We start from the raw sequence: 230686 nt of genomic DNA on the forward strand, positions 1-230686 counted from the left end.
GCTACAACCGTGCAAAGTGCTATCAAACCGCTCGCGGTAGATCTGGCAGCTTCAAGAAGATGGTGGCAGGAGCCAATCGAATCAGGGGGCGACTGGCGGACCAGGGATGTTTTCCATGTTAACGGTGTAGATGACGCACTTGGAGTAAAAGATGTAAAGTATGGAGAGAGTATATATGCCTATTTCACTTATCAGCCCGGGGTTGACAACAGATATGATATTTTTGGGCCGATTTTTCTTGGCGAAGAATCGTACATTTTTGATTACGCCTTTGCGCCTGCCAGACCTACCTTTACCGCTGACGGCCGGATAATATTCAAAGAATATGCGAAGTTTGGAGCGGTTCCCGCAACTGGTCCAATCGCCAAAACGGCTGAGCTGTTATACGAGCCAAATGGATTCTATCTCATTCAAACTTCGGAAACAACTTATGATATGGTAAGTGCAAAGGATGCGAAAGCCTGGATCAGCTGGCAGTAAGATATTCAGTTTAGAGGACCAACAAAAAAGCACTTCGTTGAGAAGTGCTTTTTTGTTGGTAGGTGTGGCTATTCGGGATTAATATCCTTCGTTTTGCACCAGCTTTTTATTTACATCGATCTCGCGCTGCGGAAGCGGCAGGATCAGCCTGGGTGAATCGTAAGGTAGCGCGCCTACATTGCCTTTGTTACGTTTGATATCGTGCAGCATGTGGCCTTCAAATGCAAGTTCCAGGTGTCTTTCCTTCAAAATGGCAGGTAGAGTCAATGTTGTCAAATCCTTTATACCTGCACGTTTGCGAATCCGGTTGACATCAGCAAGCGGAGTTGCGCCCACAGCTGTTCCAAGACGGAAATTCGCTTCCGCGCGTGTCAGGTACATTTCTGCTGAACGGAATTGCAATACATTGCCAAACTGATCAATGTGCTTCTGCGTGTAAGTATTAATGGAGCTTACAAAAAACTGACCGCGTACATCGCCTGCTTCGTACAGGTTGCGGTGCCGGGGAAGTACCCTGATATCACCACGTCCGGAGCTGCCCGGAATATCGTCGATCGTAGCGCCGAAGTAGGTGTTCAGGTCATTGATCCCGTCCTGCTGCGTTACAACCATCGAGAAAATGTACTCTCTCGGATTAGCTCCTCCATTTCTCATGAAAGTGTAAAACAATGAATTAAAGTCAGTTGCAAGAGGATACTCACCTGATTCAATGATTTCATTCGCTTCGTCACGCGCCTTTGCAAAATTGGATTGCATTAAATACACACGGGAAAGCTGGGCTGCCGCGACATATTTATTGGCGTAAATGGTGTTACCCTCAGGGAGAAGCGACTTTGCCGCATTCAGATCTTCCAGAACCTGCTGGTAAACTTCCGCAACTGAATTCCGCGCAATCTGATCTGCTTCTGTTACCACGCGTGTTGGTTTGAGTACAATCGGTACACCTGGATTTTGGGCTGCATCTCCATCGCCCCAGGCTCTTGCAAACAGCCTTACGAGATCGAAATAAACAGAGCCACGGATAAACCTGGCTTCTCCTTCAATGCGTGCACGTTTGTCTTCATCCACGATATTCAATGCAGAAAGCACATTGTTACACCGGTTGATCGTCACATAGGAATCTCTCCATGTAGCCAGTGAGGTTACATTCTGTGTGGTAATTTGCTTGTTGTACATTTCAAGCAAATTTTGGAAAGTTCCACCAAAACCCAGCTCATCACTGTTACCAAGCAGTTCGGAAGAATATTGGAAAGCACCTCCGTAAACATCAGGATCCTGCAATGCATCATAGGCGCCGATCAGCGTCACCTCTACGTCGCGGGAAGTACTTAGCGCAGCTTCCTCGTCAATACTTTGAGTTGGGGCAACGTCGAGTCTGTTGTCACAGGCTGTCAGTAGAAAAGATCCCGCGGCAAATACCAGGGAGTATATATATGTTCTTTTTTTCATAATTCAGATGAATTGATAAGCTGAATGCGATTAAAAACCGACGTTGATACCAAACATGATCGTGCGTGGCTGTGGTGCTGTATAAAAGTCATTTCCCAAAGCAAATTTTGTATCTGCCTCGGCCAGATCGTCCGTGTTAACTTCGGGGTCCCAGCCTTTGTAGTTGGTAAATGTCGCCAGGTTAAGTCCTGATACGTAAACACGCACACGCTCCATTTTGATTTTGCTTGTAATGCTCGAAGGCAGGTTGTATCCCAGTGTCACCGAGCGCAAACGCAGATAAGATCCGTCAAGAATGTAGCGCGTAGACGCCTGGTTTCCATTTCCACGATAAAAACGCGCCTCAGGAACATTCGTGTTCGGGTTTTCAGGAGTCCATGCATTCATCTGGTCGGCAGTCTGGTTATCCTCATAAATCCCGTTTGCAGAAGAATACTGGCCTACTCCGTAGAAATTGATCTTGTTACCTGCAACTCCGTTAAAGAAGACATTCAGGTCCAGCCCTTTGAAAGAGAATGTATTGGTAATACCACCCACAATTTTAGGGTTTGGACTTCCTGCTGCAATCCTTTGAGCGCTGTTATACAGGTTGTTGGTAACTGTGCCGCGGGGGTCGTTTTCTGTATTTTTGTAAAAAAGGGCATCGCCGTTTGCAGGATCAACACCAGCATATTCCACTGTGTAAAAAACGCCAACCGGCTGACCTTCCATGACGCGGTTCATATTGCGGATACCGCCTTCAATAATCTGTCCCTGAATGTCAGTAACCTTGTTTTGGTTGGTCGCAAAATTGAGCGAAGTATTCCATTTAAACTTGCCGATCAGGTTTTGTGTGTTCAGTACAAATTCAAAACCTTTATTTTGCAGCTTGCCTACGTTGGCCACCTTGGTAGAGAAACCGGTTGTTGCAGGAACGTTCACCGCAAGCAATAAGCCTGTGGTTTTCTTTTCGTAATAGTCAATCTCTCCATTGATCCGGTTGTTGAAAATACCGAAGTCGATACCCAAATCAGCTTGCCTGGTTGTTTCCCATCTCAGGTCAGGGTTTGCCAGTTGTGAAGGACGCTGTCCGGCTGCTCCTGCATAACCTGCATCACCCGAAAACAAACCCAACTGCGGAAAGTCGCCGATTTCAGAGTTACCTGTTGAACCATAGCTCCCTCTCAGTTTCAGGAAGCTGAGCGTAGCATTATCTTTCAGGAAGTTCTCTTCTGTAAGCACCCAACCCGCAGAGACTGACGGGAAAAATCCATAACGTGAATTCACACCGAAACGGGAAGAACCATCTATCCTCGCGCTGGCAGATAGCAGGTACTTGTCAGAGAACTTATAGTTTACCCGGAGGAAGTACGAAAGGAAACGGTAGTTGGTTTCGGATGAGCTACCGCCTGATTTCGTAGCCGCACTCGCGATCTTTTTGTATGAATTGGAAGGGAACTGGGTTCCTTCGACAAAGTTCTCCCTGCTTTGTGATTGCTGGTAAGACATACCTAATGTACCGTCGAAAGTATGGTTGTTCACCACCTTCTCGTATGAGAAGAAGTTGTTGGTATTATAGTTGGTGATAAACGTTGCAAAATTCTCACCCAACCCGGCAACCGCTGTACTAACGTTTCTGATATTCTGCGTTTGGTAGTAACTCTCTTCGTTCTGGTTCAAAATGTCAATTCCCAGCTCACTTCTGAATCTCAGGCCAGGTACCAGGTTAATCTGCGCGTATGCATTGGTCAGGTTCCTGGAAGTGGTCGCAACGAAGCTCGCATATTTGATGGAGATCATCGGATTGAAGTACAGCGGCACACCAACTTCTCCAGGAGGCGTACCCGTAGGTAAGCCCGTTTCAGGGTCATTAAATGGTGTCAATGGTGTTAATGCCGCCATTTGCAATGGATTAGAAAACGCATTGTCACCCGGCAGGCGTTTGTTTACCGTTCTTGCCAGACCCATTGAAAGTCCTACCTGTAACCATTTATAAGCCTGGTGGTCAAGGTTGATGCGACCTGAAAGGCGATCCAGCTTGTTTCCTATGATGGTTCCTTTTTGATCAAGGTATTGGCCGGAAATGAAGAATTTGGTTTTTTCATTACCTCCATTCATTTGAAAATCGAGCTGCTGCTGGGGCGCTTTCTGGAAAGCCTGATCCTGCCACAGGTATTCTTTCTGATCAGGAGTACCGTACGTTCCAAGGCTATAATTATCTAAAAATCCACCTTCACCCAGCATGTATTGCGTGTACGAGTCAGGATCATTCGGGTCCACACCGTCAATGCGGTCGCGGTTTTTAGCCGCCATTGTATAGAATTTCACATACTGTTCCGCATTCAGGAAGTCAACCCGGCGGGTGGCTTCCGAAGAACCGATCTGGTAATTAACACTTACATTGGTTTTTCCAGCCTTCCCTCTTTTGGTCGTGATAAGTACCACGCCGTTTGCTGCACGTGAACCGTAAATAGCTCCCGCAGAAGCATCTTTGAGGATTTCGATGGATTCAATATCGTTGGAGTTGAAGTCTGCGAGCGGGTTGGTTGCCCCACCGGTGCTATTGCTTACATCGGAGGTAGTTACCGGCATTCCATCGATCACATAGAGTGGCTGGCTACTTGCGCTGATAGAAGAATTTCCACGCACCCGAACATTGATCGCCTGTCCAAGCTTCCCTGTTCCGCTGTTTACATATACACCTGCTGCTCTTCCCTGCAATGCAGCGTCGACACTTGCAACAGGCATATTCTGGATTTCGGTACCCTTCACCTGGGCGATATTTCCCGTCACATCACGCTTGATCTGTGAACCAAAACCGGTAACAACCACCTCGCTCAAATTGCGGGTATCGCTCACCAGCTTTACATCGATCACACTTTGGTTACCAACAGCGATCTCCTGTGAGGTCATTCCCACAAAGCTGAAAATCAAGATGGATGAAGAATTTGGAACACTGATGGAATAATCTCCCTGTGCATCTGTCTGCGTCCCGTTGGTGCTCCCTTTCACCTGTACGGACGCCCCCGGTAGTCCCGAGCCGTCGTCGCTTGTTACTTTTCCTGTGACTCTAACATCTTGGCCGTTTGCTGACACCCATGCAATCACACAGAAAAAAAATGCAAATAGCAGAATTTTTTTCATAACGATAGGTTTGGTTATTTATATAATTGATAAAACAAATATATCGTTAATGAAAGTTGTACCAAATTTTGTTAGGAAAAATATGGGATTTTAAGCAAAATTTGCATATTAGGATTTTGGTAAAAAATAGGACAACAGCTAGTCTAAACCCGTTTTCCGGGTCCAATTTGCTAGAAATGAAAAATAGGAGTAAAAAAAGAATGAAGCTTACCAGTACCTGCCCCTGCGCATCGCAAAAACGGCCCCGCGCCAGAAAATGCGGAGGTGATTGAAGCTCGCCTGGATCGTTCCGAAATGTTTTTGCAAGACCAGAAAGCGGTCGACAAGCGAGCGGCGGTGATTTTGAACGGAGGTGCCGCCCATCAGGTACCGGCATAGAACGAACGGCAGAAATTGCACTCGGCCAGCGCGTTTGAGACACGTAATTTCCCAATCAATATCTGCACTCAGATTGGAGATATCATAAACAGGAGCGACTTGCTTCCTGGCAATAAATGCCTGGTGACAAATTTTCATCCCTAATGCAAAGTCCGTCCATTGAATGTTCTCCGGCAAGGAATGCGGTGTAAACTGGCTCCGCAAACCGTGTTCACGGTTGCTTTCATCCACCATCATTGCGTCGCTATAATATACATCGGCTCCCGTGGCAGTTGCCGAAAGCAAATCGGCGAGTACCTTGCTATCGAAAATCTCGTCACCGGCATTAAGGAACCAGAGGTACTGTCCTGCCGCCAACTGCATTCCTTTGTTCATCGCATCATAAATCCCCCGGTCTTTTTCTGAAACAATCCGGGAAATAATGGACGAATACTGGTGGCAAATCGACAGCGTAGTATCCTTTGAAAGCCCATCGATAATCAGGTATTCGATCGGTGAGGGATCAGCAACTTGTGAAAGTGCCGCTTGTACGCTACGCAATGTGCGCTCCACGTACTTTTCTGCATTGTAGGTTACTGTTATGATCGTTATAATCGGCTGGCTATCCATTCAATAATGAATTGTAAATAGCCTGGTAGCGCGAAGCGATCAGGCTTTCTGAATAATGATTAACAACTTTTTCGCGGGCGGCCGCTGACAAGGCAGGCGATCCGTTTTGTTCCAGCACCCAGCTGATCCCGGCTGCAAGTGAATCGGCAGACCTTTGTTCAGCAACAAATCCATTTAGCTGATGATCGATCATTTCCGGAATTCCCCCGGTATCAAATCCAACCGCAGGAGTGCCGCAGGCCATTGCCTCCATGATTGTATTCGGCAGATTATCTTCCAATGATGGTACTACGATCAGGTCAGCGGCATTATAAGCATTCACCATCGTTTCTGTATCGCTGATCTTGCCTATATAATGTACGGGAACGGGGAAATCCGAGAAGCCGGACACATCTGCTTTTCCAAAGAGCATCACCTCAATTCCTGCCGAAACGGACTTCATGCGCTCCAAAGCTTGTTTGAAATAAACGAAGCCTTTTCTTTTATCCTGAATGTTTGCTCCGGTAAACAGGATCAGCTTTTTATCAGCAGGCAACCCGAATGCGTGGCGCGCTGCAAGCTTGTCTACCGGCCTGAACAAGGTAGTGTCAATGCAGTTTGGAATGCAAAATGAGTTGAGATTCCTGGTAAGCGCCGCTTTTTTGGCGAGTGTATCCAGCCACAAGCTGGGAGAGATCAGGGCTGTTTTGGCCTGCGAATAAAGTGCCTTTTTTGCTTCAAATTGTGTAAAGGAAATGTCGTAAATGTCGGGCTTTGCCAGATAAGGACAGTATTGGCAATGTGACAGAAACCGCTCGCAGCCGCGGTTGTAATGGCAGCCACCGGTCATTGTCCACATATCGTGCATTGTCCATACAATGGGTTTATTTAATGCAAAAAGCTTTTCGAGAGATTGGAGTGAAAGAAACCCGAAGTTGATCCAATGCAAATGCAGGATATCTGCCTTTCTGACTAATGGATGTGCGCTAATATCTGCTCCAATCCCAGCAGGGGAGAACGCAAACCTCACTGACTGATCTGCTTCCTGCGGGTAAAAAAGGAGCCGCTCGGCGGTAAACCGGGCCCACATTTTTCGCAGGTCCCATTTTGAATTGCCTAATCCATAAACATTTTGCTCCTCTTTTGAAGGAAATGCAGCAAGCAGACTGGATTCGATACCCGACTTTAATAATGCCTGATGCAACCGGGCAGCTGCCACTCCTGCGCCTCCTTCCAAATGAAACGTACTTAAATGAAGTACCATGTAAATGAACTTTGCCGACGGTTTCCGAAGGGATGTTAATGTTTGATAGCGGTAAAATTAAACAGTTCCTCGCTTAAAAATTTTATTCGTTGATCTATCTTTATCCTGAACTAAGTAAACTGACGATAATGTCTAATGAAAAGCGCAGCCACGAGGCGCATTCGGAATGGTACGATGTCCAATACGCGACAAGGGAGGCGAAAGACAGGGCCATTGAGCTGTGGGAGTATGATAATCAGCATAAAACCATCAACCACTGGATCCACCAGCGGATGCTTACATTGACTGATCCTTTTGTAACAGAGTCCAAAACATGGCTTACAGTAGGGGATGGTTATGGTTTTGATGCCAATCACTTTTACAAAAAGGGACTGGATGTGACTGCTACCGACATTTCAGAAGCTTTTCTTCCATTATCCAGATCGCGGGGGTTTATTGAAAAATATGCTGTCGAGAATGTTGAAAAACTCACTTTTCCCGACGGTAGCTTCGATTATATCTTTTGTAAAGAAGCCTATCATCACTTTCCCCGCCCGTATCTGGGTGTTTATGAAATGCTCCGCGTTGCCAGAGAGGCGGTTATACTGGTCGAGCCCCACGACCCGATTTCTAAAATGCCCCTGTTATTGGCGCTACGAAATATTTTCGATCGTTTTGATACAAATGCTTTACAAAAATATTGGAAGAACAGGTATTCGTTTGAAGAAGTCGGCAATTACGTTTTCAAGCTCTCGGAGCGTGAGATGGACAAGCTGGCAAATGGTATGGGTCTCCCGATGGTTGCATTTAAAGGCATTAACAATAACTATTACCACCCTTCATACAGCCAGGAAAAGGCAGATGATTCGTCTCCTGCTTTCAGGAAGATAAAGCGCAAGCTGGCATTTCACGATTTTCTTACGAAGGCTACATTAATGCCCTCACAGGTACTTTGTGCAGTCATTTTTAAGAAAGTTCCCTCTGCACAGGTTTTAAGCGCCATGCAAAGAGAAGGCTTTCAGGTCCACGTTTTTCCACCAAATCCTTACGCCAGGTAATCACTCGCCTGACTTAAAACCAATGGTCGCGCGTGGTGGCTGCGGCGGATCAAGCAGGTATCGCAATGCCTGGTGTATATCCTCAAACTTTGTCTCCATTTCGAGTTCAATGGCTTCAATCCGCTGCCTGAGTTCGGCAGAGTCCAGGTAATTCTGCCGCATTCTAACGAATGCACGCATAATCGTAATGTTTACTTCCAGCGCTTTCGTGCTTTTCAACACGCTGGAAAGCATAGCGACACCTTGCTCGGTGAATGCAAATGGCAGGTACCTGTTACCGCCTGGACTTGAGGTCACATTTTGTGACCTCAAAACCTGGTACTCCTTTTGCGTCAGCTCGAACATAAAATCGGGCGGGAACCTGTCCATATTCCTTCGGACGGCCTGTTTCAGTGCTTTGGTTTCGATCTTGTACATTTCTGCCAGATCGTAGTCGAGCATTACTTTACAGCCGCGAATAACAAATACTTTGTTTTGAATGATTTGTAAATCCATAAACGTATTTAAGATGTTCTATACAACCAATACGTCGGTTTTTAGCTTTGGTAACGGGGTAAATTGAAATTTTTTGGTAGGTTGAAATATGCATAGTTTTATGCCCGACATTAAACATGCACACAGAATGCTTCCTGAATTTGAAGGTAAAATCGCGGTAATAGGATTGGGTTATGTAGGTCTGCCGCTGGCAATCGCGTTTAGTCAAAAATACGATGTACTGGGTTACGATATCAACAGCCAGCGGGTAGCTGAGCTGCGTCGTGGTGACGATGTAACAAAGGAGATTTCTACGGAAGATTTAGCAAATGCGTCCAAGCTGCGCCTTTCAGAAAGTGAGCATGATTTAATGGAATGCAATGTTTTCATTGTAACAGTTCCCACTCCGGTTGATAACAACAAAAAGCCGGACTTGATACAGCTGCTCGCAGCAAGCAGTACCATTGCAAAGTACCTTAAAAATGGCGATATCGTCATTTATGAATCTACGGTGTATCCGGGTTGTACGGAAGAAGACTGTGTTCCCGTGCTGGCTGCGCATAGCGGACTCAGGTACAATGTTGATTTCTTCTGTGGTTATTCCCCCGAGCGGATCAATCCGGGAGATAAAGTGCATACGTTTACCAAAATCAAAAAGGTAACTTCGGGCTCAACTCCTACCACAGCGCGTTTAGTTGATCAGCTTTATAATTCTGTGATTGAAGCAGGAACGTATCTGGCACCAAGTATCAAAGTTGCGGAAGCCTCCAAGGCGATTGAAAATGCGCAGCGCGATGTAAATATTTCCTTCGTAAATGAGCTTGCACTGATATTTGACAGAATGAATATTGATACAACGGAGGTGCTTGAGGCTGCTGCGACCAAATGGAACTTTCTTAAATATAAACCCGGGCTGGTTGGCGGGCATTGTATCGGAGTTGATCCTTATTACCTGGCTTACAAAGCGGAGTCGCTCGGCTATTATCCGCAGGTAATTTTATCGGGAAGGCGTGTTAATGATACAATGGGCGTGTTTGTCGCCAATAAACTGGTAAAGCTCCTGATCAAAAAAGGCCATAAAGTGGAGGGGAGCAGGGTACTGCTGCTGGGTATCACATTTAAAGAAAATTGTGCGGATATGCGTAACACACGCGTTGTTGACGTGTATCGGGAGCTGTCTGACTTTGGCTTACAAATCGATATTTACGATCCCTGGGCTTCGGCAGAGCAGGCACTGTCAGAGTTTGGTATCCAGCTTGCGGCTGAGCCTGAGGGGAGGTATGAGGCAGTTGTACTTGTGGTGGCCCACGACATTTACAATCAGCTTGATTTCAACAGCTTTACGAATGCCGAATCCGTCATATTTGATCTGAAATCGGTATTGCCGAGAGAAATGGTTGATTCCCGGCTTTAATCCAACTTATTCGCGCCAGCCGAAAATGTTTAGCTGCAGGTCCATGATCTCGTTGCCGCGGTACTTGTGGTTTGTAAATGGTTTAAGGCGGTGCTGATTAGTATCGATGTAGTACCTGAACCCGTTTTTCTCGAAAACAGTAATTACTGCCGCCAGGTCTTGCGGATTGTTGACGTAAGAATGGAACTCTACGAATAAGTTTTGAACATGCTGCAAGTGATCCTCGCAATCGTTTAAAACTTCTTTCTCTGCGCCTTCAATATCTATTTTAAGAAAATCAATGTGCTTTTCAGCAAGTAAATAGTCGCGCAAACGGATAGACGCAATCTTCTTTTTTGCGGATGTGGAGTAAATAGAGGACGAATCAGCGGACTCGCTGCCAAACCAGATACCTTCTTCATCGGTCCACACAGCTTTATCCACGATTTCTACATCACCTATGGAGTTCGCCGACAGGTTATTCCGGAGCAGCAATGCAATTTCCGGCTCGGCTTCAAAAGCAGTGATCCTCGCATTTGGATAAAGTTTCTTGAAATACAAAACACTCATACCGACATTAGCACCGCAGTCGAATATCACGGGCGCAGAGTTTAGTGTTTCGAAGTAGTAGAATTCGTCAGCGAAAATTTCCTTGTGCTGCCAAAGAAATGACATAGTATCCGGCACTGTCAGCTGGTATTTTCCGAAACTGACCTGCGTGCGCTTGTGTCTCGGACTGTTTCCATATTTAAACAGCAATCCGACAAACTCCCGTCCGGCAGGTGTATGGAGTGAATTGTAAGGTTCTTTTAGCAGATAGCGCAGCCAGTACATATAAGTGGGATCAAATGCGGTATTTGATCCAGTTTTTGATTTTGACAGAAAACGGTAGATTGTAATACTTCCGGAACTGGTTGATTAGCAATTCGTCAGGTTCCAATTGTGGGTCCATACTTACGTTCCCTGTTTTCAGTTCCTGTCCGTACCCGGTGGATTTGAATGTAAAATTAGTGCCGCTGCCGTCTGTTCCAATGTTTTTTATTTTTGAATGGACCGGATAGAGCCCGTAAGCCTGATTTCTGGCCTGCGCCAATGTCCATCGGATCGCCCAGGAATCGATGATACCTTTCTGCTGCTTGATGAGCATCGGCCAGAGATCGTCCCCGCCTTTAATCAGCGCTTTTTTTAATGCGGCTGTTTTTTCAGGATCAGAAAAATCCTGCATTCCCCAATCTGCTTTCTCCCATTTATGTGCCCACGTACCCCAGCCCCAGGAGCTCGCGCGCGCCACCAGGAACAGATCATTCCGGTAAGTTTCGGGAATTGAAATTGGGGGCGTGTAGCCCGTAACAGAGAAAATATCGTGACGCGCTTCAAAGACATTCAGCGCCTTATTCATGAAGTCCAGGAAGTCGGGTGTGGTGAGCATATCGTCTTCCAGCACGATTACCTTGCGATATTGTTCAATCACTTCGGTAACTCCCTTGATGACCGAAGCAGCAAGTCCCTGGTTGTGCTCCGACCTGATAATGGTAATTTTCCTGAACCCGTTTAGCTGGTCGAGATAGGCTCTGATTTGCCTGATTGCATTCTGGTCTTCTTGATTTTTCGGACCGTCAGAGTAAATAAAAAGCTCACTTCCGGTCGCCAGCGTATTTGCCTGTAACGATCTCACTGTCTGTTCCAGGTGCCAGGGGCGGTTGTAGCAGAATAAAACGATGGGGGCAAGCTGGTCAGGCAGATCCATTAGTTTTTGAATGCGTCGATAATCAATGAGGTATAACCAAGCTTTCCGCCTTTGTTGCGGTCGTCATGGTCGGCGGAGCGTCGTACCATTCCGTCTTCCACCTTCCAGGGATTTTTATGAAACTGACCGTGCTCATCGAAATATTCCAGTGGCTTAACTGTGAAGCCGATCTCTTGCAGGAAGCCGGACATCAGCTGGTAATTATAAAGGATCTTATGATCATCGGCACCTTCGCCGGTCCCGCCAGGTCGCACGTAGTTGATATAATCGGGATCGGGATGATAACCGTCGGGCACGGCTACACGAAGAAATCCGCCTGGTTTCAGGAACTGATAGCAATGCAGGAATGCCAGTTTTCCCTCTTCAGGTGTCAGGTGTTCCCAAACGTGTTCAGCCAGGATCCTGTCAATGGAGTTTTCGTCAAAATACTTTTGCCAGTCGCTTTTCTTCAACAGATTCAATGTCTCGATATCAGAATGTATCCAGCCTTTGTAAACGGAATACATAGAACCGACCACCATATTAATGGGTTTGCTGCGGTCGTAAGTAGTTAATTGAAACTTGCTGAAAGGCTCTTTCAACAGGCCGGCTACTATTTTTTGTTTAAATGACATTGAGAAGCTGAAATTTTAAATGTGCCCGAAAGCTCAGGCGGCTGATAGCCAAAGATAGCAAAGTTAAAAACACAAATGCCAGAAAGGAAAAGCACATGCCAGGTGCGCGGGCGTCTGCAACAAGGTTATTTTCTCTTCAAAACCCCTGTTTTTACAAAACTCCAACCTGTTCCGATGCCGGTCGAAATATCCTCGGAAACCTTCCAGGCCAGAATTCCTCCCCCGAAAATAACCGTCACGATAACGGATCTCAGCAGTACGTCGATGATCACCGCACAGAGGTTTTTCTGGTCAGTCGGATGGGGGATAAAGTAAACTGCCAGGTAAGCAAGCGCCGCCAGTACAGCCACTTTTGCAGTGCCGGCTGTAAAGGGTTGGATACCCATTTTATGCTTGATAAAAAAGAGCTTGATAAAGTTGTATGTAATCGTGGAAAACAGCGCGGCCGCAGCAGCTCCGTTGTAGCCAAACATCGGGATCAATATCTGGTTACTGAAAAGCAGTAAAATCGTGAAGAAAAGCATGAAGACGATATCATACCGGTAAAATTTCGAATTGGTAAGTATCTCCGAGTTCAGGCCCGTCGCCATATCCGCAATGCGGGATACGCCCACCATCAGTACCACCCACTTTCCCTGCGCATAAATGTCAGATTTGGGGATCAGTCCGAAGATAGAATCGATGTTGCACCAAATCCCGAGGAAAAGGAAGGTGCCGATAATGAAAAGATTCAGCGAGGATTTTTTGTAAATACTGTCGATGTGGCCGATATCATTTTTGGCGTAAGCTTCTGAAATAATAGGCGCACTGATCATCACGATACTGTTCCGGGGAATGGAGATCACGAGCGCGATTCGGGAGGCAATATCAAATATGGCAGTGTTCCCAAGTCCACCTTCGAAGGCGGGCAAAAGCACTTTTTCGATGTGCGGGAGCAATGCGGCACTGGCTCCTCCAAGTAATACCCAGAGCCCATAGCGATACATCTCGCGGAATGCAGGATGCTTGATAAACCCGAAATCCAGCGAAGTGTAAAGTCTGTTCTGAAAATACAGATAGACGAGCATCGCAGTGATTGCGAGTGCGTAGCTCAGGACAGTGAGCCACACCATTGTATCAAAAGTGATGATTTTGAAACCAAATAAGATAACCAGCAAACTATTCGCCAGCCTCAGGCCCACTTCGCGGATCAGAGAAGGTACAGCAATGCGCAGGTTAATGCGTGAGTAGGATTCCAGCGCCAGTAAATAAACCATCCCGACCGTTAGGGGAATAAAAACGTAATAGTACTTAACCAGCAGAGGAGAATGGTCGAGGTAAAACTTTAAATAGAGAGGTTTGAAGAGCAAGTATAGCGATACAAATGCTGCCAAACCCACCAGCGGAGTGACAATAATGAATGTAAAAAGCTGCCGCCGGGCCACTTCATCCTGAAACCGGCTGTGAAAACGCACCGCCACAGAAGGCACACCAAGCAGCGCGAAAGACATATAAATCACGGGGAAGGTGAGCAGGGTAGAGGCATAAAGGCCAAGCTGCTCCTGCGTCATAAACTGGTTGTAGAGGATCAGTATATTGAAAGTCCCTATGATTACTCCGACATAAGAAACAATAGAACTTTTAAATCCCTGACGAACAATAATCCCCATTTGATGAACTTGATTGGCAGGACGAAATAAGATAAAATGCAGCAGATAGCCTATGAAAATACTGATTGTCGCAGGTGCGCGGCCCAATTTTATCAAAATAGCACCTCTGTACCGCGCTTTCAATGCATACCCTGAATTTACGACGCAACTGGTACATACCGGGCAGCACAGCGATTTTTCAATGTCGGGTATATTCTTTCGCCAGCTGGGTTTACCGAAGCCTGATTATTTCCTGAATGTAGGGGCAGGGACCCAAACCGAGCAGACAGCGAAGATCATGCTGGCTTTCGAGAAAACTGTGAAGAAGCAAAGGCCAGACCTGGTTGTTGTGGTAGGTGATGTAAATTCGTCGCTTGCCTGCGCACTTGTCGCTGCCAAACTGCATGTGCCCGTGGCGCATGTCGAAGCAGGGTTGCGCTGCGGGAATCGTCAAATGCCGGAAGAGCTGAACCGCATGATGATCGATGCGATTTCAGAGGATCTGTTTGCAACGGAAGCAGCTGCTGTTGAGAATTTGCGCAAAGAAAATATTCCCTCAGAGCGCATTCATTTTGTGGGAAATGTGATGATCGATTCTTTGGTGCATTGCATGCATGAAATAGTTCGTGTCAAGCTGCTGGAATTGCAGGGTATCACAAAGCCTTATCTATTGCTCACCATGCACAGGCCGCAAAATGTTGACACTAAGCCGGAGCTCGAAAAGTTGCTGGACCTGATCCGGGTATTGTGCAGCAGGTATCACGTAATCTTCCCGGCGCACCCTCGAACATTTAATAATATCAACCAGCTCAATCTGTTATCGGCATTCACTGAAATCAAAAATTGTAGTTTACTTCTTCCGACGGGATATTTTGAGTTTACAAACCTGATCAAGAATGCGAGACTGGTTATCACAGATTCGGGTGGGGTACAGGAGGAAACTACATTTTTGCGCATTCCCTGCATTACGCTCCGCAACGAAACCGAGCGACCGGTCACGGTAATGGAAGGCACAAATCACCTTGTCGCTGATTATACTGCGAAGAAAGTCGTAGCTGTGATGGATCGGATGCTGTCGGAGCCGATGAAAGAGATTCCATATCCTTTTGGTTGGGACGGAAAAGCAGCAGAGCGCATTGGGGCAGTTTTAAGAGAAAAGTACATTAATTCGTAGGTTTGTGGCAAACAATGCCTAGCAGATCGATCAATGTTAAAACAAATAAAAAATAGCGCGTGGGGTTTATTGAATAAGGTAGGTCTCGGCGGAGTTGTTCAGCTTCACCTTGACGGGGCCTTAAAGCAATACGGCTGGTTCAAAAGCTTTCATTCAAAACAGTCCGTCGACGCGAACGGAAAGCCGCTTCCCTGGTACACTTATCCATTTATACTTTTTCTAAAACCCAGGCTGAAACCAGAGTTTCGTGTTTTTGAATACGGATCCGGTAACTCTACAATCTGGTATGCAGGTTTGGTAAAGCACATCACAGCTGTGGAACATGAAAATGCATGGATCAGACAAATTGGTCCCCGGCTCCCTGTAAACACAACCTTGCTGGAAAAACCGCTGGGCGATACTTACATTCAGGCAGTAAAATCTACGGGTGAATTATATAATATCATTGTTGTTGACGGTCGCAACAGGGTTAAATGCGCCATTTTCGCCTCCGACTTTCTTGCTCCGGACGGTGTGATCATTCTGGATAATTCAGAAAGGGAATGGTACCAGCGCGCAAAAGAACATCTCGCACAGAAAGGGTTTCGCCGGCTTGATTTCATAGGTATGACGCCTATCGTAGGTATCGAAACTTGCACGAGCGTGTTTTACCGGGACGGAAATTGTCTGGGTATCTGATTAAATCTCGCAGCGATAAGTGATTTTCACGCATTCCCTCGCTCCAAGATTGCGCTTAAACCGGCTTAAAGATTCTTTTTCATTGCCAAGATGATCAAGGGAAGTCCCGAGGTCGAGGATTTGGCAATCTTCCTGCTGGCAGTGTTCGTATAAGCACTGCGTGAGAAGAATAATGGGACTGAATGCAGCATATGCATTGTCGTAGTCGGACAGGAAAAGATAGAGTACGTGTGGTGCTACACGTACGGCGATGATGACAGCTACGATCACACTTTTGTGGGAGGCAGTGAATGTCAGGAAGTGGTTGGGGAAAGTTTGCGTCAGTTTAGCAAGCTCCTCCTGCGAAACCGGGAGCGGGTATCCTTTTTGCGTATGACACTTACAGATAAACGAGTATATCTGTTCAAAAGGAGTGTTCATGTTTAGTGTGGCTGTGAAACCTGCGTTTAGAGTTTTTCGTAATCTACGCGCCGCAGTACTGCTGATTACGGTTGTGAATTGTGTTTCGGTTACAAGAATATATTGGTTTATAAGGGTACGAAATGGATTGAAACCAGTATTTATATAATTCCAATGCGTTTTCTCGTGAATTTTGCGATAATAACAGGAGGGAGGGGTTTTGATAATTAGAGTTTTACACGAACTTCGTGCAAGCCAGTCCCTGATCGAATGCAGCATGAAAATCAGCTCGCTGTTTGTGCAGTTTTCCTGAAAGGTAAGTCCTCCAAACGGAGCTTTCAGCAGTGAAACCCAGCAGCCGGCAACGTCTACATTACAGTGAAATTCGGCTATGATCTGATGAGAATAATTTCTAGCCAGTAAAAAGGTCTGAACAGGGGCGTTTGTCAATTGAATGTGAGAACCCTTGAAGAACAGAAAATCAGAAAGTGAGGTCTCGTGACTGCAAAGGGGGTATTCGTCAAACACCATCATAGTTATTCGACCATTGTCACAAGAAAAAATAGGTGCCTTTTGTAAATCCCGAATGAACAAGCGTGTGTAAGCGTTATTTGGAAATAAATGGTATACTAATTTGATATTTTTTATGTTTAATACAATGCAGATTACTATTTTTGTTAATTATTCAAACAGTCCGGTTCGAGTGTACGGTAATTGCATAGGTTGGTAATCAGGTCTTTGAATTTAGTTGTTAGGTGTACATAAGCGACGCTTAGCTTTAATTTAATCAGATTTCATACATATAATTGGCCCGAGCCCATCCATGAAACACATACTTATCGCCGAAGATCATGCAGTAGTGAGAATCGGTACGAAGCACCTCCTCAAATCATTGATTCCGGACTCTACTATTTCGGACGTTGACGATTTTGATAAGATACTTCAGGAAATCGAAGTAAAAGCATACGACCTTCTGATCCTGGATATCAATATCCCAGGCGGCAATACAACTAAAATGGTTGAAACCATTCGTCAGAAATCCCCGGGAACGAGGATCCTGATGTTTTCCAGCTACGATGAACAGCTATACGGCCTGATGTACCTTCAAGCAGGTGCAGACGGTTATCTGTCCAAAGATGCGCCGGAAGAAGAGTTTAAAACAGCTGTAATGAGCGTTTTGAACAATAAAAAATACATGAGCGAGGATATGCAGCAGATGAATATCAACCGCCTCATTAATCCGAAAGAGTATCTTCCGGACCCGATCGTAAGTTTGTCACCCCGCGAGACGGATGTGATGAACCTCTTGAAAGAAGGCTTGGGAACAGCTAAAATTGCTGAAAAGCTCAACCTGCAACTTTCAACGGTAAGTACCTATAAAGCAAGGATTTTTGAAAAGCTGGGTGTTAAAAACATCGTTGAGCTGATCACGAAAATCAAGTAAGAACTCAAAAAATTCAATGCGGCTCCTGGATCTGATTCAGGAGCTTTTTTATTTATGTGCGATATTGCGCATTCAGAATAAATGAAAAATATGCGAAAGCTGGAAGTTGAGGAAATGAACCGCCTGACGGTCGAGGAGTTCAGGGAGGCTGAGAAATTTCCTTTTGTGATTGTACTTGATAACATCAGAAGTTTAAACAACGTAGGCTCCTTTTTCAGGACTGCGGATGCATTCCGTGCCCAAAAGATATTCCTCTGTGGCTACACACAGGAGCCGCCGCACCGTGAAATCACCAGAAGCGCGCTGGGGGCCGAGCTCTCTGTAGAATGGGAGAAATGCGCCAGTGCAGTTGAGACTGTAAGACAACTGAAAGCAAGCGGGTATCAGGTGTGGTGTGCCGAGCAGGCAGAAGGCAGTACCTATCTGCAAAATTTCGAACCATTAAATGGAAAACCCTGCGCCTTTGTATTTGGTAATGAGGTAGAAGGCGTAAACCAGGAGGTGATTGCGGAAAGCGACGGCTGCATTGAAATCCCGCAGTTTGGTACCAAACACTCTTTCAATGTATCGGTCTCTGCGGGGATCGTAATTTGGGAATTTGTAAGAAAAAATTTAACATAAATATAACACCAAATATTTGGTCATTGTCGCCGAATAAATGCTAATTGCAGGTTCAGCATTGTTCTTTGTCTACACAGAAAATTAGATTTATGAAATCGGCTACAAAAAAGTTGTCAACTGAACTTGCGGAAACGCTTACAGGTAAAATCGAAGCAGTTTCGGCAGGATCGAAGAAAATAAAGAAGTCCATCGAAAAGGCAGCCGCTAAACTAGCGAAGAAGGTTGCGAAATTTGAAAAGGAAACTCAGAAGAAAAAGGCAAAAGAAGCGAAGAATGCAGAGAAGAAAATAAAGCAGAAAACAGATAAAAAAGAAGGCAAAAAGGAGAAAACGGAGAAAATTGCGGCACTCGTAGCGGCAGCTTCTTCGAAAGCACCGGTTGCTGCACCTGTAAAAGCTGTTAAGCCTGTTTCAACCAAAGTGGCACCTGCCAAATCAGCGGCAAGGACCGCTGCTCAGAAACCGGCTTCAACACAGCCAGCTCCTGTACAAACGGAAACTACTTCTGCTGATCAAGTCTAGAAATTGCATGAGCCGGCCTGAAAGCCGGCTCTTTTTTATTTAAGCTCTCCGGTTGTAAACCCGATCGTAGCCAGCATTCTGCCGGTTACCCCATTTTCGTTCCGGTACGAAAAATAATCATCGTTGTTCAAAACCGTTGAATAAGGCGATATTTCGATGTTTTCAGCGGGCAGACCTACTTCCAGTAGCTGGGCCTGATTGCTTTTTTTGAGATCAACAAAGAATTTACTTTTCTCATCGTCCCACCTTTTGCAGGTATCGTCAAAATGCTGCGCGACATCTTCGCCCACTTCAAATGAGCACTCGTCGATACAAGTACCGATGTAAGCAAGGCAATTTTCAGGTTTGCTACCGTATAACTCCTGCATTTTCAAAACCGTTTTAGCAACAATTTTCCCTACTGTTCCCCGCCAGCCCGCGTGAATCGCCGCAGCCGCATTGCCTCTGGGATCGAGTATCAGGATCGGCGTACAATCAGCTACCGTTACCGCAAGCTGGATCCCTTTTATTTGCGTGATCAATGCGTCGTAACCTTCAAATCTACCGGGTTCTGTCACGTTTAAAATCTCTGTCCCATGTACCTGGTGCGATTTTGCTACTGTAACAAAAGGAATATGCAAAGCCTCAAAAAAGAGCTTGTTGTTTTCAAGTACATTTTCATAACTATCCTGCGTTCCGCCCAGGTTAAGTGAATGGAATGGCGCGGGGCTCACACCTCCGTGCCTGGTACTTTCAGCCGCTACCACATTCGTGAACTGACTGAAAATTGCAGGTGTGCGGAATAAAGGCTTGGTTTCAGATTGTGTGGATTCGATCATACTGCTTGTGTTTGTTCAAAAATAGAGCATTCCGGTGAGCAGGTTCGCTGTTCTGAATTTATTTTGAGTATAAAAGGTTGCTTGAACAGCCGACGGGACGTGAGTATGCGTTACCGCCGCTAAATCGGCAGGTTCGGCGATTGATAAATAAATGCGCTAAATTTGCCCCCGGTGAATGCCCAAATTGATGATGAAGTGACTATGATAAAAGTAAGCGTCTGCGTTGTTACCTATAACCACGAGAAGTTTGTAGCCCAAATGCTGGATTCTATTCTGATGCAGCAAACTACATTTCCCTTCGAAATTGTGGTGGGTGATGATAATTCGAAGGATAACACAGCGGCTATTTTGAAGGAATACCAACAACGTTACCCCGATCAAATCAGGCTGTTGCTGCACCCGAAGAATATGGGCCTCAATGGTAAATACAATGCACTGTCCACCTTCGCTGCCGCAAAAGGGGAGTATATCGCCCAGTTTGACGGCGACGATTATCTGATTTCGCCGTTCAAGCTTCAAAAGCAGGTGGACATGCTGGATGCAAATCCGCATTACTCCGCTTGTTACCATAATGCCCGCGTCATTTTCGACGACAATGCAGCGCCGCCTTACCTGGTGAATACCCTGAAAAAACCTGAGATAACAGTAGACGATCTGATCGGGGAGGATGAACTTTGTTTCATAGCGACTTCCAGCCTGATGTTCAGGAGAGAGGATTTTGCGAAAAACCCTGATCCGGAATGGACTAACCTGTCAACCAGCGGAGATATCCCGCGTAATATCATGTTCGCAACACGCGGACCGATCGGCTATATCGATGAAGTAATGTCGGTTTACAGGAAAAACAGGGGAGGGGCCAGTTTTGCCGACAACCATTACGGTGCCGATTTCCTTTTCAACCGCATTCAGCTGTACGAGAACATCAACAAGGAGCTGAACTACAAGTATGATGATCGTATCAAGAAAAACCTGAGCGTATATTATTACAAGCTGCTGTTTTCAAAAGAATACGGCAATACATACTGGCCGCGGTTGAAATATGCGCTGAAATATCTTTCCCTGGCCGAGCCGGCCCCTGAAAAGAAAAAGGAGGTGATACGTGACTTCGTCGTACCGGGATTTGCCATGAAAGTTTACAGTTTCATAGCACTCAGCCTTTATAATCTGAAAAGCAAGGCAAAAGCTTAATGCAAATAGATGGTACAAAACAAGAGGGTCGGCATGCCGACCCTCTTTGTTTTTAAAATAACATCTCCTGCGGCGGAGTTGCACCTTTCATCCGAATGTAAGGTGTGGTTTGTCCGCGATGGTGGGTTTGGTGTTCAAATGCTTTCTCGAAAGCCTCTCCCAATGTGATATCCCTGCCAAAAACCTTCACGCTTTTGTTCCAGTCAGCTTCGGCTACACCTTGTAAAGATGTAATTACAAAATCGTAGCTCGCCATTACAGCTTTGGTGACAGACGCTTTTGATTGGTCAGCCATTTTCTCTGCAGATCCTTCAAGTGGTCCTTTTTTGCCGGTTGCTGATGCTATAAATCCAATGTTGGCGTCGGCCAGGTGGTCCATTTGTCCGGCGAAGGAGCGGATCTCAGGCGTAGGTTTGAATGCATAACCGTCTTCCGGCATGGCGTCCAGATATGCTTTCGTGTAGGCTTTGGCTCTTTCCCAATCCTTAACCTGCTTTGTGATGGTACTTTGCGCGAATACTGAGCAGGTTGTCAGCAGCATTAAACAGATGATAGTGATTTGTTTCATTCGATTTTGTTTTGGTGGTTAAAAAAACGCCCGAAAGGTAGCTTTAAGTGGTACGATTGTCAACAAGAGCGGAGACTAATTAACTTTCGGCAGGTTTCGGTGTCCCAATGCCGTTCCTCAGGTGCATTTTCACCGATTAATCATTTTATTGCGGGATAAAGGCTGGTATCCACCGGAACGGATTTTTGAGATACTGCAATTTGCCAATTGTATTTACAGATTATGCCTGAAACTCCCCAAGAGCGTGCACAAAAATACCTGGACCTTGGTCACAGCGAGGCCGAAAACCACGCAAAGGTCCAGCTTGAACTTTATGAAAAGCGGGTCAAAGACACAGCTTCGGCAACCAATGTGATCTCCGAGTTTTTCAAAACAAACCTGATCGATTTCGCCTGGCATTACCTTAAAAGCCGGTTTGGACCGCGCCACCCGTACCAGGCATATCCCAAGAATGGCGACACCGGCATATATCCCCTGCAATCCTCCATTCCGTCCCGCGAGGGGATCAGCATTGCATTGATGTCCGACTGGGCGAGTGATACTGCTGAGTCTGACAAAGTAGCCAACCTAGTTTCGCGGTACGCGCCTGATTATACCATTCACATGGGGGATATCTACTTCGTAGGAACGCCCAAAGAAATTGAAGAGAACTTTACGGCACCGCACGCTTCCTGGTACTATGGTGCGTCCGGGAGTCTCGCATTGTCGGGAAATCACGAGATGTACTCCAATGGAAACGCCTACTTTCAACACCTGCTGCCGGCCATGTATGCGTTGGACGGAGAAGTGAAGAAAACACAGCAGGCAGGTTTCTTTTGTCTTGAAAATGCGCATTGGCGGATTATAGGGATTGATACCGGCTATACTTCGGTAGGGCGGCCGCTGCTGGAAATCATTTCGCCGCCTGATTGTCACCTGCGAAAAGAACAGCTCGCGTGGCTGCGTGACGTAGTCAGGCTGGGTGATGTAAATGACAAGCGCGGATTGGTTTTTCTGAGTCACCATCCTTATTTATCTGCATTCCGGGAGGAGTATGTAAAGCCTGGTGAACAGATCAGGGAGTTACTTGGTGAAGCGGAAAGGCCGGTGATCTGGCTGTGGGGCCACGATCACAGATTGGTTATTTATGAAAAAGTAAAAAATGGGAACGGACCTGTCGCCTACGGCCGGTGCATTGGGCACGGTGGCTTGCCGGTAGAGATCAAAATGCCCGATCCGAAGGATATCGGTAAAATCAGTCTGTACGATCGCCGCGTAAGAACTGTGATCAAAAGGCATTCACTCGGCTACAATGGTTTTGCGAGAATGCAGTTGAAAGGCGAAAACCTGAATATAGAGTATCGTGATCTGGAAGATACCTGTGTGTACGAAGAGTGCTGGACAGTGGATAAAGAGAATGGCCAGCTCTCGTGGGAAGTGATTCAGGCACTTCCGGAGCTGGCCATTCGGTAATGTTGCTGTTATCAGCCGGCAGTATGTCAGTGGTGCCCGGCGTCGTGGCTGTTGTCACGGTAGAATGCGGCAAAAGTGACCACAAGCCCGATTGTTCCGACGATGAAAACGAACAAATCTGCAAATACTGCGAGGATAACAAACAGGATTACAAATGCAGCAACGTATGCAAAGCTGGATAATCCGGTGGTTTCGGTATGTGGTGTTTCAGACATTTTATAAAGCTATTATTGAGATCGATTCCTTCGCGAAAATAATAATTACTGCCCAAGTTTCTGGTTTTTGGGACTGTTTTTTTGATAACAGTTGTTATTCCATAGTTTTGCTTGAGTAAAATTTGCGGCTAATCCGATTCAAAAACTGATCCTGCTGCTGCTAAAATGACGTGCAATGCCCTACATGATCGGTTGTGATATCGGCACAACAAACGCCAAGTCCGTTGCTTTTGATTCAGTTACGGGTAATATCCTGGCTGTTCACAGTGAAGGTTATGAAATGAACCATCCCAAGCCGGACTGGAGTGAAGAAGATCCTGAGGAGATTTTTCAGGCTGTTTGCAATACATTGAAAAAAGTTACGCAGGAGGTTGGCAAAAGCAATGAGCTTCTTGGAATCTCGTTCAGTGCTGCCATGCACGGTGTTCTGGCATTGGATGCAAATGGAAAACACCTGACCGCGCTGGTTATCTGGGCCGACAACCGGAGTTCCGATATTGCCGTCAAATTGCGCGCTTCGCAAATCGGAAAGAAGATTTATAACAACAACGGTACCCCCATTCACGCGATGGCGCCGGTGTGTAAGTTGTTGTGGTTCAAAAAGAATGAGCCGGAAATATACCGCAAGGCAAAACGATTTGTAAGTATCAAGGAATACGTGATCTATCGCCTCACCGGCGCGTTTCTGATCGATTATTCCATTGCATCGGCCACGGGTATGTTCAATATCCGCGAATTGCAGTGGGATGCTTATACCTTGAAAAAGTTGGGATTGAAGACGGAGAAGCTTTCAAAAGCAGTCTCGCCTTACCACATTGAAGAAATCCCAGGCAAAAATTCTGCGGGATTGCCGGCGGGCACCAAGCTCATCATGGGCGCGAGCGACGGCTGTCTGGCAAACCTCGGCAGCGGGGCGATCAGTCCCGGCTCAATGGCAGTTACGATCGGTACCAGCGCGGCGGTTCGGATTTGCTCCGATAAACCTTATTCAGATCCGTTAATGCAGACTTTCTGCTATTTGCTGGATGAGAAAACCTACATCGTAGGTGGGCCTTCCAACAATGGCGCGGTCATTTTTGAGTGGCTGGTTAATACATTTTTCCCAAATGAAGAGTTTGATGCAGTGATCAAAGAAGCTTCCGAAGTATCGGCCGGGGCTGACGGGCTGCTATTTTATCCTTACTTACTGGGAGAGCGGGCGCCGCTGTGGAGCTCTACGGTGAGAGGCGGGTTTTCGGGCCTTGATATATCGCATACACGCGCCCATTTTGCGCGTGCTGTTATGGAAGGGATTATGCTAAATCTTTATGGCATTGCTAAAATCCTGCCTGATATGCAGACTATTAAAACCATTTACGCCAATGGTGGATTTGCCAGGAGTGCGGTTTGGGTTCAAATGCTTTCTGATGTTTTCGGGATCAAAGTAAAGCTGAATGAAACTGTGGAAACCGGAGCAGTAGGCGCGGCGATGATCGGGCTGAAAGCGCTGGGCATTTACGAGCAATTCTCAGATATGCAATCTTTTACAACTGTCGGTCAGGAATTTGATCCCGGTAAAACGGCGCACGATGTTTATGAAGATCTGAACACGCAATTCAACAAAGGCGCGCAGCTCATGCTGTCTCACGCGGTTTGATCGCTACAATTGAAGAGCCTTCTTTTTTACAAATCCCCCTTGCTCTCCGGCCTGCGCCGGAATTTTTGCTGGACTGTTATGCATCATTCCGGCGAGTGCAAGTGACGTAATTCCTGTAGCAAGCCAGAATAGGTCTGTAAAAGCTACATACAGATTGCCTTCGCCCAGCATTTTCCAAAACCAGTCTTTAGTTGTAATGCCATTTACAAATGGTATAAGAACCGAGAATGCGCCTCCCGCCAGTAAATTGAACCAGGTAAGCCGGGCTTCTGTCCTGAAAAGCAGGCTGACTACCGCCAGTACCAGCCACGATACGAAAAAGGTTGTATTAACCAGGAATACATGATTTTTCAATGCAGGCATCAGCAACTCACTGTTAAATAAGATTGCAACCGCCGGAAAAAGGGAGAAGCAAATAGCCAGGTAGACCATGGTAACCCGGTGATGAAAGCGCTTTTGTTCTGTGGTATAATTCTTCTTGTTACGTGCTTCCTTCCACAACAATATGCCGCTGATAATTACAAAACAGGTAAAAAGTGCCAGCAGGAAGTAGATGCTTTTCAATAAAAATCCACCGAATGTGGCGAAATGCAGTTTGGCAATGCCAAACAGTACCGACTGTGTATAGTTTTTCTTTCCGGGCAAAAGATCAAGTTCTGTTTGTCCCGTTTTTAACCTTACGGAAATGTAACCGTCGCTTGTGAAGGACCGGTCATTGGACATGGCGAGGGTAAGGAGCGCGTCTTCCCTGTCGTAGTTTTTAAGTTGTAAAAATCTGAAATGCAGGTCAGGATGCTTTTGCTGAATATCTTCCAGGATTGCTGAAATACCTGGTGTGAATGTACGGGTCGGAGCATTCGCATTGATAGCGATACCTTCGCTTGGTCTGATCATTTCAAATACCTTCTTCTGGTCGCCGCCATAAAACACCATCACCACTGGTAGTAAAATCAGGATGGAAAGCATGTAAAAGGCCCCGGTCACTGCGTACATCAGCTGAAAGGGTAACCCGATCATCCCGAATACCGTATGTGCATTGGTCCAGATCTGTTTCCAGGTTCCTTTGACCGAAAACCCGTAAAACTTGGAGAAGATATTACGCCAGTGCACCAGTACCCCGGTGATCGTGGCGAACAGGAAAAACAGCGCAACGAAGCCAGAGATATATCGGCCGATGTAAAAAGGCACCTGATCAAAAAAGTGCAAGCGGTAAAGCGTTTCACCTGTTGTTGATGTTCCTTCTTCGCTGAATGTTTTAGTCTGCGGCGAGTATGCGGTGCTGTAATGCTCTTCCGGTTTACCTTTTGGTACAGTTAAATGTCCGTAGATCATCATGTGCGGTTCTTTCTCCGACGGAATGCGCACGGTGATATCTTCGGTGAAGTCAAACCGCGGATTGTTTTTTTTCAATGCAGAAAGTACCTGATTGTAATCGATAGGTTCAGTTAGCTTCTGCCTCGCGACCGGATTTTCCCATTGATAAAATTCACTCTTGAAAAGGGAAAATGCCCCTGCAAAGAATATCACATACAACCCAAAGCTCAGTACAATGCCCGACACGGTGTGCGTGTGGAAAAATATGTTGTACAGCCGGTTTGAAAGACCTTGTAGCTTCATAACTATCGGAGAAAATAGGTGAATGCGGACAAAACAGAAATCGCAAGCAGGTAGTATCCCCACACTTTTAGGCCGCTCCTGGCAGCAAAAGCCAGTACCATAAACGCAACCCAGAGAATGAAAAGGGAGAAGGTTGCGGTCATCATCACTTCGGATTTGAATGGAAGCAATGCGGCAGCAAACAAATGGATGGCGAGAGAAAGAAAATAGCCGCCGAGCAGTCCGGCCGTGATTTTCAATGCGCGCTGTCCGCGGGTGGTCAGGTATTCCTTTTTAGCTGGCATAAGTGAAAATGTCGGCGACTAGCAGGATGTGGACGAGTACCGTTAATATGATAAAATAACGCTTTCCTAAAACCGCTGTAAACGGGATCAATGTCATCGCAAGTCCGCAGGCCACTAGTGAAAGCAATAATCCGCTCGCCCATTCTTCGTGGTAAACAAAGCGCACAGTTCCGGCCAGGAGCAGCACATTACCTGCTATCCTGGCGCTCTTTACCGGAATTTTGATGAGGTAGGAGGGACAATACTTCGATCTGGAATAATGGAAGTACACGCCCAGCAGGATCAGGTAAAATGCAACCATAACAGTGTTTCAAATCAGGTGAGGATTCTTTATAAAAACAGTTCAGGCTATAAGCCCGAACCGTTTTTGCAACTTCATGAAATTCACTTAAAACTTATAGGACACGCTCAGACGATAGTTTCTCGGTGGCTCAGCCTGCCAGTAATACGAGGTAATCGGGTCTCCTTCGGAGGTTGAAAAATTGTAAGTACCACCCGTGTACAGGTATTTGTCAAGGATGTTGAATACATTCAGTGTAAGGCGGATCTTATCTTTTTCCCAGAATAGGCCACCATCCAGTTTGAAGTAATCAGGAAGGTTGTAAGTAGCGTCTGTATTGCTCCACGTGGAGGTAGCACGGTCGACCAGGTAGGTGAAGCCGCCGGAAATTCCTGCACCTTTCAGCGCTCCATTCTGAACTTTATAACCCAACCATCCATTGGCAGTATGTTTTGCAAAGCCTGGAACCGGATCTCCCACTTTGGCCACTTCCACGCCGTTTGTCACTTTGGTCACCTCGGAATTGGTATAAGCGTAATTGGCAGTCAGGTTCAAGCCCGGCAGGATCGTTCCGCGAAGGTCAAATTCGATTCCCTGCGCTCTTTTCTGACCAAGTTCCACGCTGAAACCTGAGTTGGCGGGCTTGGTAGGGTCGCCCGTCAGCTCATTGCTTTTAAGAATGCGGTAGAATGCAAGCGTCGTGTTCCAGCGCCCATTGGCCCAGTCTCTCTTCAAACCGAACTCGGTATTATTGCCGGTAATCGGCTGTACCTTCCCGCCACCGCTCAAACGGCCCGACTGCGGCAAAAATGCCTGGTCGTAAAGTGCATATACCGACGTGTTTTTACTGATTGAAATACTTAACCCGAGGCGGGGTGTGAAATGCTTGGCTTTATCCGGCGCAGCGCCCCATTGTGCCTGGCTCAGATTGGTGTAGCGCCCGGCAATCGTCAGCCTGATCTTATTGTCTATAAACCCGAGCTCATCCTGCAGGTACAAGCCCGTATACTTTTGGTCCATTAAACCACCGGCCGCAACAGCCCGCGCTTCCAGGTTCAATGAGCGGTCAAAAACAGGATAACCATTGTTGGGAACTCCGTAGAAAGGATTTTTCTGATCGAAAAGCCCGTTCAGTTTATCAAGTGCGAGCGACTGTGACCAATCTGCAAAATATTCCTTCGTACCTACATCAATACCTCCCAGCAGGCGGTGTACCACGCCTCCTGTATTCACTTTACCATTTATAAAAACCTGTCCGAGCGTCATTTCGCTCTTGGCGTCCCACAATCCTACACCACGCTGAATGGTCGCGTCCTCATTGACCAGCTTCGGCCACTGGCTGCTGCCGGCCATTTTGTAATTCAGGTAAGCCAGCTGACCGGTGATTTTCCAGTCTGCATTGAACTCGTGCTGCAGATTGACAAAAATGCTGTGGTCTGTGATTTTGGTCGGATTGAGTCCGGTGGGCGTTGAGGTATATTCCCTTGGCAGGGTTGCATATCCTTCGGGAGAGAATACGTAGAAAGAGCCTACGTCCGTCATTTTGGCGTATTGCAATGCGTACTCTGCGGTCAGCTTCGTTTTCTCGTCAATCTGGTAAGTAATAACAGGTGCGATGCTGTAACGGTTATTGTATTCGTTTGGCCGGAAAGAACCTTTGTTCTGACCAGCGAGATTGAGGCGGTAAAGGAATTTCCCATCCTTGCTCAGCTTCCCGTCAAGATCAAGCGTCGCGCGGTACAGATCGTAGCTGCCGATTGTAAATGAAGCTTCTCCTTTCGTTTCGCCGGTAGGCTTCTTGGTTACTACGTTATACAAACCACTCGGGTCGCCGTTTGCCAGCATGAACCCCGCTGGTCCTTTTACAAATTCAATGTGGTCTACAAAACTCATATCCTCGGTCAATGGCCCCCAAAACGAGTTCACTACATTGAATCCGTTGCGAAAAGCCTGTATCTGCGAGCCACGCATAACGATATTGGTATACATATCACCCCAGTGTTCGAGGCGCGCCGCACCACTTACGTTGCGGATCAAACCATCACTCATACTGATAATCTGCTGGTCTTCCAGCACTTTGGAAGTGACTACCTGAACGTTCTGCGGCGTTTCGAGAATGGGTGTGAGCAGTTTAAGGCTGGACGATAAATTATCGTTTTTGTAGGTATTACCCCCCTTTACAATCACCTCCTGCAACTCGTTTGCACTTTCGGCCAGGGTAAATGATACTTCCGTGGTTTCTCCGGCGACAACATCAACCGGTTTTTCCTGAGTAGCCGATCCCACAAAACTGATCAGCAGAATATGCGAGCCTGGTTTAACGCGCTCAATTGTGAATTTTCCTTGAACGTCCGAAACCGCGCCTTTTGAAGATCCTTTGATGCCGACCGAAACAGACTCGGCAGGCTGACCGTCGGAGCTCAGTATCTGCCCTGAGACTCTGCCATTTTGCGCAAACGCTACGGCCGTCGACAATAGAAATAAGATAAGAATGTATACCTTTTTCATCTAAGTGTAATTGGACTTTTGAGTTAATGAGTCGCAAAGATGAAACGCGGAATTTTTCAACACAAGTTTTTATTTAGATTTATTTAAAATAATAAAGTGCGGCTGCGGAAGGTGATATCCTGTTTTTTTTCCAAATAAAAAAGCCGCACAGTCAGGTCGACTGTGCGGCTTTGTCCCATTCGAAGGAAGAGCTACTTTTTCTCTTCTACCTCTTCTACCATTTTCTCGGTAACCATCTTTTTGTCAGAAGAATTGCCCCAGGAGTTCATGATGTAGTTCATCACGTCGGCAATCTCGTCGTTGCCGAGCCCGGGGTTGGGCATCATATTGTCGTATTCCACTCCATTCACCTTGATTTTCCCCATTAACCCAAACTTGACGGCTTTGATCCCGTTTTCAGGTGTTTTCATGAAGTAATCCGACTTGGCCAGGGGAGGGAAAGTGCCTGTAACACCCTCACCGGTTCCCATGTGGCAGGTAATGCAATTCTCGGAATAAACCATTTTACCACGCTCAATGCTTTTGGCAAGCTCGTCATCCTGCTGCGGGAAAACGGCTGAGCAAAAGATCACTGCCGAAAGTAATGTCAGGATAATTTTCATGTATTAACTAGCTTTTCGGACTGATACGCACCACTTTACCGGAGTTTTCAAGAACGACATAGATATTGCCATCCCAACCCTGGCGCACGTCGCGTACCCGGCCAATTTTGTCAAAAATCACTTCACGTTTGGTCACCTTGTTGCCTTTGATGGTCAGGTGGTGCAATTGCATGAATTTCAATGAGCCCACGATCAGGTCACCTTTCCAATCCTTGAACTTATCGCTGGTCACGAAAGTCATTCCGCAAGGTGCGATAGACGGTCTCCAGAAGATAACCGGCTGCTCCATTCCTGCTTTTGCAGTATCTTTTGAGATAATGCTGTTGTCGTAATCGATACCGTAAGTAATGAGCGGCCAGCCGTAATTTTTGCCTTTTTCAACGATATTCAGCTCGTCACCACCTTGTGGTCCATGCTCGTGCTCCCAGATTACGCCGGTAGTAGGGTGGATCACCATTCCTTGCGGGTTACGATGTCCGTAGGTCCAGATCTCAGGTCTTGCGCCTGCTGTTTTTACAAACGGGTTATCAGTAGGAATTTTACCATCTTCAAACAGACGAACTACTTTTCCCTGGTCCTTACCCAGATTCTGAGAGTTTTCCTTCTGGCCTCTTTCGCCCAAAGAAAGGAATACGTAGCCTTTTTTATCAAAAACAATGCGACCACCGAAGTGTACATTACCCTTTACATTCGGAATCGCCTTGAACAGCTGCTGAATGTCTGTCAGTTCTTTCCCTTTCAGTTTCGCGCGCATTAATGCGGTATTTGCTCCGCCATCGTCACCTTCTTCTCCATCTTTTTTAGGAGAAGAATAGCTGATGTAAATCCAGCCGTTTGTTTTATAGTCCGGGTGCAAAGCAATGTCAAGCAAGCCGCCCTGGCCTTTGTACCAAACTTCCGGGATACCTGATATAGGTGTGGCATCCAGCTGTCCTTTCGAAACGAGCCGCAATTTACCGCCGCGCTCTGTTACCAGAAGGTCACCGTTTGGCAGTAAAGCAGAAGCCCACGGCATAGTAAGCCCGGTTGCAACAGTGTCCACTTTCAGGTCAGACTCAGCAATACTTTTCTTCGGGCTGTCAGTTGCATTGTTGTAGCTCATCAGGCCCACAGAGGCCGTCATTAACAAACCTCCCAGTGCGACAGGGAGGTACTTTTTTAGAATAGAAGTTTTTCCGTTCATAGGTTATGGTGAATAAAAAGCTTGGTTTTTGGGGTTAACTGTTGGATAATAAATGTAGTGAAAAAGAAGCGCGCTGTGAATGCAGCGCGCTTGCTCTTATTTAACTAGTTCCAGCTCATTTAAGTGTGCTGTAATGGTATTGATTTCGTCAGTACTCAGTACAATGTCAGCCGCAGCGGCATTTTGAAGTGCCTGCTTTGCATCGCGTGCGCCAGCCAGTGCGATGGTAATGCCAGGCTGCTGAATGGTCCATTTCAGAACAAGCTGACCAAGCGACACGTTCTTATCATCGGCGATCGGTTTGATCTTCGCCAGGAATGAATCTACGCGTTTCAGGTTTTCGTCTTTAAAAAAGTGCAGGGAAGCGCGGTGGTCATTTTCAGCAAATTGGTGGCCGGGCTTCATTTTGCCGGTCAATAAGCCACGTTCCATCGGGCTGTAAGCCAGAATCGCTTTTTCATGTTCAATGCAATAGGGTACAAGCTCCTTCTCGATCTCTCTTTTGACCATACTGTAAGGAACCTGATCAGAAACGAGGTTAATGTACTTCGATGCTTCGCGCATGAGCTCCACATCATAGTTACACACACCTGCATAACGCACTTTTCCCTGCTGGATCAGCTGGCTTACCGCCTCCATTGTTTGTTCAATGGGTGTGGTTTTGTCGTGCCAGTGAATTTGGTAAAGATCAATGTAGTCTGTGCCGAGGCGGGTCAGGCTGTCTTCACATTCTTTAATAATACTGTCTTTTGCAGCATACTTATAAATGTCAATATCTTTTCCCTCATTGTTTTTGCTGTGCATGGCAAAATCGCCTTGCGCAACATCCCAGCGCATACCGTATTTGGTAAGTATCTGGACTTTGTCACGGGGAATGTCCTCAATTGCCTCTCCAACAATCTCTTCGCTGAGACCTTGTCCGTAAACGGGCGCTGTATCAATAGAGGTAACACCTACGTCAAACGATTCGCGGATAGCCTTCACGGCATCGTTCCGTTCAGAACCGCCCCACATCCATCCACCTGCTGCCCAGGCGCCAAATGTGATCACAGACAATTCAAGATCCGGTTTTTCAGGATGATCAGAGTTTCCAACTTTGCGGTATTGCATGGTTTTTGGGGCTATCGGCTTTCGGCAGTCAGCCGTCGGCTTTTCAGCGTTTAGTTAGGATGAAAATATTTTGGCTGTCGGCTGTCGGAAATCGGCTTTCAGCTTTTTTTAATTTAGAAAATCATAGCTTTCAGCATTAGTTTGAACTTCTTTAAGCGTATCCAATTTTGATAACAGCTAACAGCTAACAGCTAACAGCTAACAGCTAACAGCTAACAGCTAACAGCTAACCGCCGAAAGCCGACGGCTGATAGCCGAAGTCATTTCGTCAACGAAAACGGTGCTGCTTCCGGCTTGGTTCCCCATGTTTTGGATGGTTTGCTGCCCATGTTAAACTGCACTGTGCCTCCTTTTTGAATGTCAGCGTGTTCCAGATAGGTGTTCCCATAGCTTTTTCCATTGAGGTTAGCTGCCTGGATATAGATATTGGACCCGCTGTTTTCAGGTGCCTGTATCGTAAACTTCTTTCCATTCTCCATTGTCAGCGTAGCTTTTTTGAAAAGCGGCGAGCCGATTACGTATTGTGTTGTGCCAGGTGTTACCGGATAGAAACCAAGTGAAGAAAAAACGTACCAGGCAGAAGTTTGCCCATTATCCTCGTCTCCGCAGTATCCGTCGGGCGAAGGCTGGTACAACCTGCGCATTACCTGCCTCGACCAGTACTGAGCCTTATCCGGCGCGCCGGCATAGTTGTACAGGTAAATCATGTGCTGGATCGGCTGGTTGCCGTGCGCATAGTTACCCATATTCATGATCTGCATCTCACGGATCTCGTGGATCGGGAATCCGTAGTAGCTGTCGTCGAAAATAGGAGGTAATGTGAAAACGGTATCGAGTTTCTGCACAAAAGCCTCACGTCCGCCCATTAGTCCGATCAGCCCCTTCACATCCTGGAACACAGACCAGGTATAGTGAATGCTGTTTCCTTCGGTAAATGCATCGCCCCACTTGAACGGATTGAAAGGTTTCTGAAACTGACCGTCCTTGTTTTTACCGCGCATCCATTTGGTTTCGGGATCAAACAGGTTACGGTAGTTCTGGCTTCTTTTCAGGTACAGATCTACCTCTTTCTGAGGTTTTTTCAATTCTTTTGCCAGCTGCGAAATACAGAAGTCAGCGTACGCATACTCCAATGTACGTGCCGCATTTTCATTCACTTTTACATCGTAGGGCACATAGCCCAGCTCGTTGTAATATTCATGTCCAAACCGGCCCACTGAACTTACCGGTCCTGCATTTTCAGTGTTTTTCAGGATCGCTTCATACAGCTTATTGATATCGTACCCACGGATCCCTTTCACGTAAGAATCGGCAATGAGCGAAGCCGAGTTGGATCCTATCATACAATCGCGGTGACCAGGGCTGGCCCATTCAGGCAGGAAGCCGCTTTCGTCGTATGCATTGGCCAAACCTTCCATGATCTGTCCGTTCAGGGTTGGGTACATCAGCGTAAAGAATGGGAAAACCGCCCGGAATGTATCCCAGAAACCATTGTCTGTAAACATATAACCCGGCCTTACCTCGCCATTGTAAGGACTGTAATGCACTACTTTGTTGGCTTTATCCAGCTCGTAAAACTTCCTCGGGAACAAGAGCACCCGATAGAGGCAGGAGTAAAAAGTCCGGATCTCGTCTATATTGTCACCCTCCACCTGAATCCTGGAAAGTTCATCATTCCAGATTTTCTCGCCTTTGGCTTTTGTAACGTCGAAGCTGTCATTTGCGAGCTCGCGTTGCAGGTTGAGCTCAGCCTGTTCGGGACTAATGAAAGACGAAGCTACTTTGAGGACTACTTTTTCACCTCTTTTGGTTTTAAATCCGATTACTGCGCCTACGTGATTTGCTTTCAGCTCCAAAGTATCCTTCGCCAGTTGCTTGCCGCGGAAGGCAGAAGAAAATGTAAATGCTTTGTCAAAAACCAGAACAAAATAGTTTTTGAAATTGGCAGGAACACCGCCGCTGTTTTTGGTGGTATAACCAATGATTTTACGTTCGCCAGGGATGATTTTTACATAAGATCCTCTGTCAAATGCATCAAGCAACACATATGAACTATCCGATTCCGGGAATGTAAAACGGAACTGCGCAGCTCTTTCGGTCGGAGCAATTTCAGTGGTGACGTCGTAATCGGCCAGGTACACTTTATAGTAATGCGGCTTGGCTGTCTCGGCTTTGTGAGAAAACCAGCTTGCGCGGCTCTCCTCGTCGATCTTCAATTTTCCGGTGATCGGCAGGATCGAAAATTGGCCGTAATCATTGATCCAGGGACTTGGCTGGTGCGTTTGCTTGAATCCCCTGATTTTCTCGGCATCGTACATATAGCTCCATCCGTCACCCATTTTGCCGGTCTGCGGCATCCAGAAGTTCATCCCCCAGGGAAGTGCAATAGCAGGGTAAGTGTTACCGGCCGACAAGCTGAATTTAGATTGGGTACCCATCAGCGGGTTTACATAGTCAACAGGCTTTGGCTTTTCAGCCGATTGTCCGAAGAGCACGGAGGCATTTAACAGAAAAAGTAAAAGGTAATAGCAGTTTTTTTTCATTGAGCTGATATAAAAGAATTCTTTGATGCGAAACCGTGACAAATGTAATGGAAGGGCGTCTAAGAAGAACAGAATCAATCAAGAATTGCAAATGACCGCAGTATGACATTTTGTACCGGCATAGTTCTTTTTGCATCCAGGCAAATGCATCAGGTTTGGCGCTAGTCGACTTTTGCCATTTTTATGCTGCTTTATTCCTTTAAACCAGCTTTTATACTGACATTATTATAACAATCGATACACATTAAAATGACTGAACACTTAAATCGCCTGACTCCCAGCCAAATCGTTTTTGAGCTTGACCAGTACATAATCGGACAAAATGACGCAAAGCGGAACGTTGCGATCGCATTGCGGAACAGGTGGAGAAGAATGAACAGCCCTGCAGATATTCAAAAGGAAATTATTCCGAATAACATATTAATGATCGGGGCCACCGGGGTAGGAAAGACAGAGATAGCACGCCGGCTCGCGAAAATAGCAGATGCGCCCTTTGTGAAGGTAGAAGCTTCCAAGTTTACCGAAGTAGGTTACGTGGGCCGCGACGTGGAAAGTATGGTGCGCGACCTGGTGGAGCAGGCTGTTGGAATGGTACGGATGCAGAAGAAAGAGGAAGTGAAGATCAAAGCCGAACAGGCTGTTGAAGACATTATTCTTGATGCGCTTATTCCGCCGGTGCACGGCTCCGGCATACCCCGCGTACGCCCTGAAGGCGGCGCAGACGATATGCCGGAAGACGATGGCGAACTGAACCAGCGTACACGTGAACGTTTCAGAGAAAAGATCAGGAACGGTGAGCTGGACAGCCGGAAAATCGAAATTGAGGTACAGCAAAATCAAATGCCGAATGTAGGTATGATCGGAGGTACTGTCGATGACGTGTCGATGATGAATATCCAGGAAATGATCGGTAATATGATGCCGCGCAGGGGTAAAAAGCGGAAGGTAACCGTAGAGGAAGCCCGTAAGCTGCTGCTCGATGAAGAAGCGTCCAAGCTGATTGATATGGACGAGGTGAAGCTGGAAGCGATCAAAAAAGCCGAGAATCTGGGTATTATCTTTATAGATGAAATTGACAAAGTCGCTTCAAGCAGATCAAATGGCGGCGGTGGGCCGGATGTAAGCCGCGAAGGTGTACAACGCGATTTGCTCCCCATCGTGGAAGGCAGTGCGGTGAATACAAAACATGGTGTTATCAATACAGACCATATTCTGTTTGTAGCAGCCGGTGCATTTCACGTTTCGAAACCTTCGGATCTGATCCCCGAGCTGCAAGGCCGGTTTCCGATACGCGTAGAGCTGAACAGTTTGACAGAATCAGATTTCTACCAGATCCTGAAAACGCCCAAGAATGCATTGACAAAGCAGTATGAGGCGATGATGGAATCGGAAGGAGTAGAGCTGATTTTTGAAGATGGCGCGCTGCGTGAAATGGCGAAGATTGCTTTTGAGGTGAACAGCGAAGTTGAAAACATCGGAGCAAGACGCCTGCAAACAGTAATGAGCCTGCTTTTGAATGATTTTATGTTCGATATCCCTGACGTGATCGGCGCAGACTCTCAAATCACTGTTACCGCAGAAATGGTGAAAGAAAAGCTATCGCATTTAGTAAAAAACCGCGATCTGAGTCAGTATATTCTTTGAGAAGGAGAATGGAGGAAGGGGCGACTTTGTCAGTCTGAGTGGAGTCGAAGACATCTTGCACCGTGCCTTCGACTCCGCTCAGACTGACAAGCGCTTTCCTTCCTCCATCCTCCCTTTTCTCCTTCCTCCTTCTTTCTTACTCTCCAAAAAAAAGCCACTTCAATGCGATTGGGAATTCTTTGCTCCAATGTTTTTCGCTGTGATCTGCTTTGAGATTGGTGCTGGTTTTTATCTGTACCCGATCGTAGCCAAATCGCTGATTTTCCAGAGCTTCTGTTAACTTATTGAAGTTCGGGATCATGTTGGAGCCTTCTTTTCCACCTGCGTATAGGTAAATGCGTGTGGCAAAAGGCTCGAAAAAGTGGATTACGTCAAAATAGATGCGCTGGGAAATCCATAAGGATGGTGAAAATGCCATAATTCTCCCAAAAAACTGCGGAAACATCAATGCAGCATAAATACTCAGCAAGCCACCTACCGAACTCCCGCCGATGCCTGTATTAAGCCGGTCGGGCTTGGTACGGTACTTCTCGTCGATGTGCGGTTTCAATGTTTCAGTGATAAACCTGATAAATAGCTCGCCTTGTCCCTTCCCGAGTTTCGGATTGGTATAAGGTGAAAATTCCATGATACGGTCTACATTGCCGTGGTCGATCGCCACTATAATCACGCCGGCTTTATCTTCCCCGGCCAGTTTGGTCAAGCTCTTATCGATACTCCAGTTGCCATATTCTGATCCTTCGCCAAACAGGTTTTGCCCATCTGTCATATACAAAACAGGAAATGATAGATCAGGGCGGTCGTAATAATCGTGAGGGAGCAGGATCTGTACCCGGCGCGTTTTGCCGAGCTGAGGAATTTCAAATGCTTCGGAAACAAGCTCAACAATGGGAGATATATCGGTTTTTTTCAAAACGTCAGTTTGCCAGCGCAGTACTGTATCCTGTATTAAGGTATCTTTTTCCGTAATCACCCGGTTTCCGTAGGGATTGCCAAAGCGATCAAGTTCAACCTGGTCCCAACCTCCGCGGGTGTATTTGTATTCAACCGGGAAAATCAACTCCGCGTCTTCGGGAAACTGAAAGGTATATTTACCCGGCGACACCAGCATCATTCTGTATTCTTCGAGGTCCGGCAGCCATTTGCAAAAGTTACCGGTAATGTAAACGGGACGCTTGTCAACAGGTGTGGTACTTAATTCGATAGTCAGGGTATCAACTAATACTTGCATTTTTATAGAGTCACATGGGTTACGTGACAGCAAAAATACTTATTAATCAGGTCTCTTTGAATAATTAACGAATTCAAATTTAAATGCGTGCTTATCGTCGTGCTCGTGCACAGTACGTTCCGTTTCGATCCAGGCGGAAGGATCGTTAACATGAAAATGGGTGTCGCCTTCGATCTCCGTATGCACTTCGGTTACATACAAGCGGTCGGCAATGGATTGCGCCTGCTTGTACAATTCACCTCCGCCGATGATGAATGCTTCCTCGTTTTCGATTTGCCGCGCAGCTTCGAGTGCTTCATCCAGGGAGTGGACTACCATAATGCCGTCGGAAGCGAAATCTGCATTGCGGGTCACAACTATGGACGTGCGCCCGGGGAGCGGTTTACCGATCGATTCGAATGTTTTTCGTCCCATGATCATCGGGTGACCCAGGGTCAACTGTTTGAACCTTTTCAAATCATCGGGCAACCGCCACAACAACTGATTATCTTTTCCAATAACGCCGTTATCGGCTACTGCAACTACGATCCCTATTTTCATCTACCAATGTTTTATCGCTCTGCGATTTTTTGTTTGTACCATCTTTTATCGCTGCGCGATTTGTTTTCTTTGACACCTTTTAGGTGTTTTATTGCTAGGCGATTTTTTGTTTGTGCCTTCTTTTATTGCTGCGCGATTTTGTTTTCTTTGATACCCTTTAGGTATTTTATTGCTACGCAGTTTTTGTTTGTACAACACTTTTTAGGTGTTTTTTGCGCTACGCAATCTTTGTTTGTGCCTTCTTCTATTGCTAGGCGACCTTTCTTCTTAGCTTTCATCTTGCTTCCTGCCAGATGATCGACGCAAATAAATCGCGTAGCGATGAAACCTCGGTAACAAGCAGGCTCTCGATCCCGCCACCAGTCGCGTAGCGACGCCACATCGGTAAAAGGTGTGCTGAGTCCCCTCAGTCGCGTAGCGACGCAACATCGGTAAAGATGTGCTGAGTCCCGGCAAGTCGCGTAGCGACGTAATATCGGTGGCACCTGTCGCTACGATGGTGCTTTGAAGATATATGCTTCGTTGTAGTCTACTTCAAACTTTTCCAGGATCGATTTGTATTCGTCGAGGAAGCCTACTTTGCGATGATGTTCTTTTTGTCTTTGAATATACCGGATTACATTGCTTACTGCCGATTTACTATATGAAAATACACCGTATCCTCCCTGCCACTCAAACCTTGAATCACAATATCCCCGGCTATTGATCCATTGTGAAGAATCAGCTTTGACATCCTGCATTAATGCTGCGATACTCTGTGTCATCTGAAGTCCGATCAGCATGTGCACGTGGTCGGAAGTTCCGTTAATCGCAAGCATCTTGTGCTTGTTCTTCTGGACTATGCCGGTGATGTACCTGTACAAATCATCTTCCCAATCGGGATCAATCAGTGCTGCGCGGTGCTTTGGCGTGAAAACGAAATGCAGGTGAACCTGGGAGTAAGTGTTGGCCATGATGATAGTGTTGTAGTGTGTAAATATTTCAACTAAGCTGCTCAGAGCCGGTAGCCTCTGAGGAAATCGCCGATTTGCATTTTCTTTTTTCCTTCCAGCTGTAAAACCTCAATCCCGATCCAGCCGTCACCTGTTTTGATATGAAGAAAAGATTTCTGGTCAGTCCTGAATTCGCCTGCTTCTCCCGGCTCGTCTGAATGGATCAGGGTCGTTTTGAAAATCTTGCAGGAGAGTCCGTTCAGGGTAGTCCAGGCGGCGGGGTAGGGTGATAAGCCTCTTACAAAATTGTGTATGGCAACGGAAGGATTGTTCCAGTCGATCTCGCAGGTTTCACGGAATATCTTTGGTGCCAGTCTGATATTTTCAGGTTCTTCCTGAGGCACCTGTGGGTAGTCGCCTGCTTCGATAGCTTTTACCGTTTTCACGACCAGCGCAGCTCCTTTTTCCATTAATCGATCATGCAAAGTTCCTGCATCATCTTCAGGAGAAATGGGCTCTTTGTCCTGGAAAATGATTTTACCCGTATCAATATCTTTTTCGATAAAGAAAGTCGTGACGCCTGTTTCAGTTTCCCCGTTGATCACCGCCCAGTTGATCGGTGCGGCGCCGCGGTAATGCGGTAGCAGCGAGCTGTGCAAATTGAACGTTCCTTTTGGCGGCATATTCCAGACCACCTCGGGCAGCATCCTGAATGCGACCACCACCTGCAAGTCGGCATTGAATGCACGCAATTGTTCGAGAAATTCCGGGTTGCGAAGCTTTTCGGGCTGCAAAACAGGGATTCCCTGCTGCTCAGCGTAGATTTTGACCGGCGAAGCTGTCTGCTTCTGGCCACGGCCCGAGGGTTTGTCGGGCACAGTAACCACAGCTACAACATTAGAATTGCTTTCGACCAGACTTTGTAAACTTGGAACCGCGAAATCGGGCGTTCCCATGAAGATTATCCTTAGTGATGTTGACATAGAGACCTGCTGCTTTTGCAGAATTATGGTGTTACCATTCACAAATATTGTTATTTTTGTCGTTCTTAAAAGCAAAATATGGTGTACTCCAAATCACATAGTAACCGAAAAGACGAGGTCTTCTAGCCTTTTTCTACGAGTGTAGTTACTCTTGTAGAGCGGTCTTAGAGCCGTTCTTTTTTTTTATCTGACAATTCAAAAATTTAATAAGACTTAAAACCAAAATAAGGTCATGGCTAAAATTTCATACTATACGGAAGAAGGATTAACAAAGCTGAGGAATGAGCTGAATGATATGAAAACCAAAGGCCGCACGGCCATTGCTGCACAAATCGCAGAGGCTCGTGACAAAGGAGATTTGAGTGAGAATGCTGAGTATGACGCAGCAAAGGATGCGCAGGGAATGCACGAAATGAAAATCGCCAAGCTGGAAGAAATCCTGTCTAATGCCCGGGTAATTGACGAATCTGCAATCGATAACTCCCAGGTTTCCGTTCTCTCCAAAGTGAAGATTAAAAACCGTAAGAATGGAATGGAGGTAACATACACGCTGGTATCAGAAGAAGAAGCCGATCTGAAAGCAGGCAAGATCTCGGTAGGTTCCCCGATCGGAAAAGGATTGCTGGGCAAAAAGGTAGGCGAAACAACAGAGATCAAAGTTCCAGCCGGTTTAATGGAATTCGAAGTACTGGATATTAGCCGGTTTTTGGAGTAAGTATAATTGGTTAAGGAAGGATCGCCATGGTTGATTAGCGTGGCGGTCCTTCTTTTTTGCTATTAGCTGTTAGCTATTAGCTATTAGTCCTTCTCTATAAAGTCATCTGCTTTCTTGTATAGAATTAGCTAATAGCTAACAGCCAATAGCTAACAACCCACAGCCCACAGCCGAGTCTCTCCACGCCATGACCCCCAAAGGCATTATCCTCACTGTTTCCTTCCTCTGGGTTGAGGCTATGGCCTTTTTTCCTTTTATTTTTTTAAAACATAAATCCCCCAGCCGGTTCCTAATCAATCATGAGCGCATTCATTTGAAGCAACAAATCGAGCTTGGGCTGATCGTTTTCTACCTCTGGTACTTCACCGAATATTTTATACGGCTGGTTCAGTACAAAAAACATTATTTAGCCTATCTTCATATTTCCTTTGAACGGGAAGCTTTTCAGCATCAATCCGATCTGGCATATCTTGAAAAAAGGCGTTTCTGGGCTTTCTTGAAGTATTTGCGGGATTAATAACGTACTCTGAAAGCCAATCCGCTTCAAGGGAAAACGTACATTTTAGTCGCAATTTTAAAATCAAAATATGGCAGACAAGAGCGTAGATTTTCTTTATAAGTATCTAAACAATGCATCGCCAACCGGCTTCGAATCAATCGGTCAGCAAATCTGGCTTGACTACATCAGGCCCTATATTGAAGAGGAAATAATTGACACTTATGGTACCGCTGTCGGTGTAATCGGCCTTGGGCAGGATTACAAAGTAGTGATTGAGGCGCATTCCGATGAAATTTCCTGGTTTGTAAATTATATTTCCGATGACGGCTACATTCACGTTCGCAGAAACGGCGGTTCGGATGCAGCTATCGCGCCTTCCATGCGGGTTAACCTGCATACTGCAAAAGGTGTTGTAAAAGGGGTATTTGGCTGGCCTGCCATTCACGTGCGCGATGTTGCCAAAGACCAGGTGCCCAAAGTACACGAGCTTTTCATCGACGTAGGTGCTGCCAAGAAAGATGAAGTTTTTGAAATGGGCATTCATGTCGGTACCGTGGTAACCTTTGCCGACGGGCTCGATGAACTGAATGAGAAATACTATGTAGGCCGCGCGCTCGATAACAGAATGGGCGGCTACATGATCGCCGAAGTGGCGCGCATGCTGCACGAGAACAATGTGAAGCTTCCGTTTACATTGTATGTTGTAAATGCAGTACAGGAAGAAATCGGTCTGCGAGGTGCAGAAATGATCGCCCGCAGGTTGAAGCCCGATCTGGCAATTTGTACGGACGTAACCCACGACACCCAGTCGCCGATGTACAACAAAAAGGAGCAGGGCGACCTGAAAGCCGGAAACGGACCGGTAATCTGCTACGGACCGGCGGTACAGAACAATGTGCGCGAGCTGCTCATCAACGTTGCCAATGAGAAAAGCATTCCGTTCCAGCGCCAGGCAGTGAGCCGGTCTACCGGGACAGACACCGATTCATTTGCATACTCAACAGAAGGAATTGCGTCTGCATTGATTTCACTGCCTCTGAAATACATGCATACTACCGTGGAAATGGTGCATAAAGAAGACGTGAAAAATGTAATTCAGCTGATGTACGACGTGCTTTTGTCCCTCAAAGGCAACGAGGATTTCAGGTATATTAAATAAATTAATTGTCACACTGAGCGCAGTCGAAGGGCATTGTGCACGTGGCTTCGGCTGCGCTCAGCCTGACAAGCCACGAAGTAGCGTTGGCTGCGCTCATGTGACAAAAGTTAGTTAGGTGGCTGCTGCCACACAAGGACCCAAACAACCCATTTAAACATCAACAACTATGCAAATCATTAACAAATGGACAATCGTGTTCGCGGCAGGGGAGCCGCCATCAATCCCCACAACAAATTCTTCAAACAAAGCACGGAATATACTTCCGAAGACTGGCAGCAATGGGAAGAGCCAGAGGTAAATCCCAAAACCCAGTTCATTGAGGAGCAATCCAAAACTTTATTAAGCGTATCAGACAGTCCCGATCTGGGGGCTTTCCATTCTATTAACCCCTACCGGGGTTGTGAGCACGGTTGTATTTATTGTTACGCCCGCAACTCGCACGAGTACTGGGGCTACTCCGCAGGACTTGATTTTGAAACCAAGATCATTGTCAAGAAGAATGCACCCCAGCTGCTGGAAAAGCTTTTTAACTCCAAAAAGTGGGAACCTAAAAGTATTCACATTTCCGGGAATACAGACTGTTATCAGCCCGGCGAGAAAAAGTACAGACTTACCCGGCAGTTGCTGGAAATATGTCTGCGCTACCGCAATCCGGTAAGTGTACTGACCAAGAATGCATTGATCCTGCGGGACCTGGATGTTCTGGAAAAGCTGGCGAAGCTGAACCTGGTCCACGGCGCCATTTCCATTACTTCGCTGAATGAGGACCTGAGACACAAGCTGGAACCCCGGACAGTAACCGGAAAGCGCCGCTTGCAGGTGGTGAAAGCCCTTACCGAAGCAGGAGTACCTATGGGGGTGATGACTGCGCCGATCATTCCCGGACTAAATGACCATGAAATTCCAACGATCATCGAAGCTTCTGCTGACAGCGGTGCATTATGGGCCAATTATACCGTTGTGAGGCTGAACGGAGCGATAGCGACTTTATTTGACGAGTGGGTTCACCATCATTTCCCTGATCGCGCGGTCAAGGTTCTAAACCAGATCAAAGAATGCCACGGCGGACAGGTGAATGATTCCAGGTTCGGGCTGAGAATGGTAGGAGAGGGTAGTTTTGCCGAACATATCCGACAATTGCACAGCCTTGCTTGCCGCAAGTATTTCAAAGGCCGGGAACTCCCGCAGGTGGATACCAGCCAGTTTATGCGTGCCGGACAAATGCGCCTATTCTAAATTTATTGCCACGAATGCACGAAGCAGGCACGAATTTTCGTGATCCATTCGTGCATTCGTGGCAATAAAAGACTTAGTTTTAAAGCAATCAATCCTGATCCCATGAAAACCCTTGTAACCGCATTTAGTCTGACACTGACCCTCTGCTTACTGGGCAACTGCGTCAATTCCTCCGCTTCCAAAAGCCCGGTACTTTCAGCAAATGATTCCATTAACACCGGCGGAGTTGAACAGGCAGCCAAGGCACCGGTGACTGCTGCCGACCAGATTTCACAATATATCGGTTATCTCAAAGGTAAAAAGGTAGGGATTGTGGTAAACCAAACTTCCATTATAGGAAGCAAACCGATGGTGGACAGCCTGGTTGCGCTTGGCGTCAACATCGTAACCATTTTCGGACCTGAGCACGGCTTTCGTGGCTCAGCCAGCGCTGGGGATAAGGTAAGTGACAGTGTAGACCCGAAGACGGGGATACCCGCGATTTCATTATACGGAAAATTAAAGCGGCCGACTAACGAACAAATGGCGAAGCTCGACCTGATCGTTTTCGATATCCAGGATGTAGGCGCTCGCTTTTATACTTATATCAATACGCTTGGTCACGTTATGGAGGCTTGCGCCGAGAACAACAAGGAAATGCTGATCCTCGACCGCCCGAATCCAAATGGTTTCCTGATCGACGGACCTATCCTGGAAGATCATCTGCATTCAGGAATAGGTATGTACCGAATCCCGATCTCAAATGGGCTGACAGTGGGCGAGTTTGCGCAAATGATCAATGGAGAAGGCTGGCTGCCGAATAAAATGCAGTGTAAGCTTAAAATCATCAAAGTAGCCAACTATACGCACGATACGCCTTATACTGTGCCGGTGTTTCCATCACCCAACCTCAATACGCAGCAATCGGTGATGCTCTATCCGCATATCTGTATGTTTGAAGGTACCATTGTTAGTCAGGGGCGTGGAACTTACATGCCATTTACAGTGCTGGGCGCGCCTGCTTTGAAGGGGAAATACGAGTTTTCGTTTAAGCCGCAAAGCATTAAAGGAATGAGCGAAACGCCGCTGCACCAGGATGTGGAATGTTACGGATTGGACCTGCGGAAATATGATATGTCTTCAATTAGAAAGTCAGGCAAGCTTAACCTGGGCTGGTTAATGGATATGTACAAGGCTTATCCCGATAAAGCACGTTTTTTTGACAGGTCACAAAGCAAGCAAATGAACGATTTTGATAAGCTTGCAGGTACCGAAAACCTGAGAAAGCAGATCATCGCGGGGGCTTCCGAGGAGGAAATCCGGAAAAGCTGGGAGTCCGGACTTTCACAATTCAAGGAAGCCAGAAAGAAGTACCTGCTTTATCCCTGAGCGTGCCTGTACTTGCGGTAGAATTTGACCGACTGCATGATCGCCAGCAGCACGAATATCAGTGAAAATATGTGAACCGAAAGCCAGGGGCTAAACCTGGATGTGCGGGTGAGCACTTTTTGCAAAATCATTACAAAAATAAAAACGCCCGTAAAAGTGCCGGCAGAAGTGCCCGACACGTAGGCGTATTTTCGAGAGCCGGAAACTTCAATGTAACCGGCATTGATCAGGTATAAATTCCAGCCCATCCAGAAAGGCACCTGCACCAGGTTAATGCAGTTCAATGCAAGACCAAGAACAAACGGCGAAAAGCCCGTCATAAAAGCAGGAATACTGTTCTCACTTTTGGTTTCCGTTCCATTGTAGAAGGAAACCGCAAGTGCAAGCATAAAAACGATCGAGAGTATCTCGGTTGCTTTAGTAAAACGCTTATGGTTGTGTAGCCAGTTGGCAGCTTTTAACGTGAGCAGGATCAGCAAAAATTCGATAATCACCACACCGAGCAGGAACGAGGTAAGGCTTGCAATGCCTTGCGACTGGTACATTTTCAATGCAATGACATTGATGTAACCCAGCGGCATTGAGCCTACCATGCTTACTATAAAACCCACCAGAATGTTCTTCAAATGCACCATAGGTTAAAATCTTTCCAGCTTTTGAACATGGAGCTTATTTTGCCTTAACATCCGGATACCTTCCGCAAAGGTCAGGAACCGGTGCCCTTTGCTGTGATTAATGCGGCTGATCCGGAACAACATCGAGAAGTGCCGCACGATCTCCTTCCAGGCTGTGAAAATGGACTGGCCAGGGTCGTAAATGTGCGTTGGTTCGCTGCCAGCGCCATTAAGCTCGATGATCGACAGGTTTTTACCTGCCCGCAATTCTTCCAGCGTGTTGTACTTCATATCAATGCGACCGTAGTAAAAATCAGGTACCTGCAGGCAAATCCTGTTGATTACTTCTGTAAGCTGTTTATCAGCCCAGGAAGTCGCATTGACAAACCTCGACCCGCGCGCGTGATTTCCGTAAGGTACCAGCATCACCCGCTCTCCGGCAGCCGGCACTTCCAGCAAACGCTCCCTGTACATTTTCCGGAGTGCATTCAGTTGCAGGTGGAAGCGCGGATTTCGTTCGATGAGGTCCAATATTGATGAATTTCCGTCGCCCGTAATGGTCAGGAATTCCTTCGCTACAATGCCGGTAATTCTTCCGGTAGCCTGGTTTGGAAAACGGACGTAAAACACGCCCATTTCGTTAGGTAAGTCGATATACTCCTGAACCAGGAATTCGAAGTCGACTTTTTCGATGTAGGCTTTAAGATCTTGTTCATTCTCGATCTTTTGGACAGCCATACCACGCATGCCGATATCGGGTTTGGCGATCAGCGGGAAAGTAAGTCCGGCCAATTTGCATTGCTGCTGAACAATGGAGAAATGCGCACCGGGTTTACACAAAATCGTTTTCGGATAAAACTGATGCGGTATCAGATCGTAGATTTCCTTTTTTGACTCCATTAAAAATCCTCCATTCCGGATCAAAGGATTAGAAGCATTGAAGAAGAAAAACGACCGCGCCCGCAGCGAGTAGTAAAACCACACGAAGTACATCGGGATATACACAATCCCGAAAGGCCAGTATTCCCAATGTGTGACTTTGTGAAACAGGAGTGCAGCTCTTTTCAAGACGGTTGCATTAAACGGTGGTGAAAGAGTTGGCGCATGTTTGTTCCTGTAAAAGATCCCGGTGGAACATTTCAGTGTTGTTACGCAGCGTCACAGCTTGTGTAATGCTGAATGTCTTCATGATATCTCCCCTGTTGATGACCAAACCGTTTTCACGATTGTGCCTGGCTGTATTGGAGTGGAAAAAACGCAAATCCTCCGGGTCGGGTCGCGGGTTTTGTCCCAGAAAATCCCTGAACCATAACTCCCTTTCCTGCCGGACTTCGGGTGCATACAGCGTGCTCGAAGACCAGATATAATGCGCATTTACAGAAAGCTCCTGTGTTTCCTTTTTCAAACCATCCCAGCGCAGCTGATACAGGTTGTCCGTCAGGCTCAGGATAATTGTAAATGGCTCAATTTCATCCAGATCATAATTGGCCCAGGTAGTAACCGGCGATTCCGCAGCAACAATATCGAGCAGTACCAGGCCGCGGCTTTTGCGGTAAAATGGCTGGGGAACGTGCCGGTCCGCAGCGCCATTCAGAAGTACGCCAACAGTTGCATTTCCATCTATCGCAAACCAACTGCCGCCTCCGAGCGGATCTTTCGGGAAAGTAATCTCCTTATTACCGATCAAATAAGCTTGTGGATAAATCGCCGCCGGCCGGTTTTTATGTTCGTCGCGGTTTGAAGTCAAAATGGTACATTCACCATGCCTCACGTAGGTTACTGTGCACATTGTCTGTATTTAATGGTGGAGGGAGCTACTCCAAAACTTTCGTCCACCTCCACATTGTCCATATCCATGATCGCAACGCGGATCAGGGCCTGGTGATGGATGCAATGTTCAAGATTGTAAAGCAGCTCTCTATAATAATTGGTGTCAATGGAAATTTCCCTGCCCGCCGTATGGTGCAGGAGGGCAAGTCTTTTATCAGCTTTGTCAACACTTTCGCGGATCCTGTGAATACACCCGCGTGCGTATTCGGGCAGTGTTTCGATCAGGGTATTCCTGGGGCGACTCTCATAATTGATCCTGCCGCATTCATACTGGTTGATCAGGCATTGAAAAAGCTCGATAATGTGCCGGGTATGCTGGCCAATGCTCGCACCGCTAAGTTCCCGGCAGGGGAAATTGTACTGTTCATTTGTCAACTGACTCAAAAAGGTATCTACTTCGCCAAGGGTGTGCCTTACGGATTGAACGAGCATATCAAAAAGTCTTTTTTTTCGGCGGTAAAAAATTGTTCCAGCTACCTGCCCGAATTTGACGAGGTGCCGCAGTTTCCTGGCGGCGAGCTTTCCGGTACCAAAAAAAATATAGCTTGTTTGACAAGGCAAACTGGAAAACGAAACATCCCGGGGATAGCTTCCCAGGGATGTTTAATTATTCTCAACGATATTTAATTAAAGGCGCAAATAGATTTAGTTTAGGTTATAAGCTCTTGGTTAATGTGTGCATAATACAAAAAAAATGTCATTTAATGCCATTTCGTATAGATACGATAATTGGGTCAAATCAGATCTGTCGCGTGCATTTATTTTTGAATTTCTTCGACAGTATTATTTGTGTAAAAAATAAAACTATAAATGCTTGTTGGTGCTCTATGAAAATAGTTCGATACCATCGATCTCCCAAAATTTTGGGACAATCCCGAAGTTTTTAGGGGTGTAGTCCCGGAATTGTTGGGTGAAGCCCGCTAAGACTTTAATGCTGGTCAGGAGAACGTTTTAACCCTGCTGAGCAGATCGTTCCGGTTGTCGTTTGTAATCGGAATCTCGATCTCGTTGATCATCACATGCACATAGTCAATCGCGGTAATTGCATTCAGATTGATGATGAATGATTTATGAACCCGGAAGAACACGTTTGCAGGGAGCTGCTGAAGCATGTTTTTGAGTGTTTCCCGGATCGTGTATTTTTTGTTCTTTGTGTGCAGTTCAAGGTAGTTATCGTCGCTGCGGATGTAGAGTATATCTGCAAGCTGGATCTTTGTGAACATCTGTTTTTCCTTGATAAACAGCGCATCCTTGATCACAGTGGTATCCTCTTTTTCTTTGTTTTTACTTTCGCCGGCCAATGCAGCAAGGCGGTAATTTTCCAGCGCCAGCTTCACGGCTGTATATACGGTGATTTTCTGAAACGGTTTTTGCAAAAATGCGTGCGGTGCGGACTGCAGGGCTGCATTTACTACGGCAATGTCGTCGTGGCTGGACAGGAAAAGAAATGGTATGCCGAGATTTTCCCGGATGTGATCAGCAAGATCGATACCGGTCTGGTACCCATTCAGGTTAATGTCAAGAATCGCAAGGTGAAAGATTCTGGAATTGAGCATTTCTACCGCAGTAGCATAGTCGGAAGCAATGTCATTGGCCTCATAGCCAAATCCATTCAGGAGAAATTGGAGGTGTCTGGCAATAATAAAATCGTCCTCAACAATTAGAATGTTCATTTTGTCAAATTGTACTCAACGCACTTGGCGAATCGTGACCGATAAATCTTTAATAGACAGGGCTTACTCGCTGGACTTGAAATAGTATGCATTCAAGTACGAAATAACTTGTGATTCGGATTCCCCAATGCGTACTAGTCTTACAATTCTCAGCTTTGCAAGATATTAAAATAAATATAAAATCGATTCTCGCACAATGACTTATAAATTTTGTAGAGATATTTCGAATAAATGGAATTCAGTGCGTTTTATGGCGACCAGTAAGTATGAAAAGCAAGGTTACCAAAGCGAGTCCGCCGAAGAACCAGAGACTTAATGCAGGATTGTAATAGATGATTGCCACAAGGCAAACGCCCGAAAGCAAGAGCGCGACCGCGGGAAAATAGGGGTATGCAGGTACTTCGAAAGGTCTTTCGAGCGCAGGTTCTTTTCTCCGCAATGAAAACAATGCAGCCATACTGATCATATACATAACCACTGCACCTAATGCTGCCAAAATGATTACCTGATCCGTCGTCCCCAGCAGCAAAGCGGCGCACCCGGCCACTCCCCCGGCGATCAGCGCCCAGTGCGGCGTTTGGAAGCGCGCATTTACCTGGCCCAGAAAAGAAGGGAGATACCCGCTTCTGGCCAGTGCGAAAATTTGCCGAGAATAGCCGATTACCGTTCCGTGAAATGAGGCGATCAGCCCGAAAAGACCAAGGCTGGCGAATAGCTGCGTGAGCCCGCTGTCACGACCCAGGACAATGCCCAGGGCGGCAGGCAACGGATAATCGATCTCACTCAGCGACTGCCAGGGAGCGATGCCGCCGGTTACGATCATCACTGCCAGCGCAAGGACCACAAGCGTAAGGATGCCATAAATGTAGCCTCGCGAAATGGTGCGCCTGGGATCTTCCACTTCTTCGGCTACCATTGCCACGCCTTCAATCGCCAGGTAAAACCAGATCGCGAATGGAAGTGCGGCAAAGACGCCGGGCCAGCCAAACGGCATCGGGTCTGTGACGTAAGTCTCGTAAGAAAAGTGCGGGGCAATAATGCCGATGTAGATCAACAGCTCGGCAACAGCGAGCAGGGTTACTACCAGAGAAAAGGTAGCCGATTCTTTTATCCCCAGTAAATTGATCATAATGAAGATCAGGTAACACGCAAATGCAACGTGCAGCACTTCCAGCTGCGGGTACAGGAAGTGGGAGTAGCTGCCCAATGCAAAAGCGATGGCGGTAGGTGTTACCAGAAACTCGACCAGCGTGGCATAGCCAGCTATCAGCCCGCCCCACCAGCCAAATGCGCGGTGTGCGTACGAAAACGGCCCGCCAGCCTGGGGAATGGAGGTTGTCAGCTCGGTGAAGCTGAAAATGAAGGTAACGTACATCACTGTTACCACCAATGTCGCGATCAGAAAACCGATCGTTCCTGAAACTCCCCAACCATAATTCCAGCCAAAATATTCACCTGAGATAACCAGTCCGACCGCGATCGCCCAAAGGTGGATTGGCTTTAAAACTTTTTTAAGAGCAGCACTTTGTACGGAGGTCATAGGGTTCAGGTTAGTTGTTCAGGAGCTATCTCGGGGCATTGCGCAGGTAGTCGCCCATTTTCCTGACCTTGTCGGTGTTCAGGTAGTCGACATGCATGGACATGAGCGTGCGCCAGGAATTGATATTGTCTGGTGTGGCCCAGATCCTTACTTTTTTGCCCATATCGTGAACCTGGCTGATCATTTTCATCAGGTTTTTCTTTTCTTTTTCCGGAAGCGGGCCTTCGCCATTCCAGCGCGAATATTTCTGGAATGCCTGACTGATCAGTCCGATTCTCCGCAGCTGCGCAGGCGTATAGGTAATTTCGGGCCGACCGTCGAAATAGATAAATGCGGGATAGTTTTCGAATGTGGCGGGATCAGGCACATTTCCGCTGATCACAATTTTGACAGAACCTTCGGGCGCAAAAATGGCTTTATGCGGTTCCAGCTGCCTGATCAATGCGGCCAGGGTTTCTTCGCCCGGCGTTTTCAGGTCGATGAGCAGTTGCATGGGCATATCCCCGGGATAGATCTTACCCCCGTTTTTGCCAGCCTGTTCCAGAATGGGTTGAAGGTAAAGCGCTGCGAATGTTCTTTTGGGATTGATCTCCTTTATCTCATGCGCTACGTAAAGGCTGTCCCGCACAAGATACAGATCCGCCTCGATAGAGCCGAACTGCTGTTCATAAGCATCGAAGAAGGGTTTACGGCGCGTGTAATCATTGTGTGAATGCGCCTGGGCGGTGGTGTAAGCTTTGTTTTTTTGTGCGAATGTAAAAGGGGCAACGAATGCAAAAAGCAGGAACGTAAAGGTCAGTTTCATGTGGCTGGTGCGGAATGGGTAAGCTAATATCAGATCGAGAACACAATCTTCTTCGGTTTGATTTATAAAGCAAGAATTTTCTTCTGAAATAAGGGGCTATTTCAAACAAATTTGCAATGAAGTGCGCAGATGAGCTGAGAATATCTTTATTTTAGCCCAACTTATCGCATTCCGATATAGGTAAATCAGCTCCTGCATGAAACAAAATTCTTCTCTATTCCGGAAAAAAACGGTTGAACAAATTCTTAAAGACGCACATACCAATGAAGGTGGATTAGCAAAAATCCTGGGAGTGAGGGACCTGGTATCGCTTGGAATTGCAGCAATCGTGGGAGCAGGGATTTTCAGTACCATTGGTCTGGCCAGCTTTAATGGCGGCCCCGCCGTTTCACTTCTTTTTGTTTTCACTGCAATTGCATGTGTATTCACTGCATTGTCTTACGCACAGTTTGCAAGCACGGTTCCTGTATCCGGTAGTGCCTACACGTACGCATACGTCGCTTTTGGCGAGCTCTTCGCCTGGATTATCGGCTGGGCGCTTATCCTCGAATACGCGGTGTCCAATATGGTCGTCGCCATTTCGTGGTCGGAGTACTTTGTGAGTATGCTCAAAGGTTTCGGGATTACGCTGCCGGGCTGGCTCACGATCAATCAGGAAAGTGCGTTTGAAGCATATACCAAGCTGCAAACTGCCGGAGCAGCGGAGTTGTCGAGCTACGAACAATTTGCTGCTTCTGCCTACGAGACTGCCCCACGCATCGGCGACTTTGCGATCATGCTTAACCTGCCCGCCGGACTGGTTACATTGCTGATCACCGCGCTGGTTTACATTGGTATCCGCGAGTCGCGCACAGCGAGCAATATTATGGTGGTGTTGAAGATAGGAGTAGTGCTTCTGGTGATCCTGGCAGGTGCGTTTTATGTGAAACCTGAGAACTGGACTCCTTTTGCACCCAATGGAGCGAAGGGTGTTTTAAGCGGAGTAGCCGCCGTTTTTTTTGCATTTATAGGTTTTGACTCCATTTCCACCACCGCGGAAGAATGTAAAAATCCGCAACGCGATATGCCGCGGGCGATGATCTACTGTCTGGTGATTTGTACCATTCTATATGTACTGATTACACTGGTGCTGACGGGGATGGTCAATTACAAAGAACTGAAAGTAAGTGATCCGCTTGCATTTGTTTTTCAGCAAAACGGGCTCGACTTCATGGCGGGGGTTATATCAGTGAGTTCTGTTATCGCAATTACAAGCGCATTGCTGGTGTACCAGCTGGGCCAGCCGAGGATCTGGATGACCATGAGCCGCGACGGTTTGCTGTGGAAACGGTTTTCCAAAATCCACCCGAAATACCAGACACCCTCATTTGCCACGATTGTTACCGGCTTTGTAGTGGGTATCCCTGCATTGTTTTTCAAGATGGATTTCTTCGTCGACCTGACCAGCGTGGGTACATTCTTCGCATTCATTCTCGTTTGCGGCGGCGTTCTTTACCTGGATCATAAAGGCATTTCGGCGCAATCTAAATTCAGGGTACCTTACCTGAATGGAAAGTACCTTGTCGGGTTGTTGTTTGTGATTGCAGTAATTGGTCTGGCGTTATACGGACAGGAAGTAGTTGCAGAATGGGACACACTTTCCGGCGCTGAAATCATCGAGCACAAGCTGCTGACGATTATTTTCTGGATTACCTGGGCGGTTTTATCAGTGATGAGCTTCAAACATAATTTTTCAATACTGCCGGTAGCAGGTATCCTGACAAACCTGTACCTGATGACCGAACTAGGCTCTTCCAACTGGCTGATCTTCGTGATCTGGCTGGCGATCGGGCTGGTGATCTATTTCAGCTACGGATACCGCCGGAGTAAACTAGCCGCTCAGTAACTTTATAGTTTTTCTACTTTCAGCTTGATCCGGTGAACTTCTTTCTGACGCATGCTGTCGAGCGAAGGTCCGGGCTCCAGTGCTGAAAGTATGAATCTGTATTGCTGGCCGGCGAAGTTTTTGTCAAGTGTATCCGTCAATACAAAAGGCGTGTTAGTGCTGTCTTTCCGGAAAAATCTGCAATCTCCGAGACACATCTTGACGTGCTCACTGATCCCACCTTCTGTCGTCACGCCCGATAACAGCAGGTCTACCTGCGCATTGCCCGCCCAAACACAATTTGCGCCTTCGGGACAGCGGCTGTCTTCGTAAGCAAAGAAAGTCAGGGTAGCCTTCGGTACATTGTTAATCGTAATCGTTTCCTTGTACGAGATGTACTCGTCTTTATTGATGGAATTATCCTGGCAGGAAAGGATAGTGACTAAACCGGCGATCAGGAAGAGAAGCTTTTTCATTATAAACCACATTTAGTTTTCTGAAAGACCTGCAAAACCTGTAAATGGTTGGAAGTAAATGGCGCGGCGTCCGGTTAAATAATGAGTGTGAAAGTAGTCCCTTTTCCCACCTCGGAAGTCACATTGAGCTGACCGTTATGCTGCTGTAAAATTTGGCGCGAAAGACTTAATCCAATACCTGATCCAGTCTTTTTGGTTGTGTAAAAAGGAATGAAAATGTTCTCGATCGCCTCTGGTTCGATACCGTCCCCATTATCAGCTACCTCGATCATCACGGTATTGTCGGTCTGGTAGGCGGTGAGTGTGATGAGCCGGTCGGTTTGGGCCGAAAAAGCCTCCGAAGCATTTTTGACGAGGTTAATTAAAACCTGCTGGATCTGATCTGCATCGGCTTTGACCATCAGGTTCTCCGGCTTCACAGAAAGTTTCCATAAAACACCCGACTTGGTGAGGTCTGTCTGGAGCAGCTGCAACACTTCCTGCAAAAGCTCTGCAACACTGTGGCTGGCGAAAACAGGTTTGGGCAGCGTTGTAAAATCGCGGTAAGCATTTACAAACTGCATCATACCCTTGCTGCGTTTTTCGAGCGTAGATAATGCCTCTTTCAAGTCATTAACTGCCTCCTGGTCGCTGGTCGATTTTTCAATATCTTCATTCACAATCAATCGCATGGTACCTACCAGCGATACGATCGGCGTCATGGAATTCATGATCTCGTGGCGTAAAACGCGCGTCAAGTTTTGCCAGGATTCAACTTCCTGCTGCTGTAATTCAGTTTGAATATTTTGTAAAACCACAATCCTGACCCACATACCGCGCAGCTGGATCGCCGCACCCTGCAATGCAAGAGGTTGGTCTGACGGAGTACGGTACAATTCCCGCACGCCGCTGTTCAGGTTGGAAAGCAGCTCGTAAAGGCGCGGATGCTTGTCTTTCAGCTCCACAAGCTGGTGTAGCCGGTAAATACCGAGCATGCGCAAAGCTGCATTGTTGATCAGGTTCACCTGCCCCGTACTGTCAAAAGTGATCAACCCCGTACCGATATGCTGCACAATGGTATTCAGGTATTGAAGGTTCGCTTCCTTTTCTGCCCTTGCCTGACGAAATGCGTGCAATACCTCATTGAACTGCTGGTTGAGCTCCTTGAAAGTACGCCCCATCTTATTGTCCGACCTGAAATTGATCGTAAAGTCAGAGTACCGTACCGATTCCAGGAAATAGGTGAGCTTCCTGTTTACATTGGTTACATACTGATACAATAGTGAAGCCTGCACAAATATGAAAATGGTTCCGAGCACATACACGAGCATTTCATTGGTATGCCTGGCAGCAAGCCACGCTAGAGCAATCACGCTCAGGATAATGATCGCTATCCTGATCATGATCATAATACTAAAGTGCCGAAGTCCGATCATTTTGTAGGGCCGGGGTAGGAGGGTTAATTTTCAAGAATGTTCTGCGGAACACCCGACATTTCGCTCAATATATATTTTTCCAGCGAGCTGATTTTATAATGCGCCATATCAAATTTCGGATCTTTGAAAACTTCCGCAGCAGGAACCGAAATGGTCACCATTCCCGCAGCATGCGCCGACCGCAGCCCGGCGTGAGAATCTTCAAATGCAATGCATTCTTCCGGCAGTACGCCCAGTTTTTTGGCGGTGGTCAGGTACACAGCCGGGTGTGGTTTGGTGAATTCTTCGAGCTCTCCTGAATGCCAGGTATCAAAGTATTCCGTGATATTCAATCTTTCCAGTACGCCTTCGATCAGGTCCATGTGTGAAGCGGAAGCTACTGCCAGCTTCAAACCTTCGGCTTTAAGCGTTTTGAGCAGTTCAATCGCGCCAGGCATTGCCTTTGCATTGTTGAGGATCAGCGTATGTGCCTTTTCCAGGATCTCTTTTTCAAGCTCTTCGAATGAAGGGGTGTTCCAGGGTTGGATTTTGTGACAAAAATCAAGGAAAAGCTTGATCGACAAACCTGTGGTCTGGAGTTTAAGTGCGTCAGTAATTTCAAAATTTACTTTTTTCATTACTTCATGGGCCGCCTGGTGCCACATTGGCTCTGAGTCGATCAGGAGGCCGTCCATGTCAAAAATTGCTGCTTTGATCATATTTGGGTTATTGTAAATGCGAAATCGGGTTGGTGATTGGTTGAGAATTGTTTTTTAATAACTCCTTAAAACTACTACTTTCGTAAATAAGAATGGCTTTGGGGGTGTCCAAAATAAGGACTGAGATTTATACCCTTTGAACCTGAAACAGTTGGTACTGTCGTAGGAAAAAGCGTGCGCGATCATGTGATCTGCAATACCTTACAAAAAGCCCGCCAATGCGCGGCCGCTCCCTCCATTTGCCCATTCGTTTTTTAACAAACACCGTGCTATGGACTTTCATCTTGAACAAAATCTCACTCAGCTGAGGAATACTGCGCCGCTCGTGCACAACATTACCAATTTCGTGGTGATGAACTATACAGCCAATGCATTGCTGGCAGCAGGTGCATCGCCGGTAATGGCGCATGCAGTTGAGGAAGTGGAAGAAATGGTGTCGATCGCCGGCGCGCTCGTTGTGAATATCGGTACCTTATCGGCACCGTGGGTGGCAGGTATGAAACTGGCGATCCGAAAGGCTTCCGAACTGAACAAACCCATTGTGCTGGACCCCGTGGGTGCAGGCGCTACCGGCTACCGGAATCAAACTCTTACAGAATTACTGGAACTCGCATCTCCTGCCATTATCCGCGGAAACGGGTCTGAAATACTCGCATTGGCAGGCGCTAACATCCGAACGAAAGGCGTCGACAGTACCGCCAGTTCTATGGACAGCTTCGAAGCAGCGCGCGCATTGAGCCGTCAGTTTGGCTGCGTCGTCAGTGTGAGCGGCGCCACCGATATCATCGTTAAAGGAGAACAAACTGCCTACATTTCCAACGGCGTCGCGTTGATGACGAAAGTAACCGGAATGGGCTGCTCCGCCTCTGCGATCGCAGGCGCCTATGCGGCGATTGCTGCCGATCCTTTTGAAGCAGCTGTTTCTGCTGCAGCAACAATGGGCGTTTGCGGCGAACTTGCTTACCGCCATGCAAAGTTGCCCGGCTCTTTCCAGATTGCTTTTCTGGATTGCTTGTCAGATATTACGCCGGCACACCTGGCTGAGCTGGCCAGGATCAAATTTTCTGAATCATAATAAAAACAATGAATGCACCTGAAGAAAACGTACAGCTTTACCTGGTCACAGACGAGGCCGCCTGTATGGGACGCGATTTGTACTGGGTAGTGGAAGAAGCGGTACAAGGTGGAGTTACAATGGTGCAGCTGCGGGAGAAAACGCTCTCTACGCGTGCCTTTATCGAACGTGCCAAAAGGTTGAAGGAAGTTTTGCAACCCTATAATGTACCGCTGATCATCAATGATCGGGTAGATGTTGCCCTTGCAGCCGATGCAGACGGTGTGCACGTGGGACAAAGTGATATGCCCTACGAAATCCTGAATCAAATGCTGCCCGCCAGCAAGATCATCGGGCTTTCGGTTGAAAGTGAAGCCGATTTGATCGAGGCAGCGCAATGGGATCTATCATACCTCGGATTAAGCCCGCTTTATGCAACTCCCACCAAAACGGATACAAAAAGTCCCTGGGGAATAGAGGGGCTGCGCCGGGCCGTCACGCAGAGCAAACATTCACTGATCGCGATCGGCGGTATTAATTTCATGAATGCAGAGGAGGTGATCCGGAATGGTGCGGGCGGCATTGCCGTAGTATCCGCGATCTGTAGCGCGACTTCCCCTTACGAGGCCGCATTCCGGCTCAAATCGATCATTCTGAATACCACAGCAGGCGCACCTGAACAAACCTGACGATACCTACCAAATCCACAACCACCAAATGACCCGATACCCCACAGTCCTCACGATTGCCGGCTCCGATAGCGGAGGTGGCGCCGGAATCCAGGCCGACCTGAAAACAATTGCTGCATTAGGCGCCTACGGCGTATCCGCGATCACCGCACTCACTGCCCAGAATACGCAGGGTGTAAGATCGATCCACGCAGTACCGCCTGCTTTTCTGAAAGAACAGATCGAAGCGGTGTTTGACGATATTGCTGTTGATGCGGTGAAGATCGGGATGGTCAATACCATTGAAGTGGCGCAGGTAATTGCAGAAATGCTGGAACGTTACAAACCCGGGTTTGTGGTTTTTGATCCGGTAATGGTCTCCACAAGCGGTTCCAGGCTGATCCGCGAAGAAACGGTGGCTGTGCTCTGGGAAGAACTATTCCCGCTTGTCCATTTAATCACCCCTAACCTCGACGAAGCACGTATTCTGATTTCGGAAAAGATCGATTCTGTTGAAGCGATGAAAATGGCGGCCGAAGAAATGGTGAGCAGAGGCTGTAATGCGGTGCTCCTCAAAGGCGGGCATCTTGTGGCGCCCGTTTTGTCAGACATTTTTGCCCGGAAAGATCAGGATACCCTAATTCTCGAAAGCAGCTATATCGACAGCCGGAATGTGCACGGGACAGGCTGTACTTTGTCTTCGGCGATTGCCGCATTTGTTGCCAATGGGAACTCTGTTCCGGAATCTATCATTTTTGCCAAAGAATACATTTCCAGCGCGATCGAAGCTGGTAAAGATGTAACCACAGGCCATGGACCCGGTCCGCTTAACCATTCTTTTTCTCCCATTCCCATGCAGTTGATATGATCAAGTTTACCGACCTGCTCTGGGAGCGTGCATTGCCCATTTACGAGCAAATACAGGCACACCCGTTTAACCAGGAGCTGAAAGCGGGGACTTTACCGCTGGATAAGTTCAAATATTACATTTACCAGGATTCACTCTACCTCGCCGATTTTGCCAGGGCGCTCGCCGCCACAGGCGTGAAAGCAGGCAATAGCCACGAGCTGCTGGACTTTCTGGAATTTGCACAAAACGCGATCCTCGTCGAACGTGCGCTTCATGTCAGCTATTTCAATGAATACGCGATCGATTACCAGAGCGGAAAAGGGCCGGGCTGTTTTGCCTATACCAACTACCTCCTGGCGACCAGCGCATTTGAACCTTACGAAGTATCAGTAGCTGCATTACTGCCTTGTTTCTGGATATATAAAAAGGTCGGTGACTACATTTACGCCAATCAAACCACACCAAATCCTTACCAGAACTGGATCAATGCATACGCCGGCGAAGACTTCGCGCACTCGGTCCAGAAAGCACTCAACATCTGCAACCAACTGGCCGAAAACGCCTCAGAACAAACCCGCAAGCAAATGATGGAGGCATATCTCACAGCAACGCGGATGGAGTTGGAGTTTTGGGCGAGTGCTTATGGGGTTGGCATTTAGGTGTATTTGGGGGAGGAAGGATGAAGGAGGAAAGGGAGGAAGGCTTCCCTTTCCTCCCTTTCCTCCTTCATCCCTTTCCTCCACTAAATCATTTCTCTCCCAAAAAAATAGGGTAACGCTTAGCCTGGTTGTCAATGCTGAAACAACCAGCTATGAAAAAGTATATCTTCACGATGATTGCCGCTGCTTTTGGGGCGGGGGCTTTTGCGCAGCAGCTTGCGCAGACTGTCAAAGGACGCGTTCTTGACACTGAATCACAGCAGCCTGTTATAGGTGCCAATGTGATTATCACCTCACTTAATCCCGTACAAGGTGCAGCCACCGATGCAGAGGGGAACTTCCGGATTGAGCATGTGCCGGTGGGAAGGCACGCATTCAGAATTACTTCTGTGGGGTATGATGATGCTTTTTTGCAGGAAATAGGAGTAGGGTCCGGGAAGGAAGTGGAGCTGAATATCAGGCTCACAGAATCTTTCCGCGCATTGGACGAGGTCGTTGTAAAGGCACAAAAGGAGACCGGCGCCCCATTGAATGATATGGTGAGCGTGAGCGGAAGGTCGTTTACAGTTGATCAGACTAAAAGATTTGCTGCTTCCGTCAACGATCCGGCAAGAATGGCGCTGTCTTTTGCGGGCGTATCCACCACAGACGACGGCGGCAATCTGATTATCATCCGCGGTAACAGTCCCAAAGGTTTGTTGTGGAGAATGGAAGGGGTTGAAATTCCGAACCCCAATCACTTCGCTTCCGAAGGTACCTCGGGCGGCGGCGTAAGTGCATTGAGCGCGAATGTGCTGGGTAACTCCGACTTCCTGACTGGTGCATTCCCCGCTGAATATGGCAATGCAACGTCCGGCGTTTTTGACCTCAAACTCAGGAAAGGCAACAACGAAAAGCGCGAGTATGCATTACAGGCAGGTGTACTAGGTCTTGATTTTGCTGCCGAAGGTCCGATCGGGGCAAAAGGCGGTGCATCTTATCTTGCCAACTACCGGTATTCAACGCTGTCTATCCTGAGCAAGTTGGGTGTCACGATGGGCGATGCCGTCAATGATTTTCAGGATGGGGCATTCAAGGTATACCTGCCTTACGATGAAAAAGCCGTGGTTTCGGTCTGGGGAATGGGGGGTATCAGTACTTCCACGGTTAATAATGACGATATCAAAGAAAAGTTTACCTCCAACCGCGGGATGCTGGGGGTGAATTACCTGCGGTATCTCAACAGCCGGTCTTACATGGAAACGATTGTTTCCTACGCGGCTACCAGGCAGACCGGCGATTTTCTGGATAAGGAAAGTCAGGACGTTTATCAGCAGAACTTTATCAATCAGACCCTGCGCGTGTCTTCCTTATTCAATGCAAAGCTGAATTCTCGGAATACGCTCAGAATCGGTGCGATCATCAACCATCTGGACTTCAACCTTTTTGACCAAAATAATGAAGACGGACCTTTTGTAAAGAACCTGGACCAGAAAGGAAATACGCAATTGTTCCAGGCTTATGCACAGCTGAAATCAAGGTTATCACCCAATGTGACTTTGAATGCAGGCTTGCATGGTATGTTACTGGGACTGAACAACCAGTACGCTATCGAGCCGAGACTTGGGATGAAATGGGCAGTTGCGCCCCGGTCGACAATTAGTTTAGGCGCGGGGCTGCATAGCCGGACAGAGTCCATTTCCACTTATTTTGTGCAGGTAAAAGCGATCGACGGACAAAGTAACCTGGTGAATAAAAACCTGAAACTGATGAAATCGGCGCATTTCGTTGCGGGTTACGAATTCAGGCCATCGGTAAGCTGGCGCGTGCTCGCGGAGACTTACTACCAGCACCACTACCACATTCCGATCGGGCCGCCTAACACCAACTCCCCATTTCTTTTACATAACTCCATGCTCAATGAGATAGACGGGTTCGTAAACGATTCGCTGGTAAGTGCCGGAAAGGGCAGGAGCTACGGGCTGGAAGTGACGATCGAGAAATCTTTGACAGCCGGCATTTACCTGATGAGCACTACTTCCCTTTATCAATCCAAATACACCGGACGTGACGGCATTGAGCGCAGTAGCCGTTTTAACGGACAGTTTGTTCAAAACCTGCTCGCAGGAAAAGAGTGGAAAGTGGGTAAAAACAAAACCAACATTTTTGCAGCAAACATCAAGCTGCTGGCCGCCGGTGGAAATATGACCACGCCGGTTGATCTTGAAAAGTCAAGAAAAGAAGGCCGCACCGAGCGTGATTGGTCGCGGAGTTACTCCGAGCAGCTGCCCCATTATTTCAGGACCGACCTGCGCGTGAGCTATACTAAAAATAAAAAGCGCACAGCTTCCACCATTTCGCTTGATTTACAGAATGTAAGCAACCGGTTAAATGCATTTGACAGGTATTATGATAAAAAGGAAGACCGTGTGAAGCTGATCACGCAGGTAGGTTTGATCCCGGTGCTCAACTACCGCCTCGAATTCTAGTAAAAGAGTCAGCAGCTTCCCATGCAATGGAACGGTTGTTTTAGTTTTTTGTAAAAAATGATTTTGATAGACAAACTAAAACAATCATGGAAAAGGATTTTGAAAATAAGGATGCAATAAAAAAGCTTAAATCACTGGCCGAGGATATCCGGTTTTGTATGTACACCACTTATAAAAACGATAGGATTGACTCCCGTCCGATGACCACGCAGCAGATTGACGAGCAGGGAAACGTATGGTTCTTTACAAACCGCAATTCTGAACTCGGAGATACATCCAACCATGGAGAAGGCGTTACGCTGATTTATGCGGACCCTAAAAACAACACTTACCTGAGCATTTCAGGGAATGCAGAGCTGGTCAACGACGAGCAGAAAAAGGATGAACTCTGGAATGTCATGTCCAAAGCATGGTTCCCGGAAGGAAAAGAGGATCCGGACCTGGTATTGCTTCGGGTGATCACGGAGGAAGCTGCCTATTGGGATGCAACATCTTCGAAAATGGTCGTATTCTTCTCGATGCTGAAAGCGGCACTTACAGGAACAACGCCCGAAGGTGGCGACCACGGAAAGCTGAACCTGGCTTAATACCGTATATCTTTCAAAAAGAAGTGCTGACTGGCGTTAAGCTGGCCAGCATTTCTTGTTATCTATAAGTAACCTCAAACACCCATGAAAAACAACAAAATCCTCGTCTATATCCTTGTTTTTGCACTCTTGATCGCTGCCGGCTGGGCTGGCTGGCATTTTTACAAAAAGGAAAATGAAAATCCGGTTTCCGGTTTGAAGCCGCGGGTTGAGATGGGAATCGGGCACATTTCCAATATTACGGACAGTACGATTGACCTTTCATTGCAATTGCTGGTACACAATCCATTGCCCGTCGAGCTGGACATGAAGGGTTTCGAGTATTTTGTTGAAATGAATGGGGTCAAGATTATTGAAAACGAATACTCCAAGCCGTTACTGATCAAATCCCGCGACAGTACGATGGTAATGCTGCCTTCCCAGCTGAAAATCAAAGCACTCAAACAGGAAGGTAACTCGGAAGCAAAGCGTGGCGAAGACAGCGCCGACTATCATTTTGAAGGTACTTTTGCATTGAACAAGCCATTTTTGGGTAAAGATTCGGTTACACTTTCAAAGGATAAGAGACTGCCTCTTTATCGCCTGCCCAAAGTGGAAATTGTCGATTTTGACATTACTAAATTCCGCCTCGGGAACTCAGATGTGACGCTGCAATTGAAGTTTTCAAACCAAAATCCCTTTCCCGTTCAGTTTGAAGATCCTTCCTATGTAGTTAGTCTGGGCAGTCAGGAGCGACTGGCTGAGGGTAGCGTAAAAGGAGCGACCAAGATCAAGGGAAAAAGCAGCGAGATCTATCAGATCCCGCTTTCGGTAGATATGGGTAAGTTTTTGAAAGCAGTAGGGCAGGTGATTACGAAAGGCAAGTCAATCCCTTTTACACTTTATTTTAAAAGTAAGCTGGTGTCCGATAACGAAATTTTCAAGAAAAGTGACGTGAATGTCGTCGTTGACGGAACCTTGAAGGATATTGAAACCGTAAAGAAAAACCTGTCCAAATAGCAAGCGCTATTTGGACGCGGTAAACCAGACGGTCATTTCATTCGCGCCGCGGTTGGCCCAGGCGTAATACGGGATCAGCGTTACATTGTCCTGCGACTTCAACACATTCAGTCCGCCCAGCATATCCTTCCGGAACTCGGGAGTAAATGCCTGGTCGGGCTTGATTTGCAGAGAAAGTGCTTTGCCATTGTTATCGTGGCCTTCTGCACAGTAAAGTACCGGTCCGCGCTCAATAGCCACTTTGCCCTGATTTGATTTGATATTTTCGTTGGATACCACTTGTCGCACAGGCATATCCATCGTCACCTCTATCACATCGCCTTTTTTCCAGGTTCTGTCGAGCTTTACATAACCGTTTACAGCAGCTACTTCGCTCTTTTTGCCATTAATCAAAATGCTGACAGGCTGCTTTGCAGGTGAAGTGTAGGTATATAAGTTACCCGGAATCGCCCGTCCGGTTGCCCAGCCCGGAATACGTACCGATATCGGAAATGCGGCTGCTTTTTCGGGAGATACCGTAATTTTTACTTTTCCTTCCCAGGGATAATTCGTTTCCTGCACCAGCTTTACGGCAGCTCCATTTACGGAGAGCGTCGCGTCGTTCCCCGCAAAGAGATTTACAAAAACCTCATTGTTCTTCACAGCATATATGTAACCCGGCATAGACGGGAGGAATCGGGATACATTGCTCGGGCAGCAGGCAGTGCCAAACCATTCGCTCCGGATCGCCGCGGTACCTTTGCCAAAATCGTTTTTTCCATTGGATGACATCGGATTGACGTAGAAGAACTCATTGCCTTTGACCGATATCCCACCCAGAAATCCATTGTAGAGCACACGTTCGAATACGTCCATGTACTTGCTGTCACCCGAGTTAAGGTACATTTTGTGGTTCCATAGCATATTGGCAATTGCCGCGCAGGTTTCCTGGTAAGCATTGTCGTTGGGAAGCACATAAGCTTTGTCAAATGCTTCGCCATCCTCGCGCGCCCCCACGCCGCCGGTGATATACTGCTTTTTAAAAGTAGCATCTTCCCAGATCGTATCGAGCGCTTTGCTATACGCAGGCTCATTCTCGACCATCAACATATCCGCCACGGCTGCATACAGGTACTGCGCGCGCACCGCGTGGCCCACAGCTTCGCGCTGCCTTACAAATGGTACCTGGTCCTGAAAATAGGAGGGGCCGAGCTTGTGTTCGTCCAGAAACAATGTGCGCTTATCTGAGCGGCCGCGCATTGCGATGAAAAATTTGGAGAGTTCGAGGTATTCTTTTTTGCCGGTCGCGTGGTACAGGCGGATCAGTGCAGTTTCCGTTTCCTCGTGGCCAGGGACTACAACCAGCTGTCCGGGTTTTGGGCCAATGGTTTTGACAAGGTGATCAGCATTTTTAGTAGCAACATTCAGCAGGTTTTTCTTGCCGGTAGCCTGGTAGTGTGCAACAGCCGCTTCATAAAGGTGCCCCACATTGTAGAGTTCGTGGCTGCCATTTTCAAAAGAATAACGGTATGGTCCCGCGATCCAGTCGTAAGAGCCCGTCGTGTCTTTGTTGATTGTACGTATAGTGTACAAATAACCATCAGGCTCCTGAGCAGCTGCGAACAACGTGATCAGACTGTCGAGATAATGGTCTAGTTTGGGATCGTATTTGTTTTGTAAAACGTAGGAAGCTCCCTCCACCACTTTAAAAACGTCGGAGTCGTCGAACCTGGCGCCCCTGAATTTTCCCTTCTTCAAGCCGCCTGCAACTGCAAAATTGTCAAACCGGCCTGATTCTTCGCATTGGTGTAATGCATGCGGGATTGTGGTATTCCGCGCTGTTTCCAGCCTTTCATGCCAGAAGCCGGTCGTTGTTTTTACATTTTTAAGAGGGACCGGTTTGAGCTGGGTAGTTTGGGCAAAAATGGATATGGATAAAAAAGATAATAGGACCGTCGAGAAGTATTTCGTCATTTTTGGTGGTTTTGAAGGTAGTTTTCTTCGTGGATTCATTTACCAATTCTGTAAATAAACATACCAGCAATGGCACGAAACTGCTCTGTTGCTTCCTTCAAACCCGTCTGACCAACTTACAATCCGTACTTCTCCATTCTCCGGTACAATGCGGCGCGGCTGAGGCCAAGCTCGCGGGCAGCATCGGTAATATTTCCATTGAAACGCTTCATTGCTTTCACGATCATCGTCTTCTCCATGTCTTCGAGATCGAAGCCGGTAGCGGTTGTGGGTTGTCCGGCTGAGCTTTTCAGGAAGAGATCGTCGGGCTGTAATGTTTTTTCCTGCGACAAAATCACCGCCCGCTCAACTGCATGCTGCAACTCGCGGATGTTACCGGGCCAGTTGTACTGCTGCATTTTCTTGATCAATGCACTGCTGATATCGTTAACTGGCCGGTTGTACTTTTTAGCGTATAATTTAAGGTAATAGTCAGCCAATGCGCTGATATCTTCCGGACGTTCGCGCAATGGAGGAAGGTCGAGCTCAATGGTATTGATCCTGTAAAGCAAATCCTGGCGGAATGTTTTTTCAGTAACCATTTTCTCGATATTCATATTGGTAGCGCATATCAGGCGCACATCAAGCGTAATGGGCTTGTTGGAGCCCACGCGCGTCACCCGCCTTTCCTGGATTACAGTCAGCAGCTTCGCTTGCAGGGGTAAGGTAAGGTTACCTATTTCATCCAGGAATATAGTCCCTCCTTTTGCCTCTTCAAATCTTCCTGCCCTGTCCTCCTTCGCATCAGTAAACGCGCCTTTCACGTGACCGAAGAGCTCGCTTTCAAAAAGAGTTTCACTTAATGCACCGAGGTCAACTGCTACAAAAGGTTTGTCTGCCCGCTTGGAATGCTGGTGAATATGCTTGGCAAGCTGGGTTTTACCAGTTCCGTTTTCACCGAGAATTAACACGTTTGCATCCGTTCCGGCCACTCGTTCCGAGGTGCTCAGCAGCTGGCGCATGATTTCGCTGGTCGCTACAATGTTATCTGACGATGATTTTGCCTTCTTGGGATCTTCCTTGGATTTTTCTTCCTGAACAACAGCGGGCTTGTCTTTCCCGCCTTCGAGTGCCACGGCGATCGTCGCGAGCAGCTTATCGTTTTCCCAGGGTTTGAGGACGAAATCAATTGCGCCGGACTTGATCGCGCGTATTGCCATTTCAATGTCGCCGTAAGCAGTGATCATGATCACCTTCGCTGCCGGGTTGATATCAAGTATCCTGTCGAGCCAGTGAAAACCTTCGCGGCCACTGTTCACGTCACGCGTGAAGTTCATATCCAGCAGGATGAGGTTATAGTCACCGTTGGTAACCAGGAACGGCAGTTTCTGCGGATTTTTTTCGATGTCTACTGCTTTTGCGTGGCGTTTTAGCAAAAGTTTGGCGGCACTGAGTACGTCCACATCATCGTCAATGATCAGGATTTTGGCTTCGGAGAGTTGCATGGCTGTGCTAATTGCCGTTGACTTAAGTCGACGGTTATGGATTAGTTTGCAGTTGCTTTTGGCAACTGATTTTTATTGTGCGGTAAGTTAGTTGATACAATTTAGAATTCTATTTCCCGGCTTGCCAAAAACTCAGTATTTTGAGCTTTAACACTAAAAAACAGGCTTGTCCGCAGCCGAACAAAAATGTCCGATAACGAACATTGGAAGTACTTCATTGATATGTAACTGACTTGAAATTGAGCGTGTTATCCTTATTTCCCTTCTTTGGCACAGCGATTGGATAATCTAGGGAAAACTATCACGGCGAATTTTCAATAACACATATAATGGAAGTCAGGACACCTAACTCAACAAGCACGAGCAACAACGGTTTTTCCGGAGGATCATCAATGGACAAAATTAAACCAAAGAAATTCTGGACTACCCAGCGCATCGGTATCATTGCCGGGAGCACATTGCTGGTCGCTTTTCTGGTTTACCAGTTTTTCTTCGCAGACAAGCGGAGCAAGCTGAATGTAGAACAGGACAAGCTTACTGTATCAACCGTAAAAACCGGGCGTTTCGACGAGTTTATCGTGGTAACCGGTGTGGTTCAACCACTCAAAACCATTCAGCTGGATGCAATTGTGGGCGGATATGTTACCGAGAAGCTGATCGAAGGCGGTAACATGGTCAAGCAGGGAGATATCTTGTTGAGATTGGAAAATCAAAACCTGAAACTGAGCTTCCTGCAATCTGAAACGGAGGCAAGCCGACTGGTTAACGATCTTCAAAATACGCGTCAGAGCTTGAAAATTGCGCGGTTTAATCTTCAAAAGACATTAAGTGACCTGGATTTCCAATTGGACCAGGCCAAAGATGCGCATGACCGGAATGTCAAATTATATAAGGATAAGGTAATCCCGGAGGCTGATTTTCTCAAAACAAAAAGAGAGTATGAGAAGCTGGTGCGTCAGCGCGAGATTGAGATAGAATCGCAGAAATACCAGGAGGAAAATGCGCGGATGACGATTAATCAGCTGGAAGGTACCCTTGCAAATACACAGAAAAACGTGAGCCTGTGGCGCCAGACATTGGATAACCTGGTTGTGAAAGCGCCGGTGTCGGGTTTGCTTTCTTCCATGAACGTTGAAGTGGGTTCCAACATCAACCAGGGCCAGAATATTGGTCAGATTGATGATTTGAATGGATTTAAAATGCGCGTCAGTGTGGATGAGCATTACATTTCCCGGATTTTCGCCGGGTTGCAGGGCTCGATGGAGTTCAATGGGAAAGATTATGGTTTGAAGATCATTAAAATCTATCCTGAGGTACTCAGCGGCCGGTTTGAGGTGGATATGCAATTTGATAAAGGAGCGCCAGAGCTGATCAAGAGAGGCCAGTCGGCACCGATACGCCTGCAACTGGGCCAGCCTTCGCAAGCGACATTGCTGCCGGTAGGAGGGTTCTTCTCTGAAACAGGAGGTAACTGGGTATATGTAGTAGGCGAAGACGGCAAAAGAGCAGCCAAACGCAGCATCACCCTGGGCCGCAAAAACCCTGAGTATTTCGAAGTGCTGGAAGGATTAAAACCAGGCGAAAAAGTAATCACAAGTTCCTACGAGAACTTCGGGGATAATGAGGTGTTGGAATTTTAAAGGATACTTCGGCCGTCGGCTTTCGGCGGTCGGCCTTTTTGGGACTCTATTAGTAAATAATCAAATTAACAACAACCCTGGCCGACAGCCGACTGCTGAAAGCCTATAGCCAAGAAACCAATGATCAAAATCACCAACCTGCACAAGGTCTTCTCTACAGAGGAAGTTGAAACTACTGCGCTTAATGGCATTGACATGGATGTGAAAGATGGCGAATTTGTCGCTATCATGGGTCCGTCCGGATGTGGAAAATCCACTTTGCTGAACATCCTGGGTTTGCTTGACAACCCGAGCGAAGGCTCTTACGAGTTCTACGGCACGGAAGTAGCAAAAATGTCAGAACGTCAGCGTGCGCAGATCCGCAAGGGGAATATCGGTTTCGTATTCCAGAGCTTCAACCTGATCGACGAACTGACAGTTTATGAAAACGTGGAGCTTCCATTGCTGTACCTCAAAACACCTCCTGCCGAGCGCAAGGAAAAAGTAGAGGCCGCACTGACCCGCATGAACATGATGCACCGCCGTAACCACTTCCCGCAACAGCTTTCGGGAGGTCAGCAGCAGCGTACTGCCATCGCCCGCGCCGTGGTAGCAACACCCAAGACCATACTTGCCGATGAGCCGACAGGTAACCTCGACTCCAAGAACGGGGAAGAAGTAATGAACCTGCTCAGCCAGCTGAATGCATCGGGAACCACGATTTTAATGGTAACCCACTCGCCTTACGACGCAGGTTTCGCCCACCGGATCGTGAATTTGTTTGACGGCAAAATCGTGACGGAGAAGGTGCATGTATAGGCTGTCAGCTTTCGGCTATCAGCCTTGTTTTACTGATTTTAAGTAGAATTGCTGATAACCACTTTTTCAACTGCCGACTGCCGACTGCCGACTGCCGACTGCCGACTGCCGACTGCCGACTGCCGACTGCCGACCGCCGACCGCCGAGCGCCAATAAATATTTAGCCAAATTTACCTCATGAAAAAAATCCTGACCATTTTGCTGGCTTGTTCCGGCACATTTGCTCTGGCCCAGAAAAAGTGCCATTTGAGCAGAAGTATTGACGATGACGGCAAGACAATGTCGATCCGGGTAACCGGTACAATTGATGGTCGGGAAATCAACTTTTCACGCTCTTTTGACGTGGCCGAATTGAGCCGCGATGAGCGGATGGAGTTGCGCGAGGAAGTATTGGAATCTATTGGGAGCGGAAAGGTGGATGTTCCTGAACCCCCAAAGCCTCCGATGGCACCTGCTCCTGTAGTCGCCCTGACGCCGGAAGAGCCTGTTATTTATTCATCCGCTAGTCCGGAACCTGAATTCTCGCGCTCACGCGATCCACACAGAAAGGCTTTTGACGGACTTGAATCGACGGGATACCGGAAGCATGTAAAGTACAATCCGCAAACCGGCGAGCTGTTTTTGCAATATCATTTCAAGAAAAACGAGGAAGAGTTCGTCTTTGAGAAAACCGTGAATGCGGAGGATAAATCAGAGTCGGAACGCCAGCGTATTATCGACAACTTCGAACGCGAAATCGAATTACCTGGCAAGGGAGTGGACATGTAAACCGCCAAGATTATGCTTCAAAATTACCTTAAAATAGCCTGGCGGAATCTCCAAAAGCATAAGTTTTATTCATTCCTGAACATTTTCGGGCTCTCGCTCGGTCTGGCCAGTTGCCTGCTGATCACATTGTACGTGATTGATGAGCTGAGCTACGATAAGTCATTTGATGCTGCCGACCGGATTTACAGGGTAAATTCGGATATCCGCTTTGGTGGTGCAGATATGACGCTGGCCGTCGCACCGGATCCGCTTGCATTTACATTGCTCAAAGATTATCCGCAGCTGGAATCAGTGGCGAGGCTGCGGGACGACGGAAGCTTTCTTGTACGCCGGAAAAACGCAACGGAAAGTTTGAAAGAGGATGTTGTATGTTATGCTGATTCCACCTTTTTTGACGTATTCTCAATCCCTCTCGTCGCAGGAGATCGTAAACGTGTGCTCAGGGAGCCTTTAACAATGGTGATCTCCGAGCGCGTTGCGAAGAAGTACTTCGGCTCGCAGAATCCTATCGGGCAAATTTTGGTGCTTGATAACAATCTTACCTATACCGTAACCGGGGTGATGAAAAACATTCCGGAACATTCGCATTTGTCAGCGCTGAATGTACTGATGGCTATGAGTGCTTATCCGGAGAGCAGGGAAGATAAATGGGGTAGTCACAACTTTGTGACTTATCTCAAATTGCGGGAAGGGGTGGAAGCGGCGCAGTTCGAAAAGAATTTCGATACCATTCTTGAAAAATATACGAGCAGCTGGTTAAAGCAGGTCATGGGCGCTACGCTGGGCGAAATGCGGAAGTCAGGAAGTAGTATCAAATACAGCCTCATGCCGCTAACGGACATTCACCTGCGCTCGGATCGCAAAGCCGAAATCAGTGCGAATGGTAATATTCAGTATGTGTACATTTTTGGAGTAGTTGCAATTTTCCTTCTTGCTATCGCGTGCGTCAACTTTATGAACCTGGCAACGGCACGTTCGTCAAACCGGGCTAAGGAAGTAGGCGTGAGAAAAGCGCTCGGCTCGAAGCGTTCATTTTTGATGAGCCAGTTCTTGACAGAGGCTATTTTACTCAGCCTTTTATCCCTGGTACTGGCACTGGTTCTTGCATACGCCGCATTGCCATTTTTCAATAATCTGGCCAATAAGCATATCAGTTTTCCATTCGAGAGCTTACTATTCTGGATTTTGGCTGTTTCAACGGCAGTAGCAGTAGGAGTATTGGCGGGAAGTTACCCGGCTTTTTTCCTGTCCGCATTTACACCTTTGAAAGTGCTGCGGGGCGCAATTGACCAGAACGGCAAGGGAGGCTATCTCCGCAATGCGCTGGTAGTATTCCAATTTGTAGTATCGGTGATGCTGATTATCGGTACGGGCGTTATTTACAACCAGCTGAACTACATCCAGACCAAAAAACTCGGTTACGATAAGGAGCAGGTCCTTATTATCAAAAATACATATGCACTTGACAAAAAAGCCCGTGCATTCAAGGAAGAAGTGGCTCAGCTGCCGAATATTCAAAGCGCCACACTCACCAGCTTTTTACCAACTCCCTCGGCCCGTACCGACAACACCTTCTTTCCAGAGGGCGAGATGCAGCAGGAAAAAGGGATCAGCATGCAGCGCTGGACAGTTGATCACGATTATATCAAAACACTTGACCTGAAAATGAAATCAGGCCGTGCTTTTCAGCGGGATTTCCCAAGCGATTCTTCCGGTATCATTATCAATGAAGCAGCTGCCAAGATTCTCGGCTATGCAGATCCGGTAGGGAAGCGGATATACGATTTGGTACTGGACTCGGCAGGGACGCGGCGGACGTATACTGTATTGGGTGTAGTAAAAGATTTCCATTACGAATCGCTGCGGAAAAACATCGGCGCGCTAAGTATGATCCTGGCGCCAAGTAACGGGCTTGTAGTTGTAAGACTCAAAGCAGCCAACTATACACAGACTGTCGACCGGATTGAAGCACTATGGAAGCAAATGGCTCCCGGACAACCCTTCAACTATGGTTTCATGGATGAGGATTTTGATCAGGAATACCGCAGCGAGCAGCGTGTGGGCCAGATTTTTATCACCTTTGCGGTAATCTCCATTATCATAGGTTGCCTGGGTTTATTTGGTTTGTCTGCCTATACTGCCGAAAGAAGGACGAAAGAAATTGGCGTTCGCAAGGTACTAGGCGCAAGCGTGCCGAATATCATTGCTCTTTTATCCAAAGACTTCCTGAAACTGGTACTCCTATCCATCCTGATCGGAAGTCCGGTTGCCTGGTACGCAATGAACAGCTGGCTGAAAGATTTCGCTTACCATATCGACATATCCTGGTGGATGTTCGCCGCCGCAGGCGCATTAGCCATCATAATCGCATTATTGACAGTAAGTTTCCAATCTATAAAAGCCGCATTGATGAACCCGGTGAGGTCGTTGAAATCGGAATAGAAGAGGAGGAAAGGGAAGAAAGGGAAGAAGGGGAAGAAGGGGAGGAAGGGGGCATTGTCAGTCTGAGCGGAGTCGAAGACAGTGCACCATGTCTTCGACTCCGCTCAGACTGACAATACAAGTAAAAATTTTTCATCCTCCCTTTCCTCCATCCTCCCTTTCCTCCACCCAACCACTAACAATCCCCAAATCCCATGCTAAAAAACTACCTGAAAATCGCCTGGCGGAACTTGTGGAAGAACAAGACTTTCAGCCTGATCAATATTCTCGGACTGGCGCTGGGAATGGGTTGCAGCCTTTTGATTATGTTATGGGTTCAGGATGAAGTGAAAATGGACCGCTTCCATGCGAATGACGAGCGCCTATTTTCAGTCATGGAAAACCAGTTTTACTCCGGTACTATCAGCACCTTCGCAGCCACGCCCGGCGTGCTTGCAGAAGCGATCGTAAAGGATATTCCCGAAATTGAAATGGCGAGCCAGGTACTCTGGGAAGAAGAGCCCGTGATGATGGTGAAAGATGTTTTTGATAATGAAAAAGGAAGATATGTGCAGGGTGATTTCCTGAATATGTTCTCTTTTGAACTAGCGCAGGGCGACAAGTCGACTGCATTGAAACGACCAGATGGTGTTGTAATTTCCAAAAAGCTGGCCGACAAATATTTCAAAGGGCAGGACCCGATGGGCAAGACCATTCGGGTAGATAACAAGGATGATGTAATTGTAACGGGTGTCTTAAAGGGAATTCCCGCCTATGCTTCGATGAAGTTCGACTTCCTGATGAGCTACGATCGCTGGCTGAAACAAAATAAATGGGCAAAAGAATGGGGCAATAACGGTCCCCGCTGCGTGGTGTTGCTCGCCAAGAATGCAGATCCCGAGCGGGTAAGTGCCAAGATCAAAGGATATATCAAAACCAAAAACAAGGATAGTAACGTAGAGCTGTTCCTGGTTAATTATGGCAAATCATATCTGTATTCTAATTGGGAATCGGGCAAGCAAAATGGCGGCAGGATCGAGTATGTGCGGATGTTCACGATCGTGGCGATTTTCATTCTTGTAATTGCCTGTATCAATTTCATGAACCTTGCTACCGCGCGCTCGGTAAAACGGGCCAAAGAAGTAGGTCTCCGGAAAGTAGTTGGCGCTTACCGCACGAGCCTGGTGGGGCAGTTTATGGGTGAATCTATCCTGATCACTTTTCTCTCGCTGCTATTCGCATTGCTGATCGTACTGCTGCTGATCCCGTCCTTTAACAACCTGACCGAAAAGAAACTTACACTTGATTTCCTGAATCCGTTCCTGTGGGTGCTCCTTTTTGCGCTGACGATCATTACAGGCATTGTTGCAGGTAGTTACCCTGCCATTTTTATGTCTTCTCTCAATCCGGTTACCATTCTCAAAGGCGCATTGAAGTTTAAGCCGAGCGCTACTTATTTCCGTCAGGGACTGGTAGTGTTTCAGTTTGGCCTTTCCATTCTCCTGATCCTCGCGATGATCGTGATCTACCGGCAAATTGAATATATACAAACGAAAAACCTTGGTTTTGCAAGGGAAAACCTGTTGTATATACCTGATATAGAGAAAGGAATGGAGAAGAATTTCACTTCATTCAAGCAGGCGCTGGAAAACGAGCCCGGGATCAAATCAGTTACAAATGCACAGTCGAGCCTGCTGGATATCGGAAGTTCGACCATGGGTGTATCGTGGCCGGGCAAAGACACGACGCAGCAGCTGCTCTTCAGTGTAGATCCTGCGGGTTATGATTTTGTAAAAACAATGGGCATTCAGTTGCTCGGTGGCCGCGATTTCAGCCGTGACTATGGTACCGATTCACTCAATTACCTGATCAACGAGGCGGCAGCGGCGAAAATGGGTTATAAGGATCCGGTTGGAAAAGAACTGACGATGTGGGGGAAAAAGGGGGTAATCATTGGTCTGATGAAAAACTTCCATATGGGCTCACTCCACGTTCCCATTGAACCGCTGATTGTGAATTTGCAGCCTGCCAAAGCTGTCTGGGGAGTCGCATTGATCCGCACGGAAGCGGGACAAACCGACCTGGCAATCCGCAACATTGAAAAACTATTTAAAAGATATAACCCAGGGTTGCCATTTAAATACCAGTTTGCCGACGAGGAGTTCGGTAATCAGTACAAAGCTGAAAACGTAGTCAGCAAGCTCTCCAACTACTTTGCATTCCTGGCCATTTTCATTTCCTGTCTGGGTTTATTCGGATTGGCTGCATTTACTGCCGAGCAGCGCACGAAGGAGATCGGAGTGCGTAAGGTGCTGGGAGCGAGTGTCAGTAATCTGGTCGGAATGCTGTCCGCCGATTTTATCAAACTTGTAGGGATAGCCGCATTGATCGCGTTCCCGATCGCTTGGTATTTCATGCAATCCTGGCTGGAAAAGTACGCCTACCGCATTGATTTAGAATGGTGGTACTTCCTGGTCGCAGGGATCGCAGCATTAATCATAGCACTGTTAACAGTCAGTTTTCAAGCCATCAAAGCCGCGTTAATGAACCCGGTGAAGTCGTTGAAGAGTGAATAATGATGGGGGGCTGTCGGCAGTCGGCAGTCGGCTTTGCTGTCGGCAATTGTTAGAGATTTTATAAAATAGATTTAGATAACTAGTTATAAAAAGGCTGAGATATCAGAGCCGAAAGCCGACGGCCGATAGCCGAGAGCCACTAAACTTCCCACTATGCTCAAAAATCAACTCAAAATCGCGTTCCGGAATCTGTATAGTTCCAGGCTGTTTACTTCACTTAATATCATCGGACTTACCGGTGGAATGGTGGCGGGTGTTTTTATTTTGTTGTGGGTCCAGAATGAGCTGAGCTTTGACAGCTACCATAAAAAGTCGGACAGGATCAGCCGCATTATCACACACCTGACGCTGAGCAAGGAAGAAACCTGGCATTGGGCTACCACGCCGCTGCCGCTGGCCGAGCAGATCAAAACACTTCCCGAAATTGAAATGGTGACCCGCGAAAACTATGTCGGGAACCTGCCGATCAGGGTAGGGGAGCGGAAGATCAGCGGACAAAATGCAGCTTACGTCGATACCAACTGGTTTGAGGTTTTTGATTACGAATTCATAGCAGGCTCACCGGCTACATTCAAATCGGCTGTAAGGAATATTGCCATGACCGAGGCAAAAGCCGAAGAGCTTTTCGGACAGACGGACGTAGTAGGCAAAACAGTCCGCATTGACTCGCTTGATTATGCAGTTGCGGCGGTTTACAAGAATAATCCCGCCAATTCGAGTTTGCAGCTCGATTATATGCTCCCGATGTCTGCCTATCTGGCTGATGACGCGGTACTCAAAAACAGCAATAACTGGAACAACTTCAACTTTCAGACATTCATTGTCCTGAAAAACAAGCCAGACCTCAAAAAGCTCAGCAAGAAGCTGACGGGTATTATTTCTCTTGCAAAAAGAGACGATAGCGGAAAGCCTTCCACGAACACTGCACTGGAAGCAGAAATGCTGACTGATGTTCATTTTAACAATGAAATCCAGCACGCAAATACTACCAATGGCGACCGCAGGACGATTTACATTTTCTTTGGGCTGGGTGTTGTAATTATCCTGGTGGCGTGCATTAACTATGTGAACCTTACCACCGCACGCGCCAGTGTGAGGTCCAAGGAAGTTGGCGTGAAGAAGTTGCTGGGAGCAAGGCACGCGCACCTTTTTGGCCAGTTTATGACGGAGTCGGTGGTTACCTGCGTGACAGCCTTGCTCTTGTCTGTGCTGTTTATTTATCTGCTGCTCCCCGTTTTTAATTCAGTTACGTCGAAAACATTCACGCTTTCTTTTACCAATCCGGCAATCTGGATGATTTTGCTGGGTACCACCTTGCTGGCCATTGTTCTGACAGGCGTTTATCCTTCCATTTTGCTTTCATCATTCAAGCCTTTCGACACGCTCCGTGGTACCAATGTACTTGGGTCAAGCAGTACAGCTTTCCGCAAAGGATTGGTGGTAGTACAGTTTACAGTCGCCATTGTTTTTCTGATCGCGATGCTGATTGTGAGGCAGCAAATGGATTTTATCCGGAACAAAGAGCTCGGCTACGACCGTGCGCATACGTTTTCATTCAGTCTGCCGTGGGGCATGAAATCCAAAGTTGATGCGGAAACTGTCAAGGCAAAGCTGCTAGGCGAGTCCAGCATTGCTGACGTGACAATCGCCAGCCAGAGCATTGTGCAGATCAATAGCAGCACGTCGGGTTCTTATGACTGGGACGGCCGCCCGAAAGATTTTTCTCCTACTGTAGCACAGATTGTGGTGGAGGAGAATTTCCAAAAGATGTTCGGCCTGAAAATGGCGGAAGGCCGCTGGTTTGAGGCGAACCGCGTAACGGATCAGGGGAATGTCATATTAAATGAGACCGCTGTTAAGAAATTCAATTTCAAAGAACCTGTTATCGGCAAGCGATTCGACTTCCAAGGTAACAAAGGAGTGATCATTGGAATAGTAAAGGATTTTCACTTCAAAAGTCTACGCGACAAGATTGAGCCGCTGGTGCTTTTCAAAAGCAAAGGCTGGCAATCTGCCCTTTACGTGAAAGCTCATCCCGGCAAAGATGCCGAGGCAATCAGGGCGGCAAACCGGATCTGGGACGAATTTGTACCGGATTATGCAATGAAATACACTTTTTTGGATGAATCTTACGATATGCTTTACAAGAATGAGCAGCGTACTGCAACGCTTTTCAACACATTTACAATCACTGCACTGCTAATTTCCTGCCTGGGATTATTCGGTCTGGCCACATTTACAGCAGAGCGGCGCATTAAAGAGATAGGTATCAGAAAAGTGCTTGGTGCGTCGGTTGCCTCATTGGTTTCTTTGTTATCGGCAGACTTTGTCGTGCTGGTATTACTGTCCGTCGCGGTCGCCTCGCCAATCGGGTACTACGCCATGGACAAATGGTTGCAGGGATTTCAATACCGCATTGAGATCAGCTGGATTGTATTTGCCGTGGCGGGAGCTGCATCAATCATCATTGCATTGCTGACGATCAGCTACCAGAGTGTGAGGGCCGCATTGATGAATCCGGTAAAAAGTTTACGCAGTGAATAGGGAATAAGAAAAAACAGGAGGGCTCTCCATTCTTTTTTTTGTTTGAAAACGTTAAATCAATGCTTAGAAATTATTTCAAGATCGCGTTCCGCACGCTTTGGAAAAACCGGCTTTTTACTGGGATAAACTTGCTGGGACTATCCCTTGGGCTCGCCAGTGTAGGTGTGCTGATCCTGTTTGTTCAGCGCGGGATCACTTTCGATACTTTTCACGAAAACACCGATCAGATCTACCTGGTACAAACCGAAACCCGCGACGGCAGGTACAATCAAACTGTACATCCGATTCTGGGTCAGCTGGTGAAAACATATCCTGAAATAGAGGACGGGACGCATTTTCAGGGTTGGTACGATTTGTGGATCGGCTACAAGGGAAAAGATGCGCAGGGCGATACCAAGTTTGTGGATCCGGGCTTTCTCAGCATTTTTACTTTCAAACTTAAATACGGAAATCCTCAAACGGCTTTGAAAGACCGGCAGTCTATCGTGATCAGTCAGCAAATTTCTGAGTCGCTTTTTGGTAATAAAAATCCTGTCGGCGAGACAGTTTCAGTAAACGATACGCTTAATTTCAAGGTAACAGGTGTTTTGGAAAAAATACCTGAAAATTCGTCGCTGCAATTTGATGTACTCGCGCCCATCGCTTTCCTGGAAGCTGACAAGAGCTTTGCAAGCAATGCAGATTGGTACAATACCTTCTCAAACGTATACCTGAAATTGCGGAAGGATGCCGATGTCGCCAAATTTCAGAAGCAAATGCCCGCTTTTGCAAAAGCACATTTCGGCACTGCAGATGCTGACCGGGGCGTGCATATCGCTCCATTGAAGGAATATATTCACACAGAAAATCCGGGCTTCAAATGGATGATCTATGGCGCAATCCTGATAGCAGGCTTCATTTTGCTCATTATCAGCATTAATCTGCTGAACCTGAATACTTCCATCGCTTTTACACGCGCCAAAGAAGTGGCTGTGCGGAAGGTAACCGGGTCGACATTGAAACAGATCCTGTTCCAGTTCTGGACTGAGTCGGGAATCGTGCTGATTGCCTCGCTGCTACTTTCCATTGTATTTGCAGTAACCTACCTGGTGCCCGAATTCAATGAATTCAGACAAGGTAGAATGCAGCTGGTACTCAGCTGGGAACGCGATTATGTGACGCTTGTTGTACTTGCGGCCGTTATCAGCCTTATCGCTGTAATTGCGGGCACCTATCCCGCGCTTTATCTGAACAAGCTGGACCTGAGGGATACCATCAAAGGAAAACTGTCCAACAAGGCTGGCGGCCGGGGCTGGACCCGCAGTACGCTGATCGTCGTGCAGTTTGTGATTGCATTTGCACTGGCCATCGGCGCGATTACTGTAAGAAAGCAGGTAAGCTTTATGCGGCAGGCCAAGCCCGGGTATGAGCACAGCAATGTGGTAGTAGTCTCCACGGACCTGCAATTCAAAAATGAAAAAGCGGCCAGAAGTCAGTTTAAGTCAATTCTCGACGGTCTTAATCAGGATTCGCGGGTGCAAAGCTTTGTGACTTCAAGTGTAGTACCGACCAAATACTGGGGTAACTACAACATGTACCTGCCAGAAAAGGAGACCAGCAAGGAAGTGCGGTTCAGGCATTTGGGTTCTGGCGCACGCTATGCCGAGACGTACGGGATACAAATCGTCGAAGGCCGGGAGTTTTCGGATGAGATTGACAAGGATGGTAAAAATAATCCGGTTATTATCAATGAGTCGGCGATGAAGGCGCTGGGCTGGAAGACGGCGGTGGGCAAGCGCCTGCGCCAGAAAAATAACACAGAGGTTTATACGGTAGTGGGCGTGATGAAAGACTTCCATTACCAGGAGCTGAAAGACAAGATTGAGCCGCTGCTGCATTGGTACGGAGGCCCGGCTGGCATAAATAATTACCTGAGCATCAGGCTTCATGACATTGGTCAGGCAAAGAAGGTACTGTCGGCGGTGGAGGCCAAAATGAAACAGATTCCCGCGCGCAAGCCGTTTTCTGCATTTTACGCCTCTGATGCGTTGAGCAGTCAGTACAATCACATGGACGGGATCTGGAAGATGGTCAATTTTGTCAGTTTGTTGTCGATTATCATTGCATTTGCAGGCGTTTTTGGTCTGATCACACTGGCGGCCAATCAGCGTACCAAAGAGGTGGGTATCCGCAAAGTACTGGGTTCCGGCGTTTGGGAAATTGTTTATTTGCTTTCAAAAGACTTCCTGCTCCTGGTGGTAATCGCCGTGATCATCGGTTCGCCGCTGGCTTACCTGTTTGAGAAAAACTATCTTCAAACATTCGAATACCACATTAGCATTGACTGGTACATTTACGGATTGGTAGGGCTATTCGCGTTGCTGTTAACCATGCTCACGGTCGGCTTTCAAAGTGTCAATGCAGCATTGACAAATCCGGTGAAGAGTTTGAGGAGTGAATAGAGGGGGAATTGGAGTTTAGATTATGTATGATTAAATTGAAGTAGTTAATAGAAAAAGCGGAAATGATGGAAGCTAAAACAATTGACTCGGAGATTTTACTTTACCTTCCTTTATTGGAAGATGAAGAGAAAAAATCTTTATTGAGCGTAATTAAGTCCTTTCTGAATCTTAAAAAGGAGCATAGCCGGGATTTTGAAAACTCCCTGGAAGAATATAACATGGAACTTGATGACGCACTTAAACGCATTGACAGTGGTTCCTTTATAACGCATGAAGACGTGGAAAAGCATTCCGCTAAATGATCGAGCGGTTCTACAGGGCATTTGAGATTAACAAAATACGCATTTCATACTATATAGACGAAGCAGCAAAAGCAGTAAAGATCATCCGCGTAAGAAGTACACATCAAAAGCCGTTTTCTTATTAGAAGTCAAAGTCTCGAATTTATGATCGACTTTGAGAAGTGAGTTGGCGGAGTTTATATCTGACATTAAGTACTTTTTTTAATTAAAATAAATGAGGCTGGGATGTATTTAGAGAGGATTACATTTGACCCCAAAATCATGGGCGGGAAGCCTTGTATCAGGGGAATGAGGGTAACTGTTGGTACAATTGTTAATCTGGTTGCATCAGGAAGCAGCTTTGCAGAGATACTGCATTTTTACCCATATCTTGAAGAAGAAGATATCAAAGAAGCATTAAGTTACGCCGCCTGGCGTTCTGAGGAAATGGAACTCCCTTTTCAGGTTGCATGAAGGTTCTCATCGATATGAACTTGTCGCCAACCTGGGTTGCATTCTTTGCTTCCAATGACATCGAGTCAGTGCATTGGTCATCTATTGGGAAAGCGACTGACCAGGATGTAACTATTTTTGAGTATGCGAGAGAGCACGACTACATGGTTTTTACGAATGATCTCGATTTTGGATCTATCCTCGCAGCGACAAATGCAAACTTTCCCAGTGTCTTTCAAATCAGAAGTCAAAGCTTATTGCCGGACGTAATCGGTTCCACTGTACTGACGTGTATGGAGCAATATAAATCGTACCTCGTGGAGGGAAGTCTTGTCACGCTCCTTGATCAGAAATCGAAAGTCAGAATTCTGCCTTTAAGGCCTTGACAGCCAAAGTCCAATACCGAACAAAAGTGTCCGAAAGCGGACACTTTTTTAGTTTAAAACTGGACTTATCGCATTGTGAATCAATATGTTGTAGTGTGTTTAATTGCTTTGGTATAATAATTCACTAACGGATAACAGAAGTTTGCAAATCTTCCAATATCCGTTAGCCATGATTAGAAATTATCTGAAAATCGCGTGGAGAAATGTGCTTAAAAGTAAGCTGTTCTCTTCCATTAATGTATTTGGGCTGTCCGTCGGCATGACTTGCTGCATGCTCCTGTTGCTGTATATACTCAGTGAAGTTGCTTTTGACAAACACCACAGGAATGCGGGTGATTTGTATCTTCTCAGGAGCGAGAATGTGCAGGCAAATGGTGAGAAAATGGATAATCCGCGCGCGCCTTCGCTTTACGCACAGGCTGTAAAATCCGAATTTCCGGAAGTAGTAGAGGTAACCCGCCTTTGGCAGAACTTTCTGGAAGACAAAACACTCCTTAAAATTGAGGAAGCCGGCAAAACAGTCCGGTCTTTTTACGAAACAAAAGGTACGCACGTAGATCCGGCATTCTTCGATATGTTCTCTTATGAATTTACCGAAGGCGATCCGCACACCGCGTTAAAAGACCCGCATTCCATTGTGCTTTCCGAGGAAGTAGCTGCAAAGCTGTTCGGCAATGGACCGTTTTTAAACAAGAACATCAGAGTAGGAGGTCGCACGGGGAATAATGAGGTTTTCAGGGTTACCGGGGTCTATAAAGACGAAAGCCGCAGGTCACACATCGACGCGCGCTACTTTTTGTCGCTGCAGGCAGGTTGGGTAGGAGATTACCTGCGGGAGTCGAAGCAGGATTTTACGAATAACAACATGTTTTACACTTACCTGCAACTGAAACCAGGGACAAGCGCAGAGAAGTTTGGACAAAAGCTGCCTTCCTTCATAGACAAATACGCAAGAGCGGATTTGAAGCTCGCCGGCTTTGAGAAAAAGCTGCATTTGCTTGCTGTGCCCGATATTCACCTTTTCAATGTTATTGATAAAATTGTAACTCCCACTACCAGCACTACGTATCTTTACATTCTGGGCTGCATTGCACTATTTACGCTCCTGATCGCCTGCATCAACTTCATGAACCTTGCTACTGCACGCTCAGCCAAACGCGCTGCCGAGGTAGGGATGCGGAAAGTAATGGGCGCGGGAAAAGCTGGGTTGGTAGGTCAGTTCCTGGGCGAATCGATGGTGCTCACTTTTCTGGCGCTGATCATCGCTGTGCTGGCTGTGGCGCTTTGTCTTCCGTTCTTCAACCAGCTGGCCGATAAAACCTTGTACATCAGTGACCTGCTCAGGCCTGAGATTATCCTCGCATTCATCGCCCTGGCATTGATCACCGGACTACTCGCAGGCAGTTATCCTGCTTTTTTCCTTTCGCTCTTCAATCCACTGGATGTTATCAAAGGCAAATTCGTGAATTCTGTATCTGCTACCGCTTTGCGTCGCGGACTGGTGGTATTTCAGTTTGTAATTTCCATTGGTCTGGTAGTTGGCACGATCGTCATTCAGCGGCAGATCAAGTTCATGCGGGAACAGCCTCTTGGCTTTAATAAAGACCAGCAGATTGTAATCGCATTCAGAAGTGAGGATTCCCGCAAAGTGTATACAGCGTTGAGAAACGAGCTGCTGCAAAACAGCCAGATCAGCGCGGCAGCGGGTACCTCTTATTATCCTGGTATCCTCAATCCAAGCGATATGAAGGTGTATCTGCCTGGTCAAAGCGCGGCGACTGACAATACCGTTAAAACAAACTGGGTTGCACCGGAATTTATTGAAACAATGGGCTTCATTCCGCTTGCAGGAAGGATGTTCTCAAAGGAATTCCCGAGTGATACTAACATGAAAATGGTCGTAAACGAGGCTACGCTGCGGAAGTTCGGAGTTCCGTTGGAAAAGGCGGTTGGTCAGAAACTGTTTTTCGACGACCGGTTTGGCGGGAATGTACCTGTTCCGATCGAGATCATCGGTGTAGTGAAAGACTTCCATTTCGCGGATATGCACCAGGTGATCGAACCTTACGCGTTTTTTCTGCAAAGCAATACTTACTTCAATTATCTCATTGCACACGTCAATACGAATGAGGTGACCACCGTGCTGCCGTTTGTGGAATCCAAATGGAAAGAGCTGGTGCCGGACGAACCTTTCAGTTTCAGTTTTGTCAATGAAGATTTCCAGCGCAATTATGCCGCCGACGCGCGCACAGGGCGCATTGTAAATTCTTTCACGATCATTTCCATTCTGATATCCTGCCTCGGATTGTTCGGGCTGGCGGCATTCGCGGCGCAGCAACGGATCAAGGAGATTGGCGTCAGAAAGGTACTCGGCGCCTCGGTAACAAGCATTGTAGCGTTGCTTTCGGGTGATTTTATCAAACTGATCCTTGTCTCGATCGTAATCGCCACGCCATTGACCTGGTACCTGATGGACAAATGGCTCGAAGACTTCGCTTACCGGATCGATATCAAATGGTGGATGTTCCTGGTTGCAGGTATCATGTCTATTGTGATCGCATTGCTGACAGTAAGTACCCAGGCGATCAAAGCAGCAATTACAAATCCAGTGAAATCTCTTAAAAGTGAATAGGGGAGAGGATGGAGGAAAGGGAGGAAGGACGAAGGAAGCGTTTTTCTTTTTCCTCCATCCTCTTCAAAACCAATAACGCTATGTTCGAAAACTACGTCAAAATCGCAATGCGGAACCTTTGGAAGAGCAAAGGTTATGCGCTTATTAATGTTACCGGGCTTTCTGTTGCTTTTTGTATCAGTGCTTTTTTGTTCCTCACAGCCTACTTCGCGCTGTCGTTCGACGATTTCCACAAGGATAAGGAGCGCATTTATCAAACTTATTTTTTCTCGAATGAGGCGGAGAAAGCGCGTAAGTCCGGCTCAATGCCGCTGCCGCTTACACCAGCGCTGAAAGCGGAGTTCCCCGAAGTGGAAGCCGCCGCGCGCATTCTGAATGGAAGCGATGTGGTGCAGTATAACGGGAGGTACTTCGATAAGCAGATCAAGTTTACAGATGCAGATTTCTTCAAGATCTTCACCTTCCCGCTGATGCAAGGCAGCCCGGCAAGCGCATTGAGCAACCTGAGTAATATCGTTATCACCGAGGATATGGCGAAGGATGTTTTCGGGAAGGAAGATCCCATCGGAAAGCAGTTGGAGGTAGGGCTCGACGGAAGCAAGAAGCAGTATATCGTTTCAGGTGTTTTTAAAGATTTTCCGGAAAATTCGACGATCAAGTTTGATGCATTTGTCAGGATTGAGAATGCAGGTGGTTACCAGCAACAAAAAGATCAATGGGACGCGCATTCACATCCTGTTTTCGTGAAACTCAAACCCAATGTTGATCAGGTTGCTTTTGAAAAAAGGCTGCGTTCGTTAACCCCCAAATATTTCAGCGACAACATTACAAGTTTGAAAAAACAAGGAGCCAAGCCGGACGAAAGAGGCGATCTCTTTGCATTGCGGCTCACCAAATTGGAGGATGTACATTTCGATTCTTCACTGGCGGGCAGCTCGCCCATTGCATTGATTTATGCATTGATGGCAATTGGGGTTTTCATTCTGCTGATTGCCTCTTTTAACTTCATCAATCTGAACGTAGCGAGGTCTTTCATCCGTGCGCGGGAAGTAGGCGTAAGAAAGTCGCTGGGCGCATTAAAACAACAGCTTTTCCTGCAAATCTGGGCGGAAGCGGGTATCATTTGCTTTTTCGGATTTCTGGTTGGTATCGCACTTACCGTACTGCTCCTGCCTTCTTTCAATGCAACTTTCCAGTCCAAACTAAGTCTCGGCTACATTTTCGAGCCTGATAAGCTGGCGCTGATCATCGGGCTGTTTGTATTTGTTGCATTGCTTGCAGGAGGCTATCCCGCCTGGCAAATGTCGCGGTTCAATGCAGTAGAGGTTTTGAAAGGCAAAGTATCTTTGAAAAAACCAGGTATACTACGCAATTCACTCATTGTTGCCCAATTTACCCTGTCAAGCCTGCTGATCTGCTGTACCATCATCGCCGTGCAACAGGTTAATCACTTACGCACAGAGCCGCTCGGGTTCAAAAAAGAAGAAGTGATCAGTATTCCGGTGGGTAGCAAGGTGGACGGGCAGGTAGCATTGCGCCGCCTGCGAAATTTGCTGAAAGATGATCCCAATGTACTGAGCATGACCGGCAGCGGAGTTAACCTCGGTATCGGGCTCGACAGAAGCACTTCCCGCAGCGTAATCGGTTTTACTTTCAAGGAAAGGGAAGTCTCGACCGACTGGCTGCAGATCGATTACGATTATCTCAAAACATTGAATATAAAGCTGCTCGCAGGTCGCGAGTTCGATCCGGCTTACCCGACAGATTCGCTGGACCGCGTTATTATCACCGAAAGTATGGCCAAGATGATCGGAGAGAAAGATCCGATCGGTAAGTTTTTCCAGACAGATACAGCCGGTGTAAAGTATCAGATCATCGGACTTGTTTCTGATTTCAACCTTTATTCTTCCAAAAACGAGAAGAAGCCGATTACCATGCATATTTCACCTTCGGGCGGCATCAGCTACATATTTGTGAAGGTCGCGCCGAATAGCTTAAGAACCGCAATGGATAAATTGAAAGCGTCGTGGAAGGAAATCTCTCCTGAATCGGATTTCAATGCTTCGTTTGTGGATGAAAATACAAATGCCTGGTACAAAGAAGAAGAACGTATGTCGCAAGTGTTCAGCCTGGCTTCGGTGGTGGCGATTATCCTGTCCTGCCTTGGCCTGTTTGCTGTGGCGCTGATTGTAATTGAGCAACGTACAAAGGAGATCGGGGTACGGAAGGTGCTCGGGGCGAGCATTGCCAGTCTTGTTCTGGTACTGTCCAAAGACTTTGTCAAGCTCGTGCTGGTAGCAATTCTGATCGCAACTCCGCTGGCGTGGTTTGCAATGCAGGCGTGGCTGGACAATTACCCTTACCGGATCAGCATCAATCCATTGATCTTCATTTTTGTAGGTCTGGCAGCAGTGATCGTCGCAGTAGCAACGGTGAGTTTCCAAAGTATCAAAGCAGCATTAATGAACCCTGTTAAATCATTGAAATCGGAATGATGGAGGAAGGAGGAAAGGGAGGAAGGAGGAAGGACAAAGCCTCCCTCGTCCCTCCTCCCTTTAATTCCCTTTCTTCCCCTTCCTCCCTTTCCTTCATCCCAAAACAGCCATGATAAAAAACTATGTAATTACTTCACTGCGCAACCTGCGCCGCAACTGGAATTTTACGGTTATCAACATTGTCGGGCTCACACTCGGGCTTGCTTGTTGTGTGCTGATCTTTTTTACGGTCCGGTTTGAGTTGAGCTATGACAAGCACCACAAGAATGCAGATCGCGTGTTTCGTATCCTGAACCACAGCATTGCCGACGGAGACAAGGGATTTAATACAGGTATGCCAATGCCGGCAATCGGTGCGCTCGGAAACGATTTTCCAGAGCTAAAAAAGCAGATTACCTGTACTTATGCATTGCGCAGTGCATTGATCACGATTGGAACGGGCGCAGAAAAGAAGAAATTTTCAGATCCCGGAAATACGGTTGCATTCATCGGTCCTGAGTATTTCAACCTGTTGGATTATAAGTGGCTGAAAGGTTCTCCCAAAACCTCACTGCAAAATCCCGGCTCGGTTGTTCTTGCCAACTCGGAAGCTAAAAAGTTCTTCGGCAATGCAGACCCGATGGGGAAAACAATCCTGGTTGAAAACCACCGAAGCTTTACTGTAACAGGTATTATTGCAGATCCGCCTGTGACAACCAACTTCCCGTTCAAAACCATGCTTTCCTTTGCTTCTCTGAAAGACTATGGGGCATTTACGAACTGGGATGACTGGATTTCGAGCTATGGCGGCGGACAGATCTATCTGCTTTTGCCGGACCATATCAGCAAAGAGCAGTTTGAAAAACAACTTGATGCTTTCAGCAAGAAGTACCGTGACCCGGAAGCAGCTAAAAAGTCCAGATTTGTGCTTCAACCACTGAATGAGATCCATTTTGCAACCAAAATCGGCAACTACTCCAACCGCACGATCAGCAAAGGAATGATCTGGGCAATGTCGCTCGTGGGCATATTTATCCTGATTACTGCCTGTGTCAACTTCGTCAATCTGGCAACTGCGCAGGCATTGCGGCGGTCTCGTGAGGTAGGTGTGCGTAAAGTGCTGGGCAGTACGAGAGGCCAGCTTTTGCGTCAATATTTCTCTGAAACAGGGCTGATCACCACATTGTCTGTTTTACTGGCACTGCTTTCTGCCCAGCTGGTTTTACCCTATATCTCGGATATCCTGGACATCAATGCAGAAGGTGCGCTGTTCTTTGCCGATCCCAGCATTCTGCTGTTCTGCCTGGTTCTGACTGTAATTGTTACATTACTGGCGGGATTTTATCCGGCGCTGGTGGTATCCGGCTACCAGCCGATCCTTGCATTGAAGGGGAAAGTATCCAAAGGCGGGAAAGGACAATCTAATCTCCGCCGGGGATTGATCGTGCTGCAATTTGCCATATCGCAGGTTATCCTGATTGGCACTCTGATCGCGAACAGTCAGATGAACTACTTCCGTAATCTGGACCTTGGTTTTAGCAAAGACGAAATCCTCACGATCGGCATTCCTGATGTGGACGCGGGGAAAGTCAATGCAATGCGATCAAAGCTGGCTGAAATGCCGGGTGTAAAATCATATAGTTTCAGCGCATTTACACCTATGTCGCGAAGCAACTGGCAAACCGGTTTTACCTACGAAAACGATCCTGAGCCGCTTGACTTTGGGGTCGTGATGCGGCCGGCGGATACGGCATACTTCAACACTTACAACCTCAAAATGGTAGCTGGCAGAATGTACCAGCCTTCGGATACGATCAGAGAGTATGTGGTGAATGAAGCTTTCGCAGAAAAACTGGGTTTCAAAAATCCTCAGGATATACTTGGAAAACGGTTGACGATAGGTGGAAGCGAGTTCAAGCTGCCTATCGTGGGTGTTGTTAAAAACTTCAATACGTTTAGTCTGCACCGTGAAATCATTCCCTGCGTAGTTACTGCAATGGGCGGGTACAGAACATTAAGTGTGAAGCTGGACAAAAGCGCAGGCCCGCAGCAGATTGACAAGATCAAGGCGGAATGGACAGCATTGTATCCCGATTATCTGTTCTCGTACTCGTTTTTTGACGAAACACTCAATAGTTTTTACGACAAAGAAAACAAGCTGTTCCAGCTATTCAGGATACTCTCGGGGATTGCGATTTTCATTGGCTGTATGGGACTTTACGGCGTAGTGGCTTTCATGGCTGAATCCCGTACCAAAGAAATGGGGATCAGGAAGGCAGTAGGTGCCTCGGCCTTGAACATATTCGGACTTTTTTCCATGGATTTCATCAAGCTCGTGATTGTGGCATTGGTCATCGCTTCTCCGATCGCCTGGTATTTCATGAATGACTGGTTGCAGGATTTTACCTACAAAATCAGTATCAGCTGGTGGATTTACGCGGTCGCCGGGCTTAGCGCCGTAGTACTTGCATTGATTACGATCAGCTTCCAGAGTGTCAAGGCTGCATTGACTAACCCGGTTACCGCATTAAGAAGTGAATAATTTTCTGGATTGGCCTGCTGCATGCAACTTTCAAAGCAAAGTAAGTATCTGTTGTGCAGCAGGGCCCATCCATTTATCCAACTAAACCCTAACAATCAATCCAAGTCGGCATGATCAGGAATTATCTAAAAATCGCGATGAGAAACCTGCTGAAAAGCAAGGTTTACTCTTTAATTAATATTGTCGGACTGGCGGTTGGAATAGCAGTAGCCATGCTGATCGGCTTATGGGTTTGGGATGAGCTTTCTTACAATAAATACCACAAGAATTACGACCGGATCGTGCAGGCCTGGATCAGCCAGACATTCAATGGACAAACGGGCACAGGTACTGCGGTATCGATCCCGGCTGTTACAGAAATGGCGACCAAGTACGGATCTGATTTTAAATATACCTCACTCGCTTCCTGGAACTTCGGGCACTTATTGGCCAACGGGGATAAGAAGATCAATAAAACGGGCATGTGGGCGCAGCCTTCGCTGCCTCAGATGCTGTCGCTTGAAATGGTGCGCGGCGACTACACTGCATTGAAAGATCCGGGCTCCATCATTATCGCCGAGTCTGTGGCGAAGGCGCTTTTCGGGAATGAAGATCCGCTTAACAAGACCCTGAAAGTGGATATTAAGAGGAATGTAAAAATTACGGGTGTGTTTAAGGATGTTCCGTTCAACTCCAACTTCAACGAGCTCTTCCTGGTGATGCCGTGGAGCGATTATCTGCAAGCCGAACACTGGGTAAAAGAAGCCGAAACGCAATGGGGTAACCACTCCTGGCAGTTTTTCGCACAGGTAGCCGATCATGCCGACATTGAAAAGGTATCACGCAAAATCCGCGACGTAGAGCTGCCGCACGCATTTTCGAAGACCGACAAGCCACAATACATGCTCCACCCGATGAGCCGCTGGCATTTATATTCGGATTTCAAAAACGGAAAAAATATAGGCGGCGCAATCCAGTTCGTCTGGCTTTTCAGCATTATCGGCATTTTCGTGTTGCTGCTGGCTTGTATCAACTTCATGAACCTCAGTACCGCACGTTCTGAAAAGCGTGCAAAAGAAGTGGGGATACGGAAGTCGATCGGATCGTTGCGGAGTCAGTTGATTTTCCAGTTCCTGAGCGAATCGTTTTTGGTGGTGTGCTTTGCGCTAGTCCTGGCAATAGTGATTGTATTGATCTCACTACCTGCATTTAATTCACTGAGCGGCAAGCAGGTGAGCTTCCCATTTTTGCAGCCGCAATTCTGGCTGCTACTCATTGTATTCTCGTTGGTTACGGGCTTTGTATCGGGCAGCTACCCCGCATTCTACCTGTCTTCCTTCAATCCGCTCGCTGTGCTCAAAGGTACGTTCAAGGTAGGCAAATGGTCGGCGGTGCCGCGGAAGGTTATGGTGGTTATGCAGTTTACAGTGTCCATTACCCTGATTATCGGTACAATTATCGTCTTCCAGCAGATACAGCATGCAAAAAACCGGCCCGTAGGCTATGACAGGCAGGGGCTATTGCAGATAAACATGACGCCGAACCTTTATGGAAAGTACACCACACTGCGCGACGATCTGCTTAAAACAGGCGTGGTTTATGAAATGAGCCAATCGTCCAGTCCTACGACAGGTATCTACTCAAACCAGATCGGTTTTGAATGGGAGGGAATGGAACCTGGTTCTGTGCCACTATTCGGTACGATTGCCTGCACGCATGATTTTGGTAAAACAATCGGCTGGAAAATTGTGAAAGGCCGCGATTTCTCACGTAAATATTCCACGGATTCAACCGGATTTATCCTGAATGAATCAGCTGTGAAGCTTACTGGCATTAAGGATATTATAGGTAAAACTATCCGGTATAATGGAAAACCCCGGCAGGTGGTGGGTGTTGTGAAGGATATGGTAATGCAGTCGCCTTATGAACCTGCTGTGCCTACTATTTTCCTGATGGATTATGGCTGGGGTAGCCTGATCAATGTCAAACTGGCTCCGGGCAAGCCGGTAGACGAAGCTTTGAAGAAAGTAGGTGACGTTTTCCGGAAGCACGATCGGGATTCTCCTTTTGAGTTCAAATTTGCAGACGAAGAGTACGAGGCTAAATTCCGCTCGGAAGAGAGGATTGGTAAGCTGGCGCGGGTGTTTGCGGTGCTGGCTATCTTTATCTCTTGTCTTGGACTGTTTGGATTGGCGGCTTATACGGCCGAGCAGCGGACGAAGGAAATCGGGATCCGCAAGACGCTGGGGGCGAGTGTGGGACAGATGTGGAGTTTGCTTTCGAAAGAATTTGTATACCTCGTGCTGATTTCCTGCGTCATTGCTTCGCCCATCGCATTATACTTCCTGGCTGACTGGCTCGACAAGTACGAGTATCACATTGAGTTGAGCTGGGTTGTTTTTGCAGTATCTGCATTGCTTGCAGTCGTAATTACACTGATCACAGTGAGCTTCCAGGCAATTAAAGCTGCGCTGATGAACCCAGTGAAATCTTTAAGGAGTGAATGAGGTGGGGATATCCGGGATTTTTTACCAGACCAGCTGTACTAACTTATTATATAAACTGAATTTGGGATCAGCAGAAATCAGCGCGTAGCCTTCTGTTAGTGCGGTCGCGAGAATCATTCTGTCAAATGGATCTTTATGGTTATCAAAGACCGGCAGTTGTCCGTATGTGACTGTATGATTTTCTGTGATCCCTATTGTTTCAATTTGACTGAGCGTCGATTTTGAAATGGTTTCCCGTAGCGAGTCTGGTAATTCGAGCTTTCCGATTGAGATCTTCACTGAGATTTCGAACCAGCTGGTAACACTTACGTAGATGTCGTTCTCGAAAGTTTCAATCATCTTTTTGGTCCTCTTCGAGAGTCTTGGACTGTCTTCTAAAAACCAAAGTAATGTGTGTGTGTCTAGTAAAATTTTCATTTAGCTATATGCATTAAACGCATCAATTGGGTCATCAAAATCGTCGGACATCTTTATTTTTCCACTGAGAACGCCTGCTTGTCGCTTTTTTGCGGGTGCAAGTGTTTTCTCAGGGATGAATGTCACGAGTACAGCTGTTCTCTTCTCAACAGGAGGTCTTTCATTGAGGGTGATTTGCCCATTCTCGAAAATTCCTTTAATCACATTTCTCATCGCGCAAGGTATGTTTGGCTATAAACAAATATACAAAATCGCGGCAATCACGCTTTTACTTCAATGCGGCGGATGTGCGAGCGGTCAGTTTGAAGTAACCATTCGTCGATTAGAATTAGCAGGTGGTAGGCAAAGGTCTTTGCGAGCGAGTGAAATAGGATGCACTCATATCGATTTTAGAGGATGTATGTGCCCAAATGGTTTAATTTAACCCAATCGGGTACAGCATCCTCAGCAGTTAATTCCGTGATTGCGTAGTAAGTAACATCGACCAGTCTTACATCCTGAAATAGTATCCTGTTCTCTTGAAACAAAGGCATTGTACTGTGATACATTGTTTCAATCGTTGCAGGAACTACCTCGTGACCTCCGTTGAGGTGGCGGATTTTTGCGCGGTCAAGACAAAGGTTGATATCGTCCGTATAGAAAAGGATAAGGCTGAGGTGACAATCTGGAGTCAATGCCAGAATTGAGCGCAGGTAAGTGTAGTGTGACGGAAAGCCAAGATTTAATTCCAGGGCGAAGTCTGCTGAATTGAAGACAAAATCTCGGATTAACGCATTGGTTGCAATCGAGGCAATGTCTTTATAGTTGTCAAACCCTTTCTGCTTATACTGGTAGGCTGCAAGATCCTGATCAATGATGGGCACGCCTTTCGGAATTAATTCTTTTGCATTCGTGCTTTTTCCGATTCCGGGAGGACCTGCGATCAGGAATATATTCACCGGACAATCAGGATTTTTCCGTCTTTGTGTTCAGCAACAACACGGCCATCATCACGCTTGTATACCAGTGGCTGACCGATTGAAAACAGATATTCCTTCGCATTACCGGTAATTTGCCGACGCCAGCTTTCTCTTTCATGCGACGACATAGCGCGTGGCTCTTTCGCCATCTTCCCAGTTTGAAATTTTACGTCCTCTGCCATGATGTAGTGTTTTTACAAATATACAAAATCGCGGTAATCAGACTTTTACTTCAATGCGGCGGATGTGCGAGCGGTCAGTTTAAAGTAACCATTCGTCGATTAGAATTAGCAGGTGGTAGGCAAAGGCGGGGCTTTGGCAGATTGGGTGTTTGTGTCGGTTAAACTTAGTTGCCAAAATGGCTTCTAACCTACATAAACGAACAATTTAAACATTTGGAAACCATGAAAAAGACCATTTTAGCCATCGCGACAATCATAACGTTGACAGTAGGAAACAGCTTTGCGCAACGCTACAAAGCCCACGAAATTCCTGCGATCAAAAACGGTAGTTCGAGAGTGGATAACTCCTATGAAGAGTTTCAGATCAACCGACTTGACAACATCGTAAAACTGACCCGCAAGCAGGAAAACCAGATCAAGAAGATCGAGAATAAATACGACCGCATTGCCGCAGGCAACAAACGCAGCCGCTCTTACCAGGGATTGAGAAGATTGGAAGAAGAGAAACAGAGAGAAATCGTTTCCTTGCTCACCCCGGTGCAGCGCCAGCGACTTTTCGCCTACCAGCACGCAGGCAAGCGCAGCAATTGGAGAGGATAGTTAGCAAAGGTTAGATAGCCATGAAAAATTGAAAAGGCCAGGTCGCAAGATCTGGCCTTTGTTGTTTCTGTTTAACAGCTTCATAAGTTACAATGCCTTGCCGTTCAGCTTGTAAAATTAACCACTTATCCTGAAACAATGAAATTTTCATATAGTACCTTGCATCACAAAGTACCTTAGTATACATTTGCTTCCATATTATTGATCTCGAATGCCTTGGTCTGTGCATTGAGTCAATAAACAACTTCCGGTACATCCCAATCATTTTTAAAAGAGCTAAAATCTCTTGCTGGAATTCCATTGCCATTTTGAATCTATTAGCCATTTAAAAAACTCATGATGAAAGCGTTACTTCTTCTTCTCCTATCCCTGCTGGTCTCCGGCCTGACCTGCGTTACGTCCTCCGCACAATCAGCCGACGGGGCCAGGATACTCGGCATTGTGGCTGACTCGGCAAGTAAAAAGCCGATGGATTTCATTACAGTGAACCTGATGATCAATGAAACAACGCCGGTAAAGGCGGATTTTACCAAAGCAGACGGATCATTCCTGTTCGTAAACCTGAAACCTGCCAAATACACCGTGGTGCTTGTGGGAGTGGGATACAAAACCAGGATTATGGCAGCAGACCTGAGCGACCCGGCCAGGAAGGAGCACAATGTAGGTACAGTTTACCTGGCTGCCTCCACGGTGGGGTTAAAAGAGGTAACGGTAACCAGCGTGAAGCCGATCGTAAAGCAGGAGGTCGACCGCATTACTTACGATTTGCAGGCCGATCCTGAAAGTAAAGTGTACAGCGTGCTTGATATGATGCGCAAAGTGCCTTACCTGTCGGTAGATGGGGATGAAAACATTCAGCTGAAAGGAAATGCGGATTTTAAAATCCTGATCAATGGAAAACCGTCGAGCATGATGGAGCGGAGCTACAAAGAGGTACTCCGGAGTATGCCTGCCTCTTCTATCGAGCGCATTGAAGTGATCACGACGCCGCCAGCCAAATACGATGCAGAAGGTTTGGCGGGGATTATCAACATTATCACGCACAAAAAAGTAGATAACGGTTACAGCGGCTCGCTCAATGTGAGTGAGAAGTTTCCGGTTGGCGGTCCGGGCTTTGGAGGCTCTTTTGCGGCAAAGTTTGGAAAGGTCGGTATGACAGTACTGGTGGGAGGAAGCCAGTATAATACGCCATCAACGCGCAATATGGTCAGCAGGAGCACATTTGGTGAAGTGAAGTCGGATTTGAATCAGGATGGTTTTTCCAGATCGGGAAACAACAGCGGGTACCTGGGCTACGAAATTAGCTATGAAATTGACACCCTTAACCTGCTCAGCGCTCAGTTTAATGTGAATGGGAGCAAGTCAACGGGCTCAGGTTTTCAGACCTCGGCTTTAAGCCAACAGGGCGAAACGCTGGAAGGATACCGCATTGAGAACGACAACCGCGGAGATGGAACAGGAATGGACGCTGCGCTCAATTTCCAGCGGACTTCCAGGGCTGACAAAAACAGGCTGCTTACATTTTCGTACCGCTATTATGGCTTCAATAACACTCAAAAGAATAACCTGACTGTCTCGGAAGAAATCAACTTCAATCTGCCCGATTACCGGCAGGTCAACGATCAGAGCTTTTCGGAACAGACCATTCAGGTAGATTATGTTTATCCCGTCAAAAAGCTCAGCATTGAAGCGGGGTTGAAAGGCATTATGCGAACCAACCGGAGCGATTTTCAGTATGATACGTTTGATCCTGAAAGCGGGCGGTATGTGGTGAACAATGAAATGAGCAACAAATTCAATAACACCCAGAATGTATTTGGCGCATACAATACCTACCAGTACAATCTGCAGAAATGGAGCCTGAAAGCAGGTGTGAGAGTTGAACAGACCGTAGTGGATGCAGATTTCATTTCTACGGACTCGAAAGTGAAACAAAACTATTTCAATGTGATCCCGTCCGTTTCGATCAACAGGAAACTGAAAAACAACAATGCGCTCAACTTCGGGTACTCACAGCGCATTCAGCGGCCGGGTATCTGGCAACTGAACCCGTTTATTGATCGCTCTAATCCCAATTTCGAGCGTACGGGAAATCCTAACCTCCGTCCTGCTTTTGTAAATGATGTGCAGCTGACTTACAGTATATCAAAGAAAGGGTCGATCAACTTTGGCGGGGGACTCATTGCATTCCGCGACCTGATATTCGGCGTTGCCGTGTACGATCCTGAAACTGATATCACGCGCACATCTTATGCCAATACCGGAACCGCTCGCCTGATTATGGGTATGGTAAATGTCAATTACCCGATTACTAAAAAGTGGAATTTCAGTTTGAATGCAAGAGCCGCACACGGTAAGGTTCGCGGGGTTGTCAACAATATACCTGTTACAAATCAGGGGATTATGTCGCAGGTTTCCGTGTCAACAGGTTACCGGCTGGAAAAGGACTGGCGGGTGAATGCCAACCTGAACATCAATGGACGTAACATCAATTTGCAGGGGATTAACAATGCGATGACAAGCTATTCTTTCAGTGTCAATAAAGATGTTGTGAAAGACAAGCTCTCCCTCTCGGCGGCCGTAAACAATCCCTTTACCAAATTTCGTCAATGGCGGAGAGAAACATCGGGACCGGATTTCGACCAGGTTGATTCCCGCAGGGACTACTTCCGGACATTTAATATGAGTCTCAACTACAAGTTCGGGAAGCTAAAAGAGGCGATCAAGAAAAATAAAAGAGGTATCCGCAATGACGATGTACAGAGCGGTAGTTAAACGTGGTAGTCAAACCCGGCACTTCGCATGAGGCTGCCGGGTTTTATATTAAAAATTGAGGTGCCGGGATCACGTGAACCACTTTTCCGTCACGCTCTATTTTGTCAGACTGGTGAAAGGTGACCAATGTTCCGGCTGTCAGGTTAAAAAACGCCATTGCTTCAAACAGGCCATTCAGCTCCCTGTCGAGGTTATCTGGTGTAAGTTCATAGCAAACCTGGATTACCTGCTGCACTGTGCCTTTGTTGACAACTACAAAATCGCATTCCCCTTTTTCAGCGAAATAGTGAATTTCCTTGTAACTCCTTCTCAAATGCAGGAATATCATATTTTCAAACTTTCGTCCAAAATCGTCGGAAAACGAGCCGGAGTTTGCACTGATCAGTCCGGTGTCGGCTGCATATATTTTCCTGGGGTTGACCAGCTGCTTTCGTGCCGAGTAACTGAATTTTGGTATAAAATGAAACAGGTAAGTGTATTCCAGGTGAGACAGATAGTCCATTATCGTATTGGTAGAGCCAACTTCAAAAACGCTTTTCAGCCGATTGCCTGTCACCATTTTACCCACATTTGATATGAGGTATAAGGCAAGTCTTTGTAGCGTTTTTACATCCCTGACCCCATACCTGACAGCGATATCCCTGATCAGTATATCTTCGAAAAGGTGATGCAATACTTCTTCCAACCCGGATTTGACATACTCAGGAAAGCCGCCTTCCTGCAGGTAAGCCATGACAGTTTCTTTCGAAGGTTTTTGTTTCCTAAAAGTCAGAAACTCGCTGTAAGAGAATGGAAAGAGTTCCTTCGTGATGTGCCTGCCCGTTAGTTTGGTGCCCAGCTCGCGGCTGAGCAATGACGCATTAGAACCGGTAATTACCACTTTGCAGCCTTCGTCCAGCTTTTGCCTGACATAACTTTCCCAGCGGTCTATGATTTGTATTTCATCAAAAAACAAAACTTTGGTGTTCGAGTCTTTAACGATTGCATCAACCCTTGCAAAATCATTAGGTTCGAAATCGTATAGCCTCGTATCTTCAAAATTGAGGTATAGTGCTTCCGGGTGTTTTTCTTTTAGCAGCTGGTACAACAACGTACTTTTCCCTGACCGCCTTATACCTGACACGATCAATGCGTGTGACGATACATCGGGTAATGTGGTAAGAGTATGCCGGCGTAACCCTGCATCAAGCTCGTCAAGGTTCGCTTTCTGCGCGTTCATCACATTCAGCAGTACCGATTGAAGTATCATTCCTTTACTTTTTGCAGATATATAGATTAATACAGTGCTAATATACAAATTTAATCATTGCTAATGCACAAGTTTATGTACTACTAATGTGCAAGTAATTTCAGCGTCAACCCGCGGAATAAAGTAACCCGATAGAATGCACGTTCGACCTCATAAGTAACTGTCCGTTTTCGAACGCAGCAGGTATGATAATGCTTTGAAAAACAGTTCGTTAGCAAGGTGGCATAAATTTGTTAACCACCCTCAAATTAATCCCAAGCCAAAATACTAACAGCCAACAGCTAACAGCTAATACCTAACAGCCAACAGCCAACCACCAAAACCTAACCAACATGCTCCGCAACTACCTCAAAATCGCTTTTCGCAGTCTGTGGAAATACAAGACGAACTCTTTTATCAGTATTGCTGGTCTTGCAATCGGGATAAGCTGTTTCCTTTTGCTGGCGACCTACGTGCTGCATGAGCTGCGTTACGATCGTTTTCAACCCAATTCGGACAGGATTGCGCGAGTCGCATTGTTTTACCAGCCTGGCGAGGGTACGGCGGAGTACATTGCCATGACACCTACGGCCATTGCGCCGCTGTTTGCGCGGGAGTTTGAAGAAGTCGAAAAAGCGGTACGGATATATCCTTACAGTGGCAATGGAGCGGTTTCTGTACAATATCAAAATACTTCATTCAACGAGCGTAAAGTAGTATTTGCCGATTCTTCTTTCTTCGGCGTATTACCATTTCCATTCATTGAAGGCAATGCAGCCACTGCATTATCTGCTCCCAACTCGGTCGTGATTGACGAGACCACAGCCAGGAAGGTTTTCGGAAGTGAAAGTCCGCTTGGAAAGTCTATCAAAATGGATGAGCGGCTCACCTTGCAGGTGACGGGCGTGATCAAGGATGTACCTTCTTATTCGCACATTAAATTCAACTGGGTCGGCAGTTACAGTACGCTTTCCCGCTCTAAAAACGAGGTATTTGATTCAGCCAACGATTTTTCCTATGTTCTGATTCGTCCTAATGCCGATCTGAAAGCGTTACAATCGAAAGTGGATAATTATGTAAATAAAAACATCAATAACCCGCAGAATGCAAACTTTAAACTGAGCCTGGTACTGGAACCTTTCGCTGATATCCACCTTTATTCCAAAGCAACAAACGGTCCGGAACCTGCCGGCAATTACAAATACATTTACATACTCTCTGGCATTTCGGTCCTGATCCTGCTGATTGCCTGCATTAACTTTATCAATCTGGTTACCGCGCGCTCGGCGGTGCGGGCGCGCGAAGTTGGCGTGCGTAAAGTGATCGGTGCTTTAAGAATGCAGTTGTTCCGCCAGCATCTTTTTGAGAGCGGCATGATCACCTTTGCAGCCACCATTATCGCATTACTGGCTACAATCCTGCTACTGCCAGGACTGAGCAATCTGACCGGCAAAGTACTCGATCTCGCAGTGTGGCCGGGTTACAGCTTTGAGCTCGTCGTGCTTTGTTTGGTATTGCTGGTTACCCTGCTCTCGGGCGCGTATCCTGCTGCAGTACTCTCAGGTTTTGAGCCCGTGAAGGTTTTGAAAGGAATGCCTCTTTCCCACACCGGAAATGGCGGGCTGCGGAATTTCCTGGTGGTTTTTCAATTCACGATATCGATGCTCTTTATCATCGCCACCATTATTGCCAATCAACAGCTTAACTACATTCAAACCAAAAACCTGGGTATCAATCCCTCCCAGATTATCGTGCTGGATATGAGTTCGGGGTTATCGGCCGGCAAGCTGGCAGCTATGAAGAGCGAGCTGCTCAACAATGCCACTGTCCAGTCGGTAACGGCTTCATACGATTCGCCCCTCAATGTGCAGGGAGGATACTCGATCACAGCAGCGGACAAACCGGCAGGTTTTAACATGAACATTACTGCAATACCTGTTGAAAAGGATTTTGTGCCTACAATGGGAATGAAGCTCGTTGCCGGTGAAAATTTCAGTGATGCCGACGTCGCACAGGCCAGTCTGGATAGTGCCGAGCTGCGGTCTTATGCATTCGTATTAAATGAATCGGCGGTAAAAGCGCTCGGATGGACACCGGAGAATGCAATCGGTAAGCTGGTTAATCTGAATGGCCGCCACGGAAAAGTTAAAGGAGTAGCGCAGGATTTCCATTTCCGGTCGCTCCACGAAAAGATCGGACCGATCGCAATCATGCCTGAATACAGCTATTTCGGTAAAATGCTGGTCAAGGTTTCAGCCAGCAAAGCTTCCGACGCCATTGCCACACTGGAAAAAAGCTGGAAAGCCAATTTCCCTCTCCGGCAGTTTGAATACCATTTTTTAGACCAGGAGTTTGACGAAATGTACGCAGCCGAAAACAAGGTATCCACGATCCTGCAAGTGTTTTCTTTGGTAACAATCCTCATTTCGTGTCTGGGCCTGTTCGCATTGATCGCCTTTATCTCGCAGCAACGTACCAAGGAAATCGGCGTGAGGAAAGTGCTGGGAGCATCTGTGGCAAGTATTGTCCTGCTGCTTTCCCGTGATTTCATCAAGCTGATCGTGATCGCCATCGTACTCGCCTCGCCGATAGCCTGGTACTTCATGAGCGAGTGGCTGAAAGATTTTGCATACCGCATTCAGATCAGCCCCGGCGTATTCGCGCTGGCAGCACTTATCGCCATGATCATCACGCTATTGACCATCAGCTTCCAAAGCATCAAAGCCGCATTAATGAACCCGGTGAAAGCACTGGGGAGCTAGTGGTGAAGGGGAGAATGGAGGAAGGGAGAATGGAGGAAGGGGATTTTGCCATCCTTTTTCATCCTCCCTTTCCTCCTTCCTCCCTTCCCTTCCAATATTAAAACGAACAAGAAAATGATCAAGAACCATCTCAAAATCGCGCTTCGCAACTTGTTCAAGCATAAGGCTTTCAGCTTTATCAATGTTGCCGGCATTACTATTGGACTTAGCTGTTTTTTGCTGCTTTCGCTGTATGTGAAGGATGAGCTGAGCTATGACCGGTTTCATGTGAATGCAGACCGGATCTACCGGCTTTCAAGAACGTTTTTGTCAAAAGACGGGACTGAATCGCTGCGTCTGGGTCACGCAGCGCCGCCTTTTGCCCCGCTGCTCAAACAGGATTTCCCAGAGGTAGAGGAGGTAGTCAGGCTGTTGGATGTGAGTTCCAATGTTCGCTATGGAGAGAAGAGTTTTAATGAAGACGATGTATTTGCAGCCGAGGCCAATCTGTTTAAAGTATTTACATTCCAGCTGCAACAGGGTAACCCGGCAAATGCATTGGTAAACCCGTTCTCCATCCTGTTTTCCAGGCCAATGGCGGAAAAATACTTCGGGAAGGAAGATCCGATGGGCAAGATCGTGCGACTGGATAATCAGCTTGACTATACGATCACAGGTGTTTTTGAGCCGCTGCCTTCCCAATCCCATTTTCATCCCAATTTCCTGATCTCGTTTTCAACGCTCAATGACGACCGCGTTTATGGCGCAGAGGGACTCAGGACCAACTGGGGCAACAATTCATTTTCTACCTTCCTGCTTTTACCCGCCGGCTACAATCCTCAGAAGCTCGTAAAAGCATTCCCGGCTTTTCAGAACAAACACATAGATCCGCGCGCGTCGACCTACTCCCGGCTGGACCTGATGAAACTGACAGATATCCACCTGCATTCGCACATGGATTCGGAAATTGAAGCAAACGGTGATATTCAATACGTGTACCTGTTTTCTGCGATTGCGCTTTTCATCCTGCTGATCGCCTGCATTAACTACATGAATCTGGCTACTGCCAAGTCGGCTACCAGGGCGAAGGAAGTGGGAATGCGTAAGGTGATCGGCGCAGTAAGGCACCAGCTGATCAGGCAGTTTTTAAGTGAATCGATGCTGCTGGTGACCATATCGCTCATTTTTGCATTGGTTACCGTCACGCTTTGCCTGCCTTTGCTGAACCAGTTTACGCAAAAGCAGTTAACATTCACAGCGCTTCTCGACCCTGTTTTTGTGTCGGTGCTCATCGCCATTACCTTGTTTACCGGACTGATCGCTGGCAGCTATCCCGCGTTTTTCATGACTTCTTTCCAGCCGCTCAGCGTGTTCAGGGGAAAAGTGTCTTCCGCATTAAAAAACGGAAAATTGCGTCAAATCCTCGTTGTAACGCAGTTTTCCATTGCTGTTGTGTTGATTGTGAGCACTACTGTAGTTTACAATCAGATGCGCTACGTGCAGAATTACAATCTGGGTTATTCCAAAGACCAGGTGGTGCTCCTGCAGGCAGGTAGCGATTCCAGTACCAACTATGAGAGTATCAAACAAAGGTTAAAATCGGGCAGTAACATCATTGAAGTGGGACGCTCGTCGCGGATACCCTCAGGCAGGCTGCTCGATTCCTGGGAAGCGTACGTGATGAAGGGCGATTCGATGGCACCGTCGGATATTAACATCAAATCACTCAGTGTGGATGAAGACTTTATCCCTGCCTACCAGATCAGAATGGCAGCCGGAAGGAATTTCTCGCGCGAGTTTCCGACAGATCGCACCAATGCATTTGTGCTCAACGAGACTGCCGTGAAGCTACTGGGCTGGAAAAACCCGCAGGAGGCAATTGGTGCCAGATTTGGATATGGTGAAATCCGTGGACAGATTATCGGCGTTACCAAAGATTACCACTTCGAGTCCCTGCATCAGAAAGTTGCGCCCATTGTAATGTTTTGCCAGCCGGACAGGCTGGGCTGGATGTCCGTCCACATTTCTGGCGGCAATGTGAAGCAAGCGCTCGCGCATATCGAGACAGTATGGAAGCAACAATATCCTGAACTGCCCTTTTCTTACGAGTTCCTTGATCAACGTTTTGGAAACCTGTATGCCCGCGAGCAGACACAGCAAATGCTCTTTGGCATTTTCGCAGGTATCGCAATCCTGATCTCCTGTATGGGCTTGCTGGGACTGTCGATGTTCATGGCTGAGCTGCGGACCAAGGAAATCGGTGTGCGGAAAGTACTCGGCGCGTCGGTATCAAGTCTGGTGATTATGCTTTCCAACGATTTCCTGAAACTCGTAACCATCGCTATCCTGATTGCCTCGCCCGTTGCCTGGTGGGCAATGAACAACTGGCTGCAGGAATTTGCATACCATACAAGCATTCACATAGGCGTATTCCTTTTTGCAGCCCTGATATCGGTTGGGATCGCATTGCTGACCATCAGTTTCCAAAGTGTGAAAGCAGCATTGATGAACCCTGTGAAATCTTTGAAGTCGGAGTAATGGAGGAAAGGGAGAAAGGAGGAAGGGGAGGAAGGGGAGGAAGGGGAGGATGGAGGAAGAAGGGAAGAATGTAAGAAATGGAGAATGGTAAGAAATGGAGGATGGAGAATAGACGAATTTAAGTTAATATAAATCCCTTTCCTCCTTCCTCCCTTTCTTCCCTTTCCTCCTTAAAAATAAGAACTATGCTGAAAAACTATCTGAAAATCGCTTTCCGGACGCTGGTACATAGCAAGACCTACTCGGTGATCAATATTGCCGGGTTGGCTTTGGGAATGGCCGTTTCTGTTTTGATCCTCATTTTCGTCATGCACGAGCTGAGTTTTGATAAGTTCCATGCAAACCATGAACGCATATTCAGGCTTGTTGCCAAGATCAGGATAGACGGCAATGATCTTCAAATGACCGGATTTAAGCGGGAGGTTGGTCCGGCATTGAAAAGGACGGAGCCGCACGTAAAGGATTTTGTGCGGATTAAAGAAGCTTATGACAAAGTGGTAATGAAATCGCCGGCTACCGGCCAGCTTTTCTACGAGGAAAATTTCCTTTTTGCAGATCCTTCTTTCTTCTCCGTATTCTCATTCAGGTTCAAGGAAGGAAGCAGTCGCGCGCTCGACAAGCCGTTTACGCTGGTGATTTCCGAGCGGGCGGCGCATAAGTACTTCGGCACAGCCGATCCCATTGGAAAGACGATTTTGTACGATGGAAAACATCCGATGCAAATCACAGGAATCATTGAAAATGCGCCTTCCAACTCCACATTTGACCTTGATTTTATTACTGCTGCCAGTACTTTCCCACAGATAAGCGAACAGAACAAAGCGCTTTATGAAAATGAAGGTGTCTTTACCACTTACCTGCTGCTTGACTCGGAAAAGTCGGCGCGCAATGTGGAAAACCGGATTGGAAAGCTTAGCAGTACTACCGATTTTTTTGATAAAGACTCAAAGTATGTGCTCGATCAGTTCAGCACAATCCATTTGGGAAACAACTTTGAAGGGATAGGAGCGGGCAGGATGATACCGGTTTTTGCAGGAATTGCATTGCTGATCCTGTTTCTCGCACTGTTTAATTATATGAGTCTTACCACAGCCCGTTCCACTTTACGCGCGAAAGAAGTGGGTGTGCGGAAGGTAGTAGGCGCAGGTAAAAAGGGCCTTGTTACACAGTTTTACATGGAGTCGGTCCTGGTTTGCACGATCGCATTCCTGCTGTCTTTTGTGCTCGTCAACCTGCTGATGCAGCCGTTTTATAACCTGCTTGGCCTGCATATAGACGCTGCATTCCTGCTGTCGCCGCCCTTTATAACTTTCCTGATTGTGCTGCTGGTAATCACCGCAATCTTCGCGGGCAGCTATCCAGCACTGGTACTGTCGGGATTTGCTCCATTGGAGGTACTAAAAGGCCGCCTCTCTGGCGGACAAAGTGGTGCGGCGGTCAGAAAGACGTTTATGGTTTTCCAGTTTACCGTTTCAATTGCATTGATCGTGTGCAGCCTGGTTGTGAAATACCAGCTTACATTCCTGCAAAACAAAGAGCTCGGCTTCTACAAAGATCAGGTGCTTGCCATTCCTATTACCCAGTCACTTGCCGGTAACTACTTTCCATTGCGGAATGAGATCCGCGGGCGCGCCGGGGTAAATGGCGTTTCGGCTACTAACTCGGGGCTTTTTAAAGGTTACAATATATGGTTCCTGAAAAATTTCACAACACAAAAGGACGTGGGACTGATCACGATGGTGGCCGACAAGAATTTTGTAAAAACACTGGGCTTAAAACTGAAAGTGGCCCCGCAGCCGGGCACGTATAACAACCGGAACTATGTGCTGCTCAATGAAGCCGCGATCAAAGAGCTGGGGATAAAAGGGGACCCCGTAGGGCAGAAGCTGGGTGACAAGGATGAAATTGCCGGAATCGTCAAAAACTTTCACTATAACTCACCGCGGGAAGGTATACGCGGGCTGGGACTTTATGTGATGAGCGATACGACCAATATCCTCAAATACTCCAATTCCAATGGAATACTTTATGCCCGCCTTGATCCCAAAGCCGATATCAAGGCAAATGTGGAAGCGATCGGTCGGATCTTCAAAAAGTACGAACTGGACAAACCATTTGAGTACTACTTCCTGGACGATGCATTCAACGAAACATTCCAGACGGAGGTACGCATGTCAAAAATGTTCTCGCTGTTTACCGGCGTAGCCATTTTCATCGCCTGCATGGGACTTTTCGGGCTGGTTACATTCACTGCCGAAACGCGCACAAGGGAGATCGGGATCCGGAAAGTTCTGGGCGCGTCGGTGGCGGGGATTGTTACTTTATTATCAAAAGATTTTATCAGACTGGTATTGTTGTCGATTGTCTTTTCCCTGCCGATCGCCTGGTATTTCATGGAAAAATGGCTGGAAGATTTCTCCTATCGCATTCAAATCCCGGTCTGGATCTATCTCACCGCCAGCCTCGCCGCCATCATCATCGCCCTAATCACGATCAGTTTCCAAAGTATCAAAGCAGCCTTGATGAACCCGGTGGATTCATTGAAGCGGGAGTAAAAGAGAATGGATTAACGGAATATCGAACAACTTAACACACTACATTATGATGCTGAACTATTTGAAGATTGCGTTTCGCAATCTCATCAACAACAAGACTTATTCCCTGATTAATGCCGCCGGACTTGCAATAGGACTGGCAGTTTCGTTCCTCATCTTGCTTTTTGTAATGCATGAGCTTAGTTATGACAGATTTAATAGCAAGGATCATCGATAAGAAAACTGTTTATGGTATTTCAGTTTGCAGTTTCAACTGCACTTATCATTTGCAGCATGATAGTTAAAGATCAGGTTTCTTATATGCAGAATAGAGAATTGGGTTTGTACAAGGATCAAGTCTTATCTATCCCTGTAACGAATGACAGCATACAGCATCTTTTTGCATTGAAGGATGAACTGGTCCAACAAGCCGGGGTGCAGAGTGCATCCATTACTGATCTCGGGCTTTTTCGGAGTTATAACATTTGGTCTATCAAGGATTCACGTACAAACAAGAAAGTGAATTTGTATTACATAGTAACTGATCCTGGATTTATTAAAACGCTGGGTATTAAATGGAAAATGCTCCTGCATCAGGGACATTTACCAGCAGAAAACATGTGTTGCTGAATGAGGCAGCTGTAAAGGCATTTGATATAGAGAAAAAACCGATAGGGAAGTCTGTTAACGATTTGGATGAAGTCGCTGGCGTTCTGAATGACTTTCAATTTACATCTCCTCGTGACGGCATTAAGCCGATGGCTTTGATGATTGAAACCGATCCAGGCAGTTTTGATAAAGCAGCTGGCTCTAACGGCGGCATACTTTACGCCCGGCTTGATACCAAAGCAGATGTGAAAAGTAGTATTCAGGCAATTGAACAAAAATTCGCGAAGTATTATCCCGGAAGACCATTCGAGTACTATTTTCTTGACGACGCGTTCAATCAAACCATTAAGACGGAAATAAGAATGGCGAAGATGTTCGCTGTATTTACAGGACTTGCGATTTTCATCGCCTGTATTGGTCTTTTCGGTTTGGTAACTTTTACGGCCGAAGTACGAACAAAAGAAATCGGAATACGAAAGGTGCTTGGTGCTTCGGTAGCAAGGATTGTTGCGTTGATAGCTCAGGATTTTGCAAGATTGGTAATGATCTCAATTGCAATCTCCATCCCTGTGGCCTGGTACTTCATGAATAAATGGTTACAGGATTTTCAGTACCGGATCGAAATAAGCTGGTGGATGCTCGCAGGTGCCGCAGCCCTTGCTATTGTTATCGCATTCATTACTATAAGCTTCCAAAGCATCAAAGCAGCCTTGATGAACCCGGTGGATTCATTGAAGCGGGACTGACGTCAAAAAACAGATATAACATGTTAATCAATCATCTCAAAATTGCATTGCGCACTTTGTTGCGGTACCGGAATTATACGATCCTGAATGTAATGGGCCTGTCCGTAGGCGTAGCTGCCTGCCTGCTGCTGTATGTTGTTTTTAATTACGAATCAGGCTTTGATAAATTCCATTCGAAACACGACCGCATTTACCGGATTGTGAGAGAAACGCAGTATCCCAGCGGTCAGACAGACTATTCTCCCGGTAACCCGCTGCCTTTTTCAGCTGCATTGAAAGTGGATTTGCCGCAGCTCACAAAGATCGTCCCGGTAAATGGTACCATGGACGCGCAGGTTACGGTTTTAGGGAAAGATGCCAATAACCAATCGCAGCATCAAAAATTCAGGGAAGACGAGGAAGGCCTCATGACGGAGCCGGAGTTCTTTGATATCTTTGATTTTGCCTGGCTTGCGGGCTCAAAAGAAGTATTAAAGGGTCCCAATGTGGTCGTACTCTCCAAAAGAAGAGCCGAGAAGTACTTCGGGAGCTGGCAGGAAGCGGTTGGCAAGTATTTGAAGATCAACAATAAGGTGGTAATGCAGGTTGGCGGCATACTAGCTGATCCACCGGTACACACCGATCTGCCCGTAGATATGGTGGTGTCCTACGAGAGCAAGCGGCAGCAGCCATTGATGTTCGGTCACGGAGATTTCAGTAACTGGGGCGCCACCAGCAGCGACGATCAGATCTTTGTTCTTTTGCCTGAAAACATGACGGTAGCCTCGGTTGAAAACCTGCTTGCCAAATTCATAGTCAAACACTACGATAAAGAGAATCACCAGTCGAGGATAAAGCTGCATTTAAGTCCCCTCGCCGACCAGCATCACGATAGTCGCTATCTTAATTTCTCAAATCACCAAACCAGCAGGGGAGTGCTCTTGACGCTCGTTGTCATCGGGTTTCTCATCATTTTTATGGCCTGCGTGAACTTTGTAAATCTCGCAACAGTGCAATCGGCGAGACGGGCAATGGAAGTGGGTGTGCGGAAAGTGCTGGGCAGCAGCCGGCAGGAACTCATGAGCCAGTTCCTGAGTGAAACCTTTTTGGTCGTGAGCTTTTCAGTGGGGCTGGGCGCGCTGTTGGCCACGTTTTGTATGCCGCTTCTTGGCAAAATATCCCAGGTACCGGCCGATCTTCCCGTAGTAAGCAATCCGCGGATCTGGTTGTTTGTCGTCATTCTTTCTCTTGCGATAAGCATGATCGCGGGATTCTATCCAGCTATTGTTATGTCAGGCTTCAAGCCCATTGAGGCTATCAAAAGCCGGGCAGCAACGCGGTCTATCGGAGGTATTTCGCTTCAAAAAGCATTGATCGTGATCCAGTTTGGTGTGTCTCAAATCCTCGTGGTGGGTACAATCGTGACGATCACACAAGTGCATTTCGTGCAAAACCTGGATATGGGTTTTACCAAAGAAGGGGTTTACTCGGTTACACTCGATGATGCTTATGGCAGCCGGTTTCAGACTTTTAAAAATGAGTTGCTGCAAAATCCGGAGATCAATGTGGTCAGCTTTGCTTCGGATGTGCCTTCGTCTGACAACAAATGGTCTGGTAACTTCGCATTTGACAACAGGGGTAAAGACGAGGATTTTCAGATATTCAACAAGTTTGCCGATGAGGATTATTTCAAAACATACGGACTGGAATTTGTTGCCGGAAAGCATTACGAGCGGGGAGATTCGGTTGGCTCGTGTGTGGTGAATGAGACTTTGCTGAAAAAGCTGAATATCAAAGATCCTGCTTCGGTAGTCGGTAAAAACATCAGACTGGGCGGAGGAAGCTGGCAGCCAATCGTGGGTGTTGTGAAAGATTTTAAGACCAGCTCGGCGCGCGAAGCAATGACGCCGGTACTGATCCTGCCTATGAAGCAGTTTTACTGGCAGAGCGGCATTAAAATCCGCACGCAAAACCTCTCCAAGTCAGTTGCGTATATTGAGCGTGTTTACGGCAAAGTGTTCCCCGAAGTAGCTTTTCAGGGTGAGTTTTTCGACGAGTCGATCATCGATTTTTATAAACAGGAAAGACAAATGAGCCTGCTCTATCAGATTTTTGCAGGATTGTCGATCTTCATCGCCTGTCTCGGGCTGTTCGGTCTTGCTACATTCATGGCGCAGCAGCGGATGAAAGAGATTGGTGTCCGTAAAGTACTCGGCGCGTCTGTTTCCAGCATTGTAACGCTGCTATCCAGAGATTTCCTCACCCTTGTTGCGATTGCCATTTTGATCAGCTCGCCCGTAGCCTGGTACTTCATGAATAAATGGTTACAGGATTTTCAGTACCGGATCGAAATAAGCTGGTGGATGTTCGCCACCGCCGCAGCCCTCGCCATTGTCATCGCATTCATCACTGTAAGTTTCCAAAGTATCAAAGCAGCCTTGATGAACCCGGTGAAGAGTTTGAAAAGTGAGTAGGGAGAAGGAGGAAAGGGAGGACGGGGGAAAAGGAGGAAGGGGCTGGTATTTCGCCGTTAATCCGAACAAAAAACGTCCGAATGCGAACAGTGGTTTTCTGTGTTTAAATTGTAAATACCTTATTTTGAGCTTCTTAGGTAGGTGTTCTGGTGTTGGCGCATAATTTGTATCACCGCCAATAGCTAATAGCTAACAGCCAAACCCCATTCTCCATATTTACTTTCCTCCATACGTTTAACCCAATAAGGAATGTTAAAAAACTATCTGAAAATCGCTTTTCGAAACCTTTGGAAGCATAAGGTTTTTTCTTTTATCAATGTAATGGGACTGACCGTAGGGATGTCGGCTTGCTTCCTGATTTTCCTGTATGTCAGCTTTGAGCTGAATTATGATGCTTTTCATAGCAAGGGAGATCGTATTTACAGGCTCGTTACCGACATTAAAACGCCCTCCGAAACCATTAACACCAGTTCTACCTCGTGGGCTTTTGCTCCGGCTATTGCTGCTGATCTTCCTGAGGTGGAGGCTTTTACGCGAGTTAGCGGCGGTAGTTTCCTTGTCAGGAAAGGCGATATCAAATTTCAGGAGGAGAATACGGTTTTTGCGGATTCCAGCTTTTTCCGTGTTTTTGATTTTAAACTGTTAAAAGGAAATCCAAAAACGGCATTGAAGAACCAGCTCAGCCTGGTACTGAGTGAAAAGGCTGTGGAAAAGTATTTCGGCAATGCGGACCCGATCGGACAAACGCTCCTGCTCTCAGGTGACGGGCTGCCTGCGGTGGTAACGGGCGTTTTGCAGGATATTCCTGAAAATTCGCAGATCAAGGCGGATATGATTATTTCCATGTCCACGCAAACGCAGCGGTTTAGCAAAGACCTGGACGAACAATGGGGCAATTTCGGCGCTACTACTTACCTGCTGCTCAAACCCGGAACTACCGGGGCTGCACTGGAAAAGAAGCTGCCTGCTTTTTTGAAAAAACGGGCTGGTAAGCTGATGGACCAGATGCAGATGCATTACACCCTTTTTCTGGAACCGCTCAGAGATGTATACCTGCATTCGACACGCGGCGGGCAGGAGACGGGGAGTATGAACAATGTGTACATATTTGCGGCAGTTGCGATCTTTATCCTGCTGATCGCGTGCATTAACTTTATCAATCTCACTACCGCGCGTTCCGTTGAGCGGGCAAAAGAAGTGGGAATCCGCAAAGTGGTAGGAGCGCCTAAATCCCTGGTGGCGCGGCAGTTTATCAGTGAATCGGTGCTGCTTTGTCTCATTGCATTCATTTTATCCATGCTCCTGTCGGCTGCCTTGATGCCGTTGTTCAATACGCTCGCCGGAAAGATCATCAGCACGGGTATTTTCAGTAATCCTTCTTACGTATTGATCATGTTTGTGGCGGCATTGTGCATTGGTGTGCTGGCGGGGATCTATCCGGCTCTGGTACTTTCGTCATTTGAGCCGGTGGTTGTATTAAAAGGCAGGTTTACCACGAGTGTGAAAGGGATATTGCTGAGAAAAGGGTTGGTAACAGTTCAGTTTGCGATTTCAATTGCGCTGATCATTTCAACGATCGTGGTTTATACACAAATGAACTACATGCGCAACCGCGACCTGGGTTTTGCCAAAGACCAGATGCTGATCGTGAACTCTCAGGGAGATCCTAAAAAGGAAGCATTCAGGCAGTCGCTGACTAATCTGGCCGGCGTGAAATCGACTACCATTTCTTCCAGCGTACCTGGTAGCGGCAATCCCGGCGCCTATTCAGAGATCGAGAACAAGAGCGGGGATCTGCAGATCGCCAACCTCGATCTGTACTTTGTCGATTTTGACTATATCCAGCATTTTGGCTTGAAAATGGCTGCGGGCCGGCCGTTCTCAAAGGAATTTGGAACAGATACCACACAGGCAATGGTCATGAATGAAGCGGCGGCTAAGCTTTTTGGGTACAGCAAGCCGGAGGAAGCGATTGGGCGCAGGTTCAAGCAGTGGGGCAGGGAAGGCAAGATTGTAGGTGTTGTCAAAGATTTCCACTTCCGTTCATTGCAGGAAACGATCAAGCCGCTTACCATGCGCATTGAACCCAATGGAACCGAGCTGATTTCCGTAAAAATGGAAGGCAAAGATGTGAAAACCACATTGGCGGCAGTAGAGCAGAAATGGAAGCAAATGATTCCGGAGCGACCATTCAGCTACTATTTCATGGATGAATTTTTCGACCGGCAGTACCGGGCGGAAGAGCGTTTTGAAAAGCTGTTCTTCAACTTCGCCATACTGGCCATTTTCATTTCGTGCCTGGGACTGCTCGGCTTGGCTTCTTACAGTACCATGCAGCGCACGAAAGAGATCGGTGTGAGAAAAGTAATGGGCGCGTCGATCGGCAGCATAGTCGGACTGCTTTCCAGGGATTTTCTGAAACTGGTATTCATCGCATTCATTATTGCCTCGCCGGTGGCCTACTTTGCGATGTACAAATGGCTCGAAAACTTCGCGTACAAAACAGATATATACTGGTGGATATTCGTACTCGCCGGCATTCTTTCCACCGCCATCGCCTTCCTGACCGTCAGCTTCCAAAGTATCCGGGCAGCAGTCATGAATCCTGTGCGGAGTTTGAGAAGTGAGTAAAAGGGAGGAAGGAGGAAAACCCAAAAAACTATGTTCAACAATTATCTTAAAATTGCGTTTCGTAACCTCTGGAAAAATAAGGGTTACTCAGCTATTAACATTGTCGGGTTATCGGTGGGGATGGCGGTGGCTGTGCTGATCGGGCTCTGGGTTTTTGATGAGCTTTCTTTTAATAAGTACCATAAAAATTACGACCGCCTCGGCCAGGTCTGGCAGTTTGTCAAATTTGATGTCGAGAAGTCGGCGTACAATGTAGCGCCGGTTCCTTTGGCAGAGGAGCTGCGAAGTAAGTATCCCGACTTTGAAAAGGTAAGCCTTTCTGGATTCAAATCAGCGATTTTATCGGCCGGAGAAAAGAAGTTTGAGCAGACCGGCCAGTATGTCGAGCCTGATTTCATCGGGATGATGGGCGTGAAAATTGTTGCAGGTACCGGCAGCAATTTTGCAGATATCAATTCAATTCTGCTCTCAGAATCGCTGGCCAGATCATTTTTCGGAGCTGAAAATCCGCTTAACAGAATGATCAGGATCAACAACAAGGAAGAAGTAAAAGTAGCGGGGATTTATGAAGATATGCCGTCGAGCAGCAGTTTTAAGGAAGCGTCTTTTCTTGCTCCCTGGAAGTTGCTGGTTTCAATGGATAGCTATGCCAGAAGCGCTTCCACACAATGGGACGAAAATTCATTTCAGGTATATGTACAGCTGAAAGAAGGAGCTGATTTCGGTAAGGTATCTTCCAAGATCAAAGAAACGAGAATGAAAAGGGATGATCCGCCTGCTTACCATCCCGAGTTTTTCATTCATCCGATGAGCAGCTGGCACTTGTACTCGGATTTTCAAAACGGGATCAACACAGGCGGGATGATCACGTTTGTCTGGCTGTTTGGTACAATAGGTGTATTTGTGCTTTTGCTTGCTTGTATCAACTTTATGAACCTGAGTACGGCGCGGTCAGAGAAGCGGGCGAAGGAAGTAGGTATCCGGAAGGCAATTGGCTCGTTGCGGCAGCAGCTGATCAGTCAGTTCTTTTGTGAATCGTTCCTGGTGGTATTTATCGCGTTTTCCATTTCCATTCTGTTGGTCGCATTGTCGCTGCCGATGTTCAATCAGGTGGCAGAAAAGGAAATAACATTGCCTGTGGCAAATCTGCGTTTCTGGATCGCCGGACTTGGTTTCAGTGCAATAACTGCATTGATCTCGGGCAGTTATCCCGCGTTTTACCTCTCCTCATTTCAGCCATTGAAAGTTTTGAAAGGGACCTTCAGAGTTGGCAAGCTTGCATTGATTCCGCGCAAAGTACTGGTGGTGCTGCAATTTACAGTTTCAGTCACTTTGATAGCAGGTACGATCATTGTTTTCAGACAAATAGAATTTGCCAAAGACAGGCCGGTGGGTTACAACAGGGAAGGTTTGATTGAAGTGGAGATGAGCACTCCTGACTTGTACAACCACTATAATGCACTGAAAAACGAGCTGCTTGGTTCCGGCGCAGTTTCCGCATTCTCTGAATCAAGCGGCTCTTTGACAGTACAGTATGGGGGTACCACCAATATTTCCTGGGCTGGTAAAGCATCCGGGTCTCAGCCGCTGATTATGTCCAACTCAGTAACGCACGATTACGGTAAAACGGTAGGATGGAAGCTAAAAGCCGGAAGGGACTTTTCCCGGGATTTCTCAACAGACTCCTCCGCCATTATCCTGAACGAAACCGCTGCAAAACTGATGGGATTCAAAAAGCCACTTGAAGCCGTTGTTAAATTGAACGGTAGAGAATTCAGGGTGATCGGAGTGATTGAAAATATGATCAAGGAATCACCTTTTTCGGAAGTAAGTCCATCATTTTTCGTGATTAACTATACTGGAGTGAATATGATCAATATGCGCTTATCAGGCACATTGGGCATAAGCCAGTCACTTGCACGTATCGAAAACGTATTCAAAAAGTTCAGTCCGGGCAGTCCGTTTGAGTACCGCTTTGTGGACAAGGAGTTTTTAAAGAAGTTTGGCGAAGAAGAGCGGATCGCACGTTTGGCTTCATTTTTCACATTGCTCGCAATCTTCATTTCATGTCTCGGACTCTTCGGGTTGTCTTCGTTTGTAGCCGAGCAACGGACCAAGGAAATAGGAGTTCGAAAGGTGCTAGGTGCTTCCGTGGCGAATCTTTGGCAACTGCTTTCTCGTGATTTCGTCTTTCTGGTTATGTTATCCTGCCTTATATCCTGTCCGATTGCAGGGTATTTCATGGAAAGCTGGCTGGACCACTACACGTACCGCGAGCCGATCTCCTGGTGGGTATTCGGATTAACAGGCTGCGGTGCGCTCCTGATCACACTGCTGACAGTAAGTTACCAGGCAATCAAAGCCGCACTTGTTGACCCTGTGCGGAGTTTGAGAAGTGAGTGAAATAAAGGAGGAAAGGGAGGATGGAGGAAGTCCCTTTCCTCCCCTTATTCCCTTTCCTCCTTTTCCTAAAACCTATAGGAGTAATTAGGGCTTTTTGAGGCTTTGCGCATAGATATACATTGCAAGCTCTTATCTTGCAGTATATTACTTCATCTAGCAAGATGCCTCTGCCCAGAATATTTACAATCACATTTATAGCGATCGCAATGCTGTGGTCGGTCTGCTCATACGGGCAAAGAAAACCCTTACCAGCTCATTTGTCGGCACAGGCAGAGCTTGGCGTGATCGCCGCCTCCAATGAAACTACACCGTTCTGGCTACGTACCAATCAGTTTGGTATCATTCCTACTGACGCTCCGGCGGCATTGCTGTCTGCTGCGCTGCGCAGGAACTATGTTTTTTATGATAGCCTCAGTAAAAAGGCACGCAAGTTCGACTGGAGTGCCTCTGTAAAGCCCGTATTGGTTTATTCCAAAGCAAACGACGCCAAAGTGCTGTTGCCCGAGGCTTACGCCAGTGTGCGTTTCAAAAATGTTGAGCTTTATGCCGGCAGGAGAATGGAGCTGATGGGACTCGGGGATTCTACGCTGAGTATGGGCTTTTACTCCGGCTCCGGAAATGCATTGCCGATACCCAAAGTGCAGATTGGTACCATTGGTTTTACACCTCTCAAATTCACGAAAAATTTCCTCGCGATCCACGCCGGCTTCTCACACGGCTGGTTTGCTACCAACTACCTTGAAGGTGTGCGTTTGCACCAGAAGTTTATGTATTTCCGGTTCGGAAAGCCCAAATCGAATGTGAAGGTATACGCCGGTCTTAACCACAACGTGCTTTGGGCCGGGCAGGCCGATTATCTGAAAAATGAGCCAGACCTGGCCAAAGACGGCAAATTCCCATCTTCATGGAGCCTTTATCCGAACATTGTATTTGCCTATACTCCTAAAAACTGGTACGAGAAAAATGGTTACGGCGCATTTGACAGTTACCGCCTTGGTAACCACCTGGGGAGCTATGATTTTGGTGTGGAAGCAAAGGTGCTTGGCTATAATATGTTTGTATACCACCAGCACCCGTTTGAGGATGTTTCCAGTATGATTTTTAAAAATGTTCCTGACGGGCTTTATGGGATCAGCTTTAAATCGAAGAATGCAGTTGCCGGAAATATGTTCAGACTTACGCGGCTTACGCTGGAATTCCTGACTACCAAAGATCAGTCCGGGTCGACATTCTATATACCTGGCAGCAAATTCCAGGGAGCTGATAATTACCTGAACCATAGCCAGTATGTACAGGGATGGTCTTATCAGGGCAATGCGGTGGGGACACCTTTCATTATCCCCGGCAAAGATATGGATCAAAGCAGGCCGAAAAGCGGACGTTTTTATCCCAACAATCGCGTCAACGTATGGTATGCAGGGGCACAGGCTATTTTAGGTAAATCCTGGCAATTTGGAGTGCGCGGTTCGTTCAGCCGGAACTTCGGAACCCCCGGCGACAGCTTTGAGCCTCCGCGCAGTCAATTGTCACTTCTGGCATCTGCCGGGTACAAACTTCCCAAGCTAAGAAACACCAGCCTTACAGCCCGCCTGTCGACCGATAGCGGCGAAATTTTCAGGAACAGCACTGGCGGTTTCCTCGGCATTTCAAGGACCTGGTAGCGGGCCGGATTGTCACTGCAATTTACAATGTTCAAAGGTGGACAAGCCTGTCCGCTTTTGAACATTTTTTTTGGTTTATAGTCGCGCAGGCAGTTGTATATGAGGTATTTACAGAGATTGGCATAGGTTTGTTGCAAAAGGTTATTTACATGAAACAGCTTCCCGAAGCGTCACTTTAATCATGTGAGTACAAACCCTTTTTCCTGACAGGCAGATGCTTAAAAACTACCTCAAAATTGCATTTCGAAACATCTGGAAAAACAAGGTTTTTTCTGCGATCAATATCATCGGTCTGGCAGTAAGTATGGCGGCCTGTATCGTGATCATGCTATTTGTGGTTTACGAAAAGAGTTTTGACCGGCAGCACTCAAAAAATATTTACCGCCTCGACGAAGTACAGAAATTTGAAGGAATGGTGGCACCGCAGAAAGTGGCACTTTCTATGTTCCCGATGGGCCCGACCCTCAAAAATGAATACCCGGAGATCCGCAACTACACACGCGTCAACGCAAGTACCGACATGCTCGTTATGCGGGGACAAAAGAAGGTGGAGCTACCAAGAATCCTCTGGGCCGATCCCAGCTTTTTCAGCCTGTTTGATTTCAGGCTGCTGGAAGGAGAGCGCGAAAATGTACTTAAAGAGCCCAATACCGTGGTGTTGTCCCGGGAATATGCAACCAACATTTTCGGGAACGAAGATCCGATCGGCAAGACGATCAACCACTACGGGAGCGATACACTTGCTTTGAAGGTGACCGGAATCATAGAAAATGTACCTGCCAATTCCCACCTGCAGTTTGACGCATTGTTCTCGTTCAGTTCAATCACGCGCCCCGATTTTATGGACAATTGGGGCGGCAACTGGCTGGTCACTTATCTTGAACTTGCACCTGGTACCAACGTCGCCAGCCTTGAAAGGAAGTTCCCTTCCTTTTTGCAAAAGCACATGAAAGGGGATAACTGGAAGTTCTACGAGCTCTTTTTACAGCCGCTCGCCGAAGTGCATGCGAAGTCCACCGACATTACGCATGATTACATCAATTCTCAGAAATTTGATCAGAAATACACTTATATCTTCTCATTGATCGCGCTGATCGTACTGGTTATTGCGTGTGTGAACTTCATGAACTTATCAACCGCACGGTCTACCGGCCGCGCCAAAGAGGTAGGTATCCGTAAGTCCATTGGCGCGCAGCGGTTGCAGCTTTCCGGTCAGTTTTTGGGTGAATCTATTCTGCTATGCATGATTTCGCTGGTGCTAGCTGTATTGATTGTCAAGCTGCTGCTTCCATCCGTCTCGGATTTCAGTCAGCGAAAGCTCGATTTTTCTATTTTCACCAATCTGCGCCTGTTGCTGATTGTACTGGGCGGAACGGTGCTGATAGGTATTTTCTCCGGACTTTACCCGGCCGCATTCCTCTCGGCGTTCGAGCCGATTAAGGTTTTAAAAGGTACTTTACGCACTGGCAAAAGCACATTCAGGAGTGCATTGGTGATCACGCAGTTTACCAGTGCCGTTTTCCTGATTATCGCCACCGGCTTCGCTGTGCGGCAGCTTCGTTTTATGGTTACAAAAGATCCGGGTTTTGATAAGGAACAAGTAATTATTATCCCGCTCGATTCGAAGTCAGGTCCCAAATACGCCTCGCTCAAACAAGAGCTGCTCACCAGTACTTTCGTGGAGTCTGTCACAGGTTCGCAGCAGCGGTTGGGCAACAATTTTCATCAGACCGGGGTAAGGTTCCAGGGCACGGGACCGGTGAAGGAAATCGCATCGTCACAGGTGATTGTGGATAGCGACTATCTCAAACTGTACAAGATCAAGCTGATCGCCGGCCGGAATTTTGAAGATACGCCGGGTGATAATGCAAAAACCTACATTATCAACGAAGCACTTGCCAAGAAGCTGCTGCAGGAAGAGCCGACTTTAACCGTGCAATCGCTGATTGGAAAACGGTTTGGTTTCGGCGGAATGGATTCGCTTTCTACCATAGTTGGCGTGGCGGAAGATTTCAATTTCAATTCTCTTCACCATAAAATAGAAACCTTGTGCCTGTTCAACCAAAAAGACTGGGGCTATTCCGAAATGTCCGTGCGGATCAAAGGTACCCAGAATGAGCAGGCTATATCGGCTATCAAAGCGCAATGGACGCGGATCGTACCCGACCAGCCTTTTACGTATTCATTCCTCGACGAACATTTCGCCGAACTTTACCGCGCCGATACGCAGGTGAGCGAAATCGTAGGTATACTGGCTGGCTTGGCGGTATTCATTTCCTGTCTGGGTCTGTTCGGTTTGGCTTCTTACTCCGCCGAGCGGCGTTTCAAGGAGATAGGCGTACGGAAAGTAATGGGCGCTTCGGTCGCAGGTATCGTGGCGCTGCTTTCGGGTGATTTTATCAGACTGGTGATTGTGTCAATCCTGATCGCCTCGCCGCTCGCCTGGTGGGCTGTCTCCACGTGGCTGCACGATTTTGCTTACCGCATCGATGTGGAATGGGGCATATTCCTGAGTGCTGCGGTACTCGCCGTGCTCGTTGCATTGGCGACGATCAGCTTCCAGAGTATCAAGGCCGCATTGATGAACCCGGTCAAGTCGCTGCGTTCGGAATAGTGTTCCGGTACAAGTAAATGTTGGTTTGAACTTAAAATGAACATTAATATAGCAATCTCATGAGCCACATTGCCATTCCAATCCCACCGCTTCAGGGGAAGCAGGAGATTAAAGTTGAAGTGACGATCAATGGAATTAAACAAAACTTATTTTACCGGGTCGAGCTGTTTTACTGGGAAGATTGCTCCAACCCCGTAGCGCATCGCGCCGACTGCATCAGTGAAATGCTGTCGCACCACGATCCCGACTGGACGGTGTACTACATAGGCGCGCCCACCGACGAGTTTGTGCCCATTACGTTTGTTAAAAAAGAAAGCAGAAACCTGTTAAGAGAAGCTATCGCGTAAACACTACATCTTCCAGATTAAGAAAATCTTTATTTGCATCATTGTTGCATTTGTGGTTATCGAACTATATTTGCATCATTGTTGCATTTAAAGATTTTTTTATGAAAAAGGGTTTATTCAAAAGTTTGTTGATCGCTGCGGCACTGCTGAGCTTTACTGCCTGCGATAAGGACAAGGAAAAAGAAGTGGAGCCGGAGCTCGAAATGGAGCACCGTTTTGTGCGCATCCTGGTCAATGATGAGGTTTCAAACGAGCTTTCACTGGTGGATCCTCAGAAGCTGACCGCCGAAAAGTTTACGGCCAGTTTCCCTAAATCAGCATTGTACCGCACCGCGGCGGGAAGGTTTGGAGCGCTGGTGAATGGGACTAATAATCATGTGCAGCTCTTTGACACCGGTTTGGAAGGCCACGGCGACCATGTAGATGTGAAAGGCACCCCCAAGTTTGGCGCGCTGACAGGCGACGGAAATAAGCCCACACACTTCAAGAGCAAGGGTGACGAGATTATTACATTCAATGACGGTGACGGTACATTGAGCATTGCGCAGCAGGCGGATTTTCATACAACCGGGGCCAAAATGAAGCTGATCAATGCAGGGAATGTGGCACACCACGGCGCTATGACCAAGTTTGACAATGGAAATTATGCAATCACCGAAAAGGACGGTTCAGTTGCCGGGAGTTTGCCGGAGCGTGTAAAAATCATCGATGGTACCGGTAAAGCCGTACATCCGTCCAGCATTCAGACGAAAGGGATTCATGGAAATGCGTCCAACGGACAGATTTCTGTTTTTGGCTCCGCGAGCGGGATACTGGTTGTCGACCAGTCGGGTGCACAAAAGCTGATCCCGCACCCTGCTAACTTTGGCGATGCCTGGTTTGGCAGCATTTTCGAGGCAGCGGGTGTTGGCAAGTTTGTAGGCTTTACGGCTGCAAAAGGCGCTTTTCTCATTGATGTTAACAAAGGCGAAGTAACGCCGGTGCTGGCCAGCGCAGATATTATGCAGGCAAAGATCGACCTGGCTGGCAAGAACCTGGTCGCATTGATGTACAATGGAGAACTGAAGCTGTTTGATCTCGCGACGGGATCAGAAAAGGTGAGCGGAATGGTGATTTCTCCGGTTGCAAGAGACGAAGCGCAAAAGCCTCAGGTAGAAGCGACAGCCAGGTACATGTATATCACCCAGCCCAAATCGGGAGAGCTTCTGCAGATCAGTACTGCAAACCCCGCCCGCATTCAGCGTGTCAAAGTGTCGGGAACACCTTACCGGCTCAGTATTCTTGGATTTGAATCCAGCGAAGGACATTGATAATGTTGCAGGCTGTCGGCAATGTTAATCACGCCGACAGCTTGCAACTTTTTACATTCGATCCCTCATTTTGCCTTGCTTACCGGCTGTGCATGGAAGGTCAGCCGGCCCCAATACTCAGGGTAATGCATATTAATAATTCCCTGCGGCGACCATACCCAGTTGTATTCAGGAAGAATCTTCTTTGTGCCGGGATCACGCTTTCTGGCGTATTTTCCATCACTGTCCACTTCATGCTGCCAGTTAACGCGTGAAAAGTTAATCCGCCATTCAGATCCGTCTCCGGGCATTACTGCTGCCACCTGGCTGGTAGATAATCCTGTAAACGGAATTGCAATCTCGACAGTCCATCGCTTGTCTCGGTCGACTGCATTGTTGATCGTTCCGTCAATGGAAACGGCGGTTAGCAACCCTTTGATATCCCACCTGATGTCAGCCTTTCCGCCGCTGCGATAAGTTTTTGCGAGGAAAAGATCAAAGATGTTGTTGAGCGCGTTTACTTCCAGCTCATAGTAATTGTCGGTATCTCCGTCGGGATCGATGAAAACCTCGAAATCATTTTCCAGGTAAACAATCTGGTCTTTCTTGTTCTGATAAGCCCAGATATGCTCTTCCTCGATCACTGCCGCGATGTAGAGGTAGTCTTTGTCCCAGAGCATTTTTGCGCGCGTTTGCTGCAGGGGCTTAGGCTTTTTATCTCCTTCTATATCTTCAAAAAGCAAAGTCCACGCGGCTTTTTTCCACGAACTCTCATTGAGCTTGCCGTCAATGATGATTTTCTTGCCGGGCTGGTAACAATCATAGCTTTTTGGCTGTGCGGGAGCCTGTGCGAGATTTTCCTGAAAAAAACCGAATAGTACCGAGGCAAAAAGAGACAGACAGGTTCTGGAAAGCAATGTTGAAACATCTGTAACCGAAATGCCGCTCATATTTTTTTCTCGAAATAGAGTACACCTTCGTAGGGATTATAATTGTAAGGCGGCGTTTCCACGAACCCGAAAGATTTATACAACTTAACCGCCGCCGGCATTTTGGGACCAAGTGTGTCCAGCTTGATGGTTTTGTACCCCAATACTTCCGCCTTGTCGATCAGTGCGCCCAAAAGTGCCTTTCCAATGCCCATTCCCTGAAATTCGGGTTTGATATACATTCTTTTTACTTCGCAGGTGTGGTCATTTTCTATCCTCCGCAGCCCTGCTACTCCGATAGCCTGGTTCTCGGTTTCCACCAGGAACAAGGCGCCGGTGGGTTCGCCATACATTTGCGGGAGAATGGTGAGTTCGTCGTCAAAACTCTGAAAGGAGAGGGTAAAATCCAGGGAGTTGGCGTATGCGCGGAACATGGCTGCGCCTGCCTCGTATTCGGATGCTGTACTGGCTTGTTTAATGTGAAAATTCATACTATTTCGTTTTTTCTAAAAGTCTTCCCGCGCGCATCTGGTTGCTGAGTAAAGTCTGAAAAAGTTTCCAGCGGAGCTCAGGTGCATTCGCGGTGCCGCCCTGCGATTCAATGTAATTTTTGACAAGATCCTGTCCGTAATTATAGTTGATCACATAGCTTCTGTATTTCCGGATAAAGCGGATATAATCTACCGCGCCTTTTGGTGGAAGCAAACAATAGGCTTCCAGCCAGCGCTGAGCCTCTTTTTCATCCATCTTTCCACCCAGCAAGCCACGCGCAACTTCGTTTCTTGCATAACCAAGCCGGGATTTGAGTGATAATGCATTGAAATAAGCACTTGTGCCCGTAGTATCCAGACCGGCCACCGGCAGCAGCACATTCTTGCAAAATTGCTCCTGCTCTTTTCCGGGGAACGCAATGGAGATACCGTAGTTGGCGCTGCCTTCTGCAATGAGCGATTGGGGACTGAAGAGCGGATAAAGGGATACTTCAAGCCAGCCTTTGTCACGGAAAAGGTTCTTTTCCAGCAGTGCATTGTACACGTGGTGCCCGGGATAACCTTCGTGGCAGGCGAGATCTATCGCACGTTCAATGAAGATCGGCTGGCTGATATTGATCTGGATCAGACTGTGAAAATTGCCTTTGTACCAGTTGTAGCCCGACCAGGGTTTGTCTGTAACATATTCCAGCTCGAAGGTTTCGTTTTCAGGTAATTTGTAATGGGCCAATGTTCTCCTGCGTGCTTCGGCAATGGCGGTTTGAAAAACGGTATCGATTTTATCTTTCGGAATAAGAAAACGCCCGGCCATTTTCTGGTAGCGCTCCTGGATGCTGCCTTTGCCGGGCAGAACACGGTCCAGCTTGGAGATCAGATCCTGGAAATGCTTTTCATTATAAACCGGCGCAGTGGCGTCAAAAAGTTCTTTGGACTCCGTATCAAAAGGAGCGAAATCCTGGGTGAAAACCTTGATCCGCCGCTCAAATGCCGTCAGTTGGTAAATCAGCCAGTCAGCGCGGGTGGCGATTGTGTCATTGGAGGTACCTTTCTGTAATGCTTGCAATTGCGTTTTCAATGCAGCTGCTCTGGACAGAAATGCTGCTTTTGGAAAGGTATCGGACTTGCTTTCGGAAGGTTTCAAAGAATCGGGGCCATAATATGCATCTACAAAGTCGGTATCATAAGCTCCGATCGCGAGCCCCAGTTTGACATATTCCTTCCCGATCTCGCCAAGCTTCGTCTTATCATGCTCATTTTCAGAAGAAGATGAACACGCATAAAGAATAACGGAAAGAAAGAGAGTAATGCATTTTTTTATAGCATTTGCGACTTGGTGGTTACTTGTTCCAATATAGGAATTTAGGTGCATGTGAGAAAGTTGTGGAAGCACTTTGGTGCTGCATCACACATCAAAATCAACATGCCCCAAACTGAGTTGTATTTTCCCAGTTTGTCCGGGTGAAAAAAGCTGGAATAGAATTGATATTATCTTCCCTGATTCCAAAATATTGTGAACCCAAACAACAAGAAACAAGGCTGACATGGGCAAAAAGGCTGTATATGCAGAACAGGAGTTGGTAGTTCTGCTCAAGAACAACAATCGAACCGGGTTCGACTATCTGTATGAAAACTATTCAGCTCCATTGTACGGCATTGTGCTGAAAATCGTGAAAAGCGAAGACAATGCAGCCGACGTATTGCAGGATACGTTCCTGAAAATATGGAAGAACATTGGCACTTACCAGCCGGAAAAAGGTACTCTTTTTACCTGGATCCTGAATGTAGCCCGCAATACCGCCATCGACAAGCTGCGCGGGGAAGTGAAGCTCGAAAGAATGGTCAAGTTACAGGCGGTTCCTGAACACGAATTAAACTCCAAACTGGCATTTTATCCCGCCGCAGCCAATTTCGATATCAAACAACTGGTTGATAACCTGCTCCCTGAGCGGCGCACATTGATCGACCTGGTTTACTTCCAGGGTTATACCCACGAGGAAGCTTCGGAATACCTGAGCCTGCCGCTCGGTACGGTTAAGTCGCGCGTGCGCAAAGCTTTGCAGGACCTGCGCGGCGTGTTTGCATTGCGCGAGCTGAGTCTGTACGCAAACTAGAAAATCAAAATTTTTACAGCTAAAATCCATTAAAACTGAAAGGAAGGTTGTGGATTTTCGTAAAACGGCGTGTAAAACTTGTAGAAGCGGGCTTTTTGCAAAAAATAAAATTGTCGAAATTCTTCAGTGGAATAGACCGGTTTTCGGATAACTATACTGCTGAATAGTGTGTGTTGCAGTAACCGTTAAATAAAAACGTGTTATTATTTGGTGCATCCCTGCATTCAATTGCGCTTGCAATTAATTTTACCCGCACAGTAACTATGCATTTACCTGTTCTCCACAAACCAGCTGCGCACAGCAAGCAGCCAGAAATGCACCCTGCATTTTCTGTGAAGTAATTACCGCCAGGCATTTCCTTCAAAGTTAAAATCCAGCTTCCGGGAATGTCCGCCTTTGTAAAGGCGTGATATCGAAAAATTCATATCAATACTTTTATGTATTGTCAAGAATTACTGCTCACCAAGTTTCGAAATACATCAATAAGTTTTCTCGTCAATATTGGGAATTATACGGTTTTTATCGAAGAAATACTTTTTACTAAAACCGTAAAATTAATTTAGAAATCAGCGGTACACCTACTTTGGTTTGATTTGTAATATAAAAAAAGTTATATTTTTTAATGGTCTGCGCATGTACATTTGCCCGTACATTTTATTGACTTACTCATTAAGCTAACCATTTACAAATCAATTACCTTATGAAAAAATTTTCCTTACTGTTACTTTTATTCGTGCTCAATCTGGGAGTTAGTCTGCCCGGATTTAGTACAGGCGTCGACTGCGACTGTCTAGGCTCCCAAAACGCCGTCAAAAATGGAAGTTTCGAATCCGGTACAAACTATTGGAGCAAAACAGACGGTACCAATTTTGGCACCGATGAAGCATACAATATGTGCGGCAGTAAAAATGGTCTGATCACAGGATCGGGTACAGTGTACCAGGTGGTGGATCTGCAAGGCGGGAGCCAGGTTGACCTTTCCATTTATGGAGGTACCCACAACATAAGCAAAACGCACCAGTTCAAACTGACTTTCTATACAAGCAACAACCAGGAAATAGGCGGTGACGAAAACAGGAGAGTCATCAACATGGACTACAAGGTTACCAACAACCAGCTAAAACATTTCACAACTTCGATTATCGCGCCGGCTAACGCGGCGAAAGTGGTGTTGTCCATTTACTCCGGCGGCGACTATTTTAAGTTCGACGTGGCTTGTCTGGGCATAACCCCGCCAGCGCCTACTGACTGCGGCTGCCCCGACTCGGAGAATGCACTGGCTAACGGAAGCTTTGAAAACGGCACCGCGAGCTGGTCGAAAACGAGCGGGACCAACTTTCAGACAGATACCAAATACAGCCAATGCGGCGCAAAAAATGGTCTGATCGATGGTGCGGGCATTATTTACCAGGAAGTAAACGTATCGGCAGGCGCTGAGGTAAACGTGAGTGTATATGGCGGAACGCACGATACCAGCAAGACGCACCAATTCTGGCTGACTTTCTACAACAGTGCCGGACAGAAGATCGATGGCCCTCACAACAAGGTAGTTGACATGAACTACAAGGTGACCCAGTACCATAAATTAGAGGAATACAAACTATCCGGTACCGCACCTGCTGGCGCCACCAAAGTGCGCTTGTCGGCCTATTCGAGTGGTAATTATTTTAAGGTAGATGTAGCCTGCATGAATATCACCACGCCTCCGCCATCTGACTGCGGCTGCCCTGACTCGCAAAATGCGGTTAAAAACGGAAGCTTTGAATCTGGTACCGATGCATGGACCAGGTCAACAGGCACAAATTTCAGCCAGGATGAAGCATACAGCGTTTGCGGTTCTAAAAATGGTTTGATCTCTGGCGCAGGCAGCATTTATCAGGAAATTGATTTGACACCCGGCAGCGTTGTGACAGTTAAAGTGTTCGGAGGTACCCACGATACTTCCAAAAACCACGTGTTTAAGCTTGAATTTTACACGAGCTCAGGTCAGTTGATTACCATTCCGGTAAACAGTGACAATAATGTACAAATGGATTACCGGGTTACACAGACGCACAAACTGCAAGAGTACAATCTGACCGCGACTGCGCCTCTTTTCGCTGCGAAAGTCCGTTTCTCCGCAGTTTCAAGTGGCGATTATTTCAAAATAGATGGCGTTTGTATGTCAATCACACCTCCTGCAAAAGAGTGCGAAGGTTGCAACGACAACAGGCTAACCAATGCGAGTTTTGAAGAAGGTACTGTGGGCTGGATTACGACAGGCAATGTGAGTGCGGAAACAATTATCGCAAACTGCGGGTCGAAAAGCCTTATCCTGCAAGGTGCGGGTTCATTCCGCCAGGATGTAGCCGTTGACGGAAATTCAGGAAATACAGCCAATCTGATATTCTATGGCGCAGTTACTGAAAACAGGGACCAGAAAGTTCAGATCATTTTCCTTGACAATTCAGGAAAAGTGTTGGGTAGTATTTTCAGGGATGTTGACAAAATCGTAGATGCATCTCCGTGGGGATTGCAGAAATACGTATTGGCGGGAACAATGCCGGTTGGTACTACTATCGTTCGAATCCAGGCGTCGGGATCAGAAAATTACCTGGCTATCGACGGTACCTGCTTAACTTTCACAGGCCCTCCGCTTCCTGTAACACTCGCTTCTTTCAATGTGAAAAAAGAAGGAACAACTGCTTCCCTGGTCTGGACCACCACACTTGAAACCAATTCTGACCATTTCGATGTGCAGCATAGCGGTGACGGTAAAAACTGGTCGGTACTTACCACAGTGAAAGCACAGGGCGAAAGCAAAGCCACTATCTCTTACAGCTATACCCACACCAGTCCGTCTGCGGTTAACCTGTACAGGCTGAAAATGGTGGATGCGGATGAGACTTTTGCATACAGTTCTATCAAGAGCCTGAATTTTGAAGGTGATGGACAAATGCGCATTTACCCGAACCCAACTTCGGACCGCATCAAATTTACTGGTAACCAGCAGATCAGCAATGTAAAGCTGTACAATGTAAATGGCGTGCTGGTACTTAACACCAAGCCGGATACGGACAATGAAGTGGACCTGACCAGGCTTGCACAAGGAACTTACTTCGTGAAAGTAAATGACGGTACAACCACGCGCAAAATTGTGGTAGTAAGGTAAAGCAGTCTTTTGCAAACAGCCGGAAGGCCTTAAAACCCCTCCTCCTGAAACTCAGGGCGAGGGGTTTTTTATAATATGTTCCTAACTTTCCGGAAAAGTCACTTCGTCATTTTGTGGATTCTGTAAATCGTTTTTCTAAATCGCCGGAAGGTACAATAGTACAGCAGGCGCCATTATCCCGGTCAGACTTCGGCACCGATTTTCGCTGGGGTGTTGCCACAGCCGCTTACCAGATAGAAGGTGCGGTGAATGAAGACGGCAGGGGAGATTGCATCTGGGATATTTTCGCGAAGAAGAAAGGTAAAATCAAAAATGGCGACAATGCGCAGACTGCCTGTGATTTTTACCATCAATATGAACAGGATCTGCTGCTGGTCAAAGAACTCGGCTTTACCGATTTCAGGTTTTCGATTTCATGGTCGAGGATACTTCCGTCGGGATTTGGAGCAGTCAATGAAAAAGGTATTGCATTTTACAACCGGCTCATAGACCAGTGCATTGCATTGGGCCTGGTGCCTTGGATTACGCTATATCACTGGGACTTGCCGCAGGCGCTGGAAGAGCTCGGGGGCTGGACGAACCGGCAGATCGTAGACTGGTTTTCAGAGTACGCGGCCATTTGTGCCACGGCTTTTGGCGACCGCGTCAAGAACTGGATCATACTGAATGAACCCATGGCGGTTGCCGGGCTGGGTTATACGACCGGCCTGCACGCACCCGGCAAAAAAGGGATCTGGAATTTTCTCCCTGCGGTGCACCACCTTGCATTGTGCCAGGCCGAAGGCGGAAGGAAAGTTCGCGCGCTGGTACCGGGAGCATTCATCGGTACTTCTGTTTCCTGTTCTTACGTGTATGCAGAGTCGGGTAGCGCGGCAGATATCCGTGCGGCGAAAAGAGCCGACACCGTGATGAACAGGCTTTTTGTGGAGCCGGCACTCGGACTGGGTTATCCTGTTCAGGATTTTCCTTTTTTGTCAAATCTGAATCGCTACATGCGGGAAGGAGATCTGGATAAGCTCACGTTTGACTTTGATTTTCTGGGTTTGCAAAACTATTTCAGCGTCGTCGTGAAACATTCCTGGCTCGCTCCGGTAGTCTGGCTGAAAGAAGTGCCCGCGAAACTGAGGAACGTACCGGTCACCAGCATGGGCTGGGAGGTGGATGCCGACGGAATGTACAGGATTCTGAAACAGTACGCTGCCTACGAAGGCATTAAGGAAATCATTGTGTCGGAAAGCGGAGCCGCCTTTGAGGATCATTATATAAATGGAGAAGTAGCTGATCCGGAGCGCAGGCAATATTTTGAAGACTATCTGGCTGCGATCCTGAAAGCGAAAAACGAGGGCGTGAAAGTTAATGGATACCTGGCGTGGACTTTAATGGACAATTTTGAATGGGCGGAAGGTTACGCTGCGAGGTTCGGATTGATTTTTGTTGATTTCAAAACGCAGCAGCGGACGATCAAAGAATCCGGTTTGTGGTTCAGATCTTTTTTGAATGCATGAAATCCGTCGCTCGCATTTACAACCATTAATGCGGCTTGTACGTCTTTCAGCAAACCTGTAAACTTATTACTAAATGAAAATCCTCATTGTACTTTTCGGCCTGCTTGCCTGGATAGGCTGCCACGATGAAAGCAGCGTGCTTGATGACGAAGTAGTGGAAGTGGAAGCCACCTGGACCAATCAGCTGGCGTCAGACGGTTGTTCTTGGCATTTCAGTGTTTCCACCAAGGATAGTACCTATTCTCTTTTGCCAGATGAAGCTTCACGCAAGACGATTGAGGCAGAGCTGGGGATTATTAAAGAGTATTACAGCTTCACGCCGGTACAATTAAAGTACAGTAAAACCGGAAAAAAAGCCGCTGTTCAATGCGGCTGGAGTAAAACGGGTACTTTTGATGAAATCAAGGTAATCTCAATCCGCAAAAAATAATTACAAGTTCAGGATCTGCTTCGCCTCTTTCTCAGAATAATAGGGGCCTAATTCTGCCTCATCTATAATTTCTTGCACCTGCTCCTCTGTGGCGGGTGTTGCTTTTTCATGATGTTCATACTGGTTGTCGATGTGCAGGGTAATCAGGCCTCTTTGTTCCAGAGTTTGCAGGATTTTGGTTACCAGTGCATTGTCTGTATCATTAACCTGGATTTGGTAAGTTTTCATAAGCTTTTGAGTTTGGAGCTACTTTCTCAAAAATCGTACCCGCTGGTTACTGTTGTACTGGTTAAGTGTGCATTGTTCTTTGAAATTGTCCGGATATGAACAGTACTTATGGTGTAAGTTTCTGTCCAACAGATACTTAAATGGTGGCTCAATTATTGAGCATTCATTGAAACAAACAAAGATTTGCAGTTACCATTGATTTATCCGGAACCGCGCAACTTCTTCTTCGTTTTCAGCATCATTGAGCAAACATCTGATAATCATGAAAAAAAGACATTTACTTCTGATCGCATTTCCATTGTTGCTGGCAACGGGCGCTATAGCGCAGTCTGACAGCGAGCAGCCTTACGTTTCCAAAAAATTCACAAGCTCATCTTTGAAAGAGCTTGTTGTTGAAACTTCGGGAGGATCCATTTCCGTGACTGGCGGACAAAGTGATGGTTTTAAGGTAGATATGTTTGTAAAACCAAATAATTGGAATGGAAAAGACGAGCTATCGAAAGATGAAATTGAAGACAGGCTTGAAGATTACGATATCCTGATCGGAACAGAGGGGAACAAGGTTGTGGCTACCGCCAAGCGGAAATCAGGTACTACCTGGAACGACAAAAAGAGCATTTCGATCGGGTTCAAAGTATATGCGCCGAGGAATGTAGCAACCAATCTGAAAACTAGCGGAGGCAGCATTAAGATCGCTTCTTTAACCGGTGAGCAGAATTTTCAGACAAGCGGAGGAAGCCTGAAAGTGGAAGATCTCAGCGGAATGATACACGGACGCACCTCCGGCGGGAGCATTGACGTAACAAATTGCACTAACGAAATAGACCTTGAAACCAGTGGCGGCAGTATCAAGGCAACCGGACTGAAAGGCAAAATTGAACTGAATACCTCCGGAGGCAGTATCACACTCAACAGCATCAATGGCGACGTTGTGGCGCATACGAGTGGCGGCAGTGTGAAAGGAGACGATATCAGCGGCGCATTGGATACCGGAACTTCGGGCGGTTCTGTGCGGCTGGCAAATGTTTCGGGCAGTATCAAGGCAAGCACAAGCGCGGGCAGCGTAGAAGTGGAACTCACCAAGCTGGGCAAGTACGTGGATATATCCAGCTCCGCCGGCAGCGTGCGCGTAACTATGCCGATGGACGCGGGAATGGACCTGAACCTGAAAGGAAACAAAGTCTCCATCCCTTTGAAAAATTTCGATGGTCGCGCTGAGAAGGAGTATGTTCGCGGTAAAATGAATGGCGGCGGCATTCCTGTCACATTATCCGCCAGCAGCGGCAGCGTTTATGTAAATTGATCCATACAAAAGCATTACGAAAGAACGTCGGGTTTATCGCCTGACGTTCTTTTGTTTTTTGACCGATACCAAAATGAATTCCGGACGTCAAAAGGGAAAAGCGCCTTTGACTTATGTTTAAAAAACTGACGGAGCAGATTCAGGATTTCTTCGAAATTTCAAGAAAGGAGGCACGCGGCGCGATCGCATTGATGGTGCTTTGCGCGCTCGTTATCTGGTTTCCCTTTGTATTCAGAAGGTATATACTCCCGATTTTTCCGCCCGGTCCGGCGCCGTTGAGCGAGGCGAAGCTGGATAGCATTGTGGCCGACATTGAAACTGAAAACAAGACTAGGTTTAAGGAACAGAAAAAGAAGTCGCGCCAGCAGTACGAAAAACCTCCCAAACCAGTCCGTCTGTTTGCATTTGACCCGAATGCGGCTACTGTGGAGCAGCTTGCTGAGCTGGGAATACCCGTATTTTTGGCCAAAAGGATAGATAAGTTCAGGTCAAAAGGAGGGAAGTTCAGGAAAAAGGAGGACCTGCTGCACATCTATGATTTTCCGCCGGATCTGTTTCAAAAGCTGGTTCCTTTCATTGAAATAAAGAATAACAACACTGCATTGACTGCAAAAAGTAACTTCTCCAATGCGCCTGAAAATGTCAATAAAACCAGAGAAGGAACACGGAAATTTACGCCTCCAGTTATCGCTTCCTTTGATATCAATACTGCGGATACTAGCCAGCTCGTCAGGCTGCGCGGCATTGGTACCAAACTTTCTGTAAGGATATTGAAGTTTCGCGATGCACTTGGCGGGTTCCATTCGAAGAGCCAGTTTGCCGAAATCTTCGGTCTTGATTCGGTTGCATTGGGTGAGCTTGACAAATATGCGGTGATATCGACCGGGGTGAAAAGGATCAATATCAATACGGCGACTGCTGCTGAACTGGGAAGTCATAGCTATATGAAAAACAAAAAGCTGGTTTCAGTAATTATCAATTACCGTAACCAGCATGGAAGCTTTAAAAACAGCGCCGATCTGCGCAATGTAAAAATACTTGACGAGGAGCAACTGCGGAAAATAGAGCCTTACCTCGACTACTGAACCATTAAAAGTTAGGTTTCAGCAGGTATTTGGAATAGAATGTATCGATCACCTTCACAGCCTCGTCGGGTGTATCTACAACGCTGATCAGTTTCAGATCTTCCGCATTGATATTCCGCTCCGTGAGCATTGTGCCTTTGATCCAGTCCAGCAGCCCGGTCCAGTAAGAACTTCCAACCAGCACGATCGGGAAGCGGCCGATTTTCTTGGTTTGGATCAGGGTTAATGCTTCAAAAAGCTCATCCAGCGTACCAAAACCGCCCGGCATCACTACGAAACCTTGTGAGTATTTAACAAACATTACTTTCCGCACAAAGAAGAAGTCGAAGTTGATGCTCTTGTCGTGGTCGATGTAAATGTTGCTGTGCTGTTCAAAAGGCAATTTAATGTTGAGTCCGACAGACTTACCGCCTTGCTCGGATGCACCTTTGTTACCCGCTTCCATGATACCCGGCCCACCACCGGTGATCACCCCGTACCCGTGCCTTACCAGCTTTGCAGCTATTTCCTCAGCTGTTTTGTAGTGCGGGTTATCGGGCAATGTCCTTGCCGAACCGAACAGGGAAACGCAGGGACCGATCTTCGCCAGTTTGTCAAACCCTTCCACAAACTCGGCCATTACTTTAAATATAACCCACGAATCGGCACTTTTTATTTCATTCCAGTTCCTGTCTTCAAAGGCTTCCTTGATCCTTTTTTCATCTTCGGGCACTGCCGGATTAAGAAGGGAAACGTCAACCAACTCTGCATTGGTTGGTTTTGTTTGTTCACTCATATCACTCATATTCTAAACTCCATTTAATTGTTAAACCATATAATGGTATTTTTGTATTACAAGCGTGCCTTGGAGCCGCTCGCTATTCACCCGACCGTCTGCAAAAGACGGGCCTTAATTAACAGAAAAGTAATGAGAAAAATTGCTATTGGTTCAGATCACGCCGGATTTCCATACAAAGAACCGATCATTGAATGGCTGACTGCAAATGGTTTCGAAACCAAGGATTTCGGGACTTACAGCCCTGACTCTGCAGACTATGCAGATTTCGCACATCCTGTCGCCAGTGCTGTTGAAAGCGGCGAGTTTGAAAAAGGGGTTTTACTATGCGGAAGCGGCCAGGGGGTTTGCATTACTGCCAATAAACACCAGGGAATCCGCGCTGCATTGGTGTGGGATACTCCGCTGGCAGCATTGACGAGGCAGCACAATGATTCCAATGTAATCTGCTTTCCGGTACGTTTTATGGAGTTGGAAACCGCATTGGCGAGCCTGGAAGCTTTCCTGGCTACCGAATTTGAAGGCGGCCGTCACCAGACGCGGGTTAATAAAATCGCTTGCTAGTTGGTGCGTTCGTAAATGCCTTTCCAGGGGCTCAGCTTATATTGCTTCTGTAATGCCGGAACTCTGCTGAGCAGTTTCGGCATTAAATTCACTTTATCGATCACGTAATCCGGCGGGTCCTTTTTGAAATTATCATAAACATGGATCACGCTGTCGAAGTTATCCAGGCTTCGCAAATCGTAGCTCGCCAATTCCCAGTTCAGGTAGGGTGTGGCGGTGTAGTTATCGATATACTCTCCTGAGTGACTTCCCAAAACAAGAATGCGTTTCCCGGTAATCTGTTCAGGCAGGTTAGCCGGCTTGGTGCGCAGGTTTTCCAGTCTTCCCATTGAAATACCCGGAATAATTCCCCGTAATCCCTGGTACTGAATCAAAATAATCACCGCACCCATTAAGGTGAATTGCAGCTCGTCGGCCCAGCTGTTTTTCTTGAAACTCTGAAAATAATGGGTAGCAAAGAATGCAGCTGGCGGAATGAAGATCACAAACTGCATAGGAGCCAGAAACTGCATGAGCGGAATTGTAAATACCGCGACAATGAACCACAGCGCCATTACCTGCTGAATGCGGGTTTGATAGTTGACAAACCGGAGCGTGGTGAATATCCGCATAAAGCCCATGATCCCAAAGCCAAGCGGCAGCAGGAGGGAAGCAAGCAGCGACGAAAAATCGTTGAGGTTATATTGTTTTACCTGAAACACCGAGGTAAGCAGGTTCCTGTTCAAGCTTTCAATGCCGTTGTTCAGATAGAAAAACAGTACGACCATTAACAAGGGAAACAGGGAGCCGAAAAGACCCAGTAAGTGGTGGCGGATCGTGGAGCCTGTGTAGAACAGCAGCGCCAGAAACGCCCAGATTACAAAGAGAGAGGCGGGCAGATAAAACAAGGTCGCGATCCCGATGTAGAGCCCCATTTCAAAAACCTGCGTAGTTACCTCGCGCCTTACCAGCATTTTGACGATCGACCCGAATGCAAAAAGCAGGAATGTGTTGGCCATCAACATGGGTGAAAGTGTACCCATATCAAATGAGATGTTGAGGAACAGGGTATAGAGCGCCCCGGGCAGGAATGTGCGTTCGGGGAATACTTCCCGCGAATGGATGACATAGTTAAAATACAGGATCTGGACAATGGATACCGTCATCGCGGCGATCTGATAAACCCATTGCGTACGGCCGAAGAGGCTGTCGATCAGCCAGTAAGTCAAGCCGGAGAATGGGCTCACATTGTCCCACACATCCCGGTAAAGCATGAAGCCGCGGCCCATTTGTTCACCCACGAGCATCCAGCTCAGTTCAGGGATCAGCAGGGGTGCACCACCCAGGAAAAAGGGGAGGCGGAGCAGCAGGAAGAATACTACCAGGCTGATGGTCTGATACCTTGCATTGACTCGGAAAAAACTAAGCAAGTACGATGCGGATTATGTAGCTTACGGGAATAACTTTTACGAAATTACAACGCTGCATTCTACAAAAACAAAATAAGTGCGGATATTTGTGATCATTGGAAAAACGTGGAAGGATGATTTAGGAATGTAGTTTACATCACCCTAACTTGAGAAGCAGACAGTCTGAGTACCGCAAACGCGACCCTTCTCCGATAAAGAATTTACACATGGAATCGAAAAGACAACAAAAAGTAGGCAGGCAAATACAAAAGGATCTGGGCGAGATTTTTCAAAAAGACGCACAGCATTTGATCAACGGATCGATCGTGACGATTACTGCAGTGAGAGTTACACCAGATCTGGGCATCGCAAGAGCCTACCTGAGCTTTTTACCGGATAATAAAAAGACCATTTTACTGGAAACGATCAAGGAGAATACGCGCTTTATCCGCCAGAAGCTTGGCGAGCGTGTTCGCCACCAGCTGAGGATCGTACCGCACCTTCAATTTTACATGGATGACACAGCAGAATATGCAGCCAAGATGGAATTGCTGTTCTCCGATATTGTAATACCTCCTGCAGCGCCGGACGAGGAAGAAGAAACAAATTGATTCAATCCTCCCGGTCATGGATCTTTCTTACCGAATTGCCGTTCGCTATTTTTTCTCGCGCAACAAAAGAAGTTTTATCAGCCTGATTGCCCGGATTGCGATGGCCGGCGTGGCTGTCGGAACAATGGCAATGGTGGTGGTGCTCTCTGTTTTTAACGGAATGGAGGATCTTAACCGGAAAATCTTCAAGACTTTTGATTCTGACATCAAAATAGCGCCTGCGGCCGGAAAGCGGTTTACGATTACGCCTGCCATGCTCACCAGCATTAAAAAGGTGAATGGAGTAAGTGTGATCACCGAAGTGATTGAGGACAATGCCCTTGCAAGGTACGGTCATCAGCAGACCATTGTTCGTCTAAAAGGAGTAGACCGCACTTTTGAGCAGCAGGAAAGACTTGATACGGCGATGATCGAAGGTTCTCTAACATTGCGCGGCACAAATGGAACTCCGTATGCGATCGTATCAGAAGGTATCCGCAATGCATTGTCTATTTCGCTGGAAGACATTCTTACACCCCTCGAATTCCTATATCCCAGAACAAGTACAAAGGCACTGAACCTCACCTCGCCGGAAGCTTTCAATCAGTTGGCGTTGAGGCCGGGTGGCGTCTTTTTTATAGAAACCCGCTACGACGATTACGTGATCGCGCCGGTGGACCTGGTCGATTCGCTGATGCAATACCGGGGTGACAGGTCGGCGATCGAGATCAATGTAAGTCCGGGATTTCGTGAACAGGCAGTGAGCGCGCAGCTTGCGAGTGTGTTGGGCAAGGATTTTGTGGTAAAAGACCGGGATTCCCTGAATGCTGATTTGCTGCGTGCGATCAAAATGGAAAAGCTTTTTGTGGCTGTTACCCTGTCCCTGATTATTTTAGTTGCCGCAATCAATATTTTCTTTTCATTGAGTATGCTGGCAATCGAGAAGAAAAAGGATATATCCATGTTGTATGCACTTGGCGCGACGCCTTCGCTGATCAGGAAGATTTTTCTGACAGAAGGTGCCATCGTAGCGCTTTCCGGAGCAATATTCGGCTTAGTCGGAGGTGTCCTGATTTGCTGGTTACAGATTAAATACGGCTTTGTTTCAATGGGAATGACTACTTCACTGGTGGATGCATACCCGGTCAAATTAATATGGGAAGATATACTCTATACAGGCATTGTTGTCGTTATGATTACCATGATAGTCTCTTACATACCAGCCCGGCGCGCAGCCGAGGCGGGCGCTATTTTGCGCGTTTAAGTACTTCCGAGAACAGAAAACGACTTATTAAATTCGATAATTTGAATCACTCCCCAGCTAACAATTCGAAAGCAGATATGACCGGTCGCAATACCTTACTTTTGAGCCGACTAATCGCTACAATCTTTGCATTCAATTTACTTTTGACCTCCGTCTCGGCCGCTCCTGATAACAGGGTTCCGGCTGATACAGTTTACCGGAGAAATCCCGGTTCCATCACTAAAAAAGGTCCTTACCGCCCTGAACGTACCAAAAAGAGCGATATCATTTACACGCGCCTTGACGTACAGTTTGACTGGGTTAAGCAGCAGGTACCTGCCTCGGCTGTAATCGCATTCAAGTCACACTTCCATCCCCAGAATACATTGGAACTGGATGCAAAAGGTTTTGATATCAAAGGCGTATCAATGCTGGACACTGTCGGAGATTATGGCGCACTTACTACGGAGGAAATTGCCGGAAAGGTGATCAAAAAGCTGAATTTTACTTATGAGGATAAACGAAAGCTGATCATCAAGCTTGATAAGAACTACACACGAAATGACACGCTGCTTGTTAAAATCGACTACGTAGCCAAACCAAACGATCTGCCTAGAAACAAGCCCGACGATAGTCAGACCGACAAGGGATTGTACTTCATCAATGCAGACGGACTGGACGAGGGCAAGCCGCGACAGATCTGGACGCAGGGAGAAACCGAGGGCAGCTCCTGCTGGTTCCCGACCATTGACGCGCCAAATCAGAAATTCACCCACGATTTTTACATTACTGTAGACAGTACCTTTAAGACACTGTCGAATGGACTGCTGATCGGGCAGAGCGAAGGTAAAAAGGGAACACGGACAGATCACTGGAAACAGTCCATTCCCCACGCGCCATACCTCGCTATGATGGCAGTAGGCGACTTCGTGGTTGCCAAGGATATGATGCCCAACGGGCTTGAATTAAGTTATTACGTAGAGCCCAAGTACGGAAAGGATGCACATGCGATCTTCGGCCGCACTCCTGAAATGATGGGTTTCTTTTCCAATATATTCGGCGTTGAGTATCCCTGGGAAAAATACGCGCAGATAGCAGTGCGCGATTTTGTGGCGGGAGCGATGGAAAATACAACGGCTACCGTACATGAAGAAGGTGTGCAAAATGATACGCGTTCGCTGGTGGACGGGAATTCGGATGCGGTAATTGCCCACGAGCTGGCGCATCACTGGTTTGGCGATTATGTAACCTGTGAGGAATGGGGCCAACTTCCTTTAAATGAATCTTTTGCCAATTATTCCGAATACCTGTGGAGCGAGTATAACGACGGGAAGTATGAAGCTGACTGGGGTAACTTACAGGAAATGAAGAGTTACATGCTTGAATCAGAGACCAAGCAGGTGCCAATGATCCGCTATTTTTATAAGGATCGTGAGAATATGTTTGACAGCCACTCTTATGCAAAGGGCGGGCGCATTTTACATGTGCTGCGGTCGTATGTGGGCGACGATGCTTTTTTTGCTTCCCTGAAATACTATCTGCGTAAAAATGCATTGGGAACAGTTGAAATTGATGATCTGAGAACTGCATTTGAAAAAGTGACCGGTGAAGATCTCAACTGGTTTTTCGACCAGTGGTTCCACCGTCCGGGGCACCCTAACCTGAAAATACAGCAGGAATATGTGGCCAATACAGGCAAGGTGGTATTGAAGGTGAAACAGGCTCAGGATACACTTGCGACTACTGTTTACCGGCTTCCGCTCAAAGTGGATGTGTGGGTGAGCGGTAAGAAAAACCAGTATAATGTGGTGATTGACAAAGTAAACCAAACCCTGGAATTCCCTGCTGCCAAAAAGCCTGATCTGGTTGTATTTGATGCAGACGCGCAGCTGCTAGCTGTGATCGAGCATGAGAAAAACCGCCCCGAAATGCAGTTTCAGTATTTGAATGCAGATCGCTTTTTGCATAAGTATGATGCATTGTCTCAACTGGAAGGCGCGCTCTCCGACACAACGGTGAAGAATATACTCGAGAAGGCAATGGGAGACCCCTTCTGGAAATTCCGTCAAATGGCAGTGAGTAATTTTGCCGAATATGCAGGCGCTGGTTTCGCCGACATTGAAACTAAAATTCAAAGCCTGGCCCGTAAGGATCCGCATCCGCAGGTTCGCTCCGAAGCGATTATTACCCTGGCTTCATTTGGTGATAATAACAGTGATTCGATTTTTAAGGAGGCACTTAGCGACAGTTCCTATCTGGTGGTATCTGTTGCGATTGAAAAATACCTGATGTCACAGCCAAATGATGCCAACGAGATAGCTGCCCAGTTTGAAAACTCACCTAACGACGCGATCGTGACGTCGGTTGCAAACTATTATGCAGGTCTGGCTCAGCCTGAGCGGTTTGACTGGTTCCTTGAAAAGATGCGTGCGATGAAGCCTACCGAGAAGTATAACTTCCTGCAGGTTTTTGGGAAATACCTCATCAAGTCGAAACAGGATATCCAGCGGAAAAGTATACCGGTACTTGAAGGTCTGGCGCGGGACAATTCCTCTTATTTTGTCAGATTCGGCGCCTTCCAGGCACTCGGGCTTTTGACGGACATTCAGGGTGTTACCGCCCTCAGAAAAGATATCCGTGCGAAGGAAACCGAGCCAAAGCTTAAAGAAATGTACGCGCAGTTCGGAGATCTTTAACAAGTCTCGTCACTGCGGATCGAGGTAGTAATCCAGATTTTCTTTCGTGATAATATCGAGCGGAAGGAATTTAATGGGTGCTACCTCTTTTTTGAATACAAGGTGATTGGCCAGCTGGTGTATTCCCCAGTATCCCTGACCCAGCGGGTTTTGGTTGATAAGAAAATGGATCACCTCTTTGTTAAGATAATCGAGGTTTGCTTCCACCAGGTCGTATCCTACAAGCTTGATGTCTTTCAGGCTATTTTTTTCCAGGTAAGCGGCTACTTCAAACGCTTTGGAGTTGGTCACGTAAATCGCCCTTAAATCCGGGTTTTCGCTTCTGATCGCGTCAAGCTCGCGGCCTGGGCCTTCTTCGTCCGAAAAGTGAATTTCCTTGCTGATCACCTCAAAGCTCCTGCCATTTCCAAGACTCCTGAAATAATCTTTAAAACCTTCCTCTTTGGTGATCAGGTGGGCTGAGTTTGATATATCTTCATTGATATGCGCGATCAGAATACTGCCGGAAGATTGCAATCCAAAACTTAGGATTTTGGCCGCGAGGCAACCACTCCGGTAGGAATCCTGTCCGATGTAGCACAGTGGATTGACGTGCTCTATCTGCGTATTGAAGAGCACATAAGGAATGTTCAGGTCTGCCCATTCCTTGAAAAACGGCAGTACCTCCTTGTAAAACACCGGTGCAATCAGCAGTCCGTCGGGTTTCTCGGCAGTAACCTCATGTGCGCGCTCGATAAAAGATTGATCATCGTGCGGATCGAAAATGAATTGTGTAATGGACAGACCGTATTGCCGGAGCTCCTTTTCTGCTTTCTCCAATCCCAGTCGCGGTGCCTGCCAGTAAGGGTCGAGTGCCGGATCAGGCACAAGGACGGCAAGATTATAGGTACGCTGCGATTTAAGTGACTGCGCAATGAAGTTGGGTTCGTAGTTTAGCTCTTTGATAATGCTCAATATCCTTTCCCGCACATCGTCAGCGACCCTTCCCCGGTTGTGGAGTACACGGTCAACAGTGCCTTTGGAAGTTTGTGCACGCTCGGCTATATCTTTTATTCTTACGATTTTCTTTTTCACAATTTAATCAGAGGTAGTTAGCTTCTGTGAAGCATGCAAAAGTAGTAATTAACAGCACTTTCAGGAACAGAATCGCTGGCTGATTGCCTGTTTAATAATTACTTTTCAAATCTTTTTTATAACAAAACAGAGAATATAGAATTTACAAGCTAAATTTATGCGCCGGAGCTAATTGCACGCTTGCCAAATCGTGTACGATAACGACGGTCACTTTTTATTGCGTGTTCGTGCACTTTTTCACAATTTCGCTTTGTAAATCTAATTTTACGATTAATTTTGTAATCAGTTAATCAAGTAGAAGATTATTCGCCGTTTTTGAAGTTTAACATCTCTGATTAATGTCTATCCGAACAATACGTTTAAGAACTAAATAGCATTTGACGTTCCTTGCTCTTATACCTGAAATCCGCCTTTAACCTTTTCTATATTCCTAAATTTAAGATCCACTTATCCTAAATCCTGAGAAAGCGTAAGTCAGCCCGACTTGCGCTTTCTCATTATAGGTCAGGAATTTCGATAGTTACATTGTCGCTGTCGACATAGGCCGAGCAGGTCAAAATCCAGCCTTCCTTTAAATCGTTATCTGTAAGAACTTCATTGACGCTCATGTGGATAGAGCCCGTCTTGCAAATACCTGCGCAGGTAGAGCAGCGACCGCCTTTGCAGCTATATGGCAGGCGAATGCCCGCGGCGAGCGCGGCATCAAGCACGGTCGTATGCGCGGGGACATGGAGATGTTGCAGTTTTTCGCGGAAATTCAGAACAATGTTGTGCGGGTATGATTCAGGAGGGGGAGGGGGCGCAGAAGTGATCACGAAGTTCTCTTTTCTGATCTGATCTTTGGAAAACCCCATAAAATGGAGCGTGATCTCCGATGAGCGCATCAGATCAAACGGTCCGCAAATAAAAAAGCGCGCGTCCGCGGGATTGTATTTCAGGGACTTATTCACAAGCTGTTCCAGGCGCGTGTTGTTGATCCTACCCCGGATCCCGTTCCATTCATCGGCAGGTTGACTATGAATGTGAATGGCGCGGAAACGTTCGTGGTATTTGCTTTCAAGGTCAAGTATCTGTTGCCAGAAGAGCGTGGTTTTTACATTACGGCTTGCGTAAATCAGCGTAACATGTAAATGCGGACCCTCGCTGAGGGTTTGTTTTAAAATAGAAAACAGGGGTGTAATTCCGCTTCCCGCGCCGATCAATACAATATCCCGCTCGCCGGAAATGCTTTCTTCAAGCACAAACCTGCCGGTGGGAAAGAGGGTGGTGAAAACATCGCCTTCCTGAACATGATCAATCCAGAAACGCGAGATTTCTCCATTAGGTACACGCTTGACGGTAATGGAAGGATAAGCGTCCACTCCCGGCGCCGAGCTCATGGAGTAGGAGCGTCGTACCTCGTGCCCGTGCATTTCGATGAGGAAGGTCAGGAACTGGCCGGCTTTGTAGACAAGTGGCTTTCCATCTGTTCTTTCAAAAACAAAGGTTTTTGCATCGTCAGCCTCTTTGATAATCTGTCTGACCTTTATGGATATCGTCGAATCTGACATGTTACTTTTTCAATTGGTTTGACACCTCGCCCACAGCATTTTCGTGTTGCGCCCACATCATTTCGTACTCGGCCAGCAAAGTCCACGAATGCGCTTCGCATACCCATTTCATGTGGAAGAGCGGGGATATTGCTAGTTTGTAAAGCAGTGGATTCTCATACGCGGTGAGCAGGCCGGCAATGAAAAAGCCGAACCCTTCAAAATGCTTTTCACTGAATTGCTCCACTGGGACACGTTTTGTAGCTACACCAAGCCGCATGAGAGAAATGGATAGCAAAACCCGGTCCATATCGTGTAGGAATGTCGCGAGCAGCTGTTGCGTATCGGCGATCAACTTGGTCCTGACAGGTTCAAGTGCAGCAGGTTCGAATGCGGCCAGAAGACGTGCTACGTGGTAAATGATCAGGGGAGTTCGCGGGTACTGGTGTGCGCAGCGAAAGGGGACTTTGATGTACCGATCGGTTGCTATCACTGAGTGAATGTATTCCAGACTGGCGTGGTCGTGTTCATTCAGCGGCAGCCCGTATTGATGGATACAATAAAGCATGTTGCTCAACACACACACATCAAACTCTACGTACATATTCTTACCAAACCAGGTTGAATATGCTTTCAGGTTCCGGTACTCGGGGTAAGTATTCCGGATCCACAATTTGTGTCCATTGGAATGGAGTGCCAGCTTTTCTTTTAGCCAGGCCAGTTCCTCCCGCGTCGGGTTACTTGTCAGGTAGATGAAAGCAGTGTCATCTATATCGTCGGGAATGCGGAAATGCTCAAATCGGCGGAAAATGTGACCATTTGGAAAATGTTTGGAAGGCTTTGTTTTCCAGAAATTGTAGGTTTTCAACCCGTCCTTATTTCTGAAATCGGGATAGTTGGCAATGACCTTTTCACAAATCCTGTCGATCTGCTCCCCGATCTCTCCGTTAACCTGCCTGCGAATGGATTGCAGTGTAAAGCAGATAATCGCCGAAAAAAATATCGTAGTATCCTGCCGTTTGTATCCGATCAGCGGGTTAATCCGTTGCGCAGGGAAGATCCCGGCTGGAAAATAGTTGTCTCCGGTGGATTGCAGTTTTTCAATCTCTGAAATAAATCGATGCAGCGGCTGCTTCATGTCCTGAAACTAACAAAACATTAAAAAAAAAGAAACCCCGTCTCGCGACAGGGTTTCCCAAAAGATATCAGGAAAAGCTTAAACGCCTTCTGCAACTACTTCTTTTACATCAGGTACCATTCTGGTCAGCAGGTTTTCAATTCCTGCTTTCAATGTCAATGTAGAAGACGGACAGCCGCTGCACGAACCTTGCAGCAGTACTTTCACGGTGCCGGACTCTTCATTAAATGAATGAAAATTGATCGCTCCACCGTCTGACTCAACTGCTGGCCGAACGTACTGGTCAAGTGCTGCTTTGATTTTCTGAACAGTATCTGAGTCGCGGGAATCCACGATGACGGTATTTTTATCAATAGTTTGCTGTGCAAAAACAGGGTGATTCTCTTCGAAATAGATCTTAATGAATTGCTTGGTATCTCTCAACACATCTTCCCAGGCAATACTGTCGTCTTTCGTAATCGTCACGAAGTTGCTGGCGATGAACACGCGCCTTACATGCGGAAACTGAAACAGGTCGGACGCAAGCGGCGAAGCCTTCCCTTCTTCAAGAGCGGCTTCCAGGGAAGGGTAGTCAAAGGAAAGCCCGTCGGGTACCAGCTCGAAGTTCAGGACAAACTTCATCGAATTCGGGTTGGGACTTAATTCGGTATATACAAAAACTGGACGTGTAAGCATGTCGGTAGAATGATTGGAAATAGGTTGTACTCAATTCAAACAAGCAAAGCGTGCTTTTGGTTTTCCATTGGGTGGTTGTAAAAGAAAAAACCCGTAAGGTGCGGGACCTGACGGGTTTTTCAAAAGCATTAACTAAAAACTAAGCTTCTGCAGTAGCAGTAGTTTCAGCAGCAACTGCGATTGGTTCGATGTGAACGTAAGATCTGTTTTCACGGGTTTTGCGGAAAACCACATTACCGTCAACCAATGCAAACAAAGTATGGTCGCGACCAATACCTACGTTTTTGCCAGGATTGTGTTTGGTACCACGCTGACGAACAAGGATATTTCCTGCTTTGGCAACCTGACCACCGAATAATTTTACTCCAAGACGCTTGCTTTCCGATTCACGTCCGTTTTTCGAGCTACCTACACCTTTCTTATGTGCCATGATATCTTAACTATTAGTTGTTATTTCCTGATTGAATAAAACTCCGGCTTCGATTTCTGTTGCCGGAAGCTGCATTAAGCTACGATTTCGTCGATGCTGATTTTGGTCAGATATTGACGGTGACCGTTTTTAACGCGGTAGCCTTTACGTCTTTTCTTCTTGAAGACGATCACTTTTTCACCTTTAAGGTGTTCAAGGACAGTTGCCTTTACAGAAGCGCCTGCTACTGTAGGTAGTCCAACCGATACTGTGCCTCCGTTGTCAACGAGAAGGACTTTGTCAAATACAAGTGCAGCGTTCACGTCACCTTCAAGCCTATGCGTGAAGATTTCGCGACCCTTTTCAACTTTAAATTGCTGACCTGCGATTTCTACGATTGCGTACATGTTAATAAATTAAGTAAGCTGTTTCAAAATGAGGTGCAAAGATAAACAGCTAAACACAGAATGACAATATTTTAGCAATATTATTGAGCCCGGATTAGGGGGTACCTGCGTATATTATTTGTTCGTTGAATAGGGAAACCACTGTATTGGTTGTCTTTTGTTACATTTACCTGTGCAGCCAGCAACAAAGCAGGTCCCTGAATGCGCCTGCAAAAAGGCTTTTATAAGATTGCCTGTCGCCCAAACGTTTTGTTTCTGTGGCACTTGCCGGTCTTTAACAAAAATTAACAGTACTGATTGTTACTTTTTCACGGGAATTCCGTCTCAATAGAGAATGCATTTAAATTCGACATTATGAAAATTGGTTTATGGATTTCCCTGGTGCTATGTGCGGGATTGTCGTTTTCATCTCACGGCGAAGTTCGGCGCGTGCGGGAAGCGGCTTTCTATGAGCAAGGCCAGGGCGGGTACCAGATCGGCGATGCGGTAGCAGGTTTTCAGCTCAAAAACACGAACGGAAACACGGTATCCCTGAATGATTATGGTAATGCAAAAGGTCTGATCGTCGTATTTACAAGCAATCACTGCCCTTTTGCCAAAGCTTACGAAGACCGGATTATAGCGCTTAACAGCAAGTTTTCGGGTCAGGGATTTCCTGTTGTTGCAATTAATCCCAGTGACCCCGGTACGCATCCGGATGATACTTTTGAAAAAATGAAAGAACGGGCACTGTCTAAAAACTACGGGTATCCCTACCTGGCAGACCAGGCCCAGCAGGTATCCAGGGCTTTTGGCGCAGCCAGGACACCGCAGGTTTTTGTAGTGCAAAAAAGCGGTTCAAAGTTTATTGTACGCTATATTGGCATGATCGACGACAATCCGCAAGATCCGGGCGGGGTTACTAAGCTGTATGTTGAAGACGCCGTGAACAACCTGCTTGGCGGAAAACCGGTGGTAACTACCATCACCAAGCCCGTAGGTTGTCCGATCAAATGGAAAAACAAGTAAAATCATTGCATTCATCACGATGAACAAACTTATCCCTCTTCTCGCGACCGTTTTCTTATTATTTGTTCAGGTTGCCTGGGCACAAACCAAAAGCAAGAAATTTTCGAGCGAAGGTGAGTTTACCAACAATTGTGAAGGTCCGGCTGTGGACAACGAGGGCAATGTATATGCCGTGAACTTTGCACGTGACGGTACGATCGCAATCATGAATGGAAAAGGAAATGCAAGCTTTTTCGTGACCTTGCCCAAAGGAAGTACCGGAAACGGGATCCGGTTTGGGGATAAGAACACATTTTACGTGGCCGATTTTACCGGGCACAACATTCTGAAAGTGGACCTGATCACAAAGAACATTTCGGTGTTTGCCAATGAGCCGAAGATGAACCAGCCTAATGATCTGGCGATCACCGCGTCGGGAAACATTTTTTGTTCAGATCCGAACTGGAAAGAAGGTACAGGGCAGATCTGGCACGTTTCACCTGAAGGGAAGGTAAAACTCGCGGCTGAAAATATGGGTACCACCAATGGAATCGACGTGAGCCCCGACGAAAAGAAATTGTATGTAAATGAGAGTGTACAGCGCAATGTGTGGGTATTTGACCTGGCTGCCGACGGTATGCTGAGCAATAAGAAGCTGCTCTACCATTTCGAAGATGGAGGAATGGACGGTATGCGCTGCGATGTGAATGGAAACCTCTACATCGCGCGGCACGGAAAAGGAGAGGTCGCGATCCTCTCACCAGAAGGTAAGATCATTCAAACAGTTACCACGATCGGGAAAAAGGTCTCCAACATCTGCTTTGGCGGGCGAAATGGAAAAACCTGCTACATCACATTGCAGGACCGCGGTTGCCTGGAAACTTTCAAAGCACCGACAGCCGGCAGGGAATGGGCGATGATGAAAGCATTTGCCAAAAACAACAAATAGCAACTCCTTAGTTTTTCATTAAAAATCATGAAGCGTGATGGCCGGTCGGCATTTTGTAACTTACTTTGCATCTCAAAGTACTTTTCAAATTTATCATCAAAACTTATGATAATGGAAATTCTAGCAGGCTATTTACAGCGTAACCAGAAAATTGCATTGATCGCATTTGTGTCGGCTGCAGCAATGAGCTTATTGTTGTTTCGGATTTTGCTCCACGACTGGGATTTTGTCTTCCTGGCCTGGAATCTGTTTCTGGCCTGGGTACCCCTGATTTTTATCAAATGGGTAGACGAAATGGAAGCGAAGCGCCGGGCGCCTTTTGGTCTGCTGATGTGCTACCTTCTTGTCTGGTTGCTGTTCTTCCCCAACGCGCCTTACATTATCACGGACCTGAAACATTTGCGCGGGATCGGCGACAATATCATCTGGTACGACTCACTGATGATCTTTACTTTCTCGGTAGCGGGATTTTTAGCCGGGCTCTACAGTATCCGCATTGTACACCGTATTATCAGTGCACGCTGGAATGAGGCGCTGGCCTGGACTGTGATCCTGTTTTCAATGATACTGAGCGGATTCGGTGTATTTCTTGGCCGCTACGGTCGTTGGAACAGCTGGGATATTCTAACAAAACCGGTGTCTTTGTTAAGAGGTATCTTTGAGAGTATGCAAAATCCGCTGGCTATAAAACACACCATCACGTTTTCGTTCGTGCTGATGTTATTGTACTTTGCGTTCCACATTTTCGCAGAACTAAAACAAAATGAAGGGACCCATCGATATCCGTAAGGCACTGCGCAGTTTTACCTTCGCAGGTGTCGGGATCTTCAACCTATTCCGGTACGAAAACAACGCCAGAATCCATTTGATTGCCTGTCTCGGCGTAGTTGCTGCCGGAGTGGGATTCCAGATTTCAGCCACGGAATGGATGATTCTTGTGATTCAGATTGCCTTGGTCTGGGCAGCAGAAGCGTTTAATACTGCGCTTGAAAAGCTGGCTGATCTCGTGTCACCCGGATATCACCCGGTGATCAAAGTGGTGAAAGATACTGCAGCTGCCGGTGTGCTGATCCTTGCTATTTCGGCGGTGATCGTGGGCGCCATTATATTTTTCCCAAAACTCCTTGTATTGCTCTGATTTGTACTACTCGCATTTATTAATGTAAAGATATTTATGAACTCCAACCAGGATTCCCTGCACACGCTGACCGAGATCCGCGATTTAATGGAGCGCTCGTCAAAGTTCCTTTCGCTCAGCGGACTGAGCGGTGTATTCGCTGGCTTGTTTGCATTGATCGGCGCCGCAGCGGCTTATTTAAGATATAAAACAGACTGGTTTGAAGAAATCCTGAGTCCGTTCGGTGCTTACCATGGACCTTCCGGAAAGCCGCTGATCGGCTTTTTGTTTGTAGACGGACTTCTGGTTTTGATCCTGTCGCTGGCAGTCGGTATCCTGCTAACAGTGCGAAAAGGAAGAAAAAAAGGGTTGACAGTCTGGAACAGCAGCTCCCGCCGCCTGCTGGTCAGTATGCTTATACCACTAGGTACCGGCGGCGTATTTTGCCTTGCTATGCTGCATTACGGATTTATCTGGCTGGTTTTTCCGGCAACGTTACTTTTTTACGGATTGGCTTTGGTGAATGCGAGCAGGTTCACTTACCCGGAGCTTTTTTACCTGGGAATGCTGGAAATTGCAATCGGCTGCATTGCGCTTTTCATGACGGGTTATTCACTGCTTTTCTGGGCTTTCGGGTTTGGAGTACTTCATATCATCTACGGACTGACGATGCACAATCGTTACGACCGGGATAAAAGCAAAAGCGGCAATGCAGCAGCAAAAGGCTTGATAGTGGTTTTATTGCTGCTGTTTAGTGCCAAAAGCAATGCGCAGGTCGCGTCGGATAGTACCATCCGACAAGCGATCAGGTGGTATGACAAGGAGGCGATCTATTTGCGGGGCGCTAACAGCTACGTCAAGGATAATGTTGTTTATTCAGGGCAGCGTGCATTGAAAAGAGAGTTTTTAGTTTCGACTCGCGGACTTGATCTTTATATGAGATCGCGGCGGACACGAACTATCGGTCTGGTGATTTCGGTTGCAGGTTCAGCGGGGTCCATTATTTCCCTGATCTCAGGTAACCGGGACAACCTGCGGACATTTTTTTGGGTTTCGGTTGGAACAGGTCTTGTTTCCGCAGGCCTCACAGGCAGAGCTAATAACCTGCGTGATGAAGCAGTTTGGGTAAGAAATCGCGATGCAATGCGCTTTATGCAACCCATTGTAGAGTAATTTGATGGGAGGCGAACAAAATGGAATGGTTAGAGAAATTTAATAAGGTATTTGAAAGTAAGATCAGGCTGGGATTAATGTCAGTGCTGGTGGTGAATGATGCTGTCAGCTTCAACGAGCTGAAAGAGCTTCTGCAGCTGACAGACGGGAATCTGGCGTCGCATTTGAAAGCTTTGGAGGAAATCAAATATGTTGAGGTTCAAAAACAGTTCGCCGGCAGAAAACCTTTAACAACCTACAAAGCCACCGAGCTGGGACACAAAGAATTCACCGGGCATTTGCAGGTGCTTGAAAACATGATCAAGGCGAATTTGTAGAAGGAGGAAAGGGAGGAAGGAGAAAAGGGAGGAACAACAAAAAACCGGAAGCTGGCTCACCCAACTCCCGGTTTTTATTATAGGGATATTACCTCAGAACTTTACAGGTACTGAAAACCCTTCTTTGTCCCACTGGAAATCAACAGATTTGTCGGTTACAGTAAAGGTCAGCTTCTCGGCTGATGTTGGGTATTTTTTGGCAGGTACCGAGACTTTCAAAACATCTTTTTCTTTGTTTTTCTCATATTCATAAGCACCTGACTGGCCAAGTACACTGTTCAAAATCACTGTCCATTGCTTTTCGCCAGGGATTGTGAACAAGCTGTAAGTTCCGGCTTTCACATCTTTGCCGCCAAACTTGCCATCTTTTTTGAAGGTAATTTCGGTAGATGCATTGGCACCGGTTCTCCAAATCTTGTCATATTTTTCAAGGCTCTCGCTACCTTCTTTTCCAAATAGCACACGTCCTTTTTTAGATGGTTGTCCATACGCAACGCTGACATTCTTGCCTTCGGCTGTTACGCGCGGGCTTTGTGCGGAAGCCCATGTGAATGCAACCAGGGAGAAGAAAAGCGCTAAAAATGATTTTTTCATAAAAACGAAAATTAATTAAACAAAATAGGTGATTGGGAAACTTAAATTTCACGAAGTAATGAATTCAAAAGTTGTTAATCAAGTGGCTATGCGCCAATCGCAGCGATACGTGACCACATTAACGTTGATTAACATATCAGAAAACCAAAAACAGTGGTTTTAGCGATTTCACACTATATTTGAACAATGACATTTGATACAAATCCATCTGTAAGAACCCGTTTTTTCGATACTAAAATCGAATTCCTGAGAGGAGTAGGGCCCCAAAAGGCAGCTTTGCTCAATCAGGAACTGAGCATTTTTACATTTGGCGATCTGATTCAGCATTATCCCTTCCGTCACGAAGACCGCACCGTTTTTCACCAGATTTCAGGTCTGAACGAACAAATGCCGGCTGCTCAGATCAAAGGCAGGCTGCGAGAAATGACTACGGTAGGTGAGGGTGGCAAAAAACGGTTAGTAGCTTACTTTTCAGATGGTACCGGCATTATGGAGCTGGTGTGGTTCCAGAGCATTAACTGGTACGAAAAAAGCCTGCGTCCCAGTGCAGAATACATTGTCTACGGAAAGCCAGTGCTTTTTGGCGGAAGGTGGAATATCACCCATCCTGACATTGAGATGCTTACTCAGGAGAATGAACGGGGCGGGTTTTGGCAGCCGATCTATCCTCTGACTGAAAAGCTGAGGAGAAAATTTGTCGACAGCAGGGCGATCAGCAAAATGATGCGCAGCCTGCTCGAAATATCCCGGGCGCATATCAGGGAAACACTCCCGGACACACTTACGCAGAAATACAGGCTTATCTCAAAAGCCGACGCGCTTTGGCATTTTCATTTGCCGGACAGTCAAAAGTCGTTGCATCAGGCACAGCGGCGGCTGAAATTCGAAGAGTTGTTTTATAATCAGTTCAGACTGATCAAGAACAAGCTTTTACATAAAACGGAATACCCGGGGCTGGTTTTTTCGAAGACACATTTAGTCAAAGAGTTCTATGAGCATTTTCTTCCTTTTCAGCTTACCAATGCACAAATCCGGGTTTTGCACGAGATTCGTGAAGACCTGAATACAGGTAAGCAGATGAACCGGCTTTTACAGGGCGATGTAGGTTCGGGTAAAACGATCGTGGCGTTTATTAGTGTGCTTTTCGCATTGGATAACGATGCGCAAGCGTGCCTCATGGCGCCGACGGAGATTTTGGCAGACCAGCATTATCAGGGTTTAAAAAAGTTTGCCGACCTGCTTGGGGTGAACATTGGCAAGCTGACGGGCTCTACGAAAAAAAAGGAACGTGAAATCATACACAAGCAACTGCTCGACGGTACCATGCAGATCATCGTCGGTACGCACGCATTGATTGAAGATATTGTACAGTTCAGGAACCTGGGACTGTGCATTATCGATGAGCAGCACCGGTTCGGGGTAGCGCAGCGGGCTAAGTTGTGGGCAAAAAACAGCCGCATTAACCCGCACATGCTCGTTATGACAGCCACGCCTATTCCGCGTACCCTGGCAATGACGCTCTACGGAGATCTCGACATTTCAGCCATTAATGAACTACCTGCCGGCAGAAAGCCCATTAAAACAGTGCACCGCTATGACGCTCACAGGCTTTCAGTTTTCGGATTTTTAAAAGAGGAAATTGCGAAGGGACGACAGGTTTACATGGTTTACCCGCTGATCGAAGAGTCTGAGAAAATGGACCTGAAAGACTTAATGGATGGCTACGAAAGTGTTTCGCGCGCTTTCCCGGATGTGCCGCTGAGTATTTTGCATGGTAAAATGAAAGCGCAGGACAAGGACTTTGAAATGGGACGGTTTGTTCGGAACGAAACCAAGATCATGGTCGCTACGACGGTGATAGAGGTTGGCGTTAATGTGCCGAATGCGTCGGTGATGGTGATTGAAAATGCGGAGCGTTTTGGCTTGTCCCAATTGCATCAGCTGCGGGGCAGGGTAGGGCGCGGCGCGGAACAATCCTATTGCATTCTGATCACGGATTACAAGATTTCGAAAGATACTAAGCTACGCATTGAAACAATGTGCCGCACCAACGATGGCTTCGAAATCGCGGAAGTGGATTTGCAGCTGCGGGGACCAGGGGATATCTCAGGAACGCAGCAAAGCGGGCTGGTGGATTTACTGGTGGCGAATCTCGCGCAGGACGGTGAGATTTTGAAAGCTGCGCGCCAGTCGGCGGAGGAGATCCTGGAAAAAGATCCGGATCTGTTGGAAGCTGTCAATCAGCCGATCCGGCTACATTTGGCAAATCTCCGGAAAGAAGAAACCAACTGGAGCCGGATCAGCTAACAATTAAAGTACTATCTCCCTTATTTCTTCTATAAAATCAAATGTCTGCGGACGCGTAACATGCAGGGCAGCTCCGAGAGAAGTTGCGTAAGGCAAATCTGTCGCGTAAACTTTATGGTTAGAGTAGTGACGCGCTATCAGCTTGGTGAAAATTTCATTGCGTGCGAAGCCACCATCGATATAAATAGCCTGCACATCATTGACCGCAATCAGATCCAGCGAAACAAACAGCAGTTCGGTTAACCCTTTGATCAGGTGATGATAGGCGACTTCGGCCGAAGAGAATGCACTTACCTGCCATTCCTGTGTATTTGGCTCAGGAAACGGACCATTTCCGGTCATGCAAGCGGTGTAAAACTTCGGAGTATCGAGTTCGAGATACGATTCGTTGAATGTAACTTTCTTGTAAAAGTCAGGTTCAACGCGGAAGTAATCCGCAATGCGTGCAACCTGGAAATCGTGCTCGCGTCCCATAAACAAACGCGATGCAGTAACCCCGCTTCCTTCCGGTGTGAGGTAATTCATACAATCACGTTCGAGCTGGTAAGAGGTAAGCGGCTTGGATGCAAACGAGTTGAAATTAATGCACCAGGTCCCTGTTGAAAGCAGCACAAACGGTTTTTTAACGGCCATTCTGTAAGGTATCAATGCAGAGGAACTGTCGTGCAGACCGAATCCCGATTGTACACCCTTATCGCCGTGACGGTAAATGAAAGACGATGAAGCGAGTACCGGCGCCAGCTTTTTGTGAATGCCTTCTTCCTTCACCCACTCGTGATAATCCCACATTTCGAAGCTCCACAGCGCAGTATGGCAGCCCAGGGAAGTGTAATCGCTCACTTTGCGACCAGTGAGCAGGTACAAAATGTATTGGGGCAGGTGCAGCGTAGTCGCTATCTGCTTGTAAATGTCAGGTTTGGTATGTTTAAGCCAATACAGCTGCATTCCCGAGTTCAGCATGCCCATTGCAGGTGAACCAGTTTGAAGAGAAATCCTCGTCGGATCTCCATAAGTGCTGTAAAACTGCCTTAACAGATCCTCAGGAAACGGTTTCAGATAAGAGTAAAGCGGGGTAAGTGGCTTATTGGCAGCGTCCAGGTGAACGAGGCTCGCTCCGTAAGCAGCTACATTAACAGCCTTGATATCGTATTCGGGATTAGCCAGCAGCTCGTTCCATCGGTCCTGGACCCACTTGGTCAGCAGCTCGCAGTCCTCGGTAGGAAACCCGTCCTCGTCGGTCGTCTCCGGCAACGACTCGGAGAATTCTTTAACGATATCGTACTTTTCATTGAAGAGCACATACTTTTTATTAGTCCTTCCAATGTCAAAAACCGCTGTTACTTTCATTAGCTAATGTTGTATCACTTTTTACCCGGAAATGTATTTTTTCGGTTAATATAGTGACTTTACGTTAAAACCTATACCCTTATTCTTTGTTTGTAAAATCTTGTTAATTGGCCCAATTTCACGTTATCAGGATGTTTTTTCAAGAATAGGTCTAAAAACCCTGGTCCACCTGCGGTAGCCTTCTTCATTCATGTGGAGACTGTCGCCAAGGAAAATGCTTCCATCGGGACGGCCATCTTTCAGCATAACCGGCCACACATCAATGTATTTGTGGTTCTTGTCGGATTTGATAAAATCCTGAATCAGCCGGTTGGCTTTGATAACATCCTCTTTTCTGTCCCAGCGCGAGGGAGAAGGTTTCAGAGATACGCCGTAAATGAGTACGTCAGGCTGTTTGTCACGGATTGTCTTTGTGAGTGTCACATACGCGTCACGTACCTGCTCGGGTGTTTTCTTCTTTTTACCAAACATATCGTTCTCACAATAGATCACCACGGTTTTCGGCTTGTATTTGGTAATGGTACGGTCGGCATAATGGATTACTTCCGGCAATGTGGAGCCGCCAAACCCGCGGTTAATGATCGGAAGCGGCGCGAGGTCCTGTGCCGCCGACTGCCACTTTGTAAATGAAGAGCTACCCGTAAAAACGATCCCGCCGGGAGCGGGCATTTTTTCAGCATCCTTTTTCTCGAAATCCAGGATTGAACTTTCGGATCTGTCAACCTTATAATCAGGCTCCCAGGGAGCATCGAGGCTATTGTAATTGGGCTTGTGGCAGGCGGTCAGTCCGGCAATAAAAAGTAACAGGAAGTATTTTTTCATTCTAACTAAAAAGTGGATATGCCCAAAAAAGGCACATCCACCGCGTTTTTAATGTATATGGTGCAATTATCTTTTATTATTTCAAACCATAAAAATACCGCAAACCCAGTCCGATACTTCCTGATGAAATGTTCGGCGAAAAGAAATAATTAATTCCGTGTCCTTCGTATTTGACATTTTCCCCGTTGGGGTATTTATTCTGAAAATATTCGGTGGTCGTAAATCCATAACTAATACTGATCGGATTCAGGAATGCAAAGCCGCCTTCAACTGCCCATTTGGGCGATAACCGCCAAATTACCCCCGCACTGATGCCGGCACTTAAATTGATTGAATTGATCTTGCTTTCATAAACCAGCTCATTATTGTTGACCGCATTGTTGGTTTTGAACTGATACCCGAGATTCAACGCAGGTCGGGCGTATAAAGCAAATTTTTCACCCACCGACTTGTAAAACTCAGCAAAGCGCTCAACTCCTAAGCTGAGCTCCCCTAAAGTGTTGGGATCTGGTTTGTAGTAGCTGTTGCTCTGAATATTCAAAGAGTGTGTCAGGCCCCAGCCGGTTGCCCGATTGTCTTTGGTAAATTTGCCCAAAGAGATATTGATATAATGATTATAGGCATTTGTATTGGGCTCGCTGCCTTTTTGCCTCACATTATTGAGGTTGTTATAAAACGACCCGCTGATAAACGATTCGCCTGCCTGAAACTGTGCCGTTGCAATATGGTTCAATAAAACCAGCAGCAGGAATGTAAGTATGGAATTTCTCATGGCTCTCAGTTTTTAGGGAAGATATATTTGGCGACGCGGAGAGTAATTACATTGGGGAATGCCGTAGCAATACCGGTATTAAGTGTAAATACGCTGGGAGCGTCATTTTTGAAAGGAACATAATTAGCATTCAGAGAGAGGATATCTGCATAACCTTCGATGGCCCAGCCATTTTTCTTCGAAACATAGGCAATACCCGGTTTGATACTCACTCCGTATTGCCAGAAATCCCTGTACTCGTTAACAGGCGTGCTACCCTGGATATTAGTAGTTCTGATCCATTGATATTGAGGACCAAGCTCACCGTGCAGGAACACCGACCAGTTGCTGCTTCCCAGCGATTTGTACTGGCGGATAAAGGGCAGTAACGCAATCCCCTGAGAAAGTTGGCTGTTCGCAAGATCGTTTTCGTCGTATTTCGTGCGGTTAAACGTGACATTATACCGCACGCCCAGTCCCATCATGGTCCGGTTCCCGATCATTTTTCCAAATTGAATTTCCGGCGCAATGGTGTGCCTCCGGGCCCTCGCAGAATTAAGCGGATCAGCGGGTTCTTCACTCCTTGAAGTTTCCCCGTCGAAACTGATCGTACCGCCGAGATACCCGGCCCCTTTCTGTATTTGTCCAAAAGCATTCCCGACCAGGAACCAGGTTCCGAGCAAGGCAAATAGAAGAAGTTTTCTCATGACTGTCGTTGTTAGTTTGACAAGGACAATATACATAGCATTAAGTCACCTGAGAATTATTTAATTTATTTTAACTAAAACCACAAAAAAAGAGGCCGCCCCAGCAGGACAACCTCTTAAAAATTACCGATACCAAATTTAACCTAACAAGAACATTGGGGGAACATCGGCTTTCGGCTTTCGGCTGTCGGCAATCGGCTTTCGGCTTTACTTTGCAACTCAGACGCAAGCCTAAGTATGACAGCCGACGGCCGAAGTCTCCCCTTAAAATACCCCTTCCCAGTTTCCCTGGCGATAATATTGTAACAGTCTTTGCTGCATTAAGAAATCATATTTTGCCTGGATCGCATTGGCCTGGGCTTTTCCCAGGTTTGCTTTTGCGAGTGTATATTCAAAGCTGTTGGCAATGCCCGCATTCAGCTTGCTTTCTACAACCGCAAAGCTGGCTGTGAGCGACTCTACCTGATCGCGGGCCGCTGCGTATTTGTCCGCCAGCGCATCCAGATTAAGCACAGCCTGCTCGATCGCTTGTCTGAGCTGCTGATTGGTTACATCCAGCGTATTCTGCGCAAGCCGCTCCTGGACTTTCGCAAACTCCACACGTGGCCGGGTTACCCAGCGACCCATAATCGGAATGTTCAGACTGAGCATCAACGACCCGTTTCGGGTAGAGTTCAGCTGGTTCAGATAATCCAGTTTCCGGTTACTGGTCGCGTAAAATGCTCTCATATTTGCGCTCAAACTAAGCGATGGATAATTAGCCGCTTTAATCGATTTGACTTGATATTTGAAGCTTTCCCTGTACAGCTCCGCACTTTTTATTTCAGGAAAAATTCTCTGGGCACTTTCATAAAGCGCCAGTGCATCCTCTTTTCGCTGCAAAGTGTCTTTAGGAGCGAGTATTTCAAATTGGATTTTATCGTCAGGCGTGATGTTCATCCGCTGGAAAAGCGACAGCCGGGCAGTACGGTAATTGTTCAATGCGGTAATCTGCGCGAATTTATCATTGGAAAGCTGCGCCTTGATCTCGTAGAGCAGATTAGCACCCACCGTACCTGCATTCACCTGCTTCGAAACACGATCCACCTGCTGTTCAGAGGACAGTACCTGCTGTGTTGCCGCGTCGAGCAATGCATTGGTGGCGAGTACATTTACATATCCCTGCATTAAAAGGATAGTCTGTGCATTCAGCACCGCAGTACGGTTTTCCATCGCCGATTCTTTCAGCAAAACACCCTGACGGATCTGGTTCTGTAATTTGAAACCCTGAAAAACGGGTATTGAAAAGCCGGTTCCAATCGCATTCAGACCATAAACCTCATCTATATACGCATTGGTATACTGGTCGATGCTCCGGCCCATATTAAAGCTTTGATCGGCGCCAATGTAAATCTGCGGTAAGATCTGCGACCTCGTTTGCCGCAGCTGTGCCTGCGCTGATTCGGATTGCAGGTTGCCCTGCTGGTAAATCAGGTTGTTCTTGATCAGCAGATCGACGCAATCTGCCAGGCTAAGGGTATCCTGGGCCTGGCTGAACAGAGGCAGCAGGCAAATAAGTAGAAGAATACGTTTCATGGCTAATAGGTATTTTTAGGCTAACCAGCCGTCTTTCAGGCGGACGACGCGATTGCCGTATCCCGCATTTGTTTCTGAATGAGTTACTTGTACAATTGTTACTTTGTCTTCCTGGTTGAGTTTTTGAAACAACTCCATTATTTCTATTGACTGTTCCGAATGCAGGTTTCCGGTCGGTTCGTCGGCAAAAATCACCTTTGGGTTATGAACAATCGCTCTGGCAACGCCCACCAGCTGCTGCTGGCCTCCCGATAACTGGTGTGGGAAAAGGTCTTTTTTAGCTACCATATTGAACCTGTCCAGCAATTCGGCCACCCGGCTTTTCCGCTCCGAAGAAGAAGTGCCTTTGTAGAGAAGCGGCGTTTCGATGTTTTCATAGACCGTAAGCTCGTCGATCAAATGGTAAGCCTGGAACACGAAGCCAATGTGGTGGCGGTGCAATTCCGTGCGCTTCTTTTCTGACAATTTCTGAACAGGCTCGTCGAGGAAAAGGTATTCTCCTTCCGAAGGCTCTTCGAGCAAGCCCAGGATATGTAAGAGGGTAGATTTCCCCGAACCCGACGGGCCCATAATGGAAACAAACTCACCTTCTTTTATATGTAAATCGATGTGACGCAAAACGTAAGTCTTGCCAAATCCTGCCGGGTAGTACTTTGATATCTTTTCTAACTTAATCATAAAAAATGTTGGGTTTGAGATTCAGGTTGTAATTACGGACAAGCGTTTTTAAAAACAAATCCAGAACCATCGTCTCTTATACCAATGCTATTTTAAAAAGCCTTGCCAAAGTAGTATTAAGCTGATATATAGTGATTTGAGATTGATATAATGCATTTGATCGTTCAAAAACGTACAAATGTGTACGGTATCGGACGACCAAAACTACTGTTGTAAAATGGGTAGGGTAGCTTCCCGCGTGGCGATTCAGAAGTGTGATTTTCAGGACATAATGTCAGGAATGGATTTCCATTTTGTAGCCGACGCCGTGAATGGCGGTAATTTTTACAGCCGGATCGGCAGCCAGCAATTTGCGCAGCCGGGATACAAAAACGTCGACGCTCCGGCTTACGATAATGCCTTCATCTTTCCACACCGCTTTTAGGATAAAGTCCCTTTCCAACACTTGATTGCTGTTCTTTACAAAAAGACCAAGCAGCTTCGCTTCCCGGTAAGTAAGCTGATTTTTTACATTGCCGCACATGAGTACCTGATTCTGACTATTCAGTGACGAGTTCCCGAAATGGAGTTCAGAAGCAGGCAATGGAGTTATTTCTGTTTTGGTCAAATGCGTTTTCTGTTGGTTCCTTTTCCAGAAAAACAAACCGATCCCGGCAAGGCCGCATATAAAAGGCAAGATCCATAAACGGCGATCGGAATTAGCGGTCGCAAGCTGTGGCTGGGGCTCAAAACTGATCTGAAGTGTAAAACAACCATTTTCGTCAGCCCTGTTTTCGCAGGCTACCCCACCTTTCTGATTGAGATCCTGAAAGTTATAGCCGAGCTGCAATTCCCTGGTTTTGCAGTTAAAAACCATCACATTGTACCCACGATCAATTTTCTGGATTTGTAAAGATTGCTGCATCAGCGCAGGTAATTTTTCATAATCACCCAGATTTTCAATGCGCACGGAGAAGGTGTTTGCATCAATTTGTTTGACAGCCGGAATCTTTGTCACTGAATCGCCCGTTGCCAGGAGCAAATGGTGCGCGGTCCGCCTTAATGCGAGATTTACCTTTTCAGCAAAACGGACTGTTTCATTGTTCGCAGAAACAGTTTGAAACGCCGGCAACAAAGCGAGCAATGCTGCAAAGCAGAGCAGTGTGAATGAAAAAGCAGATTTGTTGCCGGTGTTCGTCATTTGTCAAAAATCGATTAGCAATTATCCCGTTGACCTTTCTTTTGTTCCAAAGGTCCGAACCAGTGAAATACCGGCGTAATGATTTTCTGTTTGGCTGGCTTAGTAACTTCCGCCGCGGTATTCTTCTGGGCAGCTTCCGGTTTTTTGACAGCTTTTTTTAATGGTTTGCCCGATGGCAGCGCGGTAGAAGTCGTTACTGCGAGCAGGATCGCACAAATAAAGCCTGATGCATTTTTCATAGTTCCGATGTTTTTGTGAATGGAACAAATCTATCAGCCGGGGAATGAATGCGGGTAAAAGGGTTGTAAAAGCTTGTTAAGGAAATGTAAAACCGTTTCTTGCGGCACAAACTTCATTAATTTTCCACAAAAACAGAACATTATTGCCGGCGTGTCGTGTTACGGTTTCAGAACACCACCACATCCGAATTGAAAACAGTTTCTTCCCACGATCCTTACGCGGCACTTCGCTATTCTGATTTTCGTTTTTTCATTTCAAACACTTTTCTCTTCTCAGCCACGATCCTCATTCAGGAGGTTATTGTTGGTTATGAATTGTATAAAATGACGCACGATCCGCTGGCATTAGGACTGGTGGGTCTGGCTGAGGTAATCCCGTTTATCATCACGTCACTTTTCGGGGGACATATCGCCGATCAAAAGAACAAGATCACGATTATGCACGTGAGTCTGGTTGTGATTTTACTGGGCTCGGTGATCCTTTATGTTGCTTTTCAGCCGGGAATTTACAATTCTTTAACCCAGGGCGAGCATCTGGCCGTTATCTATTCGGTTTTCGCATTGATCGGTTTTGCAAAAGGCTTTTATTCACCCGCCTCCAATTCTTTAAAACCCTTCCTTGTTCCCCGCACTATCTATCACAATTCATCTACGTGGAGTAGTTCATTCTGGCAGGCGGGATCAATTACGGGACCCGCCATTGCAGGTTTTCTTTACGCATATCTCGGTCTGGCCAACGTATTGCTGATCGTAATTGCCAATTTTGTGATCTGCTGGATTTTGCTGGGTATGATCAAAACGCGGCCCGAGTTTCCGAAGATCACCATACCTATTGTGGAGAGCCTGAAAGAAGGATTCCGCTTTGTTTTCAAAACCAGGATTGTGCTTTACGCGATTTCTCTTGATCTGTTTTCTGTGCTTTTTGGCGGAGTTGTCGCAATCCTGCCTGTTTTCGCGGAGGATATATTGAAAGTCGGGCCAGAGGGATTGGGTTTGCTGCGCGCAGCGCCTTCCATTGGTTCACTGCTGACGATGTTCGCAATGGCTTATTATCCTCCAACCCACAATGCATGGCGGAATATGCTCATTGCGGTAGCTGGTTTTGGAATATTCACGATCGTTTTCGCATTATCGACCAGCTTTTTGCTATCCTGCGCCGCACTTTTCGCGACGGGCGTCTTCGACAGTGTGAGTGTGATTGTTCGGCAAACGATCTTACAGATCTATCCGCCTGATGAAATGCGCGGCCGGGTCGCCGCAGTAAATGGGATGTTTGTAAGCTCCTCCAACGAGCTCGGCGCGTTTGAATCAGGCGTAATGGCGAAAGCTTTCGGGACCGTGCCATCCGTAGTAATCGGCGGCATATTCACGATGGTTGTAGTAACCTGGATCTATTTCCGGTCAAAAGACTTGTTTTCGGTGCGGCTGAGTTGATTGACGATAGCTTTGGTGCAAATGGTTGAAGCAGTTATTGATACTAATTGTCTTAGAGCCTCCATTCCTCCGAAAAGCCCATACTATCAGCTATATTTAGATTTTATGGCTGGTAAATTTAAATGGTGCGTCAGTAATGAAATTCTATTTGAATATGAGGAAATACTTGGCAAAACATATTCTCCTGCCATTGCAAATGAGGTTTTGCATCAATTAACAATTGCTCCAAATACTATATTCGGGGAGCCTTCCTTCAAGTGGAATCTCATTGAAAATGATCCAGATGATAATAAGTTCGCAGATTTAAAATAATCCGTTGGTTGTTTTAAATTTGAACTTGGTACGTATCTACAATTGATAAACTAACTGCCTCTAAATGTCGGGAATTTCAATTCAGTTTCATGCCTTACCAGAGGATATGATAGCATTCTTGAGTAAGAGTGTAACAAAGACCAATGCTTATATAAGCGCTATTCGTTTTAACCCTTTTCAATTCTTCCTTGTTCCCGTTGTAGATTTTGAGGGCGTTATCTTAGATCCAATAGTTGACCGTGTTGCTTTTACTCTTGAAGTTCCCAAAATATCAGGCAGTACACTTGATTTTATCGATAATAACAACGAAGCTTTATTCCTTGATATTGGGCGCCAATCTAAAGAAGGATTAAGGGAATCGTGGCTCTTTTCAAATGTCAAAGATAAGGGTACAGGCTTGAAGTGGAATAAATTTGCATATCAATTACGAGCTATAACAGAGCTAGGCGCAATTGCCATTAACCCTAAAACTGGCGAATCATCCTGGCTTAAAAATCATCGATTCTCCAGAAATGCAAAAGTTCTTCAAAATACAGGTGTCAAAATGCTTCCTGCTGCTGGCTCATCAACTATAAAGCTAGGAGATTGGCCGCATTCATAATTAGCAGGCAAAAGCATTATTCTTGGCTGCAACTAGTATCCATTTAATGAATTGACATACTATCAATTTTTTTAACGTTCTCTCTCAAGCGTGGCTTACCTATCGATCTTTGATGGATTGTGAGTCAGTAATAATTACTCCGACCGCAAGCTCTTAACTGGGTTCATTAATGCCGATTTATAGGTTTGGATGCAGACCAGCAGGATGATAGTTGCAGAGAAAGCAAGCGCTATTACCGAGAACGTGGGCCAGTCTGGCGCGATTCTGTAAGCATAGTTGTTCAGCCAGTTTTTCATTACAAAAAATGCCAGTGGGAATGCTATTGCCGCGCCTGTGAGTGTTACCAGCAGGAATTCCTTCAAGAACAGCATCACTACATTGATCCCCGATGCCCCGAGCACTTTCCTTATTCCGATTTCCCGCGTTCGCCGCGCTACACTTAATGAAACCATGCCGATTATGCCAAGCACAACAATGACCAGCGCCAGCAATGTGGCCAGTTGTGCTGCCCTTTGCAACCGAATCTCCGATTGATAAAGCTTTTGCAGCGTTTGGTCCATGAAAGTATATTCAAAAGGTGCGTCCGGCATCAGCGCAGACCATTTTTGCTGAATTGCCGCCATAGCCGACCCAACATTGCCATTCAACCTGAAACTCAGATACCTGTATGTATTTCCGCCTTTTATGTGGCTAATCGCCAGTGGCTTGATCTGTTGGTGCATGGATTCAAAGTGAAAATCCTGGATAACTCCGGCAATGGTTGCAGGTTGAGGAGAAAAATGGATCCTGACCTGTCTGCCGACAGCATCTTCGGGAGACTTGAACCCCAGCGACTTCACTGCTGAACGGTTGATCACAATGCGGTCTGTCTGAATACCGGCATTTGGCTTCGCAAAGAAATCACCGGCCAGTACTTTGATCCCAAAGGTTGATGCGAATTTTTCATCAGTTGAAAAAAACTGGGTGTGGATCGCCTGTGCGGAGTCCTGTCCTGGCTGGTAAATACCGTATTGAGCGCCCGTGTTCCCGTTTGCTATTTCATAAGATAAACTCACATCCGCTACTTCGGCCATGTTTGCCAGCTCGTTGCGGATACCTTCCATTTTAGCCAATCCCTCTGGTGTCCAGTCGCGCGGTACTGCTATTGACACCAATGCATTTTTCTCAAAACCCAGACTTTTGTTGAAGAAATAATCGACCTGCTGGGTGATGATGGCAGCCGCTACAAAAACAAACAATGCGATCGTAAACTGCATGACAAGCAGAGATCTCCGAAAACCCACATGCCCTTTGACAGATTTCAACTTCCCCTTCATCGAATCCACCGACGGGATCGCCGATAATATGAAAGCAGGGTAGGAGCCAGCCAGTAAGCCGATCAGCAATGCACAAAGTACCGGTAAGATTATAACCCAGGGAAAAAGGGAAATGCAGGAGACAAGTTCTTTACCGACAATTTCACCAAAATAGCCCCGTGATAATTCATAAAATCCGATGGATAACAAGCTCGCGAATGCAGCCAGCAGTATGGATTCAGCTAAAAACTGTCCGATGATCTGCGCTTTGATTCCGCCCAATACCTTCCTTACGCCGATTTCCTTCAACCTGGAAGAAGAGCCCGCCACGGAAATGTTGACGAAATTGACAACCGCCATCAGCAGGATAAAAGCCGTTACTGCGGCCAGTATGTAGATCATCTTCTGGACCAGCCCATTGTTGGCCTCGCGATAATAGTCTTTGAGTGGGGTAAGGTATATGTGCAGATTTTCGCGCGCACTGGCAGGTGCATTCGTTTTCAGTATCTGGGAGATGGGTTTTTCAAGTGCTTTCGGTTCAATGCCTTTTTGCAGCTGAATAAACGTTACCATAAATGGAAAATTCCAGTCGCTCTCTGCTCCCTTGCGCCCTTCAAGTGAGCTCAGCGGGATGAATATGGAAGATGGATTATTAAGTAAGTGGCTGACTGAGTTGGATTTGAGATCTTTCAAAACAGCTGTTACCTGATACTCCTGCTTACCTCCGACGAAGTTGTGCAAAGTCAGGTTTTCGCCAACTACATCACTCTTTCCGAAGTATTTAAGTGCTTTTTCTTCGGTAATTACAATGGAATTTGGCTGTTGTAATGCAGTTTTCACATCGCCGTGCAACGCTGGAAAACCGTACATCGAAAGCAGTGTGGTATCTCCTGTTTGTACATCTTCCCGAAAGTGCCTGTCGCCGTGGGACACTGCGACTGTAATGGCATCGTAGCGATAATACCCTGCTACGAGATTAGGATATTCGTCGCGGAGTGTCTTTCCAAGTGGACCGAATGTAGCAAAGTCGATCCCCATTTCCGGTACCTTCCATTTGCTGCGGACAATGTACTGCTGATCCGCATTCCTGAGATCAGCATTTACCTGCAATTCAGCATGAATGTAACTGCCCACCAGGAAGCTAAACGTAATCCCGACCGCAAGTCCAAAAATGGTCAGAACAGAATAGAATTTACGTTTCAGCAAATTCCGCCAGGCAATCGTAAAGTAGTTGTGCAACATAATCCCGGTATTTTTATCAGGTATGACAAAAATAGCCGGGATTGCAGACCGAGATTTTTCTTTAACTTTTTTTAACCCAGAAAGAGGAAATAGTACAACCGCTAACAGCTAACCCAACAACCCAATCTACTCCGTCTTCAAACTCTTCACCGGGTTCATCAATGCGGATTTAAATGCCTGGGCGCTGACAGTTGCCAGGGCGATCAGAATGGCGACGAGGCCGGCACCTGCGAAGATCCACCAGGAGAGTGGTTCGCGGTATTCGAAGTTTTTAAGCCACTCGCCCATGGCGTAGATCGATACCGGCGTTCCAACCACAATTGCGATCAGAACCAGCTTGACAAAATCTTTGGACAGCAGCAGCACCACACTCTGAATACTCGCACCCAACACTTTGCGGACACCGATTTCCTTCGTCCTCGACTCGGCAGCAAATGCAGCCAGACCAAACAAACCTAAACAAGCAATTAAAACCGCCAGCACTGCAAAAGTGAGCATTACGTTTCCCTGGCGCTGTTCAGAAGCATATTGCTGGGCAAAGTTCTCGTCCAGAAAATGAAAGTCCAATGTCGCTTCCGGGTCAAATTCCTTGTAAGCCTGACGCATATAAGCCAATGCTTCTTTGGTCTTTTCAGGCGCGATTCTAACGTAAATATTGTCGCCGTCACCAGGCGCAGGTGCCTGTAAAACCAGCGGCTCGATTTTGTGCTGGAGTGAATAAGTATGGAAATCTGCCACCACGCCTACGATGGTCGCTTCTTTCGTGTTGCCTTCGCCATCTATAAAGTACTTGATCCGCTTACCCACAGGGTTTGTCCAGCCTTGCTTTTTGACCAATGCTTCATTGACCATCGCTGAACCCAGCAGATCAGCCTCAGAATCGGAGTTAAGATTACGACCAGCTATCAGCTTGATCTCCATTGTTTTAAGAAAATCCCCGTCAACTGCAAACTTCTGTACCATTTGGGTACCCGGGCTCATTTGGCCATTTTCTTTTTCCATAAACATCCCCGCAGATCCCATATAGTTGGTTCCGATCGGGTTACTGGAAGACGCCATACTTTCAATGAACGGACTTTCGGAAAGCTTCTGTTTCACCGCACGGACCTGATTTCTGACTTCATTTTTATCAATGTGAAACACAAGTACCTGGCTTTTATTAAAGCCCAGGTCTTTGTTGTTGACGTAGTGCATCTGGCGGTACACCACTGCCGAGCAGGCGATCATTACTACCGTGGCTGCAAACTGAAATACGACGAGCGATTTGCGAAAATAAGCACTGCTGACCTGACCGCTGATCTGGCCTTTTAATGCATTAACAGGACGAAAAGCAGAAAAGCGAAGTGCGGGATATAAGCCACTTATCAACCCTACCAGCAGCACAAATGCAATTGCGACCAATGCGCTCATCAGGTCACTGCGGTAGCCGGGTGAAAGCGACTTTTCTGCCAGTTTGTTGAACAGCGGAAGCGATATAATGACCAGCATGAATGCAACCAAACCCGCCAGGATCGTCATAATCAATGATTCTGTTAAAAATTGCCCGATCAGCTGGCCCCTTTCCGAACCGATAGATTTTCTGACACCCACTTCGCGTATCCGCTTCATCGAGCGGGCGGTGTACAGATTTACATAGTTGATACAGGCAATCAGCAGGATCAATGCGGCGATTGCAGAGAACACGTAAACGGTATTGGCATTTCCATTAGGGCCGATTTCAAAATCCAGGTGCGAGTTCAGGTGAATGGAGGTAAGTGGTTGAAGCTCCATTTGATAGTTCACATTGCCCATCTCTTTTTTCAGGTATTTCGGGAAAAAGCCTGCCAGCTTTTTCCCGAACTTTTGAACATCGGTACCGTCTTTAAGCAGCAGGTAAGTATACAGTTCAAACTGTTGCCACCCAGTCGAATAGTCTTTCGGTAAAGATCTTAATGCACTGAACCTGAGGTGCGAATTGGTTGGTATATCTTCAATTACTGCCGTTACAACATTGGGATAGTTATTGCTGAACAGTACTGTTTTTCCGACAGCCTGGGAAGCATCCTTGAAAAGCGTCTCTGCCATTGTTTTGGTCAAAACGATTTTTTGCGGCTCCGCCAGTGCGCTTTTTGCATCGCCGTATAAGACAGGAAAGGAAAATACATTGAAAATAGACGGATCGGTAAAGTAAATGTCATTTGCTACGACCTCGTTTTTACCATACTTCATCGCACCGCCGCCTTCCGAGCTAATGCGAACCGTGCCTTCGACTTCGGGGTAATCCGTTTGCAGGGCTGTGGCAAATGGCGCCGAGGTAAGCGGAATGTGGAAGCTGCTTTCGTCCCAGGTAGCCCGCTGTACAACCCGTACAATGCGGTCTGCATTCTTGTGAAAACGGTCGTAGCTCAGTTCATCGGCCACATAAAGCAGCATCAGCCACACTGCTGCCATGCCTATACCAAGTCCGAAAATGTTGAGTCCGCTGAACAGTCTCTGTTTACTGAGGTTGCGAAAACTGATTTTGATATAGTTGAACAGCATGTTGCAAGTAGGTTTGTTTGTATACCCTGGTTAAAAACGTATGCCAATTTTGTATATGCATTGATATTCATTTACTTACATCTGATTGTCGCTATATTTTGTCCGGTTTCGAACATTGGGCTTACGTATGTCCGGTCAAAATACCTAATTTTGCCAACTTCCTAGTTTTGGATGCATTAACAGTCTTTTCTCTTTGATTTTTTAACCAGAATGAACCCAACACCCGCTACCTCTTTACAAGATATTGTAGGGCACGCCAAAGAATACGGCTTTGTTTTTCCTTCTTCTGAAATATACGACGGTCTGCAGGCTGTTTACGATTACGGCCAGAACGGCGTCGAACTAAAAAATAACCTGAAAGCCGCATGGTGGAAAGCGATGACGCAGCTGCACGATAATATCGTGGGTATCGACGCGGCTATCTTCATGCACCCGCTTACCTGGAAAGCTTCCGGGCACGTCGACGGGTTTAATGACCCGATGATCGATAACAAGGATTCTAAAAAGAGATACCGTGCTGATCAGTTGCTGGAAGGCAAGGCAGAGCAATATGCTGCCGAGGGTAACGAGGAAAAGGCACAGGCGCTGCTGGAAGAAATGGGGCGGCTGCTGAGCGCCGAAGACCTGAACGGGGTTCGTGAGCTTATTATATCTGAAAATATCAAATGCCCGGTTTCGGGTACTACCAACTGGACGGAAGTTCGTCAGTTCAACCTGATGTTCAGTACGCAGGTGGGCTCGGTAGCGGAAGATTCCAGCCTTATTTACCTTCGCCCGGAGACTGCGCAGGGGATATTCGTGAACTTCCTGAATGTACAGAAAAGCGGCCGGATGAAAATTCCGTTTGGTATCGCGCAGATAGGCAAGGCATTCAGGAACGAGATCGTGGCGCGCCAGTTCACTTTCCGTATGCGGGAGTTTGAACAAATGGAAATGCAGTTTTTTATTCGTCCTGGTACCGAAATGACCTGGTATGAGGCCTGGAAAGAGGCGCGGATGAAATTCCATAAAGCAATCGGGCTTCCTGCTGAGAAGCTTAAATTCCACGATCACGAAAAGCTGGCGCATTATGCCAATGCTGCAGTTGATATCGAGTTCCAGTTCCCGTTTGGCTTCCGCGAAATCGAAGGTATCCATTCAAGAACAGACTTTGACCTGCGCAACCACCAGGAGCTTTCAAAGAAAAAACAACAGTACTTTGATTCCGACCTGGATGAAAATGGTAAACCTTACGGAAACTACATTCCTTACGTGGTTGAAACTTCCGTTGGTGCTGACCGCTTATTCCTGGCTGCTTTTTGCAATGCTTATACCGTGGAGACAGTAGGAGAGGGAGAGAGCCAAAAAGAGCGGACTTACCTGAAACTGCACCCGGCGCTAGCGCCATTTAAAGTAGCGGTGCTTCCATTGGTGAAGAAGGATGGATTGGCAGAAAAAGCGCAGGCGATCGCTAACTCACTTAAATCTTCATTCAGGACAACTTATGATGATGGAGCGGCGATTGGAAAACGATATACGCGCCAGGATCTCATTGGAACTCCGTTCTGCGTTGCAGTGGATTACCAGACCATGGAGGATGATACCGTTACTATCCGCCATCGTGATTCAATGGAGCAAGAGCGCGTACATATTAGTGAATTGAAAGAGAAAATAGGTTATCAGGTCGCAATAGAGCGGATACTGGAAGCGATCTAAATTTGATTTTCATAGAAAATTGAAAGCGGGCTGACTCTAAATGAGCCAGCCCGCTTCTGTTTGTTGATGGTTACTCTGCGGTGTGCAGGCGCACCAGATCTTCTGCATTCCCTCTGATCAGGTCCACCGAGTCTACTTCAAGAATTTGCGCGATCTGGATCAATCGCTCCAGCGTAATGCGGGTGTAGGCAAGCTCAATTTTACTATAAGCATTTTGAGATATGCCCAACTTCATTGCGAGATATTCCTGTGTGTAATCCCTGTACTCCCTGATTTTCCGGATATTCAGCGCCACGGATCTGATCTTCGCCTCTATCGATTGGTCCATGAAACTTCTTTTTTGTTCGTAAAAATTCAGCTTTACGGATACATACGACCAGCGCCCTGCGAAAAGATCAATAGCCCAAATCCCGTTAAATCATCCGTTTATATACGTTAGGTAATCTTCCAGTCTCTATAACATATATAAATTATTGTAAATACCTGAAATTCAGCCTGTAAGTTTTAAAAGATAGCTTTAAGGAATAAAGCTGAATTTTTTTTGTAAAAAATTTAAACCTGCTCCTGCAAACAGCCAATGCCCTTATGCAGCTTGCTTGAAAGGTACCATCGTTTAAACCACAAATGGGAAGAACAGCAGGGTGGAACTGATTTCACTGAATGTAGACAAATTCGACAATTTACTTCTGCCACTTTTCACCCGAGAACAATACAGCTAAGCAACTGAACCCTGATGTTGCGTAAATCTCGCTTTTATCAAAGTCAAACTCCCATTTACGAGCCACATAGCATTCTGCAAAAAGCGCCTGTTAGATATAATGAACGCGCACAGGATACGACACGAAGAACTTCACAGATCAGTTAGGTTTACACATTTTAGTTGTATTTTATTCAAGTTAGTTGTTTCATTATCAATATGTTAGCTTGATATTGGCACGTATGTTTCAGGATATTCTGCGAACGTGAGTTCAAACAGGGGGAGCTGAAAACCTGAAACAGAGTAGGCTATTTTTCATTTAATTGTATGTATTATGAAATCCCAAGAATTGAATTCCGCAGAAATGAAACAAATCAATGGTGGTCTTTTAGGACTAGGTAGCAGTAGCGATTCTGCATCATCAGGAAGCCTCATCGGATCACTGGGTATCGCATTCAGCAATGAATCGGTAGACGATGATGGTTCATCTGAAAAAACACAGTTCGGCCTAGGTCTTGACCTGGGTGGAATCTTTAACTCTATAACTGAGTAACAAAGTGGATAACATCGAGAAGAGTGGGGGTAGCTAAGCTACCCCCGTTTTTGTTATAAACCAGCCTAAATCGGACTTCACCAACATGGAAAAGGAAATCAATACCGCCCGCAACAAGATTTTCCCTCCCGAAATACTTGAACATACCGCCGACTATCATTTCCACGAGCACAACACAAGGTCGAGCCTCGTTTATCAGCTTTCAATGGCAATTATGATCGTCGCGTTCATTTCGCTCTTTGTTATCACAGTAGATGTAAGTGTAAAAAGTACCGGCATTATCCGCGCCACCGACGATCGCAATGAGATCAAAGCGCTGGTAAGCGGGCGACTGGACTCGGTTTTTGTTTCCGAAAACCAGCGAGTTGTCAAAGGTCAGACACTCCTGAAAATTGAATCTGAGATCCTCAAAGAGCAAAATCAGCTTGTGAAGGCACAAAAGCAAGATTACGACAAGCAGATCGACGACTTAAATGTGCTGCTTCATTTGAGCCGCACCGACAACTGGAGTAAAAAGCCCGGCTTGACTAGCGGGTTGTATAAGCAGGATTTCGCATTGTTCTGGCAAAAGATCACCGATGCAAAAACGACCCTGATGACGGTGGAGAAGGATTTTGCAAGAAATAAAAAGTTGCATGATGTAAAAGCCATTTCGGAAGCAGAGTTTGATCGTGCCCAGCTGCTTTACGCGACGGCAAGCAATAAGATCAAGACCATCATGGAGGAGGAAGAAGCAAGGTGGGAGTCTGAACTGACGCAGTTGCAAATGAAAACGCGTGAGCTGAACTCCCAGGATAAGCAGTATCTGCGCGAGAAAGATTTCTATGTAGTAAAGGCGCCGATCAGCGGTACAATCCAGCAGCTCAAAGGTTTGCAGCCGGGTAGTATCGTTTCTTCCAATGAATTTTTGGCAGATATATCACCTGATGAAATGATGGTAGCGGAGATGTACGTGCTGCCGAAAGACATTGGCCTTATCCACCCGGGAACCAAAACGCGTTTGCAGGTGGATGCATACGATTACAATCAATGGGGGCTGGTGACAGGGGAGGTAATATCGATTTCAAATGATGTGTATACCAATGGAAAAGAGCCACCATTCTTTAAGGTCCGTTGTAAGCTGGATGCTAATTCCCTCACATTGAAAAACGGGTATGTAGGAAAACTGAAAAAAGGTATGACGCTGCAAGCACGCTTCCTGGTCACAGAACGGACACTTTTTCAGCTGCTTTACGACAAAGCCGACGATTGGCTGAATCCAAACCTGATCGCAACAACTGAAACACCACCCCTAAACTAACCTTATGAAATCGAACGGACTTACTACGTTATGGAGCGGCATTCAGGAGGTCGGTAATGCCATTTCCAGGAAAATACCTTTTCTGAACAACCGCAGCAGGCTGAAAGATGTCGCGATCAAGCAGCACGATCTTACCGACTGCGGTGCTACCTGCCTTGCTTCTGTATCTGCATTTTACAAACTGGCTATACCGGTTGCGCGCATCCGGCAATATGCTTCCACAGATAAGAAAGGTACCAATGTGCTCGGACTGATTGAAGCCGCTACAAAGCTGGGCTTTGACGCCAAGGGAGTTAGGGCGGAGTTTGACCAACTGCCGCACGTACCCGTGCCTGTGATTGCACACGTGATTATCAAGCAGATACTTCATCATTATGTTGTCGTTTATAATGTTACGTCCACAACGGTGGAAGTAATGGACCCTGCCAGAGGTGAGCTTATACCCATGAGCTACGATGAGTTCAAAAGCATCTGGACCGGCGTTCTGGTATTGCTGCAACCCGGAGATACATTTACCCAGGGCAACGAGAAAATTTCTGTTAAGGAGCGTTTCATGTTCTTGCTGAAACCGCACAGGTCCGTGTTGTTCCAGGTCCTGCTCGGCGCGATCATTTACACGGTGCTGGGCTTGTCCACTTCGATCTTCCTTCAAAAGATTGTAGATAATGTACTTCCGGAAGGTAACCGCAACCTGCTGAACCTGATGGGAGTGATTATGATCGGGATTCTGTTTTTCAGGGTAGTTATCAATCACGCCAAGACGCTCCTCACTATCAAAACCGGACAGCAGATTGACGCGCGCCTGATACTGGGTTATTACAAGCATTTACTCCGGCTTCCGCAACAGTTTTTCGATAACATGCGGGTAGGGGAGATTATCTCGCGGATCAATGATGCGGTGAAGATCAGGGTGTTTATCAATGATGTATTGGTCGGCTTTGCGGTCAATATGTTCATTCTGGTATTCTCATTTGCATTGATGTTCACCTATTACTGGAAGCTTGCGCTCATTCTGCTGGGTGTGGTCCCATTGTACGCGGTGATCTACTATTTCTCCAACAAAATGAATAAGTCTACGCAGCGCAAACTAATGGAAAGCTCGGCGGAATTAGAGGCGCAGCTTGTAGAGTCCATTCATTCCGTAAGTACGATCAAGCGTTTTGGTTTGGAGGATTTTACCAATATGCGCACCGAGACGCGCTTTATCGGAATGTTGAAATCGGTTTATGAATCCAATACCAACTCGCTGTGGATAGGAGATTTCAGCGGCTTTATTTCGAGTGCATTTACCATCATTTTGCTGTGGGCAGGTTCTTTGTTTGTGTTAAACAAAATCATTACACCGGGTGAGCTGCTGTCGTTTTATGCGATTATCGGCTATTTCACCGGGCCTGTTTCAAGTCTGATCGGGATGAACAGGACGATCCAGGACGCCAGTATCGCAGCCGATCGTTTGTTCGAAATCATGGATATCGAGCGTGAATCGATCGAAAATAAAGCGGTACTCACGCCGGATATGATCGGTGATATTCATTTTCGCGATGTTCATTTCCGTTATGGAACCCGCGTCAATGTGTTTGAGGGTTTAAATCTGGTTATACCCAAAAACAAGATCACGGCAGTTGTTGGAGAAAGTGGTTCCGGGAAAACCACTTTGCTCGCGCTTTTGCAAAACATCTACCCGGTTGAAAAAGGGAATATTCTCCTCGGCGGTTTTGATATTAAGTACCTTACCAACGACAGTCTGCGCCAAATGGTAAGTGCTGTGCCGCAGGATGTGCATTTGTTTGCGGGCAATGTGATCAACAATATCGCTGTCGGCGAGTTTGAGCCGGATATGAAAAAAATCGTGTCTATCTGTCAGGAACTGGATATCATGAAGTTTATCGAAAATCTGCCCAATGGCTTTAATACTTACATCGGTGAAAATGGTACGAGCTTATCGGGCGGGCAGCGGCAACGGCTTGCGATTGCGCGCGCTTTATACCGTGATCCCGAAATCCTGATCCTTGACGAAGCGACCTCCTCACTGGATTCCAAGTCGGAGCAGCACATTCAGCTTGCAATCCAATCTTTAAGAAAGAAAAACAAAACGATCATTATTATCGCACACCGCCTGAGCACGGTGATGAATGCAGATAAAATCGTGGTTTTGGAGCAGGGAAAGCTGATCGAAGAAGGTAGCCACAAGAAGTTGTTGAGCAAAAAAGGGAAATATTTCGATATGTGGAAGCAGCAATTTCCCATGCTTGAAAGTGTCAACTAATGCGGAAAACTGCATCAAACTGATATTTGAAGAAGAGGCTGGTTAGAAATAACCGCCTTTTTTTCATTAATTGAGCAGCTTAAAACACCAATACACATTATGATCAATCAGCTATACGGCACTTCGCTGAGCCTGCTTACAGACCTTTATCAGCTCACAATGGCTTATGGTTACTGGAAATCGGGCAAGGCCGAGCAGGAAGCAGTTTTCAACTTATACTTTCGCAAGCACCCGTTTCAGGGCGGATTCACCATCACCTGCGGACTCAACAGCGTAATCGAATATATCAAAGAATACCGCGTGAGCCAGTCAGACCTGGATTATATCGGCTCCTTAAAAGGAAACGACGGAAACGCATTGTTTGAACCGGGCTTTCTTGAATATCTATCCCAAATGGAGCTGCAATGCAGCATCGATGCTATTCCGGAAGGTACCGTTGTATTTCCAAATGAGCCGCTGCTGCGCGTGCAGGGACCTATTCTGCAATGTCAGCTACTGGAGACGCCGCTCTTGAACCTGATCAATTTTCAGTCTCTTGTTGCTACCAAAGCTGCACGGATGCGGCTCGTGGCCAGGGATGATACCTTACTTGAATTTGGTTTAAGGCGCGCGCAGGGGCCCGACGGTGGAGTAACTGCCAGTCGAGCAGCTTACATCGGCGGCTTCGATGCAACTTCCAATCTGCTCGCAGGCAAAATCTACGATATTCCGGTAAAAGGTACCCACGCGCACAGCTGGGTAATGTCTTTCGATTCCGAGCTGGAAGCATTTGAAACTTACGCGCAGCATTTGCCCAACAATGTAACCCTGCTGGTGGATACTTACGACTCGCTTCAAGGTGTACGCAATGCGATTGAGGTGGGAAAAGAGCTGAGAAAACGCGGGTATGAACTTGGGGCAATAAGGCTGGACTCTGGTGATCTGGCTTATTTAAGTATCGAGTCGCGCAAACTGCTCGACGATGCAGGATTCCAGCAAACCAGTATCGTTGCCAGCAATGATCTCGACGAGTACATTATGGATAGTCTTAAAATCCAGGGCGCAAAAATTGATATCTGGGGAATTGGTACCAAGCTGGTAACAGCTTATGATCAGCCTGCGCTGGGCGGTGTTTACAAGCTTGCCGCCATCAAGACAAGCACCGGCGAATGGGACTATAAGCTGAAATTATCCGAACAGCTCGTGAAGGTTTCCACGCCTGGTATTCAGCAGGTTCGGCGGTTCCGGGACGGAAAAGGCTTTGTATCTGATATGATCTTCAATATTGAAAATCCGCTGATCGGAAAGTCGACGATGGTTGATCCTTATGATTTTACAAAGAACCGCTCATTTGAAGAGCAAATGCATTTTGAAGATCTGCTGGTGCCGGTTTTTGCAAAAGGCCAGCTTATTTACAGTCAGCCTTCCATTCATGAAACCCGGCAGCGGGTCAAGGATCAGCTTGCGCATTTTTATAAAGGAATCAAACGGTTTGTAAATCCGCATACTTACCCGGTAGGGCTGGAAAAGCACCTTTTTGATCTCAAAACAAACATTATCCTGAAACTAAGACAAGGCCAGCCCGCTGCGCAATAATGCAGCAGGCTGGCCTTGTCTTAGTTTCAGGATACCCTATTTTTCTACCAAGAAAATTCTTCGGCTTTCAGTTTGCCTTTAAAATGTAGTAGAACTTTCTTCCCTGATATAGTGGTGTTTAGTTGAATTGTATACACTGAGCTGTCTTTTTGTACTTCAAGATTTCCATAATCGATTCTTTCCCCAGACAGCCCATCAAGATTTACAGCATTGTTATTTGTATGATATCGAACAACCAGGTTGTGAAACTTCAAATCAGATAGCTTTTGCAAGTTCTTTGAAAATTCATACGAGTAGACTCCTTGCTGCAAATCAGTGCCATGTTGTTTTATATACTCAACCAATACAAAATTTTCCTGCTTGTAGTCCGAACATCGCAATTGGAGAACAGTATCTTGATTGTTGCTTGTCGAAAAAATAGCTTGCAAGCTATCCATAGGATAGTAGATGTCGTCAACCTTAAGGAAGTTGGTTTCTTCTTTTGCTAATTGTGTCTCTTCAAGTTTGTCCTCATAGCAACTTGTCAGTGTGAAGGCTACAATAATACAGGCCGCCATCGTCGATAGAACGTAAGAGATCTTCATGTCAGATAATTTAAATGAATAACTCTGACGATATATGAAGAAAAGCTTTTTTGTCAAAAAACAATGTATGTAAGGCGCACTTGAATTACCAATCGAGACCAATTAATAAATCTACTCCTGGCTATCATTTCTTCTCAGGCATTAATACAACCTGAATGAAATCGTCGTCATTGAAGTACTTACGCGCAGCTTCTTTAGTACTGGCTACCGTGATTGTCTTCAATAGTCGGTCCTGTTGAAAAATTTCGTCCAGATCATCTCCCAGGAATGTATTATCGTCAAGATAGCTCAGCCAGAAGCTGTTTGTTTTGACAGCTGTTTCCATTTGTCGGCGTGTCTCAGCTACATACTTTTCAATGTCTTTCTGATCAGCGCCGTTCGCCTTTACCTTCGCGATTTCTTCTTTCGTGCGCTTGATCAGCTTTTCTACATTCTCCGGCGCACATCCGAAACCAACTGTAAACCGGTACCTTCCTTTTGGGAACTTGTCGGTGCTTTCAGAAACACTCACTCCATAAACCCCGCTTTCTTCCTCGCGCAAAGCCTCGATGAGTTTGATCTGTAATACTTCCTGCAAAGCTTCTATCTGGATGTTATTTTCAGGATTGTAGTCATATTCTCCGCTTGCAACGAGCGTAACACGACTTTTTGGCTCCATTCCCTTATAAATCGTCTTTTCAATCTTCCCTTTTGGTGGGAAAATATTCGGGTGATTGAAGTCATCGTTTCTTTCTGTCGAAGGCAGGCTGCCGAGGTATTTTTCAATGTAAGGTTTGATGGAATCCACGCGGAATGCGCCTACAAAGGTGAACACAAAATCGGACGCATCAGAAAACCGGTCTTTGTAAATCGTCTCCGCACGGTCCAGGTTCACTTTATCCACACTTTCTGGTTTGAGCGGCTGGCGTTTCGGATTGTGATTTGTCAGAACTGCATTCAATGAATCAGAGTATACTTTTTCGGGAGTCAGTGTCTTCTGGATATTTTCCAGGTAAGCTTTCTGGTTTGCCAGAATCCCTTTCACGAGTTCGGCATCTTTGCGCGGCTCCGTAAAGTAAGCATAGATGAGCTGTAAAGTGGTTTCCAAATCTTTCGGATTTGTTTCACCTCCGATACCCTCGGTAAGCTCGCTGATATAAGGCCCGGCGCTCGCCGTTTTTCCTGCCAAAAACTTTTGCAGCTGCGTCTGGTTATAAGGTCCCACACCGCCTGACTGGATCAGGTAGCTGGTGAAAACGCCCGTTTCCCGCTCCTCAGGAAACAGCGAGTAGCCGCCGCGCGCCGTGGCTTTGATCAGGATTTCGTCATTCTTAAAGTCCGTCGGTTTCAGCAATACCTTCACTCCATTTGAAAGGGTAAGCTCTGTAACGTCCAGCTTATCAAGCTTCTTCTCCGAAGTAACTTTCCCCGCAACGGGCTCTTTACTCAGCAACGGAGTATCAACAACATCGTCTACATAGGCGGTCACATCCTTGCCGGCATCTTTTAACAATGCACGGATCTCTGGCTCGGTTGGCAATGCGTCTTTGCTTTTCTCTGCGCTCATTACTACCACTGCCCGGTTTTTGTCGGTAATGTATTTTTTGGCCAACGCATTCACTTCGGCCAGACTTACGTTTTCCAGGTGTTTTTTAACAAACTCAAAATAGGCTGCTGTGCCCATATAGGGCTTTTCATGCAGAAAGTGGTTGAGGTACTCCTGTACATGGTTGGCAGATTTGGTCTTGTCACGCTCCTTGTAATACTGTTCGATGCTGTTGAAAAAATCCTTTTTAGCGCGATCCAGCTCAGGCTGCGTAAAGCCAAATTTCTGGACGCGCGCATTCTCTTCGAGCAACGCGGTTAATGCAGTTTTCATTGACGCCGCATCTTTGGCTAGTGCAACCGAAGTGTAAGAATCGAGGTTGCCCAGGAAATCGCCGTATTCGCTGCCTCCGTAAAGGAAAGGTGGATTAGGCTTCTGAGTTAGCTCCTGCATGCGCTGTCCCATCATGGCATTGTACAGTCCCTGCGCAAAGTTGTTCCGCACATCTTGCAATGTTTTTTCCTTGCTGTTTGGCTGCTTGTAAATCAGCTGGATCAGGTTTTGCGGATATTCCGGGTCAGTAACAATCGCAACCTGCGTAGATCCGTCGAGCGGAATGTCGTATTTGGTGCGTTTTTTTGGATTGACCGGCGGCGCAATGGAGCTGAATTTTTGAGTAATGATCGCTTCCACTTTGGCAGGATCAAAGTCACCTACCGCAATCACCGCCATCAGATCGGGGCGGTACCAGTCTTTGTAAAAAGCTTTGATCGTTTCTGGCTTAAATGACTTCAAAATGCTGTCCTTCCCGATCGGCAGGCGGGCTGCATACCTGGAATTATTGAGGATTACTTTCAGGAATTTATCACGCATTCTCTGCTGCGCGCCCCGGCCCATTCGTGATTCCTCTAACACCACGCCCCGCTCTTTTTCGATTTCCGCCGGGTCGAGCAATGCGCCGTGTGCCCAGTCTTCAAGTACCTGAATGCCCTTTTCAAGCAATCCGGCAGAATCGGTAGGAATGGGCAGCATGTATACCGTTTCGTCAAAACCGGTATATGCATTCAAATCGGCGCCGAACCGCACACCGGTTTTTTGCAGAAAATTGACAAGTTCGTTCTTTGGGAAGTTGGTAGTCCCATTAAAATTCATGTGCTCCATAAAATGCGCAAGTCCCTGCTGCGCATCCGTTTCCAAAACAGACCCGGCCTTTACGGCCAGCCTCAGCTCTGCCCGGTTTTTGGGTTCGCTGTTCTTGCGGATATAGTAGGTGATCCCGTTTTTCAGTCTGCCGGTTTTAACGTCCGGATCGAGGGGTATTTTTTGTGAGGCCAGATCCTGCGCTGAAACCAGCGAAACGAAACCTGATCCCGTGATAGCGAAGCAAAAAGCGAGAAAAGCCTTTTTCATTTTTTTAATTTTAAATTGATTTAAAGTCAGTGAAACGAAATATAACGCTTTTCTATCTGACCGGTTCGCCGACAACAGTTTTTAACTTTCCAGACGAAATTATCGGAAAATCTGAAAGGTATGTTTTGTCTGGAAGGTTGGACGTGCCTTATTGAAGTGTGGGCGGGCACCTGATGCCTTTGAATGCAAGTCCGCGCCGAAATTTGAGTTTTGAACGGTCTTTGAAAACCATCGAACCGTCTTTTTCTTCCACTTCCCCAAAGCCTTCAATCCATTGCGGCCCTTTTTTGAGAAACGCTACTTCCCTGGTCGATTCTGTTCCCTCCGATACGAAGGTATATTTTGCATAAATCGTATCCCCGCGCATTACCCCATCGATTTTACCCTGATTCCGGTCTTTTTCAAAAAAAGCATAAAACAGTTGACCGGTGACAATGCTGTCGGCTACATTGACGTGCAGAAATGCCGAATCCTTTCTGGTTTTGTATACAAAGCATTCGTAAAGCTCAAAATCTGAGATCAGTTTATCAGGATTGCCTGTCTTTGCATAAGTAAGCCGTTTCCCGTCATGCTCCACAACGAGTGTACTGTCCCCGGCAGAGATGATTTTCATGGTATCAGTTACGTCGTCAGTGCGTTCGGTAAACTCGTTTTTCCCGCTCAGAATCAGCAGGTCACCCTGTTTTTCCCATTTCTCATAAAGTTTGGATTCGAGATTAATGGACGAAGCCCGCCCATCGTCTTTCAAAGTAAAACCCCTTTTGTGTTGCGGCTGATCGGGTATTTCGGTTACCCAGCTGCCGGTAATGGAGCCGGATTCTTTGGTGCAGGAAGCAATGGCAAGAAACGCACAGAAGATCAGGATATGCTTTAACATCAGGCGGGGTGGTTTGTGGTTGTGCAAAAATGAGCTATTCCAGTGAATAGCAAAACTGTTCTACAACGAAAAACAACTCGCCTGCATTATCCCGCGTCCTTTAAATGCAGATTTTAGAAGTTCTTGCCAGCCGCAGATATGCCCTCTGCTACTTTTCCCTTGCCACCGAATCCATTCTGCTGATGTCCATCACATCTACCGTCATGAACCCAAACTCTTCCGTCACGATACCCCTGATTTTGTAAACACCTTTCACCGAAAAGTTGACCTTAGTGCCTCTTGGAAAATGAACTGTATCAATAAATTGTCCTTCCTGGTCCAGAAAAGTACCGAAATGCATTACCTCGCCCCGGGAAGTCCGGGTGTTCTTAACAGCCACCAGATACCCATACTGAATTACTTCCTGATTTACATACCGGTGCAGATCCTTGCTCATAACGCTGGGCGGCAGTGGATGTTTAACGAGCGCAAACGGGCTGCAAAGCGGGTATCCCAGCAACTCTATCTGATCATAGGCATCGTCGATGGGCGACGACTCGAATGAAGGAAGCTCGTAATCCTTGATTTCCGTTTGAAACAATTGCTTCTGCGGGACCTTCACGGGTGTGGTGCTCAGCCGGAAATGTGCTTTCCATAACAGCGTTTTCTTATCAATACCGGTAAACCGGAAAGCGTCAATGCGGATTAGGATCGTGAGCTGTTCAATGGAAATGGCGACCCGGTCCAGAAAATTATTCAGTGACAAAAAAGGTCCGTCCGCCTCGCGCGCCTGGATGATTTTTGCAATCGTTTTTTCTTCGATCTCATTCAGGAACTGCATTCCAATGTAAATATCCTTTCCTTCGATCACAGTCTGTGCGTAACTGTGGTTTACACAGGGTGCAAGCACATTTCCGCCGAGCATTCGTGCCTCGTGGATATACAACTCCTGGCCGTAAAAACCGCCTCCATTGTTGAGCACCGCCACCATGAATTCCAGCGGGAAGTACGTTTTAAGAAAAAGGGTTTGATAGCTTTCCACGGCATAGGATGCAGAATGTCCTTTTGCAAACGCATATCCCGCGAAACTGGCGATCTGGTTCCAGATTCCCTGCGTCATTTCTTCATCGTAACCCTTTTCGCGGCAGTTTTTAAAGTACTTGTTCTTCACCCTGTCAAACTCCTCCCTTCCCCTGAACTTACCACTCATTCCGCGCCGGATCACATCCGCTTCGCCCAGGTCGAGCCCGGCAAAATAATGCGCCACCTTGATCACGTCTTCCTGGTACACCATGATACCATAAGTCTCTTCCATTAACTCAAGCAACTTCGGATGTGCTTCTTCACGACGTTCGGGGTGTCGGTGGCGGAGAATGTACTCGCGCATCATCCCGCTTTTGGCCACGCCCGGTCTGATAATGGAGCTCGCCGCAACCAGGCCGAGGTAATTGTCCACTTCCAGCTTTTTCAGCAACATTCGCATGGCCGGAGACTCTACATAAAAGCAACCAATGCATTGCGCCTGCTTGATCAGGTCGTTGATCTTGGGGTCTGTTTTAAATTTTTTTACATCATCTATATCGAACTCGGGTGCATCCGGGCGGTTGTATCTGATCACTTCCAGTGTCTCTTTGATCTTCGCCAAACCTCTTTGTCCGAGAATGTCATATTTGTTCAGACCGACATCCTCGGCGATCACCATATCAAATTGTGTGGTCGGAAAGCCTTTGGGCGGAATGTCAGTAGCAGAAAAGTAATGGATCGGCCGCTCAGAGATCAATATACCTCCCGCGTGTATGCTGAGGTGGTTTGGCTGATTGTTCTTTTGGAGATAATCCGCGTATCTGATCACCAGCGACCCGTATTGATCGAGTTTTCGGGGATCGTATTTCCCATTACTTAATGCTTCAATTTCGTAAGCAGGCAAGCCGAATACCTTTCCCAGTTCCCGCACAGCGGCATTATGCTGGAATGTGCTGTAAGTCGCCAGTAGCGAAGCCTGGCCTTTTTTGCCGAAAGTGTCGAAGATATATTGGGTCACATCCTCCCGGTCGCGCCAGGAGAAATCAATGTCAAAGTCGGGCGGATTTTTCCTGTACAAATTCATAAACCGCTCGAAGTAGAGATCAAGCTCGATCGGATCTACATTGGTGATATTCAGCAGATAGGCGATAATGCTGTTTGCGCCGCTCCCGCGTCCGACGTAGTAGTATCCTTTTTCCCGCGCATAGCTGGTAATTGCGTGATTGACGAGAAAAAAGGGGATGAAATTCTGTTTCTCAATCAGCTCCAGCTCCATATTGAACCGGTCGAGTATGACATCATTCACATTCGAGCCGTAGCGGTACCTCAGTCCATCACAGCCGAGCTGGAAAATGCGCTGGTAATCGTCCCTTTTGCTCTGACCAAAGACCTGCAAATTCTGATGTTCACGCTCATCTCCGAATTTAAAATGAACATTACATTCATCCAGCAGCTTTTCGGTATTGTAAATAATCGTTGAGAAATCTTTTTGGTTAAAATGGTAAGTCAGCACTTTACGCGGCACGATCTGCTCGTCTTCGCAGCCGGTTTCTGACGGGAGCAATTTGCTGAGCATTGTATTTCCGTCAACCGCGCGCAGCAGCCGGTGTGCATTGAAATCTTTTTTGTGCCTGAATGTAACTGCTTGCTGAATAACCAATTTGTCCTTGAATTTAAACAAATGCGAGAACTGGATCTTGTTCAGGTCTTTCAGCGAAATGCCAATAAATTCATTCTCTCCGAAATGCTGTTTTCTGGCTGTATTTGCTTTTTCAAAAGGGTATATGAAAGCGGTATCTGTAAGTTGCGGCGCGGTATCTGGAAAGTTGGTCTTCTCGTTCAGGTGTTTGGACAAGAATCCATTCAAAGCCTGAAATCCTGCATTGCTTTTTGCCAGCCCGATATATTGCTGTTCAATCCCATTGCGGAAGTCTATCCCTACAACAGGTTTGATGTCAAACTTCGGTGCCAGCCGCACGAAGTTCAGGCAGCCGGAGGTATTATTAATATCCGTCAGCGCCATGCAATCATAATCATGCTCCCTCCCGAGCCGGAGCAACTCCTCCTCCGGAATCATCCCAAACCGCAGGCTAAAATACGAGTGACAGTTGAGTAGCATTTTGTTGAGAATTTAAACTTTATACTTACCTTGAACGTTACTAACGCGGTACGTTATGATTGTGAGTTTTTCGTCCAAAATCACGGAAAGGATCTGGCTTGGAGAGCGGATAACCTCGCTACCTATGGATATTCAATCCGTTGCGAGACGGAAATTGAGAATGTTAAATAACTCACAGAATCTGGCTGACCTCCGAATTCCGCCGTCAAACCGCCTGGAAAAGTTGTCAGGCAATTTGAAGGACTTTTATAGCATTCGTGTCAATATCCAGTGGCGGATCATATTCAAATGGGTTGATGGAAATGCGCTGGAAGTAGAAATTGTGGATTATCATTAATTATACTCAATGGAAAAGCTTGAAAATGTTCACCCGGGTGAAGTGCTGCAGGAAGAGTTTCTTGCGCCAATGGGAGTCAGCGCTTACAAACTCGCAAAGGATACTTCAATTCCGCAAACAAGAATCAGCGAGATCATCAAAGGGCGCCGCAGGATCACTGCGGATACGGCACTCAGGCTTGCGAAGTACTTTGGCACTTCTCCTAAATTCTGGCTGGGATTGCAGGACGATTTCGATTTGGAAGAAGAGCAGCATTTGATTACCAATGAGTTGAATAACATACAAACCTTGCAGCAAGACGCAGCCTGATATTCAACTCAGGCATTCCTGTGCGCCGGGATAATGGGTGGGTCGCCGTTGAAGGGGTTTCCCATACTTGAAATATTAGGTATGCCCAGCGTGGTTGCCCAGCTGATAATGGAGTTTCCGCGCTCGTCAATCCCGTACTTATCACGTATGTAGTCCATGGCCAGGTACAGGTTCAGCCGCTCTTCGGAATCATCAAACATATTGATCTGGTGATTGCCGGATACCAGGTCGCTAAAATTCACTCCTACCAGTCTTACCATCATTCTGCGGTTATAAAGCTGGTCAAACAACCGCTCTATATGCGGGATCAGCACGTGATCTGCCGAAGAGTAGGGGATTTTAACCTGTTTTGAAAAGGTATTGAAATCGGAATACCGGATCTTGACAGAGATGCACGAAGTCAGCTTGTTGCCTGAGCGAAGCTGGTACGCCAGGTTTTCTCCCATCGCACGGATCATCTCGCGCATTCTTCTGATATCCCCCGTATCTTTCCCAAAAGTGCGCTCATTGGAGATCGACTTGCGTTCGTGAAACGGGATAATCGGCGAGTTGTCCAGCCCATTGGCGCGGTTCCAGAGTAGTACGCCGTTTTTACCCAAAACCTGGCTCATTACCTGCACCGGCATATCCTGAATCGTCTTCACATACCGGATTCCCATATTTTGCAGGATCTTATCCGTCTTTTCTCCCACCATCGGGATCTTCTTGACCGGCATTGGCGCAAGGAAGGACTTCTCCATTCCTGCTTCCACCTTGCGGTGATTGTTGGGCTTTGCCTCCTCTGTCGCCACTTTCGCGACTATCTTACTGGTAGAAAGCCCCAGTGAAATCGGCAGTCCGCTCTCCCGCCTGATGCGCTCTCCCAGGTTGGTAGCAAGCTTGTAGGAGCCAAAGAATTTATCCATTCCCGACAAATCAGCATAAAATTCATCGATACTGGCTTTTTCGAAAACGGGCACTGTTTCACTGATAATCTCAGACACGATCTTCGATTCCTTGGAATAAACACCCGCGTCGCCACGTATGACGATCGCCTCGGGACAAAGCATTCTAGCTGTTTTCATGGGCATACCGGAATGGACGCCAAATGCTCTCGTTTCATAACTGCATGCGGCAACTACCCCGCGATCGCCCACGCCGCCGACCATAACCGGCTTATTTTCAAGCCGGCTGTCATTCTTCCGCTCGACTGAGACGAAGAAGGTGTCAAGATCCAGATGTAATATCGTGCGGTCCACAAATTGGAATTTTTACGTGTTGATGGATTTATTCCAAATATATGGATCATTTCCATCTGAGAAAAGGAAATATTCCAAAATAATATTATTTTTGAAAAGACATAGGTTTCGAGTAACTGATCAACTGACAAATGCCGACCGAAGAAGAATTTAAACGTTTCAAACAAGTAAGAGAAGAGTTGAATCTGACCCAGGCTGCATTCGCGGAAGAGTTGGGCATCAGCGCGACTACGGCCGATATAGAACGAGGCCGCACGCGCATTCCGGGGCAGGTTGTGAAGGAGCTTTTAAAGAAGTATCACATTAATCCGCTCTGGCTTTTTGGTGAAAGCAGCCAGAAATACCTGCATTCAGATAAAGTTTCTGTCACCCCGAAAGTAGTGACAGTCGACAGCGAGGGCAAAGAGAATATCGTACTGGTGAATGCAAAAGCGGCTGCGGGTTACCCGAGCAATATCGGTGACGCGCAATGGTTTGAGCGTTTGCCGGCATTCGGTATTCCGCTTCCCGAGTACCGGAATGCCACGTTTCGCGGCTTTCAGGTGGATGGAGACAGTATGTCGCCTGTGCTGCAATCGGGAGAGTGGATCGTGGGGAAAGCTGTTGATGATATGGATGGCCTGAGCAACCGGCGGATGTACGTCGTTGTGACTGCCGATAGTGTGCTCGTCAAAAAGATCCAGAAAGAAGCGAATTCCGGTTTTGTAAACCTGGTATCCCTGAACCCCGATTACGCACCTATCCGCATAGATCAGAATGAGATCAGGGAAATGTGGCAGGTGAGCAGTAAGCTGACATTCAATCTGGAAGCCGATACTCAGCAGGTGAGCCTGCAAAGTCTCCACCAGGAAATGAAAGAGCTGAAAGCAGAGGTAAAAAGGTTGGTGAAATAATCTCGGCTAGACTTCCTCGGCCATGAGCTGCTTTTCGTACAGCTCTTTATACGCGCCGTTTTTCGCCATTAGTTCTGCGTGCGTACCTTGCTCGATGATCTTTCCTTCGTCCAGTACCACGATCCTGTCCGCCAGCTTCGCTGAGGAAACGCGGTGCGAGATAATGACGGAGGTACGATGGTCCATAATGCGTTTCAGATTGTTGAGAATGATATTCTCGGTATTAGTATCAACAGCCGAAAGACAATCGTCGAGCACCAGAATCTTGGGATCGCGTGCAATGGCGCGGGCAATAGACAGCCTTTGTTTTTGTCCGCCCGAAAGCGTGATACCCCTTTCACCCAGCACCGTATCGTAGCCCTGCGGAAAGTCGATGATGTTATTATAAAGATCAGCGTCTTTTACAGCTTGTTCAATGCGTTCAAATGGCATATCGAGTGTGCCAAACCGTACATTGTTCTGGATAGAGTCGGAGAAGAGGAATACATCCTGAGGTACATATCCTATTTGCCGGCGATACGCGTGTACATCATAATCTTTCATAGGAGTACCGTCTATCAGTATCTGTCCGCCGGTCGGATCGTAAAGGCGGCAGAGCAAGTGCGCCAGCGTACTTTTTCCTGATCCCGTCGTTCCCAGGATCGCAACCGTTTCGCCGGCTTTAATGTCGAGGTCAAAGTCATATAACGCCTGGATACCTGAATCCGGATAAACAAAGTTCACGTGCTCGAACCGGATCCCGCCGTCCAGCGGCCTCACAAGATTCTTCTCGGAAACCAAAGGCGTTTTTTCATTCAGAAATTCATTGATACGGGCCTGAGAAGTGGCTGCACGCTGGATCTGACTGGTTGTCCAGCCCAGCGCCATTACCGGCCAGGTAAGCATATTGACATACAAAATGAACTCGGTAATGTTCCCGGGCGTAAGCCGGCCATTGATAATCTCCTGTCCGCCTACATAAATGATCAAGATATTACTCAACCCGATCAGCATAATGATCACCGGGTAAAAGAATGCGTCCACTTTGGTGAGCGCGAGAGACTTCACTTTAAATGTTTCGGCCTCTTTTTCGAAATTGTCGTAAGAGTGTTTTTCCTGAACAAAAGACTTGATTACACGTATTCCTGAAAAAGCTTCCTGAACATAAGTCGAAAGGGCCGAGAGTTGCTTCTGGATTTCCTGGGAACGTTTCATGATCAGGCTATTGACCACATACACACTCACAGAGAGTACAGGCAACGGCAGCAAAACGTAGAATGTCAGCTTGGCACTTACAGAAACCATATAGGAAATGACCAGCACGAAAAGAACCAGCAGGTTGATCCCGTACATTAATGCCGGGCCCACGTAAATGCGCACATTACTTACGTCTTCCGAGATCCTCGCCATCAGGTCACCGGTGCTGTGACGGCGGAAGAATGCGGCCGGAAGGGTTTGATAGTGCTGGTAAATGTCGTTTTTAAGTGCAAATTCAATGTGCCGCGACATGACAATAATGGTCTGTCGCACCAGAAATAAGAAGATCCCTTTCAGTAAAGCCATCAAAAGGATCAGCAGGCCGTAAAGCAGGATACTGAATGCAAAAATGTCGTACATTTTACTTTGCAGCGACACTCCGTTATAGAGGTAGTAGATATCCAGCGTTTCAATCACCAGATCAAGCGCATAACGCACAAGTTGTGCGGGGATAATGCCAAAAAGGTTGGAGATTACAGTAAAGATGATACCAAGAATAAGGTACCATTTGTATTTCCATAAGTACTTATTGAGGTACTTTAATGATTTCACCGGCTATGCTTTGGGTAAGAAAAATGTAGCTTTGGAATAGGCAACATCCTATTTATTTAAAACGTTGCAAATTTAAGGCAGGTGTTTCATTTTTTCGAATGTGAACAAAATACGCTAATTTCGCGCTAAATTTTAGATGCTCCCGCAGGGTACAAGACCAACCTTGCCTTTATATGAAGAAACGTTCTTTGAATTACTGTACTTTTTATACAATTAGTCCCGGCTTATGCTGAATAGGAGATTATTAAGGACCAAGGCTGTTCAGGCACTTTATGCTAGGCAACTGACTGCTGACGCAAACCGCCTGCTGGCGTTGGATCACATTGAGGAGGCTTTCGCGCCTGATCTGAATTCGATGGAATTTCAGGACAAACAAAAATTGTCGGGCATGAAAAAGCTGGCAAGTATTGCTTTGGACGAATTCATCAAAAACGGCAAACTGAGCGAAGATGAGGAATTGCCAGACCGCGTGGTACGTGTGGCAAGAAGCGCCTATGAAGCTTATGACAGGCAAACTAAGTCGGACGGAGAAAAGCTGGTAAGAAGGGTTTTAAATGAAACCGAGCTGATCCACGTCGATTTTGTACGGATACTTTCCATGCTGATCGAACTTTCGCATCAGGCCAAGATCGACAGGGAGAGAAAATATGATGACCCGGAGTCGCCTTTTCCGAAAGACTCAGGACTGAACTCCAATCGGGTAATCCAGCTTCTTGCAGCAGATAAAGGCCTTGAAGAGGAGATCATCCGAAGCGGGATCAACTGGAGTAATGAAATGGGCGTGATCCGTAAAACATACCGGGACGCACTTCGGAAGGATGAGGTTTATGAAGCTTACTGCCGCCAGGCTTCGCACACTCCGGAAGAAGATCAGGCATTGGTGCAGCACGTGCTGCGTCAGGTGATCCTGAAACATGAAGTTCCGCTTGATTACCTTGAACAGCGCGATTTGTACTGGGTGGATCACAGCGAGTTGATCCGGAGCCTTGCTATCAAAACATTGAAATCAGCTGATGATATCAGTACATTCCAGCTGGCGCCGCTCACAAAAGATTGGGAGGAAGACCGCGAGTTTGTCGAAGAATTATGCAAGATCGTAGTTGCCGAAAGTGACCAGTATGATCTGTATCTTGATGATCAGCTTAAAAACTGGGAACTGGAAAGGATCGCATTGGTTGACCTGATCATCCTCAAAACAGCATTGGCAGAGCTCATTCATTTTCCCGGAATACCCGTGAAAGTTACCATCAATGAGTTTATTGAAATTGCAAAAAGGTACAGTACCCCAAAAAGTGGTAAGTTTGTAAACGGCGTCCTCGACGTGCTTTCGGTGAAACTCGCAAAAGAAGGAGTTATCCGGAAAAGCGGCCGCGGACTGATCGATAATAAGTAATGCCGGCTTTGGCTGTGCATTACAATGGAATAATTTTTGGAGCTGTCGGATATAGGAAGCCTATGGCCGACTCAACAGCTAAAACTAGGAAATCATGAGTAAAACCAGTAACAGTCTAATTGCATTTTTGACAGGTTGTGTCACAGGTGCTGCATTGGGAATCCTTTATGCACCCGATAAGGGCGAAGTGCTCAGAACACAATTAACATACCGCCTGTCCAAGTATCGTGAGAAACTTCAGGAGGTAGTTCAGGACCTTATAGACAAGAAAGATCAGCCTGACAATTTTTCACGTTCAGAAGGAGAGCGTGTTGTAAACGATGCGCGCGAGAAGGCTGAAAAGTTACTTGAAGACGTAGACCGCCTGATGGCGCAGATCAAAGGTCAGGCAAGCTGAGCCGCTATATGAAACAAATATTCACTTGCATACTCCTTGCAGTTTCGCTGTCCTTTTTCAATTGTTCAAAAAGCGAAAAAGGGGAAAATGAAAAACAGGCATCTTCAAAAATGCCTGTTTTTGCATTGGTCGACAGTGCATCTTATGATTTTGGGACGATACAGGAAGGCGCAATCGTGGAACACGAGTTCAAGTTCAAAAATGAGGGTGAATATCCCCTTATTCTGAACAATATCTCATCTTCCTGCGGCTGCACCACACCTGAATGGCCGAAAGAGCCTATCGGGCCGAATCAGACATCGAGTATCAAAGTGCGGTTTGACAGTAAAAACAAGAGCGGCCCGCAAGTGAAAACGATTACAGTTTATGCTAATACAGAACCGGCGTATTCTGAATTGCGACTTAAAGGAATTGTGAATGCAGCACCTAAGCCGCAAGAATCCAAATAACTCAACTCTATCCATTTAAGACCGGTTTACGGTTTTGAACTTACCTAATCCATTTAATTCAAATGAAGCTTTCTCTTTTAGCACAAGCAGCAACCGACGGTTCTCAAACAATGATTTACCAGGTTGTAATGTGGGTCGGAATCATCGGTGTATTCTATTTTTTCATGATCCGTCCGCAACAGAAAAAACAAAAGGAACAGAAAGAGCTGTTGACTAACCTGAAAAAGGGCGACCAGGTGGTGACGATAGGAGGGATACATGCAAGAATTTATACTGTCGAGGAAGCTACTGTAACGCTTGAACTTGACAAAGGAGTTAAATTAACTGTCGAAAAATCGGCAATTTCACGCACAATAGCAGGATAAACCTAGTTGGCCGTGAATTACGTACCACCAAACCAAAATCGAATCAAAACCTTTATTGGATGCTTGCTGGCTGCGTCTTTCTTCTGGCTGATGAATGTGCTGAACAGGGATAATTATTCCATCAAGCTGAATTACCCGCTGGAAATCGAGTACGATAATGCATCGTATGTTCCCATGCAGCCACTGCCACGCCGGATCTCTGTCAATGTTTCGGGCGACGGTTGGAGATTACTTCAAAAATCATGGCTGAATTTCAATGCCAATCCGGTGGTTTATAAAGTGGTCAATCCTAATGTGAGGAATGTGATCAATTCCACCGCTCTTACCGACCAGGTTGCCGAGCTCTTTCCCGGATTGCATGTGAACTATGTGGTATCCGATACTTTTGAGCTGAGTTTTGAACCCAAAATCAGGAAGATTATCCCGATCAGGGTAGATAGCGCCGGGATTGAGGTCAGGGAAGGTTATGTGATTTCCAGCATTATCAATGTATCTCCTTCTTTGATTTCAGTCGACGGTCCGGTTTCACTGATCAAAACCTATCCTGATACCATCCGGATCTCTGTGCCCACACCTAAGATCCAGAACAACTACGACGAAAACCTGCCCATTCCTTTGCCCGTTTCACCGTTGGTCGATGTGAGTCACCGCGATGTGTTCGTAAGTTTTGAGGTAGCTCAATTTCTGAATGTACCATTGTAAGTAAACCGGCTAAGATCATGTCAGCTCCGCTTCAAATTGGCGTTACAGGTGGAATTGGCTCCGGTAAAAGTGTTGTTTGTGAGCTGTTTAGCTGTCTTGGTATCGCCGTTTATAACGCTGATTCGCGGGCAAAGTGGCTGACAAACTATCACGAAGGTATCAGGCGCGAAGTTACCGGGTTACTTGGTCCGGCTGCTTATAACTCCGAAGGTAAATACGATACTGCATTTGTTGCCTCTGTTGTTTTTAAAGACGAAGCTTTGCTCAGAAAGCTGAATGCGATCATTCACCCGGTTGTGCAGGAAGATACTGCGCACTGGGTCGCCCGTCATTCCGGCGATGCTTATGTGATCAAGGAAGCTGCGATCATGAAAGCAGCAGGTGATGGAAATACGCTCGATTTTGTAATTGTGGTAGAAGCCCCGGCGTCACTTCGGGTTGCGAGGATATTAAAGCGTGACAGCAGGTCGGAGCAGGAGATCAGGGCGATCATAGACCGGCAGGTATCTGACGAAGTCCGAAGTGAAATTGCTGATTTTATTATCACAAATGATGAAAATGCCGCATTGATTCCGCAGGTCGTACAGCTTCACCAACAATTTCTGGCCCGCTCCAAATCTTAAAAATCCACGTCCAGGCCGAGCGCCTGTTTCAGTTCAAGCAGATAAGGATTTTTCTCCGCCATATAATTGAATTTTTCAGCGGGAGTATATGGAAGGCGGTTTACCTCCTGCGGTGCTACCCGCGCATTCACATCTAATTTTGGTGCATTCAACCGACTTTTCAAAAAGCTGAGCAGCTCGTAGCGCACATTCTGGAGTGCTTCAAGTTGGTGAGTGTTCGCCAGCGCAATTTCAATGGAAGAACCTTCCAGTTTAAATTCGCTTCTCAGGGTAAGTTCTTCTGTAGTGGAATTTCCACCTTCCCGGCGTTTTTCAGCAAACTCATACCAAAGTCGTTGAAGTGTTTCAAAGCTTAATTCTTCCTTTCTGATCCCGTTTGTAAATGCGCCACTATCCTGCTGACGGGTTTCGGCGACGGTTTTTGCTGCTGGCTGGTAGCTGACCGGCGGCGTCATAGCCAACGGAATTGTATTTTTCAATTTTGAAGATGTAACCGGCGCAGGTGCAACAGCGGGTGCGGTTACCTGTGCGCTTCCATTACTCTGCGGAACTGAGTTAATCTCGCTGGCTGCCGGGCCGCTTCTTACTGGTTCGGGCTCAGGCTCAACTTTTTTTTTTGCCGTTTCATCAACGGCTGCCAGTGAGTTTAATCGAAGGATATTGGGAATATTGGCGAGCCTCATCAGGCAGAGCTCTGCATGTAATCGCTGGTTCTTGGCAGACTTGTAATTAATGTCGCACTGACCGGTAATGCTCAATGCAGAAAGCAGGAAGCTCATATCCGCCGCCGCCGACTGTTCCAGGTACTTGCGCTCAGCAGAGGCGGAAACTTGAAGCAAGGTCACAGTTGCAGGATCTTTACAAACTAGCAGGTTTCTGAAATGCTCCAAAAGTCCTACAACGAACAAATGCCCATCAAAGCCTTTTCTCAAGATTTCGTCAAATAAAACCAGGGAACGGGCAATGCTGCCGGCGATTAGCGCGTCGGTTATTTTGAAATAATAATCATAATCCAGAATGTGCAGGTTTTCCAGAACGGCGGCATAGGTAAGCCGGTTGTCCGTGGAAAAAGTCACATTAAGGTCAAACATCGAAAGTGCATCGCGCAAGCCACCGTCAGCCTTTTGTCCGATAAGCTCCAAAGCTTCGCTTTCCGTCTCAATACCTTCTTTTTTGGCGATATCGGCCAGGTGGTAAGCAATGTCCTTGGACTGGATGCGGTTAAAGTCGAAGATCTGGCACCGGGACAGGATAGTGGGCAGGATCTTGTGCTTTTCTGTGGTGGCTAAAATGAAAATCGCATAGCTGGGTGGCTCCTCCAACGTTTTCAAAAAAGCATTGAATGCAGCCTGCGAAAGCATGTGCACCTCATCTATGATGTAGATTTTGTACTTGCCGGTTTGAGGCGGATAACGCACCTGGTCGATCAGGTTGCGGATATCTTCAACAGAGTTGTTGGACGCAGCATCAAGTTCATGGATGTTAAATGATGCATTGTTCTGGAAGCTGACGCAGGATTCGCATTCACCGCAAGCTTCTACATCATCTCCAAGGTTTTGACAATTAATCGTTTTTGCCAGAATACGTGCGCAGGTTGTTTTTCCAACTCCTCTTGGTCCGCAAAAAAGAAAGGCCTGCGCAAGGTGATTGGTACGTATCGCGTTTTTTAATGTAGTAGTAATGTGTGATTGCCCAACCACCGAATCAAAGGTAACAGGGCGGTATTTTCTGGCGGAAACAACAAAATTATCCATGATGCAAGATACCTCCGTGCGGTGGATTTTCAAAGTTACTTTTTCTCCGCCAGCGGGTAAACGCGCACGTAATCGACCACCATTTTTTGAGGGAATACACTGTCATCCACGCCCTTTTGCCCGCCCCAGTTACCGCCTGCGGCTATGTTCAAAATGAGGTGAAAAGGCTTGTCAAAGGGCCACTCTGCCCATTGATAGGCGGCTTCTTTCAGGAAAACAAAGTAAGGTTTGTTGTCAACCAGTATCGTAATGGATGCAGGTGTCCATTCGCAGGAATACACGTGAAAGTCCTCCGAAGCCTGGTCTACGATCACGTTGTTACCTTTGTTTGTTTTGGCAACATGATTGAATGCTTTGGTGTGGATGTTACCGTGTACGCGATCCTGGTCAAAGCCGACGTGCTCCATAATATCGATCTCTCCATTGTCCGGCCAGCTCTTGTTTCCGTAGTTATTCTCGCTGTACAGCATCCAAATAGCGGGCCAGGTGCCTGTTCCTTTCGGCAGTTTGGCCCTTACTTCAATTTTACCATATAGAAAATCTCCTTTGCCTTTGGACACCAGCCTGGCCGAACTGTACTCCGCTTTACCCGACTTCTCTTTGATCGCGGTAATAACAAGGTTGCCGTCTTCCACTCTGGCATTTTCGATCTTGTCGGTATAGTTCTGTAGTTCATTATTTCCCCAACCGTGATCTCCCAGCGCATAAGACCATTTTGCCGGATCCGGCTGCCCGGGTTGGTTAAATTCGTCTTGCCAGGACGGAGTGGAGGCGAAGGTGTATGTTTGATGTTGCTGAGCAATAGCATCTGGCCTTGAACATCCCAGCAAAGTTGTAATTGCAAGTCCAAAGATTGCCAAACTCGGTAGGCTTATCTGGCGCATTCTTCCTTAGCAAGAGTTTTGATTTTAGATAAATCAACTTTTTTCAGCATAGCATTTACAATTTGTAATTCATGCTTAATCAGTGTTGCAGCCGACAATCTTGTAACTTCGACTTCGTTCTTTTTGTCTCTCATAGCTTATTTGTGATTACGTATAGGTCGTAAGATTGATCTGGTAGAAAGTGCCCAATGCTATCATTGGTTACTCCTGAAATAACATATTTTTCTGATAATTGTTTTAGTTCTCTTGATATTGCAATCCGATAAAGCCGATGCCTTCTCGGATCATTCCCTCTAAAAACAACTACATAGTCTTTTTCGATTTCCAGGAAATCTACAACAATTTTAAAAACGGTGGCCACTACCTTAGCCATATCTTGGTTTCTTGTCTCTGTGTTGTTACTGCATTTCCCAGAATCAAGAATGTCGAACAGAGCAAGATTGAACACGTTTTCACTTTCCGTTTCTGAAAACGTGACGAGTTTTCTAACATTTTTGTCTTCGCCGAGACTTACAAATTCATATTGATACTCTTTTTGAAAGGAGAATTGATAAGAGGGTTCTTCCATAATTAGCTGTGTGTTTTGACATCCTAAACCTAAACCTTTCCAGAATAACAGGCACAAAGCGATTCTCCAGCGGTTTAAAAGTTACCTTTGTATGCCCGGACTCAATGTTGTTATGAAAGAAATCAAATTCAGTACAGAAGTAGAAATTGCCGCTTCCGAATGGAAGATGGACCACCAGTCGAAAGTCCTGACGCTCGGATCCTGCTTTGCGGATGCTCTGGGTCAGCAGCTTGCAGGCTATAAATTCCCGGTGCTTAACAATCCCCTGGGGACGATTTTTAACCCGCTTACCATCGCCAAAACAATTGATTCAGCCATTGAAGAGCGGTATCCGGCTTCTGAGTTGTTCATGAAAACAGAAGATGATATCTGGTTACACCACGATTTTCACTCTTCGCAATGGGCGGGCAGTCAGTCAGAGCTGGAAACCAATATCAAGTCGCATTTAATGGAAGTCGGTGCTTTCCTGAAAGAGGCCGATCTGCTTGTGATCACACTTGGCACTGCGTACGCTTACAGGCACAAGGCCAGCAACATGATCATCGGCAATTGCCACAAGCTCCCTGCAGACCAGTTTATTAAGGAGCTCCTGCATCCTGATCAGATCATCAAGGCAATGGAGCCCCTTGTACAGAAACTGCTGATGTTCCGCAGGAACCTACGCATTGTCCTGACTGTAAGCCCTGTCCGTCATACGAAAGATACTTTGCCGCTTAACCAGGTTAGTAAGTCCATACTGAGGCTCGTTTGTCACCGGCTTTGCGAGAAGTATAAGCACATCAGCTACTTTCCATCGTACGAGATTATGGTGGACGAGCTGCGTGACTACCGTTTTTATGAACCCGATCTGATCCATCCCAGCAAAATCGCGGAAGATTATATATTTAATGCATTTGCAAAGACCTATGTTGCCTCCGATTCGCAGGATTTAATGCGTCAATGGGATAAAATCATGTTGACGCTCAACCACCGTCCACTGCATGGATTCTCGAAAACGCATTTGAAATTTTTGAAAACGCTTTGGAGCAAGCTGAATGAAGTTTCACGAAAAATTGACGTCACAGAAGAGATGAATGAGGTAGAAAGGAGAATTGGAGAATTTCCCGTTTCATAACAAACTCAAAGACCATTTTCTGTGTTGGATAGAATTAGTTAAGGTCCTCAACCATCGTAATGGGAGAATTTACAATCAATAAAGAAAAAGTATTACAGGCGCTAAGTACTGTCGAAGAGCCGGATTTGAAAAAAGACCTGGTGACACTCGGTATGATCCAGGATATCGAGATCGGAGTTAATCAGGTTCATTTTACAGTTGTTTTAACAACCCCCGCCTGCCCCCTCAAGGAATTGATCAGAAGGAATTGCGAGAGTGCGATCCATGAACATCTGAGTCCTGATGTTGAGGTAATTATCAAGCTTACAGCGAATGTAACCTCTACGCGGCAAACAGGTCCGCTGATTCCCGGTGTGAAAAATGTGATCGCTATTTCGTCCGGTAAGGGTGGAGTAGGGAAATCTACCGTGACCGCAAACCTGGCCATGGCGCTTCACCGTTCCGGTGCGAAGGTAGGGATTATCGATGCTGATATTTTTGGCCCGTCTATCCCGGTGATGTTCGGCGCTGAAAACATGCAGCCGACCATTACTCCGAAAGACGGAAAAAATTACATCAACCCGATCCGGCAATATGGGATTAAAATGATCTCAATCGGATTTTTGACTCCGCCTGACAGCGCAGTTGTGTGGCGCGGACCCATGGCGAGCCAGGCTTTGAAACAATTTTTTGCAGATACTGACTGGGGAGATCTCGACTATCTGCTGATCGACCTGCCGCCAGGTACCAGTGATATCCACCTTACCCTCGTGCAAACAGTGCCGGTAACGGGAGCAGTAGTGGTTACTACCCCGCAAAAGGTAGCGCTGGCAGACGCAATGAAGGGTTTGGCGATGTTCAAACAACCACAGATCAATGTCCCCATTTTAGGGATTGTAGAAAATATGGCGTGGTTTACGCCGGAAGAATTGCCGGATCACCAGTACTTCATTTTTGGAGAAGGTGGCGGGCAGAAGCTGGCAGATAAATTCGATGTGCCGCTGCTGGGCCAGATACCGCTTGTGCAGGGGATAAGAGAGGCAGGAGATGAGGGAAGGCCCGCTGTAATGAATACAAACCCGATTGTTAACGATGCATTCAGGGACACGGCAGAAGCCCTCGCGCAGCAGGTTGCAATCCGCAATGCGAATAAAGTTAAGACTGTTCCTGTCGAGATTCAGGTTTGATTTCGGGCCTGATTAGGATTTGATTTTTTGAATATTATCTTGCATCTTAGCAAATACATAATAGAACCAATGGATTCCAAAGAAAAAACATTAGAACTTATTGAGCAGGCACTTGAATCAGTGCGGCCCTATTTGCATGCTGACGGTGGTGATGTGAAACTTGTTGAATTGACTGATGATAACATTGTGAAGCTTGAATTGCAGGGATCTTGCCAAAGCTGCCCAATGAGCGCTATGACGTTTCGTGCGGGTCTTGAAGAGTCAATTCGTAAAGCAGTACCTTACATTAACAAGGTTGTTTCCGTAAACGTACCGGCGCTGGCTTAACTGTCAGATCTATATAAAATCATTGAAAAAGGCAGTTCTCAGCAACGGGAACTGCCTTTTGCTGTTTTATACCTGCCAGTTTTTTCATACAGATTGATTCCTCCCAAATAGTAGCTTATCTTGCGCGTGTTGAATAAAAACCGGGATTATACTATGCGTATCGGAATATTTTTTGGAGGCCCTTCACGAGAAAGAGAGATATCATTTGCAGGTGGAAAAACAGCTTTTGAGTACCTCGACAAGTCACTTTTTGAGCCAATACCTGTATTTGTTGACAGTTTTGGCCGATTTGTCCTGCTTGAAAAGCAACTGATGTATTCCAGTGAAATACGCGAGTTCTATCCACCCAAATCACACCAGAAAGCAGGCTTCAAAACCTATATAGAATCTTTTCCCGAGCTCGCTTCTGAGCCATTGCCGCCTGAGCTGGGTAGGATCATCTCACCCGCAGAATTCAAAAACCATTTCGATTTCGCATTTCTCGCCATGCACGGCCCTGACTGCGAGGATGGCGCCATTCAGGGTTTGCTGGAATGGTATAAAATCCCTTATAGCGGCCCGGGATTGATGGGATCTGCGGTGGGTATTGATAAAATTTTACAAAATGAAATGATCGCGCTGGTCAATGGACAGCAGAAGAAAAGCTGGACACTGACTTACAAGAGCTGGATCCCGGATGAATATCCGTTGTTGTTCCAGGTACTTAAAAAGCATCTCGGCCTGCCGCTGGTGATCAAGGCGCCGCACCAGGGTTCGTCCATCGGCGTGGCGATCGTGAAAGAGGATTCGCTTGAAGAATTTATCTCCGCAGTGAACCAGTGTTTTTTCAGGATTGAGCTCGAAGCTGCTACCTGGAAATCTTTCGGAAGTGCCGAGAAGCAAGCCTGGGGACAGAAGATAGCCAACCTGGATGAGGGAATCGGCTTTCCGGTAGTATTAGCAGACAAAACCATTTATCATCCTGCCGAACTGATCGCTGAGCTGGATACCTACTTTGCTGCGGGCAATGCATCGGCAGCATTAAGCAGCTCGAATGCGGAAGACCAGGTGCTCGTAGAGGAATATATCAATGGACAGGAGTTTTCGTGCGGCTGTATTCAGTTCGACGACGGAAAGCCACTTGCATTGCCGCCGAGTGAGGTGATCAAAATGGTACAGGTTTTTGATTTTAATGCCAAATACAAGCCCGGCGCCAGCCGTAAGCGCATTCCCGTTGATACTTCACTTGAAAAAAATCAGGAAATCCAGCAGGTAATCGCACAGGTTTTTGAGCAGCTCGGAATCGATGTATGTGTGCGTATCGACGGTTTTCTGACCGAGGGCGGACGCATTCTGCTTCATGATCCTAATACGATTCCGGGTATGTCGCCGACCTCTTTTATATTCAAACAAATGGCCGAAATCGGGCTGAATGTAACGCAGGCACTTACTTACCTCGTTCGCCAGTCTATCCGTGAGCGGATCAGAACGGGCAAAAACACCTGGGCGCTTCGTGCTTTGCTTGCCGGGCTCGACGAGAAGATCAATGCAAACAATGTGGCTGCAAAGCCGGTTGAGTACATCGTTTTCGGTGCTACGGACGAAGAGTATATCAATGCCCGTCTTCGTTTTGGCGCACTGAATGCACAGGGAACTACGCAGCCCGTGCCCGTTTTGAAAGCAAGCGACGGACAAATTTACAAACTTACCACCCCGCTTATGTTCAAAGAATATGTAACGGAAGTAGAGGCACTGCTGAAAGTGGAACGCCACCCGTTACTTTCTGAAACATCTGCCCGTGCAGAGCAGCTAACGCGGTTTTACGCAGGCAACGTTTCCTTCGAGGTATCGTCCTATCCCGACCTGGCAGCGATGCAATTAAATGCCTGATAGGATTGCGGGTTTTCAATTTTCTACCTGTTTTTGGTGTTTTTGGTGACCGGTTTTTTAAATTGGGTAGATTTTACAACGAGATTCATTCCTTTCGATAACATAAATATTAATGGCAAACGGCGCTGAAAAGGTAAGATTAAGCCTTCAAAAGGATAATAAGGGATGGAAGAAATGGGGGCCTTATTTGTCCGAACGCCAGTGGGGAACTGTAAGGGAAGATTACAGTGGTAACGGTGATGCCTGGAATTATATTACCCACGAAATGGCTTTGTCAAAAGCATACAGGTGGGGCGAAGACGGAATCGGCGGGTTTTCTGATAATAAGCAGCATATCTGCCTTTCCTTCGGTTTTTGGAACCATAAAGACAAGATTTTAAAAGAGCGGATATTCGGACTTACCAACAGGGAGTCTAACCACGGTGAAGATGTGAAGGAAATGTACTATTATCTCGATAGTACCCCCACGCATTCTTACACTAAAATGCTCTACAAATACCCACAGCAGCTTTTTCCTTACGATAAGCTGCGCCAGGAAAACGGCCGCCGGGGAAAGCAGGATCCTGAATACGAAATCATGGATACCGGCGTGTTTGAGAATGACGATTATTTTGACATCTTCATCGAGCACGCGAAGGCAGATGAGGAAGATATCATGATGAAAGTCACGGTATTTAACCGCGGCCCGGTAGATGCTCCGATTACCGTGTTACCTACCATTATGTTCCGGAATACGTGGTCGTGGGGTTATGAAGCCTTCAATTACAAACCGATCATGAACGGCATTTCTAACCGTTTGGTAGAAGTGACGCACCGGAAGCACGGGAAATACAACCTTTACCTGGATAATGCCGACGAGCTGCTGTTTTGTGAGAATGAAACAAACTTCAAAAAGCTATACGGTACTGCCAATAACACAGCTTATCCGAAAGACGGGATCAACGATTATATTGTCTCGGGAGGAAAAACGAACACAGTTAATCCTAATCACATTGGTACCAAAGCTTCTGCCCGGTTTACCCGCACGGTAAAAGCAGGCAACAGCGAAGTATTCCGTTTGCGGTTTGTTAACCACACCATTTCAGAGCCTTTCGGTGGTTTTGAAGATCTTTTTGCAAAGCGGATCCGGGAGGCTGACGAGTTTTATGACGACTTGCAGCGTGATGTTTCTGATGCTGATTTAAGGTCCATTCAGCGCCAGGCTTATGCCGGAATGCTTTGGAGCAAGCAGTTTTATTACTACAATGTATACGAGTGGCTGAAAGGTGATCCTGCTCAGCCCGGACCTAATCAGGGACGTAAATGGGGCCGTAACTCGGGCTGGAAGCATTTGTATGCGGCAAATATCATTTCAATGCCCGACAAATGGGAGTACCCGTGGTTTGCAGCATGGGATCTGGCATTCCATTGCGTGCCGCTTGCGAGGGTAGATGCGGATTTTGCCAAAAGACAGCTCGAAATCCTGCTCCGCGAGTACTATATGCACCCCAACGGGCAGATACCCGCTTATGAATGGAATTTTTCAGATGTGAATCCGCCTGTTCACGGCTGGGCTACCTGGAAAGTGTATGAGATAGACCGTGAGCAGAACAATGGAGTAGGTGATATCCAGTTTCTTGAAAAAATATTTCACAAACTGCTCCTGAACTTCACCTGGTGGGTCAACCAGAAGGATGATACCGGGAACAATATTTTTAGCGGCGGATTCCTGGGGCTGGATAATATCGGGGTGTTCGACAGATCTACTCCAATGCCTTTTGGCGGAAAGCTGCAACAGGCTGATGCGACGGGCTGGATGGCGATGTACACGCTGAATATGCTTCGGATTTCGGTTGAAGTGGCACTTGTTCATCCTGTTTACCAGGATATGGCGTCTAAATTCTTCGAGCACTTCCTGCATATTGCGGGTGCAATGGAATCCATTGGAGGGAAGAATTCGTCGATCAGCTTGTGGGACGAGGAAGACCAGTTTTACTATGACGTGATCCACATTCCGAATGGACAAAGTATCCTGCTGAAAGTAAGGTCGATTGTGGGATTGATACCACTTTTTGCAGTCGAAATCCTTGATCCTCAGAACCTGGATAAATTGCCTGTTTTTAAAAGGAGGGTTGAATGGGTACTGGCTAACAGGCCTGACCTGGCAAGATTGATATCGCGCTGGTTTGAGTCTGGCAAAGGTGAAAACCGCCTGCTATCGATCCTGCGCGGCCACCGGATGAAAATGATCATGAAAAGAATGCTCGACGAGAGTGAATTCCTTTCAGATTACGGTGTACGTGCGTTGTCCAAATACCACGAGCAGAACCCTTACAAGTTTTATATCAACGGCGAGGTTTTACAGGTAGATTATACCCCGGCGGAGGCACTTACCGATATTATGGGAGGTAATTCCAACTGGCGCGGACCGATCTGGTTCCCATTGAACTACCTCATTTTTGACTCGCTGATGAAATTCCACGCTTACTATGGCGAGGATTTTATGGTAGAGTATCCGACCAATTCGGGTAACCTGGCGACTATTAAAGAAGCGGCTGTGGCAATTGCCTGCCGGTTGATTGATATTTTCAAAAAGGATACCGAAGGAAACCGGGCAGTGTATGGGCACGATCAGAAGATGCAAAAGGATAACAACTTCAATGATCACGTGCTGTTTTATGAATATTTTCATGGGGACAATGGTCGTGGCTGCGGCGCCAGTCACCAGACGGGATGGACGGGGCTTGTTGCCGAATTGATCCACAAAACCGCGAAGGAGACAGTTAAAGAAGGCGAGACCGAAGAAGCCGGCGTCGACAAAAAATCACTGGTATAAGTTTAAAATCAAATCATACTTCAACTACTTATGACTGCAAATCTAGAACCGAGTGTAATGGCCAAAGTAAACAGCTGGCTAAGCGGTGATTACGATATCGATACGAAACAATCCATTCAGCAACTGATAGATGAAGGAAATGATACCGAGCTGACGGATGCATTTTATAAAGACCTTGAATTCGGGACCGGCGGACTTCGTGGATTGATCGGGATTGGGTCAAACAGAATGAACCGCTACACAGTCGGTACTGCCACGCAGGGATTAGCTAACTATCTGAACAAAGCTTTTCCTGGCGAAGAGATCAAAGTGGCGATTGCACACGACAGCCGCATTAAGTCTGACGAATTTGCACGCATTATCGCAGATATTTTCTCAGCAAACGGGATCAGCGTATATCTGTTTGAATCGTTGCGTCCTACGCCGGAGCTTTCTTTTGCGATCCGCGAGCTGGGTTGCAAAAGCGGGGTGGTAGTAACAGCTTCTCACAACCCGAAAGAATATAACGGATACAAAGCTTACTGGGACGATGGTTCTCAGGTAGTTGCGCCGCATGACACCAATATCATCGGGGAGGTGAATGCAATCCAGTCGATTGACGAAGTTAAGTTCGACGGAGATGCTTCCAAAATCACGAAAATCGGTACTGAAATCGATGAAAAATATATTAACCATATTCTTTCATTGTCCATTTCGAAAGATGCATTGGCCCGTCAGAAAGATCTGAAAATTGTCTATACCCCGTTGCACGGAACTGGTGTTACATTGGTTCCGAACTTACTCGCAAAAATGGGTTTTGAGGCAGTGACGGTGATTGAAGAACAAGCTGAGCCAAAAGGTAACGGGCAGTTTCCTACTGTCGTTTACCCAAACCCGGAGGAAAGCGAAGCGATGTCCAAGGCAGTTGAAAAAGCAAAAGAGATCGACGCTGATCTTGTAATGGGAACTGACCCGGATGCAGACAGGGTAGGTATCGCAGTGAAGAACCACCACGGCGAAATCCAGCTTTTGAATGGAAACCAGACAGCCAGCGTACTGATCTATTATCTCTTGAACGCGTGGAAAGATGCAGGTAAGCTGACAGGTACACAGTTCGTCTGTAAAACGATCGTGACCACTGATTTGATCGACAAAATGGCGGCGGCTTTCGACGTCAACTGTTATAATACCCTGACCGGATTCAAGTATATCGCCCAGGTAATCAGGGAAAAAGAGGGTGTAGAGCAGTTTATCGGCGGTGGCGAAGAGAGTTACGGTTACCTGATCGGTGACGCTGTGCGTGATAAAGATGCGATTGCTTCCTGTGCAATGATCGCCGAGCTGACTGCTTACGCGAAAGACAAAGGTCTGAGCCTTTTTGATATGTTAATGGAAATCTACAAGCAATTCGGTTTCTACTACGAAGGGCTGATCTCATTGACTAAAAAGGGAAAAACCGGTGCCGATGAAATTCAGCAGATGATGGCTGATTTCCGGGCAAATCCTCCAAAAACAATCGCAGGCTCGCCGGTAATCAGAATGGACGATTACAAGGCACTGACTTCAACAGATTTTGCGAGCGGAACTACCAGCTCCATTCCTTCCGGTGAAATGGGAATTGAGCCTTCAAACGTATTGCAGTTCTTCACTGAGGACGGTACCAAATTCACCTGCCGCCCCTCAGGTACGGAGCCAAAGATCAAGTTCTACGTGGGAGTGCGCGCCGCTTTGGAAAGAAATGAAGATTTCGACAGCGTTTATGCTTCTTTGAAAGAGAAAGTGAAAGCGATTGGCGAAGAGCTGAATTTGAAGTAGCTTTTATTAGTAAGTATATAAATGAAGGCGGCCCATTTGAGCCGCCTTCATTATTTTTTATAAACAAAGAGCATTTTCATGGGAGAACCATCAATGACGGTCACCTTCTCAACCTGATTGATGGGAAATGCATTCAATTCCTGGAACGTGGCGCGCTCGGTATTTATATAGAGTTCATGCTCTTTGTAGGTATCTGCTATCCTTAGTTTGTCGTCAGTCGATTTTCCAATGCCTTTGGATAAAAAGAGTTTCTCTGCTGACTTACCTGTCAATGCATCCTTCAAAAAAGTCGTGGTGGAGAAGGCCCCTATCTTCCTTGTTGCTTTGTGTTCAAAGTAAGCGACTTCGTTTTGTTTTTTGAGAACCAATGCTTTTTCAAAATCGTCTGTAAGTTCATTGCTAAGTGGCGATGGAGGGAGCTGTCCCATTCCGATTCCTCCCTGACGAATATAACCTGAGTAACCTTTGGTAGGACTGAATTCATCTTCACCTTCGCGGGAGCCAGAGCCAGATGAGCCTCCGCGGCTGCTTCTTGTCAGGATGGAGACGGAAGTAATGAAGTGCTGAAAGGGATCATATTGTATTTTATTAATGGCAAGTTCAGCGCCAAACTTGTGAACTGCATTCCGGACATTGTTGATATCATCCCAGCTCATTAGTGGAGTAATCGCCCAGTATAATGTACCATTCACGATCAAAACTCCTTTCACTTTTGCCGACTGCTCCTGGCTGATCTGAGTGGTATCCGGTACTTTCCGAAAGGCTTGTGGTTCAGGGTCAGTGTTTTTTTGTGACGGATCAGGTTCGTCCTTGTGCGGTGTTGACAGAGCAATGCCCGGTTGAGTTTCGAGAATGTCTCAAACTGGATCAGCCAGCGGTAACCCAGCGTAAGTACAGCCAGCAGCAAGCTGACCTTTATTAGGTAAGGGAATAGCATCAGATAGCAGATTAATGGTGGGACATCAATTCTTTACTCTCCTTCTTCAATCATTTTAATAATCTCACGCAGGTCAGCAGGTGTCACTTTTTCATTTTTGGCAAAATAGGCAACCAGATCTTTGTAGGAATCATTGAAGTAGCCGCCAACTACTTTGTTAAGCACAAAATGGTTCTGGTAATCTTCCTTTTTGACAACCGGGAAATACTCGTACGTGTTTCCAAACTGCCGGTGGCTTACATATCCTTTATCTTCCAGGTTCCGGATGATGGTCGAGAGCGTATTGTAATGCAGAGGCGGGTCTGTAAACAATGGAAGCATATCTTTCACAAATGCGGCTTCCATACTCCAGAGAACCCGCATTACCTCTTCTTCCTTGTTAGTCAATTTTTCAAAATCCATGTTTCGAATGTAAAAACTATTTTTATAGTTAACAAACTATTTTTATAGTAAAGTATTAAGGTTTGATTCTGAACGGGTTTGAATAGGCACTCCAACAAAGCACTTTGTCCCCGCTATGTGACCGCAGGATTATTTCGGATAATCGGCATTGATACTTTTCGTAGAAAGAATATTAAATTACATTGTAAGTCACAACAAACTTAACTAACAGAATGAATAAACTACTACACAGCAGGTTAGGTGTGCTCCTGCTATTTTGGCTTGTTCCGTTGATTGCCTTACATGCGCAAACCGCGACTGTAACAGGAAAGGTGCGCGACCAGGAAGGGAGTGAGATCCCGGGAGTCAGCGTCAGTGTGAAAGGAAGTTCGCAAGGTACTTCCACCAATGAGCATGGGGATTATACGATCCAGGTTGCGCAGGGAAGTACGCTGGTTTTCAGTTTTATCGGCTTCAAGCGCACAGAGATTGTTGCAGGCGGACAGCAGGTTGTCAATGTAACCTTGCAATCAGAAGCTTCGATTTTGAATGAAGTTGTTGTTACTGCACTCGGGCAGACGCAGGAAAAACGCGCGATCGGGTACTCGGTACAATCCATTAAGTCAGACGAGATCCGGAACTCGGGTAACCCTAATATGATCGGTGCATTGCAGGGAAAGGTAGCCGGGGCCGTGATCACAGGGTCGGGTGGCGCCCCGGGAGCCGGGGTGAATATTATCCTGAGAGGTATCACTTCGCTGAGCGGCAGCGCCGATAACCAGCCCCTGTTTGTCATAGACGGGATTATCATTAGCAATGCAACTACTGCCGGCAACCCGCTTCCCAGTGCAGGCTCAGCCTCTCCCGGTGCGTCAGAGCAATTTGCCAATACCAACCGCGCCGCCGACATTAACCCCGATGATATTGAAAGTATGTCGGTGCTGAAAGGTCCCGCAGCGACAGCCCTTTACGGACTGCGTGCGTCGAATGGCGCTATTATCATTACAACAAAGAGGGGGAAGTCGGGTAAGATGAATGTTTCCGTTTCTCTCTCCGGCGGTATGGATGTGCTGGGCAAATCGCCGGATATTCAGACGCGTTTCATTCAGGGCAGGTTCGGGGAATTTATCTCGCCTACGGAGGTGAGGCAACGTACACCTTACCAATCGTTCGGGCCTTCCATTATCGGTAATAGCACCGACAATATTTATGACAATTTCCGGGGATTCTACCAGACCGGTTATCGCACCAACAACAATATCTCCATTACCAAAGGCGGGGAAAGGGGGAACATTTACTTTTCGGTAGGTAATACTTATCAGCAGGGAATCGTGCCTACTACTGATTTTTCGCGAACATCGGGGAAATTGGCCGGAACATATAACCTGGCCAAAAACTTCTCGGTTTCAGGGTCTTTCAACTACATCCGGTCGGGCGGGAAGCGGCCACCGGCGGGGGATAAGTCCATTTTCAGTGCTTTGGCTTACTGGCCTAATACCTACGATGTCAATGATTACCTTAATGCGAATGGTTCTTACAAAAACCTGTTGCCAGGTTTTACAGATAATCCGAGGTACCTGGTGGAAAAAAGCCCGAGGATCGATAAAGTGGACCGCTATATCGCCGATATAACCCTTGATTATAAAATAGCGGACTGGCTGACAGCGAAGTACCAGCTTACGTTCGACGCATTTAACGAGCGCAGGTTCCGGCAGGTAGATAGTACTTTCGACGTCGGGACAGCCGTGAAAGGTTTTTTGATCAAAGAATACATCAATTACCGCGAGATCAACTCCAACTTTTATGTGACTGCATCCAAACAGTTTAATGAGAACTGGAACGGTTCGTTGATGGTCGGGAATTCAGTTGTGGACAGCAGGCGGCCCAACAGCTACTATGAACGCGGAGAAGGTTGGAGAACTCCATTTACGGACGAAATCAGCAGCTACCGGAACCAGCAAGTGCGACCTTACTCTCCGCTCCAATACCGTATTGTCAGCTTTTTTGGGGATGCAAAGCTGAGCTATAAGGAAATGCTTTACCTGAATGCAACAGGCCGGAATGATATTGTTTCCACGCTGCCTACTGCCAGTAATTCGTTCTTTTATCCCTCATTCAGTGCGGGTTATATCTTCACTGAAAATCTTCCCAGAAACAATTTCCTGACTTATGGTAAGCTGCGTGCATCCTGGGCTCAGGTTGGGAAAGGTACCGATCCATACGTAATCGGCGCGTATTATGAGATCGCGGATAATTTTCCATTCAATAATGCGGTGCCCGGATATGTGCGGCGGTCTACAACTGCGTCGGATAATCTTAAACCGGAACGTACAACTTCCATTGAATTTGGTACTGAACTAAGGTTTTTCAAAAACAGGCTGATGCTTGATGCGACCTATTTTACAATGGACAGCAAGGACCAGATTGTGCGGGCTCCGGTTTCAAATGTTTCGGGTTACTCGTTTTATTATACCAATATTGGTTTGATCAGGAACAAGGGCGTGGAACTGCTGGTATCCTATAAACCTGTGCAGACTTCCAGTTTTACCTGGGATATGTCCCTCAACTTTACCAAAATGTCGGGCAGGGTAATCGATATGCCTGATGAACTGGAAGAGATTTCGTACTTCGATAATGGAAGCAGGGGCGTTTTGAAGGTGCGCGAGGGGAGCAAAGTGGGTGATCTGTGGGGGCTCGACTACATGCGTGCACCAGACGGACAGAAGCTGATCCAGGCAAACGGATTTCCATTGACGAGCCTGGTAACGACGCCCTACGGCAATGCATTGCCAGACTGGACGGCCGGGTTGACCAACACATTCAACTACAAAGGCTTGGGCTTGTCTTTCCTGCTGGAATGGCGGCAGGGCGGCAATGTGGTTGATCTGGGTGAACGAAATGCATTCCGTGCAGGGTCGATCAAAATCACGGAGCGAAGGTACGAACAGGTGGTGTTCAAGGGAGTTGTTGAGCAAAAAGGCGCGGACGGACAAGTTACTTATGTGCCGAATACAAAGGCAGTAGTACTCGACGACGCATTTTACAATCCCTCCACTGCCCGCTATATGGGCAATGCAGCCGATTTTACTATTCAGGACGGATCGTGGTTCAGGCTCAGGACGGTCAGCCTGAATTATGCATTGCCCAAGAACCTGATTGCGAATACCGTTTTCAAAGGAGGTGTCCGGTTTAGTTTTACCGGGACAAATCTTTACCTCAATACACCTTTTCGCGGCTATGATCCGGAGGCGCTTACGTTTGGTTCAGGCACAAACCTGATCGGTTTTGTGGGCAGGAATAATCCTGCTACGAAGAGTTTTCAGCTTGGCGTAAATGTTAACTTCTGATCCTATGAAATCTTTGAAACAAATATTGACACTGTGCGCCGCTATGGTGTTTCTGGCAGGCTGCGATCAATTTCTGGACATTAATGTAGATCCGACCCTGAAAGCGGAAGCAAGTTTGCAGGAATTATTGCCCACTGCTCAATTTTATACCGGCGAGGCGAGTTACCAGCAGGCTTATGTGGCCTGCCAGTATGCACAGCAGCTCGGTAATGCGATCGGAGCAAACGGGATTGATACCTATGCTGAAACGGATAATACGCTGGGATGGACGAATACCTATTTGTACGTTGTGCCGCAATTGAATGCAATTATTCAAAAGGGTACCAGCGAAAATGCGCCGGCTTATGTGGGTATTGCCAAAGTTTTAATGGCATACAATCTCGGTCTTGCTACTGTGAGCTGGGAGAATGTTCCTTTTTCCCAGGCTGACCAGAAAAACTTTACGCCGGCTTATGATACCCAGCAGCAAATTTACGAAAGCATGCAGCGGCTGCTCGATGAAGCTGTTACTGAGCTGGGCAAGACCGGCGGCGCTAAACCTGTCGCTGACGACCTTATTTATGGGGGCGATGTTTCCAAATGGACAAAGCTGGCATATTCGTTGAAAGCCAGGTATGCCATGCATTTATCGAAAAAGAACCCTCAAGCAGCTGCGCAGGCGGCACTGGATGCATTGGAAAAAGGAATGACAGGCAACGAAGATGATTTTCAGCTGCAATACAATTCCAAAAACCTGAACCCGTGGTACAGTCGCGTTGCGATCCCGAATACTACGAGCAATTTGTCGGTTACCTTCACGAATACCTTTGTGGATCTGATGAATGGAGAAAAGCAGGGCGTCGTTGATCCGCGGTTGCCGAAAGTGATTTCGCTGAAAGGCAGTCAGACCGTTTACGCAGGTGTGGTACCTGGTTCAGGCAGCGGCTCAACGGTGGACCTTACTGCCGCATCCTGGCACTCGGGCATTAACTCGCCGCTGGTAATGATGCCTTACGCCGAGCTGGCCGCGATCGAGGCGGAGGCGCGTTTTCTGCTCAATGGAGGTACCGAAATTTCGGCTGGTACTACCGCAAGCGGCTACGGTGCTTACCTGGAAATGATCACGGCCAATATGCGGAAAGTGGGCGTTTCCAATGCAGATATCGCCACCTACATCGCCTCGTCGCCGGTGAATGCAGGGGCAGGGAAGCTTACTTTGAAGCACATTATTACAGAGAAGTTTAAGGCGATGCTGCTGATCGGCGATATCTGGACTGATATCAGGAAGTACAATTACCTGGATTTTCCAATGCCCACAAATGTCAATCCCGATTTGCAGGGAAACCGCATTCAGCGGATGCGCTACCCGGATTCGGAGATTACCCGCAATTCAAAGTCGGTAGAGGCTAATCAGAAAGATCCGGCGGTGCCGATGTGGCTTTTTACCAAATAACTTTTTCACCCACAACTGAAAACGATTATGAAGAAATATATCAGATTGGTCTGTGCGCCAATGTTTGTACTCGTATTCCTGAGTTCCTGCTATAAAGAGCCGGACCTGTTTGACGACTTATTGGTAAGTAACGGGAAAGTAGCTCAGATTGCTGTTTTATGGCTTGGTGATACAAAAGTGTACTCGGCGGCGGGCGTGTTGCAGCCCGGTATCACGGTAGATTCTGCTACGACAGTCAATGTGAACATCGAATACACCTCGGAGATCGGAGTGCAGGAATTTAAGGTATATAGCGCAGCTACAACCACCGGCACACAGACACTTCTTGCCACATTGCCAGCCGGGACTCAGAAATACGATACTGAACTGCGGAATTATGTTGTTAAGGTACCTGTAAAGGCACCCCAGTCCAGAAACGCAACGATAGTGCTGTTTGCAGAAGTAATCGCAGAGAATGGTCTCCCTTCATCTCAGCGGAACGTTACACTTAAAACTACTCCCTGATTTAGCCATGTTAAGTCCGTCGCGTGCGATCTGATTTCCTGATTGTGCGCGACTGACTTTTTTTATCAACATACATAACCATTGGTTTTAAACACTTCACTTTATCTTTGCAAAAAAGCAAGTTTATTAATGCGGCTCACTCCCCGGTTCAGATATTTGATTTTTTGTAAACAGGCTGGAATGCTGCTCTTGCTGCTTTTTTTAGCAGGTCACATTTCTCTCGCACAGCAGCCGGCCACTGTTACGCTGGTGGGCAAGGTCACGGATGAGAAAACGGGAAAACCGCTTCCTTTTGCCAACGTTTTTATCAACAATTCGTCCATTGGGACCAATGCGGATGAGAATGGGAACTACAAACTTCCTAATCTCCAGATCGGCAACCTCGAACTGGCGGTGTCGTTTCTCGGCTACGAAACGATCAAGCAAACTTTGCGCTTCGAGCAGCCTGGTACCAAAACGGTGCTGTTTAAGTTGAAGGAGGGAATGGAGCTGCAAGGTGTTACTGTCTATGCCCGGAAAGACAAAAAGCGTGAAAAACATCTGAAAGTTATTACCAGAGAGCTACTGGGAAACAACCAGTTCAGCAAGCTTTGCAAGATCATCAACCCCGAAGTGCTCCGCATTTCCCTCGACGATAATGGTCACCTCAGTGCACAAACAAACAATGCGCTGATCATTGAAAATCAGGCACTTGGGTACCGCATTCACCAGGATCTGGATGATTTCGACTACTTCGCCGGTAAGGTGTACTATGGCGGAAGCACGCGCTTTGAACTCCTGGTACCCAAAGATGAGGCACAGAAAATGCGCTGGCGCGAAAACCAGAAGGTTGCCTATCGTGGCTCACTCAAACACCTGATCGCAAGTATGGTGTCAGACAGTCTGCGCGAAGAGGGATTTCAGGTGTACCAGGTTATTCCCGATTCACTGCGCCGCTTCAATACAGTGCGAAGTGCGCCGGGTTATAATACCATCAAAAACCATTTGAACAACCGGATCGAGCAGGTGAGAGGAATACGGCTTGTGCGTCCGGGAGAGCTGTCGACAGAGCGGCTGATCGTTTCAAAAACGACATTGGAAGTGTTTAACATGCAAAAACGTGGTCGCTCTCCCTATTCGGATATGCCGTTTTCCTACACGCAGATCTCAATGCCGCAGGGCTATATGGTGGTAACCCCGCAAGGCTGGGTGGTGATGCCAATGGGATTTGAGATTGCAGGTGATCTCGGCAATGACCGCTTTGCCAATCTGCTTCCCGCTGACTGGAAACGGGAGGATTAGCTACCGGGGAATGTTCGCGACGCTGGTATTTTCCAGAATAATAAAGGGAAGTCTGGTGTTCCAGTCGGGCTGCACGCGATCCTGGTTCAGAAAGCCCCGCGAAAAGTTTCCCAGTGCAATATCAATGTCGCCGTCACTGTCCCAGTCTGCCGCGTCCATACAAATCCATCGCCCCAGCTGATCAACCGGAAGTCGCTTTGGCGTGAAAACACCGCTTTTTTGATCCTGATTAAAAATCAAAAATTTCTCAAAGGGTTTGTTTTTGAGATCTGCGAAGAATGCAATCGTAGCAATATCCAGCTTTCCGTCCTTATCAAAATCTGCTGCAATCGCTTTTGTACAGCCGTTTATGGGATAAAAGAAGGTTTGTTTAAAAGTGAAATTTCCCGTATTCGTGAAAATGTACAAACCGTGGTAAGGTTTGAGAATGCGGGAATAATCGCTGTTGTCGCCAGCTGTGTAGATGATGTCTTCCAGCCCGTCCTGATTTACATCGGCTAGCTGAAAACTGCTTGACCCGAACACCGGAGGAAAGCGCAGGATGTTCTTTTCTGTGAACCCGCCTTTCCGGTCGTTTGTAAAAAGCCAGATCCCTTCGTCGCCGTGTGCGAAGAGTGCGACTATGTCCGGCCAGCCATCGTTGTTGATATCACGTATATTGGTGTACGTTGCTCCTGGCATTTCCCGGATTACCTGTTTTGTGAAATTCCCGTCGCTTAATTGTTTAAGCAGGTACAATCCTCCCTGGTTATGCCCGAATGCGCAGATCGTATAATCAGTAAGTCCGTCCCGATTGCTGTCGATCGGCCGGGTTTCAATGGGGCGGATCAATCCTTTTGACAAAAATTGCAGCTTCGGTCCGGGATGTTTTTCAAGCAAAATTACCTGCCCTTTCGTCTCGTCCGATGCGCTCATCCCGCCCATGCAGGTGAGCAGATTCAATGCTCCTTTTTCTGCGGGAATATGCAGGTCGACCGGAGGCGAGGGGAGTTTGCTGAGCAGACTTTTACGAAGCTTTGCATTGTAAGAAAATATCGCCGACTCCATGGCAGCGCCTGAAAAAACGGAGTGCGTCGCGGTATCGATCCTGACCAGCATAGTACTTGCAACAGCCGAATCTTCGGCTGGCTTCCTGATAGAAAACAGTCCATTTTTCATTATTCCTGGCTGTTTTTGAGCGATTTGCGTGAGCGAATCCGGCGCAAGTGTTTCGTAAAACGCCAAAATTTTTTGCCAGTCGAGTGAGGAAAGTGCCGACGATTTACTGTGCAGATACATGTTTCCTTCCAGTACCTCGATGCCTAGTTTTTCGGCCATTGCCGGGAGTACTGCATCGCGCCAGGTCACTTTATCAAGCAGCCCGGGGTCGGGGAGTTGATGGCAGTTTGCGCAGTACACTTTGGCCAGCTCGCGCCCTTCTTCCACGCGCTTTTTTTCGCCTGCAGACTTGCACCCGGCGAAGGCGATTGTCAATGCGGACAGCACCAGTCCGGCTACCCTGATCCTCAGAAAAGACACCGGTAGGATTTTCATCTTTTGAAGTGCAACTATCAGCGGCATAGCTAAAATCGTACAACAGTTACTCATAACGTGAACCGCTTAAACAGGCTGTAAATGCACTTTTGAACATAGGGTATGACATTATTTTATCTTTTTATAATACTAAAATATATTCGAATGAAAATATTAGTGGCAAACAGACAATTAATTGTCCGAATAATAATAGATTTGATTGCTTAATAAATTATTAACCTAATAGAAAACTATGAAAAGAATTTACAAGAACTCCCGCTGGAGTGTCTTATTCTCCTTCATGCTCAGTTTCGCGGCGCTCGTCGCAGTTGCTCAGGATCGAAAAATTACAGGAAAGGTTACTGACGTGGCAGGAACGGGAATTCCGGGTGCGACAGTAGTAGTTAAAGGAACTCAAAGCGGTACCAACACCAATGCAGACGGTGAGTTTTCACTGAATGTTGGCGCTCCTGACGCTACGCTCATTGTAAGTTTTGTGGGTTACAAAACCCAGGAAGTGGTGGTTGGAAATCAGAGTTCATTGTCTATCAGAATGGACGACGATGTATCTGCGCTTGAAGAGGTGATTGTTACCGGTTACACCGTCGACAGCCGCCGCGAGACAACCGGTGCGGTATCGACAGTAAAGTCAAAAGACCTGACAGCTACGCCATCGGGTAACGTTGAGCAGCAGCTGCAGGGACGTGTTGCCGGGGTTACAGTAATTACAAACGGCCAGCCGGGAACAACAAGCCAGATCCGCGTACGTGGTTTTGGTGCATTCGGTGGTAACGAACCATTGTATGTGGTGGACGGGGTACCTACAAATTCAACTGACTTCCTTAACCCAGATGACATTGAATCAACTACGGTATTGAAAGATGCGGCGGCGGCTTCCATTTACGGAGCACGGGCAGCGAACGGTGTAATCGTTTACACAACCAAAAAAGGTACCAAGAAAGCTAAAAAGCTTTCTATTACTTACGATGGTCTGTTTGGTTTTACAACACCAGGAAAAGGCCAGCCGATGCTGAACCCGCAGGAACAGGCTGACTGGACCTGGCAGGCGATCAGAAATGATGCATTTCAGGGTGACTCGCTGCCAAAATTCAACAGCGTGGCACAAGGCCAGTATGGAACAGGCGATACCCCGGTTTTACCGGATTATATCAACGTAGGTGGAGCTACCGGCGTGAGAGGTACATTGGACCTGGAAGCAGAACGTAAGAAATACAACATTAATCCTGCTGCCGGTACGATCTATCAGGTAGTTCGTGCGAACAAGCAGGGTACTGACTGGTATGATGCGGTTACAAGAAATGCGCCATTGCAGCGTCACACCCTGGGTTTCTCAGGCGGCGGTGAGAATAGCCGTGTTTATGCAGGTTTCAGTGCGCAGGATCAAAAAGGTATCTTGCTCAACAACAGCTTCAAACGCTACGCATTCCGCATTAACACTGAATTTGACGTGTTGAAAAATGTTCGGATCGGGCAGAATGCTCAGTTTACTTATCTGCAGGTACTTGGTCTTGGTGGAGGAAATGGTGGTCAGGGTGTTGCGGCTGATGAAAATGACATTCTTTCAGCTTTCCGTATGCCTTCCATTATCCCTGTCTATGATGAGTTCGGTGGATATGCCGGTACAGCTGCCAAAGGATTTAACAACCCTAGAAACCCGGTTGCCGCACGTGATGGTTTGAAAGATAACAATGCATTTGCAGGAAATGGCTTCGGTAACTTCTATGCAGAGGTTGACATTATCCAGGGACTTACATTCAGATCCAGCATTGGTGCTCAGTACAGCAATTATGCCAACCGCGGATTTAACAGGTTGCAGTACGAGAACTCGGAAAACAACTCTGCATTCGGTTACAATGAAGGATCCGGCCACCGTTTTGCGTGGACATTTACCAATACCCTGAACTTCAAAAAGCAATTCGGACTACATAATCTGGATTTGTTGCTTGGTCAGGAAGCATTGAACAGCGGCGCAGGTAAAAACCAGAACTCTTCCGGCTTGAACCCGTTCTCTACGGATATCAACTACATTAATATGAACAATGTAGGTTCTCGGATCGTAGGAAGTGACTTTTACAAAGGCGTAAACTTTTATTCATTGTTCGCCAGAGCTAACTACACATTCAATGACAAGTATATCGTAACAGGAGTTGTGCGTCGCGATGGTTCTTCACGTTTCGGATCTAACAACCGTTACGGGGTATTCCCGGCATTCTCTGCTGCATGGAGACTTTCTTCCGAGAACTTCATGAAGGGTATTCCATTTATTACAGAACTTAAAGTTAGAGGTGGTTATGGTTTGATGGGTAACTCTAACAACGTAGACCCTAACAACCAGTACAGCTTGTACGGTGCAAGCCTGGGCCAATCTTCTTACGATTTGAATGGTACCAATTCCAGCGCATTGGAAGGTTACTACCGTACACGTATCGGAAACCGGGATGCGAAATGGGAAACCAGTATCACCAAGAACATCGGTATCGACGGAACATTCCTGAAAGGCAAACTGGACATTATCGTGGATTTCTGGCAAAAAGATACCAAAGACCTGTTGTTCCAGGTTCCGGTAACTGCAACTGCCGGATACGACGCAGCTGTTCCTTCGGTTAACGTAGGTAAAATGTCCAACAAAGGGATTGACTTGCAGGTGATTACCCGCGGCCGCATTACCAATGATCTGGGCTACGAGTTCAACTTTACTGCCGGTGTTTTGAAAAACAACATTGAATCACTTGCTCCTGGCATCGAATATTTGACTGTTAACCCAGACTTCCGCGGAATTAAGCCGATCAGAAATCAGATTGGTTACTCTATATCTTCATTCTACGGTTACAAAGTGGTAGGCTTGTTCAAAGACGATGCAGAGGTGGATGCAGCAGCTACTCAGGAAGGAGCAGCCCCGGGCCGCTTCCGTTATGAGGATATCAATGGCGACGGTGCAATCACTACCGACGACCGTGCTTACCTTGGCAGCCCGGTTCCAAAATTCACAGGTGGTGTCAATCTGAAGTTTACTTTCAAAGGTTTTGATGTTGAGACTTATCTGTATACCTCGATCGGTAACAAGATCTTCAACGTTTCAAAATGGTTTACAGACTTCTATCCTTCATTTACCGGTGCTGCTGTAAGTGCCCGCGTGAAAGATTCATGGTTGCCTAACCATACCAACACTGAAACACCGATCTTCGAAAGCACTTCCAACTTCAGTACCAACACACAGTCCAACTCATTCTATGTGGAAGACGGAAGTTTCTTCAGAATGCAAAACCTGACATTGGGCTACACGCTGCCAGGAAACCTGCTGAGCAAGATCCGCATGCAAAAGGTGAGAATATTCGCTTCTACCAACAACCTGTTTACTGTAACCAAATACAAAGGTCTGGATCCAGGTGTGGGCGGAAGTGCTGATACCAACTTCGGTATCGACCTGGGTAACTATCCTATTACAAGAAGCTACACAGTTGGGATCAATCTTGGTTTTTAATAAAGCCAAAATCTGATTGATAACAGTTTAGAACATCGATTAAAATTTCTAAGAAAATGGAAAAAATAATATCAAAGAGTGGCCTTCTGGTTTTAATCACGCTAATGCTGATCGGCTACTCGTGTAAGGAAAGCTTTTTGGAAATACCGGCAACCGGCCAGCTTGATGAGGGCCAGCTTTCTACCAAAAAAGGGATAGAAGGTGTGCTGGTTTCTGTTTACGGACAATTGAACGGCCGTGCAAACAGGATGGCGAGCGCGAGTAACTGGGTTTGGGGAAGTATCCGTGGTGGCGATGCCAACAAAGGAACTGACCCGGGTGATTTCAGTGATATCAACCCGATCCAGCGTTTCGAATATCTGTCCACGCAAGGTGTAATTGTTGATAAATGGAAAGGTAATTACGAAGGAGTAGCGCGTGCTAACCTGGTGATGCGACTGCTGGGTACCAATCCCGCAGACGTAACTGACGAAGACAAGAAGAGAATTGGCGGAGAAGCGAGATTCCTGCGCGCCCACTACTACTTCGAGCTGAAAAGAGGTTTTAACAACACACCTTATGTAGACGAAACAGTAGATTACGGTACAGGTATCGAGAAAGTCCCCAATACAGCCGATTTGTATCCAAAGATTGAGGCTGACTTGAAATTTGCTTACGAAAACCTGCCTGAAACGCAGACAGCTGCCGGCCGGATCAACAAATGGGGTGCGGCTGCTTACCTTGCGAAAGTGTATATGTACCAGAAGAAGTTTGCAGACGCAAAAACTTTGTACGACCTGATTATCGCTAACGGAAAAACCACAAACGGTAAGAAGTACGCGCTGGTACCACGCTTTCAAGATGCATTCAAGGCTGCAAACGACAATAACTCAGAGTCGGTATTCGCAATTCAGGCGGCAGCAAACACAGGTAGTGTAAACAACGCAAACCCTGATTTTGACCTTAACTGGCCTTACAACACAGGTCCAAACGGTCCTGGTAACTGCTGCGGGTTTTTCTCGCCAAGCTTTGAGCTGGTTAACTCTTTCCGTACCAACGCAAACGGTCTTCCATTGTTGGATGGATCTTACAACGTAGGTGCGAATGAAGTGAAATCGGATATGGGCTTGAAAAGTAATGCAGCATTCACGCCGGATGCTGGCCCGCTTGATCCACGTTTAGACCACTCAGTTGGTCGTCGCGGAATTCCTTACCTCGACTGGATCAATCACCCGGGAGCTGACTGGATCCGTAACCAGGCAAACGCAGGACCTTATTCACCTAAAAAGTATGCTTATTACAAATCGGACGTAGGTTCACTGCAGGATAACAGCTCCTGGACGCCGGGTTATACAGCTATCAACGTGAATATCATTCGTTTTGCAGATGTACTTTTAATGGCTGCGGAAGCTGAAATCGAAGTTGGTTCACTTGAAAAAGCACGTGAATACACCAACATGGTGCGCGAAAGAGCTTCGCTTCCTTCAAGCTTTGTTAAAACCAAAGAAGGTGCGAATGCGGCAAACTATGTAATCGGTCTGTACAAAACGCCGTGGGCATCCAAAGATGAAGCGCGCAAGGCAGTTCGCTTTGAACGCAAACTTGAATTGTCAGGTGAAGGTCACCGCTTCTACGACCTGGTTCGCTGGGGAACAGCTGCTACCGAAATCAATGCTTACCTGACTTACGAAAGCAAAAAGCTGAGCGGTGCATTGGGTGGAGCGAAATTTACGCCTAACAAGAATGAGTATCTTCCGGTACCACAAGAGCAGATTGACCTTGTAGGAAAAGACGTACTTGTCCAGAATCCAGGCTACTAACAGTTTTTAACAAACAAACAAAAGGAGATGGTATTCATTTGCCATCTCCTTTATTAATTTAGGACAATCCTTCTTCATTTTACCACATTGAAATTAATGACGGCAAAGTATTCCATCCTGTCTGTTTTATTAGCTGTGTTCCTGATATCCTGCAAAAAGGATCTTAAAACGTTTACCGAACTGGACACTGACGAAACAGGGATTAACTTTTCGAACCGGATCACGGAAAACGATACCATGAACATCCTCGCATTTGAGTATGTGTACAATGGCGGCGGCGTTGCACTCGGGGATTTTAACAATGACAGCCTGCCGGATGTTTATTTCACAGGGAACACCGCGCAAAACAAGCTTTATCTGAATAAAGGGGATTTCAAGTTTGAAGATGTAACGGAAAAGGCCGGAGTAGCGCCAAAGAATAAATGGTCTACCGGGGTAGCGCTCATTGATATCAATAATGATAACCTCCTAGATATTTACGTTTGTGCATCGGTTCGCGATGTGCCAAGCGAGCGTGAAAATATGCTTTACGTCAACCAGGGGCTTGATGCGAACAGGGTGCCTGTTTTCAAGGAAATGGGCAAAGAATATGGAATTGCTGACACTACACACACGACCAATGCAGCCTTTTTCGACTATGATAACGACGGAGACCTGGATCTTTTTCTGGTCGTTAATGAGATGGACGACAACAACTTTCCGAACAGATACCACAAGAAAATCGCCGATGGATCTTCGCGGAGAACGGACAGACTTTACAGGAATGACTGGAATGCGGAATTGAAGCATCCGGTTTTTACAAACGTTTCAAAGGAAGCGGGCATTCTTATCGAAGGGTATGGTTTGGGGGTGAATGTAACAGATGTTAATCAGGACGGGTGGAAAGATATATACGTGACCAACGATTACCTGACGAATGATTTGCTGTATATCAACAATGGTAACGGGACTTTTACGGACAAAGCAGGTTCTTATTTCAAGCATACCTCGCATTCGGCGATGGGAAATGATGTGGCGGATATCAATAATGACGGGCTGGTAGATGTGATTGCGGTGGATATGATGCCTGCTACAAACAAGCGCAAAAAGATGATGACGCCAGCGAACAGCTACGTCACTTACCAGAATAATGAGCTTTTCGGATACCAGTACCAGGTTGCCCGGAATACATTGCAGCTGAACCTCGGTGCAGCCGGTAACAGTAAGGATCCCGTTTTTAGTGAAGTGGGCTTGCTGAGCGGGATTGCTGAAACCGATTGGAGCTGGGCACCGATGGTTACCGATTTTGACAATGACGGATTGCGGGATATGATCATTACCAATGGATTTCCGCGTGATATCACTGATCTGGACTTTATTGCTTACCGGAATGAGGTGTCGAGCATTATGGAGCCTAAGATGATGCTGGACTATGTGCCGGCAGTCAAGCTCAAAAACTTTGCATTCAAAAACACGGGTAACCTTGCATTCAAAGATGTGACCGGCGACTGGGGAATAGAAAATTCGGGTTTTTCGAATGGAGCGGCTTATGCAGATCTGGACAATGACGGCGACCTCGACTATGTAGTCAACAATATCAACGATTCGGCTTCTGTGTTCAGGAATAACAGTATCCAGATTAAACCGACAGAAAGCAACTTTTTGCGGATAGGTTTTAAGGGGGAGCGGTATAACCAGAAAGGAATAGGGGCGGTTGTGGAGATCACCTATGCAAACGGACAAAAACAGATCGCTGAAAATTCACCTTATCGCGGCTACCTCTCAACTGTTGAGCCCATTGTGCATTTTGGTTTAGGGAAAATACAAAAGGTAGATCGTCTTAAAGTAACCTGGCCAGGAGGTAAATCCCAGATTTTTCAGAATGTAAAGGCAAACCAGGTTCTTGTCGTAAGCGAAAAGAATGCAGTGGAAGGAAACAATCTAGATGCCGCAAAAGAAGCTGTTAAGCCACTTTTTACCGACATAACCAATGTACTGAATGTGCCCTATGTACACGAAGAAACGGATATTATTGATTTCAATGTACAAAAGCTGTTGCCGCATAAAATGTCGCAATTCGGGCCATCGATGGCTGCGGGAGATGTGAATGGTGATGGGCTTGACGATATTTTCGTGGGCGGCGCCATGCAGCACAAAGGGCGCTTTTTGATTCAGCAGGCAGGCGGGCGTTTTAAAGTCTCAGATTTGCTGCCCGGTGCCGACGGTTTGGAGAAAGATACCGAGGATATGGGCGTGCTGCTTTTTGATGCGGACGGGGACCGTGACCTTGACCTGTTCGTCGTAAGTGGAAGCTATGAGATCAACCGGGATTCGCCGGGATTGCGAAGTATACTTTACCTCAACGATGGCAAAGGCAAATTCAGCATTGACACTGCGGCACTACCCAATCTGCTGGTCAATGGTTCCTGCGTAAAAGCGGTTGATTTTGACAAAGACGGTGACCTGGACCTGTTTGTGGGCGGCCGCGTGGAGTCGGGCATGTATCCCAAGCCGGTTTCGAGCTACATTTTGAGAAATGATTCGCAAAAGGGAAGTGTCAGGTTTTCGGATGTGACAAAGTCAGTAGCGCCTGAACTGGTGAATATGGGTCTCGTTTGTGACGCATTATGGACTGATTTCGACAACGACGGCTGGATGGACCTGGTCGTTGCAGGGGAATGGATGCCGATTACTTTTTTGAAAAATGACAAGGGAAAGCTGAGCAAGATCGTGTCGGGTATTGAAAACAAAAAAGGTTGGTGGGGAAGTTTGGTTGCGGGTGACTTCGACAATGACGGAGATATGGATTACATCGGCGGTAACCTGGGTGCGAATACGTTAAGCCGCGCTTCCGACGAGCGTCCGGTTCATGTTTATGCCAAAGATTTTAACAATGATGGTTATTTTGACGCTATTCCCACAATTTTCTATAAAGCTGAGGATCAATCCTATAAGGAATTTCCATATAATACCAGGGACGATCTCGGTAAGCAGATCATTCAGGTAAGGCAACGTTTTCAGGAATACAGCAAGTTTGCGCAGGCTTCACTGACAGACATTTTGAAGCCGGAAGAAATGAAGGATGCGCTGCACCTGACCGCAAACTGGATGAAAAGCAGCTACATTGAAAATCTCGGCAATGGTAAATTCTCAATACGCGAGCTGCCGTTACAGGCACAGTTTGCGCCGCTGTTCGGAATGATAGCCGATGATTTTGATCAGGATGGGAATCTGGATTTGCTGGTTTCCGGAAATGATTATGGGTCCGAAGTTTCCGTTGGCAGGTACGATGCTTTTTACGGATTGGTTTTAAAAGGCAATGGGAATGGTACTTTCCAGCCACTCAGTCACACGGCAAGCGGCTATCTTACCAAAGGCAATGCGAAAGCGACGGTCAGAGTTTCTACTGCGGGAGGTAATTGGCTGACTGCTACTTCGCAAAACAGGGATTCCATTCGTTTCCATCAGTCCACGCATTCGGCGCGGCTCATACCGGTATCCGGTTCTGAAACAACTGCTTTGCTGAAACTGAAAAATGGGAAAAGCAGGAAAGAAGAGTTAAGCTATGGATCTTCGTTCCTTTCACAGTCAAGCCACGTACTGGCACTGCCTCCTTATGTTTCCGAGGCAGTGATTGAAGATTCCCGGGGTGTAAAAAGAACTGTCAAATAGCTGGTACCTGTTCAAAAATCAGCTTGCTGTTCACATTGAATAAGTATGCTATTAAATGCAAAAATCCCCTGATCAACTCGGTCCGGGGATTTTTGCATTCAATGCGGGCCGTACTAACTGACTTTGATTTCCTGTGCAGGCTTTTCAGCGCCCGGGATAATCGGAAGTGTGAGGAGGAGAATGCCGTTTTCATATTCAGCGCAGATATTTTCGGCATCTACGGTTTCGTCGATCATGAATGTCCGCTCAAATGAAGTTTTACTGAATTCATGCCTTACCCAATTGCGGTTTTCGCGTGCTTCTTCTTTCAGCTGGTAAGAAATGCTCAGTTCGTGTCCTTTTAAATTGATCCTGAAATCCTCTTTTAACCGATCAGGTGCGAAGACGAAAAGTTGATATTCGCCTTCATTTTTAAGGATATTCACCGGTACACGGTATTCACGGGAGTTGCCGGCAAAGCGGCTGTAGTGATCGTGGCGCACTCCGAAGCCACGGTTTCCATATCTATTACACATGTTTTTTCTGTTTTCTTTGATGAATAGTAATTAATACCTGCGCTCGAATCCCGGGTTCAGGTCGGCAGGTTTCTCGAACTTACCCCAGTGCCCGTCGCAATGCCGGAAACCGTGTCCGCGAAATTGTCTGGGGTGAAATCGCGTTCCAGCGGTCAGGTGGAGGCTTGCGGCTGTAATCAGCGCTACGCTGATTCCCAGTAACATTTTGGTGCTTTTTCTCATGGTTAAATTTGTTTTGGATAGTTGTTGGACAAATCTCGCAGGCTCTCTTTTTCTTCATAAATCTCATAATGATCATAAAACGGCGTACGGGACCTGCGTCCCCGCCATCTTCCGAAATGTCTCCTGCCCACAGCCAGACGGAAAATCAGACCGAAAACCAGAAAGAACAGGAGTGCCTTGAAAATCAGAAATGGGATTAGAAACAGCAGAAAGCCGCCCAGGATGCCTGCAAGTATTACTCTTAAAACGGGTGTGATCATGGCTGAACCAGTTTGATTAAATGTTTGATACAATGCACTTCAATGCATTGATCAGGTAGACGTGCCAGTCAGGATTTTACTTTAAATTTTGAAAAAAATAAGCCCGGTCGGCTGACCGGGCTTTGCTACATATTTTCTGGCGGCTTTCTGCATCGGTTCCGCATTTCCTGCTTGAACCTGATCCTTTCTTCGGGCGTCATTTCCTTCCATTTGTTGCGCCACTCGCCAAAGCGCGAAGGTCCATTCTCGCGGTTCCACCTGCCCCAACGCGGCGGTCCGCCTCCTCCCGGCCGGCCGAAATTGCCGAACAATATCCGGCACAATACCAATAGTGCTACCGCCTGCCAATAGTTGATCTCGTTTACGTCGAGGAGCAAAGGCAGTGTTGCATTCCACAGGAATTTCACTGCTGCGCCCAGCAGCAATGCGGCAAGCAGGGCAAAAACAGGGAATAAAAATGCAAGCCGCCTTCTTTTCATATTGCGCTTATTCATGGTTGACAAATTTAATAATTTACAAACTCCCGGTAAACCGTTTCAAGCCGTTCACGAAGGTGGCGGACGGCATATCTTTTTCGGGAAATCAAGGTTTTGATATTTTCTCCGGTGCGATCCGAGATCTCCTGGAAAGTCTGGTCTTCCATTTCGTTCCAGATAAAAACCTGTCGCTGGTTCTCGGGCAGTTCTTCCAATGCAATGGTGAGCTGCTCCCAGAAGACTTCTTTCAGGTAAGCTGTTTCCGGCGAATTGTCGTCGGCCAGCAGAATTTCCTTGAAATTAAACTCGCCGTCTTCGTCTTCATACCCGTAATCTTCCAGAAAATCGGGCTTTTGCTTCCGGTACTTGTCTATAATGCGGTTTCTGGCCACCCGGTACAACCAGCTTCCAACCTGCTCGATTGCCTCCACCTCGGGTACGCTGCTCAGCTGGTACCACACATCCTGCAAAATATCCTCCGCGTCCTCATCGGAATTCACGCGCTGACGAATGAATCCCATTAACTGCTTGCTGTATGCAGCGACGGTCTGGATGATATTTGGTTTTTTCTGGGACAAGCGTTGGGATAAGGTATTACCAATCAGGTAGACGGGAACGGCGGCAAATTACTTTAAGGTTTTTTGCCACGAATGCACGAATGCACACGAATGCAGCAAATTAACGTTCGTGTCCATTCGTGCATTCGTGGCAGTACAAAATTCATAACTCCTGCAAATTCAACGAAAAGTACAACAAACCTCTAATTGTACTTTTTACAGTTATCTGTCAAATTTCAAACGAGTTGTTGTACTTTCATTAGAAACATATAACTATTCTAATATTGATAGATAACAACAAAAAGAACTTTCTTCAACTCAAAATCAGGCTATTGACTTTTAATGCACGATCCAGCTACCTTTGAATTGTCAAAACGGTTAAGAATCAGCAAGAAACTTAATTTTTGACTAGTGCAGTGATAGTAAAAGATTGAAAATATAAAAAGTACAATTATTAACGACTTTAAAACATTAAGTAAAATGAAAAAGACATTTTTAGCAATTGCAGTATTGGTGGGAGTATCAACTGCAAACTTTTCAGTAGCTGCGGACAAAGCAAAAGAAAACAATGCGTCGATCGAGCTTGTTTCTAACAGCGAATTGAAATTCAAACTGACTCTGGAAAACGTAAAAGAAAGATCTTCTTTGTCTATCAAGAATTTCAGCGGAGAAACTGTTTACAGCACCTCACTTCCAAAATCAGAGAACTTCTCAAAAATATTTGACCTGTCAAACCTTGCTGACGGAAACTACAGTTTCGTTATCAGCAACGGAAACGAAGTATCTACAAAGCCTTTCTCTATCTCAACGGAGACAAAACGTCAGGTAACTGCGGTAGTAAAATAGTATAAATTTGTTGATCAAGTATAAAAATGGCAGCCCGGTTTGAGGCTGCCATTTCTTGTTTAAGGGTATTGCTAAAACTGTAATACCTTCTTTTCGCGGCTGCTTTGCGCGGCCAGGTCTATCACACGCGTAGTCCTCAGAATCTCTTTCGGCTTTACAGCCAGCTCTGCATTGTGTACGATTGCGTCATATACATTTTGGTAAAATGGCGCATAATCCCCGGGCTCACTTTCTATCGCGCCGGTAAAATCGTTGCTATATAGTTTTCCCCAGCGATCTTCTGGCTCTACGCCCCAGGGCTGTGTTGTGGGCAGGATATCTTTCCTCAAAGTTTCCTCCTGAGGATCCAGTCCGCCTTTAATGAATGATCCTTTGGTGCCGTGCAAAACGTACCGCAGGTGGTTTTCATATATCATCAGGCTCGATTTTACGATAACCAGCTTGTCTTTATAACCCAGGCGGATATCAAAATAATCATCAATCTCGGAATGTGGCCGTACCGTGCGGATCTCGGCAGTAACAGTTTCCGGCTCGCCAAAGAGCACCAGTACCTGGTCGATCAAATGCGGCCCCAGGTTATAAAGGTTGCCGCCCACAGGTACGCTCTTCTCTTTCCAAGATTCTGTCGGTACCACTTCCCGGTAGCGGTCATAGTGGCTTTCGAATTCTATGATTTCGCCAAGTTTTCCTTCCGAAAGAAGTTTTTTGACGGTCAGAAAATCAGAATCCCATCTCCTGTTCTGATAGGCGGTGAGTACCAGGCCTTTTTTCTCGGCGAGCTCGAAAAGTTGTCGGGCTTCATCTTCGGTAGCTGCAAACGGTTTTTCGATTACGACGTGCTTGCCATTTTCCAGCGCGTCCATTGCGTAAGGGAAATGGGTATCGTTGGGAGTGCAGATAAAAACCAGGTCTATCGACTCGTCGCTCAGCAGCTCGTCTACCGAGCGCGCATTCCCGATTTCCGGATCAAAAGCCTGCGCTTCGTTCTTGCTTCTTTCAACAACGGTTTTGATTTTAAAACCGGGATTAGTGCTCAGAAACGGCGAATGGAAATAGCGTCCCGATAATCCGAAACCTATCAACCCGACATTCAGAATTTTTGAAGACATATCATTTAAATAGTTAGACTTAATGCAAATGTAACTTCACGCCGCCAAAATTGCGCTTTAAGCTTCTGCCCACAGCTGTTTGGCCCGGGCCAGGTCTCTTTTCATCGCATCAAAAACCACCTTTTTATCTACGGTGATTTGAAATGCACCCTGATCGGCGCCGCCGAGCGGATATTCGAGGTGAAGGCAGATCGGCACTTCAACTTTGTGTTCTTTCAGCAATTTGAAATAGGTTTTGAAATCGACCATACCTTCGCCAAGCGGCACATTCTTTGGTCCCCATTTCCCATTGGTCTTTTCCCACATAAAATCTTTAAGTACAATCGTCCTGATACTTGGGCGGATCAGATTAAAGCCGGTTTGCCAGGAAAGTCCGCCTTCAAGCGTCGCGTGACGGATATCATACTGTGAGCCCATTGTTTTTGGATTTGCCTTTTGCAGGATCTGCCAGATCTCGAACATGGAAGCGCCAACCATTCTACCAGCATGGTTTTGGTAGCAACCAGTCAGTCCGAGCTGTTCGTTCAGCTTGCTCAGTCCGGTCATTTTTCCCTGATATTCTTCCAGCAGCTGCGGGATTGTTTTCTGGTCGTTGTATTTATACCAATTCATGCGGTAATACTTGAAACCGAGCCTGGCCGCTGTTTCCAGTAGTTTTTTGTCTGTCGGATTAGTCGCATCCTCAACTGCTGTGCAGAAGAGCGAAGGCGAAAAGCCAGCTTTTTGCATTGCCTCAACAGCCAGCGGCAAATCTGTTTCTACCTTGTCCGGCAATACGTGGCCTTTTGGTCGTATTGTCAGGTCAATTCCGTCAAAGCCCATTTCTTTCGCAGCTTCGGACATATCCTGATAATTCAGGAATTGGAGGTGTTTTGAGAAAATATTAACCTTTATCGTATCTGCATTCGTATCAGGCTTTGCTGAAAATGCGTCACTTGAAAGCAATGGGACAGCACTGCCTGCAAGAGCGCTTTTGATCAAAAAATCACGGCGGGAAAGAGCTTCAATCATGGTCTTTAATGTTAGGAAAAGAATAGCCATCGGCGTACCATTTACAAAGACGACGTTTTCAGTAGAATTACTGACTTCCCGCTTTATTTTACTTTCATTCAGGATATTTTAGTCAAAAATATGAATGTATCACGTCTGAACCGCCGAGACTTTCTGAAAGCCGGAGCGGTAGTTTCTTCGTTCATGATTGTGCCCCGGCATGTTTTAGGAAAAGGTTTTACCGCGCCGAGCGACAAGATCGTATTTGGCTTTATCGGCTGCGGGCGACAGGCCAATGGACTTCGAAACCGGTTTATCGCATTACCCGACGTGCAGGTGACTGCGGCCTCCGAAATTTACCCGATTAAGCTGGAAACCTTTGCGGCAGCTGCTAACAAATCCTATGCGGAAAAGACGGGGAAAGCGGATTATAATGCTACCAAAGTGCATTCAGATTTCCGGCAAATTCTGTCCGACAAAGACATTGATGCTGTGGTAATAGCCTCGCCGGACCATTGGCATGCTTCCATGGCGGTGCTGGCGGCAAAAGCCGGAAAAGATATTTACTGCGAAAAGCCTTTGTCGCTCACAGTCAGAGAGGGTAGGGCAATGGTGGATGCAACCAGGAAACACAACCGCGTATTTCAGACCGGTAGTATGCAGCGGTCTGCGCCTGAATTTACAAAGGCAGTGCAGCTTGTGCGCAGTGGCGCGATCGGGAAGGTTGAGAAAGTATATGTGAATGTAGGCGGGCCGCCGAAAGTGTGGGATCTGCAAGCCGAAACACCGCCAGCAGGCCTGGACTGGAAGATGTGGATGGGGCCGAACACCGTGGACAGGCCTTATAACAATCAGCTCGCGCCCGCAATGGATGCCAAGTTCTGGCCAGCCTGGCGGAACTATGATGAATTCGGCGGAGGAGGAATGACGGACTGGGGCGCACATATGTTTGATATAGCGCAATGGGGCCTGAATATGGACAACAGCGGACCGGTAGAGCTCATTTATTCGGATCCGCAAAAAGGGCTTGTTTATAAATATGCAAATGGGACGGAAGTAATTCACCGGCCGATGGAAGGAAAGCAGCATTGCCACTTTGTAGGGACCGAGGGAGAAGTATTTGTTGCAAGAGGCGAGCTGAAAACCACGCCGGAGTCTTTGAAAGATAAGGCTTTTCAGGAAGGTGCGTCGGACGTATATGTCAGTACAAACCACTACCAGGATTTCATCAATGCGATCAGGTCGCGCAAGCCGCCCGTTTGTGACGTGGAAGTCGGTCACCGGACTGCGAGTGTCTGTAACATTGGCAACATTGCATACAGGCTGGGCCGTTCATTGAAGTGGGACCCGAAGAAGGAGAACTTCGCGCAGGATAAGGAAGCCGATAAGTTGCTTGGAAGAGCAATGCAAAAGGAATGGCGGGTGTAAATATGGTATTTAAAAAAACGAACCGGAGGCAGATAGTACCTCCGGTTTTTTGCTTTTAAGGGAGGTCTTCGATGCACATTATATGCCCGGTTCTTTCAAAATGTTTATTTTTGTAAAATGAGCAATCAGCCAGTGACAATACGGTTCAGCAAATTGGAGGAGTTGGAGCAGGTATCCTCAGAACTGATGCAATTGGGAAGGGATACGCCGGTGTGGCTTTTCGAAGGTCACATGGGAGCAGGTAAAACGACATTGATCAAAGCAATTTGCAGGTATTTAGGCGTTCAGTCACACGTACAAAGTCCCACGTTCTCGCTTGTAAACGAGTACGCAGCAGGTCAGGATTCCATTTATCACTTTGATTTTTACCGGATTAAAGATGAAACGGAAGCATTGGATATGGGAATTGAAGAGTATTTCGATTCAGGCTCATTCTGCTTCGTTGAATGGCCGGGAATGATCGGGTCCCTCTGGCCGGAACATTACCTGCATATCGACCTTCGCGCAGACGAAAGTGGCACGAGAATATTACAAGTAAAGAGGATTTAAGAATAACACATACCGGATTTAGTTTCACTTTCTTCGTTCAATGGCGCAATCACAGATTACCGGCTTCGAAGAGCTGGCCAAGCAGTCGATATTATATCCCCAGGAGTCGTTAATGGCTGTTAGGAAAGATCAGAATGCATTGCATATAGGTCTGCCGAGGGAAGTTTCACTGCAGGAAAACAGGATTGCACTGACGCCCGACGCGGTAGGTATACTCGTGCGGAACGGTCATGAGGTTTGGGTTGAGAAAGACGCCGGAAAAGGAGCGAACCTTTCGGATCATGAGTATAGCGAAGCCGGTGCCAAAATCGTGCAAAGTCCGGAGGAAGTATATCAGGCCAAGGTAATCCTCAAAATCGAGCCGTTGGTTGATGGTGAATTCGGCTACGTGAAGCCTGGTACCACGCTGATTTCTGCACTCAACCTGCCTGCACTGGAAAAGCAGTATTTCGAGAAGCTGAATGAGCTGAAAATTACTGGCATCGGCTATGAGCTGATCGAGGACAAGGTGGGAGGTAAGCCGATTATCCGTGCCATGGGAGAAATTGCCGGCAGCACGGTACTTCTGATAGCGGCCGAGTATCTGTCTACACCAAATGGCGGCCGAGGCATTATCCTGGGAGGAATTACGGGCGTTCCGCCGACCAAGATCGTAATCCTGGGCGCAGGTACCGTCGCTGAATACGCCACGCGGGCAGCAATCAGTGTAGGCGCTGATGTGAAAGTTTTTGACAAGCACATTTACAGGTTGCAGAGACTGAAATATTCGATTGGTCAAAACCTTTATACATCCATTATTGACTCAGATATACTTGCAGAGGCGATTGGCCGGGCGGACGTGGTGATCGGCACCATGCGTGCTGAAAACGGATTGAGCCCGCTGGTTGTTACCAAAGATATGGTGTCGCAAATGAAGCCCGGTTCAGTGATCATCGATGTAAGTATTGATCAGGGCGGCTCCTTTGAAACGTCGCGGATGACAACACACAAGAATCCGATTTTCAAATATAACGACGTGATCCATTACTGCGTCCCGAACATTCCATCACGCGTAGCGCACACGGCCAGTACTGCATTGAGCAATGTATTTTTACCTTTTTTGTTGCAAACCGGTACAATAGGCGGCATTGAGGAAATGATTTATGCAAACCGGTGGTTTATGAAGGGAGTTTACTGTCACAAAGGAACACTCACCAACTCACACATCGCCCGAAGCTTCAACATGCGGTATAAAGATTTGACGTTGTTGCTGGCAGCGAGAATGTAGGAAGTGGCTGTCGGCAGTCGGCTATCGGCAGTCGGCTTCTTGCGAATTAAAATGCTGACAGTAGATAGCTGAAAACCGAAGTAATATAAAAATCCGCCGCCGGCCGACCGCCGAAAGCCGAAGTATCTAAAAAAATGATCAACAACAGTAACGAAAATGCCTTGATGGATGATGCCAATTCTCCGGAATTGAATCAGAAGCTGATGGGGCATATATCAGAGGATTTTATAAAAGTGGCCGACCAGTTGAAGGAAGCTTCTTACCAGATCCGCAAACGTGGATTCTCGGATTTTCCCATTTTTGTGGTAACCAACAACGAGCTGCACATCGGCGCATTGCTCATTGATGCACAGGAACTTTCAAACAATTTCAGCTACCGCGCATCTTATATGCAGGAGTTTGTAGATCGTAAACTGATCGGGGAAGAATCGGTACTGCTTTTTACCGAAAACTTTAAGAATGCGGACGAGTACTGCTGCCTGTTTGCATTGATCGGCGAATTCTCGGGTTTTGTTTTCGTACCCTACCCGGAGGATTAAGCAGGAGCCAGTAAATAGGTTTTTGACCAAGGAGCAGCCGCTGGCTAAACAATACCGGCACGTTAAAGATTGGGGCGTTAGGTTTGCAGGGAATCTGACTAGATTTATTTATCTCTTTTTAACCATAAAAATCGCCCCTCATGGAATCAAAACTACCTCTGGAAAAGGAACTTGAACCTATTTTTCTTGGCAAATTTCCGCCCTTCTCGGAAAGCGTAAAGGAATTTCTTGTTCAATACGGACCTTATTTTATCCTTATTCTCTCCATTCTCGCTGTATTTGGTCTCGTCACTGCTTTTGGTATCGGAAGTGCTGCATTAGGCCTCGGCGCTGTGCCGGCCGGAATCGGGTTCAATTTCTATTTGAGCATTGCACTGGGCGTTATCACGCTCATTATGTACCTCATGGCATTTAGTCCATTACGCGCCAGAAAACGTGCGGGCTGGAATTTACTTTACTATGCTGTGCTGATCGGTGTGGTGAGTAACCTTGTACAACTTTACCTGCTTGGCGCGATCATCGGCGCCGTACTTGGTTTCTGGATCTTATTCCAGATCAGAGAGAAATACGTGATCTGATACTTCGGACATATTCAAGTCGAAAAAGCGAGCGGTACTCCGCCCGCTTTTTTATTTTTACCGCTGGTCACCAAAATCCGGTTTATGCTTGTAACTTTAATATTACCCCTCTACTTTGCACTTTTTGGTGCCTAACCCCGGATTCTCAGCAAATGAATATCATAGAAGTCAGAAACGTTACCAAGGAATATGCCAATCACGTGGCACTTGACAATGTAAGTATCTCCATTCCACGCGGGAAAATCTTCGGTCTGCTTGGCCCCAATGGAGCAGGTAAAACTTCACTGATCCGCATCATCAACCAGATTACAGGACCGGATAAAGGCGAGATCCTTTTTGACGGGGAGCTGCTGGGCGATAAGCACATTTCCAGAATTGGGTACCTGCCTGAGGAAAGGGGTTTGTATAAGAAAATGAAAGTAGGCGACCAGCTGCTGTACCTCGCGCAGCTCAAAGGTTTGTCACAAAAAGAAGCTATGGACAAGCTGAAATCATGGTTTGTCAAATTTGATATAAAAACGTGGTGGGACAAAAGTGTGTCCGACCTCTCGAAGGGAATGCAGCAGAAAGTCCAGTTTGTGTCAACTGTTTTGCACGAGCCCGACCTGATTATTCTCG

193 protein-coding genes and 1 riboswitch (2 of these 194 running past the window's edge) are annotated in these 230686 nt (G+C 46.8%); of the genes, 106 read left to right on the forward strand and 87 right to left on the reverse strand.

Going from position 1 to position 230686, the window contains the following annotated elements; translation table 11 throughout:
• A protein-coding gene (locus AC1XTG_RS16465) for a DUF4302 domain-containing protein (RefSeq protein ID WP_484842682.1) crosses the window boundary here: on the forward strand, positions 1-480 show its 3' portion. Its footprint begins 825 nt before the window's first position; the window shows 480 of its 1305 coding nt (coding positions 826-1305); the start codon falls outside the window, past its left edge; its stop codon occupies positions 478-480.
• Between the two features lie 78 nt (positions 481-558).
• On the opposite strand, the gene AC1XTG_RS16470 is transcribed toward AC1XTG_RS16465, so the two are convergent.
• From AC1XTG_RS16470 to AC1XTG_RS16485, 4 genes are all read right to left on the reverse strand, one after another.
• Positions 559-1929, reverse strand: a complete 1371-nt coding sequence (locus AC1XTG_RS16470) for a RagB/SusD family nutrient uptake outer membrane protein (protein ID WP_484842683.1) — start codon at positions 1927-1929, stop codon at positions 559-561.
• Positions 1930-1959: 30 nt separating this feature from the next.
• On the reverse strand, positions 1960-5052 hold the full coding sequence (locus AC1XTG_RS16475; protein ID WP_484842684.1) for a SusC/RagA family TonB-linked outer membrane protein: 3093 nt from the start codon (positions 5050-5052) through the stop codon (positions 1960-1962).
• Between the two features lie 207 nt (positions 5053-5259).
• Positions 5260-6039, reverse strand: coding sequence for a glycosyltransferase family 2 protein (locus AC1XTG_RS16480; RefSeq protein ID WP_484842685.1), 780 nt, complete (start codon positions 6037-6039; stop codon positions 5260-5262).
• Positions 6032-7282: a glycosyltransferase family 4 protein gene (locus AC1XTG_RS16485; RefSeq protein WP_484842686.1), complete on the reverse strand. Its 1251-nt coding sequence runs from the start codon at positions 7280-7282 to the stop codon at positions 6032-6034. Before AC1XTG_RS16485 ends, AC1XTG_RS16480 begins: the two co-directional genes overlap by 8 nt.
• Before the next feature lie 128 nt (positions 7283-7410).
• On the opposite strand from AC1XTG_RS16485, the gene AC1XTG_RS16490 reads away from it, so the two are divergent.
• Positions 7411-8319: a class I SAM-dependent methyltransferase gene (locus tag AC1XTG_RS16490; protein WP_484842687.1), complete on the forward strand. Its 909-nt coding sequence runs from the start codon at positions 7411-7413 to the stop codon at positions 8317-8319.
• On the opposite strand, the gene AC1XTG_RS16495 is transcribed toward AC1XTG_RS16490, so the two are convergent.
• Positions 8320-8814, reverse strand: a complete 495-nt coding sequence (locus AC1XTG_RS16495; protein ID WP_484842688.1) for an ORF6N domain-containing protein — start codon at positions 8812-8814, stop codon at positions 8320-8322.
• Between the two features lie 127 nt (positions 8815-8941).
• Between AC1XTG_RS16495 and AC1XTG_RS16500 the strand changes: the two genes are divergently transcribed.
• Positions 8942-10207: a nucleotide sugar dehydrogenase gene (locus AC1XTG_RS16500; RefSeq protein ID WP_056283286.1), complete on the forward strand. Its 1266-nt coding sequence runs from the start codon at positions 8942-8944 to the stop codon at positions 10205-10207.
• Between the two features lie 6 nt (positions 10208-10213).
• Here the strand turns inward: AC1XTG_RS16500 and AC1XTG_RS16505 are convergent, their stop codons facing one another.
• The 4 genes from AC1XTG_RS16505 to AC1XTG_RS16520 form a co-directional block, all read right to left on the reverse strand.
• Complete coding sequence (locus AC1XTG_RS16505; RefSeq protein ID WP_484842689.1) at positions 10214-11020, reverse strand: FkbM family methyltransferase; 807 nt, start codon at positions 11018-11020, stop codon at positions 10214-10216.
• Between the two features lie 10 nt (positions 11021-11030).
• Positions 11031-11933 carry a glycosyltransferase gene (locus AC1XTG_RS16510; RefSeq protein ID WP_484842690.1) on the reverse strand — a complete coding sequence of 301 codons (903 nt, stop codon included), beginning with the start codon at positions 11931-11933 and terminating at the stop codon, positions 11031-11033.
• Positions 11933-12547, reverse strand: a complete 615-nt coding sequence (locus tag AC1XTG_RS16515) for a class I SAM-dependent methyltransferase (protein WP_484842691.1) — start codon at positions 12545-12547, stop codon at positions 11933-11935. The genes AC1XTG_RS16510 and AC1XTG_RS16515 overlap by 1 nt, the downstream gene beginning before the upstream one ends.
• A 125-nt stretch (positions 12548-12672) precedes the next feature.
• Positions 12673-14196: a lipopolysaccharide biosynthesis protein gene (locus AC1XTG_RS16520; RefSeq protein WP_484842692.1), complete on the reverse strand. Its 1524-nt coding sequence runs from the start codon at positions 14194-14196 to the stop codon at positions 12673-12675.
• Between the two features lie 52 nt (positions 14197-14248).
• Here AC1XTG_RS16520 and wecB point away from each other — a divergent pair, with 52 nt between their 5' ends.
• Both wecB and AC1XTG_RS16530 read left to right on the forward strand, forming a co-directional pair.
• Entirely contained in the window at positions 14249-15349 is a 1101-nt protein-coding gene (gene wecB / locus AC1XTG_RS16525) for a non-hydrolyzing UDP-N-acetylglucosamine 2-epimerase (RefSeq protein WP_484842693.1), read from the forward strand.
• A gap of 33 nt (positions 15350-15382) precedes the next feature.
• Positions 15383-16027: an FkbM family methyltransferase gene (locus AC1XTG_RS16530; RefSeq protein ID WP_484842694.1), complete on the forward strand. Its 645-nt coding sequence runs from the start codon at positions 15383-15385 to the stop codon at positions 16025-16027.
• Here AC1XTG_RS16530 and AC1XTG_RS16535 read toward each other — a convergent pair whose 3' ends face one another.
• On the reverse strand, positions 16028-16447 hold the full coding sequence (locus tag AC1XTG_RS16535) for a GNAT family N-acetyltransferase (RefSeq protein ID WP_484842695.1): 420 nt from the start codon (positions 16445-16447) through the stop codon (positions 16028-16030). It lies immediately after the preceding gene.
• Between the two features lie 802 nt (positions 16448-17249).
• Here AC1XTG_RS16535 and AC1XTG_RS16540 point away from each other — a divergent pair.
• From AC1XTG_RS16540 to AC1XTG_RS16550, 3 genes are all read left to right on the forward strand, one after another.
• Positions 17250-17870, forward strand: a complete 621-nt coding sequence (locus AC1XTG_RS16540) for a response regulator transcription factor (protein WP_056281021.1) — start codon at positions 17250-17252, stop codon at positions 17868-17870.
• A gap of 90 nt (positions 17871-17960) precedes the next feature.
• Positions 17961-18491 carry an RNA methyltransferase gene (locus AC1XTG_RS16545; protein WP_484842876.1) on the forward strand — a complete coding sequence of 177 codons (531 nt, stop codon included), beginning with the start codon at positions 17961-17963 and terminating at the stop codon, positions 18489-18491.
• Positions 18492-18580: 89 nt separating this feature from the next.
• Positions 18581-19012 carry a histone H1/H5 family protein, HCT subfamily gene (locus AC1XTG_RS16550; protein WP_484842696.1) on the forward strand — a complete coding sequence of 144 codons (432 nt, stop codon included), beginning with the start codon at positions 18581-18583 and terminating at the stop codon, positions 19010-19012.
• 35 nt (positions 19013-19047) lie between these two features.
• On the opposite strand, the gene pgeF is transcribed toward AC1XTG_RS16550, so the two are convergent.
• Positions 19048-19830, reverse strand: a complete 783-nt coding sequence (gene pgeF / locus AC1XTG_RS16555) for a peptidoglycan editing factor PgeF (protein ID WP_484842697.1) — start codon at positions 19828-19830, stop codon at positions 19048-19050.
• 171 nt (positions 19831-20001) lie between these two features.
• Between pgeF and AC1XTG_RS16560 the strand changes: the two genes are divergently transcribed.
• Positions 20002-21018, forward strand: coding sequence for a glycosyltransferase family 2 protein (locus AC1XTG_RS16560; RefSeq protein ID WP_484842698.1), 1017 nt, complete (start codon positions 20002-20004; stop codon positions 21016-21018).
• Positions 21019-21070: 52 nt separating this feature from the next.
• Here AC1XTG_RS16560 and AC1XTG_RS16565 read toward each other — a convergent pair whose 3' ends face one another.
• On the reverse strand, positions 21071-21586 hold the full coding sequence (locus AC1XTG_RS16565) for a DinB family protein (RefSeq protein ID WP_056281027.1): 516 nt from the start codon (positions 21584-21586) through the stop codon (positions 21071-21073).
• Positions 21587-21808: 222 nt separating this feature from the next.
• Here AC1XTG_RS16565 and AC1XTG_RS16570 point away from each other — a divergent pair, with 222 nt between their 5' ends.
• Entirely contained in the window at positions 21809-23038 is a 1230-nt protein-coding gene (locus tag AC1XTG_RS16570) for a metallophosphoesterase family protein (RefSeq protein ID WP_056281029.1), read from the forward strand.
• A gap of 26 nt (positions 23039-23064) precedes the next feature.
• Here AC1XTG_RS16570 and AC1XTG_RS16575 read toward each other — a convergent pair whose 3' ends face one another.
• A complete protein-coding gene (locus tag AC1XTG_RS16575; RefSeq protein WP_056281032.1) occupies positions 23065-23253 on the reverse strand; it encodes a hypothetical protein in 189 nt (62 codons plus the stop codon).
• Positions 23254-23428: 175 nt separating this feature from the next.
• On the opposite strand from AC1XTG_RS16575, the gene AC1XTG_RS16580 reads away from it, so the two are divergent.
• Entirely contained in the window at positions 23429-24889 is a 1461-nt protein-coding gene (locus AC1XTG_RS16580; protein ID WP_484842699.1) for a gluconokinase, read from the forward strand.
• Between the two features lie 3 nt (positions 24890-24892).
• Here AC1XTG_RS16580 and AC1XTG_RS16585 read toward each other — a convergent pair whose 3' ends face one another.
• The 8 genes from AC1XTG_RS16585 to AC1XTG_RS16620 form a co-directional block, all read right to left on the reverse strand.
• Positions 24893-26506: a PepSY-associated TM helix domain-containing protein gene (locus tag AC1XTG_RS16585; RefSeq protein WP_484842700.1), complete on the reverse strand. Its 1614-nt coding sequence runs from the start codon at positions 26504-26506 to the stop codon at positions 24893-24895.
• Between the two features lie 2 nt (positions 26507-26508).
• Positions 26509-26790, reverse strand: a complete 282-nt coding sequence (locus tag AC1XTG_RS16590) for a hypothetical protein (RefSeq protein WP_056281039.1) — start codon at positions 26788-26790, stop codon at positions 26509-26511.
• The gene (locus AC1XTG_RS16595) at positions 26780-27091 is read right to left on the reverse strand and encodes a hypothetical protein (protein ID WP_056281040.1); all 312 of its coding nucleotides are present in this window, start codon (positions 27089-27091) and stop codon (positions 26780-26782) included. Before AC1XTG_RS16595 ends, AC1XTG_RS16590 begins: the two co-directional genes overlap by 11 nt.
• 87 nt (positions 27092-27178) lie before the next feature.
• Complete coding sequence (locus AC1XTG_RS16600; RefSeq protein ID WP_484842701.1) at positions 27179-29578, reverse strand: TonB-dependent siderophore receptor; 2400 nt, start codon at positions 29576-29578, stop codon at positions 27179-27181.
• Positions 29579-29769: 191 nt separating this feature from the next.
• Positions 29770-30180, reverse strand: a complete 411-nt coding sequence (locus tag AC1XTG_RS16605) for a c-type cytochrome (protein WP_056281045.1) — start codon at positions 30178-30180, stop codon at positions 29770-29772.
• A 7-nt stretch (positions 30181-30187) separates the two neighbouring features.
• Positions 30188-31363 (reverse strand): PQQ-dependent sugar dehydrogenase, encoded by a 1176-nt coding sequence (locus tag AC1XTG_RS16610; RefSeq protein WP_056281047.1) that lies wholly within the window; start codon positions 31361-31363, stop codon positions 30188-30190.
• Between the two features lie 96 nt (positions 31364-31459).
• Positions 31460-32473 (reverse strand): aldo/keto reductase, encoded by a 1014-nt coding sequence (locus AC1XTG_RS16615; protein WP_484842702.1) that lies wholly within the window; start codon positions 32471-32473, stop codon positions 31460-31462.
• 260 nt (positions 32474-32733) lie between these two features.
• Complete coding sequence (locus tag AC1XTG_RS16620; protein WP_484842703.1) at positions 32734-35016, reverse strand: GH92 family glycosyl hydrolase; 2283 nt, start codon at positions 35014-35016, stop codon at positions 32734-32736.
• A 249-nt stretch (positions 35017-35265) separates the two neighbouring features.
• Between AC1XTG_RS16620 and hslU the strand changes: the two genes are divergently transcribed.
• Positions 35266-36660 carry an ATP-dependent protease ATPase subunit HslU gene (gene hslU / locus AC1XTG_RS16625; protein ID WP_056281054.1) on the forward strand — a complete coding sequence of 465 codons (1395 nt, stop codon included), beginning with the start codon at positions 35266-35268 and terminating at the stop codon, positions 36658-36660.
• Between the two features lie 136 nt (positions 36661-36796).
• Here the strand turns inward: hslU and AC1XTG_RS16630 are convergent, their stop codons facing one another.
• The 4 genes from AC1XTG_RS16630 to fmt all read right to left on the reverse strand — a co-directional run bounded on the left by AC1XTG_RS16630 (position 36797) and on the right by fmt (position 40346).
• Positions 36797-37891 (reverse strand): alpha/beta hydrolase, encoded by a 1095-nt coding sequence (locus tag AC1XTG_RS16630; RefSeq protein WP_484842704.1) that lies wholly within the window; start codon positions 37889-37891, stop codon positions 36797-36799.
• A 42-nt stretch (positions 37892-37933) separates the two neighbouring features.
• The gene (locus AC1XTG_RS16635) at positions 37934-38431 is read right to left on the reverse strand and encodes a dihydrofolate reductase (protein ID WP_056281058.1); all 498 of its coding nucleotides are present in this window, start codon (positions 38429-38431) and stop codon (positions 37934-37936) included.
• Positions 38432-38922: 491 nt separating this feature from the next.
• Complete coding sequence (gene tnpA / locus AC1XTG_RS16640; RefSeq protein ID WP_056281060.1) at positions 38923-39384, reverse strand: IS200/IS605 family transposase; 462 nt, start codon at positions 39382-39384, stop codon at positions 38923-38925.
• A gap of 41 nt (positions 39385-39425) precedes the next feature.
• Positions 39426-40346, reverse strand: coding sequence for a methionyl-tRNA formyltransferase (gene fmt / locus AC1XTG_RS16645; protein WP_229238557.1), 921 nt, complete (start codon positions 40344-40346; stop codon positions 39426-39428).
• A gap of 232 nt (positions 40347-40578) precedes the next feature.
• Here fmt and greA point away from each other — a divergent pair, with 232 nt between their 5' ends.
• The 5 genes from greA to AC1XTG_RS16670 all read left to right on the forward strand — a co-directional run bounded on the left by greA (position 40579) and on the right by AC1XTG_RS16670 (position 45323).
• Entirely contained in the window at positions 40579-41061 is a 483-nt protein-coding gene (gene greA / locus AC1XTG_RS16650) for a transcription elongation factor GreA (protein ID WP_056281065.1), read from the forward strand.
• Positions 41062-41248: 187 nt separating this feature from the next.
• A complete protein-coding gene (locus AC1XTG_RS16655) occupies positions 41249-41578 on the forward strand; it encodes a hypothetical protein (RefSeq protein ID WP_484842705.1) in 330 nt (109 codons plus the stop codon).
• 70 nt (positions 41579-41648) lie between these two features.
• A complete protein-coding gene (locus AC1XTG_RS16660) occupies positions 41649-42719 on the forward strand; it encodes a M20/M25/M40 family metallo-hydrolase (RefSeq protein WP_484842706.1) in 1071 nt (356 codons plus the stop codon).
• A gap of 183 nt (positions 42720-42902) precedes the next feature.
• Complete coding sequence (locus AC1XTG_RS16665) at positions 42903-43955, forward strand: PA0069 family radical SAM protein (RefSeq protein WP_484842707.1); 1053 nt, start codon at positions 42903-42905, stop codon at positions 43953-43955.
• A gap of 102 nt (positions 43956-44057) precedes the next feature.
• Positions 44058-45323: an exo-beta-N-acetylmuramidase NamZ family protein gene (locus AC1XTG_RS16670; protein ID WP_484842708.1), complete on the forward strand. Its 1266-nt coding sequence runs from the start codon at positions 44058-44060 to the stop codon at positions 45321-45323.
• Here the strand turns inward: AC1XTG_RS16670 and AC1XTG_RS16675 are convergent.
• The 7 genes from AC1XTG_RS16675 to AC1XTG_RS16705 form a co-directional block, all read right to left on the reverse strand.
• Positions 45314-45949: a hypothetical protein gene (locus AC1XTG_RS16675; RefSeq protein ID WP_157474578.1), complete on the reverse strand. Its 636-nt coding sequence runs from the start codon at positions 45947-45949 to the stop codon at positions 45314-45316. The genes AC1XTG_RS16670 and AC1XTG_RS16675 overlap by 10 nt on opposite strands.
• Before the next feature lie 12 nt (positions 45950-45961).
• Positions 45962-47005, reverse strand: a complete 1044-nt coding sequence (locus AC1XTG_RS16680) for an ATP-grasp domain-containing protein (protein WP_484842709.1) — start codon at positions 47003-47005, stop codon at positions 45962-45964.
• Positions 47006-47015: 10 nt separating this feature from the next.
• On the reverse strand, positions 47016-47726 hold the full coding sequence (locus AC1XTG_RS16685; RefSeq protein WP_484842710.1) for an NRDE family protein: 711 nt from the start codon (positions 47724-47726) through the stop codon (positions 47016-47018).
• Positions 47714-48199: a DinB family protein gene (locus tag AC1XTG_RS16690; protein ID WP_484842711.1), complete on the reverse strand. Its 486-nt coding sequence runs from the start codon at positions 48197-48199 to the stop codon at positions 47714-47716. Before AC1XTG_RS16690 ends, AC1XTG_RS16685 begins: the two co-directional genes overlap by 13 nt.
• Positions 48200-48705: 506 nt before the next feature.
• The gene (locus AC1XTG_RS16695) at positions 48706-49440 is read right to left on the reverse strand and encodes a LytR/AlgR family response regulator transcription factor (RefSeq protein WP_484842712.1); all 735 of its coding nucleotides are present in this window, start codon (positions 49438-49440) and stop codon (positions 48706-48708) included.
• Between the two features lie 238 nt (positions 49441-49678).
• Complete coding sequence (gene eat / locus AC1XTG_RS16700) at positions 49679-50980, reverse strand: ethanolamine permease (RefSeq protein ID WP_484842713.1); 1302 nt, start codon at positions 50978-50980, stop codon at positions 49679-49681.
• A 25-nt stretch (positions 50981-51005) separates the two neighbouring features.
• Entirely contained in the window at positions 51006-51785 is a 780-nt protein-coding gene (locus AC1XTG_RS16705; protein WP_484842714.1) for a phosphatidylinositol-specific phospholipase C/glycerophosphodiester phosphodiesterase family protein, read from the reverse strand.
• A gap of 196 nt (positions 51786-51981) precedes the next feature.
• On the opposite strand from AC1XTG_RS16705, the gene AC1XTG_RS16710 reads away from it, so the two are divergent.
• Entirely contained in the window at positions 51982-53670 is a 1689-nt protein-coding gene (locus AC1XTG_RS16710) for an amino acid permease (protein ID WP_484842715.1), read from the forward strand.
• Positions 53671-53672: 2 nt separating this feature from the next.
• Here AC1XTG_RS16710 and AC1XTG_RS16715 read toward each other — a convergent pair whose 3' ends face one another.
• The 3 genes from AC1XTG_RS16715 to hxpB form a co-directional block, all read right to left on the reverse strand.
• Positions 53673-54125: a hypothetical protein gene (locus AC1XTG_RS16715; protein ID WP_484842716.1), complete on the reverse strand. Its 453-nt coding sequence runs from the start codon at positions 54123-54125 to the stop codon at positions 53673-53675.
• Positions 54126-54199: 74 nt separating this feature from the next.
• Positions 54200-55513: a sensor histidine kinase gene (locus tag AC1XTG_RS16720; RefSeq protein WP_229238558.1), complete on the reverse strand. Its 1314-nt coding sequence runs from the start codon at positions 55511-55513 to the stop codon at positions 54200-54202.
• Between the two features lie 50 nt (positions 55514-55563).
• A complete protein-coding gene (hxpB, locus tag AC1XTG_RS16725; RefSeq protein ID WP_484842717.1) occupies positions 55564-56238 on the reverse strand; it encodes a hexitol phosphatase HxpB in 675 nt (224 codons plus the stop codon).
• Between the two features lie 90 nt (positions 56239-56328).
• A riboswitch (TPP riboswitch) is annotated at positions 56329-56424 on the forward strand.
• 85 nt (positions 56425-56509) lie between these two features.
• Here hxpB and thiM point away from each other — a divergent pair.
• The 7 genes from thiM (at position 56510) to AC1XTG_RS16760 (ending at position 63523) form a co-directional block, all read left to right on the forward strand.
• Positions 56510-57313 (forward strand): hydroxyethylthiazole kinase, encoded by an 804-nt coding sequence (gene thiM, locus AC1XTG_RS16730; protein WP_484842718.1) that lies wholly within the window; start codon positions 56510-56512, stop codon positions 57311-57313.
• Between the two features lie 8 nt (positions 57314-57321).
• Positions 57322-57981, forward strand: a complete 660-nt coding sequence (thiE, locus tag AC1XTG_RS16735) for a thiamine phosphate synthase (RefSeq protein WP_484842719.1) — start codon at positions 57322-57324, stop codon at positions 57979-57981.
• Positions 57982-58009: 28 nt separating this feature from the next.
• Positions 58010-58828: a bifunctional hydroxymethylpyrimidine kinase/phosphomethylpyrimidine kinase gene (gene thiD / locus AC1XTG_RS16740; RefSeq protein WP_484842720.1), complete on the forward strand. Its 819-nt coding sequence runs from the start codon at positions 58010-58012 to the stop codon at positions 58826-58828.
• Complete coding sequence (tenA, locus tag AC1XTG_RS16745) at positions 58825-59469, forward strand: thiaminase II (protein ID WP_484842721.1); 645 nt, start codon at positions 58825-58827, stop codon at positions 59467-59469. Before thiD ends, tenA begins: the two co-directional genes overlap by 4 nt.
• Positions 59470-59621: 152 nt before the next feature.
• Positions 59622-61937: a TonB-dependent receptor gene (locus tag AC1XTG_RS16750; RefSeq protein ID WP_484842722.1), complete on the forward strand. Its 2316-nt coding sequence runs from the start codon at positions 59622-59624 to the stop codon at positions 61935-61937.
• Between the two features lie 86 nt (positions 61938-62023).
• A complete protein-coding gene (locus tag AC1XTG_RS16755; protein WP_056281098.1) occupies positions 62024-62524 on the forward strand; it encodes a pyridoxamine 5'-phosphate oxidase family protein in 501 nt (166 codons plus the stop codon).
• 84 nt (positions 62525-62608) lie between these two features.
• On the forward strand, positions 62609-63523 hold the full coding sequence (locus tag AC1XTG_RS16760; protein ID WP_056281100.1) for an LEA type 2 family protein: 915 nt from the start codon (positions 62609-62611) through the stop codon (positions 63521-63523).
• A gap of 6 nt (positions 63524-63529) precedes the next feature.
• On the opposite strand, the gene AC1XTG_RS16765 is transcribed toward AC1XTG_RS16760, so the two are convergent.
• Both AC1XTG_RS16765 and AC1XTG_RS16770 read right to left on the reverse strand, forming a co-directional pair.
• Positions 63530-65476: a glycoside hydrolase family 127 protein gene (locus tag AC1XTG_RS16765; RefSeq protein WP_484842723.1), complete on the reverse strand. Its 1947-nt coding sequence runs from the start codon at positions 65474-65476 to the stop codon at positions 63530-63532.
• Positions 65477-65592: 116 nt separating this feature from the next.
• On the reverse strand, positions 65593-66960 hold the full coding sequence (locus AC1XTG_RS16770) for a sigma-54-dependent transcriptional regulator (protein WP_484842724.1): 1368 nt from the start codon (positions 66958-66960) through the stop codon (positions 65593-65595).
• A 392-nt stretch (positions 66961-67352) separates the two neighbouring features.
• Between AC1XTG_RS16770 and AC1XTG_RS16775 the strand changes: the two genes are divergently transcribed.
• The 14 genes from AC1XTG_RS16775 to AC1XTG_RS16840 all read left to right on the forward strand — a co-directional run bounded on the left by AC1XTG_RS16775 (position 67353) and on the right by AC1XTG_RS16840 (position 91403).
• Complete coding sequence (locus tag AC1XTG_RS16775) at positions 67353-68600, forward strand: efflux RND transporter periplasmic adaptor subunit (RefSeq protein ID WP_484842877.1); 1248 nt, start codon at positions 67353-67355, stop codon at positions 68598-68600.
• Between the two features lie 120 nt (positions 68601-68720).
• Positions 68721-69398: an ABC transporter ATP-binding protein gene (locus AC1XTG_RS16780; protein ID WP_031525984.1), complete on the forward strand. Its 678-nt coding sequence runs from the start codon at positions 68721-68723 to the stop codon at positions 69396-69398.
• 178 nt (positions 69399-69576) lie between these two features.
• Positions 69577-70167 carry a hypothetical protein gene (locus AC1XTG_RS16785; RefSeq protein WP_484842725.1) on the forward strand — a complete coding sequence of 197 codons (591 nt, stop codon included), beginning with the start codon at positions 69577-69579 and terminating at the stop codon, positions 70165-70167.
• 12 nt (positions 70168-70179) lie between these two features.
• Complete coding sequence (locus tag AC1XTG_RS16790) at positions 70180-72609, forward strand: ABC transporter permease (RefSeq protein ID WP_484842726.1); 2430 nt, start codon at positions 70180-70182, stop codon at positions 72607-72609.
• 194 nt (positions 72610-72803) lie between these two features.
• Positions 72804-75164: an ABC transporter permease gene (locus tag AC1XTG_RS16795; protein WP_484842727.1), complete on the forward strand. Its 2361-nt coding sequence runs from the start codon at positions 72804-72806 to the stop codon at positions 75162-75164.
• Positions 75165-75317: 153 nt separating this feature from the next.
• Entirely contained in the window at positions 75318-77708 is a 2391-nt protein-coding gene (locus tag AC1XTG_RS16800; protein ID WP_484842728.1) for an ABC transporter permease, read from the forward strand.
• A 59-nt stretch (positions 77709-77767) separates the two neighbouring features.
• The gene (locus AC1XTG_RS16805) at positions 77768-80149 is read left to right on the forward strand and encodes an ABC transporter permease (protein ID WP_484842729.1); all 2382 of its coding nucleotides are present in this window, start codon (positions 77768-77770) and stop codon (positions 80147-80149) included.
• A 62-nt stretch (positions 80150-80211) separates the two neighbouring features.
• Positions 80212-80451, forward strand: a complete 240-nt coding sequence (locus AC1XTG_RS16810) for a hypothetical protein (RefSeq protein WP_229238560.1) — start codon at positions 80212-80214, stop codon at positions 80449-80451.
• Between the two features lie 225 nt (positions 80452-80676).
• A complete protein-coding gene (locus AC1XTG_RS16815; protein ID WP_484842730.1) occupies positions 80677-80904 on the forward strand; it encodes a DUF433 domain-containing protein in 228 nt (75 codons plus the stop codon).
• Positions 80901-81269, forward strand: coding sequence for a DUF5615 family PIN-like protein (locus tag AC1XTG_RS16820; protein ID WP_484842731.1), 369 nt, complete (start codon positions 80901-80903; stop codon positions 81267-81269). The genes AC1XTG_RS16815 and AC1XTG_RS16820 overlap by 4 nt, the downstream gene beginning before the upstream one ends.
• Before the next feature lie 169 nt (positions 81270-81438).
• Positions 81439-83901 (forward strand): ABC transporter permease, encoded by a 2463-nt coding sequence (locus tag AC1XTG_RS16825; protein WP_484842732.1) that lies wholly within the window; start codon positions 81439-81441, stop codon positions 83899-83901.
• A gap of 80 nt (positions 83902-83981) precedes the next feature.
• Positions 83982-86396: an ABC transporter permease gene (locus tag AC1XTG_RS16830; RefSeq protein WP_056281122.1), complete on the forward strand. Its 2415-nt coding sequence runs from the start codon at positions 83982-83984 to the stop codon at positions 86394-86396.
• Between the two features lie 109 nt (positions 86397-86505).
• On the forward strand, positions 86506-88917 hold the full coding sequence (locus AC1XTG_RS16835) for an ABC transporter permease (protein WP_484842733.1): 2412 nt from the start codon (positions 86506-86508) through the stop codon (positions 88915-88917).
• Positions 88918-89027: 110 nt separating this feature from the next.
• A complete protein-coding gene (locus tag AC1XTG_RS16840; RefSeq protein WP_484842734.1) occupies positions 89028-91403 on the forward strand; it encodes an ABC transporter permease in 2376 nt (791 codons plus the stop codon).
• A 21-nt stretch (positions 91404-91424) separates the two neighbouring features.
• Here the strand turns inward: AC1XTG_RS16840 and AC1XTG_RS16845 are convergent, their stop codons facing one another.
• From AC1XTG_RS16845 to AC1XTG_RS16860, 4 genes are all read right to left on the reverse strand, one after another.
• Positions 91425-91820, reverse strand: coding sequence for a type II toxin-antitoxin system VapC family toxin (locus AC1XTG_RS16845; protein WP_056281128.1), 396 nt, complete (start codon positions 91818-91820; stop codon positions 91425-91427).
• Complete coding sequence (locus AC1XTG_RS16850; protein WP_056281130.1) at positions 91821-92033, reverse strand: DUF2281 domain-containing protein; 213 nt, start codon at positions 92031-92033, stop codon at positions 91821-91823.
• Positions 92034-92209: 176 nt separating this feature from the next.
• The gene (locus AC1XTG_RS16855; RefSeq protein ID WP_056281134.1) at positions 92210-92758 is read right to left on the reverse strand and encodes a dephospho-CoA kinase; all 549 of its coding nucleotides are present in this window, start codon (positions 92756-92758) and stop codon (positions 92210-92212) included.
• The gene (locus AC1XTG_RS16860) at positions 92755-92961 is read right to left on the reverse strand and encodes a hypothetical protein (protein ID WP_056281136.1); all 207 of its coding nucleotides are present in this window, start codon (positions 92959-92961) and stop codon (positions 92755-92757) included. Before AC1XTG_RS16860 ends, AC1XTG_RS16855 begins: the two co-directional genes overlap by 4 nt.
• 222 nt (positions 92962-93183) lie before the next feature.
• Between AC1XTG_RS16860 and AC1XTG_RS16865 the strand changes: the two genes are divergently transcribed.
• Together AC1XTG_RS16865 and AC1XTG_RS16870 are read left to right on the forward strand one after the other, a co-directional pair.
• Positions 93184-93561 carry a hypothetical protein gene (locus AC1XTG_RS16865; protein ID WP_484842735.1) on the forward strand — a complete coding sequence of 126 codons (378 nt, stop codon included), beginning with the start codon at positions 93184-93186 and terminating at the stop codon, positions 93559-93561.
• A 336-nt stretch (positions 93562-93897) separates the two neighbouring features.
• The gene (locus tag AC1XTG_RS16870) at positions 93898-96336 is read left to right on the forward strand and encodes an outer membrane beta-barrel family protein (RefSeq protein ID WP_229238561.1); all 2439 of its coding nucleotides are present in this window, start codon (positions 93898-93900) and stop codon (positions 96334-96336) included.
• A gap of 43 nt (positions 96337-96379) precedes the next feature.
• On the opposite strand, the gene AC1XTG_RS16875 is transcribed toward AC1XTG_RS16870, so the two are convergent.
• Positions 96380-97585, reverse strand: coding sequence for an ATP-binding protein (locus tag AC1XTG_RS16875; RefSeq protein WP_056281140.1), 1206 nt, complete (start codon positions 97583-97585; stop codon positions 96380-96382).
• Between the two features lie 332 nt (positions 97586-97917).
• Here AC1XTG_RS16875 and AC1XTG_RS16880 point away from each other — a divergent pair, with 332 nt between their 5' ends.
• The 11 genes from AC1XTG_RS16880 (at position 97918) to AC1XTG_RS16930 (ending at position 120151) form a co-directional block, all read left to right on the forward strand.
• Positions 97918-100326 (forward strand): ABC transporter permease, encoded by a 2409-nt coding sequence (locus AC1XTG_RS16880; RefSeq protein WP_484842736.1) that lies wholly within the window; start codon positions 97918-97920, stop codon positions 100324-100326.
• A gap of 114 nt (positions 100327-100440) precedes the next feature.
• The gene (locus AC1XTG_RS16885) at positions 100441-102843 is read left to right on the forward strand and encodes an ABC transporter permease (RefSeq protein WP_484842737.1); all 2403 of its coding nucleotides are present in this window, start codon (positions 100441-100443) and stop codon (positions 102841-102843) included.
• Positions 102844-103028: 185 nt separating this feature from the next.
• A complete protein-coding gene (locus AC1XTG_RS16890; protein WP_484842738.1) occupies positions 103029-105398 on the forward strand; it encodes an ABC transporter permease in 2370 nt (789 codons plus the stop codon).
• Positions 105399-105952: 554 nt separating this feature from the next.
• The gene (locus AC1XTG_RS16895) at positions 105953-106732 is read left to right on the forward strand and encodes an ABC transporter permease (RefSeq protein WP_484842739.1); all 780 of its coding nucleotides are present in this window, start codon (positions 105953-105955) and stop codon (positions 106730-106732) included.
• A 20-nt stretch (positions 106733-106752) separates the two neighbouring features.
• Positions 106753-109185, forward strand: coding sequence for an ABC transporter permease (locus AC1XTG_RS16900; protein ID WP_484842740.1), 2433 nt, complete (start codon positions 106753-106755; stop codon positions 109183-109185).
• Between the two features lie 249 nt (positions 109186-109434).
• Positions 109435-111816, forward strand: a complete 2382-nt coding sequence (locus AC1XTG_RS16905) for an ABC transporter permease (RefSeq protein WP_056281155.1) — start codon at positions 109435-109437, stop codon at positions 111814-111816.
• 30 nt (positions 111817-111846) lie between these two features.
• Positions 111847-114219 (forward strand): ABC transporter permease, encoded by a 2373-nt coding sequence (locus AC1XTG_RS16910; protein WP_484842741.1) that lies wholly within the window; start codon positions 111847-111849, stop codon positions 114217-114219.
• Positions 114220-114380: 161 nt separating this feature from the next.
• On the forward strand, positions 114381-115880 hold the full coding sequence (locus AC1XTG_RS16915) for a capsule assembly Wzi family protein (RefSeq protein WP_484842742.1): 1500 nt from the start codon (positions 114381-114383) through the stop codon (positions 115878-115880).
• Between the two features lie 214 nt (positions 115881-116094).
• The gene (locus AC1XTG_RS16920; protein ID WP_484842743.1) at positions 116095-118494 is read left to right on the forward strand and encodes an ABC transporter permease; all 2400 of its coding nucleotides are present in this window, start codon (positions 116095-116097) and stop codon (positions 118492-118494) included.
• A 59-nt stretch (positions 118495-118553) separates the two neighbouring features.
• A complete protein-coding gene (locus tag AC1XTG_RS16925; RefSeq protein ID WP_056281164.1) occupies positions 118554-118841 on the forward strand; it encodes a hypothetical protein in 288 nt (95 codons plus the stop codon).
• A gap of 101 nt (positions 118842-118942) precedes the next feature.
• On the forward strand, positions 118943-120151 hold the full coding sequence (locus tag AC1XTG_RS16930; protein ID WP_484842744.1) for a hypothetical protein: 1209 nt from the start codon (positions 118943-118945) through the stop codon (positions 120149-120151).
• A gap of 65 nt (positions 120152-120216) precedes the next feature.
• Here the strand turns inward: AC1XTG_RS16930 and AC1XTG_RS16935 are convergent, their stop codons facing one another.
• From AC1XTG_RS16935 to AC1XTG_RS16945, 3 genes are read right to left on the reverse strand one after another with little or no spacing between them, the layout of a single operon-like run.
• Entirely contained in the window at positions 120217-121080 is an 864-nt protein-coding gene (locus tag AC1XTG_RS16935; RefSeq protein WP_484842745.1) for a carbohydrate-binding family 9-like protein, read from the reverse strand.
• Positions 121077-121550 (reverse strand): GNAT family N-acetyltransferase, encoded by a 474-nt coding sequence (locus AC1XTG_RS16940; protein WP_484842746.1) that lies wholly within the window; start codon positions 121548-121550, stop codon positions 121077-121079. The genes AC1XTG_RS16935 and AC1XTG_RS16940 overlap by 4 nt, the downstream gene beginning before the upstream one ends.
• 1 nt (position 121551) lies before the next feature.
• Positions 121552-122919 carry a hypothetical protein gene (locus AC1XTG_RS16945; protein WP_484842747.1) on the reverse strand — a complete coding sequence of 456 codons (1368 nt, stop codon included), beginning with the start codon at positions 122917-122919 and terminating at the stop codon, positions 121552-121554.
• 172 nt (positions 122920-123091) lie between these two features.
• Between AC1XTG_RS16945 and AC1XTG_RS16950 the strand changes: the two genes are divergently transcribed.
• From AC1XTG_RS16950 to AC1XTG_RS16965, 4 genes are all read left to right on the forward strand, one after another.
• On the forward strand, positions 123092-123661 hold the full coding sequence (locus tag AC1XTG_RS16950; protein ID WP_484842748.1) for an RNA polymerase sigma factor: 570 nt from the start codon (positions 123092-123094) through the stop codon (positions 123659-123661).
• A gap of 700 nt (positions 123662-124361) precedes the next feature.
• The gene (locus AC1XTG_RS16955; protein WP_484842749.1) at positions 124362-126812 is read left to right on the forward strand and encodes a T9SS type A sorting domain-containing protein; all 2451 of its coding nucleotides are present in this window, start codon (positions 124362-124364) and stop codon (positions 126810-126812) included.
• Between the two features lie 113 nt (positions 126813-126925).
• Positions 126926-128317: a GH1 family beta-glucosidase gene (locus AC1XTG_RS16960; RefSeq protein WP_484842750.1), complete on the forward strand. Its 1392-nt coding sequence runs from the start codon at positions 126926-126928 to the stop codon at positions 128315-128317.
• 73 nt (positions 128318-128390) lie between these two features.
• Positions 128391-128747 (forward strand): hypothetical protein, encoded by a 357-nt coding sequence (locus AC1XTG_RS16965; RefSeq protein WP_484842751.1) that lies wholly within the window; start codon positions 128391-128393, stop codon positions 128745-128747.
• Here AC1XTG_RS16965 and AC1XTG_RS16970 read toward each other — a convergent pair whose 3' ends face one another.
• Positions 128748-128975 (reverse strand): hypothetical protein, encoded by a 228-nt coding sequence (locus AC1XTG_RS16970; RefSeq protein ID WP_056281180.1) that lies wholly within the window; start codon positions 128973-128975, stop codon positions 128748-128750. It abuts the gene before it with no gap.
• A gap of 262 nt (positions 128976-129237) precedes the next feature.
• On the opposite strand from AC1XTG_RS16970, the gene AC1XTG_RS16975 reads away from it, so the two are divergent.
• Positions 129238-130278, forward strand: a complete 1041-nt coding sequence (locus AC1XTG_RS16975; protein ID WP_484842752.1) for a DUF4097 family beta strand repeat-containing protein — start codon at positions 129238-129240, stop codon at positions 130276-130278.
• 113 nt (positions 130279-130391) lie between these two features.
• Complete coding sequence (locus tag AC1XTG_RS16980) at positions 130392-131363, forward strand: ComEA family DNA-binding protein (protein WP_484842753.1); 972 nt, start codon at positions 130392-130394, stop codon at positions 131361-131363.
• Between the two features lie 4 nt (positions 131364-131367).
• Here the strand turns inward: AC1XTG_RS16980 and AC1XTG_RS16985 are convergent, their stop codons facing one another.
• Positions 131368-132138 carry an LOG family protein gene (locus AC1XTG_RS16985; RefSeq protein WP_157474580.1) on the reverse strand — a complete coding sequence of 257 codons (771 nt, stop codon included), beginning with the start codon at positions 132136-132138 and terminating at the stop codon, positions 131368-131370.
• A 132-nt stretch (positions 132139-132270) separates the two neighbouring features.
• Here AC1XTG_RS16985 and rpiB point away from each other — a divergent pair, with 132 nt between their 5' ends.
• Complete coding sequence (gene rpiB, locus AC1XTG_RS16990; protein ID WP_031525927.1) at positions 132271-132702, forward strand: ribose 5-phosphate isomerase B; 432 nt, start codon at positions 132271-132273, stop codon at positions 132700-132702.
• On the opposite strand, the gene AC1XTG_RS16995 is transcribed toward rpiB, so the two are convergent.
• Positions 132699-134111 carry a hypothetical protein gene (locus AC1XTG_RS16995; protein WP_056281185.1) on the reverse strand — a complete coding sequence of 471 codons (1413 nt, stop codon included), beginning with the start codon at positions 134109-134111 and terminating at the stop codon, positions 132699-132701. The genes rpiB and AC1XTG_RS16995 overlap by 4 nt on opposite strands.
• Before the next feature lie 206 nt (positions 134112-134317).
• On the opposite strand from AC1XTG_RS16995, the gene rbfA reads away from it, so the two are divergent.
• Genes rbfA through AC1XTG_RS17010 form a run of 3 tightly spaced genes read left to right on the forward strand, consistent with a single transcriptional unit; the run spans position 134318 to position 138619 of the window.
• Positions 134318-134701 (forward strand): 30S ribosome-binding factor RbfA, encoded by a 384-nt coding sequence (gene rbfA / locus AC1XTG_RS17000; RefSeq protein WP_056281187.1) that lies wholly within the window; start codon positions 134318-134320, stop codon positions 134699-134701.
• 16 nt (positions 134702-134717) lie between these two features.
• Positions 134718-135944, forward strand: a complete 1227-nt coding sequence (locus AC1XTG_RS17005) for an FtsX-like permease family protein (protein ID WP_056281189.1) — start codon at positions 134718-134720, stop codon at positions 135942-135944.
• Positions 135945-135985: 41 nt separating this feature from the next.
• Positions 135986-138619: a M1 family aminopeptidase gene (locus AC1XTG_RS17010; protein WP_484842754.1), complete on the forward strand. Its 2634-nt coding sequence runs from the start codon at positions 135986-135988 to the stop codon at positions 138617-138619.
• Positions 138620-138628: 9 nt separating this feature from the next.
• Here the strand turns inward: AC1XTG_RS17010 and AC1XTG_RS17015 are convergent, their stop codons facing one another.
• From AC1XTG_RS17015 to rplU, 6 genes are all read right to left on the reverse strand, one after another.
• Entirely contained in the window at positions 138629-139693 is a 1065-nt protein-coding gene (locus AC1XTG_RS17015) for a LacI family DNA-binding transcriptional regulator (RefSeq protein ID WP_484842755.1), read from the reverse strand.
• Between the two features lie 497 nt (positions 139694-140190).
• Positions 140191-141243, reverse strand: a complete 1053-nt coding sequence (locus AC1XTG_RS17020; protein WP_484842756.1) for a 2Fe-2S iron-sulfur cluster-binding protein — start codon at positions 141241-141243, stop codon at positions 140191-140193.
• Between the two features lies 1 nt (position 141244).
• A complete protein-coding gene (locus AC1XTG_RS17025; protein ID WP_484842757.1) occupies positions 141245-142360 on the reverse strand; it encodes a hypothetical protein in 1116 nt (371 codons plus the stop codon).
• 78 nt (positions 142361-142438) lie between these two features.
• Positions 142439-143035, reverse strand: coding sequence for a NifU family protein (locus tag AC1XTG_RS17030; RefSeq protein ID WP_484842758.1), 597 nt, complete (start codon positions 143033-143035; stop codon positions 142439-142441).
• Between the two features lie 139 nt (positions 143036-143174).
• Entirely contained in the window at positions 143175-143465 is a 291-nt protein-coding gene (rpmA, locus tag AC1XTG_RS17035) for a 50S ribosomal protein L27 (protein WP_031525912.1), read from the reverse strand.
• Between the two features lie 74 nt (positions 143466-143539).
• Positions 143540-143851 carry a 50S ribosomal protein L21 gene (gene rplU, locus AC1XTG_RS17040; RefSeq protein ID WP_056281202.1) on the reverse strand — a complete coding sequence of 104 codons (312 nt, stop codon included), beginning with the start codon at positions 143849-143851 and terminating at the stop codon, positions 143540-143542.
• Positions 143852-144205: 354 nt separating this feature from the next.
• Between rplU and AC1XTG_RS17045 the strand changes: the two genes are divergently transcribed.
• The 6 genes from AC1XTG_RS17045 (at position 144206) to AC1XTG_RS17070 (ending at position 148394) form a co-directional block, all read left to right on the forward strand.
• Positions 144206-144859: a thioredoxin family protein gene (locus AC1XTG_RS17045; protein ID WP_484842759.1), complete on the forward strand. Its 654-nt coding sequence runs from the start codon at positions 144206-144208 to the stop codon at positions 144857-144859.
• A 19-nt stretch (positions 144860-144878) separates the two neighbouring features.
• Positions 144879-145787 (forward strand): SMP-30/gluconolactonase/LRE family protein, encoded by a 909-nt coding sequence (locus tag AC1XTG_RS17050; RefSeq protein WP_484842760.1) that lies wholly within the window; start codon positions 144879-144881, stop codon positions 145785-145787.
• Positions 145788-145898: 111 nt separating this feature from the next.
• Positions 145899-146576 (forward strand): DUF1361 domain-containing protein, encoded by a 678-nt coding sequence (locus AC1XTG_RS17055; protein ID WP_484842761.1) that lies wholly within the window; start codon positions 145899-145901, stop codon positions 146574-146576.
• Entirely contained in the window at positions 146551-146925 is a 375-nt protein-coding gene (locus tag AC1XTG_RS17060) for a diacylglycerol kinase family protein (RefSeq protein ID WP_484842762.1), read from the forward strand. The genes AC1XTG_RS17055 and AC1XTG_RS17060 overlap by 26 nt, the downstream gene beginning before the upstream one ends.
• Before the next feature lie 36 nt (positions 146926-146961).
• On the forward strand, positions 146962-148077 hold the full coding sequence (locus AC1XTG_RS17065; RefSeq protein WP_484842763.1) for a hypothetical protein: 1116 nt from the start codon (positions 146962-146964) through the stop codon (positions 148075-148077).
• Positions 148078-148097: 20 nt separating this feature from the next.
• On the forward strand, positions 148098-148394 hold the full coding sequence (locus AC1XTG_RS17070; RefSeq protein ID WP_484842764.1) for a winged helix-turn-helix domain-containing protein: 297 nt from the start codon (positions 148098-148100) through the stop codon (positions 148392-148394).
• Between the two features lie 93 nt (positions 148395-148487).
• Here AC1XTG_RS17070 and AC1XTG_RS17075 read toward each other — a convergent pair whose 3' ends face one another.
• On the reverse strand, positions 148488-148988 hold the full coding sequence (locus AC1XTG_RS17075; protein WP_056281215.1) for a DUF2911 domain-containing protein: 501 nt from the start codon (positions 148986-148988) through the stop codon (positions 148488-148490).
• A 186-nt stretch (positions 148989-149174) separates the two neighbouring features.
• Here AC1XTG_RS17075 and recG point away from each other — a divergent pair, with 186 nt between their 5' ends.
• Positions 149175-151295, forward strand: coding sequence for an ATP-dependent DNA helicase RecG (gene recG, locus AC1XTG_RS17080; RefSeq protein WP_484842765.1), 2121 nt, complete (start codon positions 149175-149177; stop codon positions 151293-151295).
• 3 nt (positions 151296-151298) lie between these two features.
• Here recG and AC1XTG_RS17085 read toward each other — a convergent pair whose 3' ends face one another.
• The 8 genes from AC1XTG_RS17085 to AC1XTG_RS17120 all read right to left on the reverse strand — a co-directional run bounded on the left by AC1XTG_RS17085 (position 151299) and on the right by AC1XTG_RS17120 (position 158594).
• Positions 151299-152642: an FGGY-family carbohydrate kinase gene (locus AC1XTG_RS17085; RefSeq protein ID WP_484842766.1), complete on the reverse strand. Its 1344-nt coding sequence runs from the start codon at positions 152640-152642 to the stop codon at positions 151299-151301.
• A 126-nt stretch (positions 152643-152768) separates the two neighbouring features.
• Entirely contained in the window at positions 152769-153464 is a 696-nt protein-coding gene (locus AC1XTG_RS17090) for a GDSL-type esterase/lipase family protein (RefSeq protein ID WP_484842767.1), read from the reverse strand.
• Positions 153465-153540: 76 nt separating this feature from the next.
• Positions 153541-154236: a hypothetical protein gene (locus AC1XTG_RS17095; RefSeq protein WP_056281222.1), complete on the reverse strand. Its 696-nt coding sequence runs from the start codon at positions 154234-154236 to the stop codon at positions 153541-153543.
• Positions 154237-154241: 5 nt separating this feature from the next.
• A complete protein-coding gene (locus tag AC1XTG_RS17100) occupies positions 154242-154922 on the reverse strand; it encodes a hypothetical protein (protein WP_484842768.1) in 681 nt (226 codons plus the stop codon).
• A 264-nt stretch (positions 154923-155186) separates the two neighbouring features.
• On the reverse strand, positions 155187-156497 hold the full coding sequence (locus tag AC1XTG_RS17105) for a TolC family protein (protein ID WP_484842769.1): 1311 nt from the start codon (positions 156495-156497) through the stop codon (positions 155187-155189).
• 15 nt (positions 156498-156512) lie between these two features.
• Positions 156513-157175 carry an ABC transporter ATP-binding protein gene (locus tag AC1XTG_RS17110; RefSeq protein WP_056281229.1) on the reverse strand — a complete coding sequence of 221 codons (663 nt, stop codon included), beginning with the start codon at positions 157173-157175 and terminating at the stop codon, positions 156513-156515.
• A 274-nt stretch (positions 157176-157449) separates the two neighbouring features.
• Positions 157450-158355 carry a winged helix-turn-helix domain-containing protein gene (locus AC1XTG_RS17115; RefSeq protein WP_484842770.1) on the reverse strand — a complete coding sequence of 302 codons (906 nt, stop codon included), beginning with the start codon at positions 158353-158355 and terminating at the stop codon, positions 157450-157452.
• 14 nt (positions 158356-158369) lie between these two features.
• Positions 158370-158594: a hypothetical protein gene (locus AC1XTG_RS17120; protein WP_484842771.1), complete on the reverse strand. Its 225-nt coding sequence runs from the start codon at positions 158592-158594 to the stop codon at positions 158370-158372.
• A gap of 189 nt (positions 158595-158783) precedes the next feature.
• Here AC1XTG_RS17120 and AC1XTG_RS17125 point away from each other — a divergent pair, with 189 nt between their 5' ends.
• The 3 genes from AC1XTG_RS17125 to AC1XTG_RS17135 all read left to right on the forward strand — a co-directional run bounded on the left by AC1XTG_RS17125 (position 158784) and on the right by AC1XTG_RS17135 (position 160941).
• Positions 158784-160028: an MFS transporter gene (locus AC1XTG_RS17125; protein ID WP_056283325.1), complete on the forward strand. Its 1245-nt coding sequence runs from the start codon at positions 158784-158786 to the stop codon at positions 160026-160028.
• A gap of 21 nt (positions 160029-160049) precedes the next feature.
• Entirely contained in the window at positions 160050-160340 is a 291-nt protein-coding gene (locus AC1XTG_RS17130; protein ID WP_484842772.1) for a PIN domain-containing protein, read from the forward strand.
• Between the two features lie 64 nt (positions 160341-160404).
• The gene (locus tag AC1XTG_RS17135; RefSeq protein WP_484842773.1) at positions 160405-160941 is read left to right on the forward strand and encodes a hypothetical protein; all 537 of its coding nucleotides are present in this window, start codon (positions 160405-160407) and stop codon (positions 160939-160941) included.
• Positions 160942-161075: 134 nt separating this feature from the next.
• Here AC1XTG_RS17135 and AC1XTG_RS17140 read toward each other — a convergent pair whose 3' ends face one another.
• The gene (locus AC1XTG_RS17140; protein WP_484842774.1) at positions 161076-163478 is read right to left on the reverse strand and encodes an ABC transporter permease; all 2403 of its coding nucleotides are present in this window, start codon (positions 163476-163478) and stop codon (positions 161076-161078) included.
• A 126-nt stretch (positions 163479-163604) separates the two neighbouring features.
• Positions 163605-165998: an ABC transporter permease gene (locus AC1XTG_RS17145; protein WP_484842775.1), complete on the reverse strand. Its 2394-nt coding sequence runs from the start codon at positions 165996-165998 to the stop codon at positions 163605-163607.
• Positions 165999-166208: 210 nt separating this feature from the next.
• On the opposite strand from AC1XTG_RS17145, the gene AC1XTG_RS17150 reads away from it, so the two are divergent.
• A complete protein-coding gene (locus tag AC1XTG_RS17150; RefSeq protein ID WP_484842776.1) occupies positions 166209-167693 on the forward strand; it encodes a glycine--tRNA ligase in 1485 nt (494 codons plus the stop codon).
• A 70-nt stretch (positions 167694-167763) separates the two neighbouring features.
• Here AC1XTG_RS17150 and AC1XTG_RS17155 read toward each other — a convergent pair whose 3' ends face one another.
• The gene (locus tag AC1XTG_RS17155; RefSeq protein WP_031525871.1) at positions 167764-168021 is read right to left on the reverse strand and encodes a helix-turn-helix domain-containing protein; all 258 of its coding nucleotides are present in this window, start codon (positions 168019-168021) and stop codon (positions 167764-167766) included.
• A 703-nt stretch (positions 168022-168724) separates the two neighbouring features.
• Between AC1XTG_RS17155 and AC1XTG_RS17160 the strand changes: the two genes are divergently transcribed.
• The 4 genes from AC1XTG_RS17160 (at position 168725) to AC1XTG_RS17175 (ending at position 174084) form a co-directional block, all read left to right on the forward strand.
• Positions 168725-168943: a hypothetical protein gene (locus AC1XTG_RS17160; protein ID WP_484842777.1), complete on the forward strand. Its 219-nt coding sequence runs from the start codon at positions 168725-168727 to the stop codon at positions 168941-168943.
• Between the two features lie 85 nt (positions 168944-169028).
• Positions 169029-170243, forward strand: coding sequence for an HlyD family secretion protein (locus AC1XTG_RS17165; RefSeq protein ID WP_484842778.1), 1215 nt, complete (start codon positions 169029-169031; stop codon positions 170241-170243).
• 4 nt (positions 170244-170247) lie between these two features.
• Positions 170248-172509, forward strand: a complete 2262-nt coding sequence (locus AC1XTG_RS17170; protein WP_484842779.1) for a peptidase domain-containing ABC transporter — start codon at positions 170248-170250, stop codon at positions 172507-172509.
• Positions 172510-172608: 99 nt separating this feature from the next.
• Entirely contained in the window at positions 172609-174084 is a 1476-nt protein-coding gene (locus tag AC1XTG_RS17175) for a nicotinate phosphoribosyltransferase (protein ID WP_484842780.1), read from the forward strand.
• Positions 174085-174128: 44 nt separating this feature from the next.
• On the opposite strand, the gene AC1XTG_RS17180 is transcribed toward AC1XTG_RS17175, so the two are convergent.
• The 4 genes from AC1XTG_RS17180 to AC1XTG_RS17195 form a co-directional block, all read right to left on the reverse strand.
• The gene (locus AC1XTG_RS17180) at positions 174129-174668 is read right to left on the reverse strand and encodes a hypothetical protein (protein WP_484842781.1); all 540 of its coding nucleotides are present in this window, start codon (positions 174666-174668) and stop codon (positions 174129-174131) included.
• Between the two features lie 124 nt (positions 174669-174792).
• Positions 174793-177603 carry a M16 family metallopeptidase gene (locus tag AC1XTG_RS17185; RefSeq protein WP_484842782.1) on the reverse strand — a complete coding sequence of 937 codons (2811 nt, stop codon included), beginning with the start codon at positions 177601-177603 and terminating at the stop codon, positions 174793-174795.
• Between the two features lie 148 nt (positions 177604-177751).
• Positions 177752-178480, reverse strand: coding sequence for a lipocalin-like domain-containing protein (locus AC1XTG_RS17190; RefSeq protein ID WP_484842783.1), 729 nt, complete (start codon positions 178478-178480; stop codon positions 177752-177754).
• Between the two features lie 148 nt (positions 178481-178628).
• Positions 178629-181601: a DNA polymerase III subunit alpha gene (locus AC1XTG_RS17195; protein WP_484842784.1), complete on the reverse strand. Its 2973-nt coding sequence runs from the start codon at positions 181599-181601 to the stop codon at positions 178629-178631.
• A 55-nt stretch (positions 181602-181656) separates the two neighbouring features.
• Here AC1XTG_RS17195 and AC1XTG_RS17200 point away from each other — a divergent pair, with 55 nt between their 5' ends.
• Positions 181657-181938, forward strand: coding sequence for a type II toxin-antitoxin system RelE/ParE family toxin (locus tag AC1XTG_RS17200; protein WP_056281255.1), 282 nt, complete (start codon positions 181657-181659; stop codon positions 181936-181938).
• 9 nt (positions 181939-181947) lie between these two features.
• A complete protein-coding gene (locus AC1XTG_RS17205; RefSeq protein ID WP_056281257.1) occupies positions 181948-182247 on the forward strand; it encodes a HigA family addiction module antitoxin in 300 nt (99 codons plus the stop codon).
• 8 nt (positions 182248-182255) lie between these two features.
• On the opposite strand, the gene dinB is transcribed toward AC1XTG_RS17205, so the two are convergent.
• Complete coding sequence (dinB, locus tag AC1XTG_RS17210; RefSeq protein WP_056281260.1) at positions 182256-183485, reverse strand: DNA polymerase IV; 1230 nt, start codon at positions 183483-183485, stop codon at positions 182256-182258.
• Positions 183486-183616: 131 nt separating this feature from the next.
• Here dinB and AC1XTG_RS17215 point away from each other — a divergent pair, with 131 nt between their 5' ends.
• The gene (locus AC1XTG_RS17215) at positions 183617-184378 is read left to right on the forward strand and encodes a LexA family transcriptional regulator (RefSeq protein WP_056281262.1); all 762 of its coding nucleotides are present in this window, start codon (positions 183617-183619) and stop codon (positions 184376-184378) included.
• Between the two features lie 6 nt (positions 184379-184384).
• On the opposite strand, the gene AC1XTG_RS17220 is transcribed toward AC1XTG_RS17215, so the two are convergent.
• Positions 184385-186166 carry an ABC transporter ATP-binding protein gene (locus AC1XTG_RS17220; RefSeq protein WP_056281267.1) on the reverse strand — a complete coding sequence of 594 codons (1782 nt, stop codon included), beginning with the start codon at positions 186164-186166 and terminating at the stop codon, positions 184385-184387.
• Positions 186167-186392: 226 nt separating this feature from the next.
• Between AC1XTG_RS17220 and nusB the strand changes: the two genes are divergently transcribed.
• The 6 genes from nusB to coaE all read left to right on the forward strand — a co-directional run bounded on the left by nusB (position 186393) and on the right by coaE (position 190095).
• Positions 186393-187559, forward strand: a complete 1167-nt coding sequence (gene nusB, locus AC1XTG_RS17225; RefSeq protein WP_056281269.1) for a transcription antitermination factor NusB — start codon at positions 186393-186395, stop codon at positions 187557-187559.
• A gap of 94 nt (positions 187560-187653) precedes the next feature.
• Entirely contained in the window at positions 187654-187956 is a 303-nt protein-coding gene (locus tag AC1XTG_RS17230; protein ID WP_031525854.1) for a YtxH domain-containing protein, read from the forward strand.
• A gap of 8 nt (positions 187957-187964) precedes the next feature.
• On the forward strand, positions 187965-188405 hold the full coding sequence (locus AC1XTG_RS17235; RefSeq protein ID WP_056281271.1) for a DUF1573 domain-containing protein: 441 nt from the start codon (positions 187965-187967) through the stop codon (positions 188403-188405).
• A 62-nt stretch (positions 188406-188467) separates the two neighbouring features.
• The gene (yajC, locus tag AC1XTG_RS17240; RefSeq protein WP_056281273.1) at positions 188468-188770 is read left to right on the forward strand and encodes a preprotein translocase subunit YajC; all 303 of its coding nucleotides are present in this window, start codon (positions 188468-188470) and stop codon (positions 188768-188770) included.
• 12 nt (positions 188771-188782) lie between these two features.
• Positions 188783-189472, forward strand: a complete 690-nt coding sequence (locus tag AC1XTG_RS17245; RefSeq protein ID WP_229238568.1) for a YbbR-like domain-containing protein — start codon at positions 188783-188785, stop codon at positions 189470-189472.
• Positions 189473-189489: 17 nt separating this feature from the next.
• Positions 189490-190095 (forward strand): dephospho-CoA kinase, encoded by a 606-nt coding sequence (gene coaE / locus AC1XTG_RS17250; protein ID WP_056281275.1) that lies wholly within the window; start codon positions 189490-189492, stop codon positions 190093-190095.
• Here the strand turns inward: coaE and AC1XTG_RS17255 are convergent.
• The 4 genes from AC1XTG_RS17255 to AC1XTG_RS17270 are packed head-to-tail and all read right to left on the reverse strand — an operon-like array spanning position 190092 to position 193301.
• Complete coding sequence (locus tag AC1XTG_RS17255; protein WP_484842785.1) at positions 190092-191849, reverse strand: DNA polymerase III subunit gamma/tau; 1758 nt, start codon at positions 191847-191849, stop codon at positions 190092-190094. The genes coaE and AC1XTG_RS17255 overlap by 4 nt on opposite strands.
• 35 nt (positions 191850-191884) lie before the next feature.
• Positions 191885-192709 (reverse strand): glycoside hydrolase family 16 protein, encoded by an 825-nt coding sequence (locus tag AC1XTG_RS17260; RefSeq protein ID WP_484842786.1) that lies wholly within the window; start codon positions 192707-192709, stop codon positions 191885-191887.
• An 11-nt stretch (positions 192710-192720) separates the two neighbouring features.
• Positions 192721-192867 (reverse strand): hypothetical protein, encoded by a 147-nt coding sequence (locus AC1XTG_RS17265; protein ID WP_157474584.1) that lies wholly within the window; start codon positions 192865-192867, stop codon positions 192721-192723.
• Entirely contained in the window at positions 192864-193301 is a 438-nt protein-coding gene (locus tag AC1XTG_RS17270) for a DUF6934 family protein (protein WP_484842787.1), read from the reverse strand. Before AC1XTG_RS17270 ends, AC1XTG_RS17265 begins: the two co-directional genes overlap by 4 nt.
• Positions 193302-193413: 112 nt before the next feature.
• On the opposite strand from AC1XTG_RS17270, the gene AC1XTG_RS17275 reads away from it, so the two are divergent.
• The 6 genes from AC1XTG_RS17275 (at position 193414) to AC1XTG_RS17300 (ending at position 202386) form a co-directional block, all read left to right on the forward strand.
• Complete coding sequence (locus AC1XTG_RS17275) at positions 193414-194415, forward strand: GSCFA domain-containing protein (RefSeq protein ID WP_484842788.1); 1002 nt, start codon at positions 193414-193416, stop codon at positions 194413-194415.
• 59 nt (positions 194416-194474) lie between these two features.
• Positions 194475-195581, forward strand: coding sequence for an iron-sulfur cluster carrier protein ApbC (gene apbC / locus AC1XTG_RS17280; RefSeq protein ID WP_484842789.1), 1107 nt, complete (start codon positions 194475-194477; stop codon positions 195579-195581).
• Positions 195582-195650: 69 nt separating this feature from the next.
• Positions 195651-195908: a NifU family protein gene (locus tag AC1XTG_RS17285; protein WP_031525838.1), complete on the forward strand. Its 258-nt coding sequence runs from the start codon at positions 195651-195653 to the stop codon at positions 195906-195908.
• A 153-nt stretch (positions 195909-196061) separates the two neighbouring features.
• Positions 196062-197777 carry a D-alanine--D-alanine ligase family protein gene (locus tag AC1XTG_RS17290; RefSeq protein ID WP_484842790.1) on the forward strand — a complete coding sequence of 572 codons (1716 nt, stop codon included), beginning with the start codon at positions 196062-196064 and terminating at the stop codon, positions 197775-197777.
• A gap of 112 nt (positions 197778-197889) precedes the next feature.
• Positions 197890-200592: an MGH1-like glycoside hydrolase domain-containing protein gene (locus tag AC1XTG_RS17295; RefSeq protein ID WP_484842791.1), complete on the forward strand. Its 2703-nt coding sequence runs from the start codon at positions 197890-197892 to the stop codon at positions 200590-200592.
• 30 nt (positions 200593-200622) lie between these two features.
• The gene (locus tag AC1XTG_RS17300; RefSeq protein WP_484842792.1) at positions 200623-202386 is read left to right on the forward strand and encodes a phospho-sugar mutase; all 1764 of its coding nucleotides are present in this window, start codon (positions 200623-200625) and stop codon (positions 202384-202386) included.
• 50 nt (positions 202387-202436) lie between these two features.
• Here the strand turns inward: AC1XTG_RS17300 and AC1XTG_RS17305 are convergent, their stop codons facing one another.
• From AC1XTG_RS17305 to AC1XTG_RS17315, 3 genes are read right to left on the reverse strand one after another with little or no spacing between them, the layout of a single operon-like run.
• Positions 202437-203096, reverse strand: coding sequence for a hypothetical protein (locus tag AC1XTG_RS17305; RefSeq protein ID WP_157474586.1), 660 nt, complete (start codon positions 203094-203096; stop codon positions 202437-202439).
• Positions 203093-203323, reverse strand: a complete 231-nt coding sequence (locus tag AC1XTG_RS17310) for a hypothetical protein (RefSeq protein ID WP_484842793.1) — start codon at positions 203321-203323, stop codon at positions 203093-203095. The genes AC1XTG_RS17305 and AC1XTG_RS17310 overlap by 4 nt, the downstream gene beginning before the upstream one ends.
• Positions 203324-203356: 33 nt before the next feature.
• Complete coding sequence (locus AC1XTG_RS17315; RefSeq protein WP_484842794.1) at positions 203357-203725, reverse strand: BlaI/MecI/CopY family transcriptional regulator; 369 nt, start codon at positions 203723-203725, stop codon at positions 203357-203359.
• Positions 203726-203937: 212 nt separating this feature from the next.
• Here AC1XTG_RS17315 and AC1XTG_RS17320 point away from each other — a divergent pair, with 212 nt between their 5' ends.
• The 4 genes from AC1XTG_RS17320 (at position 203938) to AC1XTG_RS17335 (ending at position 210268) form a co-directional block, all read left to right on the forward strand.
• The gene (locus tag AC1XTG_RS17320) at positions 203938-207051 is read left to right on the forward strand and encodes a SusC/RagA family TonB-linked outer membrane protein (protein ID WP_484842795.1); all 3114 of its coding nucleotides are present in this window, start codon (positions 203938-203940) and stop codon (positions 207049-207051) included.
• 4 nt (positions 207052-207055) lie between these two features.
• Positions 207056-208483, forward strand: coding sequence for a SusD/RagB family nutrient-binding outer membrane lipoprotein (locus AC1XTG_RS17325; protein WP_484842796.1), 1428 nt, complete (start codon positions 207056-207058; stop codon positions 208481-208483).
• Between the two features lie 27 nt (positions 208484-208510).
• Positions 208511-208987: a hypothetical protein gene (locus AC1XTG_RS17330; RefSeq protein WP_484842797.1), complete on the forward strand. Its 477-nt coding sequence runs from the start codon at positions 208511-208513 to the stop codon at positions 208985-208987.
• 180 nt (positions 208988-209167) lie between these two features.
• Complete coding sequence (locus AC1XTG_RS17335; protein WP_484842798.1) at positions 209168-210268, forward strand: carboxypeptidase-like regulatory domain-containing protein; 1101 nt, start codon at positions 209168-209170, stop codon at positions 210266-210268.
• On the opposite strand, the gene AC1XTG_RS17340 is transcribed toward AC1XTG_RS17335, so the two are convergent.
• Positions 210269-211801: an FG-GAP repeat domain-containing protein gene (locus AC1XTG_RS17340; protein WP_484842799.1), complete on the reverse strand. Its 1533-nt coding sequence runs from the start codon at positions 211799-211801 to the stop codon at positions 210269-210271.
• 232 nt (positions 211802-212033) lie between these two features.
• Between AC1XTG_RS17340 and AC1XTG_RS17345 the strand changes: the two genes are divergently transcribed.
• The 3 genes from AC1XTG_RS17345 to AC1XTG_RS17355 all read left to right on the forward strand — a co-directional run bounded on the left by AC1XTG_RS17345 (position 212034) and on the right by AC1XTG_RS17355 (position 220732).
• Positions 212034-215282, forward strand: a complete 3249-nt coding sequence (locus AC1XTG_RS17345; protein ID WP_484842800.1) for a SusC/RagA family TonB-linked outer membrane protein — start codon at positions 212034-212036, stop codon at positions 215280-215282.
• Positions 215283-215338: 56 nt separating this feature from the next.
• A complete protein-coding gene (locus AC1XTG_RS17350) occupies positions 215339-217081 on the forward strand; it encodes a RagB/SusD family nutrient uptake outer membrane protein (protein ID WP_484842801.1) in 1743 nt (580 codons plus the stop codon).
• 96 nt (positions 217082-217177) lie between these two features.
• Positions 217178-220732, forward strand: coding sequence for a VCBS repeat-containing protein (locus tag AC1XTG_RS17355; protein ID WP_484842802.1), 3555 nt, complete (start codon positions 217178-217180; stop codon positions 220730-220732).
• Positions 220733-220845: 113 nt separating this feature from the next.
• On the opposite strand, the gene AC1XTG_RS17360 is transcribed toward AC1XTG_RS17355, so the two are convergent.
• The 5 genes from AC1XTG_RS17360 to AC1XTG_RS17380 form a co-directional block, all read right to left on the reverse strand.
• A complete protein-coding gene (locus tag AC1XTG_RS17360) occupies positions 220846-221247 on the reverse strand; it encodes an Hsp20/alpha crystallin family protein (protein ID WP_484842803.1) in 402 nt (133 codons plus the stop codon).
• A gap of 30 nt (positions 221248-221277) precedes the next feature.
• Positions 221278-221469: a hypothetical protein gene (locus tag AC1XTG_RS17365; RefSeq protein ID WP_484842804.1), complete on the reverse strand. Its 192-nt coding sequence runs from the start codon at positions 221467-221469 to the stop codon at positions 221278-221280.
• A gap of 2 nt (positions 221470-221471) precedes the next feature.
• Positions 221472-221729, reverse strand: a complete 258-nt coding sequence (locus AC1XTG_RS17370) for a hypothetical protein (protein WP_484842805.1) — start codon at positions 221727-221729, stop codon at positions 221472-221474.
• A 125-nt stretch (positions 221730-221854) separates the two neighbouring features.
• Complete coding sequence (locus tag AC1XTG_RS17375) at positions 221855-222223, reverse strand: hypothetical protein (RefSeq protein ID WP_484842806.1); 369 nt, start codon at positions 222221-222223, stop codon at positions 221855-221857.
• Between the two features lie 11 nt (positions 222224-222234).
• On the reverse strand, positions 222235-222783 hold the full coding sequence (locus AC1XTG_RS17380; protein ID WP_031525807.1) for an RNA polymerase sigma factor: 549 nt from the start codon (positions 222781-222783) through the stop codon (positions 222235-222237).
• 459 nt (positions 222784-223242) lie between these two features.
• Here AC1XTG_RS17380 and AC1XTG_RS17385 point away from each other — a divergent pair, with 459 nt between their 5' ends.
• A complete protein-coding gene (locus AC1XTG_RS17385) occupies positions 223243-223608 on the forward strand; it encodes a hypothetical protein (protein WP_484842807.1) in 366 nt (121 codons plus the stop codon).
• Positions 223609-223679: 71 nt separating this feature from the next.
• Here the strand turns inward: AC1XTG_RS17385 and AC1XTG_RS17390 are convergent, their stop codons facing one another.
• Together AC1XTG_RS17390 and AC1XTG_RS17395 are read right to left on the reverse strand one after the other, a co-directional pair.
• A complete protein-coding gene (locus AC1XTG_RS17390) occupies positions 223680-224717 on the reverse strand; it encodes a Gfo/Idh/MocA family oxidoreductase (protein ID WP_484842808.1) in 1038 nt (345 codons plus the stop codon).
• A gap of 57 nt (positions 224718-224774) precedes the next feature.
• Positions 224775-225728, reverse strand: a complete 954-nt coding sequence (locus AC1XTG_RS17395; protein WP_484842809.1) for a sugar phosphate isomerase/epimerase family protein — start codon at positions 225726-225728, stop codon at positions 224775-224777.
• 120 nt (positions 225729-225848) lie between these two features.
• Here AC1XTG_RS17395 and AC1XTG_RS17400 point away from each other — a divergent pair, with 120 nt between their 5' ends.
• The 6 genes from AC1XTG_RS17400 to AC1XTG_RS17425 all read left to right on the forward strand — a co-directional run.
• Positions 225849-227135, forward strand: coding sequence for a Gfo/Idh/MocA family protein (locus tag AC1XTG_RS17400; protein WP_484842810.1), 1287 nt, complete (start codon positions 225849-225851; stop codon positions 227133-227135).
• 117 nt (positions 227136-227252) lie between these two features.
• Positions 227253-227684, forward strand: a complete 432-nt coding sequence (gene tsaE / locus AC1XTG_RS17405; protein ID WP_056281318.1) for a tRNA (adenosine(37)-N6)-threonylcarbamoyltransferase complex ATPase subunit type 1 TsaE — start codon at positions 227253-227255, stop codon at positions 227682-227684.
• Between the two features lie 40 nt (positions 227685-227724).
• Positions 227725-228951, forward strand: coding sequence for an alanine dehydrogenase (locus AC1XTG_RS17410; protein ID WP_082489087.1), 1227 nt, complete (start codon positions 227725-227727; stop codon positions 228949-228951).
• A gap of 134 nt (positions 228952-229085) precedes the next feature.
• Positions 229086-229490, forward strand: coding sequence for a hypothetical protein (locus AC1XTG_RS17415; RefSeq protein ID WP_056281320.1), 405 nt, complete (start codon positions 229086-229088; stop codon positions 229488-229490).
• 140 nt (positions 229491-229630) lie between these two features.
• On the forward strand, positions 229631-230068 hold the full coding sequence (locus tag AC1XTG_RS17420; RefSeq protein ID WP_056281322.1) for a hypothetical protein: 438 nt from the start codon (positions 229631-229633) through the stop codon (positions 230066-230068).
• Positions 230069-230220: 152 nt separating this feature from the next.
• On the forward strand, positions 230221-230686 hold the 5' portion of the coding sequence (locus AC1XTG_RS17425) for an ABC transporter ATP-binding protein (protein WP_484842811.1). The gene runs 449 nt beyond the window's last position; only the first 466 of its 915 coding nucleotides appear in the window; the start codon lies at positions 230221-230223; its stop codon lies beyond the right edge, outside the window.

The sequence above is a fragment of the Dyadobacter sp. HNCC25DJ183 genome, assembly GCF_056895175.1.

Coding starts and splice junctions, on each gene's coding strand:
- AC1XTG_RS17085 (WP_484842766.1), bottom strand. CDS start 152,642: ATGAAAGTAACAGCGGTTTTTGACATTGGAAGGACTAATAAAAAGTAT.
- AC1XTG_RS17230 (WP_031525854.1), top strand. CDS start 187,654: ATGAGTAAAACCAGTAACAGTCTAATTGCATTTTTGACAGGTTGTGTC.
- AC1XTG_RS16540 (WP_056281021.1), top strand. CDS start 17,250: ATGAAACACATACTTATCGCCGAAGATCATGCAGTAGTGAGAATCGGT.
- AC1XTG_RS16600 (WP_484842701.1), bottom strand. CDS start 29,578: ATGAAAAAGGTATACATTCTTATCTTATTTCTATTGTCGACGGCCGTA.
- AC1XTG_RS17205 (WP_056281257.1), top strand. CDS start 181,948: ATGGAAAAGCTTGAAAATGTTCACCCGGGTGAAGTGCTGCAGGAAGAG.
- thiM (WP_484842718.1), top strand. CDS start 56,510: ATGGACTTTCATCTTGAACAAAATCTCACTCAGCTGAGGAATACTGCG.
- AC1XTG_RS16570 (WP_056281029.1), top strand. CDS start 21,809: ATGCCTGAAACTCCCCAAGAGCGTGCACAAAAATACCTGGACCTTGGT.
- AC1XTG_RS16930 (WP_484842744.1), top strand. CDS start 118,943: ATGAAAAAGGGTTTATTCAAAAGTTTGTTGATCGCTGCGGCACTGCTG.
- AC1XTG_RS17295 (WP_484842791.1), top strand. CDS start 197,890: ATGGCAAACGGCGCTGAAAAGGTAAGATTAAGCCTTCAAAAGGATAAT.
- AC1XTG_RS17110 (WP_056281229.1), bottom strand. CDS start 157,175: ATGATTAAGTTAGAAAAGATATCAAAGTACTACCCGGCAGGATTTGGC.
- AC1XTG_RS16720 (WP_229238558.1), bottom strand. CDS start 55,513: ATGATCATGATCAGGATAGCGATCATTATCCTGAGCGTGATTGCTCTA.
- AC1XTG_RS17140 (WP_484842774.1), bottom strand. CDS start 163,478: ATGTTGCACAACTACTTTACGATTGCCTGGCGGAATTTGCTGAAACGT.
- AC1XTG_RS16480 (WP_484842685.1), bottom strand. CDS start 6,039: ATGGATAGCCAGCCGATTATAACGATCATAACAGTAACCTACAATGCA.
- AC1XTG_RS16800 (WP_484842728.1), top strand. CDS start 75,318: ATGCTCAAAAATCAACTCAAAATCGCGTTCCGGAATCTGTATAGTTCC.
- AC1XTG_RS17370 (WP_484842805.1), bottom strand. CDS start 221,729: ATGATCACACCCGTTTTAAGAGTAATACTTGCAGGCATCCTGGGCGGC.
- AC1XTG_RS17375 (WP_484842806.1), bottom strand. CDS start 222,223: ATGAATAAGCGCAATATGAAAAGAAGGCGGCTTGCATTTTTATTCCCT.
- AC1XTG_RS16520 (WP_484842692.1), bottom strand. CDS start 14,196: ATGGGGATTATTGTTCGTCAGGGATTTAAAAGTTCTATTGTTTCTTAT.
- AC1XTG_RS17200 (WP_056281255.1), top strand. CDS start 181,657: ATGATTGTGAGTTTTTCGTCCAAAATCACGGAAAGGATCTGGCTTGGA.
- AC1XTG_RS17115 (WP_484842770.1), bottom strand. CDS start 158,355: ATGACGAACACCGGCAACAAATCTGCTTTTTCATTCACACTGCTCTGC.
- AC1XTG_RS17170 (WP_484842779.1), top strand. CDS start 170,248: ATGAAATCGAACGGACTTACTACGTTATGGAGCGGCATTCAGGAGGTC.
- AC1XTG_RS16850 (WP_056281130.1), bottom strand. CDS start 92,033: ATGAGAAATGTGATTAAAGGAATTTTCGAGAATGGGCAAATCACCCTC.
- AC1XTG_RS16955 (WP_484842749.1), top strand. CDS start 124,362: ATGAAAAAATTTTCCTTACTGTTACTTTTATTCGTGCTCAATCTGGGA.
- AC1XTG_RS16940 (WP_484842746.1), bottom strand. CDS start 121,550: ATGAATTTTCACATTAAACAAGCCAGTACAGCATCCGAATACGAGGCA.
- AC1XTG_RS17410 (WP_082489087.1), top strand. CDS start 227,725: ATGGCGCAATCACAGATTACCGGCTTCGAAGAGCTGGCCAAGCAGTCG.
- AC1XTG_RS16780 (WP_031525984.1), top strand. CDS start 68,721: ATGATCAAAATCACCAACCTGCACAAGGTCTTCTCTACAGAGGAAGTT.
- AC1XTG_RS17270 (WP_484842787.1), bottom strand. CDS start 193,301: ATGGAAGAACCCTCTTATCAATTCTCCTTTCAAAAAGAGTATCAATAT.
- AC1XTG_RS16925 (WP_056281164.1), top strand. CDS start 118,554: ATGAGCCACATTGCCATTCCAATCCCACCGCTTCAGGGGAAGCAGGAG.
- AC1XTG_RS17300 (WP_484842792.1), top strand. CDS start 200,623: ATGACTGCAAATCTAGAACCGAGTGTAATGGCCAAAGTAAACAGCTGG.
- AC1XTG_RS16935 (WP_484842745.1), bottom strand. CDS start 121,080: ATGAGCGGCATTTCGGTTACAGATGTTTCAACATTGCTTTCCAGAACC.
- AC1XTG_RS17340 (WP_484842799.1), bottom strand. CDS start 211,801: ATGAAAATCCTACCGGTGTCTTTTCTGAGGATCAGGGTAGCCGGACTG.
- AC1XTG_RS16885 (WP_484842737.1), top strand. CDS start 100,441: ATGATCAAGAACCATCTCAAAATCGCGCTTCGCAACTTGTTCAAGCAT.
- AC1XTG_RS16595 (WP_056281040.1), bottom strand. CDS start 27,091: ATGGTTGCATTTTACCTGATCCTGCTGGGCGTGTACTTCCATTATTCC.
- AC1XTG_RS16590 (WP_056281039.1), bottom strand. CDS start 26,790: ATGCCAGCTAAAAAGGAATACCTGACCACCCGCGGACAGCGCGCATTG.
- AC1XTG_RS17265 (WP_157474584.1), bottom strand. CDS start 192,867: ATGAGAGACAAAAAGAACGAAGTCGAAGTTACAAGATTGTCGGCTGCA.
- AC1XTG_RS16820 (WP_484842731.1), top strand. CDS start 80,901: ATGAAGGTTCTCATCGATATGAACTTGTCGCCAACCTGGGTTGCATTC.
- AC1XTG_RS16605 (WP_056281045.1), bottom strand. CDS start 30,180: ATGAAAATTATCCTGACATTACTTTCGGCAGTGATCTTTTGCTCAGCC.
- AC1XTG_RS17055 (WP_484842761.1), top strand. CDS start 145,899: ATGGAAATTCTAGCAGGCTATTTACAGCGTAACCAGAAAATTGCATTG.
- AC1XTG_RS16810 (WP_229238560.1), top strand. CDS start 80,212: ATGATGGAAGCTAAAACAATTGACTCGGAGATTTTACTTTACCTTCCT.
- AC1XTG_RS17350 (WP_484842801.1), top strand. CDS start 215,339: ATGGAAAAAATAATATCAAAGAGTGGCCTTCTGGTTTTAATCACGCTA.
- AC1XTG_RS16900 (WP_484842740.1), top strand. CDS start 106,753: ATGTTAATCAATCATCTCAAAATTGCATTGCGCACTTTGTTGCGGTAC.
- AC1XTG_RS17415 (WP_056281320.1), top strand. CDS start 229,086: ATGATCAACAACAGTAACGAAAATGCCTTGATGGATGATGCCAATTCT.
- AC1XTG_RS16470 (WP_484842683.1), bottom strand. CDS start 1,929: ATGAAAAAAAGAACATATATATACTCCCTGGTATTTGCCGCGGGATCT.
- AC1XTG_RS16870 (WP_229238561.1), top strand. CDS start 93,898: ATGATGAAAGCGTTACTTCTTCTTCTCCTATCCCTGCTGGTCTCCGGC.
- AC1XTG_RS16880 (WP_484842736.1), top strand. CDS start 97,918: ATGCTCCGCAACTACCTCAAAATCGCTTTTCGCAGTCTGTGGAAATAC.
- AC1XTG_RS17095 (WP_056281222.1), bottom strand. CDS start 154,236: ATGAGAAATTCCATACTTACATTCCTGCTGCTGGTTTTATTGAACCAT.
- AC1XTG_RS17255 (WP_484842785.1), bottom strand. CDS start 191,849: ATGGATAATTTTGTTGTTTCCGCCAGAAAATACCGCCCTGTTACCTTT.
- fmt (WP_229238557.1), bottom strand. CDS start 40,346: ATGTCAACATCACTAAGGATAATCTTCATGGGAACGCCCGATTTCGCG.
- recG (WP_484842765.1), top strand. CDS start 149,175: ATGACATTTGATACAAATCCATCTGTAAGAACCCGTTTTTTCGATACT.
- AC1XTG_RS16695 (WP_484842712.1), bottom strand. CDS start 49,440: ATGAACATTCTAATTGTTGAGGACGATTTTATTATTGCCAGACACCTC.
- AC1XTG_RS17335 (WP_484842798.1), top strand. CDS start 209,168: ATGCTGCTCTTGCTGCTTTTTTTAGCAGGTCACATTTCTCTCGCACAG.
- AC1XTG_RS16860 (WP_056281136.1), bottom strand. CDS start 92,961: ATGGCAGAGGACGTAAAATTTCAAACTGGGAAGATGGCGAAAGAGCCA.
- AC1XTG_RS17315 (WP_484842794.1), bottom strand. CDS start 203,725: ATGGATTTTGAAAAATTGACTAACAAGGAAGAAGAGGTAATGCGGGTT.
- coaE (WP_056281275.1), top strand. CDS start 189,490: ATGTCAGCTCCGCTTCAAATTGGCGTTACAGGTGGAATTGGCTCCGGT.
- AC1XTG_RS16790 (WP_484842726.1), top strand. CDS start 70,180: ATGCTTCAAAATTACCTTAAAATAGCCTGGCGGAATCTCCAAAAGCAT.
- AC1XTG_RS17135 (WP_484842773.1), top strand. CDS start 160,405: ATGTCGGGAATTTCAATTCAGTTTCATGCCTTACCAGAGGATATGATA.
- AC1XTG_RS17390 (WP_484842808.1), bottom strand. CDS start 224,717: ATGTCTTCAAAAATTCTGAATGTCGGGTTGATAGGTTTCGGATTATCG.
- AC1XTG_RS17185 (WP_484842782.1), bottom strand. CDS start 177,603: ATGAAAAAGGCTTTTCTCGCTTTTTGCTTCGCTATCACGGGATCAGGT.
- AC1XTG_RS16895 (WP_484842739.1), top strand. CDS start 105,953: ATGGAAAATGCTCCTGCATCAGGGACATTTACCAGCAGAAAACATGTG.
- AC1XTG_RS16950 (WP_484842748.1), top strand. CDS start 123,092: ATGGGCAAAAAGGCTGTATATGCAGAACAGGAGTTGGTAGTTCTGCTC.
- AC1XTG_RS17165 (WP_484842778.1), top strand. CDS start 169,029: ATGGAAAAGGAAATCAATACCGCCCGCAACAAGATTTTCCCTCCCGAA.
- thiE (WP_484842719.1), top strand. CDS start 57,322: ATGAATGCACCTGAAGAAAACGTACAGCTTTACCTGGTCACAGACGAG.
- AC1XTG_RS16475 (WP_484842684.1), bottom strand. CDS start 5,052: ATGAAAAAAATTCTGCTATTTGCATTTTTTTTCTGTGTGATTGCATGG.
- AC1XTG_RS16635 (WP_056281058.1), bottom strand. CDS start 38,431: ATGAAAATAGGGATCGTAGTTGCAGTAGCCGATAACGGCGTTATTGGA.
- AC1XTG_RS17190 (WP_484842783.1), bottom strand. CDS start 178,480: ATGTTAAAGCATATCCTGATCTTCTGTGCGTTTCTTGCCATTGCTTCC.
- AC1XTG_RS17060 (WP_484842762.1), top strand. CDS start 146,551: ATGAAGGGACCCATCGATATCCGTAAGGCACTGCGCAGTTTTACCTTC.
- AC1XTG_RS16920 (WP_484842743.1), top strand. CDS start 116,095: ATGCTTAAAAACTACCTCAAAATTGCATTTCGAAACATCTGGAAAAAC.
- AC1XTG_RS16655 (WP_484842705.1), top strand. CDS start 41,249: ATGACCCCCAAAGGCATTATCCTCACTGTTTCCTTCCTCTGGGTTGAG.
- AC1XTG_RS17100 (WP_484842768.1), bottom strand. CDS start 154,922: ATGAGAAAACTTCTTCTATTTGCCTTGCTCGGAACCTGGTTCCTGGTC.
- AC1XTG_RS16580 (WP_484842699.1), top strand. CDS start 23,429: ATGCCCTACATGATCGGTTGTGATATCGGCACAACAAACGCCAAGTCC.
- AC1XTG_RS16825 (WP_484842732.1), top strand. CDS start 81,439: ATGATTAGAAATTATCTGAAAATCGCGTGGAGAAATGTGCTTAAAAGT.
- AC1XTG_RS17130 (WP_484842772.1), top strand. CDS start 160,050: ATGGTTGAAGCAGTTATTGATACTAATTGTCTTAGAGCCTCCATTCCT.
- AC1XTG_RS16970 (WP_056281180.1), bottom strand. CDS start 128,975: ATGAAAACTTACCAAATCCAGGTTAATGATACAGACAATGCACTGGTA.
- AC1XTG_RS17030 (WP_484842758.1), bottom strand. CDS start 143,035: ATGCTTACACGTCCAGTTTTTGTATATACCGAATTAAGTCCCAACCCG.
- greA (WP_056281065.1), top strand. CDS start 40,579: ATGGCTAAAATTTCATACTATACGGAAGAAGGATTAACAAAGCTGAGG.
- AC1XTG_RS16615 (WP_484842702.1), bottom strand. CDS start 32,473: ATGCAATACCGCAAAGTTGGAAACTCTGATCATCCTGAAAAACCGGAT.
- AC1XTG_RS16670 (WP_484842708.1), top strand. CDS start 44,058: ATGAAAACCCTTGTAACCGCATTTAGTCTGACACTGACCCTCTGCTTA.
- AC1XTG_RS16490 (WP_484842687.1), top strand. CDS start 7,411: ATGTCTAATGAAAAGCGCAGCCACGAGGCGCATTCGGAATGGTACGAT.
- AC1XTG_RS17070 (WP_484842764.1), top strand. CDS start 148,098: ATGGAATGGTTAGAGAAATTTAATAAGGTATTTGAAAGTAAGATCAGG.
- AC1XTG_RS16815 (WP_484842730.1), top strand. CDS start 80,677: ATGTATTTAGAGAGGATTACATTTGACCCCAAAATCATGGGCGGGAAG.
- AC1XTG_RS17360 (WP_484842803.1), bottom strand. CDS start 221,247: ATGTGTAATAGATATGGAAACCGTGGCTTCGGAGTGCGCCACGATCAC.
- rbfA (WP_056281187.1), top strand. CDS start 134,318: ATGGAATCGAAAAGACAACAAAAAGTAGGCAGGCAAATACAAAAGGAT.
- AC1XTG_RS17385 (WP_484842807.1), top strand. CDS start 223,243: ATGAAAAAGACATTTTTAGCAATTGCAGTATTGGTGGGAGTATCAACT.
- AC1XTG_RS16500 (WP_056283286.1), top strand. CDS start 8,942: ATGCTTCCTGAATTTGAAGGTAAAATCGCGGTAATAGGATTGGGTTAT.
- AC1XTG_RS17400 (WP_484842810.1), top strand. CDS start 225,849: ATGAATGTATCACGTCTGAACCGCCGAGACTTTCTGAAAGCCGGAGCG.
- tsaE (WP_056281318.1), top strand. CDS start 227,253: ATGAGCAATCAGCCAGTGACAATACGGTTCAGCAAATTGGAGGAGTTG.
- AC1XTG_RS17180 (WP_484842781.1), bottom strand. CDS start 174,668: ATGAAGATCTCTTACGTTCTATCGACGATGGCGGCCTGTATTATTGTA.
- AC1XTG_RS17145 (WP_484842775.1), bottom strand. CDS start 165,998: ATGCTGTTCAACTATATCAAAATCAGTTTTCGCAACCTCAGTAAACAG.
- AC1XTG_RS17075 (WP_056281215.1), bottom strand. CDS start 148,988: ATGAAAAAATCATTTTTAGCGCTTTTCTTCTCCCTGGTTGCATTCACA.
- eat (WP_484842713.1), bottom strand. CDS start 50,980: ATGACCTCCGTACAAAGTGCTGCTCTTAAAAAAGTTTTAAAGCCAATC.
- AC1XTG_RS16910 (WP_484842741.1), top strand. CDS start 111,847: ATGTTCAACAATTATCTTAAAATTGCGTTTCGTAACCTCTGGAAAAAT.
- rpmA (WP_031525912.1), bottom strand. CDS start 143,465: ATGGCACATAAGAAAGGTGTAGGTAGCTCGAAAAACGGACGTGAATCG.
- AC1XTG_RS17005 (WP_056281189.1), top strand. CDS start 134,718: ATGGATCTTTCTTACCGAATTGCCGTTCGCTATTTTTTCTCGCGCAAC.
- hxpB (WP_484842717.1), bottom strand. CDS start 56,238: ATGATCAAAGCAGCAATTTTTGACATGGACGGCCTCCTGATCGACTCA.
- AC1XTG_RS17285 (WP_031525838.1), top strand. CDS start 195,651: ATGGATTCCAAAGAAAAAACATTAGAACTTATTGAGCAGGCACTTGAA.
- rplU (WP_056281202.1), bottom strand. CDS start 143,851: ATGTACGCAATCGTAGAAATCGCAGGTCAGCAATTTAAAGTTGAAAAG.
- AC1XTG_RS16965 (WP_484842751.1), top strand. CDS start 128,391: ATGAAAATCCTCATTGTACTTTTCGGCCTGCTTGCCTGGATAGGCTGC.
- AC1XTG_RS17290 (WP_484842790.1), top strand. CDS start 196,062: ATGCGTATCGGAATATTTTTTGGAGGCCCTTCACGAGAAAGAGAGATA.
- AC1XTG_RS16710 (WP_484842715.1), top strand. CDS start 51,982: ATGAAACAAAATTCTTCTCTATTCCGGAAAAAAACGGTTGAACAAATT.
- wecB (WP_484842693.1), top strand. CDS start 14,249: ATGAAAATACTGATTGTCGCAGGTGCGCGGCCCAATTTTATCAAAATA.
- AC1XTG_RS16685 (WP_484842710.1), bottom strand. CDS start 47,726: ATGTGCACAGTAACCTACGTGAGGCATGGTGAATGTACCATTTTGACT.
- AC1XTG_RS16690 (WP_484842711.1), bottom strand. CDS start 48,199: ATGCTCGTTCAATCCGTAAGGCACACCCTTGGCGAAGTAGATACCTTT.
- AC1XTG_RS17090 (WP_484842767.1), bottom strand. CDS start 153,464: ATGAAAAAATACTTCCTGTTACTTTTTATTGCCGGACTGACCGCCTGC.
- AC1XTG_RS17195 (WP_484842784.1), bottom strand. CDS start 181,601: ATGCTACTCAACTGTCACTCGTATTTTAGCCTGCGGTTTGGGATGATT.
- AC1XTG_RS16775 (WP_484842877.1), top strand. CDS start 67,353: ATGGACAAAATTAAACCAAAGAAATTCTGGACTACCCAGCGCATCGGT.
- AC1XTG_RS16785 (WP_484842725.1), top strand. CDS start 69,577: ATGAAAAAAATCCTGACCATTTTGCTGGCTTGTTCCGGCACATTTGCT.
- AC1XTG_RS16530 (WP_484842694.1), top strand. CDS start 15,383: ATGTTAAAACAAATAAAAAATAGCGCGTGGGGTTTATTGAATAAGGTA.
- AC1XTG_RS17065 (WP_484842763.1), top strand. CDS start 146,962: ATGAACTCCAACCAGGATTCCCTGCACACGCTGACCGAGATCCGCGAT.
- AC1XTG_RS17025 (WP_484842757.1), bottom strand. CDS start 142,360: ATGAAGCAGCCGCTGCATCGATTTATTTCAGAGATTGAAAAACTGCAA.
- AC1XTG_RS17050 (WP_484842760.1), top strand. CDS start 144,879: ATGAACAAACTTATCCCTCTTCTCGCGACCGTTTTCTTATTATTTGTT.
- AC1XTG_RS17020 (WP_484842756.1), bottom strand. CDS start 141,243: ATGTCAGATTCGACGATATCCATAAAGGTCAGACAGATTATCAAAGAG.
- AC1XTG_RS16535 (WP_484842695.1), bottom strand. CDS start 16,447: ATGAACACTCCTTTTGAACAGATATACTCGTTTATCTGTAAGTGTCAT.
- AC1XTG_RS16575 (WP_056281032.1), bottom strand. CDS start 23,253: ATGTCTGAAACACCACATACCGAAACCACCGGATTATCCAGCTTTGCA.
- AC1XTG_RS16875 (WP_056281140.1), bottom strand. CDS start 97,585: ATGATACTTCAATCGGTACTGCTGAATGTGATGAACGCGCAGAAAGCG.
- AC1XTG_RS16845 (WP_056281128.1), bottom strand. CDS start 91,820: ATGAAAATTTTACTAGACACACACACATTACTTTGGTTTTTAGAAGAC.
- AC1XTG_RS16620 (WP_484842703.1), bottom strand. CDS start 35,016: ATGAAAAAAAACTGCTATTACCTTTTACTTTTTCTGTTAAATGCCTCC.
- hslU (WP_056281054.1), top strand. CDS start 35,266: ATGACTGAACACTTAAATCGCCTGACTCCCAGCCAAATCGTTTTTGAG.
- thiD (WP_484842720.1), top strand. CDS start 58,010: ATGACCCGATACCCCACAGTCCTCACGATTGCCGGCTCCGATAGCGGA.
- AC1XTG_RS17345 (WP_484842800.1), top strand. CDS start 212,034: ATGAAAAGAATTTACAAGAACTCCCGCTGGAGTGTCTTATTCTCCTTC.
- AC1XTG_RS17160 (WP_484842777.1), top strand. CDS start 168,725: ATGAAATCCCAAGAATTGAATTCCGCAGAAATGAAACAAATCAATGGT.
- AC1XTG_RS17330 (WP_484842797.1), top strand. CDS start 208,511: ATGAAGAAATATATCAGATTGGTCTGTGCGCCAATGTTTGTACTCGTA.
- AC1XTG_RS17235 (WP_056281271.1), top strand. CDS start 187,965: ATGAAACAAATATTCACTTGCATACTCCTTGCAGTTTCGCTGTCCTTT.
- AC1XTG_RS17325 (WP_484842796.1), top strand. CDS start 207,056: ATGAAATCTTTGAAACAAATATTGACACTGTGCGCCGCTATGGTGTTT.
- tenA (WP_484842721.1), top strand. CDS start 58,825: ATGATCAAGTTTACCGACCTGCTCTGGGAGCGTGCATTGCCCATTTAC.
- AC1XTG_RS17310 (WP_484842793.1), bottom strand. CDS start 203,323: ATGCTATTCCCTTACCTAATAAAGGTCAGCTTGCTGCTGGCTGTACTT.
- AC1XTG_RS16865 (WP_484842735.1), top strand. CDS start 93,184: ATGAAAAAGACCATTTTAGCCATCGCGACAATCATAACGTTGACAGTA.
- AC1XTG_RS17175 (WP_484842780.1), top strand. CDS start 172,609: ATGATCAATCAGCTATACGGCACTTCGCTGAGCCTGCTTACAGACCTT.
- AC1XTG_RS16760 (WP_056281100.1), top strand. CDS start 62,609: ATGAAAAACAACAAAATCCTCGTCTATATCCTTGTTTTTGCACTCTTG.
- AC1XTG_RS17105 (WP_484842769.1), bottom strand. CDS start 156,497: ATGAAACGTATTCTTCTACTTATTTGCCTGCTGCCTCTGTTCAGCCAG.
- AC1XTG_RS17120 (WP_484842771.1), bottom strand. CDS start 158,594: ATGAAAAATGCATCAGGCTTTATTTGTGCGATCCTGCTCGCAGTAACG.
- apbC (WP_484842789.1), top strand. CDS start 194,475: ATGGGAGAATTTACAATCAATAAAGAAAAAGTATTACAGGCGCTAAGT.
- AC1XTG_RS16660 (WP_484842706.1), top strand. CDS start 41,649: ATGGCAGACAAGAGCGTAGATTTTCTTTATAAGTATCTAAACAATGCA.
- AC1XTG_RS16705 (WP_484842714.1), bottom strand. CDS start 51,785: ATGAAACTGACCTTTACGTTCCTGCTTTTTGCATTCGTTGCCCCTTTT.
- nusB (WP_056281269.1), top strand. CDS start 186,393: ATGCTGAATAGGAGATTATTAAGGACCAAGGCTGTTCAGGCACTTTAT.
- AC1XTG_RS16750 (WP_484842722.1), top strand. CDS start 59,622: ATGAAAAAGTATATCTTCACGATGATTGCCGCTGCTTTTGGGGCGGGG.
- AC1XTG_RS17355 (WP_484842802.1), top strand. CDS start 217,178: ATGACGGCAAAGTATTCCATCCTGTCTGTTTTATTAGCTGTGTTCCTG.
- AC1XTG_RS16585 (WP_484842700.1), bottom strand. CDS start 26,506: ATGAAGCTACAAGGTCTTTCAAACCGGCTGTACAACATATTTTTCCAC.
- AC1XTG_RS17420 (WP_056281322.1), top strand. CDS start 229,631: ATGGAATCAAAACTACCTCTGGAAAAGGAACTTGAACCTATTTTTCTT.
- AC1XTG_RS16770 (WP_484842724.1), bottom strand. CDS start 66,960: ATGCAACTCTCCGAAGCCAAAATCCTGATCATTGACGATGATGTGGAC.
- AC1XTG_RS16485 (WP_484842686.1), bottom strand. CDS start 7,282: ATGGTACTTCATTTAAGTACGTTTCATTTGGAAGGAGGCGCAGGAGTG.
- AC1XTG_RS16545 (WP_484842876.1), top strand. CDS start 17,961: ATGCGAAAGCTGGAAGTTGAGGAAATGAACCGCCTGACGGTCGAGGAG.
- AC1XTG_RS17155 (WP_031525871.1), bottom strand. CDS start 168,021: ATGGACCAATCGATAGAGGCGAAGATCAGATCCGTGGCGCTGAATATC.
- AC1XTG_RS16985 (WP_157474580.1), bottom strand. CDS start 132,138: ATGAGTGAACAAACAAAACCAACCAATGCAGAGTTGGTTGACGTTTCC.
- AC1XTG_RS16980 (WP_484842753.1), top strand. CDS start 130,392: ATGTTTAAAAAACTGACGGAGCAGATTCAGGATTTCTTCGAAATTTCA.
- AC1XTG_RS17365 (WP_484842804.1), bottom strand. CDS start 221,469: ATGAGAAAAAGCACCAAAATGTTACTGGGAATCAGCGTAGCGCTGATT.
- AC1XTG_RS16975 (WP_484842752.1), top strand. CDS start 129,238: ATGAAAAAAAGACATTTACTTCTGATCGCATTTCCATTGTTGCTGGCA.
- pgeF (WP_484842697.1), bottom strand. CDS start 19,830: ATGATCGAATCCACACAATCTGAAACCAAGCCTTTATTCCGCACACCT.
- AC1XTG_RS16565 (WP_056281027.1), bottom strand. CDS start 21,586: ATGAAACAAATCACTATCATCTGTTTAATGCTGCTGACAACCTGCTCA.
- AC1XTG_RS16765 (WP_484842723.1), bottom strand. CDS start 65,476: ATGACGAAATACTTCTCGACGGTCCTATTATCTTTTTTATCCATATCC.
- AC1XTG_RS16805 (WP_484842729.1), top strand. CDS start 77,768: ATGCTTAGAAATTATTTCAAGATCGCGTTCCGCACGCTTTGGAAAAAC.
- AC1XTG_RS17275 (WP_484842788.1), top strand. CDS start 193,414: ATGAAAGAAATCAAATTCAGTACAGAAGTAGAAATTGCCGCTTCCGAA.
- AC1XTG_RS16945 (WP_484842747.1), bottom strand. CDS start 122,919: ATGCACCTAAATTCCTATATTGGAACAAGTAACCACCAAGTCGCAAAT.
- AC1XTG_RS16550 (WP_484842696.1), top strand. CDS start 18,581: ATGAAATCGGCTACAAAAAAGTTGTCAACTGAACTTGCGGAAACGCTT.
- AC1XTG_RS16505 (WP_484842689.1), bottom strand. CDS start 11,020: ATGTACTGGCTGCGCTATCTGCTAAAAGAACCTTACAATTCACTCCAT.
- AC1XTG_RS17320 (WP_484842795.1), top strand. CDS start 203,938: ATGAATAAACTACTACACAGCAGGTTAGGTGTGCTCCTGCTATTTTGG.
- rpiB (WP_031525927.1), top strand. CDS start 132,271: ATGAGAAAAATTGCTATTGGTTCAGATCACGCCGGATTTCCATACAAA.
- AC1XTG_RS16715 (WP_484842716.1), bottom strand. CDS start 54,125: ATGAAAAAGCTTCTCTTCCTGATCGCCGGTTTAGTCACTATCCTTTCC.
- AC1XTG_RS16610 (WP_056281047.1), bottom strand. CDS start 31,363: ATGAACGGAAAAACTTCTATTCTAAAAAAGTACCTCCCTGTCGCACTG.
- AC1XTG_RS17215 (WP_056281262.1), top strand. CDS start 183,617: ATGCCGACCGAAGAAGAATTTAAACGTTTCAAACAAGTAAGAGAAGAG.
- AC1XTG_RS16630 (WP_484842704.1), bottom strand. CDS start 37,891: ATGCAAGTATTAGTTGATACCCTGACTATCGAATTAAGTACCACACCT.
- AC1XTG_RS16755 (WP_056281098.1), top strand. CDS start 62,024: ATGGAAAAGGATTTTGAAAATAAGGATGCAATAAAAAAGCTTAAATCA.
- tnpA (WP_056281060.1), bottom strand. CDS start 39,384: ATGGCCAACACTTACTCCCAGGTTCACCTGCATTTCGTTTTCACGCCA.
- AC1XTG_RS17150 (WP_484842776.1), top strand. CDS start 166,209: ATGAACCCAACACCCGCTACCTCTTTACAAGATATTGTAGGGCACGCC.
- AC1XTG_RS16905 (WP_056281155.1), top strand. CDS start 109,435: ATGTTAAAAAACTATCTGAAAATCGCTTTTCGAAACCTTTGGAAGCAT.
- yajC (WP_056281273.1), top strand. CDS start 188,468: ATGAAGCTTTCTCTTTTAGCACAAGCAGCAACCGACGGTTCTCAAACA.
- AC1XTG_RS16835 (WP_484842733.1), top strand. CDS start 86,506: ATGATAAAAAACTATGTAATTACTTCACTGCGCAACCTGCGCCGCAAC.
- AC1XTG_RS17395 (WP_484842809.1), bottom strand. CDS start 225,728: ATGATTGAAGCTCTTTCCCGCCGTGATTTTTTGATCAAAAGCGCTCTT.
- AC1XTG_RS16495 (WP_484842688.1), bottom strand. CDS start 8,814: ATGGATTTACAAATCATTCAAAACAAAGTATTTGTTATTCGCGGCTGT.
- AC1XTG_RS16665 (WP_484842707.1), top strand. CDS start 42,903: ATGGACAATCGTGTTCGCGGCAGGGGAGCCGCCATCAATCCCCACAAC.
- AC1XTG_RS16510 (WP_484842690.1), bottom strand. CDS start 11,933: ATGGATCTGCCTGACCAGCTTGCCCCCATCGTTTTATTCTGCTACAAC.
- AC1XTG_RS16795 (WP_484842727.1), top strand. CDS start 72,804: ATGCTAAAAAACTACCTGAAAATCGCCTGGCGGAACTTGTGGAAGAAC.
- AC1XTG_RS17045 (WP_484842759.1), top strand. CDS start 144,206: ATGAAAATTGGTTTATGGATTTCCCTGGTGCTATGTGCGGGATTGTCG.
- AC1XTG_RS16830 (WP_056281122.1), top strand. CDS start 83,982: ATGTTCGAAAACTACGTCAAAATCGCAATGCGGAACCTTTGGAAGAGC.
- AC1XTG_RS16890 (WP_484842738.1), top strand. CDS start 103,029: ATGCTGAAAAACTATCTGAAAATCGCTTTCCGGACGCTGGTACATAGC.
- AC1XTG_RS16515 (WP_484842691.1), bottom strand. CDS start 12,547: ATGTCATTTAAACAAAAAATAGTAGCCGGCCTGTTGAAAGAGCCTTTC.
- AC1XTG_RS16915 (WP_484842742.1), top strand. CDS start 114,381: ATGCCTCTGCCCAGAATATTTACAATCACATTTATAGCGATCGCAATG.
- AC1XTG_RS16840 (WP_484842734.1), top strand. CDS start 89,028: ATGATCAGGAATTATCTAAAAATCGCGATGAGAAACCTGCTGAAAAGC.